Consider the following 230686-nt stretch of genomic DNA (forward strand, 5'->3'; position numbering starts at 1 on the left):
CCGATGGAGGGGTATCGTTGTCAAGTCCTGTCATGACGGTTAACGGCCGCCTTCCAGCGCGTTTGCCGTGATTACCTTAGTTGAGCCCTGTCTGTTCTGGCCGACTACGGATAACGTTGTCTCTCGACCTGACCGCCCTGACCGGGGGGACGATGAGCGACCACGCAGCGCCGGCGCGGGGAACCGTGCTGGGAATCGACATCGGCGGCACGAAACTGGCCGCCGCTTTGGTCTCCGCCGACGGCACGATTCTGGCCGGCGACCGGATCCGTACTCCGGACGGCGGCGCCGACCAGGTGTTCGCCGCGCTCGGTGAGCTGATCGAGCGGGTTCGCGGCGACGCCACCCCGCTCGCGGTCGGTATCGGCTCGGCCGGACCGCTCGACCAGCGGCACGGCCTGGTCTCGCCCGTGAACATCCCCGGCTGGCGCAACTTTCCGCTCGTCGACCGGGTCCGGGCGCTGACCGGCGACGTACCCGTCACGCTCGGCATGGACGGTCACTGCTTCGCGCTCGGCGAGTACTGGAGTGGTGCCGGCCGGGGCGCGAAGACGCTGCTCGGGATCGTCGTGTCGACCGGCGTCGGCGGCGGTCTGGTGGTCGACGGCAAACCGCTGATCGGCCAGTCCGGCAACGCGGCGCACATCGGCCACGTCGTCGTCGATCAGGACGGCGAGGCGTGCGCCTGCGGGTCGTACGGGTGCGTCGAGGCGTACGCGAGTGGTCCGCGGATGGTCGCCCGCGCCAAGCGGCGCGGGTGGCGTACCGAAGAGGACGTGGACGCGGCCGTACTGGCTGCCGACGCCGCCGCCGGGGACGAGCTGGCGCTGGCCACGTTCGACGACGGCGCGCAGGCGCTCGCGGCCGGGATCGTCGCTACCGCGGTGACCGTCGACCTGACCACCGTCGTGATCGGCGGCGGGGTGGCGAAGGCGGGGCCGGTGCTGTTCGATCCGGTGCAGGCGTGGGTGAAGCGGCTGGCCCAGCTGCCCTTCATCACCGAACTCGCGGTCGAGCCCGCTCAGCTGGACAACGCCGGGCTGCTCGGCGCCGCGCACCAGGCCTGGGCCGCGCTGGCCTGAGCTATTGCACAGTTTCTTTCGCCGGTAAGGGTTCTCACGCGCACCTTTGCGCAATTTTTACGAATCTCGGGAAAGTGTGTAACGACCGCCCTACGTCACCCGATGCAACGGATGGATGGGGTGGGGGCACCGGCATCCACGGGCGGTCGAGGGGGCTCGGACCGGCCGGAAGCGGTTGATCGAGGGGGGCCTTGGATCAACCGAACCACGTGAGCGGCGGGTGCGGAAACTCACCCGCCGCAACCGTGTCACCCACCGGTCGGGAACCAGCATGCCTTCGGCAACGTCCGACCGACTCGAACGCGAACGATCCTTCGGAGGGTGAGGATCGATCGTGGGTTCTGCACCGTGAACGGCGGTCGGTGGCCGCGGGAGGGCTGCCACCGGACCTGACCCCCCGTCCACGGTGCAGAACGGAGGCTTGCTTCTTACGGCTCTGCCGGCTCTTACGATTCTGCCGGCTCTTACGGCTCGTCTGCTTGCGGCTTACGGGTGCAGCCATTCGGGTTCGGGCAGGCGGGCGCGGTCCAGGCGGCCGTTGTCGTCCAGCGGGAGCTCCTCGATCGGGATCAGGTCCGCCGGGACCAGGTAGATCGGAAGTTCCTTGCCCAGGTCGAGCATCAGCCGGGCCAGTACCGCGGGATCGCTGTCTTCAAGGACCACATACCCGATCAGGCAGGTGTCGCCGGCCGGGTCCGAGTTGGCGACCACGACCGCGTCGACAACACCGGGCTGGTCGGCCAGTACGTGCTCGGTCTCGCCCGGTTCGACTCGGTGGCCGCGGATCTTCACCTGGTCGTCGGCGCGACCCAGGTACTCCAGGGTGCCGTCGACACGCCAGCGACCGAGATCGCGACTGCGGTACAGCCGCGCGCCCGGATGCCCCGGGTCGGGGACGAACGCGCGCTCGGTCTCCTCCGGACGGCCGATGTAGCCCTGGGCAACCGCCGCGCCACCGAGGTAGATCTCGCCGATCGCACCGACCGGAACCGGGCGCGACGCCTCGTCCAGCAGGCGTACGACGACACCTTCGATCGGCCGCCCGATCGAAGGCCGGTCCTCCGCCGGGTCGACCTCGTGGATCGTGGTCACGATCGACGCCTCGGCCGGCCCGTACTCGTTGAACAACCGGCAGTCCGGGTGCGCCGCGAGGAAATCGCGCACCTTGTGGGTCAGCACCATCGCCTCGCCGCCCGCGACGATCTCGCGCAGCGCGGGCAACTCGGGCAGGCGGCGCATCGTTGCCAGCAAGGCGGTCAGCGGGCTGAAGGCCATGAAGAGCCGCTCGACTTCGTGGTCGCGCAGTGCGGCCACGACCGCATCCGGGTCGTACCGGTCGTCCTCGCCGATCAGTACCAGCGCGGCGCCGGATGCGAGCGTCGTGAACATCTCCTGTACGTGGACGTCGAAGCCGAACGAGGTCCACTGCAAGGTGCGCAGCGATCGCCGCGTACGCAAGTAGTGCCGCACCAGGTTCACCGGGCCGCGATGCGGAACCACGACGCCCTTCGGGTTACCGGTCGAGCCGGAGGTGTAGATGCAGTACGCGATGTCGTCCGCCGCGGCGCGCACCGGCGGCGCCTGCCGCGCCCGCGGGTCGCCGTCGGTGGCCGCGACCGGGACCAGGCGCAGACCGAGCCGGTCCGCCAGCGCCGCGTCGTCGCCGACCATCGCGACCGCGCCCGCGTCCTGCACCATGAACGCCCAGCGGGACTCCGGTACGCCCGGGTCGAGCGGCAGGTACGCCGCGCCGGACTTCAGCACCGCCAGCACCGCGACGACCATTTCGGTGCCTCGGGCAACACGCACCGCGACCAGCTGGCCCGGCTTCACGCCAAGGTCGGTGAGCTGCCACGCGACCGCGTTCGACCGGCGGTCCAGTTCGGCGTACGTGAGCTCGCGATCGCCTTGCACCAAAGCGATCGCGTCCGGCGTACGGGCCACCTGACGCTCGAAGAGAGTGTGCAGTCCGCTGAGTTCACCGGCGATCACGGCATCCCGGCGGACGCGTCCGATCGGGCCGGCCTGGTCCGCGTCGGCTTCCAGGTCGCGGAGTACGGGCAGGTCGGATTCGATCGGGAGGACGAGCTCCGGGAGGCGGAGGCTCGGGCTGGTGGTTGCCCTGCGCAACACTTCGGCGAGGTAGTCGAGCAGGCGTTCCACGGTGCTCTGCGCGAACAGCGCGGGGCGATAGTCGGCCGTACACGTGATGCCGGCGCCGTGGTGCGTCAGACGGAAGCGCAGGTCGACCGACGCCGGCAGCTCGTCGTCATCGTCCTCGAAGTCGACCAGGATCTGGAACAGCGGTTCGCGGTCGAGCAGGGCAAGGTCCGTACCCGCGTGCTGGAAGGCTTCGGCGGCGACATCGCGTACCCGCTGGGCGAGCTCGCCGAGATCCGGCTCACCGGAAAGATCGATCCGCAGCGGCAGCGCCCGCCGCGGCGCCGTCGTCGTATCACCCTTCGCCCGCACCAGCGCCGACCCGACAATCACATCATCCTGCGCCGCAAACCGCCCAAGCACGGTCACCACGGCCGCGAACATCGTCATCACCGGATTGAGCTTCCGCTCCCGACTGAACGCAAACACCGCGTCCCCGAGCTCCTCCTCCAACTCCCGCTTCACGGCCCCAACCGCACCGTCGTCCCCCACCCCCCGATCCCCCACCAACACCAAGGGCCCCGCCCCCACCAAAACCCCATCCCAATAAACCAAATCCCCCCGCCGCCAGTCCCCCTCGTCAGCACCGTCAGCACCGTCAGCCGCGACGCCCTCGCCACCGACGCTCGCCTTCTCGCCAGCGCCGTCACTCACCCTCACGCCCGCGCCATCACTTGCCTTCTCGCCGGCATCGTCACCCGCCCGATCCCCGGCGTCGCCGCTCAGCTCAGGTCCGTCGCCCTCCACACGATCACCGGAGCCGTCGGTCACCCCCTCCCCGCCGCTCGCCCGGGCGCCGACGGCGTCGCTCAGCTCAGGTCCGTCGCCTTTCGCACGGTCGCCGGCCTCGTCGTCCACCCCACCACCGACACGGTCAGCAGCAGCCGTACCGTCCGCGCCAGCGCCGCCATCCGCCCGCTCAACCGGCCCATCGACGGCACCTTCAGCCACACCTACGCCCGCGAGGTCATCCACCCGCCCGACAGAACCACCGACCTCAGCCCCGGCGTCATCCAAGCCTTCGCCCGAGCCGCTGTCATCCAGCCGAGCCTGCCCGCCAACCGCACCCGCAGCAGCACTCGCGCCTGCGTACTCGCCTGGCCGCTCGTCCGCCCCACCGACCGCGACCTCAGCCGCCACATCATCCACACCAGCACTCGCACCGCCGAGCACCTTTTCGTCAGCACCCTCAGACACACCATCGCCCGCACCGCCGACGGCACCCTCAGACGCAGCATCTCCCTCCGACGCGGTGTCGCCCTCGGACGCGATGTCACCCGCGCCCTCGCCTGCACCACCGACCGCTTTCTCGGGCGTACTGTCGACCGCACCTCCGGGCGCACTCTCGGCGACCTTCTCGCGCGTACCGTCAACCGCCGTCGCGGGCGTACCGTCGGTCGACTCCTCAGACGTACCGTCAACCGCCTCCTTGGAGGTACTCTCGGCCGCCTCCTCAGGCGCACTCTCGGCCGCCACCTCGCGCGTACCCTCGCTCGCCACGTCCGGCGCACCGTCGGGCGTCTTCTCGGGGGTGCTGTCGGCTGTGGTTCTGGTCGTGTTGTTGTCGACTTGTTCGACCGTGCTGGTGTCGTCAGGTTCTGTCGTGTTCTCGGTCGTGCTGTCAGCTGCATCGCCGGTTGTGCTGCCGACCGTGCTGTCCACGCTGGAAGGGTGTTCCTGGCTTACCCCCGCAGCAGTCGGCAGATCCCTCATCCGAACCCGACCGACCGAAGCCACACCAACACCAGCCCGCTCGACCACAACACCCGCGCCAGCCGACGTACGCCCGTCAGCTCCCCCGCCCTCGCCGGCCGACGTACGCCCGTCAGGTCCGCCAGCCTCGCCGGCCGGCGTACGCTCGTCAGCTCCGTCAGCACCGGTCATGGGTTCGGCGGGTGGTTGTTCTGGGTTGGCACGCTCGGTTGGGTGGTGCTGGTCCAGGAGGTTCAGTTGTTCGCGCATCAGCTTGGTGACGCCGTCCACCAGCTGACCGGCTACGCGCAACTGCTGTGACATCAGCGCAGCCATCCCACTGCCCGGCAGCTCTGCCGCGCCGGTTGCCGCGGCCGCCGCATCCACCCGCGCGGCAAGCTCGGCCAACCCCGAACCCAACACAGTCAACGCGGCCCGAGAGTCCCCCGCCCCATCCGCACTCTCCGAACCATCAACCTCGGCGTCCTCAACCGCAGCGCTCGCACCCGCCGCATCCGCAGCCTCTTCGCGCGCACCGTCCAGGTCCACCACGGCAACAACCTCGCCAGCGCTGAACGCATCCTCAGCAGGACCGCTGACCCGCTGCTCCCCAAGCCCGCGCACATCCTCTCCAGCAGGCTCACCCTCGGACGCGCCTTCCCCGGCGCGCCCAACTCCGGCGCGCTCAACTCCGGCGCGGTCGCCTCCAACGGGGTCAACTCCAACGCGGTCGTCTCCGGAGCTATCAGTTCCAGGACCATTGGCCCCAGAACCGTCGGTTCCGGCGCCATCGCCTGCTAGCGCATCCGCCCCACCCGCGTACGCCTCGGCATCACTCTTGTCGGCCTCAGTCGCCGACTGCACCGCGACGGCGGTCGCGAGTTTGTGTGGGGTCGTGTACGTGAGGAAGAGGTCGTCCGGCGCGACCTCCGCCCCGAAGCGGCTGTTGATCTCGTCGATCACCGGCGCCATCGACGCGGGTGTCGCGCCGAGTTCGGCGAAGGTGTGGTCGACGGTCAGGTCGTACGGGTCGAGCCTGAGCTCCTCGCAGGTCAGATCGAGAACCACATCGAGCGAATCGCGGTACCGCTCCGCCGACACCTCGTCACCCGGCAGCGATCCGGCCCGCGCCAGGTAGTCGGCGTCGATCTGGTGCGTCTCCGCCGGCAACGCGAACGGCGACCGTTCCGCTTCCTCGACCGGCTCCACGGCAACCGCTTCGGGCTCGGCCGGCGGGTCCAGCGGAATGCGTTTCACCGCGGCACTCGAGGGCGGGTCGAACACCGGCGTCTGCGCCCGCGCCGCCCGCTCGAAAGCGTTCACCCGCGACGGCACCGCACCGTTGTCCCCGGCAACTATCAACCCCGGCCCGACGGCGTGTACGGTCGCCGACGGGTCGACCACGTGATGTACCCGGCGGAACGGGTACGTCGGCAACGGCACGCGCCCGCCATCCGGGTACACCTTCGCCCAGGCGATCTCGGTGCCTTGCTCGTACAGCTCGGCCAGCCCGTTCATGGTCGCGAGCACCGGGTCCTGCCCGAGCCGCTGCGCCGGAATCCACGTGCTGTTCGGCGCGATCCGGCGCCCGGCCGGACTGAGTACGGCGTCCGGCCCGAGCTCCAGGAACCGCCGGCACCCGGCCGCGGTCACCGCCTCGACCGCGTCACCGAACAGCACCGGCTGCCGCAGCTGGCCAACCAGATAGTCGCCGTCGAGTACCGTCCCGGATTCGAGCAGCTCGCCCGACCAGCTCGACACCATCGGCGTACGCAGCGGCTCGAGCGTGATCTCGCTGACGATCTCCGCGAAGTCAGCCAAGATTGGATCAACCAACGAACTGTGGAATGCCCGGTCCACGTCGAGTCGTTGCCACGCGACCTGCAACCGGTCCAGCTGGGCCGCGAGCTGCCCCACGATCACCTCGGACCCGGTCAGTACGAACGACTGCGGACCGTTGCCAGCAGCAACTTCAACCCCGGCGGTACGAGCAATCTCGCGGACCCGATCGGCGTCCGCCCGGACCGCGACCATCGCGCCGGGTACGGTCCCGCGCTGCATCAGCTGACCGCGCTTCGCCGTCAGGCGCACACCATCGGCCAGCGAAAGCGCACCCGCGACACACAACGCCGCGTACTCGCCGACGCTGTGCCCGACCACCAACGCCGGCTGCACGCCGAACGACTGCCACAACCGCGCCAGCGCCAGCTCGAACGCGAACAAGGCGGGCTGCGCCGTCTCGGTCGGCCAGACACCTTCCGTCGTACCCGCCGGGGTGAGCAGCAACTCGAGTAGATTGCCGCCGGTCTCCTCGTTGTACACGCGATCGCACTCGTCGAGCACCGACCGGAACGCCGGGAACCGCGCCGCCAAACCGGCCGCCATCCCACGCCGCGCGGCGCCTTGCCCGGTGAACGCGTACCCCAACGGACCGGGCCCGCCGCGCGGTACCTCGATCGGCTGCGCGGACGCCAGCGCGTCGACCAGCTCGGCCTCCGAACCGCCCGCGACACCAACCCGGTACCTGTGCGCGGGGCGACCGAGTGCCGCCGTGCCGGCCAGGTCGATCAGGCGATGGCCGGTGCCGTGTCCGAGGTCGGCGCGGTACAGCTCGACCAGGTCGGCGAGGGCGTCCGGGTCGGGCGCGGACAGCGGGAGTACGACCGGACCGTCGTCGCCGCGGCGGATCTGCCGGGGCGCCTCTTCGAGGATCACGTGCGCGTTCATGCCGCCCGCGTCCAGGGCGCTGACGCCGGCCCGCAGCGTCGTACCCGCCTCCCACGCACGCGCCTCGGTGCCGATCACGAACGGGCTGCCGTCGAGCTCCAGCGCCGGGTTCGGCTCGGTGTAGTTGATGGTCGGGACCAGCATCCGGTGCTGCAGCATCAGGATGGTCTTGATCAGGCCGGCCATACCCGCGGCGCTGTCCAGGTGGCCGATGTTCGGCTTCACCGAACCGATCGTGCAGAACCCGGCCTTGTCGGTGTGCCGGCGCAGCGCGGTCGTCAGCGACCGCACCTCGGCGGCGTCCGCGGTCGCGCTGCCGATCCCGTTCGCCTCTATGTAGCTGAGTGAGTCGGCGTCGAACCCGGCCCGTTCGAGAGCGCGCTCGATCAGCTCGACCTGGTTGCCGGACGGCGCGTCCTCGTTACTGACCGCGGTGCCGCGGATCACGGCGTACACCGTGTCGCCGTCGGCCAGCGCCTGGTCGAGCCGCTTCAGAAGTACGGCCGCGACGCCGTTGCCCGCGACCGTACCATCGGCGTCCGCGGCAAAGGCGCGTACGTGTCCGCTCGGCGACAGGATCGAATCCGGCGCCGGATGACAGGTCGTTGCCTGAGGCACCTGCACGGCGGCGGCGCCCGCGAGCGCGAGATCCGCGTCGCCGGAACGCAACGCCTGACACGCCAAGTGCACTGCCACCAAGGAAGACGACCAGGCGGACTGTACGCCGATCGCCGGACCGGTGAGCCCCAGCCGGTACGCCACCCGCGTCGCGATCGAATCACGGGGCTGCGGCTGCCGGTTGTACAGATTCATGCCCGACCCGGCAAACACGCCGACGCGCCCGGTGGTACCCGCGTACCCGCCATGCTCCAGCGCCTGATGACAAACCTCAAGAAACAACCGCTGCGCCGGCTCCATCAGCTCGGCCTCACGATCACTCAACCCAAAGAACCGCGCATCAAACGCCTCAACCTGCTCCAACACCCCACCAACAGCAACCCCCTCATCCCCGCCCGACGCACTCCCCTCACCCGCCGCACCAGACGCCGCACCAGGCCCGGCTGCTCCAGCACGCGAACCTGACGCACCAGACGCCGCACCAGCTCCAGCCGCTCCAGCACGCGCAGCTACCGCACCAGAGTCCGCGCCCGCCCCAGCACGAGCACCTGCTGCACTGGATGCGGCGCCAGTACCGGTTGCTCCTCCAGTGCGCCCACTTGCTGCACCGGACGCCTCGCCGGAGTCGGCTGCTCCTCCTGCACCAGCCCGCGCGCCCGCAGCACCAGCTCGGGTACCAGCTACCCCACTAGCCGCACCGAGCCGCCCAGCAGCACCCCATCCCGCCGCACCACTCCCGGGCCGCACCACGGCACCAGATGTTGTCCTGAGGGCACCAGTCGCAGGCCGCACCCCCGAGCCAGTACGCCCGGCCGCTCCACCAGGCACACCCGCGCGACCGGCCGCTGCACCCGTACCCCACGCACCCGAACCACCAGCGGCCCCACTCTGCCCAACCTCCTCAGGCGAGAACCGCCGAACACTCTCCACCCCCGCAACCAGGTTGTCCCAGAACTGCTCAAGCGTCTCCGCCCCCGGGAACCGCCCGGCCACCCCCACCACAGCCACCGGCTCAACCACAGCCGCCTTCCGCTCCCCAACAACCACCCCACCGGCGACCGCCGCAACAGTCGACACCGCAGCAGCACCGAGGCCCTCACCCTCACGCCCGTCCGCAGCGCCGGCCCCGAGCTCAACACCCTCGTCTTCCGCATCCAGAGCCCCACCACCCGCCACCTCGCCGGGCACCACCTCGCCCCGGTCATCAGCAGCTACAGGTACTCGAGCGCCGCCGCCCGCACCATCCACCTGAGCGTCGCCACCCGCACCATCAGCAGCATCCACCTGAGCCCGCTCAAGTACGTCGCCTACCGCACGAGCATTCCCGGCATCAGAGGCCGCAGTATCAACGCCTCCACCCCCGCCAACAACCTCCGAGCCGCCCCCGACCTCCCCATCGCCGTCGCTGTCCCCGTCAACAGACCCCGCCGCAGTCTCCACAGAATCCACGCCAGCCTCAACGGACTCCGCCCCGCCCTCAACAGCCCCGGCATTCCCGTCAACGAACTCGGCGCCACCCTCAACGGACTCGGCACCACCGCCAACAGACTCCGCGCCACCCTCAACAGACCCGGCACCACCGCCAACAGACTCCGCGCCACCCTCAACGGATTCGGCGTCACCCTCAACGGGCTCGACGTCACCGCCAACGGCCTCGGCGTCACTCTCAACGGACCCGGCACCGGCGCTTTCCTGCTCCCCGCTTACGCCATCCGCACGACGCCCATCCGCGCCGTCCAGCTCCGCACCACCCTCATCCGCGCCAGCCGACTCCGCGCCGAGTTCCTCCGCAACGAGCTCTTCAGCGACGACCTCACTCGTACCAACCGAATCCGCGCCGCGCTCCACCACGCTGAGCTCTTCGGCGTCCACCTCATCCGTACGAACCGAATCCGGCTCAGCCTGGTCCGCATCAACCAGACCCGCGCCAGACCCCACCACGCCGGACCTGTCGGCGTCCGCCTCATCCGTACCAATCGAATCCCGCTCAACCCGGACCGCACCAACCGAATCCACGCTGTGCTCGAACGCGCTGGGCTCTTCGGGGTCGACGTCATCCGTACCAACCGAACCCGCGCTGAGCTCGTCGGCGGCGACCTCATCCGTGCCAACCGAGTCCGGCTGAACCTGATCCGCACCAACCACGCCCGCGCCAGACCCCATCGCCCTGGACTCGTCGGCGTCGACCTCACCCGTACCGACCGAATCCGGCTCAACCTGGTCCGCACGAGCCGAGTCGGCGACGTGCTCCGTCGCGCTGAGCTCGTCGGCGGCGACCTCGTCCGTGCCAACCGATTCCGGCTCAACCTGATCCGCACCAACCACGCCCGCGCCAGACCCCATCGCGGTCGGCTCTTCGGCGACGGCTTCCTCCGTACCAACCGAATCCCGCTCGGCCCGGACCGCATCGACCGAATCCGTGCTTTGCTCCATCTCGCTGAGCTCGTCGGCGGCGACCTCGTCCGTGCCGACCGAGTTCGGCTCGATCTGGTCCGCGCCAACGACGGCTGCGTCAGACCCCATCGCGTTCGGCTCTTCGGCGACGGCTTCCTCCGTACCAACCGAATCCGGCTCAGCCTGGGGTGCGGGAGCTGAGTCTGCGGTGTGCTTGTTCGTGCTGGGGTCTTCGGCGTCGGGGCCGTTCGTGTCGGACGAATCTGTTTCGGCCTGTGCTGTGCGAATCGGGTTGGTGTCGGCGTCGGTCGGGTCGGCGACTGCTGCCTGAGGGGAGTTAGCGCCTGCTACCTGAGCGTTGGTTGCCTCGATGTCTGTGTTGCTGCTCGTGGCGTACGCATCAGCGCTCTCGGCGTCCGCGTCGGCGGTTGCTTCGGCGGTGGCGTCGGCATCCGAGGCGTCGGCGTCCGTGGCGTCGGCGGCCTCCGCGTTTGCGGGGGCGGCAGAGTCGGTATTCAGGTCGTCCGCGGTGTCGGCGATTGCGGCGGGGGTGTGATCGCTGACGGCATCGGGTTCGGTGGTTGTGGGCTTGGGGGCGGAGGGGTTGGTGTTCGCGTCTTTGGTTTCAGGTGTTTCGGCGGCGCGGTCCTCGGCGATGGGTTCGGTGTTGGCGGCGTCGGCCTTGTTCGCGGCTGCGCTTGGGGCGTCGGACTTGTTCGCGTTTGTGGTGCCGTTGGGGTTGTCCGCGATCGAGGTTGTGTCTTCGTTTTCAGGGTGTTCGGTGGTGTGATCCGCGTGTGTACGTTCGGGCGCGGTGGTCTGCTGGACGCGATCTTCATTCGCGCCATCGCCGTCGGCCTGTTTGGCTGCGTGGTCCGTGTCCGGGACTTCGTGCGCAGTGGTTTGCGCAGGGCGGTGTTCGGGTGCGGTGACGGCAGCGAGTGGGTTTTCCGCTTCGGCGTCAGGAGAGTTGGGCCCCGTGGAGTCTTCGGACTCAGCATTCCCCGGCGCGGCGTTCTCGGGCGCGGCGTTCTCGGGCGCGACATCCTCGGGCGCGGCGTTCTCGTACGCGGCGTTCTCGTACGCGGCGTTCTCGGGGGCGTTGTCGTCGTGCTCGGCGCTTTCATCCGGCGCTGGGGAGTGGCCGGTGATGGGGGTGGTGGTGGTCAGGTGGCCGGGTGGGGTGCCGAGGGTGGGGCGTTGGGGTGGGGTGGGGATGGATTGCTGGAGTTCGCGTTTCCAGGCGAGGCTGATGACCGGGAGTTCGGTGGTGCGTTCGGCGGCGTCCTCGTCGTACGCGGTGGGGGGCTGGAGCGGGAGGTCGAGGGCGTCGGGGCTTGGTTTGAGGGTTGCGGCTTCTGGATCGACGGGCTCGCTGCCGGCAGGTGCCGCTGACGAGGCCGATGAGGTGAGCTCGGCGGGCAAACCCAGGGCCGCCGGTGGGACGGGCGAGGCGGGCTCAGAGGTGAGCGCTGTCGGTGAAGAGAGCTCGGCGGACGAGGCCAGGGCCGCCAGCGAGGTGGGCTCGGTGAAGGAGGCCGACGTGGGGTCGGTGGAGGGGGCCAGTGAGGTGGGGGCGGTTGGGTGGTGGAGGAGGTGGGGGGTTTCTTCGGCGTACGGGGTTGACTCTGGGGTGGCTGAGGGGCCTTGGCCGGAGGGGCCTGAGTTGGGGGTGGCGCCGGCGGGTTCTACGTGGGGGGTGGTGGCCGGTTCGAGGGTGCCTTCGAGCCAGCGTTGTTTGAGGAGGGGGCGGAGGATCTTGCCGCCGGGGGTGGTGGGGAAGTCGCGGCGGGGTACGCCGACCACCTCCGCCTGCAGGCCGAGCCGGGCCTGGACGAGGCTGCGGATGGCCTGGTCCATGCCGGGGATCGCGCCGGGGGTCAGCGCGTAGAAGATGACCAGGCGGTCGGTGCCGGACTCCTCGTGCGGGACGCCGCAGGCGGCGACCAGGCCGGGCTCGGCGCCGACAACCGTTGCGGCGACTTCCTCGATGTCGTGCGCATGATGGAGTTTGCCGGACATGATGATGCGTTCGCTGTCCCGGCCGGTGATGACGACCTGGCCGCCGGTGATGAAGCCCTGGTCGCCGGTGGCGAGCCATTTGCGGGCCGGCCAGTTGCCGACCGGGAAGGCAGCGCGGTCGGCGTCGAGGTTGCCGAGGTACCCGGGGGTGACCCGCGCGGACGCGACCTGCAGCTGGCCGATCCGGCCCTCCGGAAGGACGGCGCCGTTGGGGGCGACGATGCGTACGGTCGTACCGGGCGCGGGCGCTCCGACCGATACGAGGCTCAGTACGCCGGGCGCCTCCGTACGCGGCTTGCCGGGTCTTGCGACCGCGACCTTGCCGGACGAAGGGCGCTGGTCGACCCACTCGACGACGCCGGTCGGTGGGATGCGTACGCGGTGTACGTTCGGCGTCAGTCCCGGCCGGGCGAACGTGATTCCGGTGACTGTCTCGGTCATCCCCCACGCCGCGACGAACGTTTCCGGTACGACACCGAACCGGTTCGTCACCCGCAGGAACTCCGACATCACCGGCACGGTGATCTGCTCACCGCCGCTGACCAGACTGCGCAGCGCGGACAGGTCCCAGTGCCGGTCCGGCTCCCCGGCGACGGCGGCGGTCGCGAGCCGGTACCCGAAGTTCGGCGACCAGGAATGGTTCACCCGATGCTGGTCCATCAGATCCAGCCAGCGGAGCGGGTTCTCGAGTACCCAGTCGGTGTTGACGTGGATGTTGGTGCACCCGGTGAACACCGGCAGCAGGTGGTACAGCAAGAACGCGCCGCTGCGGTCGAGCGGCAGCCAGTTGAGCGTGGTCTGACCGGGACGGACCGGCAGCATCGCCGGCGTACCCGCGGCAAACTCGACCAGACCGCGGTGCGTGAGCTGCACGATCTTCGGCGTACCGCTCGAACCCGACGACATCATCAGGACGGCGATGTCGTCCGCGGCCGGGCGGTGGAAATCGGAGGTCGGCTCGTGCCCGGCCATCGCGTCCGGGTCGAGGACCGGGAGGCCGAGGTCGTTCGGCAGGTCGGACGGGCGGCCGATCAGGACCGTCCAGCCGAGCAGGTCGGTGATCCGGCGGAGCCGTTCGCGGCCCTCCTCGGTGCGGTCGCCGCCCGGGTTCGGCGCGACCAGCAGCGGGCGGATGCCGCCGAGCGTGCAGGCCCAGAACGCGGCGAAGAAACCGACCGGTTCGGTGCAGTGCACGACCGCGGGGTCCCCGGCGCGTACGCCGTTCGCGCGCAGGCCCGCGAGGATCCGCGCGGCGAGCTCCAGCAACGTCGGGAAGTCGAGTTTCGTCTCCCGGCCGTCCGGTCCGATCTCGACCACGCCGGCGGCACCGAAGTCACGCGCGGCCCGGAGCAGCGCGCTCGGCAGGTCGCGCGGGTACCCGGCGGGAATCATCAACGCCGGCCCGGTGGAGATCGCCGGCCGGTCCGCACCGCTTCTCACGCCGATGCCACCACCAGCGGACGCGGTACTGCACGGATGCGGGCTGCACAGGCGCCGGCCGGTTGGCGACCCACGGACACGTGCCTCCCCAACTGGACGGAGCGGGTACAGGGCATACCCGCCTCACTTCACACCGACAGCAGCCCCGTTTTCCATCTGCGTTTCATCTGCCGGACAGCGTCGAGACCAGGTGCACCCGATGCGTCGTCGCGCCGACCGACAGCCGTGAACCCTACCAGCCGCAACCCGCCCTGGAGGAGTCCGTTCCCAGCAGCCGATGGTTAAGAATCCCGCTTCCACCGACATGGTTCCAACGAGTGACCACGGCTTCCGATACGGCCCTCCCCGAACCAGCCAGTCCCCAGCAAGTCACTGGTGCGGGTGGTTGGGGGAAGCGACCCCGCTGACAGGTTGTTGGACCGCTGACGCGCTACAACACGCCATCGGTCACAAAGCCCGTCAGTCGGGGCCACCACGCGAACTTCCGCGCCTGGCACCCATGCGAATCGCATAAGCTGGGCCGGTGAGTTCCGTGGAGCCGGGGATGGCGCTGTTTCGGGTGGTGCGGTACTGGTCGCGGCGGTGGACCGGGGCGGGGCAGGCGGTCGACGCCGAGCGCGGGCGGGACGTGATGGTCACCGAGGCCGTCGCCGCGCTGCAGGGGGACGGCGGCGCGACCGTGAACCAGGTCGCCGACGAGCTCGGCATCGATCAGTCCGGCGCGAGCCGATTCCTGGCGCAGGCGGTCGAGCGCGGGTACCTGCGCAAGGTCCCCTCCCCCACCGACGCGCGGCAGCGGAATCTGCTCGTGACCGCCAAGGGCGCCCGGATGCTTGCCGCCGCCCACCGCTGGCAGGAGTCGGTTTTCGCCGACCTCACCGCCGACTGGGACGCCAAGGACGTGCAACGCTTCCAGGAGTACCTCCAGCGCTTCCTCGACGCCCAGCAACGCCGGCGCTGAACGACGCCGCCGGCCCGGACCGAATGCTTTTCGGTCCGGGCCGTCCGGAGTGATACGGTCATGCCTCGCGGGCTGTTAGCTCAGTTGGTTAGAGCACCTCGTTTACACCGAGGGGGTCGGGGGTTCGAGTCCCTCACAGCCCACCCACGCGCTCCACATCCGGTTCCGGCTCCGCCGTTTCCAGCTCCGTTTCGGTGTTGATCCGCAATGCCTGGACCAGGCTGCGGTAGAGCTCGCTGACCGCGAGCAGCTCCTGATGCGTACCGCGCGCCGCGATCCGGCCCGCTTCCATGACCACGATCTCGTCCGCGTCGATGACCGTGGACAACCGGTGCGCGATGGTCACGACGGTCGCGTGCGCGGCATGACGGCGTACGGCGTCGTGGATCGCGTTCTCGGTCAGCCCGTCCACCTGTGCGGTCGCCTCGTCGAGCAGCAGCACTTCGGGATCGGCCAGCAACGCGCGGGCCAACGCGATCCGCTGCCGCTGCCCGCCGGAAACCGAGCTGTCCGAGAGAGGCGTATCCAACCCGTCCGGAAGGGCGAGCACGGTCTCGCGCAGCCGGATCTGATCGAGCACGTCAAGGATCTGCTCGTCGGTGGCGTCGGCGTTGAGGAAGGTCAGGTTGTCCCGGATCGTCCCGGGTACGACAGGCGTCTCCTGTTCCACGTACGCGAGCCGGCGACGTACTTCGGGCAGTCCCACTTCCGCGTACGGCACGCCCTGGAGCGTGAGTTGGCCGGACTGTGGATTGAGGAAGCCGAGCAACAGCGAGAAGACGGTGGTTTTGCCCGCACCGGACGGACCGACCAGTGCCAGATGACCGCGCGCCGGAATCCGCAGGTCCAGGTCACGCACCGCCGGTTCACCGGCCGGATCGTACCCAGCCGTCACCGACCGCAACTCCATCACCGCACCCGCCCGATCCACCGGCAACCCGCCCGAGCCGACCGAGCCGACCGAAGCGACCGAGCCGACCGATGCAACCGCGTCGCCCGATGCAACCGCGTCACCCGCGTCACCCGGCCCGGTGCGCGCGGTCTCGCTCGGGGGCTCTTGTTCGAGTTGTTCGAGCTCCCGGATCCGGCCGGCGGCGGCCAGCCCGGACTGGAACGCCGTCAAGTTCTCGCTCAGCGTCGACACCGGCTCGAGCAGCACGAACGCGTACAGCAGAAACGCGACCAGCGTCGAGACCGTCATCTCGCCTTCGGACACCCGCCACGCCCCGACACCGAGAATCACGATGATCGCCGCCTGGATACCGCCGCCGGCCACCGTCCACACCATCGCCTCCCGCCGGACCGCGCGAACACTCTCGTCCCGCGACGAGCGCGCATGACCGGTCAGCCGGTCCAGCTGCCGCTGCTCCGAGCCGGCTGCCTTCACCGTCTTGATCGCCCGCAGATTGCCTTCCAGCTCAGCCCCGAGCGACCCGAGCGCGGCCTGGGACCGGCGCTGCGCCCGGCCGATCTCGGGCATCAGCACGATAGTGACCGCCGCGACCACGGCGACCGCGGCGACGGTGGCCAGCACCAGGACCAGGTCCAGGACGGCCATCATCACCAGCGTGCCGATCAGCAGCGCGGTGCCGTTGATGATCCCGACCACGCTGGTCGACGCGGCCTCCCGCAGCAGTACGGAGTCCGAGGTGACGCGGGTGACCAGCTCCCCCGCCGGGCGGCGCAGCAGCGGGAACACCCGCGCCCGCATGAACCGGGTCAGCATCCCCTGGCGGGCTTCGTACACGATCCGCTCCGCCAGCGAGCCGAGCATCACCCACTGCCACCAGCCCACCGCGCCGCCCACCACGAGCAGTACGAGAAGTATCAGCACCGGGTTCAGCAGCGAACCGCCGCCGGCCAGCGCGTCCAGGACCGATCGGGTCGCGAGCGGGCTGGCCAGTTGCGACGCCGACGTCACCAGCGCGAGCACCAGGGACAGGATCAGCGCCGGCAAGTGCGGGCGCGCATAGGACCACAACAGCGAGATTCGGCCCGCCTCGGGCGCGGAAGATTGAGGCATCATGATCCCATGATAGGACACCACTGTCCTACTTTAGTACATCATTTCTCACCATCGGACATATATGATCTATCCATGCTGGAAGTAGACAGTCCCACCAGAGAGCGCACCCGGCGGGCGATCCTGCAGGCAGGTATCGGCACGCTGATCGAGCATCCGTCCGCCTCGATCGCGGACGTCGCGCAGCGGGCCGGCGTCGCGCGCAGCACGCTGCACCGCTACTACGCCGGCCGGAAGGAGCTCGTCGACGGCATCAACGCGTTCGTCGAGCACGAATACGAGTCGGCGCTCGAAAAGGCCAAACTCGACGAGGGCACCGGGCTCGAGGCGTACACCCGGCTCTGTCTGGAGCTGCTGGAGTCCTTCGACGTGTTCGCCTGGTGGTTCCAGGAGACCCCCGAGGCCGGCTGGGAGGACGAACCCGACGAGCTGCGGATCGCCGCCGCGGTCGCGCGCGGCCAGGCCGACGGCAGCATCGACCCGTCGCTGCCGGCCGGATGGCTGAGCATGACGCTCTGGTCGAACCTCTACACCGCGCGCTTCTACACCCAGTCGGGCGCCGCCACGCCGCGGCAGGCGCGCGAGTACTGCCTGCGCACCCTGCTCAAGTGCGCGGCCCCCTGACTCAGGCCACCAGCCGTTCCGGCCACCGGCAGTTCAGGCCAGGTTCGCCAGCGCCTCGGCGTAGTCGTCGGGGTTCCTGGCGTCCGGCAGCTGGTTGTGCACCGACCAGCGGATCAGCCCGGCCCGGTCGATCACGAAAGTGCCCCGGGTGGCGCAGCCTCGCTCCGATTCGAAGACGCCGTACGAAGTGGCGATCGCGCCGTGCGGCCAGAAGTCCGTGAGCAGGCTGAAGCCGAGGTCCTCACGGTCCGCGTACGCCCGCAACGTGAACATCGGATCGCACGAGATCGCCAGGAACTCGGCTCGGCTCAGCAGGTCCGGCCGGTCCCGGAGCGCGGCCAGTTCACTCGTACACACCTGGCTGAAGGCGTACGGATAGAAAACCAGTACGACGTCCCGGTGGCCGGCGAAATCGCTCAGCCGGACCTGTTCGCCGTACTGGTTCCGGGTGGTGAAATCGGGTGCCCGGCTGCCGGCAGCCGGGAGTGTCACCCGCGGCGACCGGACTTCGGGACCACCAACTTGGTGGCTGACCAGTCGTCGGTCACGCTCAGCGTGCTGGTGGTGGCCAGACCGGCCACCGGCGCGGCCTCGGTGATGTCACTGGTCTCGACGTACCCGTCCCGGCCGACCTTGGGGGTCATCAGCCAGACCACGCCACCGGCCTTCAGGTCGGTCAGGATGTCGAAGAACGCGTCGACCAGGTCGCCGTCGTCCTCGCGGAACCAGAGCAGTACTGCGTCCACGACCTCGTCGGTGTCTTCACCGGCGAAATCCTCGCCGGTGATCTCCCTGATCGCAGCCCGCAGGTCGTCGTCGCAATCGTCGTCGTACCCGATCTCCTGCACGACCCAGCCGGCCTCCAGGCCGAGCCGGGCGGCGATGTTCGGCACTCCGCTCTTGCCGTCCGCGTGATCCGCGGTCGCGCTCACGTGTCCTCCTCCGTGGTCCCCGCTTGGCCGGGGTTAGGTGTCAAAGCCATCCATCTAGCGATAGTCCATCGTGACGTACCGCGTCGCGCAAGTATGCACCAGGGTTCCGTGACGTGTCCGGTATGCGCGTGCCGGGTACTGGGCGTGTCCGCTGGGATCAGTACCTACCCGGCCGTAATCGGGCCCAGAGGGAAGGCGAAGTAGAACGCATTCCGAACAGGTGACAGGATTGCGGTGAAGAGCAACCAGAGAGAACGGCAGGACACCGTGGCTTCCGGACACGAACCACCAGCCATCATCACCGAGGGGATGCCCACCCAGCTCCCCGACATCGACCCCGACGAGACGCGTGAATGGGTCGAATCGCTCGACGCCGTCCTGGACGAACGGGGCAAGGCGCGGGCGCGCTACCTGATGCTCAAGCTGATCGAGCGAGCCCGGGAGCGACAGGTCGGTGTGCCCGCGCTGCGGAGCACCGACTACATCAACTCGATCCCACCGGAGCGCGAGCCCTGGTTCCCCGGCGACGAGCACATCGAGCGCCGGATCCGGGCCTTCATCCGCTGGAACGCCGCGGTGATGGTGAGCAAGGCCAACCGCAAGGGCCTGGAGGTCGGCGGTCACATCGCCACCTACCAGTCGGCCGCCAGCCTGTACGAGGTCGGGTTCAACCACTTCTTCCGGGGCAAGGACCACCCGGGCGGCGGTGACCAGATCTTCATCCAGGGGCACGCCTCGCCCGGGATGTACGCGCGTGCCTTCCTCGAGGGCCGGCTGAGCACGGACCAGCTGGACGGCTTCCGCCAGGAGGTCTCCCGCGGCCCGCACCAGGGCCTGTCGTCGTACCCGCACCCGCGGCTGATGCCGGACTTCTGGGAGTTCCCGACCGTCTCGATGGGGCTGGCCGCGCTGAACTCGATCTACCAGGCGCGCTTCAACCGGTACCTGCACAACCGCGGTATCAAGGACACCAGCCAGCAGCACGTCTGGGCGTTCCTCGGTGACGGCGAGATGGGTGAGCCGGAGTCGCTCGGCGCGATCGGCCTGGCCGCGCGCGAGGAGCTGGACAACCTCACCTTCGTGATCAACTGCAACCTCCAGCAGCTGGACGGCCCGGTCCGTGGCAACGGCAAGGTGATCCAGGAGCTGGAGGCGTTCTTCCGCGGCGCGGGCTGGAACGTGGTCAAGGTGATCTGGGGCCGGGAGTGGGACAACCTGCTCGCCCAGGACCACGACGGCGCGCTGGTGAACAAGATGAACACCACGCCGGACGGTCAGTTCCAGACCTACTCGGTCGAGTCCGGTGAGTACATCCGGAACAACTTCTTCGGCGGCGACCAGCGGCTGCAGCAGATGGTCAGCAACCTGTCCGACGAGGACCTGCGCCGGCTGCCGCGCGGTGGGCACGACTACCGCAAGGTGTACGCGGCGTTCAAGAGCGCGACCGAACACGTCGGGCAGCCGACCGTGATCCTGGCCCAGACGATCAAGGGCTGGACGATCGAGGCACTGGAGGGCCGGAACGCGACCCACCAGATGAAGAAGCTGACCTCGGACGACCTGAAGGCGTTCCGGGACCGGCTGTACCTGCCGATCGAGGACAAGGACCTCGAGGACGCGTACAACCCGCCGTACTTCCACCCCGGCACCGATTCGCCGGAGTACCAGTACATGATGGAGCGGCGCAAACAGCTCGGAGGTTCGCTGCCGCAGCGCCGGGTCACGCCGAAGACGCTGAAGCTGCCGGGCGACGACGTGTACGCGCCGCTGTCCAAGGGCAGCCATGCGCCGATCGCCAGCACGATGGCCCTGGTCCGGCTGTTCCGGGACCTGATGAAGGACCCGGAGATCGGGCACCGGATCGTCCCGATCGCCCCGGACGAGTACCGCACCTTCGGGATGGACTCGATGTTCCCGACGGCGAAGATCTACTCGCCGCACGGGCAGAACTACGAGGCCGTCGACCGCAACCTGCTGCTGTCGTGGAAGGAATCCACGGCCGGCCAGCTGCTGCACGAGGGCATCTCCGAGGCCGGCGCGATGGGTTCGGTGCTGGCGGCGAGCACGGCGTACGCCACCCACGGCGAGCCGATGATCCCGTTCTACATCTTCTACTCGATGTTCGGCTTCCAGCGGACCGGGGACTGGATGTGGGCGCTCGGCGACCAGCTCGGCCGGGGCTTCCTGGTCGGCGCGACGGCCGGCCGGACCACGCTGACCGGTGAGGGCCTGCAGCACGCGGACGGTCACTCGCCGCTGCTTGCCTCGACCAACCCGTCCGCGGTGCACTACGACCCCGCGTTCGCGTACGAGATCCCGTACATCGTCAAGGACGGCCTGCGCCGGATGTACGGCTACGGACTGGACCAGGAGAAGCCGTTCGGTGAGGACGTCTTCTACTACCTGACCGTGTACAACGAGCCGGTCGCGCAGCCGGCCGAGCCGGAGAACCTCGACGTCGCGGCCCTGCTGAAGGGCATGTACCGCTTCGAAGAGGGTCAGGTCGCCGACGGCGAGGACGCGCCGCGGGTGCAGCTGCTCGGTTCCGGTGTCGCGCTGCCGTGGGTGCGGAAGGCCCAGCAGATCCTCGCCGAGGAGTACTCGGTGGCGGCCGACATCTGGTCGGTGACCTCGTGGAACGAGCTGCGCCGGGATGCCATCGCGGCCGAGCAGCACAACCTGCTGCACCCGGACGAGCCGGAGCAGATCCCGTTCGTGACGGAGCAGCTGAAGGACACCAAGGGCCCGGTCGTCGCGGTCAGCGACTTCATGCGCGCGGTGCAGGACCAGATCTCCCGCTGGGTGCCGAACGACTACACCTCGCTCGGGACCGACGGCTGGGGTCTGGCCGACACCCGGGCTGCGGCCCGGCGGCACTTCCAGGTCGACGCCGAGTCGATCGTGGTCGCGACGCTGGAGATCCTGGCCAAGCGTGGCGACGTGAAGCCGGAGGTCGCCGCCGAGGCGGCCCGCAAGTACCGGATCGACGACCCGACCGCGGTCGCCGGCGTGAAGCAGGAGGGCGCCGGGGCCTGACCCTCGCACGCCTCCGGAAGGGGCCGCTCACCATTGTGGTGAGCGGCCCCTTCCGCGTTCTCGACCCGGTCACCCATTGCGGCAGCTCCGGACACCTCATAAGCTTCGGATAGCAGAAACTAATTCCGGTATTCTGAAGGAGCGGCAAAATGCGGGTGGCGCTCGCGGGGCTCGGGGACATAGGTCTCGGTGCACATCTGCCCGCCCTGCGCCGGCATCCGTCCGTGCGGCTGGTCCGGCTGGTCGACCCCGACGCGGGGCGGCGCGAAGCCGCCGCCGCGCAGGGGATTCCGGTCGGCGCGGACGTCGATCCGGGCGAGGTGGACGGGGTGGTGCTGGCGACGCCGCCGTGGGTGACGCCGGAGCTGGTGGTGCGGTACGCGCGCGCCGGGCTGTTCGTACTCGCGGAGAAGCCGGTCGCGACGTCGGTCGAAGCGGCCGGGGTGTACGGGCAGTTGTCCGCCGAGGAGCGCGGCCGGGTCCAGGTCGGGCTCACGTACCGGCATGATCCGGCTTTGCAGCAGCTCGCGACCTGGATCTCGGACGGCACGCTGGGTACGCCGGTGCTCGTCCGCGCGCATATCTACGACGAACCGTACGACCCGGCCGACGTCGAGCACGCCGATCGGATCATCGCGACGCTCGCGCACGGTACGCCGGTCGTCCACGAAGGTGCGCATCTGTTCGACTGGCTGAGCCATCTGCTGGGCGGGCAGCCGGAGAGCGTCGACGATGCGTGGTCGCGGATGACGCGGCCCGGGCTGCCGGCGGCCAATCTGACCGGGGCGCGGCTCAGTTACCCGGGCGGGCATCAGGCGCTGGTCGAGTTCGGCTGGTTGACCAGCGCGCTGCCGCGGTGTGAGCTGACGTTTCTCGGTGATCGTGGGTTGGCGACGCTGGACGGGTTCACGTTCGAGCTCCGGCTGCGTACGGCTGCCGAGGACCGTGAGATTCGCTTCCCGGGGGATCGGATGACTCGATGTTTCGACCTGCAGGTGCAACGCTTTGTCGACCTGTACGACGGTGCGTGCAAGGCCGGCGTGCCTTCGCTCGATGATGGGATCGCGGCGCTGCGTACCGCCCAACTCGTTGCCGGGAGGGCCTTGTGACCTTGGTGAGATGGCAGCACGGTAATCGTTCGGAGCTGGGCGAGCTGTTGCCTGAGGCAATTGTTGTGCTGCCGTTGGGGGCGACCGAGCAGCACGGTCCGCATTTGGCGACCGGTACGGACTGGATTCTGGCCGAGGCGGTTTCGCTGCGGGCTGCCTCGTTGGTACACGAGCGGGCGGCGCGGCCGCTGGTGGTGGCGCCGGTGCTGCCGTTCGGTGCTTCGGATCATCATTTGCCGTTCGGGGGGACGCTTTCGCTGTCTCCGGAGACCCTGCTGGCAGTGCTGCTCGATGTGGCTCGGTCCCTGCAAGCTGATGGCGCTCGGCGATTGCTGCTCGTCAATGGGCACGGCGGAAACACAGGCGTCTGTCACGCGGCAGCCGCTACCGCGTCAGCCCGCTACAACCTGAACGCCGCCCACGTCGATTACTGGAGTCTGCGTTCTGCTGGATCTTCCGATGTCCCCGTTCCTGGGCATGCGGGGCAGTTCGAGACTGCGTTGATGCTGGGGCTGGATGCCGGGTTTGTTGCTGAGCGCAAGGAACGGCCGGATCCGCCAGTGGGAGCGGCGGTTGATGACGTGGCGCTGCATACGGCGGAGAGCTGGCAGCGAATCGACGGGTACACGGACCGGCCCGAGCTGGCCGACCCGGCGATCGGGCGGAAATGGTTCGACCAGCTGGCGGCCGCACTCGGCGACCGCCTTCTCGAGCTCGCGGAGGTTTTGTGATCGACTTCCATACCCACACCCCGGCGTGGGAGACCGCAACCTGGCTGGGCGGTACGCCGTTCGGCGCGGACGAGTTCGTCGGGTTCATGGACTCGGCCGGGATCGAGCGCGCGGTCGTGCTCAGTCACGACGGGCTGTTCGACCCGACCCCGGAATCGAACGACCGGCTGTCCGAGTTCGTTCGCGCGTACCCGGACCGGATGATCGGCTTCGGCACCGTTGCCGTCCGCCGCAAGACGGCCGTCGCCGAAGCCGAGCGGATGGTCGGCGAGCTCGGGTTGCGCGGCCTGAAACTGCACCCGTGGTTGCAGGGCTTCAGCATGCACGAGCGGTCGCTGGACCCGATCTGCGAGGTGATCACCTCGGTCGGCGGCGTCCTGCTCAGCCACGACGGCACACCGCCGTACTCAACTGCCGGGCAGATCGCCGCGCTGGCCCGCCGGCACCCGAAACTGCGCGTCGTACTCGGTCATGGCGGACTGCACGACCTGTGGCGTGAGGCACTGGTGATGACGCAGGAGACGGAGAACCTGTACCTGTGCATCTGCGGTACGCCGCCGTACGCCGCCCGCCACATCTTGCAGGAAGCTCCGCCGCACAAGGTGATCTTCGGGACCGACGCCGGGCTGTCCGACAAGGCCAGCCAGGACTACGCGGTCGCGCGGGTCAAGGAGATCGACGGCTGGGGGATCACCGACGCGCAGCGGCACGCGATGCTTGTCGACAATCCACAACGCCTGCTGGAGCCCGCGTGACGGCCACCATCGCGGCGATCCAGACCGCGCGGGTCAGCCTGCGCGCCGCCCCGGAACTGCTGGTCCGTGGTGCCCGTGGTCCGCACGACCGGTCCGACTTCCTGCTCGTCCGCGTCGTCACCAGCGACGGCGTCGAAGGGTACGGCGAGGTCAGCGCGACCCCGATCTGGTCCGGCGAGGACGGTACGTCCGCCGAGCACTTCATCCGGACAGTGCTCGCGCCCGCGCTGATCGGCGCGCCGCTCACCCCGGTCGGTGCGGCGGATGACCTGATGGACAAGGTGCTGCAGGGTAATCCGTTCACGAAGGCGGGCGTCTCGATCGCCTTGTGGGACGCGTTCGCCCGCACCCTGGACGTTCCGCTCGCGGTGGCACTCGGCGGGCCGTACCGCCGGGAGATCCCGATCAAGCTCTCGCTCTCCGGCGACCCGGATGAGCTCGAACGCGCGTACAACGCCGCCACCGCCGCCGGGTTCGGCGCGTTCAAGGTGAAGGTCGGGCTGGGTCTCGAAGGCGACCTCCAGCGCGTCCGCCGAGCACGCGAACTGGCCGGTGACGCCTTCCTCGGCACCGACGCGAACGGTGGCTGGTCCCGAGCCGACGCCCTGCGCGCGGTTCCCGAACTGAAGGCGCTCGGTGTCGCCTTCCTGGAGCAACCGCTCGAACCACGTGACGTACGAGGCGCGTACGAGGTACGCCAGCAGGGACTGCCCGTGATCGCGGACGAATCGGTGTTCGACGTCCACGATCTCCTGACCGTGATCGAAGCACGCGCGGCCGACATGGTCAGCCTGTACGTCGGGAAGAGCGCCGGACCCGGACGTGCGGTCCGGATGGGACAACTCGCCGCGGCGCACGGCGTCGACGTCCTGATCGGATCGAACGGCGAGCTGGGCCTCGGCGCCGCCGCCCAGTTGCACGTGGCGGCCGCACTGCCGGCGTTGTCGGCGTACCCGAGCGACATCATCGGCGCGCACTACTACACCGAGGACGTGCTGGCGAAACCGCTCGACAGTGACGGGCGGCGGGTCCGGCTGACCGACGAGCCCGGCCTGGGCGTGACCTTGCGAGACGACTTGTTGCGGGAGTTCCGATGATTGTCGACGTTCATGCGCACACCCCGACCCACCGGGACGCGGTTCCGGCGGCCGAGCGCCAGGTGTACGACAACTGGCGCAACGACCGCCCGGTGGTCACCACCAACTCGTGGGCCGACTACGACACCGCGATGGAAGCCGCCGACGTGACGATTGTCTTCAATATTTTTGTCGACAATCCACTTGAGCTGACCGGACTCCCCTACCTGCCGGAGCGCACCAACGACGCCACCGCGGAGTTCGTCCAGGACAACCCGGCGAAGCGGATCGGCTTCATGTCGGTGAACCCGACCCTGCCCGGCGCGCTGGAAGAAGCGGACCGCTGCCGCGAGCTCGGCCTGGTCGGCATCAAGCTCGGCCCGAACTACCAGAACTTCGATCCGCTCAGCGAGCCGGCCTTCGCCTTCTACGACTACTGCCAGCGGCACGGCCTGCCGATCCTGTTCCACTCCGGCGCGTCCCCGATGCGGCACGCGCCCCTTCAGTACACCTATCCCCTGGTCACCGACGAGATCGCCCTGCGGTACCCGGAGCTCCGGATCGTGATGGCGCACATGGGCCACCCGTGGAGCCGGGAAACCGTGGTGACGATCCGCAAGCACCCCCACGTGTACGCGGACGTGTCGTCGATCTACCTGCGCCCGTGGGTGCTCTACCAGTCCCTGATCAACGCGGTCGAGTGGGGCGCGACCGGCAAGCTGCTGCTCGGGTCGGACTTCCCGATCGCCACCACCGGCGAGGCGATCGCCGGTTTGTACACCGTCAACGACATGCTCGAAGGCACCAAGCTGCCGCGCGTACCGGACGAGGTCATCGACGGCATCGTGCACGCGGACGCTCTGGGCGCGCTCGGGCTGGAGGTGCCCGCATGATCATCGACGCCCATGTCCGGATCGGCGACGGCCGCGAGGTCAGCCTGAAGCCGGCCGAGCTGCTCGCCACGATGGATGCCCTCGGCATCGATCAGGCGCTGATCGCGCCGTCCGAACGCTGCATCGCCTACGACAACCGCGAGGGCAACGAGGACACCACCAACGCCGCCGCGGATTCCGGCGGCCGCCTGTTCGCGTACGCGGTCGCCAACCCGTGGCGCGGCCGGGCCGCCCTGGACGAACTGGACCGGGCCCGCGACGCCGGCGCGGTCGCGCTCGCGGTCGACTCGGTGCTGCAGGGCTTCGACCTGCTCGACGGCCTGCTGGACCCGCTGCTCGACTTCGCCGCGACGGCCGGCTGGTTCGTCTACGTCCGCACCGGTACGCCCGCCAACGCCGTACCGCTGCCGCTCGCCAGCCTGGCCCGCCGCCGGCCCGAGCTTCCGGTGCTGATGGGCAAGAGCGGCGCCACCGACTTCTGGATCGACGCGGTGCCGGCGCTGCTGCACGCGCCCAACCTGTACGGCGACACGTCGTACGCGCCCTGGGACACCGTGCTCAGCGGATTCCTCGCCGAGCCCGGGATCGGGGCCGATCGGCTGGTGTTCTCGACCGATTCGCCGTACACGGTGCCACTCGCCGAGGTGGACCGGATCCGGGACTGGCCGGTCGATCCGGAGCAGAAGGCCGCGGTGTTCGGCGGCAACCTCGCCCGGTTACTGGGGCGATCGTGACCACACAACGGGAGGCAGAAATGGTCACCACCACCGAGCTCGGGGCCGAACGGCCCACGGACGCGTCGCTGCTGGTACGCGGCGTGTCCCCGGTCCTGGAGGTTCCGTTCACCGCCGACGGCGACGTCGACTACCACGGCTTCGACCGGGTCGTGCGGTACGTGCTGGGCACGGGGGTGACGAGTGCGATGTTCCCCGGCTTCGCGTCCGAGTTCCACAAGTTGTCCGAGGACGAGCGCCGCCGGCTGACCGAGATCCTGTTGTCGCACACCCGCGATCGCCCGGACGTCGCCGCCGTGGTCGCCGTCCAGGACCACGCGACCCAGCTGGCCGCCCGCCGGGCGCGCGAGTCGGTCGAGGCCGGCGCCGACCTGATCAACCTGCTGCCGCCGCACTTCCTGTCCCCGTCCCGCGGCTCGCTGGAGCAGCACGTCCGCGCCGTACTGACCGCGATCGACCCGGTCCCGATGGTGCTGCAGTACGCGCCGACCGAGACCGGCACCAGCCTGGACGCCGATCTGCTCCGGCTGATCGCCACCGACCACCCGAACCTGCGCCTGGTCAAGGTCGAGTCGAGCCCGCCCGGCCCACTCATCGCCGAGCTCGCTCAAGGCACGCCGGCCCTCGCGGCAGTTGAGGGGTACGCGGGGGTGCAGCTCCCGGACGCGGTCCGCCGGGGCGCGGTCGGTACGCAACCAGGGTGTTCGCTGACCGAGGTGTACGTCGAGATCTGGCAGCGCCTCACCACCGGCGACGGCGAGGCGGGCGTCGACCTGCACCGCCGCCTGCTCCCGTACATCTCGTACTGGATGCTCGACACCGAGCGGATCATCGCCGCCGAGAAGCTGATCTCGGTCCGCCGCGGCCTGTTCGCCAGCCCGTACTGCCGCGAACCCGCGCACCGCCTGGACGCCGAAGAGGTCCGCATGGTCGACCGCCTCCTCGCCGAGTTCGCCGACTTCCTCCCCCACCTGGGCTGAAACCATTTGAGTGGTTAACCTCAGCGGTTGCCCCTTCACCTCCCGCCTGCGATGGGTGAAGGGGCAACCTGCGTGGTTAACCACTCAAATGGCGTTCAGGGTGGGCGCCCGGGGTGGGCGGCCCCGGGTGGGCGCCCGGGGGCCGGCGTTCGGGGGGGTGGGGTCAGGGGTTGCGGAGGCGGGCGGTCAGGGCGTGGCCGTGCATCAGCTCGGCGTCGGCGATGGCGGCGGTCGACGGTGCGATGGTGCGGGCGCCGTCGGCGGTCAGGCGTTGGTACGTGACCGTCTTCAGGAACTTGCCTACCCACAGACCACCCGTGTACCGAGCGGCGCGCGCGGTCGGCAGTACGTGGTTCGTACCGATCGACTTGTCGGAGAACGCGACGGTGGCCTCCGGGCCGATGAAGAGCGAACCGTAGTTCCGCAGGTTCGCCGCGTACCAGTCGTCGTCCGTGGTCTGTACTTCGAGGTGCTCGGCCGCATACGCGTCGGACACCTGTACGGCCTCTTCGCGTGACTCGCACACCACGACGGTCCCGTGCTCCCGCCAAGCGGCGCCGGCCACCTCCTTGGTCGGCCAGTCCCCGTCCAGCCAGCGATCGACCTCGGCGATCACCGCCGTACCGAACTCGCGGGACGTGGTGACGAGAAGCGCCGGACTGTTCGGGCCGTGCTCGGCCTGACCGAGCAGATCGGCCGCGACCAGGCGCGCGTCGGCCGACTCGTCCGCGATCACCGCGACCTCGGTCGGACCCGCGAGCAGGTCGATCCCGACCGTCCCGAACAGCTGCCGCTTCGCCTCCGCCACGTACGCGTTGCCGGCGCCGACGACCAGGTCGACCGGCGGTACGTCTTCGATGCCGAAGGCAAGCGCCGCGAACGCCTGGACGCCACCAAGGCAGAGAATCACGTCCGCGCCGGCCAGGTCCATCGTGTACAGCTGGGGACCGTAGATGCCCTGAGCGTCACGCGGCGGGGCGACCGCGACGACGGTGTCCACGCCCGCGACCTTCGGCACCGTCACGGTCATGATCGACGACGCGATCAGCGGATAACGCCCACCCGGCGAGTACGAACCGACCTTCGACACCGGAAGATGCCGGTGGCCGAGGACCACGCCCGGCATCGTTTCGACTTCCAGGTCGGTCAGGGTGGCCCGCTGCGCCCGCGCGAACTGCTCCACCTGCGACCGGGCGAACTCCAGCTGCCCGGCCAGCTCCTCGTCGACCGTCTCGGCGGCGGCCTTGATCCGATCGGCCGAGACGACGAACGACTCCGGTTCCCAGCGGTCCAGCTGGGCGGACCAGCGACGGATCGCCGGACCACCCTCGTGCTCGACCTCGGACAGAATCCGGCTGACGGTGTCGATCACGTCCTGCTGCCGCTCGACGCGTTGCGGCCATCCGGTCTTGAGATGTTCAGCCATCACCGCTCACCTTCCTGCGTAGACCCGCGAGATCGCCGCGAAGATACGCGCCGAACGGTCCCGCAGGTAGTGGTCGTAGACCGCGAACACTGGACCACTTCCGCGCAGAATCCAGTCGCTGTTCTCCTCGAATCCGCCGTTGCGGACCCCGAGCCCGATCGACTCGACATGGTCCACCCCGACGTCGATCATCTGCCCGGCAGTCTCCTGCAGTACGTGCAGCCGGAAGGTCAGCTCGACTTCGTTGCGCCCGGCAACGTACTTGGTGACGTCGACCGGGCCTTCCATGCCGTCACCGTTGGTCCACACCGGCCAGCGCTGCTCGTACAGATCCATGGTCCAGACGACCGTGTCGTCGATCAGCATCTCCAGCTGGTACCGGCCGGGCTCGATGCCGTTCGCGAGGAACCAGCGGTGGTACCAGAACGACACCTCGTAGCGGGACAGGCGCGGATCGACGGGTACGCGCTGGGTGGCCGACGCGGTCGATCCGGCCGCGGCGCGGGCGCGCGAGTTGACCAGCGCCAGCCGGCCGTTGCCGTACATCGCCTTGTTCTCGACCGTCGGCGCCGGGCCGTCGTCGAGCTGCGTCCCGTACGAGACCACGCCGGGGATCTTGCCCGCGGCAACGTACTCGGCGGTCGTCGTCAGCGTCGCGGTGCAGTACTCAGGGGTCGCGTGCAGCGGCGCGTCCAGGAACCGGCCGGTGTAGATCAGCGGGATCAGTTCCAGCCCGCGCGGATCGGTCAGCGCCAGGATCTCGTCCATCGACCGGGCCAGCGAGCCGGCGATCGTGGTGTTCTCGTACGGGCCGTCCAGGAACGGGTAGATGATCCCGTCCACGAACTCGCCGTACTTGTCCAGGAACTCGGCGTTGGTCGCCATCCCGAAGTACGCGCAGGTGTAGAACCGCAGCTCCGGGCTGATCGCGGCAGCCGCGGCCAGGAACTCGCGCATGTACTCGGGCGTGAACAAGGACGCGTTGTTGCCGACCTCGAAGTCGTCGATCGCCCAGGCCTTGAAGTTCGGGTACTTCACCGCGAGCTCCGCGAACGCCTTCGCCCAGGCGACGTAGTCCAGCCGGTACGGGCGGGACGCGCGGCCGTAGTCGGAGGTTTCGGTCGGCGGCACGATGTACGGGATCACGTCGATGCCGGCGGCCGCGGCGGCCGGCATGAACTCGTCCACCAGGTCGTCGTAGTCTCCTGCGCAGTCCCAGATGCAGTACAGGTAGGTGTTCGCGTTCAGGTCGAGCAGCCGGCGGATCAATGCCGGCGTGTCCAGGTGCCGGTAGCCGTCCGCGCGCGGCTCGCGCTCGCGAAGCGTCGCGCCGACCGTGTTGCCACCGGTGAGAGTGGCTTTGATACCGCCGGTGGGCTGGGGATACGGACCGTGCGTGGTCATCCGAACCACTCCTCAGGGTATTTTCGAGATTTCGAAAACAATTCCGCCATCTCAGAAAAGCCTAAGTCCGTCGCCGGGTCGCGGCAAGCCTCAGCCGGCTTCGGGTTCCGGCGGGCGGCGTGGCGAGCGTTCGGTGAGCGGTCTGGCGAGGGGTGCCGCGAGGGTCAGAGGTCGGTCGCGCCGAGCCGCGCGGAGATGACGCCGGCCAGCTCGACCAGGCCGGTCTGCGCCTGCTTGCGCTTGTCCCGGGTCAGGTCGCGGGCGAACGAGGTGACCCCGACCGCGCCGGTGACATGTCCACCGGCCGCGAAGAACGGCGCCGCGAGGCAGGCGATGTCGGCCTGCTCCTCCTGGTCCTCGACCGCGAAACCCTGTTTGGCCACCCGGGCCAGCTCGGCCCGGAAGCTCTCCTCGTCGACCGGCTTGCCCTTCGGGCCGTACCCGCGCTCCAGCTTGCCGAGCAGCGGCGTCAGCTCCTCCTCGGGCAGGTACGCGGCGATCGCCCGGCCGAGCGCGGTCAGGTTGAAGTGCGAGACCTTGCCCGGGAACGTGTCGAACTGGATGAAGCCGGGCATCGCCGCCTTCGCCACGTACACGACCGAGGAACCGGTCAGGACACCGATGTGCACCGGCATGCCGAGCTGGTCGGCCAGATCGCGCATCTCCCGGGAGGCGACCGAGGACAGGTCGACCTTGCGGATCAGTTGCGTGGCCAGCCCGTACAGCCGCAGGGTCGGCCGCCAGAAGTGGCTCCGGCCGACCACCCGGCGGGTCGCGTAGTCCCGCTGTTCGAGGGTGTAGACGATCGACGCGCAGGTGGCCAGCGGGATGTTCGCCTTCTTGGCCAGCGCGGTCAGCGTGAGCTCCTCGTCGGACTCGACCAGCGTCTCCAGGACGGTCAGCGCCCGGGCGACCGCCGGTGACGGCGATCGGTCCCCCGCTGTCTCACTCACCATGCTCGGAGTGTAGCGCCCGGACCGGAAGCTGTCTTCGAATCGGCGTATATACAGGATAATGAAAATGTAACTCAGATCTTGAAGTATGCTGAGATTCGTGTCACTGTCCCGGAAAGAGCACCGACCGGCGGACTCCGTCCGCGGGAAGCACCGACTGGCGGACTCCGTCCGCGAAGAGCGCTAATTGGCGGACCCCGTCCGCGTGGGAGGTAGCCACCGTGTCCGATCCCCTGAGCCGCCGGACGTTTCTCCGGGTCTCCGGCCTCACCCTGTCCGCGTCGGCGGTCGCGGGCTGTTCGTTCTTCTCCACCGATGCAAAGAAGACCACCGGATCCGCGGCCGCTGACGCGGGCGCGAAGGAGTCGCCGGTCCTGACCGCGATGGTCAAGGACGGCAAGCTTCCACCGCTTGAACAGCGGCTGCCGAAGAACCCGATGGTGATCAAACCGATCCAGAGCCCCGGCAAGTTCGGTGGGGTGCTGCAGCGCGGCCAGATCGACCGGAACGCGACGCAGAACCAGTACGCCGAGTTCGCCGGTCTGCTGGAGTGGACCCCGACGACGCCCGCCGAGCCCGGCCCCGGCCTGGCCGAGAAGTGGGAGGTGCTGGAGGACGGCAAGGTCTACGTCTTCCACCTCCGCGAAGGCGTCAAGTGGTCCGACGGGCAGCCGTTCACCGCCGACGACCTGATGTTCGCGTACGAGAAGGAGTTCCTGAACAAGGAGCTCAACCCGGTCTTCCCCGGCTGGCTGGCGCCTGGCGGCAAGCCCGGCAAGTTCGTCAAGGTCGACGACCACACGCTGCGGATGGAGTTCGAGGTACCGCACGGTCTGCTGCTGAAGTACCTGTGCTTCATCGGCCTGACCGGTTTCGGCTCGTCGTCGACGGTACTGCTGCCGGCGCACTACCTGAAGCAGTTCCACAAGGACTTCGTCTCGCCGGCCCAGCTGAAGACGCTGATGAAGAAGTACCCGGCGCCGTCCTGGGCCGACTTCTTCAAGAGCCGCCGCGACATCTGGAAGAACGCCGACGCGCCGATCCTCGGTCCGTGGAAGCTGGTCGCGCCGCTGCAGGGCTCCGGCGTGACGGCCCGGCTCGAGCGCAATCCGTACTACTGGAAGGTCGACGAGCAAGGGCGTCAGCTCCCGTACATCGACACCCAGCAGTACACGGTGATGCCGGCCGAGACGCTCGGCCTGCGCGGCGCGAACGGTCAGCTCGATCTGCAGGTCACCGACATCCAGGCCGAACAGCTTCCGCTGCTGATCAAGAACCAGGAATCCAAGGGCTACAAGGTGAACCGCTGGGTCGCCGAGCCGAACACCTCGCTGAACCTGAACCAGAGCCACCCCGACCCGGTGCTGCGCGCGCTGTTCCAGAAGGTCGACTTCCGTGCCGGACTCTCGCATGCGATCAACCGCAAGGAGATGAACGACGCGCTGTTCGCCGGCCAGGGCTTCATCCGGCACCCCTGCGCGCAGCCCGAGGACGAGTACTTCGAGAAGGGCATGGGCCAGCGGTTCATCGAGTACGACGTCGCCGAAGCGAACAAACGGCTCGACGCCGCCGGGCTGACCCAGCGCGGACCGGACGGCATGCGGCTGCGGCCGGACGGCAAGAAGATGCAGCTCGTCGGCCGGTGCTTCGAGGTCGGCGTCGGCATCGACGCGATCAGCGTGCTGGAGTACGCGCAGCGGTACTGGAAGGCGGTCGGGATCGACCTGGTCGCCAAGCCGATGACGCCGGAACTCTGGTACGAGGAGATCCCGCACGGCGACTACGACCTGGTCGCGTACCCGCCGGCCACGATCCTGTGGGACATCGACTCGCTCTGGTACATCCCGACCAACGGGCTGACGTACTGGGCGCCGAAGTACGGCAACTGGTACGGCAACCCGAAGGACAAGTTCGCGCTCGAACCGGCCGGCGACATCCGCAAACTGCAGACGCTGTACGACCAGCTGGTCACCACCGCCGACAAGGACAAGCGGCTCGAACTCGGGCGCCAGATCCTCAAGCTGCACGATCAGAACGTCTGGATCATCGGCACCGTCGGTACGCCGTTCCAGCCGCTGATCGCGGCCGGCGACCTGCGGAACGTACGCCCGGACGCGATCGCCAGCTTCCGTACCCACTACGAGAACGCCTCGTCGCCGGAGCAGATGTACTTCGACTCCCCGGAGAAGCACTCCTGACCCGAAGGGATCCCCTTGGCCGGCTATTTGGTCCGCCGCCTGCTGGCGATGCTGCCCACTGTCCTGCTGATCTCACTGGTGTCGTTCCTGATCATCCAGCTGCCGCCCGGCGACTTCCTGACCACGGTCGTCGCCAAACTGCAGCAGCAGGGTCAGACGGTCGGCTCCGACCAGCTCGCGGCGCTGCGCGCCCAGTACGCGCTGGACAAGTCACCACTCGAGCAGTACCTGCGGTGGATGACGAACATCGTGCTGCACGGCGATTTCGGGCAGTCGTTCCAGTACAACAAACCTGTTTCGACCCTGCTGGGTGAGCGGCTGCCGCTGACGATGGGCCTCGGTCTGGCGACCTGGCTGATCGGGTGGACGGTGGCGCTGATCGCGGGCATCTACTCGGCCGCGCGCCGGTACTCCAAGCTCGACTACGTCATCACCGCGCTGACGTTCCTCGGGCTTGCCGTACCGGGGTTCCTGATCGCGCTGACCGTGGTGTACCTGGAGTTCAAACTGTTCGGGGTGACGTTGTCGGGGATCGTCTCGCCGGAGTTCGAAGACGCGTCGTGGAATCTCGGCAAGTTGCTCGATCTGCTCAATCACCTCTGGCTGCCGGTGCTCGTACTGGCATCCGGTGGGGTCGCGGGCACGATCCGCGTCCTGCGGGCGAATCTGCTGGACGAGTTGCACAAGCCGTACGTCACCGCGGCGCGGGCGCGTGGGCTGGATGAGCGGAAACTACTGATGCGTTACCCGACGCGGGTCGCGCTCAACCCGTTCATCGCCACCATCGGGTGGACGATCCCGGCGCTGTTCGACGGCGAGGTACTGGTGGCGAGCGTGCTCGGGCTGGAGACAACCGGGCCGCTGCTGCTGAACGCGCTGAAGAGCCAGGACATGTACCTGGCCGGCGGGATCATCCTGATCGCCTGCGTGCTGACGGTGATCGGCACGCTGATTTCCGACCTGTTGCTCGCGGCCGTCGACGCGCGGGTCCGGATCGGGTACGCGGGGAGTTCCAAATGACCGTGCTGCAGACCCCTACCGCCGCTTCCCCCGACGAGGTCCCGGCCGCGGCCGAACCGACGCTTGCGCTGGCGTCCCAGCAGACGCTGATCTGGCGGCGGTTCAAACGCAACAAACTCGCCGTCGTCTCGCTGTGGATCGTCGGGTTCATCTACTTCACGGCGGCGTTCTGCGAGTTCCTCGCGCCACAGACCCAGGAGACGTACGCGTCCGATCGCGCGTACGCGCCACCGCAGTTGATGAAGGTGTCGTTCACCTCCAGTCCGCATCTGTTCGTCAACGGGTACAAGGGCACGCCCAATCCCGAGACGCTGCTCCGCGACTACACGGTCGACAAATCGCAGCGGTACGGCATCCGGTTGTTCGCGAAAGGTGATCACTACAAGCTGTGGGGGCTGATTCCGTCCGACCGGCACCTGATCGGGCCGAGTCAGCCGGGGGCGCCGTTCCATCTGCTCGGCACCGACGACCAGGGCCGCGACAATCTGTCCCGGGTGATCTACGGGACGCGGATCTCGATGTCGGTCGGGTTGATCGGTGTCAGTGCGGCCCTTGTTCTCGGCCTGTTGCTCGGCGGCATCTCCGGGTACTTCGGTGGGTTGGTCGACGGGATCGTGCAGCGGGTGATCGAGTTCTTCATGTCGATCCCGACGCTGCCGCTCTGGCTCGGCCTGGCGGCCGCGGTACCACCTGGGTGGAGCGCGTTGAAGACGTACTTCGCGATCACGCTGATCCTGTCGCTGATCGGCTGGACCGGGCTGGCACGGGTGATCCGCAGCCGGTTCCTGCAGATCCGCGGCGAGGACTTCGTACTCGCGGCCGAGCTGGACGGCGCGCGCTGGCATCGCGTCGTCGGCCGGCACATGCTGCCGGCGTTCACCAGCCACATCATCGCGTCGCTCACCCTCGCCGTACCCGGGATGATCCTCGGCGAGACCGCGCTGTCGTTCCTCGGGCTCGGCCTGCAGGCGCCGGTGGTGAGCTGGGGCGTGCTGCTCAGCGGGGCGCAGAGCATCCGGGTACTGACCGCGGCGCCCTGGCTGCTGGCCGCCGGAGCCGCGGTGGTGATCGCGGTGATGGCGCTGAACTTCGTCGGTGACGGTCTGCGGGACGCCGCCGACCCGTACGAGTCATGAGGAGGCAGATCATCGAGCCGCTGCTGGAGATCGAGAAGCTCAGTACGCACTTCGAAACCGCCGACGGTCTGGTCAAGGCGGTCGACGACGTGACTCTGCGGGTCGAACCGGGGAAGACGCTGTGCATCGTCGGCGAATCCGGCTGTGGCAAGAGCGTCACCGCCCGCTCGATCCTCCGGCTGGTCGACCCACCCGGCCGAATCGTTGCCGGCCGCATCAACTTCCGCTCCCGCGAAGCTGAAGAAGCTGTTGATCTTGCCGCGCTGGATCCGCGCGGGCCGGAGTTGCGGCGGATCCGGGGCAAAGAGATCGGGATGGTGTTCCAGGAGCCGATGGTGGCGCTCAGCCCGGTGCACACGATCGGGCAGCAGCTGGTCGAGGTGCTCCGGCTGCACGAGCAGCTGGGCAAGAAGGAGGCCCGCGAACGCGCCATCGCCGAGCTGCGCGGTGTTGGGATCCCAAACCCCGAGCAGCGCATCGACGCGTACTCCTTCCAGCTCTCCGGCGGGATGCGGCAGCGCGCGATGATCGCGATGGCGCTTGCTTGCCGCCCGCAACTACTGATCGCGGACGAACCGACCACCGCCCTCGACGTCACCACCCAGGCCCAGATCCTGCGACTGCTGCGCAAGCTGCAGGAGGAGCGCGGGATGGCGATCCTGTTCATCACCCACGACCTCGGCGTGGTCGCCGAGCTGGCCGACCGGGTCGCGGTGATGTACCTCGGCAACGTGGTCGAGGAGTGCGACGTCGACTCCTTGTTCCACGATCCACGGCACCCGTACACGCGGGCGCTGCTGCGCTCCGTACCGCGGATCGAACGGCGGGCCCGGCGTCGATTGCCGACAATCCGCGGGCAGGTTCCGCATCCGCAGCAGCGGCCGAGCGGTTGCCCGTACCGGACGCGCTGCGATCACGTCGTCCTCGGCGAGTGTGATGTCGACAATCCTGACCTGGTCAGCGACGGGGAGCGCGAGGTCCGCTGCGTGCACTACCCGACCGCGGACAGCATCCGGGCCGGGCACGAACTGGAGCACGAGGAGGTGGCCGCCGATGCCGGCTGAGGAGATCCTGCGGGTCGAAGGCCTGACCATGCGATTCACCGGCGGCGCCGGGCTGTTCGGCCGGCGGAACCGGACGACCGTACACGCGGTCGACGACGTCGATCTGGTCGTCCGGCGCGGCGAGACGCTCGGTCTGGTCGGTGAGTCGGGGTGTGGCAAGACCACGCTCGGGCGCTGCATCCTGCGGGCGCACAAACCGACCACGGGGCGGATTGTGTACCGGCGCGCCGACGGGTCCGAAGTCGACCTGGCCGGCCTGTCCCGGAGTCAGCTGCGCCCGTTGCGGACCGAGATCCGGACCGTCTTCCAGGACCCGAACTCCTCGCTCAACCCGCGGATGACCGTGCAGCAGATCGTCGCCGAGCCGCTGATTGTCAACAATCTAGCGAGCGGGAGCGAGGTGAAGGACCGGGTCGCCGAAGCGCTGCGGCGCTGTGGTCTACGGCCCGAGCTGATGCGGCGCTACCCGCACGCATTCTCCGGTGGCGAGCGGCAGCGGATCGGGATCGCCCGGGCGCTGGTCACCGAGCCCCGGCTGGTGGTCGCGGACGAGGCGGTCAGCGCGCTCGACGTATCGGTCCGCAGTCAGATCCTCAACCTGATGGAGGACCTGCAGGACGAGCTCGGTCTGACCTACGTGTTCATCTCGCACGATCTGTCGGTGATCCAGCACCTGTGTACGCGGGTCGCCGTCATGTACCTCGGGCGGATCGTCGAAGAGGCCGAGACCGAGGACTTGTTCGACCATCCCCAGCATCCGTACACCGAGGCGCTGCTGCGATCGGTCCCGCGACCGGACCCACGGTTGCGGCGCCGCGACGAGGTGCTCCCGGCCGGCGAGGTGCCGACGCCGGACGAGCACTTCACCGGCTGCCGCTTCCAGCCCCGCTGCCGGTATGCCATCGACCTCTGCAGCCAGACCGAGCCCACCACCGTACCCCGCTGCCACCGCGCCGAGGAACTCACCCTGGACGGTGTGTACGCATCCCACGCCGACGCTGACGTCACCCGCTGATGTCCGCGTCGCGGAGGTGATGTTCGCGTCGCGGAGATGATGCTGGGGTCGCGGAGGTGAGCGCTCGGTGCGAGGGGATCCTGTGGGTTGAAGGTTCGCTGGAGGGAGTGGGTTCACTCGCGCGGGTGAGGTGTGGACCTTTGGTATACCGGATGCTCGGAGCGTGAACACGACAGAGCGTCCCGTCCCGCGCTGGGCCTACCGGCTCGCCCACCTGATCCCTTTCATGGTTCTGCCGTCCGGGCTCTGGCGACTCGGCCTGGTGTTCGGCTCGTCGATGGGCTTGGTCGACGCGAACGGCACCCCGACCCTGCTCGAAGGCGCCGGCGGCAAGGTGTACGTGGTCGGCCTGACGGTCTTCTCCGAGCTGATCGCCCTGACCGCGCTCGGCATGGTCAGCCGCTGGGGTGAGGTCGTGCCGCGCTGGATTCCGTTCCTCGGCGGATGGCGCGTCCACCCGTACGCGGCGATCATCCCGGCCACGCTCGGCGCGCTGTCACTGATCGCGATCTGGACGTACGGCTTCCGGGACGCGTACACCGGCCACTTCATCCCGTTCGAGAGCACCAACTGGAAGATCTTGATGCTGGCCTGCTACTCACCACTCAACCTCTGGGGACCGGCCCTGCTCGTCGTCACCTGGGCGTACTACCGCCGGCGCCGCGACGAGCCGCGGCCGGCCGCCGGCAACCGGGTCAGCGAGAGCGTGGCCGGGGTTTGAGAGTGGTACCGGGAAGCGGCGGAGCCGGCAGCGGGCCACCCTCGTAACCAGGAACCATCGCGAAGCGGTCGTTGCCGCCGGCCTCGATCGCCGCTTGCCAGTCGTTGCGCGCGGCCACGATCTCCTCGTGGGTACGGCCAATGAAGTTCCACCACATCACCAGCTCCTCCTCGAACGGCTCACCACCGAGCAGCAGGAACCGCACACCGTTGTCGGCAGCAACCAGCTCGATCGACTCACGCCCGGACCCGAAGTAGGCCATCTCGCCGAACCCAGGCGTGAGTTCACCGACCGAAAGCTTGCCTTCGACGACAAGGACGGCGTACTCGTTCGCGGGCGTCAGCGGAAGCGCGAGCCTACGCCCCCGCTCGATGGTGATGTCCGCGCCGACCAGCGGAGTGAACGCGGGCGCGGGCGAGGTGACACCGGCGACCGTACCGATCATCACCGTCGCCCGCGCGCCGTCGAACGCGACGGTCGGCAGATCGGCGTACGCATTGAAGGCCGGCGCGGTCGTAGACCGAACCGAATCGGGCAGCGCCACCCACAGCTGCGCACCGTGCAGCATCGGCGGCCCATCCGGCGTCGACACCTCGGAATGCGCGATGCCGTTGCCCGCGGTCATGATGTTCAGCTCGCCCGGCCGAACGTACGCGTGCGACCCGACCGTGTCCCGGTGCTCGATCTCGCCCTCGAACAACCAGCTCACCGTCTGCAAGCTGGTATGCGGATGCGGCGGAACGTGCATCCCACGCCCACCCGGTACGTCGTACGAGTCGACGCGCCTGGTCAGATCATCAGGCCCGTAGTGGTCGACGAAGCACCACGCGCCGACCATGCGGCGATTCTTGTTCGGCAGCAGGCGGCGTACCTTCGTGGTCCGGCCGAGCACGACCTCACGCGCCTCGAGCATTTCCAGTACGGGACCATCGCACTCCCCCGTACCCACGACCTCCGCCGGGTCCTTCTCCAGATCGCTCATGGCGCCGTCCATTCCAGGAGTTCCTGCTGGTCCCAGGTGTTGATCACCCGCTCCGGCGTGACGCCGCAGTCCTCGGCGCGCTCACACCCGTACACCTGCCAGTCGAGCTGACCGGGCGCGTGCGCGTCGGTGTCGATCGAGAACACGCAGTCCATCTCGACGGCCAGCGACAGCAGGCGTTTCGGCGGGTCGAGCCGTTCGGGCCGCGAGTTGATCTCGACCGCGGTACCGAACTGGCGGCACGCCTCGAACACCACCTCCGCGTCGAACTCGGACTCCGGCCGCGTCCCGCGCGCACCGGTGATCAGGCGACCGGTGCAGTGGCCCAGTACGTCCACGTGCGGGTTGGCGATCGCGCGGACCATCCGCTCGGTCATCGGCTCGGCCGCCATCCGCAGCTTCGAGTGCACGCTGGCGACGACGACATCCAGCCGGGCCAGGATCTCGGTGTCGCAGTCGAGCGTGCCGTCCTCGTTGATGTCGACCTCGATCCCGTTCAGGATGGTGAAGCCGTCGAGCTCGGCCTGCAGCTTCTTGTTGAGCTCGGCAACTACCTCCAACTGCTGCAGGCGGCGTTCGCGGGACAGTCCGTTCGCGACGGTCAGCCGCGGCGAGTGGTCGGTGAGCGCCAGGTACTTGTGCCCCAGCCGATACGCCGTACGCGCCATCTCCTCGATCGGGCTGCCGCCGTCGGACCACTCCGAATGCAGATGCAGGTCCGCCTGCAGCGCTGCCCGCATCCGCTTGCCCGCCGAGGTCAGCTCACCGGCCGCTTCCTCCAGCTTGACCAGGTACGCCGGGGTGGCGCCGTCCATCGCCTCGACGATCACCGCCTCGGTCTTCGGCCCGATCCCGGCCAGCTCGGTCAGCGTCCCCGCCCGCCGCCGCGCCCGCACCTCGGACGCCGGCAGCGCCGCGATCGTGTCCGCCGCCCGCCGGTACGCCTTGACCCGATGCGTCGGCTGCCGGTCCCGCTCCAGGTAGTACCCGATCGCCCGCAGCGCCCCAACCGCCCGCTCCACCCCCGCCTTGTCCGTCATCCCCCCATCATCGCAGCGGCTCCGCCACCAGGTCGCCTCACCGCCAACCCCCACCTTGAGAAGCCACCGCGCGTTTCAACGCCGCGGGGATGCGCGGTGGGTTCTCAAAGTGGGGGTTGGCGGTGGTGCGCTGGGGCGTACGCCGCTTCCTGCGATGATGGGGACATGGCGGGGCATGCGGCTCGGGCGGAGCGATTGCAGGGGGCTACCGGGGCGCTGGCTACGGCGGCGATGGCGGCTATGGATGCTGAGCTGCCTTGGTTCGGGGAACTGTCGGCGCAGGACCGGTCCTGGATCGGGCTGGTCGCGCAGTCGGGGATCTCGGCCTTCGTCGAATGGTTCCGGGATCCGGGCGCGCACTCGTCGATGCCGACCCGGATCTTCGGGTCCGCGCCGCGGGAGTTCACCCGGGTGATCTCGCTGCACCAGACCGTCGATCTGGTCCGGACCACGATCGAGACGATCGAGAACACCATCGGTACGCTGCTGCCGCCCGACGACGTGCCGATCGTGCACGAGGCGATCCAGCGGTACGCGCGCGAGGTCGCCTTCGCCGCCGCGACCGTGTACGCGCAGGCGGCCGAGATGCGCGGTGCCTGGGACGCCCGGCTGGAAGCACTGCTGGTCGACTCGGTGATCCGCGGCGAGGCGGACGAGTCGGTCCGCTCCCGAGCCTCCGCCCTCGGCTGGACCGGCGCCGCCGGCACCACCGAAGTAGCAGTAGTCGTCGGCAAAGCCCAAACCCCCGAAACCACCACCCCCAACACCCCAAGTGGTGCTGGTGGTCAGGGCGGCGGAGCGAACCTGGCGGATACTGTGCGTAATGCGGCTCGGGAGGCGGGGGCCGATGCGTTGTGTGCGATTCAGGGTGATCGGCTGGTGGTGGTACTGGGCGGTACGAGCAAACCTGTGGAGATCGTACAAAAACTCGCACCCTGGTTCGGACCTGGGCCGATCGTGGTCGGGCCGGTGGTGAAGGACCTGACCGCCGCCGTCACCTCGGCCCGGGCCGCGATCGCCGGGCTGCGCGCGGCCGCCGCCTGGCCGGACGCCCCGCGCCCGGTGCAGGCCGACGAACTGCTCCCGGAACGGTCACTCTCCGGAGACGGCCACGCCCGCCGGCAACTCGCCACCGAGGTGTACGCCCCGCTCACGGCAGGCGATGGCGTGCTGCTCGGCACGGTTTCGGCGTACCTGGACTCCGGCGGCTCGATCGAGGCGACGGCCCGGGCGATGTTCATCCACGCCAACACCGTCCGGTACCGGCTGAAGCGTGTGACCGACCTCACCGGGTACAACCCGCTGAATCCGCGCGACAGTTTCACACTGCGTGTCGCACTGACCTTGGGCCGCCTGCTCAATCCCGAGCCGGGTAGCCCGGGTTTGTAGGATATCTACAAAAGCAGCCCGGTAGAATTCGTGCTCGCCGTGCGGCTCGCGGCGGGCCCGGCTGAGGGAGAGTTGTCACGTGCTCGTCATCGTCGCGCCCGGTCAGGGTGCCCAGACCCCAGGATTCCTCGAGCCGTGGCTGGCCGACCCCGTCTTCGAGAGCCGGCTGAACTGGCTCTCCGCGGTCGCCGGCCTCGACCTCGCCCACTACGGCACCCAGGCCGACGCGGACACGATCCGGGACACCGCGATCGCGCAGCCGCTGCTGGTCGCGTCCGGCATGCTGGCCGCGCTGGCGGTGTTCCCGCACCCGGCCGACGCGTTCGCCAAGGTCGGCGCGGTGGCCGGGCACAGCGTCGGTGAGCTGGCCGCGGCGGCCGGCACCGGCGTACTGACCGCCGAGCAGGCGATGGTGCTGGTCCGCGAGCGGGGCAAGGCGATGGCGGCCGCGGCGGCGCTGACGCCGACGTCGATGACGGCCGTACTCGGCGGCGACCGGGACGAGGTGCTGGCCAAGCTCGCCGAGCACGGCCTGACCCCGGCGAACGACAACGGCCCCGGCCAGATCGTTGCCGCCGGCACCGTTGACGAGCTGGCCGCGCTGGCCGCCGACCCGCCGGCGAAGGCGCGGCTGATCCCACTGTCGGTGGCCGGCGCGTTCCACACCCGGCACATGGAGCCGGCCGTGCAGACCCTGGCGAAGTACGCGACCGCGATCAGTACGCACGACCCCCGTACGCGCCTGATCTCGAACCGGGACGGGCATGTCGTGCATGACGGGCAGGACGTGCTGCGGCGGCTCGTGACGCAGGTGAACGCGCCGGTCCGCTGGGATCTGTGTATGCAGACGATGTCCGAGCTCGAGGTGACCGGCATCCTGGAGCTGCCCCCGGCGGGTACGTTGACCGGGATCGCGCGGCGGGCGCTGAAGGGCGTCGAGACGTTCGCGCTGAAGACCCCGGACCAGCTCGACGACGCCCGCGCGTTCGTGGACAAGCACGGCAGCCCGTCCGAGATCGACGCCTCCCCCACCTGGCGGCTGCTGGTCGCGCCGATCAAGGGCACCTTCACCCGCGCCGGCCAGACCCGCCGCGAGGCCGGCGACAAGGTCGAGGCCGGCGAGGTGGTCGCGACCGTCGACAGCCTGCGCGACCAGGTCGCGGTGACCGCGCCACACGGCGGCATCGTGGTCGAGTGGCTCGCCGAAGAAGGCGACCCGGTCGCCCCGGGCCAGCCGCTCGTTCGTCTCCACCCGGCCGGGGGTGCCGCATGATCACGCCGTCGACAGGCGCGCGGTACGCGGGAATCCTCGGAATCGGGTCGTACCGGCCGCGGCGCGTCGTACCGAACTCGGAGATCCTCGAGCAGATCGACTCGAGTGACGAGTGGATTCGGACCCGGTCCGGGATCAAGGAACGGCGCTGGGCCGACGACGACGAAACCGTGCTGATGATGTCGGTGAACGCCGCCAAGGAAGCAGTGGCGGAGGCGGGGATCGACGCGGCCGACATCGGCTGCGTGATCGTCGCCACCGTCACGCACCTGTACCAGACACCGGCGATCGCGACCCAGGTCGCCGTCCAGGTCGGCGCCCCGACCGCGGCCGCGTTCGACATCTCGGCCGCCTGCGCCGGCTTCTGCTACGGCATCGCGATGGCGAACGACCTGGTCCGCGGCGGCAGCGCCAAGTACGTGCTGGCGATCGGCGTCGAGCGGCTCAGCGACATCACCGACCGGACCGACCGGGGTACCGCGTTCATCTTCGCCGACGGTGCCGGCGCCGCGATCGTCGGTCCGGCCGACGAGCCGGGGATCGGCCCGGTCGTGTGGGGCTCGGACGGTACGCAGCACCAGGTGATCAGCCAGCGCGAGTCCTGGCAGGAGGTGTTCGGCACGTACAACTGGCCGCACCTGACGATGGACGGCAACCCGGTGTTCCGCTGGGCGTCGTTCGAGATGGCGAAGACCGCGCAGCAGGCGCTCGACGTGGCCGGGGTGAAGGCGGAGCAGCTCGACCTGTTCGTACCGCACCAGGCGAACATGCGGATCACCGACGCGATGCGCCGGGCGCTCAAACTGCCGGAGCACGTCAAGGTCGCCCGCGACATCGAGCGGCAGGGCAACACGTCCGCCGCGTCGATCCCGCTCGCGATCTCCGCACTGCGTGAGTCCGGCGAGGCGAAGAGCGGCGACCTCGCGCTCATCATCGGCTTCGGCGCCGGGCTGGTGTACGCGGCCCAGGTGGTCCGGATTCCGTAGTCCATAGTTGTCCGGGGCGGTTCAGATGGCTGCCCCGGCGGTAAGTCAGCAGAAATCCGAAAGGGAACCAAGAGATGGCCAGCACCGAAGAGATCCGTTCCAGCCTCGCCGAGATCGTGAACGAGATCGCCGGCATCCCGGTCGAGGACGTCCAGCTGGACAAGTCCTTCACCGACGACCTCGACGTCGACTCGCTCTCCATGGTGGAGGTCGTGGTGGCCGCCGAGGAGAAGTTCGACGTGAAGATCCCCGACGACGAGGTGAAGAACCTGAAGACCGTCGGCGACGCGGTCGCGTTCATCGAGCGCGCCCAGAACGGCTGACGTACGCCGTCACCGTGCTGGCCGGGTGCTCATCGGGCGCCGCTCGATGAGCACCACACCGGCCACACCCCCGTACCCGCACCACCACCCCTCGCACCCAACCGCAGATCGCCGATGTGAAGGATGAGGTAACCATGTCGAAGACCCGAGTCGTCATCACTGGGCTCGGAGCCACGACCCCGCTCGGCGGCGACGTGGCCAGCTCCTGGGAAGGTCTGCTGGCCGGCCGCTCCGGCGCCCGCCGGCTGACCGACGAGTGGGTGCAGAACCTGGCGGTACAGATCGCGGCACCGGCCGCGGTCGACCCGACCGAGGTGATCGAGCGGGTGAAGGCGCGCCGGCTGGACCGGACCGCGCAGCTCGCCGTCGTGGCCGCCCGCGAGGCCTGGGCCGACTCCGGCCTGGCGGACTCCGGACTGGACAAGGAGCGGCTCGGCGTAGCGGTTGCCTCCGGCATCGGTGGCCTGCACACCACGCTGTCGAACTACGACGCCCTGCGGAGCAACCCGCGCCGGGTCTCGCCGTTGGCGATCCCGATGCTGATGCCGAACTCCTCGGCCGCGTACGTCAGTCTCGAGTTCGGCGCGAAGGCCGGCGTCCACACCCCGGTGTCGGCGTGTGCCTCCGGCAACGAAGCGATCTGGCTCGGGCTCGACCAGATCCGGCTCGGCCGCGCGGACGTGATCATCGCCGGTGGTGCCGAGGGCGCGATCATGGCGCTGCCGCTGGCCGCGTTCGGGATGATGCAGGCGCTCAGCAAGCGCAACGACGACCCGGAGAAGGCGTCCCGGCCGTGGGACGTGGACCGGGACGGATTCCTGCTCGGTGAGGGCGCGGGCGTCCTGATCCTGGAGTCGTACGAGCACGCCAAGGCGCGCGGCGCGAAGATCTACGCCGAGCTCGCCGGCGCCGGTATCTCCGCCGACGGTCACGACATCGCGCAGCCCGACCCGACCGGTTCCGGTGCCCGCCGGGCGATGGAGCGGGCGCTGTCCGAGGGCGACCTGACCCCGGCCGACATCTTCCACATCAACGCGCACGCGACCTCCACGCCGCAGGGTGACATCGCCGAGTCGCTGGCGATCCGGCAGGCGCTCGGCAAGGACGCCGACCACGCGGTCGCGACCGCGCCGAAGTCGATGATCGGTCACCTGCTCGGCGGCGCCGGCGCGGTCGAGTCGGTCGCCACCGTGCTCGCCCTGCACCACCGGGTGTCACCGCCGACCATCAACGTCGACAAGCTGGACGACCAGATCGAGCTGGACGTCGCGACCGAGCAGCGCAAGCTGCCCGAGGGCGACATCGCGGCGCTGAACAACTCGTTCGGCTTCGGCGGCCACAACGCCGCCATCGCCTTCAAGTCGGTGTAGTCATGACCACCGCCGCACCGCAGAAGCCGGCGAAGGTCCCCCGCGAGCTCGACCCCAGGAACCCGGTCACCCGGCTGACGAACCTGCTCGATCCGGGCAGTCTGGAGCTGATCACCCCGGACAACCTGTCCGGCATGGTCGCGGCGCGCGGGCGGATCGAGGGTGCGGCGGTGGTCGCGTTCTGCTCCGACGCGACCGTGATGGGCGGCGCGATGGGCGACGAGGGCTGCGACGTCGTCGTGAGGGCGTACGAGGTGGCGCGCGCCGAGCAGGTGCCGATCATCGGTCTGTGGCACTCGGGCGGCGCGCGACTGGCCGAGGGCGTACTGAGTTTGCATGCCGTCGGCAAGATCTTCTACGCGATGACCCAGGCCTCCGGGAAGATCCCGCAGCTCTCGGTCGTCCTCGGGCCGGCGGCCGGCGGGGCGGCGTACGGTCCGGCGCTGACCGACATCGTCATCCTCGGCCCGGAGGGACGGATCTTCGTCACCGGGCCGGACGTGGTGCGCTCGGTCACGGGCGAAGACGTCGACATGCTCCGGCTGGGCGGTCCCGAACCGCACGGGCGTCGCTCCGGCGTCGTACACATCACCACCGACTCCGAGACGGCCGCGCTGGAGCAGGCCCGGCGACTGACCGATCTGCTCGCCAACCAGGGCACGATCTCGACCGGCATCCCGGACACCGATCTGTCCGGCTTCCTGCCCGAGTCGGCGAAACGCGCGTACGACGTGCACCCGCTGGTCGGCGGGGTGCTCGACGAGGACTCCCCCGTCGAACTCCACCAGCGCTGGGCGCCGAACATCGTCACCACGCTCGGCCGGCTCGGCGGGCGTACCGTCGGCGTAATCGCGAACAACCCGCTCCGGCTCGGCGGCTGTCTGGACGCGCTGTCGGCGGAGAAAGCGTCGCGGTTCGTCCGGATGTGCGACGCGTTCGGCGTACCGCTGGTCGTGCTCGTGGACGTACCCGGGTACCTGCCCGGGGTCGGTCAGGAATGGGACGGGGTCGTACGCCGGGGCGCCAAACTGCTGCATGCGTTCGCGGAGGCGGTCGTACCGCGGGTGACGCTGGTGACCCGGAAGACGTACGGCGGGGCGTACATCGCGATGAACGCGCGGTCGCTCGGCGCGACTCGGGTGTTTGCCTGGCCGCGCGCGGAGGTGGCGGTGATGGGTGCGGTGGCGGCGGTCCGGGTGCTGCACCGGCGGAAGCTGGCCGAGGTCGACCCGGAGCTGCGGCCGCAAGTCGAGGCGGAGCTTGCGGCTGAGCATGAGCAGATCGCGGGTGGTTTGGATCGGGCGCGGGAGATCGGCGTCGTAGACGAGATCGTCGAGCCGACCCGGACGCGTACGGCGCTGGCTGCCGCACTGGCGGCGGCCGCTGCCGACGGACCGATCCGCGGGGCGCACGGGAACATCCCGCTCTAGAAGACGGCCTCACGGCTAACGGCCCTTAACGGCTAGAAGGGCGCGAACCCTGAGGTTCGCGCCCTTCACGTGGTGCGGCCGCTGTTGTTCACAACCACCGGGGGTGTCCCGACACCCGGTGGCCCAGCGGCCACGGCCCCTCCCACCCTTGTGCAACGTCTGATGCTCAGTCTCACCGAAAAGTTCGGCGAAAGCTCCGCCCTTCACGGCTTTCTTCTGAAGTTCTCAGGGAGTGCTCAGACCACCTGATGCAGCCAGCGCACGGGCGCGCCGTCACCGGCGTACCGGAACGGCTCCAGCTCCTCGTCCCACGGACGGCCGAGCAGGCGCTCGACCTCCTCGGTCAGGTCGGCCTCGCCGCTGGCCGCCTTCAGCATGGCCGCCTTCAGCCGCTCCTCCGGAACCATGATGTCGCCGTGCACGCCGGTGGTCGCGTGGAAGACGCCGAGCGTCGGCGTGAACGAGTACCGCTCGCCCTCGGCGCCGTTGCTCGGCTCCTCGGTGACCTCGAACCGCAGCTTCTGCCAGCCGCGCAGCGCGGACGCCAGCTTGGCCGCGGTACCGGCCTCGGCCTGCCAGGACAGCTCGGCCCGGTACGTGCCCTGGGCCGCTGGTTGCGGCGTCCAGTCCAGTTTCACGGGCACGCCAAGGATGCCGCCCGCGGCCCACTCGACATGAGGGCACAACGCTGACGGCACCGTGTGGACGTACAGAACGCCACGAGTCGTCGCCACCGGGACCTCCTGTGCTCGAGGGGCGCCTTCCCCAGCGTTCTCGAACAGTCAGTAGAGCTCGGTGCTGTGTCAGTCTCTCAGGGCATCACAAGACGACCCGTGAAACTTTGGTCCATCTTGCCCCACCATTCCCCCGAACACCAGCAACCTCGCCGTGTCAACCACATCACCGTGTCTAAGGGGCAGTACTCATTTAGGGAAAGCGGCTAGCGAGCGCGATGCAGGCGCCGGCGGCGGCCAGTGTGAAGAGCATCGCGATACCGGCGTACCGGGCGGTGACCTCCTTGTCGACCTCGTCGTACCCGACCGAGGAGCCGATGTCCTTGTAGACGTCCTCCAGCTCACCGGCCGACTCCGCCGTGTACGCCTTGCCGCCGCTGATCTCCGCGACCGACCGCAGCTCGGTCCGGTCCGGTGGTACCCGCTGGCGGATGCCGTCCATCTCGATGAACCCCGAGTCGGTGCCGAAGCAGATCGTGTACACCGGGGTGTTCTTCGCCTTCGCCGCCTCCGCGCCCTCCTGGGCGGTCCGGCCGACTGTCCGCTTCCCGTCGGACAGCAGCACGATCCGCGCCGGAGCGGGCTCGGTCGGGTGCTCGGGGTCCGGTGGGACCTGGGTGAGCGCCTGCAGCGAGGTGAAGATGCCTTCACCGGTAGCGGTCGATTCGGCCAGCTCCAGACCGTCGATCGAGCGCAGTACGGTCGACCGGTCGGTGGTCGGCGGCACGATGATCGAGGCCGAACCGGCGAAGTTCACCAGCGCGACGTTGAACTTGGACGGCAGCTGGTTGACGAAGTTCTTCGCCGACTTCTTCGCCGCCTCGAGCCGGTTCGGGTCGATGTCGGTGGCCATCATCGACAGCGACACGTCGATCGCGACCACGATGGTGGCCCGCTCCCGCGGCACCTTCACCTTGTCCTTCGGCTGCGCGAACGCCACGATGCACATCAGCGCGGCGACCAGCGCCAGCCCGACGGCCAGATGCCGCCGCCACTGCGGCCGCCGCGGCGCGACCCGGTCGAGCAGCGCGATGTTGGTGAAGCGCAGCGCGTACTGCGAACGGCGGTGCTGGAGAAAGATGTACCCACCGAGAATCAGCGGGACGAGCAGCAGGAACCACAACCGCCCCGGAGACAGGAACTCCACTAGCGGGCCACTCCCTTCGGCGGTTGGTGCAGACGGGGCGCGACGCGCCGGTACGCCAGTACGAACCGCACCGTATCGGCGACCCAGTCGCGGTCGGTCCGCAGCACCAGATGCCCCGCACCTACCCTACGCAGGGCAGCGCGGGTTCGTTCCCGCTGTGCCAGTGCGGCCACCGCGAACGCCTCCCGTACCTTCCGCCGCCGGGTGTCGATCTCGCGCACCTCACCGGTCTCCGGGTCGCCGATCGTGACGACGCCGATGTTCGGCAGCTCCAGCTCGCGCGGGTCGACGATCTCGACCGCGAGCACCTGGTGCTGCGCGGTCAGCTTACGCATCGCACGCTCCCAGGACGGCTCCACCTGACTGGCCACTTCCCCGTCCTGCGGGGTGAGGAAGTCGGACACGATCACGCGCAGCCCACGCTTGCGCTGCGTACGCGCCATCGACTCCAGCGCCGCGGACAGGTCGCTGCGATGTACTTCCTCGTTGCCGCTGAACTGCTCCGCGAGGAGCGCCCGCAACAGCCCGTACAAGGCGAGCCGCCCGGAGCGCGCCGGCCAGCGCCGCAGCGCCGAGTCGCGAAGCATCAGGCCGCCGAACCGGTCCCCGAGCCGGTGGGTCAGGAACCCGACGGTGGCGACGGCCGCGACCGCGAGCTCGCGCTTCTCCAACGTCGACGTGCCGAAGTCCATCGAACCGGACAGGTCGACCAGCGCCCAGGTCTCCAGCTCGCGGTCCGCGATCAGGTCACGGACGTGCGGCATCGTCGTACGCGCCGTGACCGCCCAGTCCATCCGTCGTACGTCATCACCGACCTGGTACTCACGGGCCTCCGCCAGCTCCGTACCAGGACCGGGCAGCAGGCCGAGATGCTCTCCGTGCAGATAGCCCTCGAGACGGCGCACGACGGTCAGCTCCAACCGCCGCAACGCCCGCTCAGGAGCAAGCTGCGAAATCGTCATCGCAGCTCGTGGATCGGGGCGGTGGAGCACTAGACGAACTCCGGGCGGCCGGTGCCGTCGGTGCCGTCGCGCCAGACCGGCTGCGGCGGCGGGACGGTGGCCAGGATGCGCTCCACCACCGCGCGCGGGTCGATGTTGTCGGCGACCGCGTCGAACGTCAGGCCGAGACGGTGACCCATCACGTCCAGCGCGACGGTCTGGATGTCGCTCGGCAGCAGGTAGTCACGGCCGTGGATCAGCGCCAGCGCCCGGCCGGCCGCGATCAGGCCCAGGGTCGCGCGCGGGCTGACGCCGAGCTCGATGATCGGCTCCAGGTCCGGCAGATGGAAGTCGGTCGGCGTACGCGTCGCCATCACCAGCCGGACCGCGTACTCCGCGACGAGATTGTGGACGAACACCTGCTCCGCGGTGCGCTGCAGCTCCAGAATCGTCTCCGGCTTCAGCACCTGCCGCGGCTCCGGCGGGTCCACGCTCATCCGGCGGAGGATCTCGAACTCCTCGTGGCCACGCGGATGCGGTACATCGATCTTGACCAGGAACCGGTCCCGCTGCGCCTCCGGCAGCGGGTACACGCCCTCGGACTCGATCGGGTTCTGGGTCGCGATCACGATGAACGGCTTCGGCATCGGGAACGTCTGGCCGCCGATCGACACCTGCCGCTCGGCCATCAGCTCCAGCATCGCCGACTGCACCTTCGCCGGCGCGCGGTTCACCTCGTCGGCGAGCACGAAGTTCACGAACGTCGGGCCGAGCTCGATGTCGAACGTCTCGCGGGTCTGGCGGTAGATCCGGGTGCCGACGATGTCCGACGGGACCAGGTCCGGGGTGAACTGGATGCGCGCGAAACTGCCACCGACCACGCTGGCGAAGGTCCGGACGGCGAGCGTCTTCGCGACCCCCGGCACGCCCTCGAGCAGACAGTGACCCTTGGCCAGCAGCGACACCATCAGGGTCTCGACCATGTGCTCCTGGCCGACGATCACCCGCTTGACCTCACCGATGGCCTCACCGACCAGCCGCGACTGCTGAGCCACCGTTCCGGCCGGCACCGTGGTTTCGGTCATCCCTGTCCTTCCGGGCCCCGCGCGGGCCATGTCATTCCCCACTCCACAACACCGCCCATTCCATCAGATCCCCGGGGCCAGCACCCGCACGGACTCCCCCATCCTCCCTTCCCACCCCAAATCCACCCCACCCCCGTACGAGTCGCCTGCACCCCGCCGCCCCTCGTACGCGGTGCCGCGCCGCACTCAGATCGCCGTTCGCGGCGTACGCGGGTGGGGCGCGGGGTGTGGGGTGCTACCAGGGATGTGGTGGGATTGGGGTGATGACTGCGACGGATTCCCAGCCTGAGGTGCAGCCGGCGGACGTGCCGGAGCAGCCGCCTGCGCTGGACATCCCGGCGGCGCTGCCGCTGGAGCCGGAGGATCCGCCCCGGGTAGGCGAGTTCTGGCTGCGCGGCCGGCTCGGGGCGAACGCGGCCGGCTACCTGTACGCGGCCCGCGACGAGACCGGCCGGGACGCCGTCGTCGCGATGATGACCGAGGGCTCAGCGGACGACGCGGCCGCCCGGGACCGGTTCGTGTACGCGGTCGACGACCTGCCCGCGGATTCGGTACTCGCCCACAACGACTCCGACGACGGCGACCTCGCCCTCTGGGTGGCGATCGGCCCGATCCACGCGGACGACGGCTCGAGCGCGGTGTCCGACGAACGCCTGATCGCCGAACGCCGCGGCGAAGACATCCTGTCCGCGGTACTGATGGACCGAATCCCCCAGGTCGGCCGGCGTCGCGGCCCCGACTTCCGGCACTACTGGGAGAACCGCCGCCGTCCGGGCTTGTTCCGGATCTGGCCCCTCCCTTGGCCGAATGCCCTCCGCCCGGCATCGCGCTGGGCACTCGGCTGGGCGCTGCTCACGATGGCGTTGATCATGGCGCTGGCCGTCGTACTGGCCTGGTACCTGTTCCGGAACGCCGCACCACTGGAACCGGAACCGGTGATCCCGTCTCCCAGCAACACGGTGACGGTAACCATCACCCCGACCACGCCGCCACCTGGCTCGACCGGCACACCCACAAAGGGCCCGTCCACGGTCCCGACCACAGGCATCCCAACCACCCCAGGCACCGGCTCCCCCGCCACCCCAACCAACCCAGGCGACAAGTTCTAACAGCAACTGCTCACTGGCCGGCCCAGGGTCTCAGCCGCACCCGCCACCTACTCAGTGGTCGGACTGTTCAGTGGTCGGACTGCTCACCGGGCGTGCTGCTCAGTGATCGGGCTGCTCAGTGATCGGGTTGGGACAGCAGGCGGATCAGTTCCTGGTCCTGCCACAGTTTCTGCGGCACGGCCTGGCGTACGAGCGCCGCGTCCGCCCGGATCTCAGCCGGCGTGGACGCCGCGATCAACACCGACGCGACCGCCGGATGCCGCCCCGGAAACGCCAGCGCGGCCTGCGGCAACGACACCCCGTACCGCTCACACACCGCCGCGATCCGCCGCGCCCGAACCCCGTCAGGCTCACTCGATTTCTCCGCCTGCAGGACCTGCGGCGTCAACACCCCCGACACGATCACGGGTACCCGCCGCTCCCGGCATCGCTCCAGCAACGGCCTGGCCGACTGATCCAGCAACGAGTAGCCAGCAGTCAGCAAAACACAATCCGGCTCCGCACCCCGCACCACCTCATCCAGCACCCGCCAATCCCCCGAAACCACACCCACCCGCCCAACAACTCCAGCCCGCCGCACCTCCTCGACTCCCCAGCCGGAATCGTGCTGGAGGAGGACCAGGTCCGCGGTCAGGCCGAGGCGTTCGCTGCTCTCCCGGATCGCGGACTCCAGGTCAGCTGTCGCGGGCAGTCTGGTCGCAGGCAGTCTGGTCGCAGGCAGTCTGGTCGCAGGCAGTCTGGTCGCGATCAGGAGTTCCGCTCGCGGGCGCCGACCGAGCGCCGTACCAAGCCTCCGCTCCGCCTCGCCGTACGCCGGTGACGTCTCGAAGAACCTGATCCCGGCCTGGTACGCCGCGTCGACCGTCGCGATCGCGCCCGCGTCGCCGTCGGCGCCAGGTGGTTGGCCGAGATGCGAACCGCCGAGGCCGAATCGCGGTAGCCGGAGGTCGTGCGTCGACCGGGCGGCGAGGACCTGGCTGGGTGCGGCCATCGCACTCACCTCCGCGGGTCGGCTGGGGTACCTCCAGGATCGTGGCTCGGTCAAGGATCCGCATCTCGAACCGGACGTCCTACCAACCGGCGACGCACACCGGGGATGGTGTACCGAAATCACTCGTCTGCGTCAGGCCGCCGGTGGTTTGGTCTACCAAAAACGTGGCCACGTTGTTCGACTTCTGGTTCGCGACGAACAGCAGTCGGCCGGCCGGGTCGAACGCGCAGTGCCGCGGCCAGTCTCCACCACATCCCGGTATACCAACCAGCTCCAGCTCCGCGCCACCACGGACGGTGCGTAAGATCGACACGCTGTTGTGGCCACGGTTCGTGACGTACACGAAGCGCCCGTCGGCCGAGATCACGATCTCGCCCGGATAGTTCTTTCCGCTCGCGACGGGGATCGACTTCAGCACGGTGAAGACGCCCGCGTCGTACCCGCAGATCGTGACCGTACTGTTCAGCTCGTCCGCCACATACGCGTACTTGCCGGACGGATGGTATACCAAATGGCGCGGCCCGGCTCCGGTCGCGAGTTTCGCCTGGTGCTTAAGGGCAAGCTTCCCGCCGGCCAGCGTGTACGAGTAGATCGAATCGGTGCCGAGATCCACCGCCAGCACGTACTCGCCGGCCTGAACGATCTGGTGCGCGTGCGGCGCGGAACCCTCGTGCTTGACCAGCTCAGTTGGTTGCCCAAGGCTCCCATCGGCGTTGATCGGGTGAACGGAGACATCGCCCGAGCCGTAGTTCGCGGTGACCAGCTGATTGCCGATCTTGGCCAGGTGACAAGGCCCAGATCCCTTGGTGGGTTGACGATTCAGCACCTTCGGCGTACCGGAGATGTCGATGGCGGTGACCGCGCCGGCGTCCTGCTCGTTGACCGCGTACAGGAGGTTTCCGGACCGGATCACGAAGGACGGATTGGGTACGTCGGCAATCGTCCCGGTCGCGGTGATCCGGCCGTCGACGTCGTACGTCGCGATGCCGACACCGGGACCGTACGTACCGAGGTACATCGTGCCGGCCCGGCGTGGGCGTGGTTCCGGAGCCTCACGGGTCGCGAGTTGGTGGATCGGGGCGAGGGCGGCGGTGAAGCCGAGGAATCCCCGGCGGCTGAGGTTCATGCCAGCGGAGGCTAATCGCAAATCTGTCGCTGTGTCACTACGCCGGCACGGTGAGTACTGGGCCGATTCCGGTCGCGTCGACCGACCAGTCCCACAATCGGCGCGCCAGTTCCGGGTCCTGCGCGGTCCGCGTCGGCAGCACGATTTTTGGTATACCACGGTATTCGAGGAAGCTCGGCCCGACGAACGAACCAGGCCGCAGATCCGCGTACGTCGCCGCGTACAGGCTCGGCCATGCACCGGCCGCGGCGGACTGCGCGATCAGCCGGCTCGCCGTACCCCAGACCCGTGCTTGCAAAGGCCGTCCGGCCAGCTCCGGACCGGCAGCCTGCAGATGCGTCGAGGCGTACCCGGGATGCGCGCCGACACTCATCAGATCAGCACCGGCCGCACGCGCCCGCCGATCGAGTTCCAGCATGAAGAGCAGGTTGGCGAGCTTCGACTTCCCGTACGCCTCCCACTTCCGGTAGCTGTCCGCCGGCCGCCGCAGATCTTCCTGGCCGATCCCGGTCACCGTCCGGTGCATGAACGAGCTAACCGTCACCACCCGGCTGCCCGGCGTACGGAGCAGCAACGGCAGCAGTCGACCGGTCAGCGCGAAGTGCCCGAGGTGGTTCGTACCTAGCTGCAACTCGAACCCGTCGATGGTCTGCCGGTACGGCGGCGCCATCACCCCGGCGTTGTTGATCAGTAGGTCCAGCCGGTCATCAGCCGTCGCCACTTCGTCGGCCGCTCGCGCAACACTGGCCAGATCGGCCAGGTCCAGCTCCAGTACAACTGGTTCCTTGCCGGACTTCGCGGTGAGCGTCCGGGCCGCGTCAGCTGCCTTCACCGGGTTGCGCGCGGCAATCACCACATCCGCGCGGTGCCTGAGCAGCTCCAGCGCGGTCTCGTACCCGAGGCCGCTGGTCGCGCCAGTCACCAGCGCCCGTCGACCGGTCAGGTCCGGGATGTCTGCCGTACTCCAGGTCATGCGCCCACAGTAGCCGCGGGCGCATGACCTGGGGTGTCACTTGAGGATCTTGCGGTCCTGGAAAGCCTTGGTGACCTGAGCGGCCGCCGCCTTCCCGTACAGCAACCGCGCCGCCTGGACGGTGTCCTGCGCCGCAGCGGCGAACGACGTGTCGGGGTCGTAGAAGAAGGTCGCCTCGAGGATCACCTTGTTCGCCTTCGCCCGGCCGAGTGCCTGGTGGATGTCCCACAGCGCGTTCGACCAGATCTCACCGTCGTCGTGCACCTCACCGTCGATGTCGTCGGTGGTCTTGCCGGTGTCCGTACGCCGCAGGCAGTGCGGCTCGTCGGTCGTGTACGAGGTGGCGTCCCAGTCCATCACACACGGCAGGTTGAACCCCTTGCTGACCGGAACAGACATGGTCACGGCCCAGTAGTCGCCGAAGCCCTCGCCGATGGCACCCGCCTGCTCCGACTCGCCGAAGCCGGGTACGACATCGTCCTGGATCGCGTGCCCGTACTCGTGCCAGATCACCTCGGCGTCCTCGGCATCGTCGACGCCACCTTCGCCGTACGTGATCATGTCGGTCGACGGGTCGTAGAACGAGTTGTCACCGGAGTACGTGTCGACGGAGATGTCCTGCGACTCGTTGTTCACATCCTTGAAGCCCAGTTGCTGGATGTACTCCTGCGTCTGGTTGATGTGGTAGTACGACATGACCTGCTCGAACTTGTCGTTCGCGCGCTGGTACACGAAGGTGTTGGTCTTGCTCTGCGCCAGACCGCCCTTGGCTTCCTTGATGTTGACGAAGCTGCCGTTGAGCTTGCCGGAGCCGTCCAGGTTGCGCAGGATCACGTTCTTCTGCGCCAGGAACAGCGCGTCCTGGTTCTTGTCGTTCTGATCGGTCAGCTTCTCGTTCTGCTCACTGACCACCGGATTCGGGTCGAACACCGAACCACGCCCGTCGATGTTGTCGCTGATCACCTTCGACTCGACGACGCTGCCGGACTTCGCATCCACCAGCGACCGGGTGACCCCTTCGGTCGAACGGCTCGTGACGTTCCAGACCACGCGCGCGTTCGGCCCGCCGATCACCGCGAGCTGCGCGGCACCGCTGGTCGCGGCCGGCTGCTTCGCGAAGCGCTTTTCCGGACCGGCGTTCCGGGCCCGATCGGCCCGCTCGGCCTGCGCCGTCACCGCCGCGTTCGCGGTCTGGGTCGCCGACGCCGGCGCCACCGTCGTACTCACATCGAGGTTCGCCGGTACGGCGTCGCGACCGTCCGCGACCTGCACCACGCCGTCTTTCGCGACATGCTTCGCGTAGTACCCGCCGACCACCGGCAGACCCTTGAAGGTCTGTTGATACCAGAAATGCTTGCCGAGCAACGACGTCTTGGTCCTGACCAGCTTCAGCCCGTTCGGGTCGGCCTTCGCTGCCTCCGGCGCGGCCCCCGCGACGCTGGTGAACGACAACCCGACCGAGACACTGGCCAACCCAGCGGTGGCGGCCACCAGCGCCTTGCGGCGTTTGGACATACGTTTCCCCTCCCACGCTCATGTTCCGTGACGCTCTCACTACGATCCGTCGAACCCTAAGTCCGCGCGGCACCCAGTGGGAAGCGGTTCCAGGCGTGAATCCCGGCCCGCAAGGGAAAACCTGTCCTCCTCTGGATTCAGATAGCGGTCAAAACCTGACCGCTACCCCGTCTTATCGTCAACTCCGCACCCAGGAGAGGATCAAGCCATGCAAAAGCTGAGCTCGCAGGCACTGAACCGTGCCACCCTCGACCGCCAATGGCTCCTCCACCGCCAGGACGCCACCGCCCTGGAAGCGATCGAACACCTCGTCGGCCTGCAAGCTCAGGCACCACAAGCGCCGTACGTCGGACTCTGGACCCGCCTCGCCGACTTCCGGCCCGAGGAACTGTCCAACCTGCTCGAATCCCGCCAGGCCGTCCGCGGTTCGATGATGCGGGCAACCATCCATCTCGCGTCGAGCCGCGACTTCCTCGCCTTCCGCCCGCTGATCCAGCCCCGCCTCGAACGCGAGGTGTACCAGAACATCACCTACGGCCGTCACCGCCTGGAAGGCCTGGACATGGACGCCGTCCTGGCCGCCGGCATCGCCCGCATGACCGAGTCCCCCGCCACCGGCGCCCAACTCCGCACCCACCTGGCCACCCTCTGGCCCGACCGCGACCCCGCCGCCCTGGCCCACGCCGTCCGCTGCCTACTCCCCACCATCCAAGTCCCACCCCGAGGCCTCTGGAACCGCACCGGCCAACCCACCCTAACCACCACAAACCTCTGGCTGAACACCCCAACCACACCAATCACACCACCGCCCCCAACCACGCCCACCTCAACCCAAACCCCAGCCCCACCAACCACCTCAACCCCGCCAAACGCCCGCACACCCCAGAACGCCCCAACCCCACCGAGCCCGTCACTCCCGCCTGGCTCCTCGGTTCCACCAGGCTCTTCAGTCCCACCGGGCTCCTCGGTCCCACCGGGCTCCTCGGTCCCACCGAACGCCTCGGTTCCACCGAACACCCCAGACGCCCTGGTCCTCCGCTACCTGGCCGCCTACGGCCCCGCCTCAGTAGCCGACGCCCAAACCTGGTCCGGCCTAACCCGCCTGTCCGAAGTCTTCGACCGCCTGGACCTCCGCACCTACACCGACGCCACCACCGGCCGCACCCTCCACGACCTCCCCCACCTGACTCTCCCCACCGAAGACACCGAAGCCCCCACCCGCTTCCTCCCCGAATACGACAACCTCCTCCTCTCCCACGCCGACCGAACCCGCTTCACCACCACCCGATCCCAAGTCCCCCTCCACGACCTCCTGACCAAAGGCACCCTCCTCCACAACGGCCAAGCCACAGCCCTCTGGAAACTAACCAAACCCAAGAAATCCCACACAATCCTGGAAATCACCCCCTTCACCCCAATACCCCCCAACACCTGGGCAACCATCGAACCCGAAGCCCACGCCCTCCTAACCTTCACAACCCCAACCACAACCCACGAAATAAAACAAACCACGCCATAACGCACTGCAGCCCGACCGCGAGCGGCAAAAGCGCCGGAGCAAAGCGCCATAACCACAGCGCAACCCCGGGTCTGCCAGGGACGCCGCCGCTGTTGTCGACGGCGCCGGGTCGCCTGCCTCCAGCTACATGGCGGAATCCGGCCCGAGGATCGCGCTGCTATGGGTTATCTAATCAACGTACGAGAGTCTCCAGCGCGTGCACTCGTTCTGCTGGAGATGGTGAGCTTGACATGAATTGCGAGCGTCGGCTGGTATCGCGTCCAAGCATTTGCTGGTGCTGCATCTGCCAGCCGTACAGCACTTGAATGATCGACGGACCGTAGCCCATTGCAGCAGCTCGGCGATCGGCCTGATGAACCTCGCGGCGGTTGAGCCAGGCGAGAATCGGCGGTGCGACCAATGGGGTCAAGAACAGCAGAGGCAGGGCCAGGCTGTCATCAAAGGTCAGTACGGCAACTAGAACGCCGAAATAGCCGAGCAGAACAAAACCGATCACGGCGCAACCTACTGCAGGCACCGACCGCATCAGTCGACCAAGCGCGCGGACGCCGATCAGAGCGCATCGCGCGGGGATCGAGTACCAGAAGCTCAACAGGCTGAGCCAATCCCGGCCGCCGAGATGATGGGCGAGTTCATGAGCCAGAACACCCTCGAGATGGGAGGGGGGAAGCGTGTACAATGCCCATCGCGTGAGGCCCACCGTATGCCCTGGCGTGGGGGTGGCATTCGGTTCGTCGGATTCCTGAACCCAAATCTTATAGCGACGATCCGGTATTCCTGCTCGCTCAGTTACATTGCGCCAAATCGGCTGTATACGCTGCTCTTCCACGAGAGTTGGAAGCCGTAGCCTGAACAAGTAGCGGGCCAGGAACTCCTCTACCGGCCTGAGGAACACAACAATTCCGGAGATCAGCCACGCGACCAGGAGCATCCACCCCCAACCAAAGCCCAGCAACCCCACGACCCACGACACCACCGCGAAGCTCCAGAAGAACCACGGCACCGCGGATAACAGCATCGCGGCCGTCGATACCTCGACCCGTCGCGCACGGCCATCCGAGCCCGGATTGCTGCCGCTCGGAAGTTCCATCCTGGGCGGCGACGCGGGCACCACCGGATCAGGCGGCGTGCCCGGGTTGTTGTGCGCTCTGCCCTGTGTCCAATCGCGTTCGTCCCAGGCACGGTTCCGATCGTTGGGATCGCCGGGGACGGTCATTTGTGCTTCCTTCTTTGGATTGGGCGGGCGTCGGCTACCACAGGGACACGTGTACGTGGTCGAAGTGGCCGCCGGTGGCGTCGGTGGGGTTGTAGACGCCGCCGCCGTTGTAGGGGATCCAGGTGCCGCGGCGGGCGGACCAGATTTTTCCGTACCAGATTACGTAGTGGACACCGGTTTGGGCTGCGGTTTTGATGGCCCAGTTGGCTATCTGGTCGCCCCGGGCGCGGGCCTGGGCTGACTTTCTGCCATCCGCGCCGACCATGACGTCGCAGGCCTTGCCGCGTGGGTGGTCGCTGGTCGGGTTCCAGAGGTGTGCGTCCCAGCAGCTCATGCTGAGGGTGCCGAGGTTCTTGCGCGCCTCCGCGACCCACGCGGCCGTACGCGGGGTCACCATGCCGCCAGTGCCGGTCGGGTCGGTGACTGATGGCTTCTGTTCCGGCCAGACACCGTCGACCGGCTTTCCGCTGCTCAGGCCGCCGCCGGACTGACCGCAGTTGTTGCTGGCGTCCTGGAGCCCATCGACGGCCGAGCCACCGGCCGGTGCGTTCGGCCGGCCCGCGTACGGGTTGCCGGAGCGGGTGAGGTCGATCCCGGCGTCGGCGGCGATGCCTCGCGCCTCTTGCTCACGCAACGCATACCGATCGGGGTACGCGGACCTCTGCACTCGCTGAGCCACGTCGCCGAGGGGCATCGATGGCCAACCGTCGATATCCACCAAGCCTGGTGGAAACGGCGAGCCGCGACCACCGAAGAACGCAGTGGTCGCGTAGTGCCATTGCTTGAGTTCCTCCGCAGTACCCCAACCGACCTCCGGTCGCTGCTGGAACAGCCCGACCGAGTCGCGGTCGCCATAGGCGAGGTTCTGGAGATCCGTCTCCACCAGCGCCGTCATCAGCGCGATCAGCGTCGCCTTGCCTGGTAGCCCGCGTTCAACCGCAACGCTGTCGATCAACTTCGCCCAGCCGACCTGAACCGCCCGGAGCGGACCGTTCGCCTTCGGATCACCGGCTTGACCGGGTGCGCCTGGAGGGCACGCCGCCTGCGTCACCGTGCCGCCGCCGAACGGCGCGAGTATCAGCAGGCTCGCCACCCCCAGCACCGCCAGCGCGGCCGCACCCTTCGCAAACCAGCCCCGGCCCGTGACGGAGAGCAGCCCGCGACCGAGATCACGCTCGTCGAACATCGCACTCTCCTACCGTCATGGCCCCGTACCGCCAGATACATCGCTGATCAGCCATTGGCCGTTCTGGTTGGAGAGAGTGATGAGCAGCGGAACGTCGAACCGCTGCGGATGCTTGCCCGTCACGTCGATCGTGACTTTCACGAACCGCGTGATCCGAGAGGGTGTGTCGACCGGTGCTTCCGCATTCGGTGGTGGCGTACTGACCGGTGCCGAGATCACAGCTGACTTTCCGCCGTCAGTTTTCAGTGCGTCGTACGTCGGGTCGCCGGCCGACGTGAAACTAGAAGCCACTTCGGGTGTCATGTACTTCGCACATTTCGCGACCAACGCCTCGTACGTCTCCGCACCGGGGTCGCGGGTGTAGAACGCGCGCGACCACGCACCGACGACATCGCTCGCGAGTGCGATCGCATCGCCGGACGGCCGCTGACTCTGCAGGGGTGGTGTGGTGAGAGTGGAACTGCTGGGTGCGGTCGGCTGGTTCGGTTGGGTCGCCGGCGCGGTTGGAAGCACCACGGAGCGGCCCGGGGTCAGGAGACTGATCGGCGTGCCTTCGTCCTTGCTCTTACCGCCGAACAGGCGTGGCAGGCCGCCGCCGAGTCCGAGGATGACGATCGCGACGACGACCACGAGAATCACGATGGCTACCGGGCTCGTCGGCTCGGCGCGGCGCTGGTTCCGCAACCATGCCATCCGCTGCGCGTGGTCGTCCCGGCGCCATTCCTTCTTCGCGCGGCGACGCTCACGACTGCTGAGATCGCCCAACTCGTCCGGATAGTCGTAGTCGGTGCTCATCAGCGAGCGCCAACCGTCCGGCGCCTCGGGACGCGACCTACTGCCCTTACGGTCGTCCGAGTCCTCCGGCTGCGGCGCGCGGTGGCGGGACCGGGACGCGCCTTCGCGGCGATCCTCGGGAGATCGTGGTTTGCGGGCCATCCGGCATCACCTGCGCACCGGAACGTGCACCGTCACGCCGTCCTTTGTGACGGTCGAGTAGTCACGGAACTGACGTGGCTGCGACGCCGCGGACTTCCGTCGTACCCGCTGCCCCTTCGGCGGGCCTTCTCGCAGGCTCGCCGAGTGAGTGTGCGCGCGCGGTTCGTACCGGACGTCGTTTGACGGCACAGGAATAGGACGCCGGGAATGCCGGGGCTTCTGGGCGTCGGACGAGGCGCTGCGTCCGCCAGTCGTGGCGGTGCCACTTGGGGCCGCCACACCGGCACTGGACACGGCAATTGTTCGGCGCTTGTCGCCGTCTGGCGACTGCGAGCGAGAACGGGCGAGGTTGAGCGCCGAGGCACCCCGTGAACCTCCGGCCGCAGCCGCGAGCCGGCTACCAACCGCCGCACCACCAGCGGCCGCGGCCGCCTGCCCGCCCAACCCAGCACCACCCGGACCGCCGCCACTCCCCGCCGCACCATCAGCACGACGCCGCTCAGCACCCGCGGTGAGCTCGTACGGCGATCCGCCAGTGGACCCACGCCCCAAGGAACCAACCACCGGAGCCTGCCGATAAACCCGCACCGCCGAAACCCGCTGCGGGTCACCCTCACCTGTCTGGAGCCTGCCGTTCTTCCGCTCGGTCAGGGACGGCGCCACAGTTCTGCTGGCCATTGAGCCCAAAATGCGTCTGAAGGCCCCCATTGCGCCACGGCGCGCGAGACCACCAAGCAATATGCTTCCCGAACCTGGGCGCATCATCGAGGTCAGATTGTCGAGCAGGCGACGCAGCCTGAAGCCAGCAATCAACACCGCAATAGCGAGGCCCGAGACAGGCAACCATCCCAGCACTCCGGTAAGACTGAACACAGCCGTTACCAGAGTAAGGGCGGTTCCGAACACGAGCATCGCGAGGAACGATTGAATAACCAGTCCGATCAGCGCCTCGAACCAGTTGATACCCCATTGCCGCGGCCTGCCAGGGATTGTCCACAGACAGGCGAAGAAGACACCGACCACCAACAACAACAGGCAACCAACGAAAGCCATCAGGGCGGTGAAGGCCAAGGAGATATTAAGGAACGCAAACAAGGTCGCCGCGATCGCGGCGAGCATCACGACCGCGATCCGCCCAAAGGCGTTGTCTCCTTTGACCCACTTCACTGTCGGCGCATCACCGCCACCCTCGGCCGGAGCGATGACTGAGTCAATATACTTCGACCGCGCGTCCGAGTCGGTGCCTGCGTCCAGCATGCCTTTCCCGTAGCGTCCGCAGGCCTCAAGCGACCCGAACTCGGCGATACACCAAGGCGTCACAGCGAATCCACGCCAACTCGCATCGGCAGATTTTCTCAGCAGGGTGTCCTTGGACGTACCTGTAAATCCGGGTTCGGGCCAGGGCAGTGGGCTCTGCATGGTTGGCCCCATCGCATCGGCGGAGGTCGTCATAATGGTGTCTGCCCCTAGCTGACGCGCACCGTCCACGCCCTTGAGCCAGGTCGCCGGAGCGAGCGCAAAGCTGACACAAAGCACGCCCGCAACCAGGACCCACACCAGTTGGCCCATTGCACTGCCGCTCGACTTCCGCTGCGTGTAGGCGGCCACCGCGCCGAACGCCAGCGCCGACGGCAGGAGCCATCCAAGCAATTGAGTACTGGAAGCACCAATTGTCGTTGACGTCGCCTGGGTCAGCGGCTTGATGTCGGTGAACGAGAACAACCACCAACCAACTGAGATGGCACCGCGCGTAATCGCGACGATGTACATCATCACCATGTGCGCATACCCGTTGAAGACAGACTCGATCGGGTCGCGGATGCTCTTCTCGAAATCGAGGCCGTAGACCATCGGCCCGTACTGCTCGAACAGCGTCCGCGTGTCACCGTGGGTCAAGTCAGGCGTAGGGAGAAGGTCACCGAAGCCGGTTGGCGTCGTGGGGCCCGGGTTGGGGTCGGCTGCTAGGGCTACTTGGGCGGTGATTATGAAGGAGATGGTTAGGACGGTGGCCGCGGTGCGGAGGCGGCGGGGCCATCTCATGCTACGTGTTCCTTGTTGCCGGGGGTGGGGCGTTGGGAGGGGTCTTGGGGGGTGGCGGGGTACATGGCCTCGTTGTAGGCCTCTTCGTCTGCTTCCTGGTCGTAGACCTCGTCGGGGCCTATGGGGGATTCGTGGCGGAGGGAGTTGGAGGGGTCTTGGTCCTGGCCGTTGGGGATTGGGGGATGGCCGTTTTGCTGGGTGACGGGAGATTGGTACGCGTCGGCGTGGGGCGGGGGCGCGGGGGTGCTGGGCGTCAGGTTTTCGGGGGCGGAGGTCATCGTTCCGGGCGCGGGGGTTCCATGCACGAGGGATCCATGCGCAGGAGTTCCATGCGTGGGAGTTGCATGCGCGAGGGATCCGGACGCAGTGGTTCCATGCGCGGAGGTTCCGGGCGCAGAGATTCCGGGCGCAGAGATTCCGTGTGCAGTGGTTCCGTGTACGGAGGTTCCGGGTGACGGGGTTTCGTGCGTGGGGGGTTCCGGGGTGGGGCGTGGGGGTTCCGGTTGGGTGGGGCCGGGTTCGAGGGTGGAGTAGGTGGCGGGGGCGGCTGTTGCTGGGGCGTCGGTGGCGCTCTGATTTGCGTCAGTGGAGGGGTAGCCCGTGGACGGACCTGGTGGTGACGGGGGGTAGGTCGCGTTGGGGTGGGTCGCCGGTGACGTGCCGTTTGTGCTGGGGTCGGTGCGGCGGCTGAAGTGCTGGGCCTCCGCGCTGCCGGATTGGGGGCTGTACTCGGCAGCGTCAGCCGTTGCGCGGTCGGCCTGAGCGCTGTACTCGGCAGCGTCAGCCGTTGCGCGGGCGGCCTGAGCGCTGTATCCGGCAGCGTCAGGTGTCGTGCTGGCCGGCTGAGTACTGTGGGCCGGCTGAGTGCGGTAACCCGGTGCGTCGGACGTCGCGCTGCCTGACTGAGCGATGTAGCTCGGGTGCTCGGTTGGGGCGTTGGTGGCCCGGGGGTTGTAACCGAGGTGGTCGGGTGCGGCGGCGGCCGGCTGGGGGTTGCGGCTCGGGGGTTGGGCGGGGGTGGAGTGTGAGGTGTGGGTCGCGGCCGCGGGGGTCGGGTGTGAGGCGTGGGTCGCGGTGGCGGGTTCGGGGGTGGGGAGGTCTTCTTCGTCGTCGGCGAAGGGGTCTTCGGGGGGTAGGGGTGGGGTGGTGGGGGTGGTGTTGGTGGGGTGTTCGGATTCGGGGGTGGTGCGGAGGAGGGCGGCTACTCGTTGGCTGGGGATGTCGATTTGGACGGTGGCTACCTCGTCCCAGCGGTCTCGCATGATGCAGTGGCCGTGGCGGATGGATTTGCCGTTGGCGGCGGTGTTGATGCCGCGGACCAGGGTTTGGTACGGCGGGGTCTGCGGGCGGCCGAGTAGTTCGAGGAGGGAGTCGACCTGTTCGCGGGAGCGGAGGCTGAACGCGAACAGGGTGGTGATCTGTTCGACCAGGCCGGGGAGTTTCAGGATGGACGCCGGGTCCTGGGTGTCCAGGACGAGGGAGGCGCCGAGGGCGCGGCCGACGCGGGCGATGTAGTCGAGGAACGAGGCGCCGTCGGGGGTCTTGGTCAGCAGGTGGACCTCGGGGACGATGACGACCTTGGAGCGGCCGCGGAACTCGCGGCGGCCGGTGGTGCGGATCATCCAGGCGAGGCAGCCGCGGAGGCAGGCCATGCCGACGCGTTCGATCGGGGACCAGGATTCGGGTGCCGATTCGGGCGACGGGAGGGTGAGGCCGGGCATCTGGACGACCCAGAGGCCGGGGTTCGTGGTGAGGGAGGACAGGCCGGACGGCGGGCCGGCGACGACCGAGCCGAGGCCGGTCTCGACCAGGTCGCGGAGCGCGGAACCGACGGTCCGGACGGTTTCGGAGTCGGAGGCGCAGAGCCGCTGGATGACGCCCCAGGAGGACGGGTCCGGCGACTGGATCTCGGCGCGGGTCGCCGCGACGACCGGTGCTTCGGCCGCGCCGCGCAGATGCGGTGGCAGCAGGAGCATCAGCTGCGACGGAGCCTGCAGCAAGGCGTCGTCGACGGGCAGTACGCGCAGCAGGTCCGCCGCGCCGGAGAACTGTGCGGTGATCTCGATGACCGCAGTGGGTACGCCGTACTCCGCCGCGACCGCTGATACGCCGGCCGCGTCGCCCTTGAGGTCGAGCAGGGGCACCCAAGCGCCCGCGAAGGCGGAATCCAGGCCGCCCATCATCGCGGCGGTCGTCTTGCCACGACCGGAACGCCCGAGGAACAGCGTCGTCGTCGCGTCACCGAGCGCCGAGCCCGCGGCGGCATCGAAGCGTACGAGACCAGGGGTGGACCCGGTCAGATAGCCCATCGCCGGGCCGGTCGCGTCACCGATCGACGCGCCGCCCCAGAACCAGGAGCCGAAGAACGCGGTCGACTCGCGGACGTGACCGAGGTCCGGCACCCGGAGCTGGTCGCCCGGCAAGGACTCGAGCCACAGATCGCGCTGTTCGTCGGCGCCGGTGGCGACGGTGATGCCGCGGTCGGCGTAGTGCGCGATGACGGCGTCGACGTACGCCTCGAGGTCCTCGCGGGTGTCCGCGCTGACCAGCAGGCGCGGGTGGTCCTCGACCAGGGTCAGGCCGCTGCGGTTGATGTCGCGCTTGACCTCGCGCATCACCCGCTCGGTCTCGACGATCTCGTCGGCGGTCTCCTCGGCGGTACCCTTCGCGGCCGAGCGCCGCTGCTCCTTGGCGCTCTTCCGGGTCTCGTCGACCAGGTGCCGCGCGGTCTTCTTGGTCAGCACCCGGAAGCGTACGGACGCCTCGACGGTGACGTCGATCTCGTCGCCGTCGTCGTCGATCGCCTTGATCTCGGACAGCGTCCGCAGCCACTCCCCCGCGCCGGGTGTCTCCAGCTCCTCGGGGAAGTCGGTCATCGCCAGCACGGACGTGTACGCGGCGATCTGGCCGCGGGTGTCGTAGATCCGGAGGTGATCGGTGTACGGAACCACGCGCCCCGACGTGAGCCGGGCGAGTGAGGCACCGGTGATCAGGCCCCGGCGTGGTGCCGCGACCGCGCCGCGATGCATCTCGCGGCTGATCAGCCAGGAGATCACCTCGGCCGGGGCGGTGTGCGCGCGCCAGACGGTCGAGCCGAGCTGACGAGCGAGCTTGCGCACCCGCTCGTCGAGGTGTGCGAGCTCGCGCGCGCTCACCCGCCACGACGTCGTACCCAGTGCGTCGCTGATCGAGCCGCGGACCTGCGCGGTGGCCCGCGGGTCGCGGTCGGACAGGTGTACGCCGAGTGCGACGTATCGTTCCGGCATCCGCATCTCGTCGATCCGGTCGGCCCGGGTCTGCGCCCACGCCTCGTGGTCGCCGAGCCGGTAGTGACCGGCCACCGAGTCGATGTAGTCCTGACCGGTGGAACGGCCCCAGACCACCTTCAGGTGGCTGAGCCGGTCGCCGAGGATGGTCGCGGCGGCACTGACCGCGGCGTCCAGCGCGGCGTCCTGCTCGGCCTCGGTGGCCAGGTCGGTGTTCGCCACCGAGATCAGGAACCAGGCTTCGGCGCTCCGCTCGGTCACCAGCAGACCGTCGGCGATGGCCACCAGCCGAGGTGGTGGCAGGCCGCGCTCGCGACCGACCCCCACCAGGTTCAGGAGCTTGTCAGCGATTTTCATTCAGGCCTCTTCCCTGACGTTGTCCGGCGACTGACCCGTTGGACGTGATCCGTCCCCAGCAGCCGGGCCCGCTGGTTGACGGTGATGTCGGCGCCGGCCCGGACCCGCGGGTCGAGTTCGACCACTACCTCGCGGTCCCATTCCGGCGTGATCCTGGCCTTGGCCAGGTCCGCGACCTTGCGGGTCGAGACCCGCTCCCGCCACGGCAGGTACTCCGACTTGTCCGCGGCCCGGGCGCCGAGGCCGATGATCGGCCGGTGTGCACGCAAGGCATACCGGACGGCCAGCGCCCACTCGGTGACCCGGCGGCGGCGTTCGTGGAACTTGCCCGGCCGCCAGCCGAACGCGGTGATCACGAACGGCGGCACCACGTACAGACTGACCGTGGGTTTCTGCGGCAGCCCGATGAACGGGAACAGCAGTGCCACCCAGAGCACGATGACCACCGCTCCGAAGATGATCATCCGGCGCCGGGCGCCTTCGCCGAGGTCGATCCCGAGCAGGTCGTACTGCCGGGTCTCGATCTCGAAGTGATGGGTGAGGGTACGGCCGACGCGCATCAATTACCCCCGGAGAGCAATCCCCAGAAGCCCTTGAGCACGTTGATGGTCTGGTTGTTGGCGTAGATCAGCCCGCCGACCAGGACCCCGGCCGCGATGTGGCCGAACAGCTCGCCCCACTCGCGCTTGAAGTAGTGGCCGATGGCGCGCAGCACCAGGATCGCGATGAAGATGTTCCCCGCGATGACCAGGACCCAGTCCTTGAAGTCGGCGCCCGTCGGGACATTGGGGTCGGCCATCGGCACGGCAAGCTGAACCACGCTCGCAGCCAGTTCGTGCGTCATCATTGCGGTGTCTCCCTTGCATCGGTCATCCGATGGCCAGTAGCTGGATTCATCCGACGGCAGCCACTTGCCATCGCTGTGCTCCGTCCGTGGCGACAGTACGCCTCAGCGTGAGCGTGTAGGTCTGGTCCAGCGTGGTGTCACCCACGCCGTCCCAGGTGACGGCGGCGGTCGCCCGCCGTTCGTCGTCGTTGCCGGTGTAGACCTGCCAGTCCTTGAGCTGCCCGAACTTCACCGCACCGTTCAGGCTGCGGATGGTGGAGCCGGGCGCGGTCACCGCCGACACCTTGTTGTCGGACTCGGCGTACGCGCTGAAGAACGCCTCGGCGTCCTTCTGGGTGGCAGCGGTCAGATCGTCGTCCGGGGTGCCGTTGCCGGGCATGTTGCTCGGCAAGGCCGCCCGCACGTCCGGTACGAAGGTGGGCGGCGCGCTCGCGACGACGCGGGCCGACGTACGCACCACTGGTACGGACACGCGCTGCCACGAGACCGGGCCGGACGCCCAGCCGTTGTTGCCCTGCCGGGTGAACGAGTGCACGCGGACGCGGACGTCCACGCTGGCGGTGAGTCCGTTGGGATCGACGGTGATCTGCCCTGGGTACGCGACGTCGGCGGTCTGCTTGCCGCGGCCGTTCCATCCGGCGCGGGCGTCCAGGCCGGCGGCCAGGTCGAGACCGACCTGCACCGGGCGGGCGTCCGGGGTGTTCTCGTCCCAGGTCAGGTACGAAACCGCGTACCGGGTCGCGACTGCCCGTGCCTCGTCGGCCGGGAAGCTGCTCTGCCCGGAAACGATCGTCTCGGGTGTCTTGTTCGGGCTGATCCAGGAGCGGATGCCACTGATCGCGGCGAGCAGCAGGACGACGACCACCAGGCCGCGGAAGAACCGCCGGGCCCAGGTGGAGAACGACGACTCCGGCTCGGTCGACCACGGGGTCTGTCCCGGTCCCCCGACGTCACGGGCCGGACCGCCGGGTGCGGCATGCGCACCGTGCGGCGAGCGCTGTTTCAAACGCTCGGGTGGGCGGTGCCCAGGGTCCTGGTGCGGTGCGTCCGGGGTACGCGAGGCCGGTCGGCGGGGTGGCGCCATCACGCCACCGGGTGGCGGCGGAGCCTGGTTCTGCGGAGCGGAGTACTGCGCCGCTACCCCCTGCGCCTGGCGAGGCGTAGGTGACACCGGGCCACCGGGGTGGGACCACCACTCCGGCGCGGTGTTCTGCGGCCGTCCCTTGCCGGGTTTCTTGTCCCGGCGCTGGTCGGACCAGTGCTCACCTTTTGGCGGCAGATTCAGTACTGTTCGCCACCAACTCATCCCTACCCGCCCCTCAGACAGCAGTTACGCGGACAGTAGCCGGGAGAATACGGCAAGCTACCGACCTCCGGGAGACCCGAGACCAGGATCCGGATGGTCCATCGCTCCCCGCAGCCATACTGTTACCCCGCTCGCGGGCAGTGTCACCCTCAACGGCCAAGCGTGACACCTTCGGTACCGTCGTCATAGCTCCTCTCTCATGCCCACTCGGCTCGACCGGGCAGCGCACACCATGCCACACGCCACGGACAGGTTCGAAAATCCGTGCGAACAGCATGATAAAAGAACGCACCAACTGATCACGCAGTGTAACTGATCTCGCGGGTCCGCCAGCTGAAACTCTCCCGTGCCGACAGGGTCAAATTCCCTGTGGACAACCGCTTGCCACCGGAGCTTCCGGGCATAGGGTCGGAGCAATCCCTGCTACCCGTGGAGGACCAGGATGGAAACTCGCCGATTGGGACGGCTCGGCCACCAGAGTTCGGTGCTGATCTACGGCGCCGCGGCGCTCGGTGGTGTCGACCAGGACCAGGCCGATGCCTCGATCCAGGAAGCGCTCGACGCCGGCCTGAACCACTTCGACGTGGCCGCCGACTACGGCGACGCGGAGCTGCGGCTCGGCCCGCGGATGCCGGAGATCCGGGACCGGATCTTCCTCGCCACCAAGACCGGCCGCCGGACCGCCGAGGAGGCCTGGAGCGAGATCAACCGCTCGCTGGAGCGACTGCGGACCGATCATGTCGACCTGATCCAGATGCACGCGGTCTGCGACCTGGAGAACCTCGACCTGGTCACCGGCAAGGGCGGTTCGCTGGAGGCGGCGATCCGGGCCAAGGACGAAGGCATGGTCCGGGCGATCGGCATCACCGGTCACACCGCGCAGGCGCCGTCCGTACACACCGAGGGGCTGCGCCGGTTCGACTTCGACAGCGTGCTGACGCCGCTGAACTACAAACTGTCCACCGACCCGCGGTACGCGGCCGACTACGCGGCGCTGGTGGCGGCCGTGCAGGCGTCGGACGCGGCGCTGATGACGATCAAGATGATCGCCCGGCGGAACTGGCAGGACGGCGAGCAGAAGTCGTACGACACCTGGTACCGGCCGTTCGACGAGCAGCGGTACGTGACCGCCGCGACCGCCTGGTTGCTGAACGGGCACCCGGAGATCACCGGCCTGGCCACCGCGGGTGAGACCCGGCTGCTGCGGCAGATGGTGATCGCGGAGCGCGAGCGCGCCGAGCTGACCCCGGAGGCGGCCGCGTCGATCCTCGAGGAGGTCCAGGACTACGCGTCACCCTTCGTGGACATGCCGATCTGACAACGTGGCCCAGGTCACATTCGAGACTCCGCATTCCGGTCAGCTCGTACGGCGTACGGGAACCGCCGGCGCCGGTGAAACAGGTGCCGCCCGGGTCCCGGGAACAACTGGGGCACCGGGCGGTGTTGACTTGGGCGTACTCAACTACTTTCGGAGGTCGTAGTGGCAACGGTCGAGCTGACCCAGGACAACTTCAACGAGGTGGTCGGTGGCGACGGTCTCGTGCTGGTGGATTTCTGGGCCGAGTGGTGTGGCCCGTGCAAGATGTTCGGACCGGTGTTCGAGAAGTCGTCCGAGACGCACGCGGACATCACTTTCGGCAAGGTCGACACCGAGGCACAGGGCGAGCTCGCGCAGGCCTTCCAGATCTCGTCCATCCCGACCCTGATGGCGGTCCGGGACGGCGTCGTCCTGTACTCGCAGGCGGGCGCGCTGCCGGCCGCGAGCCTGGAGGACCTGATCGGCCAGCTGCGCGCGGTGGACATGGACGAGGTCAAGTCCCAGATCGCCGCCCACGAGGCAGAACACGGCACCGAGCCGCACACGCACTGACACCAGCCGCCTGACGCACCACCCACACGACATCCGGCCGCTCGACCACGAGCGCCCGGATGCCGTGCTGTATCGGGCTGCGCCGGGTCAGGAGTCTCGGGAGCTGAGGACGCAGAACTCGTTGCCCTCCGGGTCCGCGAGCACCGTCCAGCCCGGGCCCGCCGGCTGGCCGACGTCAACCCGCCGTGCGCCGAGCGTTTCCAGCCGGGCGATCTCGGCCTCGCGGTCCTGGCTCGTGTGCGGCGCCAGATCAAGGTGCAGCCGGTTCTTCACCGCCTTGCCCTCAGGTACCGGTACAAAGACCATCCCCGGCCCGATCCGCTCCCACGGCAGATCCTTCAGCGTGTCCTCATCCACCCAGCCAGGGATGTTCACGCATTCGTCGTCGGTCTCGTGGATGGTCCGCCAGCCAAGTGCCTCCGCCCACCAGGCGGCTTGCTTGCGTACGTCGTGACAGTCGACGACGAGCGTGTACCAGCGCAGCACCATGACCTGTCCTCCCAGGAGTCCGAAGCACTGATCCTGGCAGGTGCCGCCGACAGAAACGGGAGAGCGGGCCCTGAGCAGGGGAACTCGGCCAGGGCCCGCTCTCGACGCTGACCGGAGCTACGGCTCGGGTGGCCTGAGGAGGCGCGGGCAGGTGAGGTGCTGCCCGAGGTGGGTCACCGAAGGGGTGCTCGAGGTGACGGTCAGCGGGACGGAGGGACCACGTCGTTGGGGCCCCTCCGAGCGGTCGTCAGCGCAGCGGGTTGAAGGGCCGGAGCTCCTCCGGCGTACGGCCGGTGGTGATCGTCTCGGCCAGCAGCTGACCGGTGACCGGGCCGAGGGTGATCCCCCACATGCCGTGCCCGCCGGCCGCGAAGACCCGCGGTGACTTGGTCGCGCCGATCAACGGCAGACCGTCCGGCGTACACGGCCGTGGCCCGACCCATTCGAACGTACGGGCGTCCAGGTCGGCGTCCCGCAGCAGCGGCCGGGCGGCGTCGACGATCGCGTCGATCCGGCGCGGGTCGAGCTTCGCGTCGGGCTTGCGGAACTCCATCATCCCGGCGACCCGGAGCCGGTCACCCAGCGGCGTACAGGCGATCCGTTGCGCCGGGAAGTACACCGGGCCGGCCGGTACGTGGGCCATCGGCACGCTGAAGCTGTACCCGCGGCCGGCCTGCACCACGGTCCGTACGCCGAACTCCCGGGCCAGATCGCCGAGCCAGGCGCCGGTCGCCATCACGACCGCGTCGAACGGGTCGGTCTCGCCGTCGGCGGTGACCAGCCGGACGCCGCGGATCTCGTCGACAATGTCCTTCACCACGACGCCGCTGATGATCTGGCCGCCGCGGGCGATCACGGAGTCCGCGAGCTGGTTCACGTACTCGCCGGGGTTGATGAAGCGCTGACCGTGCAGCCGGATCGCGGCGCCGATCGCGTCCGACAGCGACGGCTCGATCTCGCGGGCGTCGTCACCGCTGATCGCCTCGAACTCGATGCCCTGACCGGCGGCGTGGATCTGCTCGATCTCCTCGAGCAGAACCTTGCGCTCCTCGACGGTGCGGTACGCGGCGAGGAACGACTTCGCCTCGTACGTCCGCGCCTGGACGCCGGCGTCCGCGAGGAAGTCGAACGCGCTCAGGGACTGGCGGTTGATCGGGACCAGCGACTCCATCGCGGTCTTCCAGCGTCCGGCGGTGCTGTTGCGAGCGAAGCGGGTGAGGAACTTGAGGAGCCGCGGGCTCGCGGTCGGTGGCACGTACACCGGTGAGGCAGGGCTCAGCACCGCACGGACGCCGTACTTGAGGACCGCTGGTTCCGGCAGCGGGGTGGCCAGGCCGGGGGTCAGCCAGCCGGCGTTGCCCCAGGACGCGCCCGCGGCGACACCCTCGCGGTCGAGCACTGTCACCTCGACACCGGCCTCCTGGAGGAACCAGGCGGTGGCCAGGCCGACCATGCCGGCGCCGACAACGGCGACCCGGTCGGGGACGATGTGGTTGCTACCAGCGGAACCAGTAGTGGTCATGTATCGATGGTGCGGCCGCGGCGTACGGCTGTCATGGTGCGATCACACCATTGACGGGACAAATGACTGTGCTCAGAGCACAATAACCTCGTGATCACCGCATCTGACCTGAGTGTCGCCGTCGGCCCCGCGCTGTTCGAGGTGGTGGTGCCGGGCAAAGGGGACAGTGAGGTACGGGACGTGTTCCTGGCCGACCCGCAGGAACCTGCTACCGGTCAGCCGGGCGACCTAGTCCTCGGACTGGGTCTCCGTGACGCAGAGGACGCGGTAGAGCTCGTAGAGCGCTGTGCGGCCGGCAGCGCGTCCGGAGTGGTCCTACGTACGGCACTGGCGCATGAGCCGTCTGTAGTGTCGTCCGCCGAGAGGTGGGCAGTCACCCTGGTCGCACTGCAGCCGAGCGTCACCTGGGCGCACGTGGTCTGGCTACTGCGCGGCGTACTCGACCGGGCCGCCGCACCGGACTCCCCCGCCGCCGGAGACGCCGGAGTACACCAGGAGCTGTTCGCACTGGCCGATGCGGCCGCTGCGATCGTGGATGCACCAGTGACCATCGAGGACAACCAGTCACGCGTACTGGCGTACTCCTCCGGGCAGGACTTCACTGACCCGACCCGGGTGTCCACCATCGTCGGACGGCGCGTACCTGCCGAGGTGATCGCGCATTTCCGGGCCCGTGGCATCTTCCGGCGACTAGCGCGATCCAGTGAGCCGTTTCTGGTACCTGATGGGCCCAATGGCATCCGCCCGCGTCTGGTCGTACCAGTGCGGGCTGGTGGTGAGTGGCTGGGTTCTATCTGGGCTGTAGTCGACGGTCCGGTCAGTGACTCGGTCACTGCGGAGCTCAGCAACGCCGCATCCGTGCTGGCGTTGCACCTGTTGCGGCTGCGAGCGCAGGCCGACGTAGCGCGCCGGAGTGCGATCGACAGGTTGCGGACCATCCTGCGGCAGTTCTCACCGGACAACCCGGTCGACGTACGGCTCCCACGGCAGCCGTGGCGGGTAGTGGCTCTCGGATCGCCGGACGGGTACGACGTACCGCAGCAGCTCGACCTGTGGGAGTCCACAGGGCGCCGGCACGGCTGGAGCGAGCCACAGCTGGCTGACCTCGACGGGACCGTGCTGGCTGTGGTCACGGACCTGGACGGACCAGGCTCGTGGAGCTGGTTGCAGAAGCTGGTCGAAGAGCAGTCACCAGGCACGTACGCCGCGGCGGGTGGTCCCGCTCGCGGACCTGCTGACTTGCCGAGCTCACGCGCCGAAGCGGTGGAACTGCTCGGCCTGGTACGCCGTGGACTCGCACCGGGACCTGCACTACGGGTGGAAGAGGCGTGGCATGTGTTGACGGTGCACCGGGCTGTTACATCGCTCGACACCACCAAGATGGACGGTCCGCTCGCGACACTGCTCCGGCACGACATCGAGCACGACACCGGGTACGTGGAAACGCTGCAGGCGTGGCTGAACTACCCGGGCCAGCCGCAGCGCGCGGCCCGGGAACTGCATTTGCACACGAACACCCTGCGGCACCGGATGAAGCGGATCGGGGAAATCGCGCACCTGGATCTGGGCGATCCGGGTGAAAGGCTGGCGCTGCAACTGCAAATCGCCGCGGTGCGGACCGAGCACTGAGATCTTCACCACACACCCACGTAACAAGGCTTCACATTCCCGCAACTGTTGAGCAACATCCGGCTGATTAAGTCTTCCTCAGCACCAACGCAATACCACAAGGACTGTTCCAGCTCTTCACCAGGGAGCTGGAGCACCGGTCCGAGCTCTTCACCAGGGAGCTCGGGCCATGCGCGGCCCGGCGACCACCTGAACGCTCGCCGGGCCGACCGCATTCTCCGAGCCGTTGCCGAGGACAAACAGTTCGGGACTGAGCGGTCCAAAGACAGGCGGTTCAGGCTGTTGCCTAGGACAAGCGGTTGACGATGGTGTGGTAGACGCCGGGGAGGCGGGCCGCGGCCGGGACGATCCGCGGCGCCAGGAACGGACGGTTGCGGGCCCAGAGCAACGATGCCGTCAGCAGCCGGCACTCCCGGGATACGCGGCGCCAGGCTGCCTCGTACGCGTCCGGCCGGTCCGCGCGGATGCAGTCGACCAGCTCGGCCGACGTACGAAGCGCGACCGCGATCCCTTCGCCGGTCAGCGCGTCGACGTACCCGGCGGCGTCGCCCACCAGCAGTACCCGGCCGGACGTACGCGCGCGGACCCGCTGCCGAAGCGGACCCGCACCGAGCACCGGACCGGCGGCCGGCGCTCCCTTCAACCGGCGTTTGAGCAGCGGAAACGCGTCGAGGTGCGAGTCGAAGGTGCCGCGCGCGGAGGTGAGGACCGCTACCCCGACGAGCTCGTCGGACACCGGAGTCACGTACGCCTCCCCCAACCGGGACCAGTACACCTCCACCAGATCAGTCCACGGAGAAACACAAAAGTGCTGCCGCAACCCGCGCCGTACCTCATTTGATGATTTGGCGGTGAGACCCAGTTGGCGGCGGATGGGTGAGTGGAGGCCGTCGGCGGCGGCCAGGTAGTGGGCGGTTTGGCCGGCGGCGGTGATCGAGGTGGGGGTTTGGGTGATGGGGCCGACGCGAGCCTGGATGACCGGGATGTCGAGTTCGGTCAGGCGGGATCTGAGCGCGGCGGTCAGCGTGGTGCGGCGTACGCCCAGCCCCGGCCCGGCGGTGAAGCGCGCGTCGACGGCGTGCTGCTCGTCCAGGTAGCGGATGCCATGGAACGGACGCCCGTCGAGTTGCACGCCCAACCGCCGGAGGTACGAGACAGCACTGTGCGCGATGCCCTCACCACACGCCTTGTCGATCGGCGCCGACCGCGGCTCGACGACAACTACCGACAACCCCGCCAGCGCGGCCCGGATCGCGGTCGCCGCACCCGCCGGGCCGGCCCCGGCAACCAGCAGATCAACCTCAGGCACCCGCCTCACGCCAAAGCAGTCTTCAACGCGGATTCCTCGGTACGGACGCGTACGGCCAGCAACGGAATGTTCAGCACCGTGAACACCAGCGCCGTCACCCACGCCGTATGCACCAGCGGCAGCGCGATCCCCTCCGCCACCACCGCCACGTAATTGGGATGCCGGAGCCACCGATACGGGCCGCGAGCAACCAACCGCAGCCCGGGCACCACGATCACCCGCGTGTTCCACTGATGGCCCAGCACGGTGATGCACCACCAGCGCAACCCCTGCGCGAGCAGCACCACCGCGAACATCGTCCACCCCAGCGCGGGTACGAACGGCCGCTGCGCCGCCTCGACCAAACATGCCGCCAGCAACAAAGTGTGCAGCGCGACCATGTACGGATAATGCCCGCGCCCCGACTCCACCCCACCTTGCGCGAAACTCCACCGCGCGTTGCGCAGCGAAACCACCAGCTCCGCGACGCGCTCCAGAGCAACCAGCAAGACCAGACCCAGATACCAGCCGTACATCACCACTCCATCAGTACGAGCTCGGAACAGAACCCAGGCCCCATCGCCAGCAGCACCCCAGGGCCTTGGGGAGACAGCTTGAGTGTGTCACCAAGCACATGCAGCACCGAGGACGACGACAGGTTCCCGACCGCCGCGAGCGACTTCCAGGTCAGATCGAGCGCTCCCGGCCGCAGTTCCAGGGTCTCTGCCACCGCTTCCAGCACCTTCGGCCCGCCCGGATGGCTCACCCAGGTACCGATCTCCGGCACGGTCAGCCCGAGGTCAGCGAGAAAGTCGCGGACATCCCCGCCCAGGTACGTACGCACCACGTCCGGCACGTCGGCGCCCAGCACGATCCGGAACCCACCGGACCCGACGTCCCAGCCCATCACCCGCTCCGAGTCCGGGTACAGCCGGCTCCGCGTCGCGACCACGGACGGCCCGGTCGCGGCCGGATGCTCCGACCCGACCAGCACCACCGCGGCGGCGCCGTCCCCGAACAACGCCCCGCCGACCAGGTTCGGCAGGGACGCGTCGTCGCGCTGCAGCGTCAGCGAGCACAACTCGACCGAGAGCAGGACGGCAACATGCGTCGGCCACGCCGTCAGGTAGTCGTGCAGCCGCGCGATCCCGGCCGCTCCGCCGACGCACCCGAGCCCGAACAGCGGCAGCCGCTTGACGTCCTCGCGCAACCCGAGCCGCATCGCGACCCGCGCGTCGATCGACGGCGCCGCGACCCCGGTCACCGTGGTGAACATCAGCACGTCGACCTCGTCCAGCGACAGCCCGGCGTCCTTCAACGCACCCGCGACCGCCTCGGCGCCGAGATCGACGGCCGCGTTGATCCACGCGTCGTTCGCCGCGCCGAAGTCCTTCAGTACGGCGTACTGCTCCAGTGGCAGCGCCAGATGCCGGAAGGACACGCCCGCGTTCGCGTGCAACCGCCGGAGCAGCGCCGTGCCGCGGCCGTCCGGGAGGCAGATCGACGCGACCGCCTCGGTGAGCTCGGCCTGCGGGTAGCGGTACGGCGGCAGCGCGGGCCGGACCGCCGCGACCCGCGTCATCGTGGCATCGTTACGTCGGTGCGGATCCTGAGGACGCTTCGCGGTCTGGCGCTCGCCTGCCACCCGGGCCCGACCGTGGCCGTCACGGCCCTGGTCACTGCCGTCGCGTGGTCGGCCGGGCGAAGTCCGGCCGGGTGTCTCCTGGTCGCAGCAACGATCCTCACCGGCCACCTCTCGATCGGCTGGAGCAACGACGCGATTGATGCCGCTCGCGACACCATTGTGAACCGGCCGGACAAGCCGGTGGTGCGTGGACTGGTGAGTCGCCGCACGCTCGCGATCGGCGCGGGCGTGATGCTGGTGGTCACTGTCCCGGTCTCCTTGGCCAACGGATTCACGGCCGGATCGGTTCATCTCCTCTTCGTCGCCTGCGCCTGGGCGTACAACCTGGGCCTCAAGTCGACCGTGATCTCCTGGCTCCCGTACGCGGTCGCGTTCGGCGCGCTGCCCTCGTTCGTCACCCTCGGCACCGCGCGGGTCTGGGCGCCGTGGTGGGCGACCGCGGCCGGCGCCCTTCTCGGGATCGGTGCCCATCTCGCAAACGTCGTCCCCGACCTGGCCGACGACCTCGCCACCGGCGTACGCGGCTGGCCGCAACGCCTGGGCTCCTACGCCCGGCTGCTCGCCCCGCTCCCCTTGGCCGCGGCGACCGCCCTGCTGGTCGTCGCCCCGCCCGGCCCGATCGGCGTCATCGGCTGGATCGCTCTGCCCGCCGTAGCCGTCCTCCTCCTCACCATCCTGCTCTGGCGCAACGCCCCCTTCCTGATCACCATCGCCATCGCCGCCATCAGCATCATCTCCCTCATCCTCCGCGGCCACGCCCTCGTCTAACGGCAGCCGACACTGCGTACTACACCGCCGCAGGCAGCCGACTGAGCGCGCGGAGCGGGTGCGCGGAGCGGGTGCGCGGAGCGGGGCACGGCGGCGGCGCCTCCTGTCGGGCCGTGGTCTGGTAGCCGCCGCTCTCCTGCTGCTGCCGGCTCAACCCGCGTCCGGTTTGAGGGGGGCGTTGCTGCCGAGGATGGCGGCGGTGAGGGCTTCGGCGGGTTCTTTCGCGGCGCGGGGGTTGGTGATCAGGACCAGGTCGATCGGGGGGAGGTCGGGCAGGCCGGCGCTCGGTGGTGGTTCGACCAGGTCGGCCGGCATCAGCGAGCGGGCGAAGATCGCGATCCCGAGACCGGCGCGGACCGCGGCCAGCACACCGTTCACGCCGCGGACGATGCAGGTGATCCGGCACGTACGCCCGGCCTGTTCGAGGGATTGCACGCCGAGCGAGCGGCTCAGCGACGGCGCCTGGTACGTGACCAGTGGAACCGGGCCGTCCGGGGCGATCCGGGTACCGGCGATGCCGGCCCAGACCAGCGAGTCGCGGCGGACCAGCCGGCCGTTCGGCTCGTACCCACCGCCGGCGCCGTGCTTCACGTACGCCAGGTCCAGGTGGCCGGACTCGACCCGGCGGAGCAGGTTCGGGCTTTGGGCGACGGTGAGCTCCAGGTCGATCCGCGGGTACAGCTGGCGGAAGTCGCGGAGGATCTTCGGCAGCGGCGTCAGCGCCAGGTCGTCGGTGACGCCGAACCGCAGCCGGCCGCGCAGCTCCGAGCCGGTGAAGTACCCGGCCGCTTCCTCGTGCGCGGCCAGGATGGTGCGGGCGAAACCCGCCATCGCCTCGCCGTCGGCGGTCAGCGTGACAGTGCGGGTGTCACGGACGAACAGCGGCCGCCCGACGGCCACCTCGAGTTTGCGTACGTGCTGACTGACCGTCGGTTGCCGGATGCCCAGGCGCTCGGCCGCCTGGGTGAAGCTCAGCGACTGCGCCACCGCGAGGAACGTGCGCAGCTGGTCCGGGTCGTACACCCAATCCACCTCCCATTACGTCACGCAATAAGACTAATAGGAGTAATTCGTTGGGGGAATCCAGCACCCAGCCCTGAGGATGGAGGGGTCCTCCCCTGACCAGTCCAATCGCGTAGGGATCGCTCTTGACCACCCGGGCCACCGGTACTGTCCCGTCCACCGACTTCCACCAACACCGAAGCACCGAGCCGACCAGCCTCCGGGAGCCGCGCCGCCCCGGATTCAAGGACACCTTCAGCGCGCTGCGAGTCCGCAACTTCCGCCTCCTGGTCAGCGGTCTGCTGGTCAGTTCGACCGGCGGCTGGATCCAGCGCATCGCCCAGGACTGGCTGGTGCTCACGCTCACCGGCAGCGCCACCGCGGTCGGCATCACCACCGCGCTGCAGTTCCTGCCCACCCTCGCCCTCGGCCTGTTCGGCGGCGTGATCGCGGACCGCTTCCCGAAACGGAAGATCCTGCTGGTCACCCAGATCACGATGGGTACCTGTGCCGGCATCCTGGCGCTGACCGCCTTCACCGGCAGCGTCCAGGTCTGGCACGTGTACACGATGGCGTTCGTCCTCGGCCTCGCCACCGCCGTCGACAACCCGACCCGCCAGTCGTTCGTGACCGAGCTCGTCCCCCGGGACACGGTCCGGAACGCGATCAGCATGATGTCGTCGACGTTCCAGCTCGGCTCCCTGATCGGCCCGGCGCTCGGCGGCGTACTTCTCGGTACGATCGGCGCCGGCTGGGCGTTCGCGCTGAACGGAATGACCTTCTTCGCCTCGATCAGTGCCCTGTTGCGGATGCGCGAGAGCGAGATGCCCGGGCTGCACGCGGCCCGCAAGGCGAGCGCCGGGCTGCGGATCCGCGACGGACTGCGCGACGGCGTCCAGTACGCGATGGCCGAGCCGGCCGTACGGTGGGCGATCGCGCTGGTCGGCATCTACGGCATGTTCTGCATCAGCCTGCCCGTGACGCTGACCGCGTTCGCGGACCGGGTCTTCCACACCGGCGCGTCCGGGTACGGCGTACTGAACTCGGTGGTCGCGTTCGGCGCCTTGGCCGGTGCACTGCTGTCCGCACGCCGCGTCCGGCCGACCCGCCTGCGGAATCTGATCGGCATCGCGTGCCTGCTCACGATCACCGAGGTGCTGGCGGCCGTGCAGCCGTCGCTGTGGACATTCATCCCGGTGCTGGCGTCGATGGGGATGGCGACGCTGATGTTCCTCACCGCGGCGCAGTCGATGGTGCAGCTGACCACGCCGGACGGTCTGCGCGGCCGGGTGTCCGGGATCTACAACCTGGTCTTCATCGGCGGCGGCGCGATCGGCGGACCACTCGTCGGGTACCTGGCGCAGAACTTCGGGGCCCGTTCGGCGCTGCTGATCGCCGGTCTGGTCCCGGCGATCGCCACGGTCGCGATCGGCCTGCGGCTGCGGCGCGACGGTCAGTTCCGGCTCGTACTGGTCCGGACCCGCTCGCCGTGGCATCAGGTCCCGCTCCGGCTGAACCTGGAGCAGGCCGAGATCCAGCTCGCCACCCCACGCAGCGCGCCCGTCCCGAGCCGTCCACGTCCCTTCATCCTCGGCCGCCGCGAGCACGCCCGCACCGACCCCCACCTCCGCCCGCTACGCCCACGCCGCCGCCCCCAGCACCACTGATCCGCCCGCTCAGCTGGCCCCCGCGCAAGGTCGGGGGTCAGCGCGGGACCAGCGAGATGATTCCTCGAAAGTAGCCAGCCGGAGCAGCACGGTCAGGGTCTGCGGTCGTGCTGAAAAGGTCAGCCGAGCGAGCCGCCGGAGCCGGTCGAGGTGGAGGCCGAGGCGCCGAGAGTGGCGAGGTCGCCGCGTGCGGGATGCGTACGCCCGAGCGGCCCGGCCGCCATCCCAGTGATCAGGTTCAGCGTCACCTTGCGCGCGAATGCCACTCCCCGCGCGTCCACAGAGGTTTTCGAGTTCGGGCCGCGCAGCGAAGGCACCCAGTTCATCGAGCCCGTGTCGAAGACACCAGCGCCCGAGGGCACGGTGTAATACGTCGCGTCCGAGAAGGTACGGATTGACGGCCCACAACTCACCGGCGAATGCGCGACCACCTGCAAATTGGCCGGCGTACCGGCGACCGGATAAGCGCGATCAACTTCCGTAGCGGTCAGCCCGGGGTATTTCGAGCCCTGCACCGCGCCTGTTCCCGCGTACAGGAAGAATGCCGGGTCGCGGACGGTGAACGATCCGACCGCGGGGAAGCACTCGTACAGCATTCCGGTCAGCGAATTCTCCGGGCGCGGATTCGGTTTGCTGCGCCATTTCGCGGTCGTCTCCGGCCGGTTCTTGACCGGATCGGCACTCGCATCCTTGTACCCGACCACGACCCGATCCGCGCCGAGCGCACTCGGCTCGTACCGGACCCGCCAGTACACCGCGTTCGCGCCGAGGAAGGCGAGGTTCGTGCCCGCGTCCCGCGCTTTGGTGACCGCGTCGCGCATCGGCACGGTCCAGTACTCGTCGTGCCCGAGCGACACCATGCCTCGCGCACCGGTCAGCGCCGTCGGGTCGGTCGCCACATCGACACTGGTCAGGTACGCGAGCCGAACGCCGCTCCGCTCGGCCAACTGGATCAACGGCAGCTCGGACTGCACCAGCGTCCGCGCGCCGTTGCCGTCGTACGGCCGGTCGAACGTGACCCGATGCGCGCGTGACCCGAACGAGTTGTCCGGCCCGCTGTACAGCGAGTAGCCGCCCCACTGGTTGTACGCCTGGTACGTGTTCACCGCGTCGACGATCGCTACCGCGCCCTGCGACGACTCCGAGCGGACGGTGATCGGTACGTACTTCTCCTTGCCGTTCGCTGCCTTCAACAGCAGCAGGTACGCCCCAGCCGGCCAGCCGGTGGTCTGTACGGTCAGCGACGGCTGCCACTTGGTGCTGACCAGATGGTCGGCGGGCCGTACGGTCGGTGCGGGTTGCGCCCGGCCCGGAATGGCCGACGACTTCCAGACCAGTCGCGCGCCGGTGCCGCCATACCAGCCGACCCGGAAGGACTGAACGGTGAACGCACCAGCGGTCGATGTCACGAACAGCCGGAACGGCTGCCCGCTCCGTACGCTGACGTGATCCGCGTACCCGGCCAGCTCCATCGGTCCGGCGATCCGGGTGGTGTCGATCTTCCACGCCGTCGTACCCGCCTTGGCGTTCTCGGCCACGGCAGACGCACTAGGGGTAGCTGCGGGGGTGGTGGCAGGCGCCGAGCTGGCCTGACTACTGGATGACGACGGCTGGGAGGAGGGAGCCGTCGAACGGCATCCCGCAGCTGCCAGTACTACTACCGCGCCAAGCGTCACCCATCGTCGCACTCGCTGCATGCTAGACCGGTAAGACTGGGAAAGCGCTGAGAGACTCGCGCCCCCGGCTGGATCGTCGGCCGGGGGCACGAGCTGCCGGTGCAGGGAACCGGCGTGGCGCATCAGCAGATCTCAGGGAGCACTGATGACGCCGACTGGTGGCACCTTGACGGTGCGGTGGTGCAGCGTGCCGCCAAGGACGACCTTGCGCAGCGCGACGTTGTTCTTCGTGTTCGACTCGTACAGGCGGTGCTCCGGGTTCGCGGTCACCTGCACGAAGTACGTACCGTTCGGCAGGTTGGTGATGTCGAACGACTGACCCGGCAGCGTCTGTTCGTACGTGTCGCCGCTGCCGACGTCCAGCACCTCACGCACCGACAGCGAACCGTGGTCCCCGCACGCGGTGTGCAGATCAGTGTTGTCCGGGTGCCAGTTCGCGTTCTTGACCGTGTAGTCGATCGAGTCGGTCGCGGCCAGGCAGAACGCCTCCTTCTGGCTACGGACCACCTCTGACTGCTTGGCGTTGAGCAGGCTGTACCGGGCGAAGTCGGTGAAGTGCCAGTGGTTGTGACCTGGCCGGCCGTCCCACTCCAGCGTCCCCGTGTTCTGGTAGCCGACCTGCTTGCCGTGGCCGTCGTAGAAGTACTGGTACGCGTCCATCAGGTCCTTGCCCTGCCGCCGGAACCCGTCCAGCACCAGCGGCGACGGACCGGCGTTCCAGACGGTCGCGGAGAACTGCAGGAAGTCCTTGTTCGCATCCGGCGTGTCCGCGTCACCCGGAACGGCCTCGATGCCCCACGCCGGCACCGGCCGCAGGTCCGGCTTCGGGCCCTTCGGCACGCTCGGCTTCCCGGTCGGCCGGGCCGCGTTCGGCTTCGGCGCGATCGACTTCTTCGCCGCCTTCTTCCCGCCGAAGCACCCGCGTACGCAGTCCTGCGACTTCTGCACGGTGACGTTCAGCGTGACCGCCGAGTCCTTCGCGGCGATCTTGAAGAAGTCCCGGTACGCCTTGCCGACCGTGACCACTGCCTTGTACTTACCAACCGGCAACTGCACCGGCGCGGCACCATCCTCGTACGTCCGCGACGACCAGCCGGTCTGCAGACCCCAGACCGCGCCCTGGGTGAACGGGTTCGCCGAGCAGCCGTCCGGGTACGGCGAGGTGGCCGGCGCGTCCGGCCGGGTCCGCGAACCGTCACCGTTCAGGCAGACCGACTGATCCTTGTCGAGCACCTTCTTGCCCGCCGAGTTGGTGATGGTGACGTGCAGGAACTTCCCCAGCCCGGAGAAGTCCGTGACCAGGCCCTTCGGCAACTGCCGGGTCGCCTTGCCGTTGACGAACTGCGTCGCGACCACCGGTGACGCGTACGACGCACGGGTGGCGCGTACTTCGATCGGCGCGTTGCCCGCGACCACATGCGTACCGAGGTCGAGGTCGACGCCGTAGTCCTGGACGTTGTCCAGCGTCACATTGATGCTCCCGGCAACCAATTTCAGCGCCGGTCGCGCCGTCGCGGACGCCTGACCGGACGCCGCGGACGCCTGACCAGGCGCACCGGGCGCCGCCGAGGCGCCCGCGGCCGCGAGTGCGACCAGACCTGCCGCTCCGGCCACGGCAACCGCCGATCGGCCGAGCTTTGCTGCCTTCACGATGATGGAACCCCCTCTTGCCCGCGGCCGGCATCCTCACGAGCCGGCCTGCTGCTGGTACGACGACCTGCGGGGGCGACGAAGTTGATCACGGTTCCGTGGCAGTCCTGTCACGGCAAGTCATGAGCTGGGGCGAGCGGCTCACCCCAGCCGTTCAGATGCCCGCGGTAGTGGCGCCGTCCATCGTGATGATCGACGCGGTCACGTAGCTCGCCATCGGCGATGCCAGGAAGACCGCGACGTTCGCGACCTCGTCCGGCTCGCCGACGCGGCCCATCGGGATCTCGCGGACCAGGTCCGCCAGCAGTTCCTCCTTCGGCCGGCCGGTCGCCTTCACCGCGGCTTCGAGACCTTCGTCGACCCGCGCCGTACGCGTCGTGCCGGGATTGATCACGTTCACCCGGACGCCCTGCCCGGCGTACGCCTTCGCGTACCCGGCCGATGCCAGCATCAGTGCCGCGTTGGCCGCGCCGCCTCCGATGTGCAAGGGGTTCGCCGCGCGACCACCCTGGCCGACGACGTTCACCACCGCGCCGCTGCCGCGCGCCGCCATCCCCCGGATCACCGCCTCGGTCGCGTGCATGTACGTGAAGTACTTCGCGTCCATCGCCGCATGCAGCGCCGCGCTGTCCAGATCGTCCACCGGCGTACGCCGGGCAGCGCCCGCGCAGTTGATCAGGATGTCCGGTACGCCGATCCGATCGAAGGCGGCCTTGGTCGCGTCGGCATCGGTCAGGTCGACCGCCTCGACCTCGAACGACAGGTCCTCTTGTGCTTTCGCCAGGTTCGCGGGATTGCGGGAGATGCCGGTCACCGTCGCGCCCTCCCGCACCAGCGCCCGTACGCAAGCCAGACCGATGCCCTTGCTCGCACCGGTGACCACCGCGGTCTTGCCCGAGAGTTGCAGGTCCACTCACTTCTCCTTGTGACATCGATGTACTCGGCAACGAATCGGATTTACCGCTGTTCCGAGCTTGAACGCATCCGTACGATGGGTGACCAGATCGACACTCTTAGTTTCGACGCCTGATGCCCGAGCAGTTGCCCTGAGCACCGACGCCGGAGGAATTCCCTCGTGCCGACCTCAACCACCTCACACTCGCCACCGGCTTCCGTCTGGAAGTCGATTCTCCATCACGACCTGCCGGCCTCGCTGGTGGTGTTTCTCATCGCGATACCGCTGTCGCTGGGAATCGCCGCCGCGTCCGGTGCCCCACTCATCGCCGGCCTGGTCGCCGCTGTCGTCGGCGGTGTCGTCGCCGGCGCGATCGGCGGCTCACCACTCCAGGTCAGCGGCCCCGCGGCCGGCCTGACCGTCGTCGTCGCAAGCCTGGTCACGCAGTTCGGCTGGGCCGCGACCGCCGCCATCACCTGCGCCGCCGGGCTGCTGCAGATCCTGCTCGGCGTCACCCGGATCGGGCGGCTGGCGCTGTCCCTGTCGCCCGCCGTCGTGCACGGCATGCTGGCCGGGATCGGCGTCACGATCGCCGTCCAGCAACTGCACGTGGTGCTCGGCGGCAAAGCCCAAAGTTCCTTGATCGCCAATGTGGCCGAGCTTCCCGCGCAACTCGTCACCCATCATGGCCACTCGGTGGTGGCCGGCGTACTGACGGTCGCGATCGTGCTCGCCTGGCCGCGGATACCGAAGGTCAACGTCGTCCCGGCGCCCCTTGTCGCCGTGGTCGCGGTGACCGCGCTGGCGGCGATCGCGATGCCGCACGTCACGCGCGTCGACCTGCCGGACAAACCGCTCGAAAGTCTGATCCTCCCGAAGCTGCCCGACGGTACGCCGGCCGAGCTGCTCACCGCGGTGCTCACCGTCGCGTTGGTCGCGAGTGTCGAGTCGTTGCTGTCGGCCGTTGCCGTCGACAAGCTGCACCGCGGCGCCCGCAGCAATCTCGACCGTGAGCTGATCGGCCAGGGCGCCGCGAACACGGTGTCCGGCCTGCTCGGCGGGATGCCGGTCACCGGCGTCATCGTCCGCTCGTCCACCAACGTCGCGGCCGGCGCCCGGACCCGCGCCTCCTCGATCCTGCACGGCCTGTGGATCGCGGCCTTCGTGCTCGCGGCCGGGGCGATGCTCGAGCTGATCCCGATGGCCGCGCTGGCCGGTGTGCTACTGGTGACCGGCCTGCGGCTGGTGCAGCTCGCGCACATCCGTACGCTGCGCCGGCACGACGAACTACTCGTGTACGTGGTGACCGCGGTCGGCGTGGCCGTACTGGGCCTGGCCGAAGGGGTTTTGATCGGACTCGTGCTGGCCCTGATCCGGGTCTTGTACCGGCTAGCCCGCGCGACCGTGACCTCGACCGAATCCGGCGGTATGTGGACCGTTCGGATCAGCGGCGCACTGGTCTTCCTCGGCGTCGCCTCACTGGTACGAAAGCTGCGGTCGATTCCGCCCGGCGCGCACGTCCGCGTCGAGCTGACCGTGGAACATCTCGACCACGCGGCGTACGAAGCCATCGAGGACTGGCGGCGCGGTCATATCGCCCGCGGCGGTTCGGTCGAGGTACTGCGATCGACGGCGAAGATGCTCGACGGCGTCCGCGAGTTCGAGGCGTCGGCGGAGTCGATCCGGCCGATGCTGGCGAAACTCGCGGCCGAAGGACAACGGCCGGAGCACCTGTTCATCACCTGCGCCGACTCGCGGATCGTACCGACGATGATCACCACCAGCGGCCCGGGCGACCAGTTCTGCGTCCGGAACATCGGCAATCTGGTACCGCCGAAAGGGTCCAACAGCAGCTCGGTCGACGCCGCGATCGAGTACGCGGTCGACGTGCTCGGCGTCCGCTCGATCGTGGTCTGCGGTCACTCGTCCTGCGGCGCCGCGGCGGCCACCCTTGCCGCCGACGCACCCACCGGCTCCGGGCTGCAGGCCTGGTTGCGGCACTTCGAACCCTCGGTCAGGCATGCGGTCGGGCTGCCCGACATCATCGACCCGGCGACCGGCGTGAAGCTGATCGCCGCGGACAAACTCTCGGTCGCCAACGTCGCCGTCCAGCTGGAGAACCTGCGCAGCTTCCCGTCGGTCCGCCGGGCCGAGGACGAAGGCAGGCTCGAGCTGATCGGGCTCTGGTTCGACATCGGCGCGGCCGCGGCCAGGCTGGTACTGGACCGCGAACCCTTCCTGGCCCGCGCGGACGGCGAGCTGTCGAAGATCAGGAGCAACGGGACGGCGAGCGCGATCGCCACCAACCCGTCCAGCCAGTAGTGATTGGCGGTCACCACCACGACCGCGAAGGTGAGCACCGGGTGCGCGATCCACAGCCAGCGCAGGCGTGATCGCGTCACCCGGATCATCACCACCGCGATGATGAACGCCCAGCCGACATGCAGGCTGGGCATCGCGGCGAACTGGTTCGCGACACCGGAGTGCGCGCTCGGCCCGTACACGGACTGCCCGAGCAGCACACCGGTGTCCACCCAGCCGGACATCATCCGCGGCGGCGCGAGCGGGAATACCATGTGCCCGATCAGCGCCAGCCCGGTCAGCGACGCGAACGTCCAGCGCGCCCGTCCGTACGCGGCCGGGCGGCGAATCATCAGCCAGAGCAGCACCGCCGCGGTCAGGGGGAAGTGCACCGTGGCGTAGAACAGGTTCGCGGCGTGGGCGAGTCCGTCCACGTTCAGCGCCTGCCGCTGCACCGCCGCCTCGCTCGGTAACCCGAGCCAGGCCTCCCAGCGGATCAGCTTGTCCGCGTGCCGGAACGCCGATCCGGCGTGGTCGGCGGACAGGAAGCGGCCGAGGTTGTACACGCCGAAGAGCACGGCGAGCAGAGCCACCTCGCGGACGATCCGCCGGGCTCCCCCACGCGGCTTCGGCTCCAGGGGCTGCTCCACCCGTTCGATCGTCACCTGCGCCATGCCGACCCCCAGCTCAAACCGAACGCTCGTTCTCCTGAACACCTTGCGCCCGGGCTCACGCCGAGATCAAGAACGGTCATTCGTTTTCCGTTGTGATCCTTGGCACTATTTCAAATTATCGCAACTTGCTGATAATTGCGAAAAATATGAACCACCTCACACCCGTGAAACTCGATGGCGCCGGCACTGCACCTGCCGGGAGGATCTGGGCCGTGGAAGTTGCGTTCATTCGGTGGACCTGGCTGCGTGCCGTACTGCACAACGGCTGGTGGCTGGTGACCAGCGTCTATCTGGTCGTCGACGCCGGCCTGTCCCCCGCCGAGCTGGTGCTGATCGGCGCGGTGCAGGGCGCGTTCGCCTTGGTCTTCGAAGTACCGGCCGGCGTCATCGCGGACACCATCAGCCGGAAGTGGTCGCTGGTCGTATCCCAGTTGCTGATGGGTACGGCGATGATCGCCACCGGCCTCTTCGAGTCGTTCCCGGCGCTGCTCGCGACGCAGGTGCTGTGGGGGATCTCGTGGACCTTCGCGAGCGGGTCGGACGTCGCGCTGATCACCGACGAGCTGGACCGGCCGGACGAGATCAACCTCGTCCTCACCCGCGCTGCCCGCGCTCAGTTGACCGGTGCGGCCACCGGCCTGATCCTGCTCGGTCTACTCGCCTGGGCAACCCGTCGGGACGTCACGATCGTGATCGCCGGCGCCGCGATGGGCGCGCTCGCGCTATACGTCGTGCTCCGCTTCACCGAGCACAACTTCGTACCGGTCCGTACTGCCCGCTGGTCCACCTCATGGCGTACGTTCCGCCGCGGCCTCACGCTCGTACGCCGGAGCCGCGCGCTGCTGCTGATCTTCGGCGCGACGTTCCTGGTGAACGGTGCCTCCGACGCGGCCGGCCGGCTTACCCAGAAACAGCTCCTGGACCTCGGACTGCCGACCGCGCCGGACCCGATGATCTGGTTCACCGGACTCGGCGTGGCCGGTCTCGTGGTCGGGGCGATCGTCCTCCGGCTGGCCGCCCGCCGGATCAGCGGCGCCCATGCCGGTACGGACTACGCGCTCGCGGCGCTGGCCGGCGTACTGAGCATGCTGCTGTTCGCGTTTGCCTGGGAACCGGTCGTCGGCGCGATCGCGGTCGTCCTGCTGACCGGTGTCGTCACGCCGCTGACCCGGGTGATCAGCACGATCTGGGTCAACGCCCGGACCACCACCGACATCCGCGCGACCACGCACTCGTTCCTCTCTCAGGTCGAGTACCTCGGCGAGATCGTCTGCGGTCTGGCGATCTCCGCGGTCGCGCGGCTCGCGAACCTTCCACTCGCGCTGGTCGGCTGCGCGGTACTGTTCGCCGCCACCGCCGTCCTGATGCGTCAGCCGACCAACGAAGACGCGGCGGTGTAGGTGTTGCAGGCGGCCGGGGTTGCCGCGTCGAAACCGGCCGTCGTCCAGCGCGCGTGGTTCGCGCCCTTGCCGTGGTCGTGCTCGGTGTCGATGGTGTCCAGGATCGCCTTCCGCCAGACCACCAGCCAGTCCGGCGTCACCGGGAAGTAGTTGCGGTCGGCACCGATGTAGGCGCCGCTGAAACAGGACGCCTGCAACTCCATCCGCCGGGTTCCTTCGAGCTGCGCTTCGACGCCGTTCAAGGTCTGGTCATGCTTGTACAACGCGGTCAGGATGCCGGTCAGCGCCTGCACGTGATGCCCGTACTCGTGCCCGATCTCCAGCGCCATCCAGGCCCGCGCCCAGTCCGGATCGTCCTTGGCGATGTCGAGGTGCGTCGCGGCGTCCATGTAGATGGTGCCGCCGCAGTAGTAGTCGCGCCCGTCGTCGACCGTGCACGGTGAGGACGGCGACTGGCCGAGTACGACGACGAGCTTCGGTTCGGTGAAGGTGAAGCCGGCCTTGCGGATCACGGGCGCCCAGGCCTTGTTCAGGCAGGCCAGGTACTGCGTGAAGTACGCGCGGACGTTCGCCAGCGAGGTCGGTTCGTACGCCGGCTCGGCGCAGCGCGCGGACGGGAGCGGACCGACCCGGTAGATCGGGTTGTTGACCAGCGTGGCCGGCATCGGCGGCGCCGAGACCGGGGCGGTCGAGTCGGCGCCCGGGGTGTCCGACGTCGTCGTCGGCATCGCCTCACGGGCCTTGGCCACCTCGGAGGCGGCGGCCGCGTCGGCGTCCGAGGTGGAGCTCTTCGGCGTACAGCCGGTCAACAGGATCACTGCGGCGGCGCAGGACGCGAGGAGGGCCCGTGGGTTCACAGGTGGAATGTAGACCAACAGACCGCCACGCCGCGCTGCCAGGACAACCCCCGCGGTTGTGAATGATTATCGAATGCATGCGGATCAGCCGTTTCTTCTTGACGGCCGCCCTCCTGATCGGCGTGCTCGTACCGACGCCTGCGCAGGCAGCGGCGACCTTCCCACGTATCGATGCCAGTGGCTTCCAACTCGTCTCCGGCGACACCTTCGCGACGTACGCCGCCCGGGTCGCGCAGCTGGAGACCAAACCACAGCTAGCGCCGGTCGGCGTCAGCGAAGTGCTCGCGGCGTCCAACCGGACCGGTCGGCCGTTGTGCCACGGCACGTACCTGAACGCGTCGCTCAACCCACAAGGGTTCTGTTGGCAGGACGGTGAGGACGACGCGCAGAACGTCTGGATACCGCAGGGTGTCAGCGGCTCCGGCGACGCGCAACCGGCCGGCGGCGCCCGACGGGTAGTAGTCGCGACCTGGCACAACAGCGACGACAGTGCGATCCGGGTGTCGTTCCTGGACGTGGCGACGAACAAATACCGGCATGTGCTGCTGGTGGAGCCCACTGCCGACGGGAACTTCCAGGCGATCGCGGGGCACGGCCACGGGCTGTTCTGGTCCGGCAACATGCTCGTAGTGGCCACAGGCGGATCCGTACTGCGGGTGTTCGACCTGCGGCACATCTGGCGTACCGACACCAGCACCGGTGAAGTCGGCTTGGGTACTGACGGCAAGTACCACGCGCTCTGGCATGCGTTCGCGCTGCCGCAGGTCGGTGCGTATTGGTACGCCGGTGGCGGCTGCGCCAACACGACCGGTGCCAAGCCGTGCTTCGCCTCGCTAGGAGTCGACCACGGTGGCACTGGTTCGTTCGTCGCGGCTGAACACACCACTCGCGGTGGCGGCCGGATCGTACGTTGGCCACTGGACGAAAGCACCGGACTGCCCCGCGCGGGCGCTGACGGTGTCGTACACGCGGTGGAAGCGTTCGACTCGCCGGTGTGGGGCATGCAGGGCGCGGTGTCGTACAACAACGAGTTCGTCATCTCCGGGGTGTGTCCGGAGTACGCGGGGAACATCGGGGACGGCATCGACTACCCGAGCTGCCTGCACCGCGGTACTGGCGGAGTGTCCACTTCGTCCTGGACCAAGGCACCGAAGAACACCGAGAACCTGTCGTACTGGCCCGCCACGCACGAGCTCTGGCTGATCAGTGAGCAGCTACGCGAACGCGTGACCGTGCATGTGCCCTTTCCCTGAGGGTTGACCACTCGCCTGTAAGGATGGGCGGGTGAGTGAGTTCTGGAACAGCATCACGTCGGTCCAGCCTGATCCGTCGTCGCGGTTGGTGATCGGTACCGGGGTGGTCGCGCTGCTGCTGATCGCGTGGCGGCCGATCTGGCAGTACACGCGGCAGGTCGTGACAATCGCGCACGAAGGCGCGCACGGTCTGATCGCGGCACTGGTCGGCCGGAAGCTGTCCGGGATTCGCCTGCACTCGGACACGTCCGGTGTCACTGTGTCACGCGGGCGCCCTACTGGCGCGGGCATGATCGCGGTACTACTGGCCGGGTACCCGGGTCCCGCGTTGTTCGGCTTGGCCGCCGCGTTCGTACTGAGCCGTGGGTACGCGGTTGCACTGCTGTGGGGTTTGCTGGTCGCGCTGCTCATTCTGCTGCTGCAGATCCGCAACCTGTACGGGCTGTGGTCGGTGCTGGTTTTCGGCGCACTGGTCTTCGGGGTGTCCTGGTGGGGCTCACCGTCGGTGCAATCGACGTTCGCGCACCTGTTGACCTGGTTCCTCCTCCTGGCCGCGCCGCGCGCGGTGCTGGAGCTACAGCATTCACGGCGACGCGGGCAGGGCCGCAGCTCGGATGCCGATCAGCTCCGGAGGCTGACCGGGGTGCCGGCGTTGCTGTGGGTCGGCGTGTTCGGTCTGGTCACTCTCGGCTGCCTGGCGGTCGGCGTCGTGTGGTCCGGTGTACTTCCTGGCTAGAAGTGTCGGGCCTGGGGTCTACCGTGGCGGACATGAAGACGAGTGAACTGCTGATCGATGCACACAGCCGGATCAAGGAAGTCGTGCACGCCGTGGTGGCGGGGCTCGACGACAAGACGCTCGCCACCCGGCCGGGCCCGTCGGCCAACTCGATCGCTTGGCTGGTCTGGCACCTGACCCGCGTCCAGGACGACCACCTGGCCGACGCCGGCGGATACGAGCAGGTCTACACCGCCGACGGCTGGCACGAGCAGCTCGGGCTGTCGCTCGACGCGGCCGACACCGGCTACGCGCACACGCCGGAGCAGGTCGAGCTGGTCAAGCTGAACGCCGACCAACTCGTCGGGTACTACGACGCCGTGCACGCGCGTACGGTCGGGTTCCTCCGGCTGCTGAGTGACGACGACCTGGACCGGATCGTCGACCGACGGTGGGACCCGCCGGTCACACTCGGAGTTCGACTCGTCAGCGTCATCGACGACTGCGCCCAGCACGCCGGGCAGGCGGCGTACGTGAAGGGTCTGCTCAGCTGAGCGTGGTTTGCCAGAGGGTCGCGCCGGCGATCAGGTAGAGCTTGTGATCCGGCAGGAGCGCGGCGTTGATCACCGGTCCGGCCGGGCCAGTCGAGTCCTGTACGGTCCAGTGCCCGTCCTGCCCGCTGACCAGCTTCACCTTGTTGTCCTGAGCAACGACCTGGACGATGGTGTCGCCGTTGACGACCGGCGGCGGCAGCTTGTCCTTGTCCCCGACCGGGATCGACGGAACGCCCTGGAGCCGCTTCGCCGTGCCGGCCGCGTCCAGCCGCCAGAGCGCGAGCTGACCGTCGACGTAGCCGGAGATCACGCAGTCCTTGCTGCACGTTGCCGTGTTCGCCTGACTGCGGTTGCCTGGATCGGGCAGAACGATCCGCGACCAGCCCTGGTTGAGCTTCGTGGACCACCAGACCGCTGCTTCCTGCGCGACCACGCCGGGCGCGAGTCGTACCTGCGAGCCGGCAAGCACGATCCGCTCGCCCAGCGTCGTACCGAAACCAGGTCCGACCAGGAGGGACGGCGTGCTCTGCAGGGCCGTCTTTGCCGGGTTCTGCCGGGTCCACTTCGCGTCGGAGCCTTGCGGTAGCCAGACCATCGCGTCGTTGCCGGTCTGTACGCCACCCCACGAGCCGAGCAGCGCCCGGCCGTCCGGCGTGATCACCGCGCTGTACAAGTCACCCGCGGTTTGGCCGCCGAAGGTGAAGAAGTCCTGTGGATGCTCCACCAGTCCGGTCTGCGGACTGCCGGTCCAGACAGTCCAGCGGGTGTTGGAGTGCGCGCCGCCGGCCGCTCCGCCAAGTGCGAGCAGTTGCTTGCCGTCGTACGCGATCGAGTACCAGATCGCTTCGAACGCGTACGGGCTGGCTGGGTTGGGCTTGACCGGGATCGAGGTGCGTTTGCCGGTCGCGTCGAGGAGCTGGAGCTCGGGTACTACCTTCGCGCCGCGGTGCCGTAGGCCGACGAGCAGTTGGTTGTCGTGGGCTGTCAGGGTGACCGGCTCGGCCGGGCCGACGTCCACCTTCGTCCAGGTCACTGGCGCGGGTGCGGGCGATTTGGCGGTAGTGCAGGCGACGAGGGTCGCGACCAGCAACATCGCGACCGCGACACGGCGGCCACCGGCTCGTACTGTGTGGCTCACGTCAGCGGCTCACGTCGTCGACTCACGCGGTTGCTCACGTCGGTGGCTCTGGTCAGCGGCTTTGCGGCAGTTTGGTGGTCTTCTTGCGGGCGGTCCGCGGCGCGGACGGTGGCGGTACGAGCGGGCCGATGTCGCCGTCCGGAGCAGTGTCCAGGTCGATGATCACCGGCGCATGATCGCTCGGCCCGGTCCCCTTCCGCGCCTTGCGATCGATCCACGCCGCCTTGACCCGCTCCGCGACCGGATCAGTGGTGAGCATCAGGTCGATCCGCATCCCCAGGTCCTGGTGGAACATGCCCGCGCGGTAGTCCCAGTAGCTGAAAACCCGGTCCTCCGGCCAGCGTTCCCGGACCACATCGTGCAGGTCCTTGGCTGCCATCAAGTCCGCGAGCGCCTGCCGTTCCGGTGCGGTCACATGCGTGTGGCCTACGTACGCGGCGGGATCGAAGACGTCGGCATCGGTCGGCGCGATGTTCATGTCGCCGCAGACGATCTGCTCGTCCGGACCGCCCGCGACGACCTCCGTCAGCGCCTTCAGCCAGGCGAGCTTGTACTGGTAGTGGTCGGAGTCCGGGACGCGCCCGTTCGGGACGTACAGCGAATGAATCCGGATGCCACCGCAGGTCGCCGCGACCGCCCGCGCCTCCGGATGCGGGAAGCCGGGCGCGCCGGCGACCCCGGTGACGACCTCGTCCAGGCCGACCTTCGACAGCAGGGCGACCCCGTTCCACTGCGGTTCGCCGGACAGACCGATCTCGTACCCGCGGCCGGTCAGCTCGTCGCCGAGCAGCGCGGTGAACGCGTCATCGGTCAGCTTGGTCTCCTGCAGGCAGACAACGTCCGGCTGCCGCTCGTCCAGCCAGCCGAGCAACCGCGGCATCCGCTGCTTGACCGAATTCACGTTCCAGGTCGCGACTCGCATTCGAGCAAGATTACGCGCGGCCCCCGCGGAATGGGACGTCGTAGTCGAAGATCCAGTCGTTACGGTGGTCCGCGCCGGCCTTGCGCAGGAAGATCGGCAGCATCAGGTCCCGGATCGCGACCGACAGCCGGGACTTCGACACCCGCTTCTGCTTGTCGATTCCGGCCGCGTACGCGACCAGCTTCTCGGCCCGGTCCCGGCGCGCGTCCTCGTACGCCTGGAAGTCGCGCTTCGGCTCGCTCAGGTGGTTCGCGAGTACGACCGCGTCCTCCAGTGCCATCGACGCGCCCTGTCCGGCCGACGGACTGGTCGCGTGCACCGCGTCGCCGACCAGCACCGCCCGGTCGTGCCACCACGGCTGCACGCGCGGCAACCGGAAGATCGGGTACACCGTCACCGGGCCCTTGGTCGCGGCCAGGATCTGCGGCACCGGCGCCGGGTCGTCCGAGTGCAGGTCGCGCAGCCGCGCGAGCCAGTCGTCGGACGTCGCGCCACTGCCGATCAGCCCACTCCGGTCGGCCGGCGGCGCATCGGCGGTGAGGTTCGCGAACCAGAACACCGTCCCGTCCTCCCGGACCAGGTATCCGAAGAAGGACCGCGCTCCGAAGACGAAGTGCTGAATGCCCGGCGTCGGTTCGAGACCTGGCACGTGCGCGAATCCCCCACTGCCCAAGAGCCCGGTGAAGGTCGGTACGACGTCCGGCGCGACGTACTTGCGGACGGCCGACCCGATGCCGTCCGCGCCGATGATGACGTCGCCCTCCTCCTCGGTACCGTCCGTGAACCGCGCGGTGACACCGCCCACGTGCTGATGGACCTCAGCCAGTCGGCGCCCGTACGTGAGCTTGACGCCTTCCTGCTCCGCGCCGTCGCGGATGACCTCGTGCAGCCAGGAGCGACGGACCACCACGCCGCCGTCGGCGGGACGCTCGGCCGGACCGTTCGGGACCACTCCGAGCTGCTTGCCGCGTCCGCTCCACATCACCATGTTCGGCGCCGGGTGCGCGTCGGACAGCAACCGCTCCTCGAGCCCGAGCGTCGAGAGCACGCGGCGCCCGTTGACGGCGATGTTCAGGAACAGCCCCGCGAACGGGTCGGGCTCGCTGCGTGCCTCGAAGACCGGCGCCTCCCAGCCGCTCCGGGTCAGCAGGGTGGCGACAGCGGGTCCGGCGACGCCGGCACCGATGACAAGGGCCTTGGGCATGCGCGCTCCTCTAGAGTGGACGATCCGATTGCTCGTATCTGTATTCTCTCACTTAGCGAGAGAATATCGTGAGGAGATACCGATGACCAAACGGGAGTCCCTGCTGGACGACTCCGCCCGCCTGATGCGCGACTTCATGACCTACTCCGTGCTCTATCAGGACTCGGTCGCCCGAGCGGCCGGTCTGACCGCCAGCGACCTGCAGGCGCTCGGCATGCTGATCAACGACGGCCCGGCGTCCCCTGGTGTGCTCGCCGGCCGGACCGGGATCAGCGCGGGCGGCGGGATCACGCAGCTGGTCGACCGGCTGGAAAGCGCCGGCTTCGTCCGCCGGGAACGCAGCGCGACCGACCGGCGACGGGTGGTCGTCTCGCCGGTGCTTCCGGAGGTCGAGCGCCGGGTCGGGCCGTTGTACGCGCGGATCGGCGCGGAGTGGCGGGAGTACCTGGAGTCGCTGAGTGACGACGACCTGCGGGTCTGCGTGAACTTCATGACCGCGGCCGTGGACATCAACCGGCGGCATCTCGGCGACTGACCGGCGCGGTTATCCACAGTTCCGAAAGTCACCGGGGAATCGTGGGCCCGATCACGGCACTCTCTTGGGCAAGGAGATGTGAAGGAGCGGGGAGCGCGGATGGCGGAGCTCGACTGTGAACCGGCAGACGTGACGGCTTTGGTGGCGTACCTGCGCGACATCGGGCAGCACGAACTACTCACGACGGAAGAGGTGAACGAGCACTCGTACTGGATCGAGGCGGGCGTGCTCGCGGCGGACCGGTTGTCCGGCGATCCGGGGCGGCACGACCCGGCCGACCTGCGGCAGGTGGTCGTGCTCGGACAGGATTCCTGGCGGCGGATGATCGAAGGCAATCTACGGCTGGTGGTGTCGCTCGCGCGGCGCTACTCCGGGAAAGGAATCTCACTGCTTGACCTGATCCAGGAGGGCAACATCGGCTTGATGCGCGCGGTCGAACGGTTCGACCATCGGCTCGGGCACCGGTTCTCGACGTACGCGATCTGGTGGATCCGGCAGTCGATCGGGAGAGCGATCTCGGATCGATCCAGGCTGGTGCGGATGCCCGCGCAGGCGTACGCGGACTCGTCCCGGGTGATGACCAGCCGGCACGAGCTCACCCAGCAACTCGGGCGCGAGCCGAGTACGCGTGAGCTCGCGATGGCGACCGGGCTGACGGTCGCGCGGGTGGAGCGGGCGCAGGCGTGGCGGATGCATCCCGAGACGCTCGATCTCGACGGGGCCGATCCGGTCGTCGAGGACGAGCCGATCGTGCTCCGCGCCGCGCTGCGCCGGGACATCGCGCACCACCTGCAGTTCCTCGACGACTTGCACATCTCCGTCGTGCAGCACCGGTTCGGGCTGCACGGTCACATCCCCTGCACGCTTGAGGAGACCGCCACCCAGCTCGATCTGACCCCAGAACGCGTCCGCACACTCGAACGGGAAGCACTCCGCCAGCTACGCCGCCGAGCACTCCCCCAACTCCGCGACTACGTCGCCTGAGGGCCTGCTTGGAGGGGCTGGAATGATGTGACTGTGAGACTTTTGCGTACCGCCTGGCCCCGTGAGCTGAGCGAAGCCGTGACCGCGGCCGCTCGGCACGAGACCGGTGGCAAGGAGGACATCCTGGCCGCCGTGCAGCTGACCAACGGGCGCTGGGTGGCCGGCACGCGGGCAGCGGTGTACCTGCCGTCGGACTCGGCGGACGCGGACCGCCGGGTCGGCTGGGAGCGGATCGAGCGCGCCAACTGGGACGCCGAGGCCTCCGTCCTGCACGTGTACGAGACCACCGACTTCGGGACACCGCTGCGCGCCACCGAGCTCAAGGTCGAGAACCCCGCGCGGTTCGGTCAGCTGCTGCGCGAGCGCGTCGACGCGAGCATCGTCATCCAGCGCCACATTCCGCTGGCAGGCAAACGCGGCGTCCGCGTCGTCGGCCGCCGCAACCCGGCCGCCACCGACGCCCCGGTGAGCTGGAACCTCGTTCTGGACAAGGGATTGGAGCCCGAACAGCCCGGCGTCCTGGACGCCGCCGAGGCGGCCCTCCGGGAGGTCCGCGACGAGTTCGGAATCTGATCCGACAGCCACCCGAATCTCGTTTTTGTAGTTCGCCGCCGTCCTGCTAACCTACTCAAGTCCTCGGGGTTAGAGGCAATAAGAGACACCAAGCAGCACCTGATCCCGCGTAGCTCAATTGGCAGAGCAGCCGGCTGTTAACCGGCAGGTTACTGGTTCGAGTCCAGTCGCGGGAGCAAACAACAGCCGGTCTCCACACGGAGCCCGGCTTTTTCGTGTTCACCTGTCGCGGCACGGCAGCAGGCAGTCCCCGACCCGTCGCGACGGGTTGTCCCGCCGCGTTGAGGGTTCGGCTGGCTGCACCAGTGCGGAACCCCCAACGCGAGTACAGAAGCGCGCCGGCCTACTTGCCTTTCTTCCGGTCGATCGCTCGCTGGATGCGGTGTTGCGGCTGACCGGTGAGCTTCGCGAGCAGCGGCACGCGGTACTTGTACGCCGCGATCGCGCCGACCACGATCACCAGGAAAATGAACCAGCCCATCGGGGTTCCCTTCGTCCGGAGCTGCCTCCATCATGCCTGGTCAGACCTAATTTCCCCTCAGTCAAACCCCTGACCCACCCCTGATTTCGGCGCGGCTGACAAAACCGGCTCCGGTTTCGTCGAAGGGGCGAGTTCGATCGATTGCCCGGAGGGTCAATGTTCGTCACGTACGCCGCTGTCACGATCTTCGCCGCACTGCTGTACGCCAGCGCGGCTGTGGTCTACCTGATCGGCCACGAGTTCCCCAAAGCCCAGATGGACATCAAACGCCTGCCCCGCTCCTGGGTGCCGGTGTTCGGCGTGCTGCTCGCGGCCGGCGCGCTGGGTCTGGTCGGTGGGTTCTGGCTCCCGATGCTGGGACTGCTCGCCGCCTACAGCCTGGTCCTGTACTTCCTCGGCGCGCTCCTCGCCCACCTCAGAGTCGGCTCCCGCAAGCTGGGCAATTGGGCGTTCTTCTTCATCACCTCAGTCGCCGCGCTGGCAGTCAACCTGCTCTATCACTGGACCTGATCGGCCAGCAGCACCCGCGCGAGCGTCTCGGCCCACCACCGCTCCACGCGGTCAGGCGACCAGCCGCGCTCGCCGGTGAGGGTCTGGTACACATCCACATTGCACAGACCCGCGTACACGTCCACGGCTGACATCACGTCCAGACCCGCGCGCAGCACGTTCTTCGCCCAGGCGGAGAACACTGCGACGCGGGTCTGGTCGGCTTTGCCGCGCCCTTCGCGGTACACGGCGCCCAGCTCCGGTTCGACCCGGCCGGCCTCGCGTACAAGCAGGATGACGTCGGCGGCGCGCTCGTACAGCCGCCGGTCGAATCCGGCCATCGCGGCGAGCTGTAGCACCGGACTGCCCTTCGCAGCCTCCAGCTCGGCGACCTGACGATCCAGATCGCCGGACAGGTCCGCCGAGTCGGCCAGCGCCTGCGTAAGACCGGTCTTGTTCCCGTACACGGCGTAGACCGTCGGGGTGGACACACCGGCCTCGCGCGCCACGTCGCGCACGGTGGTGGCGGCCCAGCCGTTGCTGACGAACAGCCTGCGCGCGGCATCGGCGATCTCCGCACGGGTCTGCAGCGCCTGCGCCGTCCGGCGGATCGAGTCGTACCGCCGGCGCTCCGCCTCTGCTCCCATGCCCGCACCCTAACCGGCTCGACACTTTACGCTGCTTATAATGAATATGATCAGCGTAAGAATTCATCGAGAGGCAGGCAAGTGAAGCTCGTGATCTTCGGGGCCAACGGCCCGACCGGACGTCTCACCACCGCCCAGGCACTCGCCGAGGGCCACACCGTCACCGCAATCACCCGGCACCCCGAGACGTTCCCACTCACTGACGACGCGCTGACCGTCACGAAGGCGGACGCCCTCGACCCCGACGCCGTACACCGAGTGGTCGCCGGGCACGACGCGGTCATCTCGACGCTCGGCGTCCCGTACGGCTCCGAGGCCCCGACCACCCTTTCCGAAGCCGGCGCCCACATCGTCAAGGCGATGACCGCACACGGCATCCAGCGCCTGGTGTGCGTGACGTCGACCGGCGTACCGATGAAACCTCCGCCCGGCGAGACGCTCGTCTATCGCAAGGTCGTCATCCCGATGCTGCTCAAAATGGGCCGCCCGCTCTACGAGGACGCCGCCCGCCTGGAGCAGCTCCTCGCCGCCACCAACCTGAACTGGACGGTCCTCCGCCCTTCCGGCCTCTTCGACGGCGACCGCATCACCAAGTACACCGTCGGCGCACCCCAGCTGATCGGCCGCTTCACGTCCCGCCGCGACCTGGCCGACGCCCTCCTCAACGAAGCCACCGCTCCAACCCACCCACGCGCCGTCATGGAGGTCATCACCACCGAAAACACCCCCAGCGTCTACCGCGTATTCCTCAAGGAAGCCCTCCGCCTCGGCCCCAAGTCCTGACCCACGATTCCACCCCAACACCCCCAACCAGCTACGATCACCCGCACACGGGGCGGTAGCTCAGCTGGTTAGAGCACGGAACTCATAATTCCTTGGTCACGGGTTCGAGTCCCGTCCGCCCTACTCCAGTCCCTTCCTGTACAGCGCGTGATCTGCTGGCCGGCTGGGCATGATCAGAGCGGGGAGCATTGCGGCGGCGGCGATGGTGAGGGCGGTCGCGGCGAGTAGTGCTGCGCTCCAGCCATGCGTGGCTGCTTCCGGCGAGTCCGAGGTCGCTACGGAGGTGCTGATCGTGGTCAGGACCGCTAGACCCAAGGCCCCACCTATCTGCTGCGCGGCGTTGAACAGCGCTGAGGCGATACCGGAGTCGGCGGGACCAGCGCTGGACATCGCGGCCGCGGTGAGCGGAACGAACGTCAGCCCCAGCCCGAAGCCCGCAACGACCAGACCGGGCAGCAAGATCGTGGCATAGCCGGACGCCGGTTCAATCCTGGCCAGCAGCGCCAAGCCAATCGCCACCAGCGCCACGCCGGCCGCTGACAGCCGGCCAGGCCTGACCCGTTCGGCCAGCGCGCCGGAAATCCGTGCCGCGACAGCGATCGCGGCGGTCATCGGAACGAACGCAAGACCGACATATACCGGGTCCCTGCCCTGCACCGTGGACAAGAAGAGGCTGACGAAGAAGAACAGTGCATAAATCGCCACGCCGAGGATCAACCCGGCGATGTCCGCGGCGACAACTGTCCGGCTGCCCAGGACGCCGGCTGGTACAAGCTTGGCCCGGCGAGTGACCTGCAGAACCACGAAAACCACCAGCAGCGCCACAGCGACCAGCAGAACGAGAACGGTGGCCGCATTCCAGCCGTGCTCTGATGCTCTGATCAGGCCGAACACCAGCAGTGTCAGACCGCCAGTGGCCGTCGCCGCACCGGCCAGATCGATCGCCGAGCCGCGCACCCCTCGCGCCGGCGGCAACACCAGCAGACCGAGGACGATCACGACGGCAACGATCGGCACGTTGATCCACAACACCCAGCGCCACGAACTCACCTCGGTCAACACCCCGCCCACTACCGAACCGAGCGCGGTACCTCCGGCGGTCACGCCAGCCCAGATCCCGAACGCGAGCGTCCGCCCCTTGCCTGGCGCGAACACATCCATCACCAATGCCATCGCCGCCGGCGCCATCAGCGCCGCACCCGCGCCTTGAACAGCCCTCGCCCCGACCAGAACCAACTGGTGCCCGGCCGCGCCACCTGCCAGCGACGCGACACCGAACGCGACCGCGCCGAGCAGGAACATCCGGCGGTGACCGAACCGGTCCGCGACCTTGCCGCCGACCAGCAGCAACCCACCGAACGCCAGCGTGTACGCGGTGATCACCCACTGCAGTTGCGCCGCACTGAATCCCAGCCCGGCGCGGATCGGACCCAGTGCGACATTGACGATTGTGGCGTCCACCACGATCAGCAACTGGCTTCCCGACAGCACGCCCAGCACGACCGCGGCGCGCGGGCTCAGCCGGTACTGGCCTGACGGGCTCGTTCTTGAAGTCCGCAATGTATTCACTCAACGAGCGTAGAGCCAAAGCAATCACTCGGTCAACGCATGTAGAGTGAAGCCATGGTGGACGACGGACCGCTGTCACGGGCCGAGCGGCGACAGCGCACGGAGGCAGCGATTCTGACGGCCGCGCGCCGTCAGTTCGGCGAGTTGGGGTACGAGCGGACCAGCATCCGCGGAGTGGCCGGCGAAGCGGGCATCGACCCTGCGTTGGTGATGCAGTTGTTCGGCAGCAAGGAGCGGCTGTTTTCGGCCGCCGCCGCGTCCGGGGCCGAGCTCGGCGCGTTGACGAACGCGACGGCCGGCGACCTGGCGCGGGCTGCCGCCGCGCACCTGTTCGCGGAGTTCGAGGACCCCGAGCGCCGCGGTGAGGCCGCGACGCTCCTGCGTAGTTGCCTCACCCATCCCGCGGCAGGGGAGGTGCTCCGCGATCAAGTCATGGCGCCGGCCCAGGCAGCCGTCGCCGCGACGATCGGCGGCGACGACAGCGAGCTTCGCGCCGCGGTCCTGAACGCCTGCACCCTCGGCGTGACGATCACCCGGTACCTTCTCCAGGATCCCGTCCTCGCCGCCGCCGACCGCCAGGACGTCGAAGAGATCCTCCGGCCGGCGTTGCAGGCCGTCATCGACGGCACAGCCGACTAGGCTCGCCCCGACCCGCTGGTGTGGGCGGACGCAGCGGTTTCGTATTCTCGCGGCATGGTTGATACGCAGACGCCTGCTCTGGAGAAACACCTGGATGCCGCGTTCGGGGTGGTGCTGGCGCGGAATCCTGGTGAGAGTGAGTTTCATCAGGCGGTTCGTGAGGTGCTGGAGTCGTTGGCGCCGGTGGTCGGGAAGCACCCGGAGTACGCGGCCGGCGCGGTGATCGAGCGGTTGTGTGAGCCGGAGCGGCAGGTCATCTTCCGGGTGCCGTGGACCGACGACGGCGGGCGGGTACGGATCAACCGTGGGTTCCGGGTCGAATTCAACTCGGCGCTCGGGCCGTACAAGGGCGGGCTGCGGTTCCACCCGTCGGTGAACCTTTCGATCGTGAAGTTCCTCGGGTTCGAGCAGATCTTCAAGAACGCGCTGACCGGGCTGCCGATCGGTGGCGGCAAGGGCGGGTCGGACTTCGACCCGAAGGGCAAGAGCGACGCGGAGATCATGCGCTTCTGCCAGTCGTTCATGACCGAGCTGTACCGGCACATCGGCGAGTACACCGACGTACCGGCCGGTGACATCGGCGTCGGCGGGCGTGAGATCGGGTATCTGTTCGGGCAGTACAAGCGCATCACCAACCGGTACGAGTCTGGGGTGCTGACCGGGAAGGGCCTCGCGTACGGCGGCAGTCAGGTACGCACCGAGGCGACCGGGTACGGCGCGGTGTTCTTCACCCGCGAGATGCTGGCGACGAAGGGCCTGGAACTGGCCGGGCGTCGCGTGATCGTGTCCGGCTCGGGCAATGTGGCGATCCACGCGGCGCAGAAGGCGCAGGAGCTGGGCGCCGAGGTGGTCGCATGCTCCGACTCGAACGGCTATGTCGTCGACGAGGACGGCCTCGACCTCGAGCTGTTGCGACAGATCAAGGTGGTCGAGCGCGGCCGGGTCGCCGACTACGCCGACCAGCGCCCGAAGGCGACGCATCACACCGACGGCTCGGTGTGGGACGTCGCCTGCGAGGTGGCGCTCCCCTGCGCCACTCAGAACGAGCTGGACGGCGCCGCTGCTCGCACGCTGGCCGACAACGGCGTACTCGCGGTCGCCGAAGGCGCGAACATGCCATGTACGCCGGAAGCGGTCGCGGTTTGGCGGGAGCGCGGCGTACTTTTCGCGCCGGGCAAGGCCGCCAATGCCGGTGGTGTCGCGACGAGCGCGCTGGAAATGCAGCAGAACGCGTCCCGCGACTCCTGGCACTTCGACCACACCGAGGCCCGCCTGGACCAGATCATGGTCGACGTCCACACCCGCTGCGCCACCGCCGCCGAGGAATACGGTGCCCCAGGCAACTATGTGGCCGGCGCCAACATCTCCAGCTTCGTCCAGGTAGCCAACGCCATGCTCGCCCTCGGCGTCATCTGACCGCGACACGGAGCTCAGACCGGGATGGAGACGTTGAACAGGCGTTCGGCGTTGTGGAGGGACTCGGTGACGATCTTCTGGCCGTTCGCCACTACGTCGTGCTGGTAGGCGGCCAGGTCCTCGGCTGAGGTCAGGGCCTGGGTGAGGCGGGCAGCATCCCACAATGCGGTGTTGGCGCCCGCGCCGGCGGCGGGGGTCATCGGATGTACGGCGTCGCCGAGCAATGTCACGCGGGACGACTGCCAGGTTGGGACCGTGACGCAGGTGCGGAGCGTGATGGGGAACGCCGCCGACGCCTCCCCGGCGGCGATCAGCAAGCGGATCGACGGATGCCAGTCGGCCACCGACCGCGTCACGATCGCCCACAGCTCGGCCGGACCCATCCCGAAGAGCTCCTCATCCGACGCGCCGAGCACCGAGTTCGTCCCGGTCAGCACCGCCATCAGATAGTCGCCGTACTCCTCCGGCGGCTCCCGGAACATCACCGGACCGAAAGCAACCCCGGTCCCCGCACCATCACTGGCAAAACAGAACCCACGCAGAAACGCTTCCGGCGCAACCGCACGAACCGCGTCCGTCAACGGCACCTTCCCGTAAATGCACCGCACCCCGATGTCCAGCACGTCGAGCTCCGGCAGCAACTGGCCGCGTACGCGCGAGCCGACCCCGTCCGCGCCGACGAGCACGTCGGCTTCAGTCGAACTCCCGTCCGCGAAGGCGATCTCGACCGACGACGACGTCTCCTCGTACGAGTCGAACTGCTTGCCGAACTCGATCACGTCGTCCAGCCCGGTCATCAACGCGCGCCGGAACGCGTACCGATCCACCGACGTCACCGCATCCGGACCCGCCACCGGGAACACCTGCTCGAACTGCTTGTTCAGCTGTGAGTCGAACCCCGCGACCAGGTCACCCGGCCGCGTCGCCGTCGCGATCACCCGGCGGCGTACGGCGTCGGGCAGCGTCGCCGCCAGTGCCTCCTCACCCACCGGGCTGATGTGAATCCGGTACCCCTGGTTGCGATGCCGCGGCGACGGATCCCGCTCGAACAACCGCACGTCGACGCCCGCCTTGAGCAGCCCGTGCGCGAGTGTCAGCCCGCCGATCCCCGCACCGATGATCGCTACCTTCATCGCCATCCCCAATCATCCATCCGTGAAACCGTATCAACCGTCTGGATGATTAAGTTAGCACACCGGATGGCAGTCCGCTAGGATGACGTCGTGCGGAGATCACCGGAACCGGCCGAGCGGCGGCGCGACGCCGAGCGCAGCAAGCAACAGCTGCTGGACGCGGCGGTCATCGAGTTCGGCGCGCACGGGTTCAGCGGCGCGCGGGTCAGCGAGATCGCGACCCGGGCCGGCGTCAACAAGCAATTGATCTCGTACTACTTCGGCGGCAAGGAAGGCCTGTACCGCGCGGTCGCCGACAGCTGGCGGGCCACCGAGCCGGACATCATCTCCGACGCGCACACCCTCGGCGAGGTGGTCGGGGCGTACGCGCGGGCGACGATCAAGCAACCGGACATGCTCCGGCTGCTGATCCGCGAAGGCGTCGACCGGGACACGGCCGGGAACGACCAGGACGCGCAGCACGAACGGTTCCAGGGCATGCTCGCCGACTTCCGCCGCCGCCAGACCGAAGGCGAGCTCGTGGCCGACCTGGATCCGGCGTATGCCGGTCTTGCCCTTTTCGGGCTGTCCGCGGCGCCAATGGTGTTCCCGCAGATCGCCCGCGCGCTAGGCCTCGATCCGGACAGCGATGAGTTCGCGACCAAGTACGCGGACGAGGTCGCCAAGCTGGTCGCCCTGCTCGCCGAACGCAGGTAACGAAAGGCGCGACGGCTTCGGTAGGTCAGAGCGCGCCGGAGATCGCCCGGTTGCGGAGCTCGGCCTTGTACGCCTCGAGCGCGATCAGTTCGCCGAACATCCGGTTGTACTCGTCCGCGCGATCGATCGGATTGGTCCGCTGCAGTTTCGATTTCAGGTCCTGGATCCGCCGCGCGCAGGTCAGCTCCTGGACCCGGGCCATCAGCGCATGCGCGTACTGCTCGTCGGGTTCACGGCCGAGGCGGAGCGGGTCGACCGCCAGCGCGCCGACCACCGCGGCGGCCGGGTCGTTGCCGACGGCATCGCGTACGGCGACCACCCATGCCTCGCCCGGAGCGGCCGCCGAGGGACCACCGACCTTCGCCATCGCGGCGCGGATCGCGGCCAGCCACGGGTGCGTGAAGTCGTGGTCGTCGAGCTCGTCGAACGCGACCCCGACCAGCGCCGGGTGCTGCATCGCGACCTTCAGCGCGTCCCACTCGATCGTGAACCGCTGATCCCGCGGCGAGGGAATCTCCGCGCGCGGCGCCGGGACCGGGCCACCGTCGCCGGCCGCCACTCCACCACGACCCGCCGAACCACCTGGACCGCCCTGTCCGCCGGGGCCGCCCGGCGCTTGGCGCCCGCCCCGGTCGACGGCGGGCTGACGGGCCGCGGCCCGGTGCACCTCGGAGCGCACCTGGTCGACCTCCATGCCCAGCTGCCCGGCCAGCTCCCGGGTGAACGCGTCCACCTTCGACCGGTCCCGGATGCTGATCACCAGCTTGGCTGCCTCGCGGAGCGCGTCGACCCGGGTGTCCGCGCGGTCCAGGTCGTACTTGAGCAGCACGTTCCCGAGCACGAACCGGTACAGCGGAACGCGCCGCCCGATCAGCTCGCGGACCGCCGCGTCACCCTTCTGCAGCCGCAGGTCGCACGGGTCCAGACCGTCCGGCTCGACCGCGACGTACGTCTGCGCGGCGAACGCCTGATCGCCCGCGAACGCCTTCAGCGCGGCCCGCTGACCGGCCTCGTCACCGTCGAAGGTGAAGATCACCTCGCCGCGGAACTGATCGTGGTCGAGCAGCAGCTGGCGCAGCACGCGGGCGTGGTCCTCGCCGAACGACGTACCGCAGGTGGCGACCGCGGTTTGCACACCGGCCAAGTGACACGCCATCACATCGGTGTAGCCCTCGACCACGACGGCCTGCCGGCCCTTGGCAATCTCGCGGCGGGCGAGGTCCACGCCGTACAGCACCTTGGACTTCTTGTAGATCGGGGTTTCGGGCGTGTTCAGGTACTTGGCTTCGATCCGGTCGTCGTCGAACAGCCGCCGCGCGCCGAAGCCGATCACATCCGACGACGCGTCCCGGATCGGCCACATCAGCCGGCCGCGGAACCGGTCGTACAAACCGCGCTGGCCCTCCGCGGCCAGTCCGGACGCGACCAGCTCCGCGGTACTGAACCCGCGCCCGCGCAGGTGATTGATGAGCGCCTCGCCACCACGCGGCGCGAAACCGACCCCGAAATGCACGGCGGCGTCCTTGTCGAAACCGCGCTTGTCCAGGAACTGCCGGCCGATCGACGCCTCGGCGGCACCGAACAGATTGTCGACGTAGTACTCCGCCGCGACCTTGTGCGCTTCGACCAGGCGCGGCCGCTGGTTGCCCGGTCCGCGCTGCACGGGCGCGCCGGACTCGTCGTACCGGAGCAGGATGCCGACCTTGGCGGCCAGCGTCTCGACCGCCTCGGAGAAGGTGATCTGATCGATCTTCTGGATGAAGTCGATCACGTCGCCGCCCTCTTGGCAGCCGAAGCAGTAGAAGAAGCCGCGGGCCGGGGTGACGTTGAACGACGGCGACTTCTCGTCGTGGAACGGGCAGAGGCCCTTCAGGTTGCCACCGCCGGCGTTCTTCAAGGTCACGTACGAACCGACGACGTCGTCGATCCGGGCTCGCTCGCGCACCAGCGCGATGTCCTCTTCCTTGATCCGGCCTGCCACCCCGCGAGTCTACGATCATCGGCAAGCCTTCCGCCCACCGGACGACGAACTGGGGATATCTGATGCGTCGCGCTGCCGGACTGCTCGCACTGAGTGCCGCCGTGATCGGAGCCGTACTGACTGCCGGCCCGGTCCTCGCGGACCAGAAACCACCTGCCGCGGCGCCGGCGTCGGCCGGGGCGCAGGCGCCGGCCACAGCGCAGTCGGTCGAGGCGCAGGCGGTGAGTCGGCCCGCGCAGCCGGCGCCGTTCGTGGAGCTGGTGGCAGCGAGCGGCACCGGCCGCCTGTACACGGCTGACCCACGCGAGCTCGCTTCGGCAACAGCAGCCGGTTTCAAGCGGCAGCCAGGCACCACCGGCTTCATCGGCCGATCAGCCAAGACCGGTTGGACCGCCCTGTACCGCCTGAAGCCCTCCGCGACCGCTAGCAGCTGGCTGTTCACCAGCTCCACCCAGGAACGAGATGCACTCGTCGCGCAGCACTGGGTTCTGGAAGGAACAGCAGGGTACGTAGCCACCAAGCCAGGCGCCGGTCTGGTCGAGCTGCGCCGCTTCACCAACGGTAAGGAGTGGCGGCTCGCGCTAGCGGCAAAGACCGACGAGCTACTGAAGGCCGGCTACAAGCTGGACGGCCCAGTCGGGTACGTGTACCAGAACTGGGTACGCGCCGGCGCGGTGTACTTCGGCATGTTCAACACCCACGGCCACGGGACCATCATCGCCCGGACCAAGGAGATCTACGGCCGCGACAACGACTGGTGGGGAGGTGTCCGCGACTTCCACGACGGCACCCACTATGCGACCGACAACTGGCCTGGCGAGGACTGGTCGTACCTGAAGCCGTCGATCGGCTACTACGACGACTCGAAGCCGGAGACGCTGGAGAAGCACATCACCCAGGCGACGTCGGCCGGGCTGAGCTTCTTCAACTTCTACTGGTACTGGGACAACACGAAGCAGGCCCAGACCGTCACCGCCGATTCGCTGAACGCGTTCCTGCAGGCGCGGAACCGGGAGAGCATCGACTTCACCGTCGGCGTCTGCGCGCATCCGTACGACCAACTCAAGATCCCGGCCACGCAGTACGACGCGGTCGCCACGAACCTGATGCGCTACCTGCGGCAGGACAACACCCTGCGGACGAACGACGGCCGGAAGATCCTCAACATCTGCGACGCGCGCGGTCTCGGCGACGGGAGCAACGCACAGGTCAAGCAGTTCGTGGACACGGTCCGGGCGAAGGCACGCGGCCAGCTCGGCGAGGACATCTACGTGATGATCAACCAGGCCGGCTTCGACCCGAAGCAGGTCGGCAACGCCGGTGCGGACGCGCCGTACTGCACCACTGACGGTCCGGCGGTCGAGAGCCGTTCGTACACGACATACCTGAAGGGCCAGCGCGCTTTCTACAACCAGGCTCCGGCCGCGTACGGGCGATGCGTACTGTCCGACTTCGACGAACGCCCGCGGTACCCGATCGAGACGACCGATGTGAAGGCGATCCGCTGGATGCCGGACCAGTCGCTGGACGGGTACCGGACAGCGGTCCGGAACGCGGCTGCTGACATGGCCACCTCGACCCGGCCGTCGATTGTTGACAACTACCTGTTCCTGTACGCGTGGAACGAGTGGCACGAGGGCGGCATCATCGAGCCGAACGAGCGGGACGGGTGCGCGTACCTGAACATCCTGCACAGCGAGCTGTCCTTGCAGGGACCGGGCTGCGTCGCCAGCCCGCAGGGCACCCCGCCGAGCTGAGTCTGCGGTGGGCATGTCGCGAGCATGCCCACCCAACATGTTCTAGACCTCGCTGAGCTCCACGGCGGGGTCGGCGAGGCGGGCCGGGTCGACCTGCTTGCCGGAGCGGATCAGGTCCTGGATGCCGTCGATCGCGCCCCAGGTGTTGACGTGCATGCCGGCCAGCACGTGCTGATCGGCGTCCAGCCAGAACGCCAGGTACGCGCCGGACTTCGGGTCGCCGCGCAGCACCACCTCGGTCGACGCGCCGTGCGGGATGTCCCCGGCGTACTCCATGCCGAGGTCGAACTGGTCGGTGAAGAAGAACGGCAGCGCGTCGTGCGCGACGTCCTGGCCGAGCATCGACTTCGCCGCGGCCGCGCCGGTGTCCTTCGCGTTCTGCCAGTGCTCGACGCGGACCAGCCGGTTGAACAGCGGGTGGTCCCAGCGGACCACGTCACCGGCGGCCCAGATGCCGGCCACCGAGGTCTGCAGGTCCGGACCGGTGACGATGCCGGATCCGTTCGACGGGGTCGCGACCTCGACGCCGGCTTCCTCGGCGAGCTCGGTGTTCGGCCGGACGCCGACGCCGACCACCACCAGGTCCGCGGGAAGCACCTCGCCGCCGGAAACCCGTACGCCAGTGACCTTGCCGGTGCCCTCGAAACCTTCCACGCCGGTGCCGAAACGGAACTGCACGCCGTGCTGCCGCTGGAAGTCGGCGAACAGCTCACCGACCTTCTCGCCAAGCACCGACGCGAGCGCGGTCGCCTGGGGCTCGACGACCGTCACCTCGCAGCCGCGTTCGCGTGCCGCCGACGCCGCCTCCAAGCCGATCCAGCCCGCGCCGACCACGACGACGCGCGGCTTCGCGGCGTACGCGTCGGTCAGCGCTTGCGCCTCCTCGGCGGTCCGCAGGTAGTGCACGCCCGGCAGCTTGGCGCCGGGCACGTCGAGCTCGCGGACGCGGCTCCCGGTGGCGATCAACAGCTTCGTGTACGGGACCCGCGTGCCGTCGTCGAGCGTGACCGTATGACCGGTCGGATCGATCGCGGTCGCGGTCGTGCCGAGGCGGAGGTCGATGGAGTTGTCGTCGTACCACTGCTGATCGTGCACCTGCGCGGACTCGGTCGTGTCCTTGCCCAGCAGGACGCCCTTCGACAGCGGCGGCCGCTCGTACGGCAACGACTGCTCACTGCCGATCAGCACGATGGCACCGGTCCAGCCGTTCTCCCGCAGGGTCCCGGCGGCGGTCGCACCCGCGAGGCTCGCGCCGACAATCACGATCTGCTCTGCATCAGCCATGCCCCGACCTTAGTCCTCCGCGAACCCTTGCCGTCGGCGACGCGGATGACTAATTTGTCGAAGACATAATACGTCCTATGTCTTCTCCAGGAGAGTCATGCGCGTACTCACACCAGGCCGTCTCGCGGCCGCCGCCCTACTGGTGCTCGGAAGCCTCGCCGCCCCTGTGACACCTACCGCCCAAGCCAACGATCAAGCCACCGATCCAGCCGTCGAGCAGGCCGCCGGCCCGGCCGCCGCCGCTGGAGCCGCGCCGTTCGTCGAGGACAGCGTGCTGTTCCAGCAGAAGACCAACGGGTATGCGTGTTTCCGCATCCCGGCCGTCGTGCACGCGACCGACGGCGAGGTGCTCGCGTTCGCCGAGGGCCGGGTCGCGGACTGCGGCGACGACGGCGACATCGACATCGTGCTGCGCCGGTCGTCCGACGGCGGCAAGACCTTCGGACCACTACAGGTCGTTTCCAAAGGCAACGGCAGCACCCACGGCAACCCCGTGCCGATTGTTGACAATAAGACAGGCCGAATCGTCCTGGTCACCACGCACAACGGCCCGGAGCCGTGTACGAACGGCTGCGACCGCGACCCGTACGTACAGACCAGCGACGACAACGCCACCACCTGGACCGCGCCGCGCGAACTGACCGACGCGAAACTGCCGAGCTGGAACTTCTGGTACGCGACCGGTCCGATGCACGGCATCCAGCTCCAGCACGGCCCGCACGCCGGCCGGCTGATCGTCGGCGCCAGCTTCGAGACGTACGACGGTGCCGGACCGCACGTGTACGGCACGCACCTGCTGTACTCCGACGACGCCGGCGAAACCTGGCACATCGGCGCGACCACGTCCCGCGACGACGGCAAGGTGATCGCGCAGGAAGTCACCGTGGTCGAGCTGACCGACGGACGGATCTACGCGCTCGCCCGCGAACGCGGAACCGATCCAGGCAACCGCGCGTACGCGATCAGCAGCGACGGCGGCGCCACCTTCGACGCGCCGTTCCGGACGATCCCGCGACTGGTGATGCCGGACGTCCAGGGCTCGCTGCTCCGATTCAGCGCGCGAAACGAAGGCGGCAACCGGAACCGCATCCTGTTCTCCGCGCCGGCCCATCCGGCCGCGCGTGAGGTGATGACGGTGCGGTCGTCGTACGACGAGGCGCGATCCTTCGGCACCTGGCAGCAAGGAAAGGTCTTCTACTGGGGACCTTCCGCGTACTCGGACCTGGTCCGGCTGGACGGCGATCAGGCCGGGTTACTGTACGAGGCCGGCGTCGCGAACCCGTACGAGTCGATCCGCTGGGCGCGCTTCAACGAGGCGTATCTGTCGACGCCGAACGGTACGCCACCGGGCGTTCCCGGCCCGCCCGCACCTGGTCCCCGGACGGCGGATGTGGGCCCAGCGCACAACCCGGCGTACGTACGCGGCGGCGCGACCGTTGCCGCCGGCAAGTTCGGGAACGGGCTCGCGCTCGACGGCGTGGACGACTACGTCGAGGTGCCGTTCGACCGGTCGATCGACCTCGGCGCGGACGACTTCACGATGATGACGTGGATCAAGTACGGCGCGAAGACCGGTTCGCGGGCGATCCTCTGGGCGTACCGGACCGGGTCGGGCAGTACGCCGCAGGTGTGGTTGCGGGCGGAACCCGAGAGCAACCGGATCAGGGCGTTGCTGTCGGTTGACCGGTTCAATGTGACAGTGCAGTCGGCTTCGGCGTACAACGACGACGCGTGGCATCACGTCGTACTGCAACGCGCGAACGGCAAGCTCCGCTTGCTGATCGACGGCACCGAGGTCGGCTCCGCGACCGCACCACCCGGATCGGTCACGGCCGGCAAGGAGTTCGGTGTCCAGGGCATCCAGGTCGGTCAGCGAGTCGACGGCGCGAACCGGTTCCAGGGCACGGTCGACGAGGTGCGCGTCTACCGCCGGGCGCTCACGGACGCGGAACTGACCGCGATCCGCGAGACGAACAAGCCGATCCGTTCGAAGCTAGGGCTCGACCTGCCCCTGAACCAGGTGAGCGTGCCAGGCCTGGGCTGACGGATCGGTCAGCGAGGCGACCTGGTCGACGATGACGCGCAGCCGCGCGTTGTCGTCGGCCGCCGCCGCGAAGTCGGATCGGAACGGGACGTCGAGATCACGCGGGGCGCTTTTCCACAGGGCTTCGATCAGCTCGGTGAGCAGCTCGCGTTGCACCGCGCGGCGGGCCTGGCGTTCCGGTGAGTTGAGTACGTGGAACATGCCGATGCCCTTGAGCAGGCCGATCTCGACGCGAATGCCATCCGGGACGATCAGATCGGCCTCGTACCGGATCAGGCGGGACCGGCCGAAGGCGGCATGCGTCGCCTGCTCGGCACCGGTGGCGAACCGGCCGATCAGCTGGCTGGTCAGGTCCTTCAGCCCGCCGAGCGCCCGCCGGCTGTCGTCGAAGCCGGCCGCCGGCCAGTAGTTCAGCCCGCGCAGCCGCGCCCAGCCCTCGTCCAGCTCCGTATCGGTTGCCTCGGGCAAATACATCCGCCGGACGGTGTCCCAGTACGGCGCGCGGTCCGCCTGCACCGCGGCGAGATCCAGGTGATGGGCGACGATCGCGTCCTCGACGTCGTGCACCGAGTACGCGACGTCGTCGGCGAAGTCCATCACCTGCGCTTCCAGGCAGCGCCGCTCCCCCACGCCCGCACGCAACCAGGTGAAGACGGCGAGATCATCGTCGTACACGCCGAACTTCCGCTCGCCCTCGCGCCGCGGCCACGGGTACTTGGTCGCGGCGTCCAGGGTCGCGCGGCTCAGGTTCAGCCCGACGCTGCGGCCGTCGGCATCGAACGTCTTCGACTCCAGCCGAGTCAGTAGCCGCAGGGTCTGCGCGTTGCCCTCGAAACCGCCGATGTCCGCCGCGACCTGATCGAGCGCGCGCTCACCGTTGTGGCCGAACGGCGGATGCCCGAGATCGTGCGACAGGCAGGCAGCGTCCACGATGTCCGGATCGCAGCCGAGCGTCGCCGCGAGCTCGCGCCCGATCTGCGCGACCTCGAGGCTGTGGGTCAACCGGTTCCGGACGAAGTCGTCGCTGCCGGCCGTGACCACCTGGGTCTTCGCCGCCAGCCGGCGCAGCGCCGCGCTGTGCAGCACCCGCGCCCGGTCACGCGCGAACGCGGTCCGCCCCGGCCGTTTGACCGGCTCCGCGACCCAGCGCTCGGCATCATGCTCGTCATACCCTTTGTGCTGCTTCCTCATCACAGCTCACACTAACCACGCCCACCGACAGTTTTCGTCGCCTCGCGGCTGAACGGTCCGGGAACTCAGGCGCCCACGCAATACCGCATCCAGAGCACACCGTCCGCGAACACCTCGGTCCCGACGTGGCGCAGCTCAAGTTGCGTACCGCCACACCATCTTTGCCCGGAACCAACGATCACTGGGTGCACCAGCAGCGCGAGCTCGTCAACCAGGCCGAGCTCAAGACACGCCCGCAACAGGGCACCCGCCGAGTCCACGCGCACCGTACGCACGCCGCGGCGTCCTAGCACCTCTAGTACTTCAGTCAGGTCGACCTGGTCGTAGCCGGTGACCAGCTCACGCGTACTGGCATCCGGTGGACGTGCCGGCGTCTGGTCGGCGTACAACGCGAGCACGCCCGACCAGTACCCGAGCTCCCGCAACGCCTCCCAACTACGAACCCTCCCCCGCCCATCCACCACCGCCAGCAACGGCCCTTCCGCCCGCACACCCCGCCCATACGCCCCGCCTTCCTCCCGCGCTCCCGGCGACGCGGCACCGACCGGCGGCCCCTCCTGCCGCGCGACACCAGCCAGCGACCGTTCCTGGGCGAGCACCGTGTCCGCACCCATCAACGTCACGTCTTCCTGCCACAGCGTCGCCAGCGCATAGAACCGCGCGACATCAACCTCGAACCCCACCCCCACGCCATCCACCGAAACCGCCACCTGAGCCACCACATGAGGCCGCATACCCCGCAACCTAGCCACGCCCACCGACAGTTCCCGCGGCCGCGAACCTCCGGGCGAACTGTCCTTGCCCAACAGCTGGAACACTTGCAGAGACTCCTTTGCAGCGATTACTCTGCATTCATGCGACGGATCGATGCACGGAGTTTGCGCGGGCTGGCACACCCGCTGCGGATGCGCATCCTGGAGGCGATCGAGCTCGACGGGCCGGCCACGTCGAGCACGCTGGCGGCGCGGCTCGGCGAGAACACCGGCACAATCAGCTGGCACCTGCGTCTGCTCGCCGAGCACGACTACCTCGAAGAGGACCCCGATCGCGGCACCAAACGCGAACGCTGGTGGCGGCTGCCCCACCGCCAGACCGTGCTCGACCCGTCCGAGTTCCTCGACGACCCGGAGACCAGGCGCGCCCTCGACGTGTACCTGCGCGATCTCGTCGACCGGTACTACACCCGCGTCCGCACGTACCTGGACGAGGACTGGCCCGCCGAATGGCAACAAGCAGCCGGCCTCTCCGACTGGCGCAACCTCCACCTGACCCCAGCCCAACTAACCACCCTGAACGAAGAACTAGCCGCGGTAATAGACCGCTACACCACCCCCGAAACCACCAACCCACCCACGCCCGAGCAGGGCGATCGGGCCGAGCGGCGCGATCAGTCGGAGCGGCACGATCAGGCGGAGCGGCGCGATCAGGCGGAGCGGCGCGATCAGGCGGAGCGGGGTGATCGCATCGACCAGGCTGATCGCACCGAGCCGACCGAACTCACCTCGCAGGCCGGGCGGGCCGAGCCGGCGGAGGACACCGGGGCGGCTGCACAGGCTGGGCGGGCGGAGCGGGTTATCGTTCAGGTGCAGGCGTTTCCGCGGCGCCGATGAATCTGCTTCGGGCGCATCGCGACTTCCGGTTGTTCTGGATCGGCGAGACGATCAACCGGTTCGGCAGCGCCACCTCCTCGGTCGCGCTTCCACTGGTCGCGATTTCGATGCTCGACGCAACGACCTTCCAGGTCGGCCTGCTCACCGCGGCCGCCTGGGCGCCCTGGCTGCTGATCGGCCTCCCGACCGGCGCCTGGATCGACCGGGTCCGCCGGCGCCCGGTCATGCTCGCATCCTGCCTCGCATCCTGTCTGTTGTTCACAATCGTGCCCCTCGCCGCCGCCGGTCGATTGTTGACAATCCAGCTCCTACTCGCGATCGCCCTCCTCGCCGGCGCCGCATCGGTCGTCTTCCAAACCGCGTACACGGCGTACCTCCCCACCCTGCTGGCACCACCCGACCACCCGGAAGGCAACGCGAAACTGCACGGCAGCGCCTCCGCCGCGCAGATCGCCGGTCTCGGCTGCGGCGGCCTACTGGTCCAATTCGTTGGCGCCGCCAACGCACTCCTGATCGACGCGGCCAGTTTCCTGGTCGCACTCGCCTGCCTCGCCGCGATCCACTTCCGCGAACGCCGAACCAGCACCCCACGAACACCCGGCGCGATCCGCGAAGGCATCCGCCTCGTCGTACACGACGTCTGGCTGCGTACGCTGACAGTCTTCGGCGCGGTCTCCAACCTTGCCCTGATGGGATACCAGGCGATCGTCGTCGTGTTCCTGGTCCGCGAAGCGGGCCTGACCGCCGGCACGGTCGGCACCCTGATCGCGGCGGCCTCCAGCGGCGGAGTCGTCGGCGCGTTCGTCGCCCGCCGCACCCTGCGGTTCGGCACGGCGCGAGCGCTGCTCTTCTGCGAACTCGGCCTGCCGACGCTGGCGTTGCTGATCCCGCTGGGCGGTGTGAGTCCGGTGTTCTATCTGATCGGCGCGTTCGGAGTGAGCCTTGGCGTCGTCGGCGGCAACGTCGTGAAGGTCACGTTCATCCAGTCGTACTGCCCGCCCGAACTCCTCGGCCGGCTCAGCGCGACCACGTCGTTCGTCAACTACGGCACGATCCCGCTCGGCGCACTGCTCGGCGGCACACTCGGTCAGACGCTCGGCCTCACGCCGGCACTGTGGATCACGACAGCCGGCGTACCGCTCGCCGCTCTCGTCCTGCTCGCGTCACCGATCCGCCGGCACCGCGATCTTCCAACTCACCCACGATCCTCCAACTCACCAAGGGATCGCGGCACCCGGTAGTACGGCCGACTCCAGGCGGATGCGTACCGCCTCGCGCGCGAACACGTACGTCGACTCGTCGTTGTGGAGGATCGACGACAGGTTCGCGGCCTCGTAGTACGCGTTCAGGTCGAACGCGAGTTGCTTCGGATCGCCGGCCAGCTCGCCCTGTTCGATCGCCGCGGCGATGGTGGTTTCGATCAGGCCCATCCACTCCAGGTGTACGGCCGCGAGCATCTCCTGTACGGCGCCGGTGCGCGCGGAGTACTCGTGCGAGACCTTCTGGAAGAAACAGCCGCCCGGGAAGACGCGACGCTGCGAGTAGTCCAGCCAGTACTGGCCGAGCGCCCACACCCGCCCGAGACCAGGCTCGACCTCGAACGCCGGAATCACCACGTTGTCCGCGTAGATCCGCCGCGCCGCGCGGATTGTCGACAACTGCAGCTCTTCCTTCGACCCGAAGTGCGCGAACACCCCGCTCTTACTGATCCCGAGCTCCGCCGCAAGCCGCCCGATCGAAAGCCCTTCCAGCCCATCCACCGACGCCACATCCACAGCCCGCCGCAACACCGCCCGCCGAGTCTGATCCCCCCGCACCAACCGCCCATCCACCTTCTCCACCCCCCGATCCTAAACACCAACCCGCCCCCCACTCCCACTCCCACACACCCAGCCCCACGCCGACACGCCCACGCCCACGCCCACTCCCACGCCCGCCCGCACCCCCACCGCACCCCCGCCCGCGCTCGTACGCCCGCCCGCGCTCGCACCCCTACCCGCGCTCGTACGCCCGCCCGCGCTCGTACGCCTACCCGCACGCGTACACCCACCCGCGCTCGCACCCGATCCGCACACCCGCACCACACCCACGCCCACTCCCACTCCCCGCTCCGCCTCGCACCCACGCCCTCCCCTGGCCGAGCGCCATTTCAGGGGTTAACCACCGAACCTGTCCGTTCACCCCTCGCATCCGACGTGTTGACGGGCAATCTCGGTGGTTAACCCCTGAAACGGCGGCAGTGCCAGGCGCGGTGGTGAGCGGGGAGGCCGCGACGCCGGCGGGGGGTGGACGGGGTTGTGGCTGACGGGGTGATGGGTTGTGGCTGGTGTGGGGGTGGTTGACGGGGTGGGGGTGGGAAACTAATAATACGACCGTTCGTATTGTTTGGTTCGGGTGGGAGGGGATGTTGTGCGGAAGCTCGTCAGTGTCGGGTTGCGGGCAATCGGATTGTTGTCGCCGCGGGCCGGGGGGTGGGTCGCGTTTCGGTTGTGGCGGCGGCCGATGGCTCGGGGGCGGGTGCGGGGGGGCTGAGCAGGCGGTGCACGAGGCGGCGCGGGTGGAGATTGTCGACGATGTGGTGACGTACGCCTGGGGTGACGGGGCGCGGCCGGTGCTGCTGGTGCATGGGTGGCGGTCGCGGGCGTCGCGGTTCGCGCCGTTCGTCGAGCGGTTGCTGGAGCTCGGGTACAGCCCGGTTTCGTACGACGCGCCCGCGCACGGCGACTCGGGCGGTGAGGTCGCGTCGATCCTCACGCATCAGGCGATCATTCGCGGGCTCGAGGAGCGGCACGGTCCGTTCGAGGCGGCGGTCGGGCATTCGCTCGGGGTGCTGTTCGCGTTGTACGCGGTCCGGGAAGGTGTCGCGGCGAAACGGCTGGTGATGATCAGTGGGGTCGCGGACTTCGCGTATCTCGCGGATACGTTCTGCGCGGCGCTGGGGCTGGGGCCGAGGATCAACCGGGAGCTGCGGCGGTACATCGAGCGTGGGTACTTCGATGGTGATCGGGACATCTGGACCCGGTTCTCGGTCGGCACCGGGAAGACCGAGTTGCTGGTGATCCACAACGACGAGGACGAGATCGTCGATCCGCGGCAGGCGCAGATCCTGCTCCGGAACTACGGTCCGCAGGCGCACTTCCTGCCGACGACCGGTCTGGGTCACCGCCGGATCCTCTCGGACCCGGCGGTGATGACCGAAGCCATCGCCTTCCTCCAGGACGCCGACCAGCTACAACCCGAGACCCCGCACCCAGAACGGAACCAGGTACCGGGCTAGGAGCCGGACCAGCAGCAGAACAACCAGCCGCTTGCGCGCGAACTGCTCCCCTCAGGTGCACGACGCGGCGAGCGGCGCAGTCAGCCGGCGGCCGATTCAGACGCGCGCGGTCCGGCGGAGTGGAGGTGTGAGCGGGGATGGCGGGGCGGGTTCTCCACTGCTGTTGAGGGTTGTCTACTGACATGCGGGTGGAGAACCCACAAGACGGGTGGATATCCACCCGCGCCAGGTTGGGGCCAGCGCCGCCCGGCGTCGACGGCCAGCGTTGGTGACTCGGGTTGACGGCCGAGAGTGGTGGCTTGGGTTGGCTGTTGTCAGATGTCGCGGAAGGTTTCGATCTGGGCACCTAGGGAGTTCAGGCGGGCGGCCAGGTCTTCGTAGCCTCGGTTGATGACGTAGACGCTGCGGAGTACGGAGGTGCCCTTGGCGGCCATCATTGCGATCAGGGTGACGACGGCGGGGCGTAACGCGGGTGGGCACATCATTTCGGTGCCGGAGAAGTGGGTCGGGCCTTCGACCATGACGCGGTGCGGGTCGAGCAGTTTGACCCGGCCGCCGAGTTTGTTCAGGTCGGTCAGGTAGATCGCGCGGTTCTCGTACACCCAGTCGTGGATCAGCGTCTGGCCGGTCGCGGTGGCGGCGATCGCGGCGAAGAACGGGAGGTTGTCCAGGTTGAGGCCCGGGAACGGCATCGGGTGGATCTTGTCGATCGGCGCGTGCAGCTTGGACGGCCGGGTGGTGAGGTCGACCAGCCGGGTGCGGCCGTTCTCGGCCAGGTACTCGGGGCTGCGGTCGTAGTCCAGACCCATCTCCTCGAGTACCGCGAGCTCGATTTCGAGGAACTCGACCGGCGCCCGCCGGATGGTCAGCTCGGACTTGGTGACGATCGCCGCGGTCAGCAGGCTCATCGCCTCGATCGGGTCCTCGGACGGCGCGTAGTCGACGTCCACGTCGATGTCGGCCTTGCCGTGTACGGTCAGCGACGTCGTACCGATGCCGTCGATCTTCACCCCGAGCAGATCGAGGTAGAAGCAGAGGTCCTGGACCATGTAGTTGGGGCTGGCGTTCCGGATCACGGTGACGCCGTCGTGCCGGGCCGCGGCCATGATCGCGTTCTCGGTCACGGTGTCGCCGCGTTCGGTCAGGACGATCGGCTTGCCCGGCGTGATCGTCCGGTTCACCAGCGCGTGGTACTGCCCGCCGGTCGCCTTCACGGACAGCCCGAACGGGCGGAGCGCGGTCATGTGCGGCTCGACCGTCCGCGTACCCAGATCGCAACCACCGGCGTACGGGAGCTCGAACGCATCCTCGCGGTGCAGCAGCGGACCCAGGAACATGATGATGGAGCGCGTACGCCCGGCCGCCTCGGCGTCCATCGAGCTGAGGTCAAGCCGGGCCGGCGGCACGATCTCGAGGTCACCGGCGTCGTTCAGCCAGGTGGTCTTCACGCCGATCGAGTTGAGTACTTCGAGCAGGCGGTTGACCTCTTCGATCCGCGCGACCTTCCGGAGCGTGGTCCGGCCCTTGTTCAGCAGCGAGGCGCAGAGCAGCGCGACGCCGGCGTTCTTGCTGGACTTGACGTCGATGGAACCGGAAAGCTGGCGGCCACCGGCGACGCGGAGGTGGACCGGACCGCCACCGAGAGAGACAATTTCGGAGTCGAGCGCCTCGCCGATCCGGGCGAGCATCTCGAGGGTGAGGTTCTGATGACCCTTCTCGATCCTGTTCACCGCACTCTGGCTGGTGTTCAGTACTTCCGCGAGCTGCGTCTGTGTCCAGCCGCGATGCTTGCGGGCGTCCCGGATGAGGTTTCCGATCCGGCTCAGGTAGTCATCACTCATGCGGCGGACTGTATCTCACATATGAGATACCCCTGCGCCGACCCGCCGGTTCCAGGGTAGCGAATGTCACTTGGAGTTGCCCTCAGGACCCACCTGACCTGCTGAAACACCGACTGCCTAGGGTATGTCTGGCAACTCCGCGCCGTAGCGAGGAGGTGCTCGGCGCGGTAGCTCGGCGCGCGGGAGGGAAGGCGTCGATGTGGGTTCATCGTTGCTTTTCCTCCCGTGCGGCGAGGTGCCGTGCCGAGTGCCCCGCAGTAGGCGGGGAGTTGCCAGGCATGCCCTAGAGTTGACCACCAACTCCCGCCGCGCCCCGGAGAGGACTGCAGATGCCCGACGACACCTCCGCTGCGGTGGTCAACGAGTTCGAAGCGGAGTCGTGGCCCTTGGATGCGGCCGCGGACAGTCTGCATCAGGTGATCGAGGGGTTCCACAACGGCGACACCCGGCCGCTGGTGATCGGCGACGGCGACCAGCCGGTGCTGGTGGTGCTGGCGATCGCCGACCTGGCCGACTTCCGGGCCCGGATCGCGGAGCTGCTCGGCAACCCGGTCGACGCCGGCTGGCTGCGGTACTACCTGCGGTCGAACTTCGACATGAGCTCGGAGCGGCTGGTCGAGCTGCTCGGTGTCGACGCCGATCACGGCTTGTCGTCGCTGGCCAGCCAGGTGAACGTCGAACAGGCCGCGACCCTGATGCCGGACCACGTCCGCCGCACCGAAGCCGGCGGCAACCCGCTGATGCTGATCGGCGACGGCACGATGGCGACCGCGGCGCTGCTCGCGTTCCAGGCCTTCCAGGTGCTGGTCGCGCTGGAGGGCAGCGGCAAGGGCGAGGACGACTCCTGCGCGCACGACGACGAGGAGAAGCCGACCACGCCGCTCGAGGTGCTGGCCGAGCGGATCGGTCCGGTCTCGACGCAGCTGGTCGCGCAGCTCAACGCCGGCCGCGAGCCGGGCCTTCCGCGCTACGAGTTGCACTTCGAGGACGACCTGATCGAGCACCTCCGCGACCTGGAGGCGCGCGCCCAGAAGACCCCGGGCGGCGGCGCGTACGACGAATTGAACGGACTGCTCCACCAGTTCGACCAGATGCGCAGCGGTCTCGTCGAGGCGGAGGTCGACGAACCGGACGAGGCCCCGTACCTGGAAGGGAGCGACCTGAGGGCAGCGATGCCGGACATCCGGGACAGCTTCCGCGACGGCGCCGACGACCCGTACCTGATCGGCCGGGACGGGCATCCGGTGGCCGGCCTCATCTCGTACGACTTGTACGAGGAGTTGCAGAAGGTGTCGGTCGAGCTGAACGGCACTGACGAAGCGCCCGTCCTGCCGCTCCCCCAGCCGCAGTGGGAGGACGGCCCGCGGCTGCTCTCGTTCGAGCTAGCGCTCGAGATGTGCGAGGCGGTCATCGAGGACCTCACCCGCGGCGAGGCCTCGATGCTGTTCATCGCCGACGAGGACGACGAGCCCGAGCTGGTACTGGCACCACTCGTCTGGCTCTGGGCGTACGTCGACCACCTGAACCTCGAAACCGCCTGAACCCAGGCGCCTGAACCTGGCCGCCCGACCTGGGCGACCGCGGTCAGCTGAACGGGAAGAGCGGCTGCCACTCGGCGAGGGTGGCGAGCTCATAGACCCCGGCCGGCGTGTACGGGTCCTTGGCGAGAATGTCGCGCAGTTCGGCCTCGTCCGCGACGTCGTACACGAGCAGCGCGCCGGTCTGATCGGTGAACGGCCCGGCGGCGACGAGCCGGCCCTCGGCCTTGAGGGTCGCAAGGTACTCGCGATGCGCCGGCCGGACCTCCATCCGGCGCTCGGTCTGGGTGACGTCGAACCGCAGCTGCACGACAAATTGAGCCATGCCAGAACCCTACAACGGCCTTGAAAACAAGGGGATCCGGCCTTGGCGCAAACGAGATTTGGTGCGGGAGAGGGAGTCACGAGCCGCCACAGCGGCTGGTTCAGGTCAGACCCGAAAGTCGACGAGTGAGCTCCCTTCCCGCCCGGTCATTCTCGCCAGCGCGAGCACCACAATGCAAGAGGTTGGTGAAGGAAATTCCTACTGACAGTTGATCGCGTTGACACTCCGTGATCAACGCGCCGGGCAGACCGATCCTGGCGCCGGCGCCCCGTACGGACGGTCACGCGATCAACTTGTCAAGGACCGAGCTACTCGTCCAGCAACGCCGCCCGGCCGGCCTCCAACCGGGCCACCGGAATCCGGAACGGCGAGCACGAGACATAGTCCAGTCCGACCTCGTGGAAGAAGTGGATGCTGTCCGGATCGCCGCCGTGCTCACCGCAGACGCCGAGCTTGAGGCCCGGTTTCGTCGCCCGGCCGCGGTCCACCCCGGTGCGGACGAGCGCGCCGACGCCCTCGCGGTCGATCGACTCGAACGGCGACACCGCGAAGATCCCCTTCTCCAGGTACCGCGAGAAGAACGCGCCTTCGACGTCGTCCCGGCTGAAACCCCAGGTGGTCTGGGTCAGGTCGTTCGTACCGAAGGAGAAGAAGTCGGCCGCTTCGGCGATCTGGTCGGCGATCACGGCCGCCCGCGGCAGCTCGATCATGGTGCCGATCGGGATCTCCGCGCCGGCGTCGACCTCGGCCAGTACGCGCTCGACCTCGTCGCGGACCAGGTGCAGCTCCTGGACCGCCCCGACCAGCGGGATCATGATCTCCGGCCGCGGATCCCGGCCGCGGCGCCGGAGCTCGAGCGCCGCGGTGGCGATCGCGCGTACCTGCATCGCGAACAGTCCTGGGATCACCAGCCCGAGGCGTACGCCGCGCAACCCGAGCATCGGGTTCTGCTCGTGCAGCCGCTCCACCGCCGCGAGCAGCTTCTCGTCATGGTGCGACGCCGAACCCCGCTCGCGCGCGACCGCGACCTTCACCGCGAGCTCCTCCATCGACGGCAGGAACTCGTGCAGCGGTGGGTCGATCAGCCGGATCGTCACCGGCAGACCGTCCATCGCGTCCAGCAGTTCGAGGAAGTCGTCGCGCTGCAACGGCTCCAGCTCGGCCAGCGCGGCGTCGCGATCGGCGTCGTCGGCCGCGAGGATCAACCGCTCGACCGACTCGCGCCGTTGGCCGAGGAACATGTGCTCGGTCCGGCACAACCCGATCCCCTCGGCGCCGAACCGCCGCGCCCGCGCCGCGTCGTCGGCAGTGTCGGCGTTGGTACGGACACCGAGCCGGCGTACGTCGTCCGCGTACCGGATCAGCCGATGCACCGACGCGACCAGCTCGTCACCCGCGTCCGGCGCGAGCGTGCCCTCGAAGTACTGCACGACCGGCGACGGAACGACCGGTACCTCACCGCGGAACACCTCGCCGGTGGTGCCGTCGATCGAGATCAGTTCGCCCGCCTCGAGCACCGTACCGCCGACCGTAATGGTGCCCTTGGCAACGTTCACGTCGAGGTCCTCGGCGCCACAGACACAGGTCTTGCCCATGCCGCGCGCGACCACGGCCGCGTGCGAGGTCTTGCCGCCGCGGCTGGTCAGGATGCCCTGGGCCGCGATCATTCCGTGCAGGTCGTCCGGGTTGGTCTCGCGCCGGACCAGGATCACCTTCTCGCCCCGCTCGGCCGCCTCGACCGCGGCCGCCGACGTGAACACCACCTGCCCCGACGCCGCGCCCGGCGACGCGCCGATCGCCTTGGTGATCAGGTCCTTGTCCGCGTCCGCGTCGAACCGCGGGAACATCAGCTGCGCGAGCTGCGCGCCCTTGACCCGGCCGAGTGCCTCGCCGGTGTCGATCACGCCCTCGTCGATCAGACTGGTCGCGATCCGGAACGCGGCCGCCGCGGTCCGTTTGCCGACCCGGGTCTGCAGCATCCACAACTTGCCGCGCTCGACGGTGAACTCGATGTCGCACAGGTCGCGATAGTGCCCTTCGAGGGTCGCCATGATGCGCATCAGGTCGTCGTACGAGGTCTTGTCGAGCTGCTCGAGGTCGGCCAGCGGTACGGTGTTGCGGATGCCCGCGACCACGTCCTCGCCCTGCGCGTTCTGCAGGTAATCGCCGTACACGCCGGGCTGGCCGCCGGCCGGGTCGCGGGTGAACGCGACGCCGGTACCGGAGTCCATGCCGAGGTTGCCGAAGACCATCGAGCAGATGTTGACCGCCGTGCCCAGATCGGCCGGAATCCGCTCCTGACGGCGGTAGAGGATCGCGCGATCGGCGTTCCAGGAGTCGAACACGGCCTCGATCGCGAGGTCCAGCTGGGTCCGCGGGTCCTGCGGGAACTCGCGGCCGGTGTGGTCGTGCACGGCCTGCTTGAACGTGTCGACGAGTCCCTTGAGGTCATCGGCGTCCAGGTCCAGATCGTTGCGCGTACCCTTCGACTGTTTCGCTGCCTCGATCGCGTCCTCGAAGACATCGCCGTCCATGCCGAGCACGGTCTTGCCGAACATCTGCACCAGCCGGCGGTACGCGTCCCAGGCGAACCGCGGGTTGCCGGACTGATGCGCGAGCCCGTTCACCGAGTCGTCGTTGAGGCCGACGTTCAGCACCGTCTCCATCATGCCGGGCATCGACACCGCGGCGCCGGAACGGACCGACACCAGCAGCGGATCGTCGGCCTGACCAAGCTTCTTGCCCATCTTCTGTTCCAGCAGCGCGACGTGATGATCGATCTCGTCGGCGAGCTCGGCCGGTACGTCGCCGGTGGACAAGTACGCGCGGCAGGCGTCGGCGGTGATGGTGAAACCGGGTGGGACCGGCAGGCCGAGATTGGTCATCTCGGCCAGGTTCGCCCCCTTCCCGCCGAGCAGTTGCTTCAGGTCCTTGTTGCCTTCGGCGAAGTCGTACACGAGTTTCGGCACGGTCACTCCCTGGGTTGCAGGCGGTGTTCAAGCGGTGCGCAGGCGCGGGAAGATGACCCGCTGGCCCATCGACTTCGGCGGCGGGGGCGTGCTTTCAGAGTAAGCCCAAAAACCAGTCCAGTTGAACACTGGTCTCACTCCGCCGACGTGACCATCCCCACAACTCGTGGTCCGGAAAACCCTTCCCTCGTTGACAACGCGAGACATTCGGGCCGTTTCGGAATGAAACGCAACGGCAGGGTGTAACCCGCCTTCAGGACGGGTACACCCTGCTGCTCCTGCGCCTCTCCCCTCGCTCTTTCCCTCGCTCTTTCCCTCCCTCTCCCCTCCCTCTCCCCTCGCTCTTCCTCTTTCCTTCTTCTTTGCTTCTGCTGCTTCTTTGTCAGAGCTTGCGGCGGGTCCGCAGGTAGTCGCCGACCACCGCTGCGCCGAGACCGTCCGCGTCCGGCGCGAGCACGCGACCGCCGCTGCGCCGGGCGAGCAGATCGACGAACGCGTTCAGCCGCGGATCGTCGCCGAGCCGGAACACGGTCAGCGAAGCGCCGAGTTTGGCCAGCCGATCCACCTCGAAGATCGTCTTCCGCAACGTGGCCGGCTCCGGCGGGTACGAGAACTCGGCCGTCCCGTCCGGCTCCAGATGCGCGGTCGGCTCCCCATCGGTCACCATCAGCACGACCGGCTGGGCATCGGGATGCCGGCGCAGATGACGGCCGGCGAGCAGCAGCGCGTGATGCGCGTTGGTGCCCTGCTCCCAGGTGCCCTCCATCCCGATCAACCGCGGCAGCTCGATCGCGGTGGCGTACCGGCCGAACGTGATCAGCTGAAGCGCGTCGTTGCGGTACCGGGTCGAGATGAGTTGGTGCAGTGCGAGCGCCGTACGCTTCATCGGCAGCCAGCGGCCTTCCTGGACCATCGACCAGGACGTATCCACGAGCAGCGCGACCGCGGCCCGAGCACGATGTTCGGTCTCGGCGATCTCGACATCCGCCACGTCGAGCCGCACCGAACCACGTCCCGCACCGGCTGTTCGCAGTACGGCGTTGCGCACTGTCCGGGGTACATCCCAGGGCTGTGTATCGCCGAACTGCCAATGGCGTGACGATCCACTCAACTCACCGGCCGCGCCGGCGTTGGCGGCATCACGCTCGCCGGAACCACGAGCTGCCCTCAGTACGTCGGCCAATGCGGTCTGGCCGAGCTGCCGCAACGCCTTCGGCGACAACCGCAGCGAACCGTCCGGCGCCCGTTCGATCAGACCCTGATCACGCAGTTGCCGCTCCAACTCACTCAGCCGCCGGGCGTCGACCGTCGCCTCGTCGCCGAGTTGACGGGTGAGCGCCTCAAGATCGATGTCCTCCAGCCGTGCACCCGGGTACGACTGGGCCAACTGCTCCGCGAGTGCATCCAGCTCCGCCAGATCGGACATCGCCTGCGCGCCTTCGGCGAGACCGAGCGGATCATCACCGCTCATCCGCTCCGAACCGGACCAGTCCTCCCCCGGCCGCAACGCCTGCAACTGTGCATCCAGTTGAGCCATCTGCTGGGCGAGCTGCGGACTGCCGAACGCTTGTTGGGACAGCTCCATCAGCTCGGCACGCTGCTCGGGAGTCATCGAGTTCAGCATCCGCTGCGCGGCGGCGGCCCGCTGCGCGAGTACGTCGATCAGCTCGTCCACGGTGCGCGGATTCTCCGGGAAGAACTCGCCGTGGTTCGCCATGAACTCTTCGAACAGCTCCGGCACCTCGGGCCGGCCTTGCGCGTGCGCCGCGAGCAACGCGTTGAGATCGGACAGCATCTCGTTGATCGCTTCGACGTCCTCGGGCGTCGTTTGCTGCAGCGCCTCCTTCATCCCTTCGAATCGCGATCCGAGCAGTTCCCGGCCGAGGAGCTCGCGGATCTCCTCGTACTTGGCGCGTGCTTCGGACGACTCCCACTGGTAGTTGGCCAGCTCGCGTACGGCTGCCGCCGTACCCGAAGGCAACGCGTCGAGCTCGGCCTCCTTGAAGCGGGCGTCGTCGGACGGGTTCGGGAACAGTTCGCGGCGCTCGGCTTCAAGGGCTTCGTCGAGCAGCCGCTGGACGTCGCGCAGGGTGCCGTCGAGGTTGTGCCGCTGCTGGATCTCGCGGCGGCGCTCCCACAAGCGGCGGGTCAGGTCGTCCAGGCCCTGGGTGTTCCGGGTGCCGCGCCGGAGCAGTTCCTCCAGCGCGGACCGTGGCGACGACCCGTTCATCACGTCCCGGCCGAGCTCGTCCAGCGCGTCCCGCAAATCCACCGGCGCCTGCAGCGGATCGGGCCCGTCGTGCCACGGCCCGTACGACCATCCTTCCGGGATAGAACTCACGTCAGGCTCCGTACACCGTGGTGTCGTCGTCGGCGTCCTTGGCTACGCGTTTGGACAGGTAGAGCATTTCCAGCGCGAGCTCGATCGCGGCGGCGATCCGGCCGGACGAGTCGTCCGGTTCGACGCCGGCGCGGGCGGCGACGTCGTGCAGGACCGGCAGCTCGGGCAGCGCGGCCAGTACGTCCCGGCCGGGCACCCGCTCGCCGGTGGTCACAAGGTTGCCGTCGGCAACAGCATGCGCCAGTGGGGTGAGATCCAGCCCGGCGAACCGCTCGCGCGCGGTGTCGGCCACCGAACGGCGCAGCAGGTACTCCAGCAGTTCGATCTCGCGCCCTTCCTCGCCGGGCTCGAACTCCAGCTTGCCGCGCAGTACGGCCGGTACCGCTTCGAGATCGACCGGACGCGCGACCGCGGGTTCCTCGCCCGTGATCGCGGACCGGCGCAACGCGGCGGCGGCGATCGTCTCGGCCGCGGCGACCGCGAACCGCGCGGACACGCCGGACCGCTGATCGATCGACGTCGACTCGCGCAGGTGCCGGACGAACCGCGCCAGCACCTCCAGCAGCGGCTCGCCGACCTCGGCGGTGAACTCGGCCTCCTGCCGGATCACGTCCACCTCGGCGTCGATGTCGAGCGGGTAGTGGGTCCGGACCTCGGCGCCGAAGCGGTCCTTCAGCGGCGTGATGATCCGGCCGCGGTTGGTGTAGTCCTCCGGGTTGGCGGTTGCCACCAGCAACACGTCCAGCGGCAGCCGGAGCGTGTACCCACGGACCTGGATGTCGCGTTCTTCCATCACGTTCAGCAGCGCGACCTGGATCCGTTCGGCCAGGTCCGGCAGTTCGTTGATCGCGACGATGCCGCGATGCGCGCGCGGCACGAGCCCGAAGTGGATGGTCTCCGGGTCGCCGAGGCTGCGGCCTTCGGCCACCTTGACCGGGTCCACGTCGCCGATCAAGTCACCGACGCTGGTGTCCGGCGTGGCTAGCTTCTCGGCGTACCGGAGGTCGCGGTGCAGCCAGGCGACCGGCAGGTCGTCGCCGAGCTCGGCGGCGCGGCGGCGGGAGGCAGGCGTGATCGGGTCGAGCGGGTGCTCGGGCAGCTCGGCGCCCTCGATCACGGGGGTCCACTCGTCGAGCAGTCCGACCAGCGTACGCAGCAGCCGGGTCTTGCCCTGCCCGCGCTCACCGAGCAGGACGACGTCGTGCCCGGCGAGCAGGGCACGTTCGAGTTGGGGGATGACGGTACGGGTGAAGCCGACAATGCCCGGCCAGGGATCACGCCCGGCCCGGAGGGCAGTCAGCAGGTTGTCACGGAGCTCGGCCTTGATCGACCGAGGAAGGTATCCGGCGGCCCGGAGGTCACCAGCCTTACGGGGAAGTTCAGCAGGTGCACTAGTCACTTTGACGACGTTAGCTCGCTCTGCCCAAAGTGCACGTCGTTTATCTCAGCGCCTGGGCGCGATGTACCCGGCCTACTTCGTGATGCGCTCCAGGGCGGCGCGGATGTCGTTCCACGCGGTGGCTTCGTCGAGGCCCTGTTCGAGCAGGATCTTGGTCGCGACGCCGGCCTGGTCGCGGTAGAAGGCGAGCAGCAAGTGCTCGGTGCCGACGTAGTTGTGCCCGAGCGTCAACGCCTCCCCGACCGCCCCTTGCAGCACGTGCGCGGTGCGGCGCGTGTACGGCGGGTTGTCCGCGTCGAGCTCTACACTCTCCGCACCGGCTGGGCTCTCCAGGTCCACCGCGGCGCGCACCGAGTCGGCCGTAATGCCGTGCGCAAGCAGCACCAGGGTCGCCACCGCCCGCGGCTGGCTGTAGAAGGCGAGCAGCAGGTGCTCGGTCCCGATGTACGTGTGGTTGCGCTCCCGCGCGACGTCCGCGGCGGCAGCGACCACCGCCTTCGTCCGCTCGGTGTACCGGTCGAACGCCGGCTTGCTCGTCCAGGAATCGGCGAACCGCTTGTGCGCGGCCTGCTTGCTGACGCCGAGCACCGCGCTGATCTCCACCCAGGACTTGCCGGCGCCGCGGGCCCGATCGACGAAGAAGCCGAGCGCGGCGTCGCTGGTCGTGGTGAGTTCGCTGATCGTCGCCGCGGCGGTCGCGAGCTGCTCGAGCTCGTCGTCGCTGCCGGCGTCGGTCTTGATCGTGGTGATGAGTTGCTGCAGATCCGGTCCGGGAGTCATATTGTCAACCTTAGGTTGACCATTTGATTGCGTCAACCTTGGGTTGACGGACTACGGTGAGCTGTGTGGACGGGATTGCGGACGTGATCGGCGGCGGGCTGCGGGTGTTGTTCTGTGGGATCAACCCTGGGCTGATGTCGGCGACAACCGGGCACCACTTCGCTCGGCCGGGCAACCGGTTCTGGCCGGCGCTGCAGCTCAGTGGGTTCACCTCCCGGCAGCTGATGCCGGCCGAGCAGCAGGAGCTGCTGGACTACCGACTGGGCATCACCAACGTGGTGGACCGGCCGTCTGCCAAGGCGGCTGAGCTGACGCGGGCGGAGCTCGTTGCCGGCGGGGAGAACCTGACCGCGAAAGTACTGACGTATCAGCCGGAGTGGCTTGCAGTACTGGGCGTCACGGCTTACCGGGACGCCTTCGCGGAACGGAACGCGGCAGTAGGCAAACAGGACCGCACTATCGGCACTACGCGCGTGTGGGTGCTGCCGAACCCGAGTGGACTGAACGCCCACTACACCCTGCCGAAGCTGGCTGATGCGTTCGCGGAGCTGGAGCGGGTCAGTTGACGGACTGACACTGGTCGTTCGGCAAAATAGCCACATGCGTCTGCCTGAGCTGCTGCGTGCGATCGACGGACTCTCGTACGCCCAGCGTGTACGTCTGCTCGCCGACCGGGCGCAACAGCTGACCGGACTACTGCCACAGCTCGGTGGCGGCAGTAGCTTCGAGCGCCTCCTCGGTCTGCAGGTCGCTGAGGTCACCCGCGACGCCGCGTACGTCAGCCGGATGCTGCGCGATCCAGATCCAGCCGTGCAGTCACGTGCACTCGCTGCGGTTGGCCGCGGAGTACCTGTCCCGGACGATGACCTGCGGATCGCGTACGACGATGCACCGGCCGCACTACGGTCCAGGCTGGTGTCGTTGGTGCGCCGGCAGCGGCGCGAGCACCTCGCCGTACGGCTGATCGATGAGCACCGGGCGCGGTGGGGTGACGTAGCGGCAACCGGGCTGCTGGACGCGACCGATGACGCTACGGTGGCGCGCCTGCTGCCCGAGCTGGCGTACTGCGTGACACCCGGTGGCTGGCGCGAGCTCGCACGACACCACTCTGCTGTAGTACTCGCGTACGCCACCGAAACGCTGCCTGCCGGCGAGGACCGGGACGAGTGGTGGCAGGGCGTCGGCCACGGAGTCACCGCGGCACTTGATATCGCACCGGATGCAGTGATGACGCTGATCAAGCAGGCAGTACCTGCGCATGATCTGCCGGCTGCAGTGCTTGACGTGCTCGGTCCTCTGACTGACCAGGACCCGTCTGGCGTGCTGGACCTACTCATGGCACCGGACCGGCTCGGTGTGGTCTCACGGGCGCTCACCCCGGCGTACCAGCGTCGTCTGCACAGGTACTCCGACGATGAGCTGATCGCATTGGGCCGAGTCGTGTGGCCGCAGTTGTCCAGCTTGTTGCATGCACTGGCTCCGTCGCGGCGGGCCGCGATCTTCACGGGCGTTACCGCGTACGTCGATCTGGGTCAGGCTCGGTTGGACAACGACCTGCTGGACGTACTGCCGCATGCGGCGCGCATTGAGCAGGCTCGGCGGATGCTGGCGTTGCCGGTCATCCGGGAGGACGCTGCACTGCGTCGAAACGTCAGTGCCTATCTGCCGTACGCCGAGGCGTTTGCACTGCTCGAGGCCGACGTACGCGAGCCGGATGCTGGGGTGCGTAGTGCTGTCTACCAGGCAGTCATTCGGTCGGCCGGGCTCGGGAGACAGCCGGAGCAGGTGGTTGAGGCTGTTGAGTGGACAGCAGAGCGGTTGCGCAACGACCAGGACCCGGTGCGGCTCGCTGCTTTGCACTCTGTCGCGGCGCTACCTCCAACACTGCTCACCACTGCGCTGACGGTGCCACTCGACAGGTTGTTGTCTGATGCGCTGAACGCCCGCGACACGTCGTGGGCGACGCGGCGTGCGCTGGCGAGCCTGGCTGAACGTGCTGTTGTCCGGGGTGCGATCGCTGACCAGGCCGGCGTACTGGAGTGGGGTCTGCAGGCTTACGGACGGTCGGCAGAGAACATGGGCAGGCTCCGGCTGTACGGACTGGTCGACGGACTGCCCCGCAGACGCGAGACCGACGTGTACGAGGCGCTGCGGCCGTCTCTTGAGGCAGCGGCGAAGCGGCAGGACTACCGGCTTGTACTGACCGTGGCTGAGGCATTCGGTCGTCGCGGGTGGTCGCTGGAAACGCTGCAGGACGTACTGGAGCAGGCGGTGTGGTCCGGGCAGGACAACATCGTCGAAGAAGCCTGCAGGTACTGGCTCGACGCACCGGCGACCCGCCGGGACCGAGTCGAGCAGATGATCAACCGCGACGTCCGGATGGCGCGCTGGCATCCGGTCTGGTGGCTCGTTACCGAACTACGCACCGACCTGCTCGATCCGGTGTTCACGGCAGCCGACCAGCTCCGGCGGTTCGACCAGGACTACTCGTGGGAGGTGCCCAGCTACGCGCTGCGGACCTGGCTGCCGCGGCAGCAGGCCCGGTACGCCGAGTTGCTGGTTGGCGTAGCGCGTGACGAGCGGACGCCGGAGTGGTACCGGGCGTTGGCTGTGAAGACGCTGGGACGAGTGCCGTCTGCTGGGCGGGCTGCTTTGGACCAGTTCCTGACCAGTGACGACGTACTGCTGCAGGAGGCTGCGCTGGCTGCACTGGCGTGGACTGATCGACCTGACGAGGCAGTGCCGGTGCTGTTGGCGCATGCAGGTGATGATCGGGCGCGGGTCGCTGTGTACGCCGCTGGGCGTGCCGCCCGCTACGTACGACCCAGTCTGTTGCCTGGGTTGCTGCAGCCGGTGCTGGCTGGGGATGCCGTCAAGGTGACAGCACGCAAAGAGGTAGTACGGCTGCTCGGTGAGCTACGGGCGCCGGGTGCTGGTGCCGTGCTTACTGAGACCTGGGCGGGTGCACACCGGGACGTACGAGCCGCCATCACCCGGACTGCCTCGCAGTACTTGCTGTACGACCCGGCGGCGTGGGCAGTGCTGCAGCAGGCCGTACACGACTCAGCCGCGACTGCACTGGCTCTGACAGCGCGCCGGGCGTACGACGTACCGCTCGCCTTCCGATCGAGGTACGCGGACCTGCTGATCGCGGTGACGACCCGAGCCGAGCCGGAGATCGTCAACGCCGCTCTGTTCGCATTGCCACGCTGGGCGCCGTACAACGCGGCCATAGCTCAGGTATGCGCCGACTTCATCACCAGACTGTCGGACCGCACCGCCGTGTGGCGCCTCGCAACCAGCGCCCTGGTCACCGTCGTCGCAGCGTCGTCCTCCAGCCTTCCGGTACTGCTAGACGTCGTAAGTCTGCTGGTGCGCCTGGAGACCGACCCCAACCTGCCGAACGCAACCGTCGACCGTGACCACCCCGCGGGCCAACGCCTGACCTATCTGGTCGACCAGCTGACCAACCACGTCAGCCAGCGTTCCGCAAACATCCGTCAGCTGCTGAAGCCGGTAGCCGACGAGCTGACTGCGTCTGACTTCGCGCACGCTCGGATACAGCTACTAGTCACCGCCCTGCACTCCCCCGCCGACGACCTCCCTGCCCTACTGACCACCGTCACCCACGACCCTCTGGCCGCCCTGACAGCTGCGACCCTCCTAGAACACCGCCTGTCCACAACCGAACACACCTGGACCCCCGAGTCCCTCCTCCCCACCGCCACGTCCCTCACCCACCAACCCCCGCCACCAGCCCCCGCCCCCGGCGCCACCAAGGCTCCAGCCGCCCGTTCCACCACCGACTCTCTCCCTGCCACGACTGACCTCGCCGCCGACCCCGCACCCGGGATCGCGGCCGGTTTGCTGGCGTGTGCCGTCATCTCCGCAGCGGCCCCTCGGGCCGGCTGGCCACCGGCCTGGCGCGACCTACTGACTGCCCTCCGCAACCACCCGTCCCCCGCCGTCCGTCGTCAGGCCCTCGGTCTCCACACCGCCCCCGAGTAACCGGATCAGGCCGGCGCCACCACGATCACGTTGTCGTCCGGCCCCAAGGTGAGTGGTTCGAGTTTCGGCGGGTTCAGCACAACGCCGTACCCGGGAGCGAGGTCACTGCGGCTGTGCACCCGGTAGCCGATCGCACTGTGCCCCTGGCGGCGGGCCGACTCGATCACGGTCGCGAAGTTCGCCTCCATCGCCGGTACGAGGTAGTCGCCGGCGGACTTGAGATAGATCTCGGAACCCGCGGGGTCGAACAAGTCACCGAACACGGCTTGCAGGTGCCGGTTCTCCGCCAGTTGCGTCAGCAGCAGACTGATCAGCTTGCTGCTGACGATGAAGTCGTCGGCCTTGGTCACCTGGGCAACCTGCCGGTTGTTGTCGTCGTACATCTCGGTCACGATCGAGAACGGGTCGCCGAGCCGTACCTCGATGTCGCGCAGGTGGAGCAGCGTCACCAGGGTCCGGTCGTCGGCGTGATCCGGATCGATCCGGTCGTCCGCGAGTACGACCACATGCTGGTACATACCGAGTCCGAGCGCCTCGAGCGACGCCCTGGTGGTGGGCTCGCAGGCCTTGTAGCCGACGGTGAGATTCGCCCTCGCGGCCTGCACCGCGGCCGTCGGCTCGACCGGCGCGGCGATGTCCAGCCGCGAACCTGGCTCCACGAACCGGTCCAGCAGATCGATGATCTTCGTGGCGCGCGCGTTCCAGCCGATCAGCAGCGTACGGTCCGGCGCCGGTGGCCGGTCGGTGGGCGCGGCGATCGCGGCCTCGACGATCGGCGCCGGGCTGTCCGCGATCTTGATCAGCAGGTCGTCCTCGGCGAGTACGACGAGTTTGTCACCGGTCTCGATCGGCGTGTCCGTCGACGGGTTCAGCAGCATCTGCCCGGGCTTGTGCACGCCGACCGGAACACCCAGCGAGTACGCGTTCAGTGCTTCGCCGTACGACGAACCCGCGAGCCGCGCGGCCGGCGCCAGGTAGAACTCGCTGCCCGCGAAGTCCAGTAGATCGATACACACCGCGGACAGGCCGGCCTGCCGGTGCGACTGCACGACCAGCCGAACCATGATGTCGTCGGCATCGACCAGCAGCGCGTCGTCGCCGGCCGCCAGCCGGGCCGCGGCGAGGTTGTCCGAGTCCAGCACCGCGGCGACCACATGCGGCCTGGTCTTGTCCCACTGCCGGTTGTTCAGCAACAGCAGGGTTTTGATGACGTCGATGTCGGCCTCGGGGCCGGTCGGCGGCAGCACCAGGATCGCGCGGGCGGTGTCCGGACTGACCAGCTCCAGGTCCGCCCGCTTCAGCGGACTCCCCGACCGGCAGATCACCCGGATACTCCCCGCCTCCGGAATCCGCGCCCGGATCCTATCCTCCATGTCGACCTTGTCCTGGTCCGCCAGTACGACGACGCAGGCCCGGCGGCGATGCCCCTGGTTGGCCCGGGCGAGTTCGCCGATCACGGTGAACACCTCGTCCGACCAGCCCAGCACGATCGTGTGGCCGGTCTCGATCAGCTGTGACTTTCCCTTACGCAGCTGGCTGATCCGATTGTCCAGACCGGTTGTCAGGACACCGATCAGGGCGCTGACGATGAAGATGCCGCCGACGGTCACGGTGAGCATCAGCCCGAGGAACACCGGACGGCCGGTGTCGCCGCCCATCGTTCCGGGGTCGAGCGTACGCAGCAGGCTCATCCACGCGACCCCACCCCAACCGCCGCTCGCCTCGGTGTCGGAGTTGGTGAGTACGACGACCAGCACCGTCACCACCGCGATCAGACCGACCGACGCGAGCCCGAGCCAGCCGATCAGCGCCGGCGTACCGCGGTCCATCGTCCCGTCGAACCAGTACCGCAATCGCTGCCGCCACCTGATCCGCCGTACCGCCGCCACGCCAGCCACCTTCCTCGAGCCCTACCGCTTACCGGTGCAGAACGCTAACAGCGCACGGTTCTCGCCCGGCCGGGTTGCCCTGGGAGCGGCCTTGGAAGGGGTCTTGGAAGGGGTCTTGGACAAGGAGGCGTCCTGGAAAGGACCGGCTCGGGATGACAACCGTTCCCGGCAGGCGCGCGTCGTCCTGATTGCCCCCGATCAAGATACGGAGACGTAATGCCTCTGCTCGGAATGCCTCAAGGCGGCGAATGGCTGGTCATCCTCGCCATCGTCCTGCTGCTCTTCGGCCCCGCCAAGCTACCCGGCCTGGTACGCCAACTGGGCCGCTCGAAGAAGGTCTGGGAGGAGGAAGTGAATCCCGGCTCCGAGCAAACCACCAACCAGCCACCCGCTGCCCCAACCGCGACGCCCAACCAACCAAACCGCAGACCCTCCGAGGAACCACGGCCGTAGACCACCAGCAACTCAACCGACGAACGCAGACCCCCAGCTACCCCGGGGCGCACACCTATTCCCCGAGCCACTCCCGGCACCCCGACCCGCACGCTCGACGCAGCAGCGGGTCCACCCTCGACTACTCACCCGGAGGCTGCTGAACCTCCGGCTGGACAGCGGGTGGCTCCTGCGCCTCCGGTGGTCGGCGGGTGCCTGCTAGCTCTCGCGGTGGTCGGCGGGTGGCTGTTGTGCCTCTGGCTGGTCGGTGGGTGGTTGCTGGGCTTCGCGGGCGCGTTTGCGGCGTTTGCCTTCGTGCATGGCGGCTACCCGAGCGACAGGAATGGCTCGCCCCTCCTCCAGCAGATCTTCGGGGATCGCCTGTGGCGCGGGTAGCTGATCGGCCCACCGGTCGGCCGCCCCGAGCAACCCCGGTGCCGTACGGACCGTGAAGTCCCGCGGCGTCACGTTCTCCAGCTCCTCCCACCCAACCGGAAACGACACCGTCGTACCCGGCCGGACCCGCGGACTGTACGCCGCGACAACCGTCGCACCACCAGCCCGCGTCGAGTCGACGAACACCTTCCCGTGCCGATCCGCCTTGATGTACGCGGTAGTGGCGACCGACGGATCGAGCTTCTCGGCCCGCGCCGCGATCGCCCGGGTGGCAGCCGCGGCATCCTCGATCCTCACATTGTCAACAATCGGCACGATCACGTGCACCCCTTTCGCGCCGCTCGTCTTGACCCCGCCGCTCAGCCCGGCCTCGGTCAGCGCCTCCCGCACCAGCAACGCCGCCCGCACCGTCATCGCGAACGTCTCGCCTTCCGGCGGGTCCAGGTCGAGCACCAGGTGCGTGACCCGGTCCCACCGGGCGGCGCGCATCAGCGTCGGGTGGTACTCGACCGCGCGCTGATTCGCGAACCAGAGCAGCGTTCGCCGGTCGTCGCACAACGCGTACGCCACCTCACGCTTGGACGCCTCCGCCCAAACCGGCACGGTCTTCACCCACTCCGGCGTGTACTTGGGAACGTTCTTCTGCATGAACGCGGGCTGCCCCGGACGAATCCGCACCACCGACAACGGCCGTCCGCACAACTCCGGCAGGATCCGCTCGTGCACGGCATCCAGATAGTCGACCAGATCACGCTTGGTCGCCTCAGCCCCGTCGAACAACGGCTGATCCAGATTGGTAAGCCCAACCCCATCCCGCGTCTCATCCGGCTTCCGGCTACCCGGCACGCTTCCTCCCTCGGCGCCTACTGACCCTCCCCCGACCTTAGAAGACGTACCAGGGCATCGAGAACCGTCTTTTCCTCGCCGGGCTGGAGGGTTTGGGGGTTGAGGGCGATCGCGTCGGGCGGCAGGTTGAAGGTGCCGACGGAGATTCGTGGGTTGCCGTCCCAGAGGGCCTGGACCACCTCGTCCCGGTCGCGGGTCAGGCGGAGTACGGCGCGGCTGTGCGGCTGGCCGGCTTCACTTGGATAGCCGCGCTCGACCACCGCACCGGGCAACCCCTGCAGGCCGGCGATCCAATCGTCGACAATCCGCTCGTAGCCGGCCAGCAGTTCGTCCTCGTTCTGGGCGAGGGTCCACTCGACCGCGGCGAGCAACCCGAGCAGTTCCTCCTTCCCGACCTTCATCCCGCGTCCGAGCTCGTGCTTCGGCGAGGTGTGCACACGCAGATTGTCAACAATCGCCTGCTTGCCCAGCACCAAGCCACTGGCTTGCGGACCGCGCAGGCCTTTCCCGCCGCTGACGATCACGGCGTCCGCGCCGAGGTCCCGGGTGAACCGCCACAGGCTCGCGACCGGCGGGATCTGAGCCGCCGCGTCCACGATCACCGGTACGCCGGCCTGGCGAGCGCATTGCACGACCTCTTCCACGCTCAATGCACCCGCTGCGTAGTGCGCGCCCGCGAACCACAGAACGCAGGCAGGCTTGCGATCGAGCGCGGCGCGGAGCTCGTCAACCGATGGTCCGATCTCGACGATGCGAGCGCCGATGAAGCGAGCCGAGTAGTCGTAACCATTGCGTTGGCTGGCGAACATGACGATCTCGGCGTCGGTCGGGAACGCCTGCGATTCGGTCGTGACGCAGGCGGCAACCGTCAGCGTGATGGCAGCCGCCGCCCCCGAGGTCACGTACGCCGACTCATTGTGCGTCAGCTGGGCGAGGCGCTCACTCACCCGCAGGTTCAGCTCCGGCAGGTCGACGAACTGCGCCGCCGCGTCGTTCATCGCCTTGATCACCGGCGGCGGCATCAGCGAGCCACCGAGAACGGTGACCGTCGCGTTGGCATTGATGACCGGGCGTACGCCGAGCAACGCGTTCGATGGTTCCCGACCGGTTCGCGGCCCCGAACGAACTGGAGGCTCCGGGCGGATGCGTGGCTCCGAACGAGCTGGAGGCTCCGGGCGGATGCGTGGCTCCGAACGAGCTGGACGCTCCGGATGGATGCGTGGTTCCAGACGGGCTGGTGGGTCCGGAGGTGCTGAGGGCTCTGTCATGCGATGAACTTTGACATCGCGGGTACGCCGGATCGTTCTGCCAGCCAGGCGTCGAGGGAATCGTTGTCGGTGCCGTCCAGATGTGTGACGTCGTACACCTCCGGGTCGGGCAGCGCCGACAGCAGCGGGCCGCACCAGTCGGTGTCATCGGTGGCCAACAGCGTTCGGGCCGCGATCGCCGGTGCGTGCCGGACCGGGTCGAAGTACGACAACGTGGTGGCGAGTGCGTCTTCGGACGAGCCTGCGCGGAGGTGATCGTTGAGTTCCTCCAGCGGATAGAGGCATGACTTCAGCCGTGCCTCCATCGCGCGGTAGAACAGCAGGTCCGTCACCCGTACCGAGGTGAATCCAGGCCGCCGTGCCGCGGTCAGGATCGCCAGATCGTCCCCGCTGACCGCAACCCGCTCAGGGTCAACCTCAGACAACCCGCGCAGGAACTCCGCGGCTCGTAGACAATCCGACGCGATGCCGCGGTAGATGTACGTCGCCGGATCGTCGATGTCCATTGTCAACAATCCTGGGTACTTGGCCGCGAACCCTTCGTCCGCCAGCCGCTGACCGCGGTGCATCAGACTCAGGACCACGTACCTGCCGCGGTCGTTCGGGTGCGGGATGTTGTTGACACTTCCGTACCGCGGGGTGATCAGCAGCGCGGGGAACGGTCCGTCGCCGGCCGGGATGCTCAGGTTCCCGTACACGCGGTACGGGCCGGTGCTGGTGAGGCGCAAGGTGTAGAACGTTGCCTCGTCGGTCGTCCGTGCCGGCACCCGGTCCAGCACCGGCCGGCCGGGGATCGCCGCGAGTTCCTGATCCACCTCGGCCCAGTAGGTCTCGAAGTCCATTCGGTTCACCTTTCCGGGGTGAGGTGTTCGGCGAAGAAGTCCTCGACGACGCGCATCACGTCGGGCAGACCGGCGTGGTGGGCGCAGTGCGGGTACCTGCGCAGCGTCTTCTCGCAGGTCAGCGCTCGGTGCAAGGCGAAGCCGGTCTCCGGTGGGCAGACATCGTCTTCCATCCCGACATACAGCAAGGTCGGCGCTTGTACCTTCGGCGCGAAGTTCAGCCCGTCGTAGTACGCGACCGTCTCGCGGACCCGGTCCACGTCTTTGGGGTGAATCCGCAGGTACTCGTTGATCTCTTCGTACGGGTACGAGCGGGTGAGCGTCGGCGCGGTCATGATGCCGCACAGGTACGGGGCGCCGGCCGCGACGCAGCGGATCGCGTCGGGCATCAGCGCCGCGGTGGAGATGCCGAGGCCGCCGCCCTGGCTGGAGCCCTGCAAGCCGATCCGCTGATTGTCGACATCCGGACGATCCAGCAGCACTTCGACCGCGCGGACGACGTCGAGGTAGAAGCCGCGGTAGCCGTAGGTGTTCGGGTCGACGATGTTGTGGGTCAGGAGGCCGGGATAACCCGGGTTGAAGACACTGTTCGAGCGCAGCTTGCCGCGCGGCGCGACGGCGAGCGCGGCGTACCCGAGCTCGGACCACTCCTTCGGGATCGTCGGCTCGGAGATGTACCCCGGAATCGTGACCAGGGCCGGGTGTGGGCCGGGGCGGTTGCGCGGGGTTGTGTACCAGCCGGCGATCCGCAGGCCGCCGTAGCTGGTGTATTGCAGATCGTAGACAATCACCGTCTCGGTGGAGAGTGCCGGCTGCTCGGTCAGCACGGGGTCCAGCGGATAGGAAGCACAGTCCGCCAGGCCGGCGGCCCAGAACTCGTCGAAATCAGCTGGTCGCTCGACCTCGACTGCAAAATTCTCTATGTCCCGCAAGAGCGTTTTCCTTCCCAGACAAGTGGAGTCTCAGGCCGGCGCCCCGGAGCGCGGGGTGCAGGTTTGAGGTGTGCGTGTGGTGCTGGTGGTGGTTCATCGGGGGGATTGCAGGGCGGTGCCGGTGGTGGGGTGGAAGAGGTGCAGGCGGTTGGGGTTGAAGGCGACGTGGACGGTGCTGTCGTGGCCGAGGCGGAAGGGGGTGGGGACTCGGGCGCGGATCAGTTCGCCTTCGATGCGGACGGTGACCAGGACGTCGGGGCCGAGGGGTTCGGTGACGAAGACCTTGCCGGGGTGGTGACCGTCGGCCGGCGTGGTGGACAACGTGATGTCCTCCGGCCGGATACCGAGCACCACCTGACGGGAAGAACCGGAAACCACCGCGGACTCGGCCGCCGTGGATCCGGCAACCGTGTCGGCCACTGCGGATTCGGCCGCCATGAAGGCGGGGCGGGCGGAGGTGGAGCCGGCGGATGTGGGGTCGGCGGATGTGGGGTCGGCGGAGGTGGGGCCGGCGGGGTGGGTTGGTGGGTGGAGGGGTTGGGTCAGGGCCGGGGAGCGGAAGTGGAGGGTGCTGCCCTCGTGGACGAGGTCGCCGGTGAGGAAGTTCATCGGGGGTGAGCCCATGAAGGAGGCTACGAAGCGGTTCGCGGGGCGTTCGTAGATTTCTTCGGGGGTCGCGCATTGCTGGATCACGCCGTCGCGCATGACGGCGATCCGGTCGGACATGGTCATTGCCTCGACCTGGTCGTGGGTGACGTAGATGAAGGTGCGGGCCACGTCGACGTGCAGCCGTTTGATCTCGGCCCGCATCAGGACGCGGAGCTGGGCGTCCAGGTTCGACAGCGGTTCGTCCAGCAGGTAGGCGCCGGCGTCGCGGACGATCGCCCGGCCGAGGGCGACGCGTTGCCGCTGGCCGCCGGACAGTTCGCGGGGTTTGCGGTCCAGCAGGTCCTCGATGTCCAGCGTTCGCGCGGCCTGCCGGACCTGCTCCTCGATCGTTGCCTTCGGCACCCGCATCATCTTGAGCGCGAAGCCGATGTTCTGCCGGACCGTCCGGTGCGGGTAGAGCGCGTAGCTCTGGAACACCATCGACACGTCCCGCTTGTTCGCCGGCAGCCAGCTGACCGGTTTGCCGTCGAAGAAGATGTTCCCCGCGCTGGCCCGTTCCAGCCCGCAGATCATTCGTAGGGTTGTCGACTTTCCACAACCGGAGGGGCCGACCAGGGTGAGGAATTCGCGGTCCTCGACGGTCAGGTTCAGATTGTCGACAACGGTCTTGCCGCCGAACGACTTGCTGACATTCTCCAAACGCACTTCAGCCATCGCCTCAGCCCTTCACTGATCCGGCTGCCATGCCCTGGACCAGCTTGCGCTGGAAGAGCAGAGCGAGTACCAGGGGTGGGACCACCGCGAGCACACCGGCCGCGGCCATCACGGTGAACTGGGTGTTGAAATCGGTGGCGAAATTGGCCGCCACCACCGGAATCGTCTTCGCCGCCTTCGAACTGGTCAGGAACAACGCGAACATGAACTCGTTCCACGCGGTCATGAACGCGAACACCGCGGCCGCCACCAGTCCCGGCGCGGCCACCGGCAGGAAAACCGTCCACATCGTCCGGAACCAGCCGCACCGGTCCACCCGGGCGGCCTCCTCCAGTTCGCGCGGCACCGACCGGAAGAAGTCCTTCAGAATCCAGATCGTGATCGGCAACGCGAACGTCGTGTACGAAAGGATCAGCGCCAGGTACGTGTCCAGCAACCCGAACGATCGCATCAGCAAATAGAACGGAATGATGATCGCGATCCCCGGCACCATCCGGGTGAGCAGGTACAGCACGAGCAGCACCTGGCTCCCGCGGAACTTCAGCCGGGAGAACGAGTACGCCGCGAACGTGGCCAGCACCAGGTTCAGCACGGCGGTCGCCGTCGCCACGATCAGGCTGTTCCGCAACGAGTACGGCGTTTCCGAAACTGCCCGTCCACCGACCAGTTGCTGCGCATCGTCCGGGCGTACGAACCCGAGGTAGTTCTCCAGGGTCGGATGCACCGGAATCCAGTGCGGCGGCACCGAGATCGCATCCACCTCGTGCATGAAACTCATCGCGACAATCCAGTAGAACGGCAGCACCAGGTACAACCCGAACACCACCGCCAGTACGTAAAGCGCGATCTTCTTCCACGGAATCCGGTACCGGAGCGGAACTTTCACGGCGGTACTCATGCCTCGAAGTTTCCTTTCCGGTAGAGGAGCCCGATATAGCCGACCGAGATCAGCAGCGTGATCGCGGTGATCACCCAGGCGTACGCGCTGCCGAGACCGAAGTCGGTGAAGGTCAGGACGGTTTGTACGTCGAGCAGCGCGATCGTGGTCGTCGCGTCACCGGGTCCGCCGCCGGTGAGTACGTAGATGGTGTCGAAGGCGCGGAACGCGTTCATCGTCTCCAGGATCAGCACGATCAGGAGCGGATGCAGGAGCCACGGCACGGTGACCTGGGTGAAGCGCCGCCAGGCACCCGCCCGGTCGACCGTCGCCGCGTCGTACAACTCTGATGGGATTGTCGACAATCCGGCGAGCAGGATGATGACCGAGAACGGCAGCGTGTTCCACACCTGCGCCAGCGCGGTGAAGAGGAACGCGCCGGTGCCCGACGTCAGCCAGGCGTGATAGTTCTCGATCAGACCGAGCTGTTGCAGCAGGCCGTTCAACGCACCTGTCTTCGCGTCGAAGATCGTCCGCCACATCAGGCCGTTCACTACCCCAGGCATTACCCAGGGCAACAAAGCGAGACTCAGCAACAATCCGCGACCACGGAACCGTTCGTTCAGCACCAGCGCCAGGATCAGCGCGAGTACGACGGTCAGCCCGAGCACCACGAGTACGAACAGCGCCGACACCTTCAACGCGGACAGAAACGCGTCGTCGCCGAGCAATGCCTTGTAGTTGTCGAACCCGATGAACCGCCTGGCCCGCGGGCGTTTCAGGTTGTGCTTCTGCAGGCTGACGTAGAAGGAGTACCCGATCGGATACGCGACCAGCAGGGCGATCACCACCATCGCCGGGGCGTTCAGCGCCCAGGCCTTGGCGGTGTCGCCCAGCGGGCGGCGTTCGGTGAAAGCGACCATGCTCAGGAGTACTTCTTCTTCAACGTCCCGGCGGTCCGCGCGAGCGAGTCGACCGCGGCGGACGGCTGCGTCTGGTTGCTCAGCACCCCTTGCACGACCTTGTGCATCTCGGTCTCGAATTCGGTATACCAAGGCACCCCGAGCACGTTCCGCGGTTTCGCGATCTCGGCCAGGTGCGCGTACACGGCCGGATCGGCGAACTTCTTCAGCGCCGCGACGATCTCCGGATCGGTCGCCATCGACTTGTACGCGAACCCGAGACCGCGCTGCAGGAACCAGAACCGCGCGGTGTACGGCTTCTTGTCCGCGCCGAGCCCACCCAGGTACGTCAGCAGTTTGACGGCGTTGTCCTTGACCTCGGTGTCCTTGGCCAGCGCGTACAGCCGGGTGTTGCTGACCGTGCCGTGCACCTTGCCGTCCAGGCTCGGCATCAGCGCCATCTTCATCTTCCCGGCTGCCTTCGACTTGGCCGGATCGTTGTAGTCACGCAGGGCGTACCGGGCGCCGATCGTGAACGCGTACCGGTTCGACTTCATCGCGTTGTCGATCGGCACCGGGAGCAACTGCAGCGACGCCGGGTCGATCACCTTGGTGGTGCTCGCGGCATGCTGCAACCAGGTGAACACGTCCTTGGTCACGTGATCGCTGGTGTTCATGATCGGCGCCTGCTGGTCGTCGAACATGCTGCCGCCACTTCCGTATACCAAAGCCCACACCCAGGCCCACCAGGTGTCGGACAGCTGGGCAGGCAGACCGATCGGGTACTGCAGAAGGCCGGCGTTCTTGATCTTGACGGCCTGGGCCTCGAGTTCGTCCAAGCTGGCCGGCGGTTTGCTGATCCCGGCCTTGGCAAGGATTTCGGCGTTGTAAACAAGGCAGTTCGAGTCGGTGTAGTACGGCAGCCCGTAGCGCTTTCCGCCGTACGTCATCGCCTCCGCGTTGCCCGGGTAGATCGCGTCGTACACCGCGTCGACGCCAGGCAGGCCGTCGAGCGGTTGCAGGTAGTCGCCCTCGACCCAGGCCGCGAGCGAGTCGTCGTACACGTACAGCGCGTCCGGGCCGCCACCACCGGTGAACTCGGCAACGACCTTCTGGACGTACTGCGCGCTCGTGATCGGTGTGTAGTCGACCTTGATGTTGCTGGTCTTGGTGAAGTTGTCGAGGTTCTGCTGGACCAGCGCGGCTTCGTAGTCCCAGCCTTCGAACTTCACGCTGCCGTCGCCGGCACCACCACCTCCGGACTTGCCGTTCGAACAGGCGGACAGCAGGGCAGGGGTGGTCAGGCCGAGACCGGCTAACTTGAGGATGTTCCGGCGGGTGAGCTCCATGGTTGTGCCTCCAACGCTTGGGCGATGCGTAGTCGGTACAGGCGCGACGGGCGTCCCTTCGGATGGTGCTGGGCGGTGCCTTCGGCACTCACCAAGCCGCCCGCGTCGAGGGTGCGGATCAGCCGGCGTCCGCTCTGATCCGTGATGCCGAGATGACCGGCAAGCTCTCCAGGCGAGAGCGTGCGGCCTTGCAGTTCCTGGTCCAGCGCGGCCAGCCGGGAAACGGTGGTCGCACTCAGACCGACGTACTTCGCCAGCTGTTCGATTTCGTCGCCGTGCTCGCGGTACGAGAACCGCAGCGCCTCGCCGGCCGGACCCATCGGTCCGATCACGACGCCGCTGTCCTCGAACAGGTACGCGCAAGGTTCGTCGGACAGTTCAGCCCGCGCCGCGGCCTGCTCGGCGAGCAGCACGCAGTTGCGCGCGGACACGCCGACCCCGAACCCGGCCGAGATCTGTACCCCGAGCGCCGCGGCGGCCTCGGCCAGCGCGGGTACGCCGACCCAGTTCTGGGTGATGCGCTCGAACAACGCCTTGTGCGCGAACACGACCACCCCGCGGCGCCCGCGGTTCTCGATCCAGGCGCCGGCGAACTCCGGGGTGTTGAGCAGCTGGTTCATCAGTCCGATCCGGGCGCGTTCCTCGTCCGTGGACTGCGAAATCAGGAAGACCCCGGCGGCGAACCGTTGCGCGCTGGCCCGGTCCGACTCGATCCGCAACGCGAGCTCGTGCAGCTCGGTCCGGATCGTGGCCGGTACCGGCATCCCGCTGATGATCGGCAGCCGGCCGGCCAGCTGTTCCCGAACCGCGGCGCGGACGCTGATCACGAAACTGCGCTCGCCGAACCGCCGGTACGCGTCCCGGTGGAACTCGGCGATCTCGTCCACGGTCTGGGTCGGCGCGTACGGCAGGCAGGCGACCTGGTCCTGGTCGAGGTCCAGCGCGGTCGCGACCGCCTCGACCGCATCGGCCGCGAAGGTGTCGATGCTCACCGGCGTACGCACCCAACCGCGCTCCTGGGCGCGATAGAGCGCGAGGGTCAGATCGAGCGCCGACGAGCGGATCACGCCCACCGGCAGCCCGGGCGGAAGCAGTTCGCGACTGGCCGTGTACGGCACCGGGCCGGCCAGGAACCCGTCGAGCCGGGTCGTACTCAGGAACTCGGCGACCCGGTCGCGGATCTCGTCCTCGTGGTCGTAACTGACCCAGGCGAGATCCACCCCGCCCAAGGTCCGCGCGGCGTCCTGGAACAACTCGTGGTGAGCCGCATGGGTGACGACTCCGATCACGATGCCCACGGCACTCCTTTACGAACCAGGTTCGGAAATGACTCGTAAATCCAATGCCGACAAAGTTCCCCCGAATTGCCCCATCAGGTCAAGAGATCAGCCGCGATTCGATCACCCACCCCCAGAACCATTTCAGCGGTGAACCTCCGCCCTCGCCCCTTCACCACCCGCACCCAACTGGTGAAGGGGTGCGCCGGGACGTTAACCCCCCAAATGGCAGCAGCCGGCGCTGTTGGAGTGGGTGGTCAGGGGTGGAGGGTCGGGTGGTAGATGAGTTCTTGGATGTTGTGGTCGAGGGTTCGGGAGTCGATGAGTTCCAGGTCGTAGTCGGCGGCTCCGTGGAAGATCGGGTCGGCGCCGGTGCGGCCGGTGAGGACCGGGAAGATGGTGACCTGGAGGCGGTCGACGAGGCCCGCGGACATCAGGGCGCGGTTCAGGGACAGGCTGCCGTGGGAGCGGAGCGGGACGTCGGATTCCTGCTTCAGGCGGGTGACGATCTCCACCGCGTCGCCGGACTCGAGCGTGGCGTTCGACCAGGTCAGTGGGGCTGACAACGTACTGGAGACGACGGTGATCGGCATCGTCATCATCCGGGTGTTGACCGGGTCCGCGTACGCGGAATCCGCCGGCGACGGGCCGAGGATTTCGACGAACTGCCGGTAGGTGTTGGCGCCGAGGACCAGGCGCTGGTCCTCGGACAGGGCAGCCAGGCGGCGGTCGAGGAACTCGGGGCCCTGTTTGCCCCAGTAACCGCCCCAGTCACCGGGCTCGTCGTACGAGCCGAAGCCGTCCAGCGTGCAGAAGATGTCGAAGGTGTACAGCGCGGTCATGATGAACTCCTTGAGATCCGGTTACCAGTGCAACGAACAGACCGCACCGGAACCGACAAACGACCGGCGGTAGCTCGGCGCCGTTGCACCGGAACCGACAAACGACCGGCGGTAGCTCGGCGCCGCACCGGAACCGACAGGAGATCAGCCGCCGGACACGCCGATCTCCGCGTCGGCCAGGTCGGCGGTGAGACCGTCGGTGTCGTCCAGCCAGCCCTGCGGCAGGACGATGTGGTCACGCGGACTCCCCTGCCGACCGCGCGGAGCGCCCAGCTCGGCGACCGGGAACGGCACCGCCGGGTCCAGCTCGGCAAGCAGCTCGTCCAGCCGAGCCAGACTGTCGACCATGCCCAGCGCGGCGCGAAGCTCACCGCCGGCCGGGAACCCCTTCAGGTACCACGGCACGTGCTTCCGGAAGTCGCGCAACCCGCGCTGCTCCCCCATCAGATCGGCCAGCAGCTCACCGTGCCGCCGCATCACCACCGCGACCTCGCCAAGGGTCGGCAGGTTCAGCGCCTCGCCCCCACCGAACGCGACCGCGAGATCGCGGAACAGCCACGGCCGCCCCAGGCACCCGCGCCCGACGATCACTCCGTCGCAGCCGGTCTCCGCGACCATCCGCAGCGCATCGCCCGCCTCCCAGATGTCCCCGTTCCCGAGCACCGGAATCGAAACCTGCGAGACGAGCTCGGCGATCGTCGACCAGTCCGCCTGCCCGGAGTACGCCTGCGCCGCCGTACGCCCGTGCAGCCCGATCGCCGCCGCGCCGGACTCTTCCGCGATCCGGCCCGCGTCGAGGTACGTCTGGTGCGACGAGTCGATCCCGATCCGCGTCTTCATCGTCACCGGAATCCCGTACGGCTCCGCCGCCCGCACCGCCGAGCGCAGGATCGCGCCGAGCAGATTCCGCTTCCACGGCAGCGCCGCCCCGCCACCCTTGCGCGTCACCTTCGGCACCGGGCAGCCGAAGTTCAGGTCGATGTGCGCGACCCCGTACGCAGCACACAGGATCTCTACGGCCCGCCCGATGTACACCGGGTCGACGCCGTACAGCTGCACCGACCGTACCGTCTCGCGCGCGTCGAAAGTGAGCATGTCGAGCGACTTCTGATCACCCTCGACGATCCCGCGGGACGTGATCATCTCGCACACGTACAGGCCGGCGCCCTGCTCGGCGCACAGCCGCCGGTACGCGGCGTTGGTGATGCCGGCCATCGGCGCCAGCACCACCGGTGTGTCGATCGTCAGATTGCCAAGCTTGAGCACGACTACGCCTTCTTCACCGTGACCTGGCCGTTGCCGGTGACCTGGGCGCGGTACTCCTGGACGGCGTTGCCGGTCGTCGTCACGTTGCACCCGATCGGCAGGCCGGAATGGACGACGATGCCGACGTCCTCCATCTCGCAGGTCACCTTCGCGGCATCGGACGCGGCCCGGAGTACGGCGTCGACCACCTTCGCCCGGACGATCGCCACCTCCTCGGAGGTGAACTTGTACGACGCCGTGTACTGCTTCGAGTCGACCGTCAGCGTGCCGGTGAACGGCTTCCCGGCGTACGTGACCGTGCAATCGAGCTTGTGCTGACCGGCTGCTTCGACCTTGTCGATGCCTGGGCACTTGACCGTGGTCTTCGCGGCGCGGCCGGCCGCGATCTGGGTCTGCTTGGAGATCGCGAACGTGATCCGGTCCGCCAGCGGCGCGTCGTCGGCCGGCGCGCCGGTGACCTTCGGCGTCGGCCACGGCGTACTCGGCGTGGGCAGCGCGGTCAGCACCGGCGTCGACGCGGACGGGACCGGCGTACCCGACGACTGACCTGGGCCGGACGAGCTCGTCCCGTTCGAGGGCGAGGCCTCCGGTTTGCTGTCCGAGCAGGACGACAGCACGAACACGACCAGGGCCGTGAGACCGAAAACGGCCAGCCCGAAACGTACCCGCTCCCCCGTCAGCTTCATCGTCAGCAACCCACCAGATGCTGGGCGAGGTAGCCGGTGACCTCGGTCAGCGCGACCCGCTCCTGCTTCATCGAGTCGCGTTCCCGGATCGTCACCGCCTGGTCCTCCAGAGTGTCGAAGTCGACGGTGATGCAGTACGGCGTACCGATCTCGTCCTGGCGGCGGTAGCGGCGGCCGATCGCGCCGGCGTCGTCGAAGTCGACGTTCCAGTTCCGCCGCAGCTCGGCGGCCAGGTCGCGGGCCTTCGGGGACAGGTCGGCGTTCCGGGACAGTGGCAGGACGGCGGCCTTGACCGGCGCGAGCCGCGGGTCGAAGCGCAGCACGGTCCGCTTGTCGACGCCGCCCTTCGCGTTCGGCGCCTCGTCCTCGGTGTACGCGTCCAGCAGGAAGGCGAGCACGTTCCGGGTCAGGCCGGCCGCGGGCTCGATCACGTACGGGGTCCAGCGCTCGCCCTTTTCCTGGTCGAAGTACGACAGGTCGGCGCCGGAGTGCTTCGAGTGCGTGGTCAGGTCGAAGTCGGTGCGGTTCGCGATGCCTTCGAGCTCGTCGAACTCCTTGCCACCGAAGTTGAACTTGTACTCGATGTCGACGGTGCGCTTCGAGTAGTGGCTGAGTTTTTCCTTCGGGTGCTCGTAGAACCGCATGTTGTCCGGGTTCAGTCCGAGGCCGGTGTACCAGTCCCAGCGGGCCTTCAGCCAGTACTCGTGCCAGTCCTCGTCCGAGCCGGGCGCGACGAAGAACTCCATCTCCATCTGCTCGAACTCGCGGGTCCGAAAGATGAAGTTGCCGGGGGTGATCTCGTTCCGGAAGCTCTTTCCGACCTGGGCGATGCCGAACGGCGGCTTCTTCCGGGCGGTGCCCATCACGTTCGCGAAGTTGACGAAGATGCCCTGCGCGGTCTCCGGGCGGAGGTAGTGCAGGCCCTCCTCGGACTCGACCGGGCCGAGGTACGTCTTCAGCAGGCCGTTGAACATCCGCGGCTCGGTGAAGGTGCCCTTGTTACCGCAGTTCGGGCAGGCGAGCTCGGCCAGCTTGACGTCGTCGGCGTCCTTGTTCTTCCGGCGGGCGTAGTCCTCACGCAGGTGGTCGTCACGGAACCGCTTGTGGCAGGACTGGCACTCGGTCAGCGGGTCGACGAATTCGGCCAGGTGCCCGGACGCCTCCCAGACCTGGGTCGGCAGGATCACCGACGAGTCCAGCCCGACCACGTCGTCGCGGCCGGTCACCATTGTGCGCCACCACTGGGTCCGGACGTTGTTCTTCAGCTCGACGCCGAGCGGGCCGTAGTCCCAGGCCGACTTGGTACCGCCGTAGATCTCGCCGCACGGGTACACGAAGCCTCTCCGCTTGCTGAGGCTGACGACGGCATCGACGGTTTCGACGGGCACTTTTGGACTCCAGAACAGGCACAGACGATCAACGGAAGAGACCAGGCTATCGGTCCCCGGCGCCCACTATCGAATCCGTGCTACATCAGCAAATCTTCGTATGCGGTCGGCTCGTCGAGCGCCTGCGACAGCAGCGGTACGGCGGCGAGCTTCACGTCGTAGGGCGACAGCGCCCGCCGGTAACTCCCGACGTTCTCGAATTCCAGCGTCAACGCCAGCAACTCCGGGTCGTCCACGTTCCGCCCGACCCGCGCCGAAACAAACCCCTTCTGCCGCGACAACACCTCGACCGCGGCCCGAACCCGCTCCGAAAACCCACCCTGCTCGGCCTCAGCCACCCGGAACCTGATCACCACGAACACGGGGAACACTGTAGGACCTGGAACAATGGGGGTATGAGTTCCCCCAGTGGTCAGTCGGTGAGTGGGTTGCGGCAGCGGGTCACGAAGGTGAGTTACCCGTATGTGGCGAAGCTGCATGGTGCGCCGAAGTTGACGTTGCCGGGGATCACCTTGGTGCTGGCGCTGGCCGGAGTGTTCGCTCCGGTGGCGGTCGGGGTGCCGGCGCTGGTGTTGCTGGCGTTGCTGCTCGGGTGGCTGGCGTTCCTGTCCTGGCCGGCGGTGACCACCGGGCCGCGGTTCCTGCGGCTGTTCTCGATCCTGGTGATCCTGCTGTTCGGAGTCTCCCGAATCGCCAACGGCTGAACCACCGGCACCTCAACCACCGGCAGCCGAGACCGCGGCCGGCTGAGTTACGGGCGGCCGAGGCTGTCGTAGGCTGCCTCGACCGCGGCGGCGCGGAGCTCGGACACCGGCTCGTGGTCGATCATCACCGCGCAGTCGGAGAGTCCGCCGAGCGCGACCATGCAGCGGACCACGTCGGACAGTGACGGGTTGCTGCCGACGAGCAGTTCGCCGAGGGCGCCGCGCCACTCGATGAAGCGGTCGGCGAGGTTCAGTTCCTGCAGCACCGACAGGTCGCGGATCGCCAGCCGGATCACCGTCCGGTGCCGGTAGCCGAGGTCGAAGTACGAGCCGAGCAGTTCCTTCGGCTGGATCGGCGCGGCGGCGCGGAGCTCGGCCGCGTACGCCTCGAAGTCCTTGACCATCGGCTCGACCAGGCTGTTCAGCAGGTCCTCGCGGGACGCGAAGTGGTAGTACAGCGCCGGTTTGGTGACGCCGAGGCGCTCGGCGATGTCGCGCAGGCTGGTCTGCCGCACGCCACGCTCGGCGAACAGGTCGAGCGCGGCCTGCTGAATCCGCGCCCGGGTGTCACCGGTCCGTTGTCTCGGCATAGCGCAAGATTATCTGACCTTCCGTTAAGTAAGCCATTGACAACGCCCGGCCCGTTTACTTACCTTCCGTTAAGTAAACAAACGTCGGGAGGTTGTCATGAAGGTCCTGATCTCGGGTGCGAGCGTGGCCGGTCCGGTACTCGCGCACTGGCTGCACCGGTACGGGTTCGAGCCGACGATCGTCGAACGCACGCCCGCGCTCCGGCACGGGCTCGGCGGGCACGCGGTGGACCTGTTCAGCTCGGCCGCCGAGGTCACCCGCCGGATGGGCTGCTGGGACGCGATCGACGCGGCCCGCACCCGCCTGGACTCGCTGACGATCGAACGGTTCGGCAAGCGGCCGGTCCAGGTCGATCTCGGCCGGATGTACGCGGGCCTGTCCAGCAGCCACGTCGAGATCCTCCGCGGCGAACTCACCCGCATCCTGTACGGCACCACTCGCGACAGCACCGAGTACTTGTTCGGAGACTCGATCGCGACGATGTCCGACGACGGCACCGGCGTCGACGTCACGTTCGACTCGGGTACGGAGCGCCGGTTCGACCTGGTCGTCGGCGCCGACGGATTGCACTCGAACGTACGCCGCCTCGCCTTCGGCCCGGAGGGACCGTTGCACCGCCCACTCGGCGGGTACCTGGCTGTCTTCTCGATGCCGGACCTCTTCGGCCTGGGCAACCGAACACTCGCCCACCTGTCGGTCGGCAAGCTGGTCGGCATCTACGGCGTACGCCAGACCGGACTGACCCGTGCGGGCTTCCTGTTCCGCGCGCCGGAGCTGCAGTACGACTACCGCGACAAGAACGAGCAGAAAGCCCTGCTGGCAAAGGAGTTCGGTGACTACGGCTGGAAGGTGCCGCAGCTACTGCAGCACCTGGACGCAGCCGAGGACTTCTACTTCGACTCGATCTCCCAGATCACTCTGGACAGCTGGTACCGCGGCCGGATCGGACTGGTCGGTGACGCCGGCTACTGCCCCGGCCCGGCAGTTGGTGGCGGTACGAGCCTTGCTGTCGTGTCCGCGTACGTTCTGGCCGGCGAACTCGCCGCAGCACGCAGTGACTTGCAGTCCGGCCTGCGGAACTACGAGCGGATCATCCGGCCACTCGCAGACCTGAGCCGACGCATCAGCCCGAAGGTGATGGGCACGATCATCCCCGGCGGATCATTGGCACTCCGGCTGATGCCACACGCGGCAGCAGTACTTCCGAAGCTGCCAACCGCAGTCCAACGACTAATCTGGTCCCAGAACGCAGTAGGTAAGGCAATCAGCTCAGTACCGCTCCCTGACTACAGCGACCTGACCAGACTGCCGGTCTAGTGCACCTCCTGCAGTCCCAGTGCAGTCAGCCGGTCACGTAGCCACGCCAGCTCCTTGGTGATCCGTTTCGCCAAGGACTGCTGGCTTTTGGGCGCTCGCGGCCACACGTACACCTCGGACTCCAAGTGGTGCGTGAGCGGATGACCGCCACCGACCAGTCTGGTCAGGCAGTCGTTGAGTACGCCGGTTGTCGTACTCAACGGTGCCGGCGGCGCCGCATGTGCGGCCAGGTGCGCGTGCATCCGCCAAGCAGCGTGTCCGGACAACTCCCACGACTGCTCGATGTCATCCACACCAGGACCACCCCACTCGCGTACTTGGCGCAGGTACTTTCCCGTGCCGAGCTGACCGAGCATGTAGCGAGCTGACGCGTCGCCCGGGTCCACCAGCGTCGGTGCGACTGACAACTGCCCTTTCACCACATCCACTCCAGCCCGCCAGAGCAGCTCGAACGCCTCGTCCGGCTCCTCGAACTGCACGGCCAGATGGCAGGCATCCAGCCCCAGACCGATCCGCGAAGCGCCGCTGTCCGAACTGGAGTAGCGGTCGAGCCATGCGGCTGCCTGGCCGACCATTTCGAGTACACAGCCCGGTTCGGTTTCCACCGCGAGCCGGATCGTTCGCCCAGTACGGCTCTCGGTCCGTGCAAGGTGCTGCTCGACCCGGTCGAACGCCTCTCGTGCCGCGCGGCTCCGCGTCCTCGACCAGGGCATCCGCCAGGCCAGTGGCACGGTGGAGATCGACCCGTACGGCACATCTGTTGGCAGGAGGTCAGCCAGTACGTCGATCAGGTCGAGCGTGTAGCGCAGGCGCTCCGGGTCGGTCCAGTCCGGGCAGTACAGCTTCGTACCGACGACCTTCTCGGTGTAAAGCTCATGTGGCGTGCCGTTCAGCGTCACCACTTCCAACCGGTTGCGGTGCAGCGACCGGCGCAGCTTGCTGAGTGACGACGGCGAGTTGGCCAGCCGATCAGCCAGTCGGCTCGGGAACCACAGTCCGACGCCGAGCACCGGTACGCGAAGTGCTTTGCGGACTGCTCCGGCGCAGTTGTCGAGCCCGTCGATCAGCCCGTCGAGTTCGGCCGCCGGATGCGCGGTCGTGCAGTAGCCGAGATGGACGATCGAACCGTCCCGATGACGAAACCTCATCAGTGCTCCTCACCCCGTGTGGACACCGAAAGTAATCGCAAGCGGACTTTCCGTGACCTAATAGCACTGTAGAAGCAGGTACGTTGCTTCGCTACTCGACAGCGGCCACCAGGTTGCGGGAGCGGTCCGCGACCGCCATCGCGGCCAGCGCGGTGGTGAGCGGGACGGCGGCGATGATGCCGAGGCTGCCGACCAGACCGCGGACCACTTCCACCGCGACCAGTTCGGTGGACAGCACGGTCTGGGCCGGCAGATCCTGGATCGCGAAGACCAGCAGGATCGGCAACGACGCACCGGCGTACGCGAGGACGAGCGTGTTCACCACCGAGGCGACGTGGGTCCGGCCGATGCGCAACCCCGCGCCGAGCAGTTCACGGCGTTTTGCCGCCGGATTCGCCGCGGAGAGCTCCCAGACCGCCGCTGCCTGGGTGACCGTGACGTCGTCGAGCACCCCGAGCGCACCGATCACCATGCCGGCCACCAGCAGCCCGGTCAGGTCGATGTGCGGCGCGAACTGTTTGGCCGCGGACGCGCCCTCGGAGGCCAGCCCGCTGAGCTGGCAGAACTTGGTGAAGAACCAGCCGAGCACCACCGTCAGCCCGAGCGCGGCGATCGTGCCGGACAGCGCGATCGAACTCTCCGCGTTGATGCCATGGGTCAGGAACAGCGCTATCGCCATGATCACCGACCCACCGACGACCGCGACCACGAGCGGATTCGACCCCTTCAGGATCGCCGGCAGGATGAACTGGGTCAGCATCACCGCGGTCACCGCCAGCGCGACCAGCGCCGCGAACCCACGCCACCGCGACAGCGCCACCACCGCGACCGCGAAGATCGCCACCAGGACCAGCAGCGGCTTGCTCCGGTCGTGGTCGACGTACTGGTACCGGTCCGCGATCGTCCGCGCGTCGCTCTGGACGCCGAGCATCAGCGTCTGCCCGACCTTGACCGGTATCGGTGACTGCCCGGCCTTCGGCACCTGGATCGGCGCGGTCTTGCCCTGGTCCGGGCCGGAGGTCAGCTTGACCGTCGCCTCGTCGCACTGATCCTTCGCGTCCGCGCAGGCCTTCAGCGCGGTCACCTCACCGCGCGCGGTCTCGGTCTGGTACGAGCTGACCTTCACGCCGCTGCCCGGCCACATCACGATCATCATCACCACGGCCGCGGTCAGCAACGGGATCAGCACCGCCGCGACCACGATCCGCACCCGGCGGGCCACCACGGCGTCCGAATCCACCACCGAGGTGTCGACGACGTGGTCGCCGTGCCCATGACCGTGCCCGTGGCCCGAGGGAATGTCGAGCTTGCGGAAACGGTTGCCCCGGGGGGCGGCACGCCGCCTCCCGACGTTGCGGCTGGCCATCGGTGAACTCCCTGTTTTGACAATCAGTTCCAATTAAATGAAAATGATTGTCATGAGATCTGGTCTTCGAGCTGTCCTCGCCGGTGCCGCCGCCCTGGCCACCGTCACCCTGGCCGGATGCGGTGGCTCCTCCGCCAGTGGTTCCGGCGACGGCAAGCTCGACGTGGTGGCATCGTTCTACCCGCTCGAGTTCATCGCCCGCACAGTGGGGGGCGACGCGGTGAACGTGACCACCCTGACCGCCCCAGGCGTCGAGCCGCACGACCTGGAGCTGACGCCGAAGCAGGTCGGCTCGATCGCCGAAGCCAAGCTGGTCGTGTACGAGAAGGACCTGCAGCCGGCCGTCGACGAGGCGGTCGCGCAGAACGCGCCGGATGCCGGGTTCGACGTCGCCCCGGCCGCTCAGCTGAAGGCCACCGGCGCGGACTTCGAGGAGCACGCCGACGGCGCCGAGACGGCACACGGCAAGAACGCGCTCGACCCGCACTTCTGGCTCGACCCGGTGCGGTACGCGGCCGTCGTCAAGGCGTTCGAGGACAAGCTGGTCAGCGTCGACAGCGCGAACGCCGCCGGGTACCACGAGCGCGCGAAGGCACTGCTCGACCAGATCGGCAAGCTGGACACCGCGTACAAGACCGGGCTGGCGAACTGCAAGCTCAAGACGTTCGTGACCAGTCACGAGGCGTTCGCGTACCTCGCCGAGCGGTACGGTCTGACGATGGTCGGGATCGCCGGATTCACCCCGGACGCGGAACCGACGCCGACCCGGATCAAGGAGGTCCAGGACATCGTGAAGGCCCAGCACGTGACCACCATCTTCTACGAGGAGCTGGTCAGTCCGAAGGTGGCCGAGACGATCGCGAACGACGTCGGCGTCAAGACCGCCGTACTGAGCCCGATCGAGGGTCTCTCGGACGCGAACTCCAAGGAAACGTACCTGACCCTGATGCAGGAGAACCTGCGCGAACTCCAGAAGGCCAACGGCTGCTCATGAGCACTACCGAACCGGGCCAGCCGGCCGCTCAGGTCACCGATCTTTCGGTCGACCTGGGCGGCCGCCTGGTGTTACGCGGCATCGACCTGCAGGTCCGGCAAGGCGAGGTACTGGCCGTGCTCGGCACCAACGGGTCCGGCAAGTCCACGCTGATCAAGACCATCGTCGGACTGCTGCCGGCGGCCCGCGGTGAGGTGCGGCTGTTCGGCACGCCGGTCCCCCGCTTCCGTCAGTGGCGCCGCGTCGGGTACGTACCGCAGCGGATCACCGCGGCCGGTGGCGTGCCCGCGACCGTGTACGAGGTGGTGTCGTCCGGCCTGTTGTCGAAGCGGAGGTTCTTCGCTCCGCTCGGTGCCGACGGCAAGCAGGCGATCGAGCACGCGCTCCAGGTGGTGGACATGGCCGACCGGCGCAAGGACGCGGTCGCCGAGCTGTCCGGCGGCCAGCAGCAGCGTGTACTGATCGCGCGGGCGCTGGTGTCCGACCCGGACCTACTGGTCCTGGACGAGCCGACGGCCGGTGTCGACCTGGCCAGTCAGCAGATCTTCGCGGATGCGATCCGCGAGCGGGTCGAGCGCGGTACGACGGTAGTGATGGTCAGCCACGACCTGGGTCCGATGGACGCGCTGATCGACCGCTCCGTGGTGATGCGCCGTGGCCGCATCGTCTACGACGGCCCCCCGCACGCCTCGCAGACCCACGCCCACGTACACCATTCCCACACCACCGATGACAATCCCGGATGGCTGCCGTCATGACCATGTTCCAGTTGGAGTTCATGCAGCGGGCTCTGATTGCCGGGCTGCTTACCGGTCTGTCGGCGCCGGCCATCGGTACGTACCTCGTGCAGCGGCGGCTCTCGTTGATGGGCGATGGGATCGGGCACATCGCCATCACCGGTGTCGCGCTTGGTCTGCTCACTGGGCAGGCACCAGTGCTGACCGCCGTACTGGTGTCGATCGCTGGTGCGACAGCCATAGAGCTGGTCCGGTCCCGTGGCAAGGCAACTGGTGACGTAGCGCTCGCACTGCTCTTCTACGGCGGCATAGCAGGCGGCGTCCTGCTCATTGGGCTGGCCGGACAAGGCGCTGCGACCCTGAACACCTATCTGTTCGGTTCACTCACTACGGTGTCCCAGAGCGACCTGTACGTCGTAGTCGGGCTGGCTGTTGCCGTACTGGTGGTAGCGATCGGTCTAGGCCCACAACTGTTCGCGGTGTGCCAGGACGAGGAGTTCGCGCGTACGACCGGGCTCCGTGTGCAACTGCTCAACCTGGTGATCGCTGTGATGGCCGCGGTGACTGTAACCGTGGCAATGCGGACAGTGGGCTTGCTGCTGGTCAGTGCACTCATGGTGGTTCCGGTGGCGACGGCACAGCAGGTGACTCGGTCGTTCCGGAGTACGTTCGTGACCGCCTGTGTGATTGGCGTGGCGGCGTGCTTGGCCGGCATCGTCACCTCGTACAACGCCAATGTCGCACCGGGCGCAACCATCGTCGTACTGGCACTGGCCGGCTTTGTCGTAGCCGCCACGGTGGGGACGCTGCTGCGCCGCCGGGCCGGACGGAAGCGCCCGCTCGCGGACGAGGAGCCAGAAGTCGGCGTACCGGCTCCGGCGCCACATGTGGTCAGTGCCGGGCACCCGCACGCGCATAACCCGGCCTGCGGTCACCAGAAGGTCGAACACGGCGACCACGTCGATTACGTACATGACGGTCACCTGCACGCCGCGCACGGTGACCACTGGGACGAGCACTGAGTTGCTCCTGGGTTGCTGAGTTCTGAGAGACTGGGAGGCGGTATGGAGACGACAGGAGGAACGGTGGCTATCGGAACACGCTCGACCCGTCAGCGCGCGGCGGTCGCGCACGCGCTCGACCAGATCGACGACTTCCGGACCGCTCAGGAGATCCACCTGGAGCTCCGGTCCGCCGGTGAGGCCGTCGGCCTGACCACCGTCTACCGCACCCTGCAGGCGCTCGCGGACTCCCGTGAGGTCGACGTACTGCGCACCGCCGACGGCGAGACCGCGTACCGGCGCTGCTCCAAGGGCCACCACCATCACCTGGTCTGCCGCAACTGCGGGCGGACCGTGGAGGTCGAAGGGCCGGCGGTGGAGCGCTGGGCCGACAAGGTGGCCGCCGAGCACGGGTACACCGACATCAGCCACACGCTGGAGATCTTCGGCACCTGCCAGGAGTGCCAGAACGCCTGACCGGTCGCACAACCTGACCTGATGACGCATGCGCGGGTTGGTCTGTGGCGCAGGTCACCTTTGCCTTTGAGCGCGCTCAAAGGCGTACGGTCGAAGACATGAACGCGACCGAGCTGCTCGCGGACCGCCGGCAGGCAATCCTGGACCACCGCTCCGAGCTGCCCCCGGTCGAACCAGACCTTCTGCACCTGCTCGAACTCCCCGGCGATCTACCCGAGCACCTTTCGATCGCCGAGGCCGCCGAGCTCACCGGCCTCACCGCGCACACCCTGCGGTACTACGAGCGGATCGGCCTGGTCACCGTCGGCCGGGACGCGGCCGGCTACCGCAGCTACGATCCGCAGGCGATGGCCCGGATCGTGTTCGTCACCAGGCTGCGCGCCTCCGGAATGTCCATCGGCGCGATCAGTCACTACCTGGAGCTCGTACACCAGGGCCCTGACACCGAGCCCGAGCGGCTCGCTCTGATGCAGGAGCACCGCGCGAGCATCCAGCGGCAGCTGCGCGAACTGCAGCTCGCCCTGGCGGTGACCGACTACAAGATCACCGTCTACGGCGGCACCGCCGCCCCATAACACCTTCCCACTGCTCTTCCGACCGTCGATGCGACGCTCGGCCGGCGGAGCCATGCCACGAACTGGAGATTCCGATGAAACTGGGTAGTCAAGGCGCCGAGGTCAGCCGGCTGGGACTCGGCTGCATGGGGATGAGCTACGCGTACGGCGAGCCCGACGACGCCGAGTCCGTCGCCACGCTGCACCGCGCGCTCGACCTCGGCATCACGTTCCTCGACACCGCCGACATCTACGGCACCGGCGCGAACGAAGAGCTGGTCGGCCGGGCGATCGCCAACCGCCGGGACGAGGTGTTCCTGGCCACCAAGTTCGGCATTGCCGGCAACCCGCTGTCCGGCTCCCGCGCCGTGAACGGCTCGCCCGAGTACGTCCGGTCCGCGATCGACGCGTCGCTGCGACGGCTCGGCGTCGATCACGTCGACCTCTACTACCAGCACCGGATCGACCCGGACGTGCCCATCGAGGACACGGTCGGGGCGATGGCCGAGCTGGTCGAAGCCGGGAAGGTCCGGTACCTCGGGTTGTCCGAGGCGTCCGCGGACACGATCCGGCGGGCGTACGCGGTGCACCCGATCACCGCCGTACAGTCCGAGTGGTCGCTGTTCAGCCGGGACATCGAGGAGTCGGTGGCGCCCGCCTGCCGGGAGCTCGGCATCGGGATCGTGCCGTACTCCCCACTCGGCCGGGGCATGCTGACCGGCGCGCTGCCGAAGGACCTCGCGGCCGACGACTACCGCCGTACGCTCCCCCGCTTCGACGCGGAGAACCTGGACTCGAACCTCGCGCTGGTCGACGAGATCCGCGCGATCGCCGGCCGGTACGACGCGACCCCCGGCCAGGTCGCGATTGCCTGGGTGCTTGCCCAGGGCAATGACGTGGCGCCGATCCCGGGCACCAAGCGGCGGCGGTACCTGGAGGAGAACGCCGGCGCGCTACGCCTGGAGTTGTCCGCCGCCGACCTGGCGGCGCTGGCCAAGCTGACATCGGTCGGCACCCGCTACCCGGACATGAGCTGGGTCGCCGGACAGTCCGCGCCGCAGGGTTGATAAACTGTTCACAGTAAGCCTCTCGTATCGGATTCTTCCGACGGGAGGCTTTGCTGCGTTCTGAACCCGTTTGAGGAGACCAATGTCTGATCTAGTGGTGCGTCGCGTCGAGGCTTCCGACCGGACCGTGATGGAGCGGTTGTGGCTGATGTTCCGGCATGACCTGTCCGAGTTCCAGGGGCAACTGCCGCAGCCCGATGGCGGCTACCGCGGTGAGTGGCTGGAGAAGGTCCTGACCGGCGACCCGGAGTGGGCCGGGTACCTGGTGTCGCTCGGCGAGAACCCGGTCGGCTTCTGCTTCATGCGTGCGCTGCAACAGCCAGTACACGTACTGAACGCGTTCTTCATGGTCCGCCCCGTACGCCGCGGTGGTCTGGGCCTCCGGGCAGTGCAGGAGGTGCTGTCCCACCACCCCGGGCCGTGCGACGTCGCGTTCCAGGGGAACAACGAGAAGGCGGTCCGGTTCTGGCAGCGGGTCGCGACCGAAGTGTCCGGCGACGTGTGGACGCAGGAAGCCCGCCCGCCTGCCGGCAAGCCCGACGCGACACCTGACCTCTGGATCTCATTCAAGGTGTAGCGGCAGGCCGAAGTACCCGAACAGGTCCTGGTCGAAGAACGTGATGTTGTGGCTGATCCCCGTCCCGCCGACGGTGAAGACCTGCAGGCTGTGCGCGTGAAACCGCCCGTCGTCGCCGCGTACGTACGCGCCGGCGGCGGGCTGTCCGTTCGCCACGGTCGGCAACATCCGCCAAGCCGTGCCACGCAGCGAGTACACGCGTTCCATGAACTCGCCGTACGCGTCCCGGCCGACGAACCACAGCGGCGCCGGCGGCATCTCCAGCACGACCCGCTCGGTCAGCAAGCGCGTCAGGCCCTGTACATCCGCCGCCTCGAAGGCCCGGACGTAGTCGTCGACGACCGTACGGATCTCCTGGTCGACCGGCTCGGCCACGTCCTCTTCTTGCAGGTCGATCTCGGCGAGCCGGGCACGAGCCCGCTGCAAAGCACTGTTCACCGAGGCAGTGGTGGTTTCCAGCGCCTCGGCGACATCCGCGGCCGGCCAATCCAGGACATCACGCAGTACGAGTACCGCGCGCTGCCTCGCCGGTAGGTACTGCATCGCGGCGACCAGTGCGAGCCGCAAACTCCCCCGCGTACTCAGCGCATCCGCCGGATCGGTCGGGAACGGCTGCAACCACGGCACCTCGGTCATCGGCTCGATCGGCGCCTGCGCATCGGTCGCGGCACCGACCAGCCCGGACGGAAGCGCGCGGCGGCCGCGTCCTTTCAACGCGGTCAGGCAGACGTTCGTCGCGATCCGGTAGAGCCACGTACGCAGCGAGGCGCGGGTCTCGTCGTACCGGTCGATCGCCCGCCAGGCCCGCAGCAGGGTCTCCTGCACCAGGTCCTCGGCGTCGTGCACCGAACCGAGCATCCGGTAACAGTGCGTCAGCAACTCCCGCCGGTACGGCGCCACCCGCGCCTCGAACTCATCACGCTCCATGGCCGTACGTACTCCGCCCGGATCGGAAACTCATCGGCCTCAGAAAACGACGACCGACCGGAGTACGTCGCCGTGATGCATCTTCGCGAAGGCCGCCTCGACGTCCTCCAACGCGATGGTCTCCGAGACGAACCGGTCCAGCGGCAGCCGGCCCTGGAGATGCAGGTCGACCAGCATCGGGAAATCACGGCTCGGCAGACAGTCCCCGTACCAGCTGGACTTCAGCGAACCACCGCGGCCGAAGAAGTCGAGCAGCGGCATGTCCAGGCGCATCTCCGGCGTCGGTACGCCGACCAGTACGACGGTGCCGGCCAGGTCACGCGCGTAGAAGGCCTGCTTCCAGGTCTCCGGACGGCCGACCGCGTCGATCACCACATCCGCGCCGAACCCACCGGTCAGCTCCTGCACCGCCGCGACCACACCGTCGTGGTCAAGGCCCTTCGTGTTGAGCGTGTGCGTCGCGCCGAGCTCGGTCGCGGTCGCGAGTTTGCGCTCGTCGAGATCGATCGCAATCACCTTCGCCGCACCCGCGAGCCGGGCGCCGACAACCGCGGCCGTACCCACCCCGCCCGAACCGATCACCGCGACGCTGTCACCGCGACCGACGTTGCCGGTGTTGATCGCCGCGCCCAAGCCGGCCATCACGCCACACCCGAGCAGTCCGGCCACCTCGGCCTTCGCCGCCGGGTCCACCTTCGTACACTGACCGGCCGCGACCAGCGTCTTCTCCGCGAACGCGCCGATCCCGAGCGCCGGGCTCAGCTCAGTCCCGTCCGCGAGCGTCATCTTCTGCTCCGCGTTGTGCGTGTTGAAGCAGTACCAGGGCCGGCCGCGCAGGCAGGCGCGGCAGTTGCCGCACACCGCGCGCCAGTTCAGTACGACGAAGTCCCCCGGCCGCACGTCCGTGACACCGGCACCGACCGACTCCACCACCCCGGCCGCCTCATGGCCGAGCAGGAACGGGAAGTCATCGTTGATGCCGCCCTCCCGGTAGTGCAGGTCCGTGTGGCAGACCCCACACGCCTGCACCTTCACGACCGCCTCCCCGGGACCGGGGTCCGGGATCGTGATCTCCTCGATCGTCACCGGCGCACCCTTGCCCGCCGCCACCACACCACGCACCGTCTGAGCCATCCCCCGAACCTAACCGCCGCCATCCCGCTCCCGCTACCCACGTACCGAAGAACAGGACGTAGTCAGCTACGTATACCGCCCGCCACGCCTGACACCCTGCCGCCGGATGCCCGATCGAGCTACCACTACCTGTCCTTAGGTACGTGTCCACCGGTTGGGGGACACGGGGTCAACCGGCTGGGGCTCCCGCCGAGGGGCGGCGGGGCGGGAAAGTTGGGGTATGGAGAACGACAACGCGGTACGGGTGCGGGGCCTGGTCAAGCGATACCCGGACAAGGTCGCGGTCGACGGGGTCGACCTCGACATCCACCGGGGCGAGGTGTTCGCCCTGCTCGGCCCGAACGGCGCCGGAAAGACGACGGCCACGGAGATCCTGGAGGGGTATCGCCGGGCCGACGAAGGTGAGATCAGCGTGCTCGGGACCGACCCGGCGCACGGCGACCGGCACTGGCGGGCGCGGCTCGGGATCGTCGCCCAGACCAGCCGGGACGAGGCCGAGCTGAGCGTCGCGGAGCTGGTCTACCACTTCGCCGGGTACTACCCGGCACCGCGCGACCCCGAACAGGTGATCGCCGCGGTCGGGCTGGAGGAGAAGCGCAAGACGCGGACGCGGAAGCTGTCCGGCGGTCAGCGTCGCCGGCTCGACGTCGCGCTCGGCGTGATCGGCAACCCCGAGCTGCTGTTCCTGGACGAGCCGACCACCGGGTTCGACCCGGAGGCCCGGCGGCAGTTCTGGACGCTGATCGAGGAGCTCCGCACCGAGGGCACCACGATCCTGCTCACCACCCACTACCTGGACGAGGCCGAGCATCTGGCCGACCGGGTCGGCGTGATCGCCAACGGCAAGATGGTCGAGGTCGCCACCCCGGACACCCTCGGTGGTCGCGGCGCCCGCACCGCGCGGGTCTCCTGGCTCGCCGCCGACGGCCCGCGCGAGATCCGTACCGACCGGCCGAGTGCCGAGGTCGCCCGGCTGCTGGCCGAGTACGGCGGCGAGATCCCCGAGCTGCAGGTCCGCCGGCCCAGCCTCGAAGACATCTACCTGGAACTCATCGGTTCGGTGGACGCCACCGCTCCGGCCCTGGAAGGAGCGCTCAAGTGAGTGCCGTACTGCCGTCGCCGCTCAAGGTCGGACTGTCCCGGACCGGGATCGAGGTGAAGGAGTTCTTCCGCGAGCGCGAGCAGCTGATCTTCACGTTCTTCTTCCCGATCATCTTCCTGGGCATCTTCTCCGCCGTCTTCAGCGGCACCGACTTCAACGGCGGCGTCACCGCCGCCACCTACTTCACCCCCGGGATGATTGCCTCCGGCATCTTCCTGACCAGCTTCCAGTCGCTCGCGATCGCGATCGCGGTGGAGCGCGACCAGGACGTCCTCAAGCGCCTGCGCGGTACGCCGATGTCGCCGCAGTCGTACTTCATCGGCAAGATCGGCCTGGTCCTGGTCACCTCGGTACTGCAGTTCGCGCTACTGCTCGCGATCGCCGGACTACTGCTCGGCGTCGACATCCCGACCGAGCCGTCGAAGTGGCTCCGGTTCGTCTGGATCTTCGTCCTCGGAACCGCATCCGGTTCGGTGCTGGGCATCGCGTTCTCCGTCGTACCCAAGTCCGGCCGGGGTGCGCCCGCTGTTGTCACCCCGGTGGTCCTGCTGCTGCAGTTCATCTCCGGCGTGTACTTCGTGTACAGCAGCCTGCCCGCCTGGATGCGTACGGTGTCCGAGTTCTTCCCGTTGAAGTGGCTTGCCCAGGGGATGCGGTCGGTCTTCCTTCCGGATGGGTACGAGGTGAACGAGCCGGGTGGTTCGTGGCAGCTCGGAACCGGCGCGATCGTACTGTCGATCTGGCTGATCGTCGGACTGTTCCTTGCGCAACGGCTGTTCCGCTGGACGCGCCGGGACGCCGGCTGATGAAGGAGTTGACCGGTACGGCGCCCGCTCGCGCGGAGCGCCGTACCGACCTGTCCTGGGCTTCTGCCTGGACCGGGCCTCGTGTGTGGGTTCTGGTGTGGAGGAAGATAGGGTCCGTGGACAGCACACGCAGCGGCGCCGGACAGCCGGTGTGGACCCGGGCACTCACCGGGTGGCACATCGTGTTCTGGGTGCTGCTGGTGATGACGCTGGCGTTGTCGTTCACCGGCGACCTCAGTGGTACGCGGCAGTTGATGTACGTCAGCACGGCGGTCGTGCTGGGGCTGGCGTACCAGTTCATCGGTCGTCCGGCAGTACAGTCGCGGCGGGCGGTTCCGTCGTACGCGTATCGGCTGGTGCTGATCGCGTCCCTGATGCTGCTGATCGGGCTGTACCCGCAGTCGGTGTTCCTGATGTTCATCGCGTCGGCGCAGATCTGGTTGCTGTGCGAGGACCTACGCGAAGGGATCGGGCTCAGCCTGCTCCTGGTCATCGGGGTGGGTACCGCGCAGCTGTGGAGCGCCGGGTGGGGCTGGAGCGCGTTCTGGAACATCCTGCCGTGGATGCTGGTCAGTCTGGTCGTCAGCCTGCTGTTCGGGATCTGGATCGAGAAGGTGATTACCCAGAGCCAGCAGCGGGCCGAGCTCATCGAACAGCTCGAGTCCGCGCGGGACGAGCTGGCCGAAGCACACCACAGCGCCGGTGTGATGGCCGAGCGGGAGCGGATGGCGCGGGAGATCCACGACACGCTCGCACAAGGCATGACCAGCATCGTGATGCTGTCCCAGGCAGCATCGGCCGAGTTGTCGCGCGGCGGGACAGCCGGTACGGCGGCGCGGCTCGCGGCGATCGAGGACACCGCTCGGGAGAACCTCGCGGAGGCACGGGCGCTGGTTGCCGCGTTCACCCCGGTTGCGTTGTCGGAGGCAACCTTGACCGAGGTACTCCGGCGGCAGGCGGAACGGTTCGCGGCCGAAACCGGGGTGGATGTGCGGGTCGCGTTGGACCTTCCCGATGAAGAGGTCGCGGCGTTGCCCCAAGCACAGCAGGTCGTTTTGCTGCGATCGGCTCAAGAGGCGCTGGCCAACGTACGCAAACACGCTGCTGCTACTCAGGTACTGATCACGCTGGGATTGTCGGCGGACGGGGTCTGGATCGAGATCCGGGACGACGGCACCGGGTTCACGCCCGGCGCGGTGTCGGGCGGGTTCGGGTTGAACGCGATGCGCGGCCGGGTCGAGGAATCAGGCGGCTCCGTCCAAGTCGAAAGCGCCCCCGGCCGCGGCACCCGAGTCCAGGTCCTGGTACCAGCTCTACAGGAGGACGCGTGACGGTGTTGCGGGAGGGTGCGTGATTCGGGTTCTGGTGGTGGACGATCATCCGGTGGTGCGGTCCGGGCTGAGTGGGATGCTGTCGGTGACCGAGGACATCTCGGTGGTCGGCGAGGCCGGTGACGGTTCGGAGGCGCTGGCGATCGTCGAATCAACACGTCCGGACGTCGTACTGATGGACCTGCGAATGCCCCGCATGGACGGCGTCGCCGCGACCGGGGCGATCGTCTCCAAGTACCCGGACACTCGCGTCCTGGTGCTGACGACCTATGACACCGACACCGACATCCTGCACGCGGTCGAAGCCGGAGCCGCCGGGTACCTGCTGAAGGACACCCCGCACACCGAACTACTGAACGGAATCCGCGCCGCCGCCCGCGGCGAAACAGTCCTGGCCCCACCGGTCGCGGCCCGACTGATGTCACGCCTACGCGCACCAGCACCCACTACCGCGGCAGCACCATCCCCCCGCGAACTCCAGGTCCTCGCAGCCGTCGCCCGCGGCCTGAGCAACGCGGAAATCGGCCGCGAACTCTTCATCGGCGAAGCAACCGTCAAAACCCACCTCCAACGCCTCTTCGCCAAACTGGACGTCGACGACCGAACCCACGCGGTAACCGTCGCCATAGAACGAGGCCTACTCCCGTCCCCCGGCCGCTGACCCACGGCTCACGGGACTACCCACGGCCGCGGACCAGCCGTCGCATCGGCCGGGCGTCGGCCGAATGTCAGCGGCTGTCGCGCTGGTTGTCCCGACCTTGCGTTCCTGACTCCGGCCGGTACTCCTTCGCACCCATCGAGTTCTCACCCATCGGCTGCCCACTCGCCCACGCGACCCGCGGATCCCCCGGCGACTGCGCCGCGGTCGCCGGGCCGAACTTCGAGGGCGTGAAACCGGCCGCCTGAAGCGATTGCGCCAACTCCGGATCAACCTCCGCCCCAGCCGCCGGCGCCTCAGCAGCAGCCTGAGGTGCGGCAGCAGCCTGAGGTGCGGCAGCAGTCTGAGGTGCGGCAGCAGTCTGCGGTGCGGTCGCCTGCTCGGCTGTTTGCGGCTGCGGGCCAAGCGCATCCGCGATCCGCAACGCCGAAGCGGACGGCTCGAACTGGGAGCTCTCGAGCCTGCTGCCGGCGGTGCGCCGCACGTCGCCTTGCTGGTTGGCGACCTCCTGGGCCCGCGCGTTGGCGGCATTCGCCGTGTTGATCACGTACTGGGCGACTTCCGTCCTGTACTCCGAGGCCGCACCCAGCTGCCCCGCGAGCGTCTCCAGCGAACCGCGAACCGCGTTGATCTCACCCTGCGCGGCCGTCGATGCCTTCGTGAGCGCTTCGGAGTGCCGGTAACCGCCGGCCTCGTACTGCGCACTGCTCACCTCGGTCAAGGCAGCCTTGCCCTTGCCCAGGCCGGCGTCCGCGCTCTGCAGGCCCTCGCGAGCTCCAGCGACGGCACCCTTGAGGTCCTGCAGACTCTGACGCAGGTTCGTCGAAAGGGCATCCTTCCGGCCAGGCAACTGCTCGAGCTGGTCGAGGTGCTCCAGTGCTTCGTCGAGCTGTGCGTTGGAGTTCCGCAGTGGGCGGTCGAGGTCGCCGGTCAGCTCTTCCTGTGCGCCGGCCATCGAACGGCCCAACTGCGCCGCCCTGTCCTGAGACCAACCGAACGAGCTCCGCACGCTGTTGTCCGCCCGGAGGATCCTGTCGGTCCGCGCTTCCTGGCTCGCCTGATCGTTCCCGGGCGGTGCGGCGCCGGCCCGCCAGCTGTCGCTTTCGAGCGCCTGCAGGTGACTGACGTTGCCCAGCTCGCGGGCTGCCTCCAGCTGACGCCCGAGCGACCGGTGGAAGTCGGCCGCGCCGATGTCGTCCCGCAACGTGTCCAGTACCGCGCCGGCCTTCGCGATCGCCGCTGCGATCGGCTCGAGATGCTGCGCGTACGCACCTTCGTCAGCCATCGGTACCTTCCTTCGTGCGCTCTTCGTTCTCGGCCAGGGCGGCGCGCATCTTCTCGGCTACCTGCCGGACTTCCTCCTGGGCCGCTCGGAGTTGCCGTTCGACCGCTTGCTGCGGAGTTTCCTCCGTGGGCTGATCCTGCACGTTACCGTCCCCGTTCGTGTCGTCTACTGCCACATCGAGACTAGACGGCGCGGCGGGGGTTCCGGTTCCCGGGGTTTGCTGACGGTTCAGTTGTCGGCGGCAACCGGATTCGGGATCGCGCCGCCGTACCGGCGATCCCGCCGCGCGTACTGCTCGACCGCGCGCCACAGATCACGCCGGTCGAAGTCGGGCCAGAGCGTGTCCATGAAAACCATTTCCGCGTACGCCAGCTGCCAGATCAGGAAGTTGCTGGTCCGCTGCTCGCCCGAGGGCCGGATGTACAGGTCCACCTCGGGGATGTCCGGCGCGTACAGATGCCGGCCGATCGTCTTCTCGGTGATCCGGTCCGGGTTGAGCTTGCCCTCGGCAACATCCCGCGCGATCGACCGCATCGCGTCCGCGAGCTCCGCGCGGCCACCGTAGTTCACGCAGAACTGCAAGGTGATGGTGTCGTTGTGTTTGGTCCGCTCCTGCGCGTACTCCAGCTCGTCGATCACGCTCTTCCACAAACGCGGCCGGCGGCCGGACCACACCACGCGTACGCCCATCGCGTCCAGCTCGTCACGGCGCCGGTGGATCACCTCGCGGTTGAACCCCATCAGGAAGCGTACTTCCTCCGGCGACCGGGCCCAGTTCTCGGTGGAGAACGCGTACGCCGAGATGTACTTCACCCCGATCTCGATGCCGCCCTTGATCACGTCCAGTAACGACGCCTCGCCGGCCCGATGCCCCTCGGTCCGCGGCAGCCCGCGCTGCTTGGCCCACCGCCCGTTCCCGTCCATCACGATCGCCACATGCCGAGGCACCAGCTCCCGAGGCACCGCCGGCACCCGAGCCCCCGAAGGATGCGGCTCCGGAGCCACCACTACCTTCGGCTCCCCCGTCCCCACCCCAACAACCCGACCTCGGCGACGCCCAATAGGAGACATGCCCCAAAGTCTCCCATCCACCCCAGCCGCCCGATCACCCCTCCCTGACACCCCGCAAACCACCACCGGCAGCACTGTGCACCCTTGTGGATAACCCCCGCCCCGAACACCCTCCGTATGCAACCCTTAACCCAACGCACCCACGAACGGAGCCTCACCCCATGCCCCGCCGCCAGCTCCTCACCGCAGCTACCCTCAGCCTCCTAACACTGACCGCCTGCACCCCCTCCCCCAAAGCCGGCCGGCCCAACACCACCCCCACCACCCACACCAGCACCCCCGCCCCCATCCCGACTGCCACCGTCTCCGACCCAATCTGGACCCCGGAGCAGGAAGCGGCCATCACCGCCGCGAAAACTCGGTACGTCGCGGCTACTGCAGCGGTAGACAAAGCACTCGGCGCACCCGCCGCGCTAGACCGCTCAGCGCTTGAGAAGTCAGGTGTAGGAGGCGAATGGATTATCGAAATCATCGACCAGGCCAGGTCATTCACGAGGAGCGGCTGGTACCAGACCGGCGCCACGCGCATCGTCAGTACGAAGGTGAAATCAGTGAAGCTCGATGGCGGACAGCCAGAGGTGAACCTGATCAACTGCCTGGACACCTCGGCGCTCGTCACCAGGTTCGAGAAGGATCACAAGCCCGTACCGATGGGGCCAGGCACCGGAAAGCGTCGCCTGTTCACTTCTCGACTCGTCTATGCGGCTCCGGCACCAAGCGGGCAGAAGTTGTGGTTCCTCGTGGCTGATCAGGGCGGCGGGAAATGCTGAGTCGCCTGCGACTGCCCTGGATCAGCCTGGCGGCTCTGGCCGCCCTCGTCGCCACAAGCGGCGCGGCGATCGCGTACTCCGAACCACCACCCGGGCCACCACCTAGCCCGGGCCTTGAATGGGTCTGTGGGTACCGGAGCTGCCAGTGGATTGCAAAGAGCTATGTGACTCCTGGCGCACCACCGAGTACTCCTGGTACGCCCGGCAAGCATGCCAAGCAAACCAAAGCTGTCTGCACTTTCCGCGGAGCGCCCCAGCAGTGCACTGACGCGCAACTCGGCAACTGGTCGAACCAGCACCAGTGCTACATGCGCCGCGAAGTACCCTCTCCGCCGCCAGGAGACGTGCGCTGGCAAGGCCACACGAACGGAAGCATTTGGGCGTGCGTGCGCGAACAGGGATACGACGGCGGCCGCCACCTTGTCACTGAATGGGTATGGCTACCGGGCAGACCTGACACCGTCATCACCGATCCGGAGACGCTGGCCTACGAAGCCATCGCCAAGATGCACCTGCTGCCTCCCCTTGTCAGGAGTGCGCCGGGGATTGGGGAGGTTGGGCTGGTGAATATGCCGGTTTGGTTGTGGGTTGCGAAGACTGAGAATACGTGGGGGCCGATTGAGCGGGTGGCTAGTGTGCCTGGGTTGTCCGTGACGGCGAAAGCGCGGGTGGTTGCGGTTGACTGGTCGCTGGGAGACGGGCAGACCGTACGGTGTGAAGGGGCAGGGACGGCGTACACGGTGGCGATGGGTGTGCGGGACTCGCCGGATTGTGGGCATCGGTATAAGAAGACTTCGCGGGCGTTGGCTGATTGCAAGTACCCGGTGACGGCGACTGCGCGGTGGAAGGTTTCGTGGGAGAGCACGCTGGGTGAGGCGGGGCAGCTCGACCTGACGCAGGTAGCGGCGGCGCAGTTGCGGATCGGTGAGGCCGTGCCGGTTCTGGTCGATCCGGACGGAGGCGACCGGGTCACGCCGACAGAGCAGGTTGAGTGCTGAGGGCGGTCAGGTTTAGTCGACCCAGGTGGACACCACGAGCGACCGCGCAGGGCGACACCACGGGCGGCTGTGCAGGCGGACACCACGGATGGCTGCGTAGGTGATGGTGCGGCGCGGGTTGATGCCACGGGCAGCCGGGTGTGCGGCAGGCTGGGATCGTTGCCGGTGATGTGGCCAGTTCGAGCGGGTTGAGATCCGGTAGGCGGCGCTGTTGCTCCGCGAGCAAGGGCAGTTGGGTGGTTAACCACCGGGTTTGCTCGTTCGCGAGCGGGATGCGGCTTGTGAAGGGTCCTGTTCGCAGGTTAACCGCCCATGTTGCCGTCCGGAGCCGCGTCGCGAGCACGAGTGCGGGTGCGGGTGCGGGGGTTCAGCTGTGTGTTGGGGGGGTGGGGGCCGTGCAGTCGGGGTGGCGCTGCTCCCAGAATCGGCCAAGGGGTGGTTAGGCGGATTGGGGGTCGCGGGTGGGGGTATTGGGGGTGAGGTCTAGATGGGGGAAGGAACGTAGTTGGTTGTCTTGGTGGTAGGTGAAGAAGGCGGCGATGAGGCCGGTGGATTCTCGGCGGGTTTTGGGGTCGGCTTGGGTGGCGGCCGGCCAGTTGCCGGTGAGGAGGGCGGCGAGGTGGGTGACTGTGGCTTGGGCGGGCATGGCTGAGGCGGGTGGGCGGCAGGAGGTGCAGACCATGCCGCCGGAGGCGGGGTTGAAGGCTCGGTGCGGGCCTGGTTCGCCGCAGCGGGCGCAGTCGTCGAAAGAGGGCGCGTACCCGGCGATCGCCAGCGAGCGGAGCAGGAACGCGTCGAGGACCAGGGACGGTTCGCGTTCGCCGGTGGACAGGACGCGGAGCGCGCCGGCCAGCAGGAGGTGCTGCTGGGTGGCGGGTTCCTTCTCCTCGACGACCAGGCGGTCGGCGGTTTCCAGCAGGACGGTGCCGGCCGTGTACCGGGCGTAGTCGCCGACGATCCCCTCACCGTACGCCGCGATCGACTCCGCCTGCGTGACGACGTCGAGCGTACGGCCGGTCGCGAGCTGCAGGTCGACGTGACTGAACGGCTCCAGCCGGGCGCCGAACCGGGACGACGTACGCCGGACGCCTTTCGCGACCGCACGGACCTTCCCGTGCGCGCGAGTCAGCAGCGTGGCGATCCGGTCCGCCTCACCCAGCTTCTGGGTACGCAACACGATCGCCTGATCCCGGTAGAGCGGCACGAACTCAGTGTCTCACCCGCGACCGACATACTCCTCGAGGCTGGTCGCCGGGCGGCCGGTGAGATCCTGCACCGCGGTCGACACCTGGGACAGCTCACCGCTGGCGATGGCGGCGTACGACGTCACCCAGCCGGCAACTTCCCAGGCGGGCGCGCCGTACGACTCGCGGGAACGGTACGCCTCGTCGAGCGTCTCGGGCTCGTACCGAACCGCGCGACCCAACGCCTCGGACAGCACGGCTGCCGCTTCGGTCAGGGTGAAAGCGCTTGGGCCGGTCAGGTCGTACGTCGCGCCGGAATGACCGTCCGAGCCGAGCACCACGGCGGCGGCAGCGGCCACGTCGTCGCGGCTGACGGCGGCGACCCGCCCGTCACCGGCCGGCCCGCGGACCACGCCGTCCGCGCCGACACCGCCGGACACGAAGTCGAGGTACAGGTTGTCCCGCAGGAAGGTGTAGTCGACACCGCTGGCCCGGATGTGCTCCTCGGTGTGCCAGTGATCGCGCGCGAACGTGAACGTCGCGCCCGGCGCCGCGCCGACGAACGACGTGTACACGATCCGCCGTACGCCGGCCGCCACCGCCGCGTCAATGGTTGCCTTGTGCAAGGAAACCCGATCGGCCGACTCCGTTGCGCTGAGCAACATCAATACGTCGACGCCGTCCAGTGCGGACAGCAGCGCGGCATGCTCCCCGTACGCCGCCTGCGCGACCGATGCCCCGGGCAGCTGTGGCGCCCGGGCGGGATCGCGCACGATCAGCCGCAGCGGCTGCCCGGCGAGCCGCTCCGCGATCCGGGAGCCGAGCTGCCCGGTCGATCCGGTCAGGCCGATCACTTGCCCACCAAGTTCATTCCGCCGTCGGTATACCGTTGCCCCGCCACCGCATCCGGCGGGAACGCGGCGTCCAGGCCGGCCAGTTCGTCCGGGGTCAGGACGACATCGATCGCGCCGAGGTTCTCGGTCAGGTACGAACGGCGCTTGGTGCCCGGGATCGGTGCCACGTCATTGCCCTGCGCAAGCAACCAGGCGAGCGCGAGCTGGCTCGGCGTGACCCCCTTCGCCGCGGCCAGGGTCCGTACCTGCGCGACCAGGTCGAGGTTCTTCTGGAAGTTCTCCCCCTGGAACCGCGGCAGCCCGCGGCGCATGTCGTCCTCGGGGAAGTCGTCCGGCGAGGTGAGCTGCCCGGTCAGGAACCCGCGCCCGAGCGGGCTGAACGGCACGAACCCGATCCCCAGCTCACGCAGCGCCGGCAGCACCACGGTCTCCGGGTCGCGCGTCCACAGCGACCACTCGCTCTGCACGGCGGTGATCGGGTGTACGGCGTGCGCGGCGCGTACGGTGTCGCCGTTCACCTCCGAGAGCCCGAGGTACCGAACCTTGCCCGCTTCCACCATCGAGGCCATCGCACCGACAGTGTCCTCGATCGGGACCTGCGGATCCCGCCGATGCAAGTACCAGAGGTCGACGTGATCCACCCCGAGCCGCTGCAGCGAAGCGTCCAGCGCGGCCCGGGCGTACTCCGGTGAACCGTCGACGACAGTCGGCACCACGGTGGACTCGGATTTGGTGGTCCTGAAACCGAACTTGGTCGCAAGCACGACCTGGTCGCGGCGTCCGGCCAAGGCACGGCCGACGATCTCCTCGTTCTCGCCGTCGCCGTAGACGTCGGCGGTGTCGATGAAGGTGCAGCCGGCGTCGATCGCGGCGTGCAGGGTAGCGATCGACTCCGACTCGTCCGGCCGGACACCGTACGACTGGGACATGCCCATGCAGCCGAGGCCGAGACTGGAAACGGTCAGGTCACCGAGCTGGGATTGACGCATGCCCCGAACCTACCGCCGGGACCGGCCGAGCGGGGCAGCACCCCGCCTCAGCTGGCCGCGGCGGCGCTGACCGGTACGACAACCATCGTCGGATCGAGCTGAATCCGGTGGACTCCGAGCGGTACGAGCAGCTCCCGCAGACTGTCCTCCGACAGCCGCATCCACTCCTGGGCACCAGCCGCGGCCCGCAAGCCAGCCGGCGTACTGAACGCGATCCCGACCCGCGTCCCATCCGGCAACCGCCCGACCCGCAACGTCGCGATCTCACCAGCACACCGAACCGGAACAACCAAATGTCGACTACTCACCCTTCGACGCTAAACCGACCCGTTGACCCCGCCACCCTTTCTTACAAGCTTCACACGAGCCTCTCACACGGCAAATCGGTCGTACGGCGGACGACAGCACAGTGAGCTCGGTTGAGTTAGAGGGTCAGTTGGGTTGGCGTGTTTGGTGGGCCTGACTCCAGCAGGTGCCGGAGCAGGGCAGGGAGGTTGCGGGGGGCGAAGCGGCCCGGATCGGCTTCCAGCTCGGTGCGGGTCCACCACCGTAGGGCGTGGACGTTCTCGGCGCGGAGCTCGTCGGGACTGAGGGTGCCGGCTGGGTCGAAAGCCGTGGTGCGGATGAGGAAATAGTCATTGAGGACGCCGTCGTAGCCGGTGGCGTGGCCTTCGGCGACGACCTCTTGGTGCCAGAGGTGCGGCGGATCGGGAAAGCCTTCCAGACCGACTTCCTCGATCAGCTCGCGGCGGAGGCCTTCGACCACGGTCTCGCCGGGCTCCAGACCGCCGCCTGGGGTGGCCCAGAGCGGTCCGTCGGGGAACTCGAAGCGAACCAGCAGAATGCGGTCGTCGGGGTCGAGAATCACTCCACGTGCAGCCGGGCGGAGGCTGGGTAGGCGTAGTTCCAGTTCGCGGTGTTGTTCTACTGGGTGGAAGCCGAAGTGGGTGTTTACCTTGCGCATTGGGGCGTTGGTAAGGGCGGTCCAGGTGTGGAGGAAGCGTTGGGTTGTGCGGTGGTGGGCCAGTTGGTCCAGGTTTGCCAGTTTTAGGTGGGTGCCTAGGTTATGGCCGCGGTGCTCGCGTAGTACCAGCGTGTCGTCCTGCTGGGCATGTTCCGCGTCGGCTCGGGGCAGGTACATCAGGGTGTACCCGGCCGGCTGACCCGCGACGGTGTGGGCCATGGTCACCAGAGCCAGGTAGTTCCGGTTCAGGCGTACCTCGTTGGCCTCCAGTTTTTCCAGAGTCCACGGGACGACCTCGCGCGTCATGCCGCCGGTCGGTACGTCCTGATCCATCGCGGTGTGCAGATCCGCGTACGCCTGCAGATGCTCCGGCGGGCACACCCCCGCCCAGGACGTCAACCGGTACCCGTCGAGCCGCCCGGCGGACTCCCGCAGTTCCTCGAGCCGCACCTCGTCGAACGGGAGCGGCACGACCAGCTGCTCCTCGACGTGTTCGGTGACGAAGCCGAGCCGCTCCGCGAAGATCGCGCCAGGCCACGGCTCCGCCGGCACGCCCAGCTCGGTTTGCACGATCGTTCGGCCGAGTTGCGCGGTCCGGGTCGCCGCCCACTGCCACAGCGCCGTGCCGATCCCCCGCCGCCGGTGCTCCGGGGGTACGTCGATCTCGACCTCGACGGTGTCCAGATTGTCGGTCAGCCGGTACTCGAACAGCATCGCGCCGAGGACCCGGTCGTTCTCGAACGCGCCGACCGCGATCCGCGCCTTCACCGGGCTGGGGTTGCGCATCGAGTACCCGAGCGCTTCCCGGCCGATCACCAGCGCCGCGCTCCGGCCGGCGACCGCGCCGGCCCGGAAGGCGTCGTACCACTCGTCGAACAGGGCCAGGTCGGCCGGGTCGATCTCGCGAAGACTGATCACCCGGCCGACCCAACCAAACAATCGGGTCAGGACGCCAGTTCTTTACACCGGCGCAATCTTGCCCTGATACATGCCCATGATCACGAAGTTGTCCGCGTACGGCGCGTTCTTCAGGATCGGGTCGTCGTCGGCCGGGAACTTGGCCACCCGCTTGCCCTCGAGCGCCGGGTTGTTCCCGTAACGCTCCCAGAGCGGGATGATCGGCAGCAGTTCGTTGAACGCGTGCGCCGCGGCGGTGACGTTCTTCTTCTGCTCGTCCAGGTTCAGGCCCTGGGCCGACTTCTCCACCACTGCCTGCAGGTCGATCGGACCGGCCGAGGTGGTCTGCTTGAGCGGGAAGTTCATCCCCTTGCCACCGGAGTTCGCGGCGATCACGTAGTTGAACGTGTACAGGTCCTGGACGTACGAGAAGTACGGGTGCGGGTGGTTCGACGCGCCCCAGCTCTGGATCGCGAAGTCGAACTTGCCGGCCAGCACGTCCGGGGTCAGCTGGGTGAAGGTGATCCCCCGCTTGGTGATGTTGAAGCCGAACTTGTTCAGCTGGTCGGCCGCGTTGGTGGCAGCCGGGTTCCAGTCCGCGAACTCGGTCGGGAACTTGATGTCGTACGCCGCCGGCTTGCCGTTCGGCAGCATCCACTTGCCGCCGCTCTGCTTCCACCCGGCCGCCTGCAGCAGCTGAGTTGCCTTCGCCTCGTCCTTCTCGTACGCCTGCAGCTTCTTCTGGTCGGCGTCCGAGACCCAGTCCGGTACGGAGATGTCGGAGAAACCGGCCATGAACTTGCACGGCTTGCCGGAGTCGCCGAGCGCGACGGTGCCGTTCTCGGCCCGGTCCAGCACGTACGCGATCGCCTGCCGCACGCGGACATCGGAAAGCTCCGGGTGCGCGGTGTAGTTGAACACCAGCGCCGGACCGGAGTACACCGGCGGACGCAGAATCCGGAAGCCGCTGCCGAGCAGGGTCTTCTCGGTCGCCACCGCGAAACCGTGGGTGGCGTAGTCGACGTCCTTGTTCAGCACGACCGGCGTGACGTCGGAGGTCTCACCGTTGTACAGCACGACCTTGGTGAAGCTGATCTTGTCGGCGAACAGGCCCTTGTCGTTCTTGACCAGGGTCATCTGCGAGTTGGTCATGCTCTTCGGGTCGTAGTTGAACGGCCCCGACACGACCGGGTTCTCCGGACGGAACTTCTGGAAGTCGCCGTTCAGCTTCTTGCCCTCGTCGCTGTCCAGGCTGGTCTTGGCCTTCCGCATCGTCTCGGCCTTGGTCGCCCACTCACCGTAGACCGAGTCCGGCAGGATGCCGGCGCGGAGGATGTAGCGCTCCAGTACGGTCGACGGCGTGCCGATCGTGAACAGTACGGTGGTGTCGTCCTTGGCGCTGACGTCGGACAGGAACGTCCACGCCTGCTGGCGCATCAGCCAGTGCAGGTTGAACGTCGACACGACGTCCTTGGCGGTCACCGGCTTGCCGTCACTCCAGGTCAGCCCGGAGCGCAGTTTCAGGGTGTAGGTCTTGTTCGCCTCGTCCAGGGTCCCGGACTCGGCCATCATCCATTCCCATTTCTTGTCGGCCCAGTAGTACAGGCCGGCGCTCGGGTAGACGAGGTCGAAGTACGGGCTGGTGCTGGCCTGGATTCCGTCGGTGACACCGGCGGCCAGGTTGAAGTGGCCCTTGGGCGGCAGCTGGTACGGGTACGCGCCGTGGAACTCCTTGTCGCCGCCCTTGCTGTCACCCCCGCTGGCGTTCGGCTTGCTCGGCGAGCACGCCGCGGTCCCGATGCCGGCCGCGCCGACACCGGCGATACCGAACAGCTGGAGCACGTGCCGGCGGGAGACCGCGTTCGTCCGGGCGCTGGCGCCCGTCTCGTTGGGGCCGGAATCGTTGGTGCCGGTGGGACTCATCCTTCGTCCTTTCTGAGCTGACCACACGCCCATGTGCGGGTCAGGTACTGCTGGTGGGATTCAGTTACCGCCCTCGCGCTTGTCCCGCCGCCGGGTGTAGAGCACACCGGCGACGACCACCAGGCCCAGTAGCAGGCCCAAACACAAGGTGAACAGGGTGACGACGAACTCCGGGGTGCCCGGCGTCAGGGTGAGCAGCAGGACTCCGCTGGCCAGCACAAGGAACGCTGCCCAGCCGAGCGCCGCCCGGCCGATCTGGGGGCCCATCAGGCCCCCGGTCCGCCCGATCGCGCTTTGGGAGCGCCGTGCACCTCGGGTACGCCGTCGCGCGCGACCACGTGACACGCAGCGGACTGCCCGGACCGGATCTCGACCAGTTGCGGGACCTTCCCGTCGCACAGCCCGTCCTCGAACTGCGGGCAGCGCGGGTGGAACGAGCAGCCGGCCGGCAGGTTCGCCAGGCTCGGGATCTCCAGGCTGCGCAGGGATTCGCGGCCCTTGGTCTTGGTCAGGTCCGGGTCCGGCTCGGGGATCGCGTCGATCAGCGCCCGGGTGTACGGATGGGTCGGCGCGTTGATGATCTTCGGAGTCGGACCGAACTCGACGATCCGGCCCAGGTACATCACCGCGGTCTTGCCCCGCCAGCCGAAGTACTTGGCGATCGCCAGGTCGTGGGTGATGAACAGGAAACCGACGCCGAGATCGTCGCGGAGCCGGCCGAGCATCGCCAGTACGCTGATCCGGATCGACACGTCCAGCATCGACGTCGACTCGTCCGCGATGATCAGCTTCGGGTCGAGCGTCAGCGCCCGCGCCACCGCGACCCGCTGCCGCTGCCCGCCGGACAACTGGTGCGGGAACTTCGGCAGGTAGTTCGCGGCCGGCGTCAGGTCGACCTTGGTGAGCAACTCGACCGCCTTCTCGGCGGCTTCCTTCTTGCTCTTCACGACACCGTGCTTGAGCAGCGGCGCGGTGATCGTCTGCTGGATCGTCCGGGTCGGGTTCAGCGACGCGTACGGGTCCTGATGCACGTACTGCACGCTGCGCCGGAAGGTACCGAACTCGGCCCGCTTCATCGACCAGATGTCCGTGCCGCCGAACGAAACCTGCCCGCTGCTCGGCCGGGCCAGACCGGCCGCCATCCGGGCCGCGGTGGTCTTGCCCGAACCGCTCTCGCCGACCAGGCACAGCACCTCGCCGGGGTTGATCGACAGCTCGATGTCGTCCACCGCGCGGATCGGGCCGGCGGCGGTGTCGAACACCTGGCTGACCCCACCGAGGGTGATCAGCGGCGCCGCTTCCCGCGGGGACTTCTCCAGTGCGCTCACGATGCCGTCCCCAGGTTCTCGTTCGGTACCTCGCGTTCGAGGTGTACGTCCTTCGCGTGGATACAGGCCGCCTCGTGCGCGTCCCCCGGCTCGTCGGTGATCGGGACCAGCCGCGGATCGGTGGCGTTGCATTCCTCCGTCGCGTACTTACATCGCGGCGCGAAGGTACAGCCGGGTGGCAGCGCGGCCAGGCTGGGCGGTCCGCCGGGGATCGACTCCATGTCGGGCAGATCGCCGACGATCGGCGGCACCGCCTTGATCAGGCCGAGGGTGTACGGGTGCCGCGGCCGGTAGAACATGTCCCGTACGCCGCCGGTCTCGATGATGCGGCCGGCGTACATGGTGGCGACCCGGTCCGCGAGTTCGGCGGCCAGGGACAGGTCGTGCGAGATGAAGATCATCGAGAAGCCGAGCCGGTCGCGGACCTCGTGCAGTACGTCGACGACCGACCGCTGGGTGAGGATGTCGAGCGCGGTGGTCGGCTCGTCCAGGATCAGGACCTCGGGCTCGAGCAGCAGGCTCATCGCGATCAGTACGCGCTGCCGCATGCCGCCGGACAGCTCGTGCGGGTAGCTGTCCATCACCCGGGACGGCTCCAGGCGTACCAGCCGGAGCAGTTCGCCGGCCCGGTCCTCGATCTCCTGCTTGGTCGCCTTGGTGTGCGCGCGCATCGTGTCGTGCATGTGCGCGCGGATCTTCAGTACCGGGTTGAAAGCGTTCATCGCGCCCTGGAAGACCATCGCGGCGTCCCGCCAGCGGAACTTGCGCAGGTCCCGGCCGTCCAGGCCGAGGACGTCGATCTCGGTGCCGTCGCCGCGGTTGAAGGTCACCTTGCCGCTGGCGTGCCCGAGCCGCGGCAGCAACCGCAGCAGCCCGAGCCCGAACGTGGTCTTGCCGCAACCGCTCTCGCCGACCAGCGCCAGGCTCTCGCCCGGGTACAGGTCGAGGTCGACGCCGCGGACCGCCTCCACCGTCGCGCCGGCACCGGTCCGGTACTCGACCTTGAAGTCACGCACCGACAGCAGCGGTTTGCCTTCGCCACCACGCTTCGCGCGGGTACTCGCCGAGGTACTCGTCATCGCCATCACCGGTCCCGGAGCCGCGGGTTGAGGATCTCTTCGAGGGATCTCGTCATCATCACCAGTCCGAGCAGCAGCAGGATGATCGCGACCACCGGGCTCAGAATCCAGGCCAGGCTCGCGTCGTTGAAGATCGCGCCGGCGATCCAGGCGCGGTTCAGCATGATGCCCCAGTTCGAACCGGTCAGCGGGGCGAGGCCGAGCAGGTACAGACCGACCAGCTGATAGATCGCGCTGGTCACGCCGATCATGAAGTTCATCAGGATGAAGCTGGCCATGTTCGGCAGGATCTCGACGAACACCACCCGGATCGTGCCCAGGTCGAGCAGCCGGGCCGCCTCGACGAACTCGCGTTCCTTCAGCGAGAACACCTGCGCCCGGACCGCGCGGGTCAGGACCGGCCAGGACAGGCCACCGACCAGCAGCGCCAGCAGGATCGGCGAGTCCAGCTTGAAGAACGCGCCCATCACGGCGAGCAGCACGATCTGCGGAACGGTCAGCACGACGTCGGCCAGCGTCACCACCACCGAGTCGACCCAGCCACCCAGGTACGCGGCCAGTGACCCGAGCACGATCGCCAGCGCGGTCGAGATCGCGGCGGCGACGAAGCCGACGAAGATCACCGTCCGGCCGCCGCCGATCATCTGGATCAGGACGTCCTTGCCCTCGTTGTCGGTGCCGAGCAGGTGCCCCGGCGAACCGGCCGGGAGCAGGATCTCCTTGACGTTCGGGGACACGTCCGGGAGGAAGAACGGCACGATCGCGGTGATCAGTACCAGCAGCGCGACGATCACGAACCCGATGAAGCCGGCCGGGCTGCGGCGCAGCGATCGCAGGATGCCGGCGAACCGGGAGACCCCGGTGGTACCGATCGACGCGACCGGAATGGAAGCCTCGGTCATCTCGTCACCCCTTGCCCTTGCCCTGGACCCGGATCCGCGGATCCAGTCGGCTGTACAGGACGTCGGCGAGCAGGTTGGCCACCACCACCGAGATCGTCACCACCAGGAAGATGCCTTGCAGTACGGCGTAGTCGCGGCCGCTGACCGCGTTGTACAGGCTGAAGCCGATGCCCTGGTAGCCGAAGATGCGCTCGACGAAGATCGAGCCGCCGACGACGAAGCCGAGCGACACCGCGAGCTGGCTGAACAAGGGCAGGACGGCGTTGCGCCCGACGTACCCGGACCGGATCCGCGAGTCGGTCAGGCCGCGCGCCCGGGCCACCGTCACGTAGTCCTCGCCGAGGGTCTCGACCGTCGACGACTTCATCACCAGCGCCCAGGAGCCGACCGTGGTCAGCGCGTAGGCCAGGATCGGCAGCGTCGCGTGGTAGAAGATGTCGTTCAGGAAGCTGAAACTGAACGACGGCGTCACACCCGGCGTGTACGAGCCGCGGGCCGCGGTCAGGTCGAACCACTGCAGCTTCACGCCGAGGAAGACCACGATCAGGATCGCCAGGATGTAGTTCGGGATCGCGTGCAGCAGCGAGCCGATCGACGTCAGCAGATGATCGATCCACGTCTCCCGCCGGTACGCCATGATCATGCCCGCGACGATGCCGACGATGAAGCTGATCACGGTGGCGACGCCGACCGAGAACAGCGTCCAGGGCAGGTACGTCTTGATCACCGAGGCGACCGTGGTGCCCGGCGAGAGCATCGAGTTCCCGAAGTCGCCGTGCAGCATGTTGATCATGTAGTGGAAGTACTGCACGACGATTGGCTGGTTCGGGTCCAGCGAGAACAGGTTCTTCGCCTGCGCGGCCGCTGCCTCGTACGAGATACCGGTCTGCGCGATCTGGGTCGAGATATAGGTGTCGACCGGGTTCCCTGGTAACAATCTGACCAGGAAGAACGTCCCGGTCGTGACGATGAAGACCGTCAAGATCGCCTTGAACAGTCTTCGCACCAGCCAGGCGTTGAAGAACCGCCGTACGGCCGAAGGTCTCGGTTCGTCGGCAGGACCTTCGATCAGCTCCGCCGCGGACGTATCGACCGCACCGCTCACTGCTCACCTCCACACGACTGCAGGGGTCAAAGTGGGTGTCGCGGACCTTAGCAAGACGACTTAGTAATGCTGTCTTGCAAGAGTCTGCGCATTGTGACGACAGTGTGCGCAACCTCAGTCACCGAGTCAACGACTTGAGGCAACGTTGAGGCAACGTTGGGACAACGTTGCCCTGCGTGATGCGACGGTATCGGGGAGTACAGGAAATGCCCGCCTCCGACACGGAGACGGGCATCCTGCCTGAAGGTCGCGGCGACCGGCAGGGGCGCCGTTATGGGCTAGCGCGAAACGATCAGCGGTTTGCGCGGTTGACCGCGGAGACGACCGCCTTCAGCGACGCCGTGAGAATGTTGGCGTCCCGGCCGACGCCCCAGAGCACCTCGTCGCCGACCTCGCACTCGACGTACGCCGCGGCCAGCGCGTCGCCGCCGGCCGAGAGCGCGTGCTCGTGATAGTCAAGAACCCGGACGTCGTACTTCAGCGGCTGCAGCGCGTCCACGAACGCCGACACCGGACCGTTGCCCTCGCCGACCAGCTCGTGCGGTACGCCGTCGGCATAGACCTGCACCCGGAGCTGGTCGCCCTGACCCTCGCCGGACAGTGAGTTCACGCTCAGCAGCGACAGCTTCCCGGCCGCCAGGTACTCCCCCGCGAAGATGTCCCACATCTGCTTCGGGCCGACCTCGCCGCCCTCGTCGTCGGTGTGCTGCTGGATCACCCGGCTGAACTCGATCTGCAGCCGGCGCGGCAGGTCCAGGCGGTGCTCCGACTTCATGATGTACGCGACGCCGCCCTTGCCGGACTGCGAGTTCACCCGGATCACTGCCTCGTACGAACGGCCGACGTCCTTCGGGTCGATCGGCAGGTACGGCGCCTCCCAGGCGATCTCGCCGACCGGCCGGCCCTCCGCCGCGGCCTGCTTGTCCAGCGCCTCCAGGCCCTTCTTGATCGCGTCCTGGTGCGATCCGGAGAAAGCGGTGTAGACCAGATCGCCGGCGTACGGCTGCCGCTCCGGGACCCGCATCTGGGTGCAGTACTCGACCGTACGGCGGATCTCGTCGATATCGGCGAAGTTGATCTGTGGGTCGATGCCCTGGCTGAACAGGTTCATCCCCAGCGTCACCAGGTCGACGTTGCCGGTCCGCTCACCGTGCCCGAACAGGCAGCCCTCGACCCGGTCCGCGCCGGCCATCAGCGCCAGCTCGGTCGCGGCCACCGCGGTACCACGGTCGTTGTGCGGGTGCAGGCTGATCGTGCTGTGCTCCCGCCGGGTCAGCTGCCGGCCGAACCATTCGATCTGGTCCGCGTACACGTTCGGCGTACACATCTCGACCGTGGCCGGCAGGTTCAGGATGATCTCCCGGCCCGCGGCCGGCTGCCAGACGTCGCTGACCGCTTCACACACCTCGAGCGCGAACTCCAGCTCGGTCCCGGTGAAGATCTCGGGGCTGTACTGATAGCCGAACTCACAGTCGCCGAGCAGCTCGTCGGCGTACTTCATCACCGTCTCCGTACCGCGGACCGCGATCGTGCGGCACTCGGCCTTGTCCACATTGAACACCACCCGGCGGAACAGCGGCGCGGTCGCGTTGTACAGGTGGATGGTCGCCTTCGGCGAACCCTGCAGGGACTGGACGGTGCGCTCGATCAGCTCCTCGCGGGCCTGGGTCAGCACCGAGATGGTCACGTCGTCCGGGATCGCGTCACCCTCGATCAGGCTGCGGACGAAGTCGAAGTCGTACTGGCTGGCGCTCGGGAAACCGACCTCGATCTCCTTGTAGCCCATCTTCACCAGCAGGTCGAACATCCGCCGCTTGCGGGCCGGCGACATCGGCTCCACCAGCGCCTGGTTGCCGTCCCGGAGGTCGGTGGACAGCCAGCGCGGGGTGTGGTCGACGGACTTGGCCGGCCAGGTACGGTCCGGCAGGTCGATCGGCGGGAACGCCCGGTACCGGTGGGTCGGCATACCGGACGGCTGCTGGACGGGCTTGGGCTGGTTCTTCGGTGCCACGGAGGTTCTCCTCGGGGTGCGTCAGTGCTCAAGGTCGCTGGACGACCGGCGTACGACGAAACTCCGCGGCGAGGAAACCGGCCTTGTCAGGCCTCGCCGCGGCAGCGAAGGAGAAGAAACAGGTGCCGCATGATGCCAGCAGTCTACGCACGGCAACCACGACCCGTCGAACCGGGGTCCGGTGCACCGAAGGACAGGAGGTAGTCGCCCACCTCCGGCCACGCCGCGCTCAGCACACCTCGCCGGCAGCCACCAGCTGGCACTACCTCCTGTCCTTACGGCTCATTGGTCTGACGGAAACGGTGCTGGAGCGGATCGGGACGCACGGGCTCGGTGTGCTGGTGACGATCAAGCGGGACGGGCGGCCGCAGTTGTCGAACGTCACCTACGTGTTCGACGGGACCCGGGTACGGGTTTCGCTGACCGACGATCGCGCGAAGACACGTAATCTCCGGCGCGACCCGCGCGCCAGTCTGTACGTCGACGGGCCGCGTGGCCGGTCGTACCTGGTGCTGGAAGGTAAGGCCGAGCTCAGCCCGGTCGCGGCCGAGCCGAACGACGCGGTGGTCGACGACCTGGTCGACTACTACCGGACCGCCTCCGGCGAGCACCCGGACTGGGACGACTACCGCGCCGCGATGGTGCGGGACCGGCGGCTGGTGTTCTCGATGACGATCGACCACGCGTACGGAATGCCGGGCGCCGCGCTCCGTTAAACCAGGTGCGGAAACCGATCGTCTCGTTGGACGCTGTGCTGGTGGAGATCACAAAACTGTCGCCCGACGACGAAGCCGGGTGCATCGACGCCGTAGGCATCAAGAACGCCGTACTCGCGCAGGACTGCCCCGAGATGGTGCCGTCCACGCCTCGCGGGTTCGCGAACATGCTGCGGTACGGCTGGGATCTGGAGCCCGGGCACGCGTTTCTTGCCCGCGACGCCGACGGGACCGCCGTCGGCGTACTGAACGTCGACGTCAACCTGTACGACAATACCAACCAGGTCTGGATCGACGTCGACGTCCACCCGGACCACCACGGCCGCGGCATCGGGTCGGCCCTGGTCGAACGCGCCGAAGCGTTCACCCGTGAGCTCGGCCGGGACACCATCGGCTACGGCTGCCTGGACCTGCCCGCCGACGACGAGTTCGCCCGCGCGCACGGTTTCGAGCAGAAGGCGATCGAGGTGAACCGCCGGCAGGACCTGAGCACGCTCGACTGGGACGTGGTCCAGCGGATGTACGACGAAGCGGTCGCCGCGTCCACCGGGTACGAGCTGACCATGCTGACCGGCGCGCTGCCCGGCGACCTGCTCGAGCCGATGGTGGAACTGACCGGCTCGATCAACGACGCGCCGAAGGACGACCTCGACCTCGAGGACGACGTCTTCAGCCCGGAGCGACTGCGGGCGTACGAGGAGGCGCAGGCGAAGAGCGACCACACCATCTACCGGGTGATCGCACGGGAGAAGGCCACCGGCGCGCTGGCCGGGCACACGGTCATCGCCGTCGAGCGGGAGCGGCCGCACCTCGGCGAGCAGCACGACACCGCCGTCGCCCGGGCGCATCGCGGTCACCGGTTGGGCGCGCTGGTGAAGTCCGCGATGCTGCTCTGGCTGCGCGAGGCCGAGCCGCAACTGGCCCGGGTCGACACCTGGAACGCCGAGTCGAACAACCACATGATCGGCATCAACGAAAAGCTGAACTACCAAATCGTCACCCGCACACTCGCCTACCAGAAGACGATCTGATTAATCGGCAGCTCGACAGGAGGTGTCGCCGATCTGCCGCCTCTCACCCGACCGCTTACGCGGGCGGCCGGCGGCAGTGGGCGTATACGTACTGTCGAGCTGCCGGTGTTCTCACACTGGCTCGACGATGGTGACCTTCATTTGGTTGGACAGGGTGAAGCCGAGTGACTCGTAGAGGCGGATCGCGGTGGTGTTGCTGCCGCCGGTGTGCAGGAACGGACTGCGGCCGGCGGCGGTGATGTCCGCGGCCACGGCCCGGATCAGCCGGGTCGCGAGACCCTGGCCGCGCGCCGACGGGTGGGTGCAGACGGCGCTGATCTCGGTGTGCCCGGGCAGGCTGAAACGCGTCCCGGCCATCGCGATCAGCTCGCCGTCGCGACGGATGCCCAGGTACGTACCGAGCTCGATCGTCCGGCTGCGGAACGGACCGGGGTCGGTCAGCGCGACGAGTGCCAGCATGTCCGGTACGTCGTCCAGGCCGAGTGTTGTCGCTTCAGGATCCGCGGCCGGGAGATCCGCCGGTGCGGTGAACTGCACCAGGTCGATCACTCGGTCCAGCTTGAAGCTGCCGGGAACGGGGAGCTCGGGGCGCATCAGCGCGACGGACGTGCCGGGACCGAGCAGGACGGCAGCGTCCGCCCAGTCTTTGTCGGTCGGCTCGTCAGGCAGCGCAAGAAACGGCGCCACCGCGGCCGGATACCGCCGCGCGTTGCCACGAACCTCGGCGACCCCGGCATGCGGACCGGTCAGAGCGGCGTACACCGGATTGGTCAGTGCAGAAGATTCCACCGTCAGAAGCCCAGTTTGCGGAGGTGTTTGGCGTCGGTTTGCCAGTTCTTGGCGATCTTGACGTGCAGGTCCAGGTACACCGGCGTGCCGAGCAGGGCCTCGATCTGGCGCCGGGACGCGGCGCCGACCTCGCGGAGCCGGGCGCCCTTGTGCCCGATCACGATCCCCTTCTGGCTCTCCCGCTCCAGGAAGATGTTCGCGTAGATGTCCAGCAGCGGCTTGTCCTTCGGCCGGTCCTCGCGCAGGTTCATCTCGTCGATCGTGACCGCGATCGAGTGCGGCAGCTCGTCCCGGACCCCCTCCAGCGCGGCCTCGCGGATCAGCTCGGCGACCAGCGTCTCCTCCGGCTCGTCGGTGATGTCGCCGTCCGGGTACAGCGGGAACCCGTTCGGCAGCAGCTTGACCAGCTCGTCGGCGACCAGGTCCACCTGGAACCCGGACGTCGCGGACACCGGCACGATCGACGCCCACTCGATCCCGGCCGCTTCGCCGAGTGCCTGGATCTCGGCCAGGTGCTCGACCATCCGGTCCGGTTCGACCAGGTCCGCTTTGGTGGCCAGCGCGACCTTCGGCGTCTTCGCGACCTTCGCCGCCTCGCCGACCAGGAACCGGTCACCGGGCCCGATCTTGTCGCTCGCGGGCAGGCAGACCGCGATCACGTCGACCTCGGCCCAGGTGGTCTTGACCAGGTCGTTCAGTCGCTCGCCCAGCAGCGTACGCGGCTTGTGCAGGCCCGGCGTGTCGACCAGGATCAACTGTGCGTCCGGCCGGTGCACGATGCCGCGTACGGCGTGCCGGGTGGTCTGTGGTTTCGACGAGGTGATGACGATCTTCTTGCCGACCAGCGCGTTCGTGAGTGTCGACTTGCCCGCGTTCGGACGGCCGACGAAACAGGCGAAGCCGGACTTGAACTCCTCAGGTGTTGACGACATCGAGCACCTCCCCCGAACCGTCGGCGCGCACCACCGGGATCGCCGCGCCGGCGAAGTGCCGGACCACGTTCACGTCGACCTGCTCCGCGTCGGTGACGACCGCGCCCGCTTCCAGACCCTTCACCCCCGACGACAACGCCATCGCGACCGCAAGCTGCAGCGCGCTCAACTCGACGGTGTCGAGCGCGACCGTGCAGGCGCTGTACGTACGCCCGTCGCTGTCCCGCACGGCGGCGCCCTCAAGAGCGCGTGTACGGGCACGCGCGGCACGAGCGAGGGTGACGAGTTTGGCGTCCTCCGCCGACAGGTCTGACAAGAAATACTCCAAAAACTGAGCTGCTGAGTGGGTCGAGCTGGGGTTAGGCGTGCTGGTGGTTCTGGTCGTGCGGGGTGGGGGCCGGGGTTTCCCGGCGTACCAGGACGGTACCTACCTGGTTGCGGCGGCCGGACGGGCGTTCGGCGGTCAGGGACAGGCCGGCGATCTCGACCTCGGCGCCGGGGATCGGCACCTTGCCGAGCAGTTTCGCCATCAGGCCGCCGACGGTGTCCACGTCGTCATCGTCCAGCGGCACCCCGAACAGCTCGCCGAGCTCGTCGATCGGCAGCCGCGCGGACACCCGGTACCCGCCGTCGGACAGCTCCTGCACCGAGTCCGGGTCCTCGTCGTACTCGTCGGTGATCTCGCCGACGATCTCCTCCAGGATGTCCTCGATCGCGACCAGACCGGCGGTACCGCCGTACTCGTCGACGACGATCGCCAGGTGCATCCGGGCCGCCTGCATCTCGCGCAGCAGCTGGTCCACCGGCTTGGAGTCGGGCACGTACATGCACGGCCGCATCACCGACTCGACCCGCTCGGTCGACTCGGCCTGGGCGTTGTCGTACACCCGGCGCATCACGTCCTTCAGGTACACCACGCCGGCGATGTCGTCGAGCGACTCACCGATCACGGGGATTCGCGAGTACCCGGAACGCAGCGCCAGCGAGGTGAGCTGCCGGAGCTTCTTGTGCTTCTCGATGTAGACCATGTCGGTCCGCGGCACCATCACCTCGCGGACGATGGTGTCACCGAGCTCGAACACCGAGTGGATCATCTGCCGCTCGCCGGACTCGATCACCGCGGACTTCTCCGCGTAGTCGACCAGCGCCCGCAGCTCGGCCTCGGTCGCGAACGGACCTTCGGCGTACCCCTTGCCCGGGGTGAGCGCGTTGCCGAGCAGGATCAGCAGCTTCGGCACCGGACCGAGCGCCTTGGTCAGCGCCATCACCGGACCGGCGGACAGGATCGCGAACCGGTCGGAGTGCTGGCGGCCGAGCGTCCGCGGCGCGACCCCGATGATCACGAACGACACCAGCACCATCACGACCGAGGTGATCAGGATGTGCTCCCAGGTCACCTCCAGTACGACCGACAGCGCCTGCGTGACCAGGACGATCGCGGTGATCTCGCAGCTCAGCCGGAGCAGCAGCAACGAGTTCAGGTACCGCGGGGCGTCCGACAGCAGGTCCCGCAGCCGGACCGCGCGCAGGTTGCCCTGCTCGACCTGCTCGTTCGCCCGCACCTTCGAGTACGACGACAGCGCCGCCTCCGCGCCGGCGAACAACCCGGCGAGCAGCACCAGCACCGCGGCCACAACCAGCAGAACGAGGTCGTGGTAGGTCATCGAAGCGTCACTCCTGCCCGAGATGGCTGCCTGGTGCGCGCCAGGCTTCCAGCAGACGGCCCTGGATGTCCCACATTTCCGCCTTCTCGGCGGGTTCGGCGTGGTCGTAGCCGAGCAGGTGCAGGATGCCGTGCACCGTCAGCAGCTCCAGCTCGGCCCAGGTGCCGTGACCGGCCTTCGCGCCCTGCGCGGCCGCGACGGTCGGGCAGAGCGCGATGTCACCGAGATGGCCGAGCGGCAGGTCACCCTCGTCGGACTCGTCCGACCCGGGCCGCAACTCGTCCATCGGCCACGACATCACGTCGGTCGGACCGGGCAGGTCCAGGAACTCGACGTGATACCGCGCCATCGTGTCCTCGTCGACCAGCTTGATCGACAGCTCGCATTCCGGGTGCAGCCGCAGCGACGACAGTACGAACCGGCTGAGCCGCATCAGTCCCTGCGCGTCGATCTCGACGCCGGACTCGTTGTTGACCTCGACGTTCATCGCTTGTCGTCAGCGCTACCTTCATAGTTTTCGTACGCCGACACGATCCGGCCGACCAGTTTGTGCCGGACCACGTCGTGCGAGGTCAGCCGGCAGAACGCCAGGTCCTGGACGCCGTCCAGGATGTTCTGTACGACCCGCAGCCCGGAGTTGGTCCCGGTCGGCAGGTCGACCTGGGTGACGTCACCCGTGACCACCATCTTGGACCCGAACCCGAGCCGGGTGAGGAACATCTTCATCTGCTCCGGCGAGGTGTTCTGCGCCTCGTCCAGGATGATGTACGCGTCGTTCAGCGTCCGGCCGCGCATGTACGCCAGCGGGGCGATCTCGATCGTCCCGGCCGTCATCAGCCGCGGGATCGACTCCGGGTCGAGCATGTCGTGCAGCGCGTCGTACAGCGGCCGCAGGTACGGGTCGATCTTCTCCGACAGCGTGCCGGGCAGGAAGCCGAGCCGCTCGCCGGCCTCGACGGCCGGCCGGGTCAGGATGATCCGGGTGACCTCCTTGGCCTGCAGCGCCTGGACCGCCTTGGCCACCGCCAGATAGGTCTTGCCGGTACCGGCCGGGCCGATGCCGAACACGATCGTGTTCTTGTCGATCGCGTCCACGTACCGCTTCTGGTTCAGCGTCTTCGGCCGGATCGTCCGGCCGCGGCTGGACAGGATGTTCTGGGTCAGCACGTCCCGCGGGCTCTCCGCGGTCGCCTGCTTGATCATCGCGATGCTGCGCTCGACCGAGTCCGCGGTCAGCCCGTGCCCGGTCCGGACCACGGCGATCAGCTCGTCGATCAGCCGCTCGGCCAGGGCCAGCTCGGCCGGCTCACCGACCAGCGTGATCTCGTTGCCGCGGACCATGATGTCGGCGGCGAACTCCTTCTCGACGATGCGGAGGAACTCGTCCCGGGCGCCGAGCAGGGCAACCATGTCGATGCTGTTCGGCACGACGATCTTGTGTGATGCCTGCGCGCTGGTGGCGGCGCTGGGTACGGGATCGGTGACAGCCCCGTTCGCGCGCGCCTCCGGTTCGATACTGCGTGGCCTGGACAGGCTCTTCCTCCTGAGTCGGATGATGTTGACCCTGTCCATGCTAGCCGTCCCGGCCGACAGCCTCACTCGTAATTCGCCGGGACACGCTCCGTGGCGGCCGCCGCGGGGCCGATCCGGGTCACGATCCGGGCACCGATCGCCGGGCACCGTACCTGTTGTCAACCTGAGAGGTGGGCTTCGCGTCTCTGTAGTCGTGGCACAGTTGGCCGTGGTGTACGAAGAGTGCGTGACCCATGAGTCCTCGTGGAATGCCGACGAGGCACTAACTGCTGTCTACACCGCGCACTACACGTCGCTGGTCCGCCTCGGCGCCCTGCTGCTGCGCGACACCGGGACCGCGGAGGAGATCGTGCAGGACGCGTTCGTCGCCATGCACGGCCGCTGGAACCGGTTACGTGATCCGCACAAGGCGCTGGCGTACCTGCGGACCGCGGTGGTGAACCGCTGCCGGTCCCGGCAGCGCCATCTCGTGGTGGTGGACCGGCACACGCCGCGATCGCTGCCGGACGAACCGAGTGCCGAGCAGGCGGTGCTGCGGACCGCGGAGACCGACCGGGTCATCGACGCGATGCGGACGCTGCCGGAGAAGCAGCGCACCGTGATGGTGCTCCGGTACTACGGCGACCTCTCGGAGGCCGAGATCGCGGACACCATGGGTATCAGTCGTGGCTCCGTGAAGAGCCACGCCGCGCGGGCGACCAAGTCGCTGCGCCAGCTCTTGGAGCAGACCGTATGAGTGAGCATCGCAACGATTCGTTCGACGAGCTGGTACGCCGGGCGCTGCACGCCGAGGCGGACCGGATCGACCCGGCCGACGCGCTGCCGGAGATCCGCGCCCGCGCGCACGCCCAGCGCCGGCCGGCCAGCCGGCGCCCCTGGCTCCTGACCGCCGGTGTCGCGACCGTCGGCACCGCGGCCGCGATCGGCGCGTTCACGGTCCTGCCGAACCTCAACAACCCCGGTAACACCGCCAACGACGGCGACGCGGTGGCCGGTTCGGGCACGACGAGCACCACCGCCGTACCCACCACCGGCGCCGGCACGCCGGCCCCGAGCAAGGCGGTCCCGTCGGTGGCACCGAGCGTCGCCGCGCCCGAACAGTCCGTCCACAACGCCGTGGTCCCGGTCTACTGGCTCGGCCAGCAGATCGGCGCCACCAAGAAGTCGACCGCCCGCCTGTACCGCACCTGGGCCAAGGTCAGCGGCCACCCGGCCGAAGAAGCGGTCCGCATCATGACCACCAAACAACCCACCGACCCGGACTACTTCTCGGTCTGGCGCGGCGCCGCGCTGAACGCGGTGACGCGGACGAACGACAAGGTGACGGTCGACTTCAAACAGTTGCCGAAGGCGACGCTCGACGCGGATGTCGCGGCCGTCGCGGCCCAGCAGCTCGTGTACACGGTCCAGGGCGCGCTGAACGACGACTCCGTGCCGGTGCAGATCACCCAGGGCGGTCAGGCCGTACCGAAGTTGTTCGGGCAGGTCGACACCAGCATGCCGCTGGGGCGCGAGCAGGCCACGAACGTCCAGGCGCTGGTGTGGATCGACTCGCCGGACCAGGACGCGGTGACGGGTGATCGGGTCACGGTGTCCGGTGTCGCGAACGCGTTCGAGGCGACTGTCAACTATCAGGCGACGAACGTGAAGACGCGGGAGACGAAGAAGAGCTTCACGACTTCCGGGCAAGGGCAGTCGTTCTCGCCGTACAGCTTCCAGCTCACGCTCAGCCCGGGGACGTGGCAGATCAACGTGTACCTGGTGTCGCCGGCCGATGGGCGGGTCACCGACACGGACTCGAAGTCGATCGTCGTGAAGTAGTCAGCGCCAGCGGGACTGGGCGAGCAGGGCCGCCGCGGCCGCTACGCCTGCTGTTGAGGTGCGGAGCACGGTGTCGCCCAGGCGGACCGGGTCGGCGTACGTCGTGAAGGCCGCGAGTTCAGTCGGGGCGATGCCGCCTTCGGGGCCGATGACCAGGACGATGTCACCCGTCGTGGGCGGCTGCAGGGATGCAAGTGGGGTGGTGGCTTCCTCGTGCAGTACGACCGGCAGGGCCGCGCCGGCGAGCAGGCGCGCGACCTCCGCCGTACTCGCGATCGGGGTGACCTCGGCGAACCACGTACGCCGGGACTGCTTGCCGGCTTCGAACGCCCAGGCGCGCCATTTCGCGAGCGTCTTCTCGACCCGCTCGGGGTTGGCGCGGAACTGGCTGCGCTCCGCGTTCCACGGGACGATCACGTCGGCGCCGACCTCGGTCAGCATCTCGACCGCGAGCTCAGCGCGTTCTCCCTTGGGCAGCGCCTGCACCACGACCACGCGCGGATCTGGCGCGGCCGTCGTCCCGCGCTCGTCGACGGCGACCGTCACCCCGCTCTTCCCGGCCAGCACGACCGGCCCCTCGGCCCAGCTCCCCCGCCCGTCGGTCAGCCGGATCCGCTCACCTGTCCCGATCCGCCGCACCACCGCCGCATGCCGCCCCTCCGACCCACCAAGCACCACCTCAGCACCCACCAGCTCGCCGCCCGCCACCTCAGCACCCGCCAGCTCACCACCGGCCGGCTCAGCACCCGCCAGGTCAGCACCCGCCAGGTCAGCACCCGCCAGCTCGCCGCCGGCCAGCTCACCGCCGGCCAGCTCACCGCCGCCCAGGTCGGCGTGAAAGAACACCGCGACACCCATCCGCCCAACTCCTCCCAGATCCCGAGCCAGCAGCTTGCCCCCTGCACCGCTGCTTCGCCACCTGACCGCTTTGCCCATTTGGGAGGTGAACCTCCCAGAGTGCCTCTTCACCACCTGCATGCGGGTGGTGAAGGGGCAACGGCGAACGTTAACCCCTCAAATGGAGATCGGCGCGGGGGCCCGTGTAGGGCGCGGGCCTGTGCGGGGCGGGGTGGGGGTGGACGGGCAGGGTCCGGTGGGCGGTTGGGGTCAGTGGGCGGTTGGGGTCAGTGGGCGGTTGGGGTCAGTGGGCGCCGAAGGCGTCGCGGAGGCGGCCGAAGACGCCCTTGTGGGTGGCTTGGACCTGGCCCTGGGGGCGTTCCTCGTCGCGGGCGACGGCGAGTTGGCGGAGCAGGTCGGCCTGGGCGTCGTCGAGCCTGGTGGGGGTCTCGACGATGACCTGGACGATCAGGTCACCGCGCCCGGCGTGCCGCAGGCGGGGTACACCGCGCGCGGACAGCGTCTGCGTGGTGCCGGACTGTGTACCGGGCCGGACCTCCAGCGGCGTGGTTTCGCCCTCGAGCGTCGGCAGGTCGATCGTCGTACCGAGCGCGGCCGCCGTCATCGGCAACGTGACCGTGCAGTGCAGGTCGTCGCCGTTGCGGGTGAAGATGTCGTGCGGCTCGACCTCGATCTCGACGTACAGGTCGCCGGCCGGGCCGCCGCCGGGACCGACCTCGCCCTGACCGGACAGCTGCACCCGCGTACCGCTGTCGACGCCGCCCGGGATCTTGACCGTGACGGTACGACGGGACCGGACCCGCCCGTCACCGGCGCACTCGACGCACGGGTTCGGGATCGTGGTGCCGAAGCCGCGGCAGTTCGGGCACGGGCGCATGGTGCGTACCTCGCCGAGGAACGACCGCTGCGTGTGCGTGACCTCGCCGCGCCCGTGACAGATCTCGCAGGTGACCGGCTCGGACCCGGCGGCCGCGCCGGACCCGCTACAGGTCGGGCAGAGCACGGCGGTGTCGACCTTGAGCTCACGGGTGGTCCCGAAGGCCGCCTCGGCGAGGTCGATCCGGAGCGGGATCAGCGCGTCCTGACCGCGCCGGGTACGCGGCCGCGGCCCACGGGTCGCGCCGCCGGTCTGGCCGAAGAACGCGTCCATGATGTCGGTGAACGTGAACGCCTGCCCGAAGCCCGCGCCGCCCGGCCCGCCGGCCGCGGCGGCGAACGGATCGCCACCGAGGTCGTGCATCTGCCGCTTCTGCGGGTCGCTCAGGACCTGGAACGCGCGCCCGATCTCCTGGAACTTCTGATGCGCGTCCTCGGAGTCGTTCACATCCGGGTGGTACTGGCGCGCCAGCTTGCGGTACGCCTTCTTGATCTCGTCCGCTGACGCGTCACGGCTGACGCCGAGGACGGCGTAGTAATCGGTGCTCATACTCCAGACCAGGGGGTTGGGAGGATCTTCAGCATATTCGTCTTCACGGTCACGACTCGGCCAGGATCTGGCTGACGTACCGGGCCACGGCACGGACCGCGCCCATCGTGCTCGGATAGTCCATGTGGGTCGGGCCGACGATGCCGAGGGTGGCCAGCGCCTCCGACTTCGACCCGTACCCGGTCGCGACCACCGAGGTGGTCGCCAGCTCCTCGAACGGGTTCTCGTGCCCGATCCGGACCGTCAGGGTCTGCGGATTGGTCGCCTCGCCGAGCAGCTTGAGCAGGATCACGTGCTCCTCCAGCGCCTCCAGCACCGGCTTCACGTTCCGCTCGAAGTCGTCGCCGTACCGGGTCAGGTTGGCGGCGCCGCCGACCGCGATCCGCTGCTCGCCGACCTCGTCGGTGAACGTCTCGAACAGCGTCGTCACGACCGCCGCGACCAGCGACCGGTCGCCCGGCGCGAACAGTTCGGGTACGCCGGCCAGGACCGTCGCCGCGTCGGTGAGCCGCTGCCCGGCGAGGGCAGTGTTCAACCGCGAGCGCAGGTCCGCGATCAGCTGCTCGTCGACATCGTGCGGGTGCTCGACGATCCGCTGCTCGACCCGCCCGTTGCTGGTGATCAGCACGAGCAGGAGCCGCCGCGGGCTCATCGTGACGACCTCGATGTGCCGCACGCTCGACCGGTTCAGTGACGGGTACTGAACGATGGCGACCTGCCTGGTGATCTGCGCCAGCAGCCGCACCGTACGGCGGACGACGTCGTCCAGATCGACCGCCCCGGCCAGGAACGACGTGATCGCCTTCTTCTCGGCGACCGACAGCGTCTTGACCGTGCTCAGCTTGTCCACGAACAACCGGTACCCGGCGTCGGTCGGGATCCGGCCGGCGCTGGTGTGCGGCTGGGTGATGTACCCCTCCTCCTCCAGCGCCGCCATGTCGTTGCGGACGGTGGCCGGCGAGACGCCGAGGTTGTGCCGGTCGACCAGTGCCTTCGACCCGATCGGCTCATGGGTGGCCACGTAGTCCTCGACGATGGCGCGGAGCACATCCAGCTTGCGGTCGTCCAGCACGCGCACCACCCTCTCAGACGTCTCGACAGACCCTCGGGCTCAAGGGCCTTGGCACTCACAAGTTCGGAGTGCCAGTCTAGGCGGTCTCGGGCGACGCTCCCAACGGAACGGCGGCGGGGCGTGCCACAGTGCTCGCCACGTCGAGCGGCTGATCCTGGATGGCCGAGTCGACGAACGACTCCAGTACGTCGAGCACGTGGTATGCCAGCGCTCCGTCGGCGCGATGTGGCGCACCGCTCCGTACGGCCCGCGCCAGGTCCGCGACGCCGACGCCCCGGCCCGCGCCGGCGTACCCACCGGCGACCGGGACCTCGGTCCACTCACGCCGCTCCGGGGTCACGATCTCGACGGTCCCGTCGAACGTGTTCGGGTCCGGTACGGACAGGCTGCCGTCCGTCCCGTGCACCTCGATCCGCGGCAGCCGGCCGGCCCAGACGTCGAACGACATCAGCACTGTGGTCAGTGCGCCCGATTCGTGCTCCAGCACGCCGGTGACATGCGTCGGCACCTCCACGTCGAACACGGTCCCGGCGCGTGGCCCGGTGTGAACCGTCCGCTGCTGCTTCGCCCGGCCCGCGCGGGCGGTGACCCGGACCACCGGGCCGAGCAGCGTCACCAGGCTGGTCACGTAGTACGGCCCCATGTCGAGGACCGGACCGCCGCCCGGCCGGTAGTAGAACTCGGGCGCCGGGTGCCACAGCTCATGACCGGGGGTCACCATGAACGCGGTCGCCGCGTGCGGGGTGCCGATGTCACCACGGTCGATCGCCGCGCGCGCCGTCTGAGTGCCGGTGCCGAGGACCGTGTCCGGTGCACAGCCGATGCGCAGGTCGTTGGCTGCGGCGTACTTCAGCAGCGGTTCCGCTTCGGCGCGATCCATGGCCAGCGGCTTCTCGCCGTACACGTGCTTGCCGGCCGCCAGCGCGGCCTGGTGCACCGCGGCGTGCGCCGCCGGGATTGTCAGATTGATGACAATCTCGACGTCGTCAGCCGCGTACAGCTCTTCCGGCGTCAGCGCGCGGATGCCGTCGCGCCGCGCCGCGATCGCCTCGGCCCGGCTCCGATCGAGATCCGCGACCGCCACGACGTCGACACCGGGAAGCTTGTCCAGGTGATCCAGATACGTGCCGGAGATGACACCCGTCCCAACAATCCCAACCTTCGTCACCCCACCCGCCCCGAGGCTCACCGCACCCGCACCGGCCCCGGGACTGACCGCACCCGCACCCGCACCGGGACTGACCGCACCCGCCCCGGCGCTCACCGCGCCCACTCCGGCGCCGGTCATTTGCTTGCCCACAGCAGGCCGCGCTCGATGATCGTGCGGACCTCGGGGGTCTCCAGGTCGTCCAGTTTGTGTCCGACCGTGCAGACGAAGACCTTGCCTTCGCCCCAGGTCCGCGTCCAGATCACTGGCATCACCGCGCCTTCGATCCACGGGTAGTCCGGGTGCGCCTCGAAGGTCGTCGTCGCGAGCACATTGTTCGTCGGGTCGGCGTGGACGTAGTACTGCTCGGTGTGTACGTCGAAATGCGCGATGTTGTCGACAATCGGATCGTCGGCAATGATGTCGACGCGGTAGTCGGTGAACCCGTGCGGATGCGAGATGAACTGCCCGCCGGTGATGAAGCTGTACTCGGCGTTCTTCCGGAACGAGTCGGCGATCCCACCGTGCCACCCGGCGAACCCAGTGCCGCGCCGGATCGCCGCGTCCAGGCCCTTGAAGTGGTCCGGCTCGATCTCGCTCATCGTCACGCACTGCACGATCAGGTCCACGCCGTCGAGGTCGAGGTACGCCTCGGTGCTGCCGGAGACGGTCACCTCGTACCCGTTCTGCTCCAGGAACGGGATGAACAAGTCGGTCGCCTCGACCGGGGAGTGCCCTTCCCAGCCGCCCCGCACCACCACAGCACGTCGTGTCGTCACACCGGCCACCCTTCGAAAGTTTCGAAACTCCGATCGGAACAGTTGCGACGATAAGTCGGCCGGACCGGGCTTGCCAACCATCCGGCCCAAGGGATGGGCCGCCACGGGCACTAGGCTCGGAAGATGAGCTGGAAGTTCTGGAAGCGGGAAGCGAATCCGATGGACCCGCAAGAGATGCTCGCGCGCGGTCACGCGGACAGCTCCGCGCCACGATCACACGACGGGCGTCCGCCTCAGGACGGATTCCTGCCGCAGGACGGATTCCCGCCGCAGGACGGGTTCGCGCCGCGAGAGGGGTTCCCGCCTCGGCCGCAGGATGCCCTGCCGGTCGGGTCGTTCGGGTTGGCAGTGGAGGACGTTTTCTCGATCACCGGGCGCGGGACGGTCGCGACCGGGCGGGTACGGACCGGGACGGTGTCGGTCGGTGAGCAGTTGATCGTCAACCGGGACGGGCAGCCACTGCTCCAGGTCGAGGTGACCGGGATCGAGATGTTCCGCCGGACCGTCAAGACCGCGAAGGCCGGTGACAACATCGGTCTGCTGCTACGCGGCATCAAGCGGGACCAGGTACTCAAGGGCGACGTCCTGAGCAAATAGCCGGCAAGTAGGGTCTGACCCATGAGCGCTTGGGCCGAAGTCGGCGACCGCACCTGGGTCCGCCGGTACGACGAATGGGATCTGAACGTCGGCCTGGTCGTCGGCGCCGACGGCGCGCTGGTGATCGACACCCGCGCCAACGCGGCCGAGGCCGAGCAGCTCCGCGAACACATCCGTGAGCTCACCGACCAGCCGGTCAAGTGGGTCGTCAACACGCACGCCCACTTCGATCACGTGGCCGGCAACAGCGTCTTCACCGAAGCGACCGTCTACCTGCACGAGAACGCCGCCGCCGAGGAGAACCTGGCCGGCACCACGTTCGCCGCCGCCAAGGTGATCGACCTCGGCGACCGCCGCGCCGAGCTGCTGCACGTCGGCAACGCGCACACCTCCGGCGACATCGTCATCGCGGTCCCGGACGTGGACGTGTTCTTCGTCGGCGATCTGCTCGAGGAGTCGGCCCCGCCGTCGTACGGCCCCGACTCGTACCCGCTGGAGTGGCCGGACACGATCGAGGCAGTGGTCGGGATGATGACGCCGGCCGTGAAGATCGTTCCCGGGCACGGCGCGGTGATCGACCTCGAGTACGCGCGTGATCAGGCCATCGAGCTGGGCAAGGTCGCGAACACGATCTCGACGTTGCACCACGCCGGTACGCCCCTGGACGACGCGCTGAAGCACACCGAGGACTGGCCGTGGCCGGTCGTCGAGCTCCAGGACGCGATCCGCCGCGGGTACCAGGCACTCGGCACGCCGCAACGCCCGACCCTCCCCCTCCTCGGCCCAAGCTGAACCACACCGGCCGAACCACACCGGCTGCACCACACCGGCCGAACCAAAACTCCCGGTCCGTTGACACGGCCTCCGCTTGTCGCGCAACTTGTTCGGTACGGACATCGCCCGACCGGATGGGGTGGGACTTGTGGCCATCAGTCAACGGATCGAACAGACCGTTCACCCCGACGGACGAGTAGAGCTGACCGACCCGCGAGCGCTCGCCACCAGCCCGTACGCGAACGCCGAACTGGCGCCGACCCGGCTACCGGAGCGGTCCTGGTCGACGTACAACTACGCCGCGCTCTGGATGGGCATGGCGCACAACATCCCCAGCTACCTGCTCGCGTCCGGCCTGGTCGCGCTCGGGATGAACTGGTTGCAGGCCTTCCTCACCATCACGCTGGGGAACCTGATCGTCCTCGTTCCACTGCTGCTGAACAGCCACGCCGGTACCAAGTACGGCATCCCGTTCCCGGTGTTCGCGCGCGCCTTCTACGGCGTCCGCGGCGCGAACTTCCCGGCGCTGTTGCGGGCGTTCATCGCCTGCGGCTGGTTCGGTATCCAGACCTGGATCGGCGGCCAGGCGATCTTCGTGATCGCCGGTGAACTGCTCGGCAAGAGCTGGACCGGAGCGGCCGCGATCGGCGGGCATCCGTGGACGATGTGGCTGAGTTTCGGGTTCTTCTGGCTGCTTCAGATGCTGCTGATCTTCCGCGGCATCGAAGGCCTGCGCCGGTTCGAGAACTGGGCGGCTCCGCTGGTCACGATCGCGTTCGTGGCGCTGATGGTGGCGGTGCTGGTGAAGGCCGGCGGCTTCGGGCCGATCCTGTCGCAGCCGTCCAAACTCGGCTGGGGTTCGGATTTCTGGAAGATCTTCCCGCCGTCGCTGATGGGCATGATCGCCTTCTGGGCAACGCTTTCGCTGAACATGCCGGACTTCACCCGGTTCGGGAAAGGCCAGCGGGCGCAGGTCTGGGGCCAGGTGATCGGCCTGCCGACGACGATGTCGTTCATCGCGCTGGTCTCGATCATCACCACCTCCGGCACCGTCGTGCTGTACGGGTCGGCGATCTGGGATCCGGTCGAGCTGACCCGCCGGTTCGAGAACCCGGCGGTGGTGACGATCGGCCTGGTGATGGCGATCCTCGCGACCATGTCGTGCAACGTCGCCGCCAACGTGGTCAGTCCGTCGTACGACTTCGCGAACGCACTTCCACGCTGGCTGAACTTCCGGACCGCCGGCCTGGTCACCGGGGTGATCGGCATCGTGATCCAGCCCTGGCGGCTGATCTCGGACCCGTCGATCTACATCTTCGTCTGGCTGTCCTTCTACGGCGGTCTGCTCGCGTCGGTGGCCGGCGTACTGATCGCGGGGTACTGGCTGATCGATCGGACCAACCTGTTCCTCGCCGACCTGTACCAGCGCGACGGCCGCTACTGGTACACGTCCGGCTGGAACTGGCGTGGCGTGGCCGCGACACTCTTCGGCTCGCTGCTCGCGGTCGGCGGCGCGTACTCGAACCCGGGCGCCGGCCCGTTCCCGGCGGACGGCCTGATCCCGTTCCTCAAACCGCTGTACGACTACTCGTGGGCGGTCGGCCTGGTCGTCGGCTTCGGCACGTACTTCGTTCTCACACTGGCCGCGCCGAGCCGCCAGACAACGGCATCGCACGCGGCCCTCTAAGAGGGCGTCTGGGAACTCTGTGCCGTAGCGAGGAGGTGCTCGGTGCGGTAGCTCGGTGCGCGGGGGCGAAGGTCTCGATGCGGCGCATCGTGGCCTTTGCACCCGTGCGGCGAGGTGCCGTGCCGAGTGCCCCGCAGTAGGTGCAGGGTTCTCAGACGCCCTCTAAGGTTGGCGTGTGGCTGACAGGTATGGGAACGACGTACTCGCGGGTGACTGGCGCAAGCCCAAGAACGGGCGGACCGTCGAGGTCGAGATCGCCAAGGGGATGGTGGTCGAGGAGCCGAGTTCGGGGTTCGTCGGCGCGATCGTGCGCTGGGAGCACGGCGTGGTCGACCTCGAGGACCGGCACGGCAACATCCGGACGTACCCGCTCGGCCCGGGGTTCTGGCTGGACGGCAAGCCGGTCAGCCTGCAGCCGCCGAAGAAGGCCGGCCCGGCGAAGAAGACCCGGACCGCGTCCGGTTCGGTCGCGGTGGACAACGTCCGGGCGAAGGTGGCCCGGGCCAGCCGGATCTACGTCGAGGGCCGGCACGACGCGGAACTGGTGGAGAAGGTCTGGGGCGACGACCTGCGGATCGAGGGCGTCGTGGTCGAGTACCTCGAAGGGGTCGACGACCTGGTCGAGATCGTGAACCGGTTCCAGCCGGGACCGGGCCGGCGTCTCGGCGTACTGGTCGATCACCTGGTCGAGGGCTCGAAGGAATCGAAGATCGCCGCCCAGGTGAACAACCGCTACGTGCTGGTGGTCGGCCATCCGTTCATCGACATCTGGGAAGCGGTCAAGCCGTCGTCGGTCGGGATCAAGACCTGGCCGAAGATTCCGCGCGGGCAGGACTGGAAGAAGGGCGTCCTGCAGTCCTTCGGCTGGCCGGCCACCGATCAGGCCGACGTGGCGGCGGCCTGGAAGCACATCCTGTCCAAGGTGAACAGCTTCGCCGATCTCGACCCGGCGCTGCTCGGCCGGGTCGAGGAGCTCATCGACTTCGCGACGCTCGACTGATCTCCGGCATCCGGCGTTCGAGCCAGCCCCGGATCAGCCGGCGCGCCCGGCGTACGTACCAGGTGATCGCGCCGAGGACCGCGCTCGCCGCCAGGATCGCTCCGGCCAGCACGGCGGCGACGATGCGTACGCCACCCTGCTCCACGACGACGGCGATCACCAGCAGCACCACGCCGGCCGCGGCCGTTGCCATCGGCAACCACGGCTCGAAGATCGGCGGCCGTCGCGCGGGACTCAGCTTGGCGCCGCGGACGAGGCGCTCCCAGAGCGTCTGCCGGGCCGGTTCGGTGAACCAGCGCGCGGTCCGCAGCAGCCACGTACCGGGCTGGTGCTTGCGGCCGGCGGCCGCCTTCACCCATGCGCCGACCTGAGGTCCGAGCCCGCCGGACACGTCGACCATCCGGTCGGCCAGCCCCTTGGTGATCGCGCGGCCTTCCGGCGACTCGTTCAGCTCGTTCCGCATCGTCACCATCGCGCCCATCCCGGCGCCGATCGGGAAGTCCTTCGCCAGCCGCTCGATCCGCTCGGCGACCGTGCCGAGCTGCCAGCCTTCGGCCTGCAGCACCTGACGCTGGGTCTCGCGAATCCAGTCCACGTCCGCGCCGAGCATCGCGCCCAGATGCGCGACGCAGTGCAACCGGCCCATCAGCCAGTCCCAGCGCCGCCAGTCCGCCGCGCCGAAGGCACCGAAGTGGCCGACCTGGCTGCCGTACAGGATGCGGTCCTTGAGCTGGTTGGCGATCGTTCCTTCCGGCAGGTCGTCCAGTACGGCGAGCGGAATGTCCGGCCCGAGGCGCAGGAACTGGAACGGAGCGCTGCGCTGTTCGGGTGTACGCGACGAGGTGCACCGGGACACGATCTCCACCTCGAGGGCAACGTCGACGAGATCCCCGCCGACGACCGCGATCAGCTCGGCAAACGCGTCGCCGAGTGCCCGCTGGAGCTGCAATTGCTCGAAGATGTCGTTCACGCCGACCGCGACCGCCTCGGCGCCACCGGCCGGGCGGAGGTCGAGTTGCGCCTCGGCCAACCGCGCGTCCAGCGCGTCCCGAACGGCCTGCACCTTGAGCAGGCAATTGCTTGCCGCGGTCAACTTTTTGTCGAGCTCAGCGCGCTCTGTGGCCGGCGCGGCACTGACGCGACCGCGCAACGAACGCAGGATCAGCCGGACGATCCGCTCGGCCGCGCCGGTCCCCCACAGCCAGCTCGGGTTGCCCTCGGCATCGTTTCGCAGCGCGACGGTCGAACCGTCCGGCCCAGGAACCCAGGGATGTTCGGTGGCGAGGATCTCGTCGATCTCCGGCTCCGACAGCGCGGTCGCCGCGTCCAGTACGGTCGACTGGTCGTGACTCGCGATCGTGACTGCTTCCCAGACCCCACCGGCGGCCCGGCCACGCGAGTACGCGGGCTGCAACGCGGTAGCGGCCGCCTTCAGCCGATCCCGTTCTTCTGGTTGCTTGAGGCAACGGTCGAAGAGCCGCTGGGTGTCCGACCAGGACGCGTCCGCCTCCAGCAGCAGGCGTTCCAGCTGCTCGACATCAGATCGGAAGTCCACCTCGCGCGGGAACTGTACCGCCGACAACGCGGCGACGCGCCAGCTCGGCTCGTGCGCTCCGGCGGTGGCGGTCGACGCGTGACCGATCCCGGCGGACGGTACGACGTACAGCACGTATCTGGTCGCTTTGCCGTTCACCGGCCGGCGCGCGACCACATCAAGGACCGGGCCGAACGGTGCATTGTCGAGTACGCCACCGTCGACGAGCCAGGACCCGGACTCGTCCGGGCCGGGACGGATTCGCGGCGGCCGCGCGGCCAGCTCCGGCGTCTCCAGCACCGGCCCGAACGCGGCCGGAAACGACGCCGACGCCCGCGTGGCGCGGGCCAGCAGCTCGGTGTCCTGCAACGCGTTCTTGTCCTGGACCGTGAACTTCCGATCGGTCCCGTCGTACGTCGGCGCGTCCTCGCTGGTGAACCCGTACAAGTACCGGTGGTCGGGTACGGCGAACGCCTGTCCGGCCGCGTCCTTCGCCTCGAACTGCTGCACGCCCAACCCGGATGCGGTGACGAACAAGGTCACCGGCTCCTCGGCAGCACGCTCCCCAGCTGCTGCGACGTCTTTCAGCAGCCCTTCGAGCTGGCGCAGGAAGTACTTGCCGTCCAGCACCGACGTCGACTTCACATCCGCGGCCGGGACCAGCTTGCCGACATCGAGCGAACCGAGACCGACCCACTTCTGCCGCAGCCAGGGTCCCTGATCGCCATCGGGATCGAGGGTCGAACCGTTCGCGATCGCGGTCGCCAGCAGCGAACCGTTCAGGCCGCCGGCGCTCGTACCCGCGATCACGTCGACCACGATCCGGCGGCGCTCCTCGCCGCGGTGGCAGAGCTCCCGCCAGCGGTCGGCGAGCTCCTTGTCGTACGGTTGCGGACCGGGTGCGGCGGAGGCACCGGACGCACGCCGAATCAGATCCAGCTCGTGCGTCACCCCACCCATCCAGACCGCGAGGCTGACACCACCGTTCAGCACCAGGGCGATCCGGATCTCATGGTCGGTCCTCATACAGCTCCCTCGTCGTGGTCAGAGGGATGTTACGGGGCCGCGAGGGTGAGGGTGGTGGTCGCGGGCGTGCCGGAGCGGACGTACTGCAGTTCGACCTTGTCACCTGCCTTACGGGTCAGGGTCGCGACGACGAGCTGCTCGCTGTTGGTGGCCGGTTTGCCGTCGATCTGGGTGATGATGTCACCCGCCCGCAGGCCGGCTTCGGCACCGGGGCCTTCGGCAGCGAGTACGAACAACCCGGCGACACCTGACTGCCGGACGAGTGCCTGCGGGATCGTCTGTACTTGCAGACCGGTCGTCGGATGACCTGGTTTGCCGGTACTGATCAGCTGATCGGCGACCGGTCTCGCGACATCCACCGGGATCGCGAAACCAAGACCGACGCTGCCACCACCGGCGACTCCCCCGGCGTTCGGGACTGTCGCGATGGCCGCGTTCACGCCGACCAGGTTGCCGGCGCAATCCACCAAAGCACCACCGCTGTTACCGGGGTTGATCGCGGCATCGGTCTGGATCGCGCCGATCAGGTGGTGCGTCACGCCCTCACCCGGCACGGGTACGTAGCGATCCAGCGCGCTGACGATTCCGGTCGTGACCGTACTCGCCAGTCCGAGTGGTGCGCCGAGTGCGACGACCGGCTGGCCCACTTGCAGGTTCGCGGACGATCCCAGCGCGATGACCGGCTTGTTCTTCGCCTCGTCAGCTGCTTTCAGTACGGCGAGATCCGTACTCGGGTCGCGGCCGACGATGGTCGCGTCCGACGTCTGGCCGTCGCTGTACCGGACCGAGACCTTGCCGCCCGCGCCGGCGGCCACCGAGATGACGTGGTCGTTGGTGAGGACGTATCCGCCGGCCCGGAACACCTGCCCGGAAAGGGTCCCGCTCTGCCCGCCGCGCTGCGCCGAGATCGTCACGATCGAAGGCAGCACCTGGTTCGCCACCGGGATCGCGGCGCACATCGCCGCGCTGTCGCCGGAACCGGCCGATGGGGTCGCGCCCGCGGTGTTGTCATGCTGCACCACGAGGAAGATCAGCGCGGTGACGAGGGCGCCCACGGCCACTCCGGCCGCGACAAGCAGCAGCCGGGTCGGTCGGCGGCCCTGCACCGGGCCGGTAGATCCGCTGTCAGCCTGGACCATCGCCACCCTCCTCATGGTCCGCTCACGGAGCGCGGTTTCGACGCTACCACCGCGGCGCGGCCGGCGGCAGGGGTCGCTACGCGCTGTCGCGGATCACGAGTTCGGTGCTGTAGATCTCGGGCGTGGTCAGATCGGCGCCGGCGATCTTGGCCAGCAGGATCTCGGCCAGCCGCGCGCCGAGCTGCTCCACCGGCTGCCGAACGGTGGTGAGTTTCGGCGTCGTCGTGGTGGCCAGCACCGAGTCGTCGAACCCGACCACCGCCACATCCGCCGGCACGCGGCGACCACGACCGGCCAGTACACGCAGCGCGGCAGTGGCCATCAGGTCGGAGGCAACGAACAGCGCGTCCAGGTCCGGGTGGTCGTCGAGCAGCCGGAGGGTGGCCTGTTCACCGCCGTCCGCGGTGAAGTCGCCGTACCCGATCAGCTCCGGCAGTCCGGCCGCCTGCATCGCCTGCTTGTACCCGGTCAGGCGATCGATGCCCGCGGTCATGTCGAGCGGTCCCGTGACCGTGGCGATCTTGGTACGGCCGATCGACAGCAGATGCTCCACCCCGGTCCGGGCGCCCGCGACGTTGTCCACGTCGACGCTCGCCACCGGCGCCTCGACCCCGAGCGGACGGGCGCTGAACACGATCGGCAACGGCAACTGCGCGAGCTCCTGCAGTACGTTGTCGCGACCGTGATGACTGATGATGATCGCGCCGTCGACATGACCGCCGCGCAGGTACCGCAGCAGCCGCTGGTCGTCCGCTTCGGCCGGCTCGATCAGCAGTACGAGCTGTGACGGCGTCGGCGCGAGCGTCCGGCTGACCCCGCTGAGCATGCCCGCGAAGAACGGGTCCGAGAACACCCGGCTGTCCGGCTCCGGCACCACGATCGCCACCGAGTCGGTCCGGCGCGTCACCAGCGCGCGGGCGGCCCGGTTCGGCACGTACCCGAGCTCGCCGATCGCCCGCTCGACCGCGGCGACCGTCTCCGGCAGCACCTTCGGCGATCCGTTCACGACCCGGGACACGGTGGCCCGGGACACCCCGGCGAGTGCCGCGACCTGCTCCAGGGTCGGAGAACCCGACTCGATCATCGGCCCTCCTCAGCTCTCGATCGGCCCGAGGTCACACCGTAGTACGTCCCCGGCCGACCGTGGCGGGGCCGACCGAGTCGCGGACGACCACGACGGTTCCGAGCGTGGTCATCGGCTGCTGATGCGCGAACGGGTCGCGCTCGGCTCACGGCAGGAGATCGCGGACTACGGCATCGGCGAGCAGCCGTCCTCGGTTTGTGAGCACCAGCCGGTCGTCGGTGAGTACCGCCAGGCCGTCCGCGACCACCTCGTCGACCGCGGCACGACCGGCCGCGTCCAGGACGTCCAGCCGAAGACCAGCCGCGAGCCGTACCTCCAGCAACACCCGCTCGACCCGCCGCGTCTCCTCGTCAAGCAGCTCCCGCGCGTACGCCGGACTCGCCCCGGACGTGATCCGCTCCGCGTACGCGCTCGGATGCTTCACGTTCCACCACCGCACACGACCCGCGTGACTGTGCGCCCCCGGCCCGATCCCCCACCAGGTATCGCCGCGCCAGTACAGCTCGTTGTGCCGGCACCGCGCCGCCTCATCGCGCGCCCAGTTGGACACCTCGTACCAGCGCAGCCCGTCAGCCGACAACATCTCGTCAGCCAGCACGTACTTGTCCGCGAGATCGTCATCGTCAGGCATCGGCAGTTCACCCCGCCGGATCCGCCGCGCCAGCTGCGTACCGTCCTCGACGATCAACGCGTACGCGCTGACGTGATCCGGCTGCGCCGACAACGCCGACTCCAGCGACCCGCGCCAATCGGCAAGCGACTCCCCCGGCGTTCCGTAGATCAAATCCAGATTCACATGCTCGAACCCGGCCGCCGTCGCCTCCTTCACCGCCTGCAACGCCCGCCCCGGCGTGTGCTGCCGGTCCAGAATCTTCAGCACCTGCGACGAAGCGCTCTGCATGCCGAAACTGACCCGCGTGAACCCCGCCTCGAGCAACGCCTCCAGGTACGCCGGGTCAACCGACTCCGGGTTCGCCTCGGTCGTCACCTCGGCATCCGCCGCAAGCCCGAACTCATCGCGGACGGCGGCCAGCATCTTCCCGAGATCCCTCGCCGGCAACAACGTCGGCGTACCCCCACCGAAGAACACCGTGTCGACCGGCCGATCCACACCCCGCAGCACCTGCCGCGCCAACCGCACCTCGCCCACGGCCGTCTCCGCGTACGACGCCTGCGACCCACCGCCGCCAAGCTCCTTCGCGGTGTAGGTGTTGAAGTCGCAGTACCCACACCGCGACGCGCAGAACGGCACGTGCAGGTAAAACCCCAGCGGCCGGCTCGCGGCCTCGCGGACGGCAGCTTCCGGCAACGCCCCGTCCCGGGGCGCAACCTCCCCCTCGGGCAATGTCGACGGCACCCACCCATCGTAGGGTGCCGCGCGGCTAACGACAGGAGGTCCTCGGCCCGGCCCGCCCCTGCACGCCTGAGCCGGCGCCGAATTGCCCCGATCGGCCTACTACCTCCTGTCCTTAGGTGCCGATCCGCACAGTTGTCACTCATCGCAGCGATTCCGCTGTCGCGGAGCGTGGTGACACGGTTACATTCGGCTCATGGAGACCGAGGCTCAGCCCGTCGGACGTGGCACCCGGAACGCTGTTGTGGTCGCGATCATGCTCGGCATGCTGCTCGCGGCCCTCGACCAGACCATCGTGGCGACCGCGCTGCCGACCATCGTCAGCGACCTGGGCGGCGCGAACCACCTGTCCTGGGTGGTCACCTCGTACCTGCTCGCCGAGACGATCATGACCGCGCTGATCGGCAAGTTCGGCGACCTGTACGGCCGCAAGCCGATGTTCCTGCTGAGCGTCGTGCTCTTCCTGGCCGGGTCCGCGCTCTGCGGGATGGCCGACTCGATGCTCTGGCTGGTCGGCTCCCGGGCGATCCAGGGCCTCGGCGCCGGCGGGTTGATGGTGACCGCGATGGCGGTGATCGCGGACGTCGTGCCGCTGAGCGAGCGCGGCAAGTACCAGGGCGTGATGGGCTCGGTGTTCGGCGTCTCGACGGTCGCCGGGCCGCTGCTCGGTGGGCTGTTCGTCGACCACCTCAGCTGGCGGTGGGCGTTCTACGTCAACCTGCCGCTCGGCATCCTGGTACTGGTCGTTGCCTCGATCACCCTTCCGTCGGTGAAGGCGGCGGTCGGCCCGAAGATCGACTATCTGGGCATCCTGTTCATCGGGCTCGCCGCGACCGGACTGACCCTGGTAACGACGTGGGGCGGCAACGAGTACGCCTGGACGTCGACCGTGATCATCGCCATGGCCGTCGGATCGATCATCGCGCTGGTGCTGTTCGTCCTCGCGGAGCAACGAGCAGCCGAGCCGTTGCTGCCGTTGCGGCTGTTCCGGTCCGGGGTGTTCACGGTGTGCTCGGTGATGAGCTTCATCATCGGGTTCGCGATGCTGGGCGGGGTCACGTACTTGCCGACGTACTTGCAGTTCGTACACGGCGCCTCGGCGACCGAATCAGGCCTGCAGATGTTGCCGTTGGTGTGCGGTCTACTGGTGGCGTCCGTCGTGGTCGGGCAGATCATCAGCAAGACCGGGAGGTACCGGCTGTTCCCGATCGTGGGCACGGTACTGATCGGGCTCGGGCTGTTCTTGCTGTCGCTGCTCGACAACCAGACGTCGTACCTCGAAACAGCGGGATTCATGGTCGTACTCGGGCTCGGCGTCGGACTGTGTATGCCGGTGCCGACCGTGGTCGTGCAGAGCACGGTCGACTACGCGGACCTCGGCGTCGCGACCTCCGGCGTGAGTTTCCTGCGCACCATGGGCAGTTCGTTCGGGGTCGCGGTGTTCGGGTCGATCTACTCGCATCAACTGCCGGAGCACCTGGCCAGCGCGGTCCGCGCGACCGGGGTTGATCCGCGCGTGGCATCGACGGTCGAGGGCGTACGCTCGCTGGCCGATACCGTTCGCTCCACGATCACCGCCGCGTACGCCGATTCGCTGCATGTGGTCTTTCTCTGGGCGGTGCCGGTCGCGGCGCTTGGCTTCATCACTGCTTTGCTGCTGAAGGAGGTTCCGCTGCGGGACAGTGCGCGGATGGCGGCATCCGACGTCGGGGAGAACTTCGCTGCGCCCGCATCCTTCGATTCGGAGCACGAGCTGCAGAAGCTGGCGGCGCTGGTCGTACGCCATCACAAGCGCAACCCGGCGCCGGAAGTACTCGTCCAGTCGGGGCTTCCGCTCAGTCATGCGCAGGCATGGATGATCATGCGGGTCTTCCGGGGCGGCGCCGAGAAGGGGTCGGCGACGCTGGCCGAGATCACCGGGGATCTACGGATGCCGCCTGGCGCGCTTGAGCCGCTGGCCGCGCAACTGGTTGCCGCCGGCTACCTGTCCGAGACACTCGGTCATTATCGGTTCACGACCGAAGGGCTGGAGATGTTCCAGCGCTTCGTCGGGGCGTTCCGGCTCTGGATGCTGAACCATCTGACCGACTGGGATGTCGAGAACTCCGAGGCGTTTTCGCGCGCGGTGGACCGGATCGCTGAGCAGATGATCGATCAGGGGCAGTCGCTGACGACCGGGAAGCACGCGGCCGCGCTCACCAACAGCTGAGCTGCTGTCCACGCGGTCGGCGGCGGCGTGAAACGATGCCGGCGTACACCGACGAAGGAGAGTGCTTTGAACGCCGGAAACTTCGCCGCGCGACTGCGGTCGCGGGAACAGCTGATCGGGTACTGGGTGGTCCTGGACGCACCGGTCGCGACCGAACGGATCGCCCGGATCGGGTACGACTATGTCGTGCTCGACGGTCAGCACGGACTGCTCGGGTACCAGGGCCTGCTGACCAACCTGATGGCAATCGACGCCGGGTCCTCGCTGCGCACACCGGCTCGCGCGGGAGCTGGCGCGAGCGCGGACGCGGACGCGAGCGCGAGAGCTGACGCGGGCACGGGCACAGGCACAGGCACAGGCACGGGCGCAGGGACGGGAGCCGGTGTGGGGTCGGACGCGCGGACCGGGACGGTTGGGTTGGTGCGCGTCGAGGCCAACAATCCGACGCCGATCGGCCGGGCACTGGACGCCGGCGCCGCCGGGGTGATCGTCCCACTCGTGGACACCGCAGCCGACGCGGCCCGCGCCGTGGCCGCCGCCCGCTACCCCTCACCCCGCAACACAAATGCCGCCGCCGACGCGAGTGGCACCGGCACTCCCGCCGCAGCCGACGCGAGTGGTGGGAGCACTCCCGCCGCTGGCATGGGTGGTGGGGTGCGGTCTTATGGGCCGATGCGGTCTGGGTTGCGGATTGGGCCGGTGCCGGCGGAGGCGGATGCGGCGACTGTGGTGCTGGCGATGATCGAGACGCCGCAGGGGTTGGCCAACGTCGCCGAGATCTGCGCGACGCCTGGGCTCGACGGGATCTACGTCGGCCCGTCCGACCTGTGTCTGTCGGTCGGCGGGCGCTACCCCGGCGACCCGGAGGTCGCGGACGAATTCAACGCCGCGATCGAACTGATCGCCAAGACTGCCCGCGCCGCCGGCGTCGCGGCCGGCATTCACACCCCCGACGGAGAAACCGCCCAGCGCTACCTCGCCGCCGGTTACACGTACGCGACCGTCTCCTCCGACCTCACCCACCTCGAAGAAATCGCCACCACCCACCTGGAGACGGCCCGCTCGGCCGGCTGACGAAACGTCACTTCAGACCCGAGTGCGCAAGACCTTCGACAAAGTGACGTTGGGCAACAACGAACACGATCAGCACCGGAAGTACGGTCATCGTGGCGGCGGCGAGCTGGGTGTTCCACATCTCGCCGCCGTACGCGTCCGTGAACCGCGTCAGCGCCTGCGGCAACGTGAACAGCTCCGGCGAGGTGAGGTACACGGTCGGCTCCAGATACAGGTTCCACGAGGCGAGGAACGTCAGGATCGCGACCGCGGACAGCGCCGGCCGAGCCAGCGGCAAGCAGATCCGCCACCAGATCCCCGGCCGGCCGAGGCCGTCGAGCCGACCGGCCTCCTCCAACTCCGCGGGCAGCGCGATGAAGAACTGCCGCATGATGAACGTCGCCAAGACACACGGCGCCGCCAGCGAAGTAACCAGAATCAACGGCCAGTGCGTATTGATCATCCCGGCCTGTTTGAACAACTGGAACAGCGGAACGATCGTCACCTCGCTAGGCACCAGCAACCCGGTCAGCACCACCAGGAACAGCGCATTCGCACCAGGAAACTTGATCCGCGCGAACGCGTACCCAGCCAGGCTTGACACCAGCAATGTGATCATCGTGACCAGCACGGCAATGTACAGACTGTTCACGTACTGCCGCGCGAACGGCTGAAAACTGAACGCCTCCCCGTACGCCGCGAAGGTCGGATGGTCCGTCAGTAACGACGGCGGTGATTTGAAGATCTCCGGCAACGGTTTTACCGACGCGGCAATCATCCAGACCGTTGGTACGACGAACGGAATCGCCAGCACGGCCAGTGCTGCCACCAGCAGCGCCCGCCGGAGCAACGAACGTCTACTGCTCATGGAACACCCATCTCTTGCGCAGCTGCCATTGCAGCAGGGTCAGCACCATCACGAAGCTCAGCAGCATCAACGCGAGCGTCGACCCGTACCCGATGTTGTTGAACTCGAAGGCCTGCTGGAAGACGTAGTACACGAGCACGGTCGTACTCAGCTCCGGACCGCCACCGGTCAGTACGGCGATCTGCGCGAACGACTGCAACGCGCCGACGATCGTGATGATTGCCGTCAGCAACACTGTCGGCGAGATCAGCGGCAACGTGATCCGGGCGAAGATCGCCCGGCTCCGCGCGCCGTCGATCCGCGCGGCCTCGTACAGCTCCGACGGCACGCCCTGCAAGGCCGCCAGGAACAGCACCATGTTCACGCCGACGCTGCGAACCACCTGGCTGATGACGACCGAAACCATCGCCGTGTCGCCATGCTGCAACCAGTTCGGCCCCTCGATTCCGACCGCGCCGAGCAGGCCGTTGATCCCGCCGTTGTCCTGCAACAGGAAACCCCAGACCAGCGTCCAGGCCACCACCGACACCACGACCGGCGAGAAGAACAGCGTACGGAAGAAGGTCGCGCCGCGGAATCTGCGGTTCAGCAGGACCGCGATCAGCAGACCGAGGCCGATGTTCAGGACCACGACGCCGCCGGAGAACAGTACCGTTGCCAGCAGCACCGATGACAACTGTGGGTCGGAGGCCAGTGCGGCCCAGTTGTCGCCGCCGACGAACGTCTGCCGACCGGTGAAGACGTTCCACTTGTTCAGGCTGTACCAGATCGCCATCCCGACCGGGACGAGCACGAACACCAGCACCCCGAGCAATTGCGGTGCGATGAAGACGTACCCGGTCAGGACGTCCCGGCGGCGCGTGGTCCAGTACGCCATCACTTCGCCAGGATGGGTTCGATCGCGGCGCAGACCGAGTTCAGTACGGCCGGGATGTCGGCGTCCGGCTTCCAGAGCGCGTCCAGGGCGGTCTTGCCCTTCTGGGCGATCTCGGCCGGCTTGGTGTGGTTCGGCAGCGTGACCGCCTTCGGGAGCTGGTCGACCACGACCTCCTGCAGTTGCGCGGCGGACAGTACCTTGTTGTTGGCGGCAAGCTTCTCGCCGGTGAGCAGCGACTTGCGCGGCGGCGGGAAGAACTGCGCCAGCTTCTCGGCATTGGCCGGATTCGTCAGGTAGGCGAGGAAGTCAGTCGCCTGGTCCGGATGCTTGCTGGCGGCAAGTACACCGACACCGGCCTGACCGAGTACGGAGTACTTCCCCGCCGGACCGGCCGGCAGCGGGTACAGACCGAACTTGAACGACCCCTTGAGCAGCGACGCGCGGGACACCTGGGCGACCGTGAACGCGGCGTCGCCGGCGAAGAAGTCCGCCTTCGTACCCGGACCAGGCATCGCCTTCGTCTTGAACGCGGCGTCGTGCAGGAACGTGAACGCCTGCTGCATCTGCGGACTGCCGAACTCGCAGGTCTTCCCGTCCGCGCTCCAGGCCGACGCGCCGAAGCCGGTCCAGACCGTGGCCAGCATGTTCCACGCGGTGTAGTCGAAGTCGCGGACGACGAAGCCGGCCTTACCGGTCTTGGCATGGACGGCGGCACCGGCCGCGGCGACCTGGTCCCAGGTGAGCGTCTTCGGGTCGATCTTCTGACCGGCCTTGGCGAGCAGATCGTTGTTCACGTAGAGCGCGAACGGCGAGTTCGAGAACGGATACGCGTACAACTTGCCGTCGCGACTGAACTCCTTTGTCGCGCTGTCCTCGAGATCGTCGTAGTTCCAGCCGTTCGTGGCCTTCAACTTGTCGGTCAGGCCAACAAGCGCGTCGGCGCCGATGAGGTCCTTGGACAGGTCGCCCATCCAGGCCAGGTCGGGCGCGTTGCCGCCGGCAATCTGCGTGGTCAGGGTGGTGTTGTAGTCCGCGAACGGGAGGCTCTCGAAGGTGATCGAGGTGACCTCCGGGTGCTCGGCCTTGTACGCGTCGCCGATGCTGTCGAAGAGCTTGAGCTGATCCTCGTTCGAGGTCCAGACCGTCATCCGCAGCTTCACGTCCGTACTACCCGCCGCCGCGCCGCCGCCGGAGGTGCCGGACGCGCCGCACGCGGCGGTCAGCGTCACGGCCGTGGTCAGCGCCAGCGCGCCGAGCAGCTTCCTTGCTGTGATCATCAGATGGTCCTTCGTACTCACGGCGCGATCGTGCGCGCCTCGGGACTGGAGTCGCCTGACGCGCCCACTAGTAGCCGGCGATTTCGGGCCAGTGCAGTTCGACGCCGGCTTCGGTCAGCCGGGTCTGGAACTGCTCGACGAGGGCGTCGCCGGTCGCGATCTGCCGCGGCGCCAGGCCGCGGTCGAGGCAGAAGGCAACCAGTTCGCCGGCCGATTCGCCGATGTTCCACTCGACCGGATGCAGCCGGTAGGCGCCGTTGGTGATGTGGGTGGTACCAATGTTCTTGGCGGCCGGCACCAGGTTCTGGGTGGCCACCGGGACGAGCGCGCCGAGTGGGATCTCGAACGGTGCGCACTCGACGTCGATGTAGTTGTCGCCGCCGGTCGACGGATGCAGATCGATCCGGTACATCCCCACGCCGACCGATCCGTCGAAGCGGGCCGGCCCGTCGTACCCCCGGGCCTTGATCGAGACGTCCTGCTCGCGAATGGTGGTGAGTGCCCTGATCCGGCGGGATTCCCGGATGTACGGCGCCTGCGCGAAACCGTCGGTGGTACCAACAAGGTCGCCGCGCAACCGCAGCCCGGGCCAGCCACGACCGCCGTCCGGTCGGGGCGCCTCGGTCTGCAACCAGTGCACGTACGCGCGGGACTGCGCCTTCGCGGCCCGCAGATGTACGTCCCGATCGCCGGTGTCGATGATCGAGCCGCTGACGTAGTCGAGCTGGGGCCAGTTCGCCAGCACGATGTCGCTGTCGTACGCGCCGGCGGCGAAGTTCTGCCGGGCGGCGATCCGGCGGAACTGCCACAGGTCCCGATCGCCGGCGTCGAACCGTGGGTCGCCGGTGACATCGGCGGCCGGGTTGACGTTCATGGTCCGCTCTTCCGGCACCAGCGTGCGCGGGTTCGGCGCCGTGAAGGACAGCATCGGCGCGCCCCAGAACGGCAGCTCGAACGAGCGCCAGAAGTCGTAGTCGTCCGGCCGCGGAATCGTGTGGTCACCCGCGACGTGGTCGAAGACGAAACACCACGCGATCGACTGCACGTTGGTGGGATCGGCGACCTCGGCCGCGCTCGGCTCATCGGTGTCGGCGCGAGCCTCCGCGCCGACCACGTACTCCGTACCCGTCAAGGGCAGCAGGTCGCCGGTTTCGGTGCCGTCGACAACGAACTCGGCCGCGATCTCGGTCTCTTCGCCAGTACGCGGATCCGCGACGGTCACGCTGCGCACGACCCCATCGCGTACGTCGGCGGCGATCGGCACGCGAGGCTGCAGTACGGTCAGCCGACCACTCGATCGGTACGGCGCGAGCATCGCGGTGATGACCGCGTCGGCCACTCGCGGCTCATGGCACAAGCGGCTGACCCGGCCCCGGCCCGGATTGAGCTCCCGGTCCGCGCGGGCGGCGCCGGTCAGCGGGTAGTGATCGCGGTAGTACTGCCGGATCCCGTCGCGGAGCGCCCGGTACCGGGCGGTGATGCCGAATTGCTCGACCCAGATGTGCTCATCCGGCGGTACGGCCTGGGAAGTCAGTTGGCCGCCGAGCCAGGCGTACTCCTCCGTCATCACCACGCGCCGGCCACGCTGCAGTAGCGCCAGCGCGGCCGCCACGGAACCGAGTCCGCCGCCGATGATCGCCACCTCGGTGCTGAGCTTCGTCATCACGCTTCCTCCGACGGAGCGGTGCTGGTGCTCTCCGCGGTCCGCGTGATGATCGTGTCGCCCGGCTCGACGCCCGCGACCAGGAATCGTTGGGTATCCAAATCAGTCCACTCCCCCGGCTCGGTGCTGATCAGCAGTTGCAGCAGGTCAAGAGCCTCCGCCGCCAGTTGCTCGCGCGGTACCTGGAATCCGGCCAGCCGGCGGCCCTCGAGGCGATGACCGCGTACCTCACCGAGCGCGGCGACCGAAACCTCGTCCGGTACCGAAACTCCCGCGGCCGACAGCGCGTGCACGACGTCCTCGGTCAGGAAGGCGTCCTCGGCGATGATCAAGGTCGCGCCAGTCGCGCGCGCGAGCCGCGGCAGATCGGCGATCCGCTCCTCGCCGACCAGCAGGAACGCCAGCCGGCCCTCCGCCGAGGCCGCCTCGACGGCGCCGCGCCGGTCCCGCGCGGTCGGAGTGTCGCGGCCGCGATGTACGTACAGCGCCTGCTGATGCCCCGCGGCCGCTGCCTGATCGATCAGCGCCTCCGTCGGCGTCACGTAGTCGATCGCAACGTACGGGACCGCGGCCGCCGTCTCGTCCCGGCGCCCGATCGCGACGAACGGGAACTGCTCGGCGACCAGACGCTCCAACTCCGACGCGACCATCTGCTGCCCGAGCAGGACGCAACCGTCGGTCAGCCGGAGCCGGGTCTTGCGGTGGAACAGACTGCGCGTGCCGTCCTCGACCGGTGACGAGGTGAAGAACAGCAGGTCCCAGCCGATCCGCTCGGCCGCCCGCTCCAGACCGTTCAGCAGCGGGCCGTAGAAGTCCATGCTCTCGGGCGACAGCGCCGCCTCGTACGTGAAGACGCCGATGATCTGGTTGTCCAGGCCGGCCAGCCGCCGGGCAGCCGGATCGGCGACATACGTGAGCTTCTCGATGGCGTCCTTGACCCGGGCGCGGGTCGCGTCCGGGATCCGTACGTTGCTGCCGTCGCGGTCGTTCAGCACCACCGACACCGTGGTCTGGCTGACGCCGGCCAGCTCGGCGATCTCGCGCTGGGTGACCCGGCGAGGTTTCGGTGCCATCGTTCCTCCGTGGTGATCAACTCTGTAACTGATAATGCCTATCTTCAGCGATTGGGCGAGACCCTAGTACAGCGATCGTCGTTTGCGCAATGACCTCTTGACGCACCACGGCTGGTCTGACAGCGTTCCGGTCACTCAGATTGAAGATAGGCATTATCAGAGGAGCTGAGCATGACTGTTCCCCAGCACCACGACGGACAGCCCGGGCGGCTTGGGCGGCGCGGCTTTCTCGGCGCCGCGCTGGCCGCGGGGGTCGTACTGGTCGCCGAGGCGACGCCGGTGCGCGCGTTCGCCGCGGCCGGTGACGTGACGCTGACCGCCGGTGGCATCAGCCTGCTGGCCAGTCCTGGCGGCCGGCTCGCGATCCGTGACGCTGGTGGCGTCACGCGGTCCGCCGGGTCGAAGTTCCAGATCAAGGACAGCGTCACCGGCATTCAGTCGTCGACCGGCGGTACGCCGACACTGAGCGCGCTCCCGGACGGTACGCCCGCGATCCGGATGGACTACACGTTCGATGCCGCCGCCGGTGCAACCACTGTCACCGGCTGGTTCAGCGTCAGCACCAACCACGCCCACCTCGAGTGGCGGATCACCGGCGCGAGCACGCTCGTACCCGATGGGTTCCTGTTCAGTCGTGCGATTCAGGCGCCGACCGCGCCCGACGACTACATTCCGGTGACCGAATGGGTCCGCGACGCGGGCGGCGGCATTCCGTACGAGGACACTGTCGGTGTCGCGCACACCTCGACGTGGGGCAGCATGCACGGGCTGTTCCTGCTGGAGCGATCGCGGCAGGCGTGGACCAACGCGACCTGGGTGCACGCGCCTGGCGCAGTCGATGCGGCCGGCGGCTGGACCAGCGAAGCCGACTTCTTCTTCTCCGAAACCCGTCCATCGGCCACTGCCACGATCGGGCGGGGCCAGGAGCTCGGTCTGGAGCTGACCACCAACCGCGATTTCAACCTGTACGCGGCGGCGGGCGAAGCGATGCAGCTGACCGCGCTGGTGGCGAACGGCGGCGCGGCGAAGGCGGTGCAGCTGGAGTTGTCGATGCGCGGTTTCGACGGCGTACAGCTCGCTGCTTCCACCGTGACGGGGAATGTCGGCGCGGCGGGGACGTGGCAGTACACGTTCAATCTGACCGCTCCGGCGAGTGGGATCGCGCTGGCGGAGGTGGTGGTTCGATCCGGCGCCGACTCGGCATTCGCGCGGACGAACCTGGCGGTACTGCCGGCGTACACCTATCAGGCCGGCGGCATGTTCGGCATCGCCAACTATCCGTGGCTGCAGCGGCCGAACGCCACCGCCGTACTGGACCTGTGGCAGCGGGTGGGGATCGACCTGGTCCGGATCGCGTACGACGGCGGGCCGGGGTTGCCGCCGTCGGCCTTCGACGCGCGCGGGATGCGGCACAACATCGAGCTGCAACCGTCGCTGGACGTGACCGACGCGGCGGCCGCCACCTGGGCCGCCGACAAACTCGCGGTCGCGGTCGGCGCGGGCGCCGGGTACTTCGAGGTCGGCAACGAACTGAACCGGCCGTTCAACACCGGCACCGCCGCGCAGGCGTACCTGGACAAGGCGCTGCGTCCGGTATACCAACGCCGGGCAGCCATTGGCAGCACCATCAAACTGATGAACAACGGCCTGGCCGGCATGGACAAACCCTGGGTCGAGAACTTCATCGCGGCCGGCGGCTGGGACCTGATCGACGCGTTCGCGTACCACCCGGGGCGCGGCAACTTCACGCCCGACTACATCCCGCCGGGCGACGACTGGAGCACTGGCGCGTCCGGCACGTACTGGAACTTCTACGGCGGACTGCGGCAGCTCAAGGCGTTGATGGCAGTGCATGGCGAGAAGGAGATCTGGCTGACCGAGGCGTACGCCCCGACGAAACCGAACAGTTGGTGGCACGACACGTACCGGCACGCGGCCGAGAACGTACTGCTGACGTTGGCGCTGGCCAAGGCGGAAGGGATCAAGTGCGTTTGCTGGTACCAGTTCCACGACAGTGTGCTCGGGATGCCGCAGGTCGCCGACCCGGACAACGTCGAGTACCACTACGGGTTGATGAACCGCGATCTGAGCCCGAAGCCGTCGCTGCTGGCGTACGCGAACGCGGCGCGTACGTTGGACCAGGCGGTCTTCCGGGGGCGATTGACCTTCGCTGATCCGAAGACCTTCGGCCTGTGGTTCGACACGCCTTCCGGTCCGGCCGTCGTGCTGTGGAACCGGGCCGACGGGTACCTCCTCAACACCGCCGGGCAACGCACGGACTGGCACTTCCCGGCGCCCGAGGTGTGGGTCGATCCCTGGCCGACGAAGACCGCTCTCACCGTCGCGGCCGGCGCGACCGTGCGCGAAGTCGATTCGATCGGGCAGTCCCGCACGCTACCCGTTGCCAACGGCAACGTGACGCTGACGCTCGACGGGTCGCCACGGATCTACTACGGCCTGAGCCCGCACCCGTCCGGCGCCAAGTCCAGCACTCTGGCCGGCACCCGCCCAGGTCACCCCGGTCATCCAGGTCATCCAGGTCATCCAGGTCGTCCTGGTCGCCCGGGCGGTCTGGGCCACCCGGGTCGCCGCCGCTGAGTCCGCGCCGGTTACTCGTACATCTTGTCGAGGAGGTCCGCGTACTCGGCTTCGACGTGTTTGCGTTTGAGTTTGAGGCTGGGAGTCATTTCGCCGGACTCGACGGTGAGGTCGCGGTCCAGGATGGTGAACTTCTTGATTGTCTCCCAGCGGTTCAGGGTCGCGTTGAGCTCGTCGACGTAGCCCTGGACCATCGCGCGGGCGGCGTCGGAGGTGACGATCTCCGCGTACGGCCGGCCGCCGAGGCCGTTCGCGGCGGCCCAGCCGGTGATCGCGTCCGGGTCCAGCGTGACCAGCGCCGAGACGAAGTTGCGCTGGTTGCCGTGGACAATGAACTGGCTCGCGTACGGGCAGATCGTCTTGAACCGGCCCTCGATCACCTGCGGGGCAACGTACTTGCCGCCGGAGGTCTTGAACAGGTCCTTCTTCCGGTCGGTGATGAACAGGAACTCGTCCTCGAAGTGACCGATGTCGCCGGTGTGGAACCAGCCGTCGGCATCGATCACCTCGGCAGTCTGCTCCGGCTGGTTGTGGTACCCGCTCATCACGCCGTCGCCCTTGATCAGGATCTCGCCGTCCTCGGCGATGGTGATCTGGGTGCCGGGAAAACCCGGCCCGACGCTACCGAGCCGGTACTGCGTCAGGCGGTTCAACGTCGACCCGGCCGCCGTCTCGGACAGCCCGTACCCTTCCAGGATCAGCAGGCCGGCCGCGTGGAACCACTCGGCCAGCGACTTGTCCAGCGCCGCGGATCCGGAGACGAAGAACCTGATCCGCCCGCCGAACCGGGCGCGGATCTTCGACAGCACCAGCTTGTCGGCGGCCGCGTACTGCGCGCCGAGGAGGCCCGTCGGTTCCCTGCCCGCCTGCCGCAGCGCGGACACCTTCGCGCCGACGCCGAACGCCCAGGCGAACAGTTTCGCCTTCGCGCCGCCCTCGGCCTCGATCATGGTCCGGATCCGGGCGTGTGCCTTCTCGAAGATCCGCGGCGCGGCAGCCATGAACGTCGGCTGCACGATCGCCGCATTGTCGACAATTTTGTCGATCCGCCCGTCGACCGCGGTCGCGAACCCGATCTGGCACTGCACCGCGACCAGCACCTGGCCGAACACGTGCGACAGCGGCAGCCACAGGAACTGCAGATCGTCCTGGCTCAGTACGCGCATGCCTTCGACGGCCGCGCCCTCGTACGTCCAGACCGAGTGCGGCAGCCGGACACCCTTCGGCCGGCCGGTCGTACCGGAGGTGTAGATCAACGTACACAGGTGATCCGGCGTGATCCCGGCCAGTCGATTGTCAACAATCCGCGGATGCTCGGTCAGGTACTCGGCGCCGAGCGCGTCCAGGTCGGCCAGGCTGATTACCCAGTCCCCGTCGCTCTCCACCGGCTGCCCGTCGAGCAGCACCACCTTGCGTACCGACGGGATCTCCGATCGGTGCTTGCGGAGTTTGTCGACCTGCTCGGCGTCCTCGGCGAACACCACCTGGACGTCGGCGTCCGCGACGATGAACGCCACGTCGGCGGAGATTGTCGACGGGTAGATCGTGGTGGTCGCGGCCGCTGCCAGTACGGCGGCCAGGTAGCACTCGATCCACTCGATCCGGGTACTGGACGCGATCCCGACCCGCTGCTCCGGCTCCAGCCCGAGCGCGATCAGCCCCGCGGCGCGCCGGCGGGTCAACTCCTCGGTCTCCCGCCAGGTCACCGACGTCCACTGCTCACCCCGCGGGAACCGGAACGCCTCCCGCTCCGGCGTCGCCGCGACCCGGTCCAGAAACATCTGGGCCATCGTGTCCTTACGGCTGCTGAGCAGCGCAAGCTGCCCGGAATCGGCGACAGGCTTCATGACTGGGCCTCCAGTGGGGGTCAAGTAAACCGGACAGTAATCGGTACAGCCCGTCCTGACCATGCCACTCGCCTACCCGACCGCACCTACTCCATCACGTTTCCGCAACAGCCACCCACGGTCCCACCCACCTAACCGTCCGCCACCTCCACCCCGCACCTCCGCCCGGCGCCCACCACCTCACCGCCCGTCCAGCACCTCCGCCCGGCGCCCAGCACCTCGCCGTCCGTCCGCCAACTCAGTCCGGCGCCCCGGCACCCCCTCCCGGTCTCCACCACCCCGCCGCCCGCCCAGCACCTCCGCCGGCGTCCACTACCTCACCGCCCGGCCGGCACCTCTGCCCGGCGTCCACTCCCTCGCCCGCTACCCGTACCTGACCCGGCGGGTGCCGTCCGTCCGGCACCTCCGTCTGGCCTAGCGCTTCAGGCGAGTACTCGGCCGCCACCAGCCGCCCGTGGGAGCCGCGAGTACCCGAGTCAGTGGGAGCTGGTCCGGACCGTCGCCCGCGATCGGTGCGGACTTCCGGGACACGCACGTCGTCGAGCGCACTGACCACGCTCGACGACGTGATCGGCTCCGGCACCTCAAGCGGAGGTGCTGTTCGAGAAAGTCAGCGGTTGGCGAGGAGTTCGGCGATCTGGACCGCGTTCAGGGCGGCGCCCTTGCGGAGGTTGTCGTTCGACACGAACAGCACCAGGCCGCGGTTGCCGGGGACCGACTGGTCCTGGCGGATGCGGCCGACGTACGACGGGTCCTGACCGGCCGCGAGCAGCGGGGTCGGGAGGTCCGTGACGGCGACGCCCGGCGCCTTGCCGAGGAGCTCGGTTGCCTGTTCCGGCGTGATCGGCTCGGCGAACTCGGCGTGGATGCTCAGCGAGTGACCGGTGAACACCGGCACCCGCACGCAGGTCCCGGCGACCGGAAGCTCCGGCAGATGCAGGATCTTCCGGCTCTCGTTCCGGAGCTTCTGCTCCTCGTCGGTCTCACCGGTGCCATCGGCAACGATCGATCCGGCCAAGGGCAGAACGTTGAAGGCGATCGGCGCGGCGTACACCTTGGGCTCGGGCAGCGTGACGCCGTCGGTACCGCGGGCGAGCTTGCCGCCGGCCACGGACAGCGCCCGCGCCTGGTCCTCCAGCTCGCTCACGCCGACACCACCGGAGCCGGACACGGCCTGGTACGTCGAGACCACGAGCCGGGTCAGACCGGCCGCGCGATGCAGCGGCGCGAGCACCGGCATCGCGGCCATCGTGGTGCAGTTCGGGTTCGCGACGATGCCCTTGGGGATGGTGTTCAGGTCCTCGGGGTTCACCTCGGACACGACCAGCGGCACGTCCGGGTCCATCCGCCAGCCGGACGAGTTGTCCACCACGACCGCCCCGGCCGCCGCGACCTTGGGCGCGAGCTCCTTGGAAGCCGTCTTCCCGTTGGAGAACAGCGCGAGATCCAGCCCGGTGAAGTCGGCAGTGGCCGAATCCTCCACCGTCACCTCCCGCGCGCCGAACGACAGCGTCGTACCCGCCGAGCGCGCCGACGCGAAGAACCGCACCTCGTCCACCGGGAAGCCACGCTCCACCAGCAGCTCACGCATCACTCCACCGACCTGCCCGGTCGCCCCAAAAACCCCAACTCGCATACCCGCCACCCTAACCGCACCCACGCCCCCACTCCCCCAAATTCCACCATCCGGCGCCCACCCCTCCCGAACCCCGCCCGGCTTTGGGAAGCCACCGTTCGTTTGCGCGGGCGAAGACTGCGCGGTGGCTTCCCAAAGTGGGTCGGTCAGGCGTCGGCGACGAGGGTGCCGCCGTTGGCGACGTCGGTGGTTTCGATCTCCTGGAAGACGATGCGGACGGCTTCGCGCTTGGCGCCGAGGATGGCGATCGCGGACTCGGTGACGGCGGCGACGAACTCGCGGCGCTGGTCGAGGGTACGGCCGGAGAGCAGTTCGACGGTGATGTTCGGCATACGAGTTTCTCCTCAGGTCAGACGGTTCCGGGTCAGACAGTTCCGGGCCTCGGGCGGCTTGCGGTCTCGGGTGGTTGGTCGTCGTTGGGGGTTCCGTGTCGTGGGACAGTGTTTCAGGAGCGGGGCGCGGCTTCGCGGGGTGTCTCGGCGGGCGGGCGTACGGCGCGGGGCGCTAACTCCAGGTGGCACGGAAGGTGGTGGCAGGATGTCGGGCATGAGCTCGCCCACGGCCATCGACAAGACGTTGATGGTGCTGGACGCGGTGCTGGAGCACTCTCGGTTCACGGACGTGGTGAACGCGACCGGCCTGGCCAAGTCGACCGTGCACCGGATCATGGCGTCGCTGGTCGAGCACGAGTTCGTCGCGCAGGCCGACGACGGGTCGTACCATCCCGGCCCGAAGGCGCTCCGGCTCGCCGGACACGCGCTGACGAACGTCGACCTGGCGACCGTGGCGCGTCCGGTGCTCGCCGACTTGGTCGCGCAGACGCGGTGTACGGTCCACGTCGGCCTGCTCAACGGCGACGAGGCGATCTACGTCGCAAGGCTGGACGGCCCCAAGCCGTACCGGATGCCGTCGCGGGTCGGCAAGGCGATCTGGCTGCACTGCACGGGGATCGGCAAGGCGCTGCTGGCGGAGAAGGACGACGAGGCGCTCGACGTACACATCACGCGCACCGGACTACCGGCGCGTACGCCGCTGACGCACACGAGCGCGGCCGCGTTGAAGGCGGATCTGACGCAGATCCGGGGGCGCGGGTACGCGCTCGACGACGAGGAGAACGAGCCGGGGATTCGGTGCGTCGCCGCGGTCATCCACGATCACACCGGCGCCGCTGTGGCTGCTGTCAGCATCTCCACGTTGTCGTTAGAACAGTCGATCGCGCAGGTCGCGCTGATGGCGCCCGCGGCGATCGAGGCCGCCCGCAAGATCTCCGGGGCACTGGGCTACCGCGATACGACCAGTTGACGCGCTGCTGCCCAGCGGACGATCGGGACGAACAGCACGCCAGTCAGCGCGAACCAGCCGCCCAGCACGATCCACCCCGGTACGCCGAGCCCCAGCGGCAGCAGCGCCATCACCGACGGCGCAAGCATCGAACTTACCGACGTGCTGGTGTTCCACACCCCCTGGTACTGACCCTGCGCATGTTCGGCTGCCAGGTCGAACCCGAGCAGGAACGACCCGGACGACTGCAGCAACTCACCAGCTGTCTGCACCAACGCCGCAACCGCCAGCACGACAACCGCCACCACCGCATCACCAACAGACGCCGTCGCGAACAGCACCATCGATGCCAACAGCAACAACCCGGCAGTACGTGTCGCCCGTGCCGCTGAGACGGTGTCGACGATGCCGCGCGAGGCTCGTACCTGGAGCGCGGCGACGCCAGCCGCGTTCACAATCAGCGGCAGCGCGGCAGCCCAGTGCGGTGCGTCCGTGTGCTCAACCACCCACAACGGAATGGCTACGTCGATCACCGAGTAGTGGATCGAGATGGCGGCGTTCAGTGCCGATACCGCCAGGTAGCCGCGGTCGCGCAGTGCGATCCACACCGGTCCGTCCGCTCGCGGGTGTGGGGCGACTCGCGGTACGGCGAGTACGACAAGTGCAGCTGCTACGCCGAGTACGACGTACACGACGAACATCAGCCGGTACGCCGTAGCTGTGCCGAACGAGAGCGCGACGGCTCCGAGGCCGGCGCCCGCGGTGACGCCGATGTTGGTCATCGAACGCAGGTACGCGCGCGCGGCGACCCGTTCGGCGCCTTGCGTGACACCGGCGATCAGCGCGAACCGGACCGCGTTCGAACCGCGATCCAGCACCGTCACCGCGGACGCGACCAGGATGAACTGCCAGAACGATCCGATCACCAGATACAGCAGGGCGAGCAGGGACAACAGCAGGCTGAGTACGACGAACAGCGTCCGCGGGCCGCGCCGGTCGGCGAGATGCCCGAACGGGATACTCGCCAGCAAGCCGAACAGCCCAGCCACGGTCAGCCCGAGCCCGACCTGTGCGATGGACAGTCCGACGATGCGGGTGAAGTACAGCACGCTGATCGTCATCAGCAGACCGTTGCCGACCCGACTCAGCAAAGTAGCCAACGCCAACGGCCGCAACGGCCCCACAGCAGGCATCAGACCAGGCACCGCCCCATCATCATCCACCTGCGACCAAGTCGCAACAAGACAGCAAGCCAGGCTGACATCAGCGGCGCAGGCGCGAGGTCCTGGCGGACGAGGGGCTGGCGCGAGGTCCCGGGAGACAAGCGAGGGCACCGGTGTGAGATCCCGGCCGGCGTGCGGCGGCGGGGCGAGCACTTGGTGGACGTGCGGCTGCGGACACCGGGCTGCGAGCGGGCGTGCTTGGGGGTGGGGGTGGGAGTCGGGTAGTGCTGGTCGGGGGCGTGCTCAGTCGCGGGCGAGTACACGGTGGGCGGTTTCGCGGAGTTCGTCCATCAGGTCCACGCCGGAGTCGAGCATCGTACGCAGCTTGGCCGGGTCCTGGGCGCCGAACATGTGCGCGATCGTCACCTCGTGGTCCGGGCGGCTGACGATACGAACCGGGTCACCGGCAGCGATCGATCCGGTCCGAAGCACCTTCAGGTACGCCCCGGGCCGCCCGGCTTGGTGGAAACGTTTGACCCAGCGCGGTTCCTGCATCCGGTGCTGGAAAGTGATGCACGGGATCCGCGGCGCCCGAACCATCACCTCGACCTCGTCGCCGATCGCCCACACCTCACCGAGCAACGCGCCGTTCACGTCGACGCCTTGGGTCCGGAGGTTCTCGCCGAACAACCCGGTCGGGATGTCACGACCGAGTTGCGCGGCCCACCAGTTGGCGTCCTCCTCGGCGTACGCGTAGAGCGCGAGGTCCGGTCCACCGTGGTTCTTGGTGTCACACACCCGGTCACCGGCGAGACCAAGCACCCCAACCTGGACCCGCCCGTCCTGCGGCCGCTTGTCAATCGCGGTGAACCCGGTCTCCTTGGGCCCCGGGATCAACTCCTCCACGACATTAACCGTCAACAACCGCATACCAACATCCTCCCTCCACCGCCGACCCCAAGCCACCGATTAACCCGACGCCGACAAACCAGCCGCCAATCCACCGCAGTCGCAGTGCGGAGAACAGGTGCAGTGCGAGAGCAGTTGCGGTGCGGAGAGCAGTTGCGGTGCGGGGAGCAGTTGTGGTGCGGAGAGTGCTGAGCCGCCCGGGTCGTACCCAATGGCACCGCCCATCGCGGCGGTGTGTATGCGGTCAGCGGGGTTTTAGTGGGAGGAGGGCGACGATTGCGAGGGTGCAGGTGGTGGCGGTGGCTCCGAGCCAGGCGGCGGTGGTGAAGCCGGACTCGGTCGGGAAAGTGCCGGTGGTGTGGGCGGCGAGGATCAGGCCGCCCAGGGCGCTACCGGTGGAGAAGCCGACGCTGCGGACGACCGCGTTCACGCTCATCGCGCTGGCAGTCTCCGCGGCCGGCGTGACCGCGAGAATCACCGCGGGCATCGCCGCCGAGAACGCACCAACACCAAGACCAAGAACCCCGATCGCGACAACTGGCAGTACCAGCCGCGACCGGGCAACCGCGAAGAGCACGAACGCCGCCAGCACCACCGCCGTACTTGCCCCAAGCAACAACCGCGCCCCGACCCGCTCCCGCCACCCCGGCACCAACCGCCCAGCCACGAATCCAAGAACCGAGAACGGAACCAGCACCAAACCAGCTTCAAAGGTGGTCAGCCCAAACCCGTACCCGGCTGCCGTCGGCGTCTGCACATAGCGAGTGATCAAGCTGAACAGCAGGTACATGCCAACGCCACCGACCAGCATCACTACGTTGGCAGCGGCAACAGCAGGATGACGGAGCAGCCGTACGTCGACTAGCGGCTGCTCGGTACGTGCCTCGAGAACCGCCCAGCCGAACAGCACCAGGAGTGCGGCAACCAGGATCACCACGGCCAGTCCAGCGTGCTGCTGCCACAGGCGGGTCTCCCCGATGACCAGTAGCAGTGCAGGTAGAGCGATCGCCAGCAAGACGGCGCCGCGTACGTCAAAACGGGCGGCTGTGGCTGTTGGGGCGACACCGCGTTGTGTGGTTGTGTTCGGAGCGTGTGGGAGCAGGAAAACGGCTGCTACGAAGGCGGACACTGTTACGACCAGACCGAGCCCGTACGCGGCGCGTACGCCGAACTGGTCGGCGAGGATGCCTGACAACGGATAGCCGATGCCGATGCCTGCGGTGGAGGCGACCGAGAGTAGAGCGATCGTCCGTGCCGCGCGCTGTTCGTCCAGGTGATCACGGGCGACAGCCATCATCAGTACGACCAAGCCGAGTCCTGAGCCCTGCGCCGCGCGGCCGAGCAGCAGGTACGCGAACGGCAACGGGATCACGGTGAGCAGACTGCCGACGACCTCAACGCCCAGGACCGTCAGCACCACGATCCGCCGCCGCGGCCCCGATCCGAGCCGCCCAAGCACCGGAGTCGCCACCGAGCCGGCCAGCAAGGCGATCGTCAGAGTCCACTGCGAGGCGGCAAGCGAGACTCGGTACGCCTCGGCGACCGCCGTGATCAACGGCGCCCCCAGACTCCCGATCACCGCACTCGCCAACCCGACGTACAACAAGAACCAAACCAGCCCCCGCCCCGAACCCCTCATCCCCAACCGCCACCCAACCACCAACCCCGCACCGGTCCTTCGCGCCAGCAAGCCAACACAACCCCCGCCGATTGATCGCGGGTGCTGCGATGCAGAGGTGGCACCGCCCTCGTTGGTTGGATGTGAGCGCGGGTGTCGTGACGGCGAGGCAGCGTCACCCTCGCCGGCTGCTCCCGCACCAGGTGGCGGCGACGCGGCAGCGCCCTCGCCGGTTGGTTGCGGGTGTAGCGACTGCGGGGCGGGGGTGTTCTCGTTGGTTGGTTGTGGGTGGGGTTTGGGGGTGGGGTGTTCATTGGTTGGTTTTGGTGGTGATGTGGGTGAAGAGGCCTGGGTTGATCAGGGTTCTGGCTTGGTGGGACCAGGGCTCGTCGACTTGGGCGAGGTCCAGGGCGGCGTTGGTGTTGAGAAGCATGCCGAACGCCAGGAACGCCTTGATCGTCACCGGGTCGAGGCCGGCGGTGTGGGCGACCGTCTGCCAGAGCCGGGCGAAGCTGGCCCGGACCGCGTCGCGGACCTCGCCGTCACCCGCGGCGGCCGCGGCCGTGCCCTGGAGCTGAAGCAGCAGCGTGGTGCGGTCGGACAGCATGTCGTAGTACTCCTGCCCCATCGCGGCCAGCGCCTCGATCCCCCGCACTCCGCCGGCCGACCTCAGCAGCGCCGTCGCCATCCGCCCGAACGCGGCATCCACGCACGCGAGGAACAACTGCTTCTTCGTCCCGAACAAGCGGAACACGTACGCCTGCGTGATCCCCGCGCGCCGCGCGATCGTCTCCGTCGAAGCGCCGTACAGCCCCGCGATCGCGAACTCCTCCTCGGCGATCCCGAGCACCTGCGCCCGCCGC

The 230686-nt window shown here is 68.3% G+C and carries 194 protein-coding genes, 3 tRNA genes and 1 pseudogene (1 of these 198 running past the window's edge); 82 read left to right on the top strand and 116 right to left on the bottom strand.

What is annotated here, in order from left to right; translation table 11 throughout:
• The first annotated feature begins 152 nt into the window (after nt 1-152).
• Nucleotides 153-1082 carry an ROK family protein gene (locus HDA44_RS13365; protein ID WP_184834284.1) on the top strand — a complete coding sequence of 310 codons (930 nt, stop codon included), beginning with the start codon at nt 153-155 and terminating at the stop codon, nt 1080-1082.
• 486 nt (nt 1083-1568) lie between these two features.
• Here the strand turns inward: HDA44_RS13365 and HDA44_RS13370 are convergent, their stop codons facing one another.
• The gene (locus tag HDA44_RS13370) at nt 1569-14135 is read right to left on the bottom strand and encodes a non-ribosomal peptide synthetase/type I polyketide synthase (RefSeq protein ID WP_184834286.1); all 12567 of its coding nucleotides are present in this window, start codon (nt 14133-14135) and stop codon (nt 1569-1571) included.
• Between the two features lie 523 nt (nt 14136-14658).
• Between HDA44_RS13370 and HDA44_RS13375 the strand changes: the two genes are divergently transcribed.
• The gene (locus tag HDA44_RS13375) at nt 14659-15096 is read left to right on the top strand and encodes a MarR family transcriptional regulator (protein ID WP_202887348.1); all 438 of its coding nucleotides are present in this window, start codon (nt 14659-14661) and stop codon (nt 15094-15096) included.
• A gap of 69 nt (nt 15097-15165) precedes the next feature.
• A tRNA-Val gene (locus HDA44_RS13380) sits at nt 15166-15239 on the top strand.
• Here HDA44_RS13380 and HDA44_RS13385 read toward each other — a convergent pair.
• A complete protein-coding gene (locus HDA44_RS13385; protein WP_184834288.1) occupies nt 15230-17122 on the bottom strand; it encodes an ABC transporter ATP-binding protein in 1893 nt (630 codons plus the stop codon). The genes HDA44_RS13380 and HDA44_RS13385 overlap by 10 nt on opposite strands.
• Before the next feature lie 72 nt (nt 17123-17194).
• Between HDA44_RS13385 and HDA44_RS13390 the strand changes: the two genes are divergently transcribed.
• Nucleotides 17195-17743 carry a TetR/AcrR family transcriptional regulator gene (locus HDA44_RS13390; RefSeq protein WP_184834289.1) on the top strand — a complete coding sequence of 183 codons (549 nt, stop codon included), beginning with the start codon at nt 17195-17197 and terminating at the stop codon, nt 17741-17743.
• A gap of 33 nt (nt 17744-17776) precedes the next feature.
• On the opposite strand, the gene HDA44_RS13395 is transcribed toward HDA44_RS13390, so the two are convergent.
• Together HDA44_RS13395 and HDA44_RS13400 are read right to left on the bottom strand one after the other, a co-directional pair.
• The gene (locus tag HDA44_RS13395) at nt 17777-18235 is read right to left on the bottom strand and encodes a redoxin domain-containing protein (protein ID WP_184834290.1); all 459 of its coding nucleotides are present in this window, start codon (nt 18233-18235) and stop codon (nt 17777-17779) included.
• A complete protein-coding gene (locus HDA44_RS13400) occupies nt 18232-18675 on the bottom strand; it encodes a DUF3052 domain-containing protein (RefSeq protein WP_184834291.1) in 444 nt (147 codons plus the stop codon). Before HDA44_RS13400 ends, HDA44_RS13395 begins: the two co-directional genes overlap by 4 nt.
• A 309-nt stretch (nt 18676-18984) precedes the next feature.
• Here HDA44_RS13400 and aceE point away from each other — a divergent pair, with 309 nt between their 5' ends.
• The 8 genes from aceE to HDA44_RS13440 all read left to right on the top strand — a co-directional run bounded on the left by aceE (nt 18985) and on the right by HDA44_RS13440 (nt 27989).
• A complete protein-coding gene (gene aceE / locus HDA44_RS13405; protein WP_202888184.1) occupies nt 18985-21711 on the top strand; it encodes a pyruvate dehydrogenase (acetyl-transferring), homodimeric type in 2727 nt (908 codons plus the stop codon).
• A gap of 149 nt (nt 21712-21860) precedes the next feature.
• The gene (locus HDA44_RS13410) at nt 21861-22820 is read left to right on the top strand and encodes a Gfo/Idh/MocA family protein (RefSeq protein WP_184834292.1); all 960 of its coding nucleotides are present in this window, start codon (nt 21861-21863) and stop codon (nt 22818-22820) included.
• Nucleotides 22817-23551 carry a creatininase family protein gene (locus HDA44_RS13415; protein WP_184834293.1) on the top strand — a complete coding sequence of 245 codons (735 nt, stop codon included), beginning with the start codon at nt 22817-22819 and terminating at the stop codon, nt 23549-23551. Before HDA44_RS13410 ends, HDA44_RS13415 begins: the two co-directional genes overlap by 4 nt.
• Nucleotides 23548-24306 carry an amidohydrolase family protein gene (locus HDA44_RS13420; RefSeq protein ID WP_184834294.1) on the top strand — a complete coding sequence of 253 codons (759 nt, stop codon included), beginning with the start codon at nt 23548-23550 and terminating at the stop codon, nt 24304-24306. Before HDA44_RS13415 ends, HDA44_RS13420 begins: the two co-directional genes overlap by 4 nt.
• Complete coding sequence (locus HDA44_RS13425; RefSeq protein ID WP_184834295.1) at nt 24303-25403, top strand: enolase C-terminal domain-like protein; 1101 nt, start codon at nt 24303-24305, stop codon at nt 25401-25403. Before HDA44_RS13420 ends, HDA44_RS13425 begins: the two co-directional genes overlap by 4 nt.
• Nucleotides 25400-26275, top strand: a complete 876-nt coding sequence (locus HDA44_RS13430; protein ID WP_184834297.1) for an amidohydrolase family protein — start codon at nt 25400-25402, stop codon at nt 26273-26275. Before HDA44_RS13425 ends, HDA44_RS13430 begins: the two co-directional genes overlap by 4 nt.
• Nucleotides 26272-27009 carry an amidohydrolase family protein gene (locus HDA44_RS13435; protein ID WP_184834299.1) on the top strand — a complete coding sequence of 246 codons (738 nt, stop codon included), beginning with the start codon at nt 26272-26274 and terminating at the stop codon, nt 27007-27009. Before HDA44_RS13430 ends, HDA44_RS13435 begins: the two co-directional genes overlap by 4 nt.
• Entirely contained in the window at nt 27006-27989 is a 984-nt protein-coding gene (locus HDA44_RS13440; RefSeq protein ID WP_337905944.1) for a dihydrodipicolinate synthase family protein, read from the top strand. Before HDA44_RS13435 ends, HDA44_RS13440 begins: the two co-directional genes overlap by 4 nt.
• Nucleotides 27990-28152: 163 nt before the next feature.
• Here the strand turns inward: HDA44_RS13440 and hisD are convergent, their stop codons facing one another.
• The 3 genes from hisD to HDA44_RS13455 form a co-directional block, all read right to left on the bottom strand.
• Nucleotides 28153-29415, bottom strand: coding sequence for a histidinol dehydrogenase (gene hisD, locus HDA44_RS13445; protein WP_184834301.1), 1263 nt, complete (start codon nt 29413-29415; stop codon nt 28153-28155).
• 6 nt (nt 29416-29421) lie between these two features.
• The gene (locus tag HDA44_RS13450; RefSeq protein WP_184834303.1) at nt 29422-30819 is read right to left on the bottom strand and encodes a hypothetical protein; all 1398 of its coding nucleotides are present in this window, start codon (nt 30817-30819) and stop codon (nt 29422-29424) included.
• 164 nt (nt 30820-30983) lie between these two features.
• Nucleotides 30984-31775: an IclR family transcriptional regulator gene (locus tag HDA44_RS13455; RefSeq protein WP_184834305.1), complete on the bottom strand. Its 792-nt coding sequence runs from the start codon at nt 31773-31775 to the stop codon at nt 30984-30986.
• A 218-nt stretch (nt 31776-31993) separates the two neighbouring features.
• On the opposite strand from HDA44_RS13455, the gene HDA44_RS13460 reads away from it, so the two are divergent.
• The 6 genes from HDA44_RS13460 (at nt 31994) to HDA44_RS13485 (ending at nt 38926) form a co-directional block, all read left to right on the top strand.
• Nucleotides 31994-33970: an ABC transporter substrate-binding protein gene (locus HDA44_RS13460; protein WP_184834307.1), complete on the top strand. Its 1977-nt coding sequence runs from the start codon at nt 31994-31996 to the stop codon at nt 33968-33970.
• A gap of 15 nt (nt 33971-33985) precedes the next feature.
• A complete protein-coding gene (locus HDA44_RS13465) occupies nt 33986-34990 on the top strand; it encodes an ABC transporter permease (RefSeq protein ID WP_184834309.1) in 1005 nt (334 codons plus the stop codon).
• Nucleotides 34987-36126, top strand: coding sequence for an ABC transporter permease (locus tag HDA44_RS13470; protein WP_184834311.1), 1140 nt, complete (start codon nt 34987-34989; stop codon nt 36124-36126). Before HDA44_RS13465 ends, HDA44_RS13470 begins: the two co-directional genes overlap by 4 nt.
• Nucleotides 36123-37190, top strand: a complete 1068-nt coding sequence (locus HDA44_RS13475; protein ID WP_184834313.1) for an ABC transporter ATP-binding protein — start codon at nt 36123-36125, stop codon at nt 37188-37190. The genes HDA44_RS13470 and HDA44_RS13475 overlap by 4 nt, the downstream gene beginning before the upstream one ends.
• Nucleotides 37180-38205, top strand: coding sequence for an ABC transporter ATP-binding protein (locus HDA44_RS13480; RefSeq protein WP_184834315.1), 1026 nt, complete (start codon nt 37180-37182; stop codon nt 38203-38205). Before HDA44_RS13475 ends, HDA44_RS13480 begins: the two co-directional genes overlap by 11 nt.
• 163 nt (nt 38206-38368) lie before the next feature.
• Complete coding sequence (locus HDA44_RS13485) at nt 38369-38926, top strand: hypothetical protein (RefSeq protein ID WP_184834317.1); 558 nt, start codon at nt 38369-38371, stop codon at nt 38924-38926.
• Here the strand turns inward: HDA44_RS13485 and HDA44_RS13490 are convergent.
• Complete coding sequence (locus HDA44_RS13490; protein ID WP_184834319.1) at nt 38901-39908, bottom strand: pirin family protein; 1008 nt, start codon at nt 39906-39908, stop codon at nt 38901-38903. The two genes, HDA44_RS13485 and HDA44_RS13490, sit on opposite strands and share 26 nt — an antisense overlap.
• Nucleotides 39905-40948, bottom strand: coding sequence for a PHP domain-containing protein (locus HDA44_RS13495; protein WP_184834321.1), 1044 nt, complete (start codon nt 40946-40948; stop codon nt 39905-39907). Before HDA44_RS13495 ends, HDA44_RS13490 begins: the two co-directional genes overlap by 4 nt.
• Nucleotides 40949-41113: 165 nt before the next feature.
• Between HDA44_RS13495 and HDA44_RS13500 the strand changes: the two genes are divergently transcribed.
• The 6 genes from HDA44_RS13500 to HDA44_RS13525 all read left to right on the top strand — a co-directional run bounded on the left by HDA44_RS13500 (nt 41114) and on the right by HDA44_RS13525 (nt 47719).
• Nucleotides 41114-42337: a PucR family transcriptional regulator gene (locus tag HDA44_RS13500; protein WP_184834323.1), complete on the top strand. Its 1224-nt coding sequence runs from the start codon at nt 41114-41116 to the stop codon at nt 42335-42337.
• A gap of 79 nt (nt 42338-42416) precedes the next feature.
• Nucleotides 42417-43610, top strand: a complete 1194-nt coding sequence (locus HDA44_RS13505) for an acyltransferase domain-containing protein (protein WP_184834325.1) — start codon at nt 42417-42419, stop codon at nt 43608-43610.
• A complete protein-coding gene (locus HDA44_RS13510) occupies nt 43607-44596 on the top strand; it encodes a beta-ketoacyl-ACP synthase III (RefSeq protein WP_184834327.1) in 990 nt (329 codons plus the stop codon). The genes HDA44_RS13505 and HDA44_RS13510 overlap by 4 nt, the downstream gene beginning before the upstream one ends.
• 74 nt (nt 44597-44670) lie before the next feature.
• A complete protein-coding gene (locus HDA44_RS13515) occupies nt 44671-44919 on the top strand; it encodes an acyl carrier protein (protein ID WP_130380551.1) in 249 nt (82 codons plus the stop codon).
• 134 nt (nt 44920-45053) lie between these two features.
• The gene (gene fabF / locus HDA44_RS13520; protein ID WP_184834329.1) at nt 45054-46289 is read left to right on the top strand and encodes a beta-ketoacyl-ACP synthase II; all 1236 of its coding nucleotides are present in this window, start codon (nt 45054-45056) and stop codon (nt 46287-46289) included.
• 2 nt (nt 46290-46291) lie between these two features.
• The gene (locus tag HDA44_RS13525) at nt 46292-47719 is read left to right on the top strand and encodes a carboxyl transferase domain-containing protein (RefSeq protein WP_184834331.1); all 1428 of its coding nucleotides are present in this window, start codon (nt 46292-46294) and stop codon (nt 47717-47719) included.
• A gap of 236 nt (nt 47720-47955) precedes the next feature.
• On the opposite strand, the gene HDA44_RS13530 is transcribed toward HDA44_RS13525, so the two are convergent.
• The 4 genes from HDA44_RS13530 to HDA44_RS13545 all read right to left on the bottom strand — a co-directional run bounded on the left by HDA44_RS13530 (nt 47956) and on the right by HDA44_RS13545 (nt 51626).
• Complete coding sequence (locus tag HDA44_RS13530) at nt 47956-48453, bottom strand: DUF3145 domain-containing protein (RefSeq protein ID WP_184834333.1); 498 nt, start codon at nt 48451-48453, stop codon at nt 47956-47958.
• A gap of 193 nt (nt 48454-48646) precedes the next feature.
• Nucleotides 48647-49600, bottom strand: a complete 954-nt coding sequence (locus HDA44_RS13535) for a VWA domain-containing protein (protein ID WP_184834335.1) — start codon at nt 49598-49600, stop codon at nt 48647-48649.
• Nucleotides 49600-50562, bottom strand: coding sequence for a DUF58 domain-containing protein (locus HDA44_RS13540; RefSeq protein WP_184834337.1), 963 nt, complete (start codon nt 50560-50562; stop codon nt 49600-49602). The genes HDA44_RS13535 and HDA44_RS13540 overlap by 1 nt, the downstream gene beginning before the upstream one ends.
• A gap of 29 nt (nt 50563-50591) precedes the next feature.
• Nucleotides 50592-51626, bottom strand: a complete 1035-nt coding sequence (locus HDA44_RS13545; protein ID WP_184834339.1) for an AAA family ATPase — start codon at nt 51624-51626, stop codon at nt 50592-50594.
• 263 nt (nt 51627-51889) lie between these two features.
• On the opposite strand from HDA44_RS13545, the gene HDA44_RS13550 reads away from it, so the two are divergent.
• The gene (locus HDA44_RS13550) at nt 51890-52735 is read left to right on the top strand and encodes a hypothetical protein (protein ID WP_184834341.1); all 846 of its coding nucleotides are present in this window, start codon (nt 51890-51892) and stop codon (nt 52733-52735) included.
• A 115-nt stretch (nt 52736-52850) separates the two neighbouring features.
• On the opposite strand, the gene HDA44_RS13555 is transcribed toward HDA44_RS13550, so the two are convergent.
• From HDA44_RS13555 to HDA44_RS13570, 4 genes are all read right to left on the bottom strand, one after another.
• Nucleotides 52851-53726: an aldo/keto reductase gene (locus HDA44_RS13555; protein WP_184834343.1), complete on the bottom strand. Its 876-nt coding sequence runs from the start codon at nt 53724-53726 to the stop codon at nt 52851-52853.
• Between the two features lie 79 nt (nt 53727-53805).
• Complete coding sequence (locus HDA44_RS13560) at nt 53806-54852, bottom strand: lactonase family protein (protein ID WP_184834345.1); 1047 nt, start codon at nt 54850-54852, stop codon at nt 53806-53808.
• 37 nt (nt 54853-54889) lie between these two features.
• The gene (locus HDA44_RS13565) at nt 54890-55825 is read right to left on the bottom strand and encodes an oxidoreductase (RefSeq protein ID WP_184834347.1); all 936 of its coding nucleotides are present in this window, start codon (nt 55823-55825) and stop codon (nt 54890-54892) included.
• A gap of 36 nt (nt 55826-55861) precedes the next feature.
• On the bottom strand, nt 55862-57340 hold the full coding sequence (locus HDA44_RS13570) for a M4 family metallopeptidase (protein WP_184834349.1): 1479 nt from the start codon (nt 57338-57340) through the stop codon (nt 55862-55864).
• A 208-nt stretch (nt 57341-57548) separates the two neighbouring features.
• On the opposite strand from HDA44_RS13570, the gene HDA44_RS13575 reads away from it, so the two are divergent.
• A complete protein-coding gene (locus tag HDA44_RS13575) occupies nt 57549-58859 on the top strand; it encodes a winged helix DNA-binding domain-containing protein (RefSeq protein ID WP_184834352.1) in 1311 nt (436 codons plus the stop codon).
• Nucleotides 58860-59031: 172 nt separating this feature from the next.
• Here HDA44_RS13575 and HDA44_RS13580 read toward each other — a convergent pair whose 3' ends face one another.
• From HDA44_RS13580 to HDA44_RS13615, 8 genes are all read right to left on the bottom strand, one after another.
• Nucleotides 59032-60075, bottom strand: a complete 1044-nt coding sequence (locus HDA44_RS13580) for a M48 family metalloprotease (protein WP_184834354.1) — start codon at nt 60073-60075, stop codon at nt 59032-59034.
• A 34-nt stretch (nt 60076-60109) separates the two neighbouring features.
• The gene (locus HDA44_RS13585) at nt 60110-61261 is read right to left on the bottom strand and encodes a VldE C-terminal domain-containing protein (protein WP_184834356.1); all 1152 of its coding nucleotides are present in this window, start codon (nt 61259-61261) and stop codon (nt 60110-60112) included.
• Nucleotides 61262-61276: 15 nt separating this feature from the next.
• Nucleotides 61277-62197, bottom strand: coding sequence for a hypothetical protein (locus HDA44_RS13590; RefSeq protein WP_184834358.1), 921 nt, complete (start codon nt 62195-62197; stop codon nt 61277-61279).
• A 6-nt stretch (nt 62198-62203) separates the two neighbouring features.
• Complete coding sequence (locus HDA44_RS13595) at nt 62204-64093, bottom strand: hypothetical protein (protein WP_184834360.1); 1890 nt, start codon at nt 64091-64093, stop codon at nt 62204-62206.
• Between the two features lie 140 nt (nt 64094-64233).
• Nucleotides 64234-67860, bottom strand: coding sequence for an ATP-binding protein (locus tag HDA44_RS13600; RefSeq protein WP_184834362.1), 3627 nt, complete (start codon nt 67858-67860; stop codon nt 64234-64236).
• The gene (locus HDA44_RS13605; protein ID WP_184834364.1) at nt 67857-68420 is read right to left on the bottom strand and encodes a hypothetical protein; all 564 of its coding nucleotides are present in this window, start codon (nt 68418-68420) and stop codon (nt 67857-67859) included. The genes HDA44_RS13600 and HDA44_RS13605 overlap by 4 nt, the downstream gene beginning before the upstream one ends.
• Complete coding sequence (locus HDA44_RS13610) at nt 68420-68707, bottom strand: hypothetical protein (protein WP_130446998.1); 288 nt, start codon at nt 68705-68707, stop codon at nt 68420-68422. Before HDA44_RS13610 ends, HDA44_RS13605 begins: the two co-directional genes overlap by 1 nt.
• Nucleotides 68708-68753: 46 nt before the next feature.
• A complete protein-coding gene (locus HDA44_RS13615; RefSeq protein ID WP_184834366.1) occupies nt 68754-70013 on the bottom strand; it encodes a conjugal transfer protein in 1260 nt (419 codons plus the stop codon).
• 442 nt (nt 70014-70455) lie between these two features.
• Between HDA44_RS13615 and HDA44_RS13620 the strand changes: the two genes are divergently transcribed.
• Together HDA44_RS13620 and trxA are read left to right on the top strand one after the other, a co-directional pair.
• Nucleotides 70456-71331 (top strand): aldo/keto reductase, encoded by an 876-nt coding sequence (locus HDA44_RS13620; protein ID WP_184834368.1) that lies wholly within the window; start codon nt 70456-70458, stop codon nt 71329-71331.
• A gap of 162 nt (nt 71332-71493) precedes the next feature.
• Nucleotides 71494-71883, top strand: a complete 390-nt coding sequence (trxA, locus tag HDA44_RS13625) for a thioredoxin (RefSeq protein ID WP_184834370.1) — start codon at nt 71494-71496, stop codon at nt 71881-71883.
• An 87-nt stretch (nt 71884-71970) separates the two neighbouring features.
• Here the strand turns inward: trxA and HDA44_RS13630 are convergent, their stop codons facing one another.
• The gene (locus HDA44_RS13630; protein ID WP_184834372.1) at nt 71971-72372 is read right to left on the bottom strand and encodes a VOC family protein; all 402 of its coding nucleotides are present in this window, start codon (nt 72370-72372) and stop codon (nt 71971-71973) included.
• A 247-nt stretch (nt 72373-72619) separates the two neighbouring features.
• Entirely contained in the window at nt 72620-73894 is a 1275-nt protein-coding gene (locus HDA44_RS13635) for an NAD(P)/FAD-dependent oxidoreductase (protein ID WP_184834374.1), read from the bottom strand.
• Between the two features lie 90 nt (nt 73895-73984).
• Between HDA44_RS13635 and HDA44_RS13640 the strand changes: the two genes are divergently transcribed.
• Nucleotides 73985-75523 carry a helix-turn-helix domain-containing protein gene (locus HDA44_RS13640; RefSeq protein ID WP_184834376.1) on the top strand — a complete coding sequence of 513 codons (1539 nt, stop codon included), beginning with the start codon at nt 73985-73987 and terminating at the stop codon, nt 75521-75523.
• Nucleotides 75524-75809: 286 nt separating this feature from the next.
• Here HDA44_RS13640 and HDA44_RS13645 read toward each other — a convergent pair whose 3' ends face one another.
• Genes HDA44_RS13645 through HDA44_RS13655 form a run of 3 tightly spaced genes read right to left on the bottom strand, consistent with a single transcriptional unit; the run spans nt 75810 to nt 78393 of the window.
• Nucleotides 75810-76832 carry an FAD-dependent monooxygenase gene (locus HDA44_RS13645; protein ID WP_184834378.1) on the bottom strand — a complete coding sequence of 341 codons (1023 nt, stop codon included), beginning with the start codon at nt 76830-76832 and terminating at the stop codon, nt 75810-75812.
• Nucleotides 76833-76837: 5 nt separating this feature from the next.
• Entirely contained in the window at nt 76838-77347 is a 510-nt protein-coding gene (locus HDA44_RS13650; protein ID WP_184834380.1) for an isoprenylcysteine carboxyl methyltransferase family protein, read from the bottom strand.
• A complete protein-coding gene (locus HDA44_RS13655) occupies nt 77347-78393 on the bottom strand; it encodes a type III polyketide synthase (RefSeq protein WP_184834382.1) in 1047 nt (348 codons plus the stop codon). Before HDA44_RS13655 ends, HDA44_RS13650 begins: the two co-directional genes overlap by 1 nt.
• 18 nt (nt 78394-78411) lie before the next feature.
• Here HDA44_RS13655 and HDA44_RS13660 point away from each other — a divergent pair, with 18 nt between their 5' ends.
• A complete protein-coding gene (locus tag HDA44_RS13660) occupies nt 78412-79224 on the top strand; it encodes a UbiA family prenyltransferase (protein ID WP_337905948.1) in 813 nt (270 codons plus the stop codon).
• 150 nt (nt 79225-79374) lie between these two features.
• On the opposite strand, the gene HDA44_RS13665 is transcribed toward HDA44_RS13660, so the two are convergent.
• Nucleotides 79375-80247 carry a LysR substrate-binding domain-containing protein gene (locus tag HDA44_RS13665; protein ID WP_184834383.1) on the bottom strand — a complete coding sequence of 291 codons (873 nt, stop codon included), beginning with the start codon at nt 80245-80247 and terminating at the stop codon, nt 79375-79377.
• A gap of 125 nt (nt 80248-80372) precedes the next feature.
• Between HDA44_RS13665 and HDA44_RS13670 the strand changes: the two genes are divergently transcribed.
• Nucleotides 80373-81893, top strand: a complete 1521-nt coding sequence (locus tag HDA44_RS13670) for an MFS transporter (protein ID WP_184834385.1) — start codon at nt 80373-80375, stop codon at nt 81891-81893.
• A 119-nt stretch (nt 81894-82012) separates the two neighbouring features.
• Here the strand turns inward: HDA44_RS13670 and HDA44_RS13675 are convergent, their stop codons facing one another.
• The 3 genes from HDA44_RS13675 to HDA44_RS13685 form a co-directional block, all read right to left on the bottom strand.
• Nucleotides 82013-83431: a N,N-dimethylformamidase beta subunit family domain-containing protein gene (locus tag HDA44_RS13675; protein ID WP_184834387.1), complete on the bottom strand. Its 1419-nt coding sequence runs from the start codon at nt 83429-83431 to the stop codon at nt 82013-82015.
• Nucleotides 83432-83701: 270 nt separating this feature from the next.
• The gene (locus tag HDA44_RS13680) at nt 83702-85219 is read right to left on the bottom strand and encodes a lysyl oxidase family protein (RefSeq protein WP_337905949.1); all 1518 of its coding nucleotides are present in this window, start codon (nt 85217-85219) and stop codon (nt 83702-83704) included.
• A 154-nt stretch (nt 85220-85373) separates the two neighbouring features.
• A complete protein-coding gene (locus HDA44_RS13685; RefSeq protein ID WP_184834389.1) occupies nt 85374-86132 on the bottom strand; it encodes an SDR family oxidoreductase in 759 nt (252 codons plus the stop codon).
• Nucleotides 86133-86294: 162 nt separating this feature from the next.
• Between HDA44_RS13685 and HDA44_RS37190 the strand changes: the two genes are divergently transcribed.
• Nucleotides 86295-88436 (top strand): bifunctional SulP family inorganic anion transporter/carbonic anhydrase, encoded by a 2142-nt coding sequence (locus tag HDA44_RS37190; protein WP_337905950.1) that lies wholly within the window; start codon nt 86295-86297, stop codon nt 88434-88436.
• 20 nt (nt 88437-88456) lie between these two features.
• Here the strand turns inward: HDA44_RS37190 and HDA44_RS37195 are convergent.
• Nucleotides 88457-89089, bottom strand: a pseudogene (locus tag HDA44_RS37195) (phosphatase PAP2 family protein); the annotation flags it as partial.
• A gap of 212 nt (nt 89090-89301) precedes the next feature.
• Here HDA44_RS37195 and HDA44_RS13695 point away from each other — a divergent pair.
• Complete coding sequence (locus tag HDA44_RS13695) at nt 89302-90489, top strand: MFS transporter (RefSeq protein WP_337905951.1); 1188 nt, start codon at nt 89302-89304, stop codon at nt 90487-90489.
• Here HDA44_RS13695 and HDA44_RS13700 read toward each other — a convergent pair.
• Nucleotides 90459-91346 carry a neutral zinc metallopeptidase gene (locus tag HDA44_RS13700; RefSeq protein WP_184834394.1) on the bottom strand — a complete coding sequence of 296 codons (888 nt, stop codon included), beginning with the start codon at nt 91344-91346 and terminating at the stop codon, nt 90459-90461. The two genes, HDA44_RS13695 and HDA44_RS13700, sit on opposite strands and share 31 nt — an antisense overlap.
• 77 nt (nt 91347-91423) lie before the next feature.
• Between HDA44_RS13700 and HDA44_RS13705 the strand changes: the two genes are divergently transcribed.
• From HDA44_RS13705 to HDA44_RS13715, 3 genes are read left to right on the top strand one after another with little or no spacing between them, the layout of a single operon-like run.
• The gene (locus HDA44_RS13705; protein ID WP_184834396.1) at nt 91424-92599 is read left to right on the top strand and encodes a hypothetical protein; all 1176 of its coding nucleotides are present in this window, start codon (nt 91424-91426) and stop codon (nt 92597-92599) included.
• Nucleotides 92600-92630: 31 nt separating this feature from the next.
• Nucleotides 92631-93335 carry a M50 family metallopeptidase gene (locus HDA44_RS13710; RefSeq protein ID WP_184834398.1) on the top strand — a complete coding sequence of 235 codons (705 nt, stop codon included), beginning with the start codon at nt 92631-92633 and terminating at the stop codon, nt 93333-93335.
• A gap of 32 nt (nt 93336-93367) precedes the next feature.
• Nucleotides 93368-93868 carry a mycothiol transferase gene (locus tag HDA44_RS13715; RefSeq protein WP_184834400.1) on the top strand — a complete coding sequence of 167 codons (501 nt, stop codon included), beginning with the start codon at nt 93368-93370 and terminating at the stop codon, nt 93866-93868.
• On the opposite strand, the gene HDA44_RS13720 is transcribed toward HDA44_RS13715, so the two are convergent.
• From HDA44_RS13720 to HDA44_RS13730, 3 genes are read right to left on the bottom strand one after another with little or no spacing between them, the layout of a single operon-like run.
• Nucleotides 93861-95006: a hypothetical protein gene (locus HDA44_RS13720; protein WP_337905952.1), complete on the bottom strand. Its 1146-nt coding sequence runs from the start codon at nt 95004-95006 to the stop codon at nt 93861-93863. The genes HDA44_RS13715 and HDA44_RS13720 overlap by 8 nt on opposite strands.
• A 52-nt stretch (nt 95007-95058) precedes the next feature.
• On the bottom strand, nt 95059-95928 hold the full coding sequence (locus tag HDA44_RS13725) for an exodeoxyribonuclease III (RefSeq protein ID WP_184834402.1): 870 nt from the start codon (nt 95926-95928) through the stop codon (nt 95059-95061).
• Nucleotides 95929-95938: 10 nt separating this feature from the next.
• Complete coding sequence (locus HDA44_RS13730; protein WP_184834404.1) at nt 95939-97132, bottom strand: FAD-dependent oxidoreductase; 1194 nt, start codon at nt 97130-97132, stop codon at nt 95939-95941.
• 82 nt (nt 97133-97214) lie between these two features.
• On the opposite strand from HDA44_RS13730, the gene HDA44_RS13735 reads away from it, so the two are divergent.
• From HDA44_RS13735 to HDA44_RS13750, 4 genes are all read left to right on the top strand, one after another.
• The gene (locus HDA44_RS13735) at nt 97215-97667 is read left to right on the top strand and encodes a MarR family winged helix-turn-helix transcriptional regulator (protein ID WP_184834406.1); all 453 of its coding nucleotides are present in this window, start codon (nt 97215-97217) and stop codon (nt 97665-97667) included.
• A gap of 99 nt (nt 97668-97766) precedes the next feature.
• Nucleotides 97767-98651: a sigma-70 family RNA polymerase sigma factor gene (locus HDA44_RS13740; RefSeq protein WP_184834408.1), complete on the top strand. Its 885-nt coding sequence runs from the start codon at nt 97767-97769 to the stop codon at nt 98649-98651.
• Nucleotides 98652-98684: 33 nt separating this feature from the next.
• Nucleotides 98685-99224, top strand: coding sequence for a hypothetical protein (locus tag HDA44_RS13745; RefSeq protein ID WP_184834410.1), 540 nt, complete (start codon nt 98685-98687; stop codon nt 99222-99224).
• Nucleotides 99225-99327: 103 nt separating this feature from the next.
• Nucleotides 99328-99400: transfer RNA gene (locus HDA44_RS13750), tRNA-Asn, on the top strand.
• A gap of 167 nt (nt 99401-99567) precedes the next feature.
• Here HDA44_RS13750 and HDA44_RS13755 read toward each other — a convergent pair.
• Nucleotides 99568-99705 (bottom strand): hypothetical protein, encoded by a 138-nt coding sequence (locus HDA44_RS13755; RefSeq protein ID WP_184834412.1) that lies wholly within the window; start codon nt 99703-99705, stop codon nt 99568-99570.
• 156 nt (nt 99706-99861) lie between these two features.
• Between HDA44_RS13755 and HDA44_RS13760 the strand changes: the two genes are divergently transcribed.
• Nucleotides 99862-100215: a DoxX family protein gene (locus HDA44_RS13760; protein ID WP_184834414.1), complete on the top strand. Its 354-nt coding sequence runs from the start codon at nt 99862-99864 to the stop codon at nt 100213-100215.
• On the opposite strand, the gene HDA44_RS13765 is transcribed toward HDA44_RS13760, so the two are convergent.
• Nucleotides 100203-100841 carry a TetR/AcrR family transcriptional regulator gene (locus tag HDA44_RS13765; RefSeq protein ID WP_184834416.1) on the bottom strand — a complete coding sequence of 213 codons (639 nt, stop codon included), beginning with the start codon at nt 100839-100841 and terminating at the stop codon, nt 100203-100205. The two genes, HDA44_RS13760 and HDA44_RS13765, sit on opposite strands and share 13 nt — an antisense overlap.
• An 81-nt stretch (nt 100842-100922) precedes the next feature.
• Between HDA44_RS13765 and HDA44_RS13770 the strand changes: the two genes are divergently transcribed.
• Nucleotides 100923-101624 carry an NAD(P)H-binding protein gene (locus HDA44_RS13770; RefSeq protein WP_184834418.1) on the top strand — a complete coding sequence of 234 codons (702 nt, stop codon included), beginning with the start codon at nt 100923-100925 and terminating at the stop codon, nt 101622-101624.
• Nucleotides 101625-101673: 49 nt separating this feature from the next.
• Nucleotides 101674-101747, top strand: a tRNA-Ile gene (locus HDA44_RS13775).
• Here the strand turns inward: HDA44_RS13775 and HDA44_RS13780 are convergent.
• Nucleotides 101745-103193, bottom strand: a complete 1449-nt coding sequence (locus HDA44_RS13780; protein ID WP_337905958.1) for an MFS transporter — start codon at nt 103191-103193, stop codon at nt 101745-101747. The two genes, HDA44_RS13775 and HDA44_RS13780, sit on opposite strands and share 3 nt — an antisense overlap.
• 54 nt (nt 103194-103247) lie before the next feature.
• Here HDA44_RS13780 and HDA44_RS13785 point away from each other — a divergent pair, with 54 nt between their 5' ends.
• Entirely contained in the window at nt 103248-103832 is a 585-nt protein-coding gene (locus HDA44_RS13785; protein ID WP_202887350.1) for a TetR/AcrR family transcriptional regulator, read from the top strand.
• A 54-nt stretch (nt 103833-103886) separates the two neighbouring features.
• Nucleotides 103887-105248: an NADP-specific glutamate dehydrogenase gene (gene gdhA / locus HDA44_RS13790; protein WP_184834420.1), complete on the top strand. Its 1362-nt coding sequence runs from the start codon at nt 103887-103889 to the stop codon at nt 105246-105248.
• A gap of 14 nt (nt 105249-105262) precedes the next feature.
• Here the strand turns inward: gdhA and HDA44_RS13795 are convergent, their stop codons facing one another.
• Complete coding sequence (locus HDA44_RS13795) at nt 105263-106387, bottom strand: FAD-dependent oxidoreductase (protein WP_184834422.1); 1125 nt, start codon at nt 106385-106387, stop codon at nt 105263-105265.
• Nucleotides 106388-106471: 84 nt separating this feature from the next.
• Here HDA44_RS13795 and HDA44_RS13800 point away from each other — a divergent pair, with 84 nt between their 5' ends.
• A complete protein-coding gene (locus HDA44_RS13800) occupies nt 106472-107077 on the top strand; it encodes a TetR family transcriptional regulator (protein WP_184834425.1) in 606 nt (201 codons plus the stop codon).
• Nucleotides 107078-107102: 25 nt separating this feature from the next.
• Here the strand turns inward: HDA44_RS13800 and dnaG are convergent, their stop codons facing one another.
• Nucleotides 107103-109058 (bottom strand): DNA primase, encoded by a 1956-nt coding sequence (gene dnaG / locus HDA44_RS13805; RefSeq protein WP_184834427.1) that lies wholly within the window; start codon nt 109056-109058, stop codon nt 107103-107105.
• 62 nt (nt 109059-109120) lie between these two features.
• Between dnaG and HDA44_RS13810 the strand changes: the two genes are divergently transcribed.
• Nucleotides 109121-110815 (top strand): glycoside hydrolase family 99-like domain-containing protein, encoded by a 1695-nt coding sequence (locus tag HDA44_RS13810; RefSeq protein WP_184834429.1) that lies wholly within the window; start codon nt 109121-109123, stop codon nt 110813-110815.
• 42 nt (nt 110816-110857) lie between these two features.
• Here HDA44_RS13810 and HDA44_RS13815 read toward each other — a convergent pair whose 3' ends face one another.
• Nucleotides 110858-112099 carry an NAD(P)/FAD-dependent oxidoreductase gene (locus HDA44_RS13815; protein WP_184834431.1) on the bottom strand — a complete coding sequence of 414 codons (1242 nt, stop codon included), beginning with the start codon at nt 112097-112099 and terminating at the stop codon, nt 110858-110860.
• A gap of 97 nt (nt 112100-112196) precedes the next feature.
• On the opposite strand from HDA44_RS13815, the gene HDA44_RS13820 reads away from it, so the two are divergent.
• Nucleotides 112197-114143: a sialidase family protein gene (locus HDA44_RS13820; RefSeq protein ID WP_184834433.1), complete on the top strand. Its 1947-nt coding sequence runs from the start codon at nt 112197-112199 to the stop codon at nt 114141-114143.
• Here HDA44_RS13820 and HDA44_RS13825 read toward each other — a convergent pair.
• Both HDA44_RS13825 and HDA44_RS13830 read right to left on the bottom strand, forming a co-directional pair.
• Nucleotides 114093-115334, bottom strand: a complete 1242-nt coding sequence (locus HDA44_RS13825) for a deoxyguanosinetriphosphate triphosphohydrolase (protein ID WP_184834434.1) — start codon at nt 115332-115334, stop codon at nt 114093-114095. The two genes, HDA44_RS13820 and HDA44_RS13825, sit on opposite strands and share 51 nt — an antisense overlap.
• A gap of 65 nt (nt 115335-115399) precedes the next feature.
• Nucleotides 115400-116068, bottom strand: coding sequence for a dihydrofolate reductase family protein (locus tag HDA44_RS13830; protein ID WP_184834436.1), 669 nt, complete (start codon nt 116066-116068; stop codon nt 115400-115402).
• A 120-nt stretch (nt 116069-116188) separates the two neighbouring features.
• Here HDA44_RS13830 and HDA44_RS13835 point away from each other — a divergent pair, with 120 nt between their 5' ends.
• Together HDA44_RS13835 and HDA44_RS13840 are read left to right on the top strand one after the other, a co-directional pair.
• A complete protein-coding gene (locus HDA44_RS13835; RefSeq protein ID WP_184834438.1) occupies nt 116189-116944 on the top strand; it encodes a winged helix-turn-helix domain-containing protein in 756 nt (251 codons plus the stop codon).
• Nucleotides 116941-118185 carry an MFS transporter gene (locus tag HDA44_RS13840; protein ID WP_184834440.1) on the top strand — a complete coding sequence of 415 codons (1245 nt, stop codon included), beginning with the start codon at nt 116941-116943 and terminating at the stop codon, nt 118183-118185. Before HDA44_RS13835 ends, HDA44_RS13840 begins: the two co-directional genes overlap by 4 nt.
• On the opposite strand, the gene HDA44_RS13845 is transcribed toward HDA44_RS13840, so the two are convergent.
• Complete coding sequence (locus HDA44_RS13845; RefSeq protein WP_184834442.1) at nt 118159-118785, bottom strand: TetR/AcrR family transcriptional regulator; 627 nt, start codon at nt 118783-118785, stop codon at nt 118159-118161. The genes HDA44_RS13840 and HDA44_RS13845 overlap by 27 nt on opposite strands.
• Nucleotides 118786-119501: 716 nt before the next feature.
• On the opposite strand from HDA44_RS13845, the gene HDA44_RS13850 reads away from it, so the two are divergent.
• Nucleotides 119502-120221: an alpha/beta hydrolase gene (locus HDA44_RS13850; protein ID WP_337905964.1), complete on the top strand. Its 720-nt coding sequence runs from the start codon at nt 119502-119504 to the stop codon at nt 120219-120221.
• A gap of 314 nt (nt 120222-120535) precedes the next feature.
• On the opposite strand, the gene HDA44_RS13855 is transcribed toward HDA44_RS13850, so the two are convergent.
• Nucleotides 120536-122062, bottom strand: a complete 1527-nt coding sequence (locus HDA44_RS13855) for a helix-turn-helix domain-containing protein (RefSeq protein ID WP_184834444.1) — start codon at nt 122060-122062, stop codon at nt 120536-120538.
• Nucleotides 122063-122391: 329 nt separating this feature from the next.
• Here HDA44_RS13855 and HDA44_RS13860 point away from each other — a divergent pair, with 329 nt between their 5' ends.
• The gene (locus HDA44_RS13860; RefSeq protein ID WP_184834446.1) at nt 122392-123603 is read left to right on the top strand and encodes a type II toxin-antitoxin system Phd/YefM family antitoxin; all 1212 of its coding nucleotides are present in this window, start codon (nt 122392-122394) and stop codon (nt 123601-123603) included.
• Between the two features lie 43 nt (nt 123604-123646).
• On the opposite strand, the gene HDA44_RS13865 is transcribed toward HDA44_RS13860, so the two are convergent.
• From HDA44_RS13865 to HDA44_RS13885, 5 genes are all read right to left on the bottom strand, one after another.
• On the bottom strand, nt 123647-123925 hold the full coding sequence (locus tag HDA44_RS13865) for a YciI family protein (protein WP_184834448.1): 279 nt from the start codon (nt 123923-123925) through the stop codon (nt 123647-123649).
• Nucleotides 123926-124233: 308 nt separating this feature from the next.
• Complete coding sequence (gene ppdK / locus HDA44_RS13870) at nt 124234-126894, bottom strand: pyruvate, phosphate dikinase (protein ID WP_184834450.1); 2661 nt, start codon at nt 126892-126894, stop codon at nt 124234-124236.
• 382 nt (nt 126895-127276) lie between these two features.
• Nucleotides 127277-129235 (bottom strand): vWA domain-containing protein, encoded by a 1959-nt coding sequence (locus HDA44_RS13875; RefSeq protein WP_184834452.1) that lies wholly within the window; start codon nt 129233-129235, stop codon nt 127277-127279.
• A gap of 1 nt (nt 129236) precedes the next feature.
• Nucleotides 129237-130634, bottom strand: a complete 1398-nt coding sequence (locus HDA44_RS13880; protein ID WP_184834454.1) for an ATP-binding protein — start codon at nt 130632-130634, stop codon at nt 129237-129239.
• 72 nt (nt 130635-130706) lie between these two features.
• Nucleotides 130707-131414 carry an ATP-dependent Clp protease ATP-binding subunit gene (locus tag HDA44_RS13885; protein ID WP_184834456.1) on the bottom strand — a complete coding sequence of 236 codons (708 nt, stop codon included), beginning with the start codon at nt 131412-131414 and terminating at the stop codon, nt 130707-130709.
• A 65-nt stretch (nt 131415-131479) separates the two neighbouring features.
• Here HDA44_RS13885 and mug point away from each other — a divergent pair, with 65 nt between their 5' ends.
• Nucleotides 131480-131980: a G/U mismatch-specific DNA glycosylase gene (mug, locus tag HDA44_RS13890; protein WP_319038100.1), complete on the top strand. Its 501-nt coding sequence runs from the start codon at nt 131480-131482 to the stop codon at nt 131978-131980.
• A 34-nt stretch (nt 131981-132014) separates the two neighbouring features.
• A complete protein-coding gene (locus tag HDA44_RS13895) occupies nt 132015-135422 on the top strand; it encodes a hypothetical protein (protein ID WP_184834458.1) in 3408 nt (1135 codons plus the stop codon).
• A gap of 5 nt (nt 135423-135427) precedes the next feature.
• Here HDA44_RS13895 and HDA44_RS38515 read toward each other — a convergent pair whose 3' ends face one another.
• Nucleotides 135428-137311 (bottom strand): CASTOR/POLLUX-related putative ion channel, encoded by a 1884-nt coding sequence (locus HDA44_RS38515; protein ID WP_202887352.1) that lies wholly within the window; start codon nt 137309-137311, stop codon nt 135428-135430.
• A gap of 216 nt (nt 137312-137527) precedes the next feature.
• On the opposite strand from HDA44_RS38515, the gene HDA44_RS13905 reads away from it, so the two are divergent.
• Entirely contained in the window at nt 137528-137764 is a 237-nt protein-coding gene (locus HDA44_RS13905; RefSeq protein ID WP_184834460.1) for a twin-arginine translocase TatA/TatE family subunit, read from the top strand.
• A gap of 198 nt (nt 137765-137962) precedes the next feature.
• On the opposite strand, the gene ligD is transcribed toward HDA44_RS13905, so the two are convergent.
• The 14 genes from ligD to HDA44_RS13975 all read right to left on the bottom strand — a co-directional run bounded on the left by ligD (nt 137963) and on the right by HDA44_RS13975 (nt 152299).
• Nucleotides 137963-138985 (bottom strand): non-homologous end-joining DNA ligase, encoded by a 1023-nt coding sequence (gene ligD, locus HDA44_RS13910; RefSeq protein ID WP_184834462.1) that lies wholly within the window; start codon nt 138983-138985, stop codon nt 137963-137965.
• A gap of 17 nt (nt 138986-139002) precedes the next feature.
• The gene (locus HDA44_RS13915) at nt 139003-140070 is read right to left on the bottom strand and encodes an aminotransferase class V-fold PLP-dependent enzyme (protein WP_184834464.1); all 1068 of its coding nucleotides are present in this window, start codon (nt 140068-140070) and stop codon (nt 139003-139005) included.
• A 179-nt stretch (nt 140071-140249) separates the two neighbouring features.
• Nucleotides 140250-141095: an acetylxylan esterase gene (locus HDA44_RS13920; protein ID WP_184834466.1), complete on the bottom strand. Its 846-nt coding sequence runs from the start codon at nt 141093-141095 to the stop codon at nt 140250-140252.
• 5 nt (nt 141096-141100) lie between these two features.
• Complete coding sequence (locus HDA44_RS13925) at nt 141101-142027, bottom strand: acetylxylan esterase (RefSeq protein ID WP_184834468.1); 927 nt, start codon at nt 142025-142027, stop codon at nt 141101-141103.
• A gap of 93 nt (nt 142028-142120) precedes the next feature.
• Nucleotides 142121-143350, bottom strand: coding sequence for an ABC transporter ATP-binding protein (locus HDA44_RS38045; RefSeq protein ID WP_184834470.1), 1230 nt, complete (start codon nt 143348-143350; stop codon nt 142121-142123).
• Nucleotides 143351-143354: 4 nt separating this feature from the next.
• Nucleotides 143355-144248 (bottom strand): carbohydrate ABC transporter permease, encoded by an 894-nt coding sequence (locus HDA44_RS13935; protein WP_184834472.1) that lies wholly within the window; start codon nt 144246-144248, stop codon nt 143355-143357.
• Nucleotides 144245-145150, bottom strand: coding sequence for a carbohydrate ABC transporter permease (locus HDA44_RS13940; protein ID WP_184834474.1), 906 nt, complete (start codon nt 145148-145150; stop codon nt 144245-144247). Before HDA44_RS13940 ends, HDA44_RS13935 begins: the two co-directional genes overlap by 4 nt.
• A 2-nt stretch (nt 145151-145152) precedes the next feature.
• Nucleotides 145153-146478: an ABC transporter substrate-binding protein gene (locus HDA44_RS13945; RefSeq protein WP_184834476.1), complete on the bottom strand. Its 1326-nt coding sequence runs from the start codon at nt 146476-146478 to the stop codon at nt 145153-145155.
• A complete protein-coding gene (locus HDA44_RS13950; RefSeq protein WP_202887353.1) occupies nt 146445-147776 on the bottom strand; it encodes a hypothetical protein in 1332 nt (443 codons plus the stop codon). Before HDA44_RS13950 ends, HDA44_RS13945 begins: the two co-directional genes overlap by 34 nt.
• Nucleotides 147777-148012: 236 nt before the next feature.
• Complete coding sequence (locus HDA44_RS13955) at nt 148013-148597, bottom strand: dihydrofolate reductase family protein (protein WP_184834478.1); 585 nt, start codon at nt 148595-148597, stop codon at nt 148013-148015.
• Between the two features lie 144 nt (nt 148598-148741).
• Nucleotides 148742-149863, bottom strand: coding sequence for a tRNA dihydrouridine synthase DusB (gene dusB, locus HDA44_RS13960; protein WP_184834480.1), 1122 nt, complete (start codon nt 149861-149863; stop codon nt 148742-148744).
• 2 nt (nt 149864-149865) lie between these two features.
• Nucleotides 149866-150549: a hypothetical protein gene (locus tag HDA44_RS13965; protein WP_238352442.1), complete on the bottom strand. Its 684-nt coding sequence runs from the start codon at nt 150547-150549 to the stop codon at nt 149866-149868.
• A gap of 2 nt (nt 150550-150551) precedes the next feature.
• Nucleotides 150552-151937 carry a glycine--tRNA ligase gene (locus tag HDA44_RS13970; RefSeq protein ID WP_184834482.1) on the bottom strand — a complete coding sequence of 462 codons (1386 nt, stop codon included), beginning with the start codon at nt 151935-151937 and terminating at the stop codon, nt 150552-150554.
• An 80-nt stretch (nt 151938-152017) separates the two neighbouring features.
• Complete coding sequence (locus HDA44_RS13975) at nt 152018-152299, bottom strand: antibiotic biosynthesis monooxygenase (RefSeq protein ID WP_184834484.1); 282 nt, start codon at nt 152297-152299, stop codon at nt 152018-152020.
• Between the two features lie 33 nt (nt 152300-152332).
• On the opposite strand from HDA44_RS13975, the gene HDA44_RS13980 reads away from it, so the two are divergent.
• Nucleotides 152333-152641 carry a DUF6703 family protein gene (locus HDA44_RS13980; RefSeq protein ID WP_184834485.1) on the top strand — a complete coding sequence of 103 codons (309 nt, stop codon included), beginning with the start codon at nt 152333-152335 and terminating at the stop codon, nt 152639-152641.
• 47 nt (nt 152642-152688) lie between these two features.
• Here the strand turns inward: HDA44_RS13980 and HDA44_RS13985 are convergent, their stop codons facing one another.
• Nucleotides 152689-153231 (bottom strand): TetR/AcrR family transcriptional regulator, encoded by a 543-nt coding sequence (locus HDA44_RS13985; RefSeq protein ID WP_184834487.1) that lies wholly within the window; start codon nt 153229-153231, stop codon nt 152689-152691.
• Nucleotides 153232-153328: 97 nt separating this feature from the next.
• Here HDA44_RS13985 and HDA44_RS13990 point away from each other — a divergent pair, with 97 nt between their 5' ends.
• A complete protein-coding gene (locus HDA44_RS13990; RefSeq protein WP_184834489.1) occupies nt 153329-154549 on the top strand; it encodes an FAD-dependent monooxygenase in 1221 nt (406 codons plus the stop codon).
• Here the strand turns inward: HDA44_RS13990 and eboE are convergent.
• Together eboE and HDA44_RS14000 are read right to left on the bottom strand one after the other, a co-directional pair.
• On the bottom strand, nt 154546-155697 hold the full coding sequence (gene eboE, locus HDA44_RS13995; RefSeq protein ID WP_184834491.1) for a metabolite traffic protein EboE: 1152 nt from the start codon (nt 155695-155697) through the stop codon (nt 154546-154548). The genes HDA44_RS13990 and eboE overlap by 4 nt on opposite strands.
• Nucleotides 155698-155788: 91 nt before the next feature.
• Nucleotides 155789-157063, bottom strand: a complete 1275-nt coding sequence (locus HDA44_RS14000) for a YibE/F family protein (RefSeq protein WP_184834493.1) — start codon at nt 157061-157063, stop codon at nt 155789-155791.
• A 52-nt stretch (nt 157064-157115) separates the two neighbouring features.
• Between HDA44_RS14000 and HDA44_RS14005 the strand changes: the two genes are divergently transcribed.
• The 7 genes from HDA44_RS14005 to HDA44_RS14035 all read left to right on the top strand — a co-directional run bounded on the left by HDA44_RS14005 (nt 157116) and on the right by HDA44_RS14035 (nt 162470).
• Nucleotides 157116-158057, top strand: a complete 942-nt coding sequence (locus HDA44_RS14005) for a metal ABC transporter substrate-binding protein (protein ID WP_238352443.1) — start codon at nt 157116-157118, stop codon at nt 158055-158057.
• The gene (locus HDA44_RS14010) at nt 158054-158815 is read left to right on the top strand and encodes a metal ABC transporter ATP-binding protein (protein WP_184834496.1); all 762 of its coding nucleotides are present in this window, start codon (nt 158054-158056) and stop codon (nt 158813-158815) included. The genes HDA44_RS14005 and HDA44_RS14010 overlap by 4 nt, the downstream gene beginning before the upstream one ends.
• Nucleotides 158800-159816 (top strand): metal ABC transporter permease, encoded by a 1017-nt coding sequence (locus tag HDA44_RS14015; RefSeq protein WP_238352444.1) that lies wholly within the window; start codon nt 158800-158802, stop codon nt 159814-159816. The genes HDA44_RS14010 and HDA44_RS14015 overlap by 16 nt, the downstream gene beginning before the upstream one ends.
• A 63-nt stretch (nt 159817-159879) precedes the next feature.
• Nucleotides 159880-160272 (top strand): Fur family transcriptional regulator, encoded by a 393-nt coding sequence (locus HDA44_RS14020; RefSeq protein ID WP_319038080.1) that lies wholly within the window; start codon nt 159880-159882, stop codon nt 160270-160272.
• 98 nt (nt 160273-160370) lie between these two features.
• Nucleotides 160371-160847, top strand: a complete 477-nt coding sequence (locus HDA44_RS14025) for a MerR family transcriptional regulator (protein ID WP_184834500.1) — start codon at nt 160371-160373, stop codon at nt 160845-160847.
• Between the two features lie 74 nt (nt 160848-160921).
• The gene (locus HDA44_RS14030; protein ID WP_184834502.1) at nt 160922-161893 is read left to right on the top strand and encodes an aldo/keto reductase; all 972 of its coding nucleotides are present in this window, start codon (nt 160922-160924) and stop codon (nt 161891-161893) included.
• 82 nt (nt 161894-161975) lie between these two features.
• Nucleotides 161976-162470 carry a GNAT family N-acetyltransferase gene (locus tag HDA44_RS14035; RefSeq protein ID WP_184834504.1) on the top strand — a complete coding sequence of 165 codons (495 nt, stop codon included), beginning with the start codon at nt 161976-161978 and terminating at the stop codon, nt 162468-162470.
• Here HDA44_RS14035 and HDA44_RS14040 read toward each other — a convergent pair.
• Together HDA44_RS14040 and HDA44_RS14045 are read right to left on the bottom strand one after the other, a co-directional pair.
• Nucleotides 162456-163397 carry a sigma-70 family RNA polymerase sigma factor gene (locus HDA44_RS14040; RefSeq protein WP_184834506.1) on the bottom strand — a complete coding sequence of 314 codons (942 nt, stop codon included), beginning with the start codon at nt 163395-163397 and terminating at the stop codon, nt 162456-162458. The genes HDA44_RS14035 and HDA44_RS14040 overlap by 15 nt on opposite strands.
• A gap of 39 nt (nt 163398-163436) precedes the next feature.
• Nucleotides 163437-164531: an S-(hydroxymethyl)mycothiol dehydrogenase gene (locus tag HDA44_RS14045; RefSeq protein WP_184834508.1), complete on the bottom strand. Its 1095-nt coding sequence runs from the start codon at nt 164529-164531 to the stop codon at nt 163437-163439.
• A 220-nt stretch (nt 164532-164751) separates the two neighbouring features.
• Between HDA44_RS14045 and HDA44_RS14050 the strand changes: the two genes are divergently transcribed.
• The 4 genes from HDA44_RS14050 (at nt 164752) to HDA44_RS14065 (ending at nt 168431) form a co-directional block, all read left to right on the top strand.
• Nucleotides 164752-165633: an ABC transporter ATP-binding protein gene (locus HDA44_RS14050; protein ID WP_184834510.1), complete on the top strand. Its 882-nt coding sequence runs from the start codon at nt 164752-164754 to the stop codon at nt 165631-165633.
• Entirely contained in the window at nt 165630-166439 is an 810-nt protein-coding gene (locus HDA44_RS14055) for an ABC transporter permease (RefSeq protein WP_184834512.1), read from the top strand. The genes HDA44_RS14050 and HDA44_RS14055 overlap by 4 nt, the downstream gene beginning before the upstream one ends.
• Before the next feature lie 116 nt (nt 166440-166555).
• Nucleotides 166556-167770, top strand: coding sequence for a sensor histidine kinase (locus HDA44_RS38520; protein WP_337905971.1), 1215 nt, complete (start codon nt 166556-166558; stop codon nt 167768-167770).
• Nucleotides 167771-167789: 19 nt separating this feature from the next.
• Entirely contained in the window at nt 167790-168431 is a 642-nt protein-coding gene (locus tag HDA44_RS14065) for a response regulator (RefSeq protein ID WP_184834516.1), read from the top strand.
• 67 nt (nt 168432-168498) lie between these two features.
• Here HDA44_RS14065 and HDA44_RS14070 read toward each other — a convergent pair whose 3' ends face one another.
• Genes HDA44_RS14070 through HDA44_RS14080 form a run of 3 tightly spaced genes read right to left on the bottom strand, consistent with a single transcriptional unit; the run spans nt 168499 to nt 170784 of the window.
• Entirely contained in the window at nt 168499-169713 is a 1215-nt protein-coding gene (locus HDA44_RS14070) for a hypothetical protein (RefSeq protein ID WP_184834518.1), read from the bottom strand.
• A complete protein-coding gene (locus tag HDA44_RS14075; protein WP_184834520.1) occupies nt 169706-169888 on the bottom strand; it encodes a hypothetical protein in 183 nt (60 codons plus the stop codon). Before HDA44_RS14075 ends, HDA44_RS14070 begins: the two co-directional genes overlap by 8 nt.
• A 53-nt stretch (nt 169889-169941) precedes the next feature.
• A complete protein-coding gene (locus HDA44_RS14080) occupies nt 169942-170784 on the bottom strand; it encodes an isoprenyl transferase (RefSeq protein ID WP_184834522.1) in 843 nt (280 codons plus the stop codon).
• Between the two features lie 161 nt (nt 170785-170945).
• Here HDA44_RS14080 and HDA44_RS14085 point away from each other — a divergent pair, with 161 nt between their 5' ends.
• The gene (locus tag HDA44_RS14085) at nt 170946-171554 is read left to right on the top strand and encodes a hypothetical protein (protein WP_184834524.1); all 609 of its coding nucleotides are present in this window, start codon (nt 170946-170948) and stop codon (nt 171552-171554) included.
• 386 nt (nt 171555-171940) lie between these two features.
• Nucleotides 171941-172552 (top strand): ATP/GTP-binding protein, encoded by a 612-nt coding sequence (locus tag HDA44_RS14090; protein ID WP_184834526.1) that lies wholly within the window; start codon nt 171941-171943, stop codon nt 172550-172552.
• Between the two features lie 439 nt (nt 172553-172991).
• Here HDA44_RS14090 and recO read toward each other — a convergent pair whose 3' ends face one another.
• From recO to leuA, 12 genes are all read right to left on the bottom strand, one after another.
• The gene (gene recO, locus HDA44_RS14095) at nt 172992-173756 is read right to left on the bottom strand and encodes a DNA repair protein RecO (RefSeq protein ID WP_184834528.1); all 765 of its coding nucleotides are present in this window, start codon (nt 173754-173756) and stop codon (nt 172992-172994) included.
• Nucleotides 173757-173768: 12 nt separating this feature from the next.
• Nucleotides 173769-174590 (bottom strand): NAD(P)H-binding protein, encoded by an 822-nt coding sequence (locus HDA44_RS14100; RefSeq protein WP_184834530.1) that lies wholly within the window; start codon nt 174588-174590, stop codon nt 173769-173771.
• Nucleotides 174587-175579, bottom strand: a complete 993-nt coding sequence (locus HDA44_RS14105) for an aldo/keto reductase (protein WP_184834531.1) — start codon at nt 175577-175579, stop codon at nt 174587-174589. Before HDA44_RS14105 ends, HDA44_RS14100 begins: the two co-directional genes overlap by 4 nt.
• A gap of 47 nt (nt 175580-175626) precedes the next feature.
• Entirely contained in the window at nt 175627-175887 is a 261-nt protein-coding gene (locus HDA44_RS14110; RefSeq protein WP_184834533.1) for an SAV_915 family protein, read from the bottom strand.
• A 116-nt stretch (nt 175888-176003) separates the two neighbouring features.
• Nucleotides 176004-177461: a GNAT family N-acetyltransferase gene (locus HDA44_RS14115; protein ID WP_184834535.1), complete on the bottom strand. Its 1458-nt coding sequence runs from the start codon at nt 177459-177461 to the stop codon at nt 176004-176006.
• A 42-nt stretch (nt 177462-177503) separates the two neighbouring features.
• Complete coding sequence (locus HDA44_RS14120; protein ID WP_184834537.1) at nt 177504-179363, bottom strand: ABC transporter substrate-binding protein; 1860 nt, start codon at nt 179361-179363, stop codon at nt 177504-177506.
• Between the two features lie 60 nt (nt 179364-179423).
• Nucleotides 179424-179630: a hypothetical protein gene (locus HDA44_RS14125; RefSeq protein WP_184834538.1), complete on the bottom strand. Its 207-nt coding sequence runs from the start codon at nt 179628-179630 to the stop codon at nt 179424-179426.
• On the bottom strand, nt 179630-180691 hold the full coding sequence (locus tag HDA44_RS14130; protein ID WP_184844902.1) for an oligopeptide/dipeptide ABC transporter ATP-binding protein: 1062 nt from the start codon (nt 180689-180691) through the stop codon (nt 179630-179632). The genes HDA44_RS14125 and HDA44_RS14130 overlap by 1 nt, the downstream gene beginning before the upstream one ends.
• Nucleotides 180688-181770 carry an ABC transporter ATP-binding protein gene (locus HDA44_RS14135; RefSeq protein ID WP_184834540.1) on the bottom strand — a complete coding sequence of 361 codons (1083 nt, stop codon included), beginning with the start codon at nt 181768-181770 and terminating at the stop codon, nt 180688-180690. Before HDA44_RS14135 ends, HDA44_RS14130 begins: the two co-directional genes overlap by 4 nt.
• Nucleotides 181771-181775: 5 nt before the next feature.
• Nucleotides 181776-182672, bottom strand: a complete 897-nt coding sequence (locus HDA44_RS14140; RefSeq protein WP_184834542.1) for an ABC transporter permease — start codon at nt 182670-182672, stop codon at nt 181776-181778.
• A 4-nt stretch (nt 182673-182676) separates the two neighbouring features.
• A complete protein-coding gene (locus tag HDA44_RS14145) occupies nt 182677-183777 on the bottom strand; it encodes an ABC transporter permease (protein ID WP_337905976.1) in 1101 nt (366 codons plus the stop codon).
• 292 nt (nt 183778-184069) lie between these two features.
• Complete coding sequence (leuA, locus tag HDA44_RS14150) at nt 184070-185743, bottom strand: 2-isopropylmalate synthase (protein ID WP_202888212.1); 1674 nt, start codon at nt 185741-185743, stop codon at nt 184070-184072.
• Nucleotides 185744-186090: 347 nt separating this feature from the next.
• Here leuA and HDA44_RS14155 point away from each other — a divergent pair, with 347 nt between their 5' ends.
• Complete coding sequence (locus HDA44_RS14155; protein WP_337905978.1) at nt 186091-186504, top strand: PPOX class F420-dependent oxidoreductase; 414 nt, start codon at nt 186091-186093, stop codon at nt 186502-186504.
• 41 nt (nt 186505-186545) lie between these two features.
• The gene (locus tag HDA44_RS14160; RefSeq protein ID WP_337905979.1) at nt 186546-187535 is read left to right on the top strand and encodes a GNAT family N-acetyltransferase; all 990 of its coding nucleotides are present in this window, start codon (nt 186546-186548) and stop codon (nt 187533-187535) included.
• Between the two features lie 111 nt (nt 187536-187646).
• Here the strand turns inward: HDA44_RS14160 and HDA44_RS14165 are convergent, their stop codons facing one another.
• From HDA44_RS14165 to HDA44_RS14190, 6 genes are read right to left on the bottom strand one after another with little or no spacing between them, the layout of a single operon-like run.
• The gene (locus HDA44_RS14165; RefSeq protein WP_337905980.1) at nt 187647-188324 is read right to left on the bottom strand and encodes a GNAT family N-acetyltransferase; all 678 of its coding nucleotides are present in this window, start codon (nt 188322-188324) and stop codon (nt 187647-187649) included.
• A 2-nt stretch (nt 188325-188326) separates the two neighbouring features.
• Nucleotides 188327-189256 (bottom strand): GTPase Era, encoded by a 930-nt coding sequence (gene era, locus HDA44_RS14170; protein WP_184834546.1) that lies wholly within the window; start codon nt 189254-189256, stop codon nt 188327-188329.
• A complete protein-coding gene (locus tag HDA44_RS14175) occupies nt 189240-189572 on the bottom strand; it encodes a cytidine deaminase (protein ID WP_184834548.1) in 333 nt (110 codons plus the stop codon). The genes era and HDA44_RS14175 overlap by 17 nt, the downstream gene beginning before the upstream one ends.
• Nucleotides 189573-189615: 43 nt before the next feature.
• The gene (locus HDA44_RS14180; RefSeq protein WP_184834550.1) at nt 189616-190920 is read right to left on the bottom strand and encodes a hemolysin family protein; all 1305 of its coding nucleotides are present in this window, start codon (nt 190918-190920) and stop codon (nt 189616-189618) included.
• Nucleotides 190921-190927: 7 nt separating this feature from the next.
• The gene (gene ybeY / locus HDA44_RS14185; protein WP_184834552.1) at nt 190928-191407 is read right to left on the bottom strand and encodes an rRNA maturation RNase YbeY; all 480 of its coding nucleotides are present in this window, start codon (nt 191405-191407) and stop codon (nt 190928-190930) included.
• Entirely contained in the window at nt 191404-192330 is a 927-nt protein-coding gene (locus tag HDA44_RS14190) for a PhoH family protein (RefSeq protein WP_184843582.1), read from the bottom strand. The genes ybeY and HDA44_RS14190 overlap by 4 nt, the downstream gene beginning before the upstream one ends.
• Nucleotides 192331-192679: 349 nt before the next feature.
• Here HDA44_RS14190 and HDA44_RS14195 point away from each other — a divergent pair, with 349 nt between their 5' ends.
• Together HDA44_RS14195 and HDA44_RS14200 are read left to right on the top strand one after the other, a co-directional pair.
• Nucleotides 192680-193189, top strand: coding sequence for a SigE family RNA polymerase sigma factor (locus HDA44_RS14195; RefSeq protein ID WP_319038053.1), 510 nt, complete (start codon nt 192680-192682; stop codon nt 193187-193189).
• On the top strand, nt 193186-194274 hold the full coding sequence (locus HDA44_RS14200) for a Gmad2 immunoglobulin-like domain-containing protein (RefSeq protein WP_184834554.1): 1089 nt from the start codon (nt 193186-193188) through the stop codon (nt 194272-194274). Before HDA44_RS14195 ends, HDA44_RS14200 begins: the two co-directional genes overlap by 4 nt.
• On the opposite strand, the gene HDA44_RS14205 is transcribed toward HDA44_RS14200, so the two are convergent.
• From HDA44_RS14205 to HDA44_RS14225, 5 genes are all read right to left on the bottom strand, one after another.
• Nucleotides 194275-195132, bottom strand: a complete 858-nt coding sequence (locus HDA44_RS14205; RefSeq protein WP_184834556.1) for a 16S rRNA (uracil(1498)-N(3))-methyltransferase — start codon at nt 195130-195132, stop codon at nt 194275-194277.
• Between the two features lie 283 nt (nt 195133-195415).
• Complete coding sequence (gene dnaJ / locus HDA44_RS14210; RefSeq protein ID WP_184834558.1) at nt 195416-196558, bottom strand: molecular chaperone DnaJ; 1143 nt, start codon at nt 196556-196558, stop codon at nt 195416-195418.
• Nucleotides 196559-196607: 49 nt separating this feature from the next.
• Complete coding sequence (gene hrcA / locus HDA44_RS14215) at nt 196608-197630, bottom strand: heat-inducible transcriptional repressor HrcA (RefSeq protein WP_184834560.1); 1023 nt, start codon at nt 197628-197630, stop codon at nt 196608-196610.
• A 76-nt stretch (nt 197631-197706) separates the two neighbouring features.
• On the bottom strand, nt 197707-198798 hold the full coding sequence (locus tag HDA44_RS14220; RefSeq protein WP_337905983.1) for a Gfo/Idh/MocA family protein: 1092 nt from the start codon (nt 198796-198798) through the stop codon (nt 197707-197709).
• Between the two features lie 116 nt (nt 198799-198914).
• Nucleotides 198915-199556, bottom strand: coding sequence for a ThuA domain-containing protein (locus tag HDA44_RS14225; RefSeq protein ID WP_337905984.1), 642 nt, complete (start codon nt 199554-199556; stop codon nt 198915-198917).
• 123 nt (nt 199557-199679) lie between these two features.
• Here HDA44_RS14225 and HDA44_RS14230 point away from each other — a divergent pair, with 123 nt between their 5' ends.
• From HDA44_RS14230 to HDA44_RS14245, 4 genes are all read left to right on the top strand, one after another.
• Nucleotides 199680-200153, top strand: a complete 474-nt coding sequence (locus HDA44_RS14230) for an EF-Tu/IF-2/RF-3 family GTPase (RefSeq protein ID WP_184834564.1) — start codon at nt 199680-199682, stop codon at nt 200151-200153.
• Nucleotides 200154-200174: 21 nt separating this feature from the next.
• A complete protein-coding gene (locus HDA44_RS14235) occupies nt 200175-200945 on the top strand; it encodes an MBL fold metallo-hydrolase (protein WP_184834566.1) in 771 nt (256 codons plus the stop codon).
• A 130-nt stretch (nt 200946-201075) separates the two neighbouring features.
• Nucleotides 201076-202614, top strand: a complete 1539-nt coding sequence (locus HDA44_RS14240; RefSeq protein ID WP_337905986.1) for an NCS1 family nucleobase:cation symporter-1 — start codon at nt 201076-201078, stop codon at nt 202612-202614.
• A 175-nt stretch (nt 202615-202789) separates the two neighbouring features.
• Nucleotides 202790-203614 carry a DUF3097 family protein gene (locus HDA44_RS14245; RefSeq protein ID WP_184834568.1) on the top strand — a complete coding sequence of 275 codons (825 nt, stop codon included), beginning with the start codon at nt 202790-202792 and terminating at the stop codon, nt 203612-203614.
• Here HDA44_RS14245 and HDA44_RS14250 read toward each other — a convergent pair.
• The 4 genes from HDA44_RS14250 to hemW form a co-directional block, all read right to left on the bottom strand.
• Nucleotides 203589-206174: a DUF3376 domain-containing protein gene (locus tag HDA44_RS14250; RefSeq protein ID WP_184834570.1), complete on the bottom strand. Its 2586-nt coding sequence runs from the start codon at nt 206172-206174 to the stop codon at nt 203589-203591. The genes HDA44_RS14245 and HDA44_RS14250 overlap by 26 nt on opposite strands.
• A 29-nt stretch (nt 206175-206203) precedes the next feature.
• Nucleotides 206204-207313 carry a S1C family serine protease gene (locus HDA44_RS14255; RefSeq protein WP_184834572.1) on the bottom strand — a complete coding sequence of 370 codons (1110 nt, stop codon included), beginning with the start codon at nt 207311-207313 and terminating at the stop codon, nt 206204-206206.
• A gap of 76 nt (nt 207314-207389) precedes the next feature.
• Entirely contained in the window at nt 207390-208397 is a 1008-nt protein-coding gene (locus HDA44_RS14260) for a LacI family DNA-binding transcriptional regulator (RefSeq protein ID WP_184834574.1), read from the bottom strand.
• 145 nt (nt 208398-208542) lie between these two features.
• On the bottom strand, nt 208543-209754 hold the full coding sequence (gene hemW / locus HDA44_RS14265; RefSeq protein WP_184834576.1) for a radical SAM family heme chaperone HemW: 1212 nt from the start codon (nt 209752-209754) through the stop codon (nt 208543-208545).
• A gap of 193 nt (nt 209755-209947) precedes the next feature.
• On the opposite strand from hemW, the gene HDA44_RS14270 reads away from it, so the two are divergent.
• Complete coding sequence (locus HDA44_RS14270; protein ID WP_184834578.1) at nt 209948-211960, top strand: MDR family MFS transporter; 2013 nt, start codon at nt 209948-209950, stop codon at nt 211958-211960.
• A 66-nt stretch (nt 211961-212026) separates the two neighbouring features.
• The gene (locus HDA44_RS14280) at nt 212027-213034 is read left to right on the top strand and encodes an HpcH/HpaI aldolase family protein (protein WP_238352445.1); all 1008 of its coding nucleotides are present in this window, start codon (nt 212027-212029) and stop codon (nt 213032-213034) included.
• A gap of 7 nt (nt 213035-213041) precedes the next feature.
• Here HDA44_RS14280 and HDA44_RS14285 read toward each other — a convergent pair whose 3' ends face one another.
• From HDA44_RS14285 to HDA44_RS14305, 5 genes are read right to left on the bottom strand one after another with little or no spacing between them, the layout of a single operon-like run.
• Nucleotides 213042-213881, bottom strand: coding sequence for a carbohydrate ABC transporter permease (locus HDA44_RS14285; RefSeq protein ID WP_184834580.1), 840 nt, complete (start codon nt 213879-213881; stop codon nt 213042-213044).
• Entirely contained in the window at nt 213871-214758 is an 888-nt protein-coding gene (locus tag HDA44_RS14290; RefSeq protein WP_184843602.1) for a carbohydrate ABC transporter permease, read from the bottom strand. Before HDA44_RS14290 ends, HDA44_RS14285 begins: the two co-directional genes overlap by 11 nt.
• Nucleotides 214758-216056 carry an extracellular solute-binding protein gene (locus tag HDA44_RS14295; RefSeq protein ID WP_202887358.1) on the bottom strand — a complete coding sequence of 433 codons (1299 nt, stop codon included), beginning with the start codon at nt 216054-216056 and terminating at the stop codon, nt 214758-214760. Before HDA44_RS14295 ends, HDA44_RS14290 begins: the two co-directional genes overlap by 1 nt.
• 46 nt (nt 216057-216102) lie before the next feature.
• Nucleotides 216103-217698 (bottom strand): FAD-dependent oxidoreductase, encoded by a 1596-nt coding sequence (locus HDA44_RS14300; RefSeq protein WP_184834582.1) that lies wholly within the window; start codon nt 217696-217698, stop codon nt 216103-216105.
• On the bottom strand, nt 217698-218771 hold the full coding sequence (locus HDA44_RS14305; protein ID WP_184834584.1) for a LacI family DNA-binding transcriptional regulator: 1074 nt from the start codon (nt 218769-218771) through the stop codon (nt 217698-217700). The genes HDA44_RS14300 and HDA44_RS14305 overlap by 1 nt, the downstream gene beginning before the upstream one ends.
• Nucleotides 218772-218942: 171 nt before the next feature.
• On the opposite strand from HDA44_RS14305, the gene HDA44_RS14310 reads away from it, so the two are divergent.
• Entirely contained in the window at nt 218943-221369 is a 2427-nt protein-coding gene (locus tag HDA44_RS14310) for a hypothetical protein (protein WP_202887359.1), read from the top strand.
• 11 nt (nt 221370-221380) lie between these two features.
• Here the strand turns inward: HDA44_RS14310 and HDA44_RS14315 are convergent, their stop codons facing one another.
• The 3 genes from HDA44_RS14315 to HDA44_RS14325 all read right to left on the bottom strand — a co-directional run bounded on the left by HDA44_RS14315 (nt 221381) and on the right by HDA44_RS14325 (nt 225184).
• Nucleotides 221381-223216, bottom strand: coding sequence for an AMP-dependent synthetase/ligase (locus HDA44_RS14315; protein ID WP_184834586.1), 1836 nt, complete (start codon nt 223214-223216; stop codon nt 221381-221383).
• Between the two features lie 610 nt (nt 223217-223826).
• The gene (locus tag HDA44_RS14320; RefSeq protein WP_319045779.1) at nt 223827-224861 is read right to left on the bottom strand and encodes an aspartate-semialdehyde dehydrogenase; all 1035 of its coding nucleotides are present in this window, start codon (nt 224859-224861) and stop codon (nt 223827-223829) included.
• Between the two features lie 137 nt (nt 224862-224998).
• Nucleotides 224999-225184, bottom strand: coding sequence for a tautomerase family protein (locus HDA44_RS14325; RefSeq protein WP_184834590.1), 186 nt, complete (start codon nt 225182-225184; stop codon nt 224999-225001).
• A 214-nt stretch (nt 225185-225398) separates the two neighbouring features.
• Between HDA44_RS14325 and HDA44_RS14330 the strand changes: the two genes are divergently transcribed.
• Nucleotides 225399-226154 (top strand): IclR family transcriptional regulator, encoded by a 756-nt coding sequence (locus tag HDA44_RS14330; RefSeq protein WP_184834592.1) that lies wholly within the window; start codon nt 225399-225401, stop codon nt 226152-226154.
• On the opposite strand, the gene HDA44_RS14335 is transcribed toward HDA44_RS14330, so the two are convergent.
• From HDA44_RS14335 to HDA44_RS14350, 4 genes are all read right to left on the bottom strand, one after another.
• The gene (locus HDA44_RS14335; RefSeq protein WP_184834594.1) at nt 226133-227326 is read right to left on the bottom strand and encodes an MFS transporter; all 1194 of its coding nucleotides are present in this window, start codon (nt 227324-227326) and stop codon (nt 226133-226135) included. The two genes, HDA44_RS14330 and HDA44_RS14335, sit on opposite strands and share 22 nt — an antisense overlap.
• Before the next feature lie 273 nt (nt 227327-227599).
• Nucleotides 227600-228226 carry an MOSC domain-containing protein gene (locus HDA44_RS14340; protein ID WP_184834596.1) on the bottom strand — a complete coding sequence of 209 codons (627 nt, stop codon included), beginning with the start codon at nt 228224-228226 and terminating at the stop codon, nt 227600-227602.
• 223 nt (nt 228227-228449) lie between these two features.
• On the bottom strand, nt 228450-229844 hold the full coding sequence (locus HDA44_RS14345) for an MFS transporter (RefSeq protein ID WP_184834598.1): 1395 nt from the start codon (nt 229842-229844) through the stop codon (nt 228450-228452).
• Nucleotides 229845-230133: 289 nt separating this feature from the next.
• Nucleotides 230134-230686: the 3' portion of a TetR/AcrR family transcriptional regulator gene (locus tag HDA44_RS14350; protein WP_202887360.1), read on the bottom strand. It continues 29 nt past the right edge of the window; the window shows 553 of its 582 coding nt (coding positions 30-582); its start codon lies beyond the right edge, outside the window; the stop codon is at nt 230134-230136.

Origin of the sequence: Kribbella solani (genome assembly GCF_014205295.1) — a bacterium.
GTDB lineage: Bacteria > Actinomycetota > Actinomycetes > Propionibacteriales > Kribbellaceae > Kribbella > Kribbella solani.

What these genes read in the sequence shown, in the direction of transcription:
- HDA44_RS14125 (WP_184834538.1), bottom strand. Translation starts at nt 179,630, where the DNA reads ATGGGCCCCCAGATCGGCCGGGCGGCGCTCGGCTGGGCAGCGTTCCTT.
- HDA44_RS14000 (WP_184834493.1), bottom strand. Translation starts at nt 157,063, where the DNA reads ATGGCCAGCCGCAACGTCGGGAGGCGGCGTGCCGCCCCCCGGGGCAAC.
- era (WP_184834546.1), bottom strand. Translation starts at nt 189,256, where the DNA reads ATGTCGTCAACACCTGAGGAGTTCAAGTCCGGCTTCGCCTGTTTCGTC.
- HDA44_RS14105 (WP_184834531.1), bottom strand. Translation starts at nt 175,579, where the DNA reads ATGCGTCAATCCCAGCTCGGTGACCTGACCGTTTCCAGTCTCGGCCTC.
- HDA44_RS13730 (WP_184834404.1), bottom strand. Translation starts at nt 97,132, where the DNA reads ATGCCCAAGGCCCTTGTCATCGGTGCCGGCGTCGCCGGACCCGCTGTC.
- HDA44_RS13815 (WP_184834431.1), bottom strand. Translation starts at nt 112,099, where the DNA reads ATGGCTGATGCAGAGCAGATCGTGATTGTCGGCGCGAGCCTCGCGGGT.
- HDA44_RS13470 (WP_184834311.1), top strand. Translation starts at nt 34,987, where the DNA reads ATGACCGTGCTGCAGACCCCTACCGCCGCTTCCCCCGACGAGGTCCCG.
- aceE (WP_202888184.1), top strand. Translation starts at nt 18,985, where the DNA reads ATGCCCACCCAGCTCCCCGACATCGACCCCGACGAGACGCGTGAATGG.
- HDA44_RS13655 (WP_184834382.1), bottom strand. Translation starts at nt 78,393, where the DNA reads ATGACGCGGGTCGCGGCGGTCCGGCCCGCGCTGCCGCCGTACCGCTAC.
- HDA44_RS13905 (WP_184834460.1), top strand. Translation starts at nt 137,528, where the DNA reads ATGCCTCTGCTCGGAATGCCTCAAGGCGGCGAATGGCTGGTCATCCTC.
- HDA44_RS13650 (WP_184834380.1), bottom strand. Translation starts at nt 77,347, where the DNA reads ATGTACGGCTGGTATCTGGGTCTGGTCTTGCTGGTTGCTCTGGAGCGC.
- HDA44_RS13560 (WP_184834345.1), bottom strand. Translation starts at nt 54,852, where the DNA reads ATGAACCTCAGCCGCCGGGGATTCCTCGGCTTCACCGCCGCCCTCGCC.
- HDA44_RS14080 (WP_184834522.1), bottom strand. Translation starts at nt 170,784, where the DNA reads ATGTCTCCTATTGGGCGTCGCCGAGGTCGGGTTGTTGGGGTGGGGACG.
- HDA44_RS13765 (WP_184834416.1), bottom strand. Translation starts at nt 100,841, where the DNA reads ATGGGAGCAGAGGCGGAGCGCCGGCGGTACGACTCGATCCGCCGGACG.
- HDA44_RS13600 (WP_184834362.1), bottom strand. Translation starts at nt 67,860, where the DNA reads ATGAAAATCGCTGACAAGCTCCTGAACCTGGTGGGGGTCGGTCGCGAG.
- HDA44_RS14070 (WP_184834518.1), bottom strand. Translation starts at nt 169,713, where the DNA reads ATGGCTGACGAAGGTGCGTACGCGCAGCATCTCGAGCCGATCGCAGCG.
- HDA44_RS13615 (WP_184834366.1), bottom strand. Translation starts at nt 70,013, where the DNA reads ATGAGTTGGTGGCGAACAGTACTGAATCTGCCGCCAAAAGGTGAGCAC.
- HDA44_RS13940 (WP_184834474.1), bottom strand. Translation starts at nt 145,150, where the DNA reads ATGGTCGCTTTCACCGAACGCCGCCCGCTGGGCGACACCGCCAAGGCC.
- HDA44_RS14205 (WP_184834556.1), bottom strand. Translation starts at nt 195,132, where the DNA reads ATGGGTGTCGCGGTGTTCTTTCACGCCGACCTGGGCGGCGGTGAGCTG.
- HDA44_RS13550 (WP_184834341.1), top strand. Translation starts at nt 51,890, where the DNA reads ATGACTGCGACGGATTCCCAGCCTGAGGTGCAGCCGGCGGACGTGCCG.
- HDA44_RS13885 (WP_184834456.1), bottom strand. Translation starts at nt 131,414, where the DNA reads ATGACTCCCGGACCGGATCTGCAGCAACTCATCACCACGATCAAGACC.
- fabF (WP_184834329.1), top strand. Translation starts at nt 45,054, where the DNA reads ATGTCGAAGACCCGAGTCGTCATCACTGGGCTCGGAGCCACGACCCCG.
- HDA44_RS13365 (WP_184834284.1), top strand. Translation starts at nt 153, where the DNA reads ATGAGCGACCACGCAGCGCCGGCGCGGGGAACCGTGCTGGGAATCGAC.
- HDA44_RS13390 (WP_184834289.1), top strand. Translation starts at nt 17,195, where the DNA reads ATGCTGGAAGTAGACAGTCCCACCAGAGAGCGCACCCGGCGGGCGATC.
- HDA44_RS13740 (WP_184834408.1), top strand. Translation starts at nt 97,767, where the DNA reads ATGGCGGAGCTCGACTGTGAACCGGCAGACGTGACGGCTTTGGTGGCG.
- HDA44_RS13865 (WP_184834448.1), bottom strand. Translation starts at nt 123,925, where the DNA reads ATGGCTCAATTTGTCGTGCAGCTGCGGTTCGACGTCACCCAGACCGAG.
- HDA44_RS13490 (WP_184834319.1), bottom strand. Translation starts at nt 39,908, where the DNA reads ATGAGCGATCTGGAGAAGGACCCGGCGGAGGTCGTGGGTACGGGGGAG.
- HDA44_RS14140 (WP_184834542.1), bottom strand. Translation starts at nt 182,672, where the DNA reads ATGACCGAGGCTTCCATTCCGGTCGCGTCGATCGGTACCACCGGGGTC.
- HDA44_RS13635 (WP_184834374.1), bottom strand. Translation starts at nt 73,894, where the DNA reads ATGACCACTACTGGTTCCGCTGGTAGCAACCACATCGTCCCCGACCGG.
- HDA44_RS13895 (WP_184834458.1), top strand. Translation starts at nt 132,015, where the DNA reads ATGCGTCTGCCTGAGCTGCTGCGTGCGATCGACGGACTCTCGTACGCC.
- HDA44_RS14285 (WP_184834580.1), bottom strand. Translation starts at nt 213,881, where the DNA reads ATGAGCAGTAGACGTTCGTTGCTCCGGCGGGCGCTGCTGGTGGCAGCA.
- HDA44_RS13705 (WP_184834396.1), top strand. Translation starts at nt 91,424, where the DNA reads ATGCGGATCAGCCGTTTCTTCTTGACGGCCGCCCTCCTGATCGGCGTG.
- HDA44_RS14340 (WP_184834596.1), bottom strand. Translation starts at nt 228,226, where the DNA reads ATGCGGTTGTTGACGGTTAATGTCGTGGAGGAGTTGATCCCGGGGCCC.
- HDA44_RS14085 (WP_184834524.1), top strand. Translation starts at nt 170,946, where the DNA reads ATGCCCCGCCGCCAGCTCCTCACCGCAGCTACCCTCAGCCTCCTAACA.
- HDA44_RS13725 (WP_184834402.1), bottom strand. Translation starts at nt 95,928, where the DNA reads ATGCGAGTCGCGACCTGGAACGTGAATTCGGTCAAGCAGCGGATGCCG.
- HDA44_RS14305 (WP_184834584.1), bottom strand. Translation starts at nt 218,771, where the DNA reads ATGGCACCGAAACCTCGCCGGGTCACCCAGCGCGAGATCGCCGAGCTG.
- HDA44_RS13515 (WP_130380551.1), top strand. Translation starts at nt 44,671, where the DNA reads ATGGCCAGCACCGAAGAGATCCGTTCCAGCCTCGCCGAGATCGTGAAC.
- HDA44_RS14200 (WP_184834554.1), top strand. Translation starts at nt 193,186, where the DNA reads ATGAGTGAGCATCGCAACGATTCGTTCGACGAGCTGGTACGCCGGGCG.
- HDA44_RS14235 (WP_184834566.1), top strand. Translation starts at nt 200,175, where the DNA reads ATGAGCGCTTGGGCCGAAGTCGGCGACCGCACCTGGGTCCGCCGGTAC.
- HDA44_RS14230 (WP_184834564.1), top strand. Translation starts at nt 199,680, where the DNA reads ATGAGCTGGAAGTTCTGGAAGCGGGAAGCGAATCCGATGGACCCGCAA.
- HDA44_RS14180 (WP_184834550.1), bottom strand. Translation starts at nt 190,920, where the DNA reads ATGACCTACCACGACCTCGTTCTGCTGGTTGTGGCCGCGGTGCTGGTG.
- HDA44_RS38045 (WP_184834470.1), bottom strand. Translation starts at nt 143,350, where the DNA reads ATGGCTGAAGTGCGTTTGGAGAATGTCAGCAAGTCGTTCGGCGGCAAG.
- HDA44_RS13980 (WP_184834485.1), top strand. Translation starts at nt 152,333, where the DNA reads ATGAGTTCCCCCAGTGGTCAGTCGGTGAGTGGGTTGCGGCAGCGGGTC.
- HDA44_RS13620 (WP_184834368.1), top strand. Translation starts at nt 70,456, where the DNA reads ATGGAAACTCGCCGATTGGGACGGCTCGGCCACCAGAGTTCGGTGCTG.
- HDA44_RS13455 (WP_184834305.1), bottom strand. Translation starts at nt 31,775, where the DNA reads ATGGTGAGTGAGACAGCGGGGGACCGATCGCCGTCACCGGCGGTCGCC.
- HDA44_RS13430 (WP_184834297.1), top strand. Translation starts at nt 25,400, where the DNA reads ATGATTGTCGACGTTCATGCGCACACCCCGACCCACCGGGACGCGGTT.
- HDA44_RS14005 (WP_238352443.1), top strand. Translation starts at nt 157,116, where the DNA reads ATGAGATCTGGTCTTCGAGCTGTCCTCGCCGGTGCCGCCGCCCTGGCC.
- HDA44_RS13475 (WP_184834313.1), top strand. Translation starts at nt 36,123, where the DNA reads ATGAGGAGGCAGATCATCGAGCCGCTGCTGGAGATCGAGAAGCTCAGT.
- HDA44_RS14025 (WP_184834500.1), top strand. Translation starts at nt 160,371, where the DNA reads ATGAACGCGACCGAGCTGCTCGCGGACCGCCGGCAGGCAATCCTGGAC.
- HDA44_RS14335 (WP_184834594.1), bottom strand. Translation starts at nt 227,326, where the DNA reads ATGCCTGCTGTGGGGCCGTTGCGGCCGTTGGCGTTGGCTACTTTGCTG.
- HDA44_RS14190 (WP_184843582.1), bottom strand. Translation starts at nt 192,330, where the DNA reads ATGGTTGCCCTGCTCGGCGCCCGGGACGAGTTCCTCCGCATCGTCGAG.
- HDA44_RS13545 (WP_184834339.1), bottom strand. Translation starts at nt 51,626, where the DNA reads ATGACCGAAACCACGGTGCCGGCCGGAACGGTGGCTCAGCAGTCGCGG.
- HDA44_RS13575 (WP_184834352.1), top strand. Translation starts at nt 57,549, where the DNA reads ATGCAAAAGCTGAGCTCGCAGGCACTGAACCGTGCCACCCTCGACCGC.
- HDA44_RS13525 (WP_184834331.1), top strand. Translation starts at nt 46,292, where the DNA reads ATGACCACCGCCGCACCGCAGAAGCCGGCGAAGGTCCCCCGCGAGCTC.
- HDA44_RS13795 (WP_184834422.1), bottom strand. Translation starts at nt 106,387, where the DNA reads ATGGCGATGAAGGTAGCGATCATCGGTGCGGGGATCGGCGGGCTGACA.
- ybeY (WP_184834552.1), bottom strand. Translation starts at nt 191,407, where the DNA reads ATGAACGTCGAGGTCAACAACGAGTCCGGCGTCGAGATCGACGCGCAG.
- gdhA (WP_184834420.1), top strand. Translation starts at nt 103,887, where the DNA reads ATGGTTGATACGCAGACGCCTGCTCTGGAGAAACACCTGGATGCCGCG.
- dnaJ (WP_184834558.1), bottom strand. Translation starts at nt 196,558, where the DNA reads ATGAGCACCGATTACTACGCCGTCCTCGGCGTCAGCCGTGACGCGTCA.
- HDA44_RS13540 (WP_184834337.1), bottom strand. Translation starts at nt 50,562, where the DNA reads ATGACGATTTCGCAGCTTGCTCCTGAGCGGGCGTTGCGGCGGTTGGAG.
- HDA44_RS13855 (WP_184834444.1), bottom strand. Translation starts at nt 122,062, where the DNA reads ATGAGTGATGACTACCTGAGCCGGATCGGAAACCTCATCCGGGACGCC.
- HDA44_RS13450 (WP_184834303.1), bottom strand. Translation starts at nt 30,819, where the DNA reads ATGACCACGCACGGTCCGTATCCCCAGCCCACCGGCGGTATCAAAGCC.
- HDA44_RS14010 (WP_184834496.1), top strand. Translation starts at nt 158,054, where the DNA reads ATGAGCACTACCGAACCGGGCCAGCCGGCCGCTCAGGTCACCGATCTT.
- HDA44_RS13755 (WP_184834412.1), bottom strand. Translation starts at nt 99,705, where the DNA reads ATGGGCTGGTTCATTTTCCTGGTGATCGTGGTCGGCGCGATCGCGGCG.
- HDA44_RS13990 (WP_184834489.1), top strand. Translation starts at nt 153,329, where the DNA reads ATGAAGGTCCTGATCTCGGGTGCGAGCGTGGCCGGTCCGGTACTCGCG.
- HDA44_RS13860 (WP_184834446.1), top strand. Translation starts at nt 122,392, where the DNA reads ATGCCCGACGACACCTCCGCTGCGGTGGTCAACGAGTTCGAAGCGGAG.
- HDA44_RS13590 (WP_184834358.1), bottom strand. Translation starts at nt 62,197, where the DNA reads ATGGCCCGCAAACCACGATCTCCCGAGGATCGCCGCGAAGGCGCGTCC.
- HDA44_RS13935 (WP_184834472.1), bottom strand. Translation starts at nt 144,248, where the DNA reads ATGAGTACCGCCGTGAAAGTTCCGCTCCGGTACCGGATTCCGTGGAAG.
- HDA44_RS13735 (WP_184834406.1), top strand. Translation starts at nt 97,215, where the DNA reads ATGACCAAACGGGAGTCCCTGCTGGACGACTCCGCCCGCCTGATGCGC.
- HDA44_RS14050 (WP_184834510.1), top strand. Translation starts at nt 164,752, where the DNA reads ATGGAGAACGACAACGCGGTACGGGTGCGGGGCCTGGTCAAGCGATAC.
- HDA44_RS14045 (WP_184834508.1), bottom strand. Translation starts at nt 164,531, where the DNA reads ATGGCTCAGACGGTGCGTGGTGTGGTGGCGGCGGGCAAGGGTGCGCCG.
- HDA44_RS14250 (WP_184834570.1), bottom strand. Translation starts at nt 206,174, where the DNA reads ATGAGGACCGACCATGAGATCCGGATCGCCCTGGTGCTGAACGGTGGT.
- HDA44_RS13570 (WP_184834349.1), bottom strand. Translation starts at nt 57,340, where the DNA reads ATGTCCAAACGCCGCAAGGCGCTGGTGGCCGCCACCGCTGGGTTGGCC.
- eboE (WP_184834491.1), bottom strand. Translation starts at nt 155,697, where the DNA reads ATGAGGTTTCGTCATCGGGACGGTTCGATCGTCCATCTCGGCTACTGC.
- HDA44_RS14015 (WP_238352444.1), top strand. Translation starts at nt 158,800, where the DNA reads ATGGCTGCCGTCATGACCATGTTCCAGTTGGAGTTCATGCAGCGGGCT.
- HDA44_RS14330 (WP_184834592.1), top strand. Translation starts at nt 225,399, where the DNA reads ATGAGCTCGCCCACGGCCATCGACAAGACGTTGATGGTGCTGGACGCG.
- HDA44_RS13825 (WP_184834434.1), bottom strand. Translation starts at nt 115,334, where the DNA reads ATGAGGAAGCAGCACAAAGGGTATGACGAGCATGATGCCGAGCGCTGG.
- HDA44_RS14040 (WP_184834506.1), bottom strand. Translation starts at nt 163,397, where the DNA reads ATGGAGCGTGATGAGTTCGAGGCGCGGGTGGCGCCGTACCGGCGGGAG.
- HDA44_RS13945 (WP_184834476.1), bottom strand. Translation starts at nt 146,478, where the DNA reads ATGGAGCTCACCCGCCGGAACATCCTCAAGTTAGCCGGTCTCGGCCTG.
- HDA44_RS13955 (WP_184834478.1), bottom strand. Translation starts at nt 148,597, where the DNA reads ATGACCGCGCTGTACACCTTCGACATCTTCTGCACGCTGGACGGCTTC.
- HDA44_RS13500 (WP_184834323.1), top strand. Translation starts at nt 41,114, where the DNA reads ATGGCGGGGCATGCGGCTCGGGCGGAGCGATTGCAGGGGGCTACCGGG.
- HDA44_RS13810 (WP_184834429.1), top strand. Translation starts at nt 109,121, where the DNA reads ATGCGTCGCGCTGCCGGACTGCTCGCACTGAGTGCCGCCGTGATCGGA.
- HDA44_RS13920 (WP_184834466.1), bottom strand. Translation starts at nt 141,095, where the DNA reads ATGGACTTCGAGACCTACTGGGCCGAGGTGGATCAGGAACTCGCGGCG.
- HDA44_RS13495 (WP_184834321.1), bottom strand. Translation starts at nt 40,948, where the DNA reads ATGACGGACAAGGCGGGGGTGGAGCGGGCGGTTGGGGCGCTGCGGGCG.
- HDA44_RS14315 (WP_184834586.1), bottom strand. Translation starts at nt 223,216, where the DNA reads ATGAAGCCTGTCGCCGATTCCGGGCAGCTTGCGCTGCTCAGCAGCCGT.
- HDA44_RS13605 (WP_184834364.1), bottom strand. Translation starts at nt 68,420, where the DNA reads ATGCGCGTCGGCCGTACCCTCACCCATCACTTCGAGATCGAGACCCGG.
- HDA44_RS13830 (WP_184834436.1), bottom strand. Translation starts at nt 116,068, where the DNA reads ATGCGGCCTCATGTGGTGGCTCAGGTGGCGGTTTCGGTGGATGGCGTG.
- HDA44_RS14310 (WP_202887359.1), top strand. Translation starts at nt 218,943, where the DNA reads ATGACTGTTCCCCAGCACCACGACGGACAGCCCGGGCGGCTTGGGCGG.
- HDA44_RS14325 (WP_184834590.1), bottom strand. Translation starts at nt 225,184, where the DNA reads ATGCCGAACATCACCGTCGAACTGCTCTCCGGCCGTACCCTCGACCAG.
- HDA44_RS13985 (WP_184834487.1), bottom strand. Translation starts at nt 153,231, where the DNA reads ATGCCGAGACAACGGACCGGTGACACCCGGGCGCGGATTCAGCAGGCC.
- HDA44_RS14035 (WP_184834504.1), top strand. Translation starts at nt 161,976, where the DNA reads ATGTCTGATCTAGTGGTGCGTCGCGTCGAGGCTTCCGACCGGACCGTG.
- HDA44_RS14270 (WP_184834578.1), top strand. Translation starts at nt 209,948, where the DNA reads ATGGAGACCGAGGCTCAGCCCGTCGGACGTGGCACCCGGAACGCTGTT.
- HDA44_RS13785 (WP_202887350.1), top strand. Translation starts at nt 103,248, where the DNA reads ATGGTGGACGACGGACCGCTGTCACGGGCCGAGCGGCGACAGCGCACG.
- HDA44_RS13480 (WP_184834315.1), top strand. Translation starts at nt 37,180, where the DNA reads ATGCCGGCTGAGGAGATCCTGCGGGTCGAAGGCCTGACCATGCGATTC.
- hisD (WP_184834301.1), bottom strand. Translation starts at nt 29,415, where the DNA reads ATGGCTGAACATCTCAAGACCGGATGGCCGCAACGCGTCGAGCGGCAG.
- HDA44_RS14345 (WP_184834598.1), bottom strand. Translation starts at nt 229,844, where the DNA reads ATGAGGGGTTCGGGGCGGGGGCTGGTTTGGTTCTTGTTGTACGTCGGG.
- HDA44_RS14260 (WP_184834574.1), bottom strand. Translation starts at nt 208,397, where the DNA reads ATGATCGAGTCGGGTTCTCCGACCCTGGAGCAGGTCGCGGCACTCGCC.
- HDA44_RS13820 (WP_184834433.1), top strand. Translation starts at nt 112,197, where the DNA reads ATGCGCGTACTCACACCAGGCCGTCTCGCGGCCGCCGCCCTACTGGTG.
- HDA44_RS13760 (WP_184834414.1), top strand. Translation starts at nt 99,862, where the DNA reads ATGTTCGTCACGTACGCCGCTGTCACGATCTTCGCCGCACTGCTGTAC.
- HDA44_RS13715 (WP_184834400.1), top strand. Translation starts at nt 93,368, where the DNA reads ATGAAGACGAGTGAACTGCTGATCGATGCACACAGCCGGATCAAGGAA.
- HDA44_RS13835 (WP_184834438.1), top strand. Translation starts at nt 116,189, where the DNA reads ATGCGACGGATCGATGCACGGAGTTTGCGCGGGCTGGCACACCCGCTG.
- HDA44_RS13555 (WP_184834343.1), bottom strand. Translation starts at nt 53,726, where the DNA reads ATGGCCGCACCCAGCCAGGTCCTCGCCGCCCGGTCGACGCACGACCTC.
- HDA44_RS13630 (WP_184834372.1), bottom strand. Translation starts at nt 72,372, where the DNA reads ATGGTGCTGCGCTGGTACACGCTCGTCGTCGACTGTCACGACGTACGC.
- HDA44_RS13410 (WP_184834292.1), top strand. Translation starts at nt 21,861, where the DNA reads ATGCGGGTGGCGCTCGCGGGGCTCGGGGACATAGGTCTCGGTGCACAT.
- HDA44_RS14030 (WP_184834502.1), top strand. Translation starts at nt 160,922, where the DNA reads ATGAAACTGGGTAGTCAAGGCGCCGAGGTCAGCCGGCTGGGACTCGGC.
- HDA44_RS13510 (WP_184834327.1), top strand. Translation starts at nt 43,607, where the DNA reads ATGATCACGCCGTCGACAGGCGCGCGGTACGCGGGAATCCTCGGAATC.
- HDA44_RS14300 (WP_184834582.1), bottom strand. Translation starts at nt 217,698, where the DNA reads ATGACGAAGCTCAGCACCGAGGTGGCGATCATCGGCGGCGGACTCGGT.
- HDA44_RS13965 (WP_238352442.1), bottom strand. Translation starts at nt 150,549, where the DNA reads ATGAAGCTGACGGGGGAGCGGGTACGTTTCGGGCTGGCCGTTTTCGGT.
- leuA (WP_202888212.1), bottom strand. Translation starts at nt 185,743, where the DNA reads ATGCCGACCCACCGGTACCGGGCGTTCCCGCCGATCGACCTGCCGGAC.
- HDA44_RS14120 (WP_184834537.1), bottom strand. Translation starts at nt 179,363, where the DNA reads ATGAGTCCCACCGGCACCAACGATTCCGGCCCCAACGAGACGGGCGCC.
- HDA44_RS13585 (WP_184834356.1), bottom strand. Translation starts at nt 61,261, where the DNA reads ATGTTCGACGAGCGTGATCTCGGTCGCGGGCTGCTCTCCGTCACGGGC.
- HDA44_RS13580 (WP_184834354.1), bottom strand. Translation starts at nt 60,075, where the DNA reads ATGACCGTCCCCGGCGATCCCAACGATCGGAACCGTGCCTGGGACGAA.
- HDA44_RS13565 (WP_184834347.1), bottom strand. Translation starts at nt 55,825, where the DNA reads ATGACCTGGAGTACGGCAGACATCCCGGACCTGACCGGTCGACGGGCG.
- HDA44_RS14290 (WP_184843602.1), bottom strand. Translation starts at nt 214,758, where the DNA reads ATGGCGTACTGGACCACGCGCCGCCGGGACGTCCTGACCGGGTACGTC.
- HDA44_RS14135 (WP_184834540.1), bottom strand. Translation starts at nt 181,770, where the DNA reads ATGACGAGTACCTCGGCGAGTACCCGCGCGAAGCGTGGTGGCGAAGGC.
- HDA44_RS13610 (WP_130446998.1), bottom strand. Translation starts at nt 68,707, where the DNA reads ATGATGACGCACGAACTGGCTGCGAGCGTGGTTCAGCTTGCCGTGCCG.
- HDA44_RS13435 (WP_184834299.1), top strand. Translation starts at nt 26,272, where the DNA reads ATGATCATCGACGCCCATGTCCGGATCGGCGACGGCCGCGAGGTCAGC.
- HDA44_RS14255 (WP_184834572.1), bottom strand. Translation starts at nt 207,313, where the DNA reads ATGGTCCAGGCTGACAGCGGATCTACCGGCCCGGTGCAGGGCCGCCGA.
- HDA44_RS13840 (WP_184834440.1), top strand. Translation starts at nt 116,941, where the DNA reads ATGAATCTGCTTCGGGCGCATCGCGACTTCCGGTTGTTCTGGATCGGC.
- HDA44_RS13385 (WP_184834288.1), bottom strand. Translation starts at nt 17,122, where the DNA reads ATGATGCCTCAATCTTCCGCGCCCGAGGCGGGCCGAATCTCGCTGTTG.